At 35.8% G+C, this 230,686-nt stretch carries 201 protein-coding genes, 2 tRNA genes, 1 pseudogene and 1 riboswitch; of the genes and pseudogenes, 80 read left to right on the forward strand and 124 right to left on the reverse strand.

Annotated elements, in window-relative coordinates:
- Positions 1 to 1,045: pseudogene (locus tag JML65_RS00005) on the reverse strand (T9SS C-terminal target domain-containing protein); the annotation flags it as partial.
- A gap of 702 nt (positions 1,046 to 1,747) precedes the next feature.
- Between JML65_RS00005 and JML65_RS00010 the strand changes: the two are divergent.
- Complete coding sequence (locus JML65_RS00010) at positions 1,748 to 2,599, forward strand: hypothetical protein (RefSeq protein ID WP_202269524.1); 852 nt, start codon at positions 1,748 to 1,750, stop codon at positions 2,597 to 2,599.
- 54 nt (positions 2,600 to 2,653) lie between these two features.
- On the opposite strand, the gene JML65_RS23780 is transcribed toward JML65_RS00010, so the two are convergent.
- From JML65_RS23780 to JML65_RS00040, 5 genes are all read right to left on the reverse strand, one after another.
- Positions 2,654 to 9,382 carry an RHS repeat-associated core domain-containing protein gene (locus JML65_RS23780; protein ID WP_237390749.1) on the reverse strand — a complete coding sequence of 2,243 codons (6,729 nt, stop codon included), beginning with the start codon at positions 9,380 to 9,382 and terminating at the stop codon, positions 2,654 to 2,656.
- Between the two features lie 98 nt (positions 9,383 to 9,480).
- Complete coding sequence (locus JML65_RS00025) at positions 9,481 to 9,693, reverse strand: hypothetical protein (protein WP_202269525.1); 213 nt, start codon at positions 9,691 to 9,693, stop codon at positions 9,481 to 9,483.
- Positions 9,694 to 9,703: 10 nt separating this feature from the next.
- Entirely contained in the window at positions 9,704 to 10,162 is a 459-nt protein-coding gene (locus JML65_RS00030) for a PEGA domain-containing protein (protein WP_202269526.1), read from the reverse strand.
- Positions 10,163 to 10,989: 827 nt separating this feature from the next.
- Complete coding sequence (locus JML65_RS00035; protein ID WP_202269527.1) at positions 10,990 to 11,157, reverse strand: hypothetical protein; 168 nt, start codon at positions 11,155 to 11,157, stop codon at positions 10,990 to 10,992.
- 316 nt (positions 11,158 to 11,473) lie between these two features.
- Complete coding sequence (locus tag JML65_RS00040) at positions 11,474 to 12,505, reverse strand: toprim domain-containing protein (RefSeq protein WP_202269528.1); 1,032 nt, start codon at positions 12,503 to 12,505, stop codon at positions 11,474 to 11,476.
- Between the two features lie 215 nt (positions 12,506 to 12,720).
- Between JML65_RS00040 and JML65_RS00045 the strand changes: the two genes are divergently transcribed.
- From JML65_RS00045 to JML65_RS00060, 4 genes are all read left to right on the forward strand, one after another.
- Positions 12,721 to 13,419 carry a hypothetical protein gene (locus JML65_RS00045; RefSeq protein WP_202269529.1) on the forward strand — a complete coding sequence of 233 codons (699 nt, stop codon included), beginning with the start codon at positions 12,721 to 12,723 and terminating at the stop codon, positions 13,417 to 13,419.
- 1,290 nt (positions 13,420 to 14,709) lie between these two features.
- The gene (locus JML65_RS00050; RefSeq protein WP_202269530.1) at positions 14,710 to 15,390 is read left to right on the forward strand and encodes a nucleotidyl transferase AbiEii/AbiGii toxin family protein; all 681 of its coding nucleotides are present in this window, start codon (positions 14,710 to 14,712) and stop codon (positions 15,388 to 15,390) included.
- 40 nt (positions 15,391 to 15,430) lie between these two features.
- Positions 15,431 to 15,745, forward strand: a complete 315-nt coding sequence (locus tag JML65_RS00055; RefSeq protein ID WP_202269531.1) for a DUF6922 domain-containing protein — start codon at positions 15,431 to 15,433, stop codon at positions 15,743 to 15,745.
- 184 nt (positions 15,746 to 15,929) lie between these two features.
- Positions 15,930 to 16,838 carry a hypothetical protein gene (locus JML65_RS00060; protein ID WP_237390750.1) on the forward strand — a complete coding sequence of 303 codons (909 nt, stop codon included), beginning with the start codon at positions 15,930 to 15,932 and terminating at the stop codon, positions 16,836 to 16,838.
- 79 nt (positions 16,839 to 16,917) lie between these two features.
- Here the strand turns inward: JML65_RS00060 and JML65_RS00065 are convergent, their stop codons facing one another.
- On the reverse strand, positions 16,918 to 17,403 hold the full coding sequence (locus tag JML65_RS00065; protein WP_202269533.1) for a hypothetical protein: 486 nt from the start codon (positions 17,401 to 17,403) through the stop codon (positions 16,918 to 16,920).
- A 5-nt stretch (positions 17,404 to 17,408) separates the two neighbouring features.
- Positions 17,409 to 19,403, reverse strand: a complete 1,995-nt coding sequence (locus tag JML65_RS00070) for an AAA family ATPase (RefSeq protein WP_202269534.1) — start codon at positions 19,401 to 19,403, stop codon at positions 17,409 to 17,411.
- 228 nt (positions 19,404 to 19,631) lie between these two features.
- On the opposite strand from JML65_RS00070, the gene JML65_RS00075 reads away from it, so the two are divergent.
- Both JML65_RS00075 and JML65_RS00080 read left to right on the forward strand, forming a co-directional pair.
- Complete coding sequence (locus tag JML65_RS00075; RefSeq protein ID WP_202269535.1) at positions 19,632 to 19,904, forward strand: helix-turn-helix domain-containing protein; 273 nt, start codon at positions 19,632 to 19,634, stop codon at positions 19,902 to 19,904.
- The gene (locus JML65_RS00080; protein WP_202269536.1) at positions 19,891 to 20,193 is read left to right on the forward strand and encodes a hypothetical protein; all 303 of its coding nucleotides are present in this window, start codon (positions 19,891 to 19,893) and stop codon (positions 20,191 to 20,193) included. The genes JML65_RS00075 and JML65_RS00080 overlap by 14 nt, the downstream gene beginning before the upstream one ends.
- Positions 20,194 to 20,246: 53 nt before the next feature.
- Here the strand turns inward: JML65_RS00080 and JML65_RS00085 are convergent, their stop codons facing one another.
- From JML65_RS00085 to JML65_RS00100, 4 genes are all read right to left on the reverse strand, one after another.
- Positions 20,247 to 21,614: a site-specific integrase gene (locus JML65_RS00085; protein WP_202269537.1), complete on the reverse strand. Its 1,368-nt coding sequence runs from the start codon at positions 21,612 to 21,614 to the stop codon at positions 20,247 to 20,249.
- Positions 21,615 to 21,908: 294 nt separating this feature from the next.
- A tRNA-Ser gene (locus JML65_RS00090) sits at positions 21,909 to 21,993 on the reverse strand.
- A 428-nt stretch (positions 21,994 to 22,421) separates the two neighbouring features.
- Positions 22,422 to 22,787: an antibiotic biosynthesis monooxygenase family protein gene (locus tag JML65_RS00095; protein WP_202269538.1), complete on the reverse strand. Its 366-nt coding sequence runs from the start codon at positions 22,785 to 22,787 to the stop codon at positions 22,422 to 22,424.
- Entirely contained in the window at positions 22,771 to 23,817 is a 1,047-nt protein-coding gene (locus JML65_RS00100) for an alpha/beta hydrolase (RefSeq protein ID WP_202269539.1), read from the reverse strand. Before JML65_RS00100 ends, JML65_RS00095 begins: the two co-directional genes overlap by 17 nt.
- 83 nt (positions 23,818 to 23,900) lie before the next feature.
- Here JML65_RS00100 and JML65_RS00105 point away from each other — a divergent pair, with 83 nt between their 5' ends.
- Positions 23,901 to 24,581 (forward strand): ArsR/SmtB family transcription factor, encoded by a 681-nt coding sequence (locus JML65_RS00105; protein ID WP_202269540.1) that lies wholly within the window; start codon positions 23,901 to 23,903, stop codon positions 24,579 to 24,581.
- A 73-nt stretch (positions 24,582 to 24,654) separates the two neighbouring features.
- On the opposite strand, the gene JML65_RS00110 is transcribed toward JML65_RS00105, so the two are convergent.
- Positions 24,655 to 25,116, reverse strand: a complete 462-nt coding sequence (locus tag JML65_RS00110) for a GNAT family N-acetyltransferase (RefSeq protein WP_202269541.1) — start codon at positions 25,114 to 25,116, stop codon at positions 24,655 to 24,657.
- A gap of 195 nt (positions 25,117 to 25,311) precedes the next feature.
- Here JML65_RS00110 and JML65_RS00115 point away from each other — a divergent pair, with 195 nt between their 5' ends.
- Complete coding sequence (locus tag JML65_RS00115; RefSeq protein ID WP_167449383.1) at positions 25,312 to 25,482, forward strand: hypothetical protein; 171 nt, start codon at positions 25,312 to 25,314, stop codon at positions 25,480 to 25,482.
- Positions 25,483 to 25,573: 91 nt separating this feature from the next.
- Positions 25,574 to 25,915 (forward strand): nuclear transport factor 2 family protein, encoded by a 342-nt coding sequence (locus JML65_RS00120; protein ID WP_202269542.1) that lies wholly within the window; start codon positions 25,574 to 25,576, stop codon positions 25,913 to 25,915.
- A 156-nt stretch (positions 25,916 to 26,071) separates the two neighbouring features.
- Here JML65_RS00120 and JML65_RS00125 read toward each other — a convergent pair whose 3' ends face one another.
- Complete coding sequence (locus JML65_RS00125) at positions 26,072 to 26,668, reverse strand: Crp/Fnr family transcriptional regulator (RefSeq protein ID WP_115919961.1); 597 nt, start codon at positions 26,666 to 26,668, stop codon at positions 26,072 to 26,074.
- Positions 26,669 to 26,954: 286 nt separating this feature from the next.
- Here JML65_RS00125 and JML65_RS00130 point away from each other — a divergent pair, with 286 nt between their 5' ends.
- The 3 genes from JML65_RS00130 to JML65_RS00140 all read left to right on the forward strand — a co-directional run bounded on the left by JML65_RS00130 (position 26,955) and on the right by JML65_RS00140 (position 28,473).
- Entirely contained in the window at positions 26,955 to 27,287 is a 333-nt protein-coding gene (locus tag JML65_RS00130; protein WP_084085913.1) for an ArsR/SmtB family transcription factor, read from the forward strand.
- Between the two features lie 64 nt (positions 27,288 to 27,351).
- Complete coding sequence (locus tag JML65_RS00135; RefSeq protein WP_047490811.1) at positions 27,352 to 27,825, forward strand: DUF6428 family protein; 474 nt, start codon at positions 27,352 to 27,354, stop codon at positions 27,823 to 27,825.
- 18 nt (positions 27,826 to 27,843) lie between these two features.
- Positions 27,844 to 28,473, forward strand: coding sequence for a low molecular weight phosphatase family protein (locus JML65_RS00140; RefSeq protein ID WP_202269543.1), 630 nt, complete (start codon positions 27,844 to 27,846; stop codon positions 28,471 to 28,473).
- Between the two features lie 131 nt (positions 28,474 to 28,604).
- Here the strand turns inward: JML65_RS00140 and JML65_RS00145 are convergent, their stop codons facing one another.
- The 5 genes from JML65_RS00145 to JML65_RS00165 form a co-directional block, all read right to left on the reverse strand.
- On the reverse strand, positions 28,605 to 30,071 hold the full coding sequence (locus JML65_RS00145; protein ID WP_202269544.1) for a serine hydrolase domain-containing protein: 1,467 nt from the start codon (positions 30,069 to 30,071) through the stop codon (positions 28,605 to 28,607).
- A gap of 152 nt (positions 30,072 to 30,223) precedes the next feature.
- Entirely contained in the window at positions 30,224 to 31,282 is a 1,059-nt protein-coding gene (locus tag JML65_RS00150; protein ID WP_202269545.1) for a serine hydrolase domain-containing protein, read from the reverse strand.
- A 139-nt stretch (positions 31,283 to 31,421) separates the two neighbouring features.
- On the reverse strand, positions 31,422 to 32,576 hold the full coding sequence (locus JML65_RS00155) for a helix-turn-helix domain-containing protein (RefSeq protein ID WP_202269546.1): 1,155 nt from the start codon (positions 32,574 to 32,576) through the stop codon (positions 31,422 to 31,424).
- A 763-nt stretch (positions 32,577 to 33,339) separates the two neighbouring features.
- A complete protein-coding gene (locus tag JML65_RS00160; protein ID WP_202269547.1) occupies positions 33,340 to 34,245 on the reverse strand; it encodes a hypothetical protein in 906 nt (301 codons plus the stop codon).
- A 159-nt stretch (positions 34,246 to 34,404) separates the two neighbouring features.
- Entirely contained in the window at positions 34,405 to 34,626 is a 222-nt protein-coding gene (locus tag JML65_RS00165) for a DUF2188 domain-containing protein (RefSeq protein WP_202269548.1), read from the reverse strand.
- Positions 34,627 to 34,894: 268 nt separating this feature from the next.
- Here JML65_RS00165 and JML65_RS00170 point away from each other — a divergent pair, with 268 nt between their 5' ends.
- Together JML65_RS00170 and JML65_RS00175 are read left to right on the forward strand one after the other, a co-directional pair.
- Positions 34,895 to 37,066: a hypothetical protein gene (locus JML65_RS00170; protein WP_202269549.1), complete on the forward strand. Its 2,172-nt coding sequence runs from the start codon at positions 34,895 to 34,897 to the stop codon at positions 37,064 to 37,066.
- Between the two features lie 536 nt (positions 37,067 to 37,602).
- On the forward strand, positions 37,603 to 38,817 hold the full coding sequence (locus JML65_RS00175) for a hypothetical protein (RefSeq protein ID WP_202269550.1): 1,215 nt from the start codon (positions 37,603 to 37,605) through the stop codon (positions 38,815 to 38,817).
- Between the two features lie 543 nt (positions 38,818 to 39,360).
- Here the strand turns inward: JML65_RS00175 and JML65_RS00180 are convergent.
- The 4 genes from JML65_RS00180 to JML65_RS00195 all read right to left on the reverse strand — a co-directional run bounded on the left by JML65_RS00180 (position 39,361) and on the right by JML65_RS00195 (position 40,568).
- Positions 39,361 to 39,588: a hypothetical protein gene (locus JML65_RS00180; protein WP_202269551.1), complete on the reverse strand. Its 228-nt coding sequence runs from the start codon at positions 39,586 to 39,588 to the stop codon at positions 39,361 to 39,363.
- 57 nt (positions 39,589 to 39,645) lie between these two features.
- A complete protein-coding gene (locus tag JML65_RS24080) occupies positions 39,646 to 39,801 on the reverse strand; it encodes an Arm DNA-binding domain-containing protein (protein WP_202269552.1) in 156 nt (51 codons plus the stop codon).
- A 239-nt stretch (positions 39,802 to 40,040) separates the two neighbouring features.
- Positions 40,041 to 40,128: transfer RNA gene (locus tag JML65_RS00190), tRNA-Ser, on the reverse strand.
- Between the two features lie 227 nt (positions 40,129 to 40,355).
- Complete coding sequence (locus tag JML65_RS00195) at positions 40,356 to 40,568, reverse strand: hypothetical protein (RefSeq protein WP_047485126.1); 213 nt, start codon at positions 40,566 to 40,568, stop codon at positions 40,356 to 40,358.
- 266 nt (positions 40,569 to 40,834) lie between these two features.
- Between JML65_RS00195 and JML65_RS00200 the strand changes: the two genes are divergently transcribed.
- Positions 40,835 to 41,689 carry a hypothetical protein gene (locus tag JML65_RS00200; protein WP_202269553.1) on the forward strand — a complete coding sequence of 285 codons (855 nt, stop codon included), beginning with the start codon at positions 40,835 to 40,837 and terminating at the stop codon, positions 41,687 to 41,689.
- A 77-nt stretch (positions 41,690 to 41,766) separates the two neighbouring features.
- Here JML65_RS00200 and JML65_RS00205 read toward each other — a convergent pair whose 3' ends face one another.
- From JML65_RS00205 to holA, 6 genes are all read right to left on the reverse strand, one after another.
- The gene (locus JML65_RS00205; RefSeq protein WP_202269554.1) at positions 41,767 to 43,443 is read right to left on the reverse strand and encodes an alpha/beta hydrolase-fold protein; all 1,677 of its coding nucleotides are present in this window, start codon (positions 43,441 to 43,443) and stop codon (positions 41,767 to 41,769) included.
- A gap of 69 nt (positions 43,444 to 43,512) precedes the next feature.
- Positions 43,513 to 44,325, reverse strand: a complete 813-nt coding sequence (locus tag JML65_RS00210) for an AraC family transcriptional regulator (protein ID WP_202269555.1) — start codon at positions 44,323 to 44,325, stop codon at positions 43,513 to 43,515.
- 275 nt (positions 44,326 to 44,600) lie between these two features.
- Positions 44,601 to 44,978 carry a VOC family protein gene (locus JML65_RS00215; protein WP_047485130.1) on the reverse strand — a complete coding sequence of 126 codons (378 nt, stop codon included), beginning with the start codon at positions 44,976 to 44,978 and terminating at the stop codon, positions 44,601 to 44,603.
- A gap of 766 nt (positions 44,979 to 45,744) precedes the next feature.
- The gene (trxB, locus tag JML65_RS00220) at positions 45,745 to 46,686 is read right to left on the reverse strand and encodes a thioredoxin-disulfide reductase (protein ID WP_047485132.1); all 942 of its coding nucleotides are present in this window, start codon (positions 46,684 to 46,686) and stop codon (positions 45,745 to 45,747) included.
- A gap of 213 nt (positions 46,687 to 46,899) precedes the next feature.
- Complete coding sequence (locus JML65_RS00225) at positions 46,900 to 47,790, reverse strand: hypothetical protein (RefSeq protein ID WP_202269556.1); 891 nt, start codon at positions 47,788 to 47,790, stop codon at positions 46,900 to 46,902.
- 64 nt (positions 47,791 to 47,854) lie between these two features.
- A complete protein-coding gene (gene holA, locus JML65_RS00230; protein ID WP_047485137.1) occupies positions 47,855 to 48,892 on the reverse strand; it encodes a DNA polymerase III subunit delta in 1,038 nt (345 codons plus the stop codon).
- A gap of 7 nt (positions 48,893 to 48,899) precedes the next feature.
- Between holA and JML65_RS00235 the strand changes: the two genes are divergently transcribed.
- Positions 48,900 to 49,331: a type I restriction enzyme HsdR N-terminal domain-containing protein gene (locus JML65_RS00235; protein WP_115919947.1), complete on the forward strand. Its 432-nt coding sequence runs from the start codon at positions 48,900 to 48,902 to the stop codon at positions 49,329 to 49,331.
- Between the two features lie 159 nt (positions 49,332 to 49,490).
- A complete protein-coding gene (locus JML65_RS00240; RefSeq protein ID WP_202269557.1) occupies positions 49,491 to 50,102 on the forward strand; it encodes an HAD family hydrolase in 612 nt (203 codons plus the stop codon).
- A gap of 183 nt (positions 50,103 to 50,285) precedes the next feature.
- Here JML65_RS00240 and JML65_RS00245 read toward each other — a convergent pair whose 3' ends face one another.
- Positions 50,286 to 50,474, reverse strand: a complete 189-nt coding sequence (locus JML65_RS00245; protein ID WP_123863345.1) for a hypothetical protein — start codon at positions 50,472 to 50,474, stop codon at positions 50,286 to 50,288.
- 17 nt (positions 50,475 to 50,491) lie between these two features.
- On the opposite strand from JML65_RS00245, the gene JML65_RS00250 reads away from it, so the two are divergent.
- A complete protein-coding gene (locus JML65_RS00250) occupies positions 50,492 to 51,235 on the forward strand; it encodes a dienelactone hydrolase family protein (RefSeq protein ID WP_202269558.1) in 744 nt (247 codons plus the stop codon).
- Between the two features lie 72 nt (positions 51,236 to 51,307).
- Here JML65_RS00250 and JML65_RS00255 read toward each other — a convergent pair whose 3' ends face one another.
- The 9 genes from JML65_RS00255 to JML65_RS00295 form a co-directional block, all read right to left on the reverse strand.
- A complete protein-coding gene (locus JML65_RS00255) occupies positions 51,308 to 51,700 on the reverse strand; it encodes a PEGA domain-containing protein (protein ID WP_084085924.1) in 393 nt (130 codons plus the stop codon).
- 161 nt (positions 51,701 to 51,861) lie between these two features.
- Positions 51,862 to 52,233, reverse strand: coding sequence for a cupin domain-containing protein (locus JML65_RS00260; protein ID WP_047485144.1), 372 nt, complete (start codon positions 52,231 to 52,233; stop codon positions 51,862 to 51,864).
- Positions 52,230 to 52,757: a GNAT family N-acetyltransferase gene (locus tag JML65_RS00265; RefSeq protein WP_047485146.1), complete on the reverse strand. Its 528-nt coding sequence runs from the start codon at positions 52,755 to 52,757 to the stop codon at positions 52,230 to 52,232. The genes JML65_RS00260 and JML65_RS00265 overlap by 4 nt, the downstream gene beginning before the upstream one ends.
- Before the next feature lie 3 nt (positions 52,758 to 52,760).
- Positions 52,761 to 53,363, reverse strand: coding sequence for a DUF2911 domain-containing protein (locus tag JML65_RS00270; protein WP_047485699.1), 603 nt, complete (start codon positions 53,361 to 53,363; stop codon positions 52,761 to 52,763).
- Between the two features lie 29 nt (positions 53,364 to 53,392).
- On the reverse strand, positions 53,393 to 54,436 hold the full coding sequence (locus tag JML65_RS24050; protein ID WP_115919941.1) for a bifunctional transcriptional activator/DNA repair enzyme AdaA: 1,044 nt from the start codon (positions 54,434 to 54,436) through the stop codon (positions 53,393 to 53,395).
- Positions 54,437 to 54,438: 2 nt separating this feature from the next.
- The gene (locus JML65_RS00280; protein ID WP_202269559.1) at positions 54,439 to 55,203 is read right to left on the reverse strand and encodes an isocitrate lyase/phosphoenolpyruvate mutase family protein; all 765 of its coding nucleotides are present in this window, start codon (positions 55,201 to 55,203) and stop codon (positions 54,439 to 54,441) included.
- A gap of 167 nt (positions 55,204 to 55,370) precedes the next feature.
- The gene (locus JML65_RS00285) at positions 55,371 to 55,883 is read right to left on the reverse strand and encodes a methylated-DNA--[protein]-cysteine S-methyltransferase (RefSeq protein WP_202269560.1); all 513 of its coding nucleotides are present in this window, start codon (positions 55,881 to 55,883) and stop codon (positions 55,371 to 55,373) included.
- Positions 55,884 to 55,926: 43 nt separating this feature from the next.
- On the reverse strand, positions 55,927 to 56,475 hold the full coding sequence (locus JML65_RS00290; RefSeq protein ID WP_202269561.1) for a DinB family protein: 549 nt from the start codon (positions 56,473 to 56,475) through the stop codon (positions 55,927 to 55,929).
- A gap of 55 nt (positions 56,476 to 56,530) precedes the next feature.
- The gene (locus JML65_RS00295; protein WP_202269562.1) at positions 56,531 to 57,049 is read right to left on the reverse strand and encodes a Crp/Fnr family transcriptional regulator; all 519 of its coding nucleotides are present in this window, start codon (positions 57,047 to 57,049) and stop codon (positions 56,531 to 56,533) included.
- A gap of 70 nt (positions 57,050 to 57,119) precedes the next feature.
- On the opposite strand from JML65_RS00295, the gene JML65_RS00300 reads away from it, so the two are divergent.
- Together JML65_RS00300 and JML65_RS00305 are read left to right on the forward strand one after the other, a co-directional pair.
- On the forward strand, positions 57,120 to 57,974 hold the full coding sequence (locus tag JML65_RS00300; protein ID WP_202269563.1) for a hypothetical protein: 855 nt from the start codon (positions 57,120 to 57,122) through the stop codon (positions 57,972 to 57,974).
- Between the two features lie 295 nt (positions 57,975 to 58,269).
- On the forward strand, positions 58,270 to 59,292 hold the full coding sequence (locus JML65_RS00305; protein WP_202269564.1) for a hypothetical protein: 1,023 nt from the start codon (positions 58,270 to 58,272) through the stop codon (positions 59,290 to 59,292).
- Positions 59,293 to 59,505: 213 nt separating this feature from the next.
- Here JML65_RS00305 and JML65_RS00310 read toward each other — a convergent pair whose 3' ends face one another.
- The 12 genes from JML65_RS00310 to JML65_RS00365 all read right to left on the reverse strand — a co-directional run bounded on the left by JML65_RS00310 (position 59,506) and on the right by JML65_RS00365 (position 74,001).
- Positions 59,506 to 60,564: an alpha/beta hydrolase gene (locus JML65_RS00310; protein WP_202269565.1), complete on the reverse strand. Its 1,059-nt coding sequence runs from the start codon at positions 60,562 to 60,564 to the stop codon at positions 59,506 to 59,508.
- Positions 60,548 to 61,822, reverse strand: a complete 1,275-nt coding sequence (locus tag JML65_RS00315; RefSeq protein ID WP_202269566.1) for a PepSY-associated TM helix domain-containing protein — start codon at positions 61,820 to 61,822, stop codon at positions 60,548 to 60,550. The genes JML65_RS00310 and JML65_RS00315 overlap by 17 nt, the downstream gene beginning before the upstream one ends.
- A 188-nt stretch (positions 61,823 to 62,010) precedes the next feature.
- Positions 62,011 to 64,179 (reverse strand): TonB-dependent siderophore receptor, encoded by a 2,169-nt coding sequence (locus tag JML65_RS00320; RefSeq protein ID WP_202269567.1) that lies wholly within the window; start codon positions 64,177 to 64,179, stop codon positions 62,011 to 62,013.
- 242 nt (positions 64,180 to 64,421) lie between these two features.
- Complete coding sequence (locus JML65_RS00325) at positions 64,422 to 64,919, reverse strand: hypothetical protein (RefSeq protein WP_202269568.1); 498 nt, start codon at positions 64,917 to 64,919, stop codon at positions 64,422 to 64,424.
- Between the two features lie 277 nt (positions 64,920 to 65,196).
- Positions 65,197 to 66,036 carry a phospholipase gene (locus tag JML65_RS00330; RefSeq protein WP_202269569.1) on the reverse strand — a complete coding sequence of 280 codons (840 nt, stop codon included), beginning with the start codon at positions 66,034 to 66,036 and terminating at the stop codon, positions 65,197 to 65,199.
- Positions 66,037 to 66,131: 95 nt separating this feature from the next.
- Positions 66,132 to 66,662: a hypothetical protein gene (locus JML65_RS00335; protein WP_202269570.1), complete on the reverse strand. Its 531-nt coding sequence runs from the start codon at positions 66,660 to 66,662 to the stop codon at positions 66,132 to 66,134.
- Positions 66,663 to 66,720: 58 nt separating this feature from the next.
- Positions 66,721 to 67,167 (reverse strand): hypothetical protein, encoded by a 447-nt coding sequence (locus tag JML65_RS00340; RefSeq protein WP_202269571.1) that lies wholly within the window; start codon positions 67,165 to 67,167, stop codon positions 66,721 to 66,723.
- 55 nt (positions 67,168 to 67,222) lie between these two features.
- Positions 67,223 to 68,023 carry an SMI1/KNR4 family protein gene (locus tag JML65_RS00345; RefSeq protein ID WP_202269572.1) on the reverse strand — a complete coding sequence of 267 codons (801 nt, stop codon included), beginning with the start codon at positions 68,021 to 68,023 and terminating at the stop codon, positions 67,223 to 67,225.
- Between the two features lie 226 nt (positions 68,024 to 68,249).
- Entirely contained in the window at positions 68,250 to 71,432 is a 3,183-nt protein-coding gene (gene carB / locus JML65_RS00350; protein WP_202269573.1) for a carbamoyl-phosphate synthase large subunit, read from the reverse strand.
- A gap of 59 nt (positions 71,433 to 71,491) precedes the next feature.
- Positions 71,492 to 71,845 carry a four helix bundle protein gene (locus JML65_RS00355; protein WP_202269574.1) on the reverse strand — a complete coding sequence of 118 codons (354 nt, stop codon included), beginning with the start codon at positions 71,843 to 71,845 and terminating at the stop codon, positions 71,492 to 71,494.
- Positions 71,846 to 71,885: 40 nt separating this feature from the next.
- Complete coding sequence (locus JML65_RS00360; RefSeq protein ID WP_047485174.1) at positions 71,886 to 72,959, reverse strand: carbamoyl phosphate synthase small subunit; 1,074 nt, start codon at positions 72,957 to 72,959, stop codon at positions 71,886 to 71,888.
- A gap of 151 nt (positions 72,960 to 73,110) precedes the next feature.
- On the reverse strand, positions 73,111 to 74,001 hold the full coding sequence (locus JML65_RS00365) for an aspartate carbamoyltransferase catalytic subunit (RefSeq protein WP_047485176.1): 891 nt from the start codon (positions 73,999 to 74,001) through the stop codon (positions 73,111 to 73,113).
- Positions 74,002 to 74,241: 240 nt separating this feature from the next.
- Between JML65_RS00365 and JML65_RS00370 the strand changes: the two genes are divergently transcribed.
- Positions 74,242 to 74,703, forward strand: a complete 462-nt coding sequence (locus JML65_RS00370; protein WP_047485178.1) for an Lrp/AsnC family transcriptional regulator — start codon at positions 74,242 to 74,244, stop codon at positions 74,701 to 74,703.
- A gap of 246 nt (positions 74,704 to 74,949) precedes the next feature.
- Here the strand turns inward: JML65_RS00370 and argH are convergent, their stop codons facing one another.
- The 8 genes from argH to JML65_RS00410 form a co-directional block, all read right to left on the reverse strand.
- The gene (argH, locus tag JML65_RS00375) at positions 74,950 to 76,254 is read right to left on the reverse strand and encodes an argininosuccinate lyase (RefSeq protein ID WP_047485181.1); all 1,305 of its coding nucleotides are present in this window, start codon (positions 76,252 to 76,254) and stop codon (positions 74,950 to 74,952) included.
- A gap of 246 nt (positions 76,255 to 76,500) precedes the next feature.
- On the reverse strand, positions 76,501 to 77,583 hold the full coding sequence (locus tag JML65_RS00380; RefSeq protein ID WP_202269575.1) for a M20 family metallo-hydrolase: 1,083 nt from the start codon (positions 77,581 to 77,583) through the stop codon (positions 76,501 to 76,503).
- Positions 77,558 to 78,352 carry an acetylglutamate kinase gene (argB, locus tag JML65_RS00385; RefSeq protein ID WP_047485186.1) on the reverse strand — a complete coding sequence of 265 codons (795 nt, stop codon included), beginning with the start codon at positions 78,350 to 78,352 and terminating at the stop codon, positions 77,558 to 77,560. Before argB ends, JML65_RS00380 begins: the two co-directional genes overlap by 26 nt.
- 65 nt (positions 78,353 to 78,417) lie before the next feature.
- Entirely contained in the window at positions 78,418 to 79,377 is a 960-nt protein-coding gene (locus JML65_RS00390) for an N-acetylornithine carbamoyltransferase (RefSeq protein ID WP_115919920.1), read from the reverse strand.
- Positions 79,378 to 79,583: 206 nt separating this feature from the next.
- Positions 79,584 to 80,723: an aspartate aminotransferase family protein gene (locus JML65_RS00395; protein ID WP_202269576.1), complete on the reverse strand. Its 1,140-nt coding sequence runs from the start codon at positions 80,721 to 80,723 to the stop codon at positions 79,584 to 79,586.
- Between the two features lie 95 nt (positions 80,724 to 80,818).
- Positions 80,819 to 81,784 (reverse strand): N-acetyl-gamma-glutamyl-phosphate reductase, encoded by a 966-nt coding sequence (gene argC, locus JML65_RS00400; RefSeq protein WP_202269577.1) that lies wholly within the window; start codon positions 81,782 to 81,784, stop codon positions 80,819 to 80,821.
- Positions 81,785 to 81,831: 47 nt separating this feature from the next.
- Positions 81,832 to 83,028, reverse strand: coding sequence for an argininosuccinate synthase (locus JML65_RS00405; protein ID WP_202269578.1), 1,197 nt, complete (start codon positions 83,026 to 83,028; stop codon positions 81,832 to 81,834).
- Positions 83,000 to 83,686, reverse strand: coding sequence for a GNAT family N-acetyltransferase (locus tag JML65_RS00410; RefSeq protein WP_047485196.1), 687 nt, complete (start codon positions 83,684 to 83,686; stop codon positions 83,000 to 83,002). Before JML65_RS00410 ends, JML65_RS00405 begins: the two co-directional genes overlap by 29 nt.
- A gap of 160 nt (positions 83,687 to 83,846) precedes the next feature.
- On the opposite strand from JML65_RS00410, the gene JML65_RS00415 reads away from it, so the two are divergent.
- From JML65_RS00415 to nhaA, 12 genes are all read left to right on the forward strand, one after another.
- The gene (locus JML65_RS00415; protein WP_047485199.1) at positions 83,847 to 84,263 is read left to right on the forward strand and encodes a helix-turn-helix domain-containing protein; all 417 of its coding nucleotides are present in this window, start codon (positions 83,847 to 83,849) and stop codon (positions 84,261 to 84,263) included.
- Between the two features lie 204 nt (positions 84,264 to 84,467).
- The gene (locus JML65_RS00420) at positions 84,468 to 85,847 is read left to right on the forward strand and encodes a porin (protein WP_202269579.1); all 1,380 of its coding nucleotides are present in this window, start codon (positions 84,468 to 84,470) and stop codon (positions 85,845 to 85,847) included.
- A 106-nt stretch (positions 85,848 to 85,953) separates the two neighbouring features.
- Positions 85,954 to 87,534 carry an MFS transporter gene (locus tag JML65_RS00425; protein WP_202269580.1) on the forward strand — a complete coding sequence of 527 codons (1,581 nt, stop codon included), beginning with the start codon at positions 85,954 to 85,956 and terminating at the stop codon, positions 87,532 to 87,534.
- A gap of 43 nt (positions 87,535 to 87,577) precedes the next feature.
- Positions 87,578 to 87,805, forward strand: a complete 228-nt coding sequence (locus JML65_RS00430; protein ID WP_202269581.1) for a DUF6814 family protein — start codon at positions 87,578 to 87,580, stop codon at positions 87,803 to 87,805.
- Positions 87,806 to 87,867: 62 nt separating this feature from the next.
- Complete coding sequence (locus JML65_RS00435) at positions 87,868 to 88,062, forward strand: hypothetical protein (RefSeq protein WP_047485206.1); 195 nt, start codon at positions 87,868 to 87,870, stop codon at positions 88,060 to 88,062.
- Entirely contained in the window at positions 88,055 to 90,757 is a 2,703-nt protein-coding gene (locus tag JML65_RS00440; protein WP_202269789.1) for an ATP-binding protein, read from the forward strand. The genes JML65_RS00435 and JML65_RS00440 overlap by 8 nt, the downstream gene beginning before the upstream one ends.
- A gap of 9 nt (positions 90,758 to 90,766) precedes the next feature.
- Positions 90,767 to 91,129 carry a response regulator transcription factor gene (locus JML65_RS00445; RefSeq protein WP_047485210.1) on the forward strand — a complete coding sequence of 121 codons (363 nt, stop codon included), beginning with the start codon at positions 90,767 to 90,769 and terminating at the stop codon, positions 91,127 to 91,129.
- Between the two features lie 166 nt (positions 91,130 to 91,295).
- Positions 91,296 to 93,179 (forward strand): AMP-binding protein, encoded by a 1,884-nt coding sequence (locus tag JML65_RS00450; protein ID WP_202269582.1) that lies wholly within the window; start codon positions 91,296 to 91,298, stop codon positions 93,177 to 93,179.
- Between the two features lie 57 nt (positions 93,180 to 93,236).
- Positions 93,237 to 95,144, forward strand: a complete 1,908-nt coding sequence (acs, locus tag JML65_RS00455; RefSeq protein WP_202269583.1) for an acetate--CoA ligase — start codon at positions 93,237 to 93,239, stop codon at positions 95,142 to 95,144.
- Between the two features lie 396 nt (positions 95,145 to 95,540).
- Positions 95,541 to 95,906, forward strand: coding sequence for a hypothetical protein (locus JML65_RS00460; RefSeq protein ID WP_115919907.1), 366 nt, complete (start codon positions 95,541 to 95,543; stop codon positions 95,904 to 95,906).
- Between the two features lie 111 nt (positions 95,907 to 96,017).
- Positions 96,018 to 98,228: a RelA/SpoT family protein gene (locus JML65_RS00465; RefSeq protein ID WP_047485221.1), complete on the forward strand. Its 2,211-nt coding sequence runs from the start codon at positions 96,018 to 96,020 to the stop codon at positions 98,226 to 98,228.
- A gap of 2 nt (positions 98,229 to 98,230) precedes the next feature.
- Positions 98,231 to 99,409, forward strand: a complete 1,179-nt coding sequence (nhaA, locus tag JML65_RS00470; protein ID WP_047485224.1) for a Na+/H+ antiporter NhaA — start codon at positions 98,231 to 98,233, stop codon at positions 99,407 to 99,409.
- Here the strand turns inward: nhaA and JML65_RS00475 are convergent.
- Positions 99,406 to 100,419 carry a YihY/virulence factor BrkB family protein gene (locus tag JML65_RS00475; RefSeq protein WP_047485226.1) on the reverse strand — a complete coding sequence of 338 codons (1,014 nt, stop codon included), beginning with the start codon at positions 100,417 to 100,419 and terminating at the stop codon, positions 99,406 to 99,408. The genes nhaA and JML65_RS00475 overlap by 4 nt on opposite strands.
- A gap of 254 nt (positions 100,420 to 100,673) precedes the next feature.
- Positions 100,674 to 101,018, reverse strand: coding sequence for a hypothetical protein (locus tag JML65_RS00480; protein WP_202269584.1), 345 nt, complete (start codon positions 101,016 to 101,018; stop codon positions 100,674 to 100,676).
- A gap of 224 nt (positions 101,019 to 101,242) precedes the next feature.
- On the opposite strand from JML65_RS00480, the gene JML65_RS00485 reads away from it, so the two are divergent.
- A complete protein-coding gene (locus tag JML65_RS00485; RefSeq protein ID WP_202269585.1) occupies positions 101,243 to 102,229 on the forward strand; it encodes a GlxA family transcriptional regulator in 987 nt (328 codons plus the stop codon).
- Positions 102,230 to 102,421: 192 nt separating this feature from the next.
- Positions 102,422 to 102,895 (forward strand): 23S rRNA (pseudouridine(1915)-N(3))-methyltransferase RlmH, encoded by a 474-nt coding sequence (locus JML65_RS00490; RefSeq protein ID WP_047485233.1) that lies wholly within the window; start codon positions 102,422 to 102,424, stop codon positions 102,893 to 102,895.
- 77 nt (positions 102,896 to 102,972) lie between these two features.
- On the opposite strand, the gene JML65_RS00495 is transcribed toward JML65_RS00490, so the two are convergent.
- The 4 genes from JML65_RS00495 to JML65_RS00510 form a co-directional block, all read right to left on the reverse strand.
- Entirely contained in the window at positions 102,973 to 103,428 is a 456-nt protein-coding gene (locus JML65_RS00495; RefSeq protein WP_047485234.1) for a tRNA (cytidine(34)-2'-O)-methyltransferase, read from the reverse strand.
- A gap of 116 nt (positions 103,429 to 103,544) precedes the next feature.
- Positions 103,545 to 104,360, reverse strand: a complete 816-nt coding sequence (locus JML65_RS00500; protein WP_202269586.1) for a tetratricopeptide repeat protein — start codon at positions 104,358 to 104,360, stop codon at positions 103,545 to 103,547.
- On the reverse strand, positions 104,357 to 104,923 hold the full coding sequence (locus tag JML65_RS00505; RefSeq protein WP_047485239.1) for a phosphatase PAP2 family protein: 567 nt from the start codon (positions 104,921 to 104,923) through the stop codon (positions 104,357 to 104,359). The genes JML65_RS00500 and JML65_RS00505 overlap by 4 nt, the downstream gene beginning before the upstream one ends.
- Before the next feature lie 3 nt (positions 104,924 to 104,926).
- A complete protein-coding gene (locus JML65_RS00510; RefSeq protein WP_047485241.1) occupies positions 104,927 to 105,262 on the reverse strand; it encodes a twin-arginine translocase TatA/TatE family subunit in 336 nt (111 codons plus the stop codon).
- Positions 105,263 to 105,593: 331 nt separating this feature from the next.
- Between JML65_RS00510 and JML65_RS00515 the strand changes: the two genes are divergently transcribed.
- Entirely contained in the window at positions 105,594 to 106,538 is a 945-nt protein-coding gene (locus JML65_RS00515) for a hypothetical protein (protein WP_202269587.1), read from the forward strand.
- Positions 106,539 to 106,636: 98 nt separating this feature from the next.
- Here the strand turns inward: JML65_RS00515 and JML65_RS00520 are convergent, their stop codons facing one another.
- The 8 genes from JML65_RS00520 to secD form a co-directional block, all read right to left on the reverse strand.
- Complete coding sequence (locus JML65_RS00520) at positions 106,637 to 107,440, reverse strand: arylamine N-acetyltransferase family protein (RefSeq protein WP_202269588.1); 804 nt, start codon at positions 107,438 to 107,440, stop codon at positions 106,637 to 106,639.
- Between the two features lie 15 nt (positions 107,441 to 107,455).
- Positions 107,456 to 107,914, reverse strand: a complete 459-nt coding sequence (locus JML65_RS00525) for a DoxX family protein (protein WP_202269589.1) — start codon at positions 107,912 to 107,914, stop codon at positions 107,456 to 107,458.
- A 43-nt stretch (positions 107,915 to 107,957) separates the two neighbouring features.
- On the reverse strand, positions 107,958 to 108,614 hold the full coding sequence (locus tag JML65_RS00530) for a hypothetical protein (protein ID WP_237390752.1): 657 nt from the start codon (positions 108,612 to 108,614) through the stop codon (positions 107,958 to 107,960).
- A gap of 72 nt (positions 108,615 to 108,686) precedes the next feature.
- Entirely contained in the window at positions 108,687 to 109,589 is a 903-nt protein-coding gene (locus tag JML65_RS00535; RefSeq protein WP_202269590.1) for a helix-turn-helix domain-containing protein, read from the reverse strand.
- A 53-nt stretch (positions 109,590 to 109,642) separates the two neighbouring features.
- Positions 109,643 to 110,863, reverse strand: coding sequence for a TCR/Tet family MFS transporter (locus tag JML65_RS00540; RefSeq protein WP_202269591.1), 1,221 nt, complete (start codon positions 110,861 to 110,863; stop codon positions 109,643 to 109,645).
- A gap of 224 nt (positions 110,864 to 111,087) precedes the next feature.
- The gene (locus JML65_RS00545; RefSeq protein ID WP_202269592.1) at positions 111,088 to 112,356 is read right to left on the reverse strand and encodes a hypothetical protein; all 1,269 of its coding nucleotides are present in this window, start codon (positions 112,354 to 112,356) and stop codon (positions 111,088 to 111,090) included.
- An 83-nt stretch (positions 112,357 to 112,439) separates the two neighbouring features.
- Positions 112,440 to 113,012, reverse strand: coding sequence for a hypothetical protein (locus JML65_RS00550; RefSeq protein ID WP_202269593.1), 573 nt, complete (start codon positions 113,010 to 113,012; stop codon positions 112,440 to 112,442).
- A 368-nt stretch (positions 113,013 to 113,380) separates the two neighbouring features.
- A complete protein-coding gene (secD, locus tag JML65_RS00555) occupies positions 113,381 to 116,275 on the reverse strand; it encodes a protein translocase subunit SecD (protein WP_202269594.1) in 2,895 nt (964 codons plus the stop codon).
- A gap of 216 nt (positions 116,276 to 116,491) precedes the next feature.
- On the opposite strand from secD, the gene JML65_RS00560 reads away from it, so the two are divergent.
- Positions 116,492 to 117,856, forward strand: a complete 1,365-nt coding sequence (locus JML65_RS00560; RefSeq protein WP_202269595.1) for a PQQ-dependent sugar dehydrogenase — start codon at positions 116,492 to 116,494, stop codon at positions 117,854 to 117,856.
- Between the two features lie 157 nt (positions 117,857 to 118,013).
- Here JML65_RS00560 and hemN read toward each other — a convergent pair whose 3' ends face one another.
- The 3 genes from hemN to JML65_RS00575 all read right to left on the reverse strand — a co-directional run bounded on the left by hemN (position 118,014) and on the right by JML65_RS00575 (position 122,208).
- Positions 118,014 to 119,372, reverse strand: a complete 1,359-nt coding sequence (gene hemN, locus JML65_RS00565; RefSeq protein WP_202269596.1) for an oxygen-independent coproporphyrinogen III oxidase — start codon at positions 119,370 to 119,372, stop codon at positions 118,014 to 118,016.
- A 265-nt stretch (positions 119,373 to 119,637) separates the two neighbouring features.
- Positions 119,638 to 120,651 (reverse strand): glycosyl hydrolase, encoded by a 1,014-nt coding sequence (locus tag JML65_RS00570; RefSeq protein WP_202269597.1) that lies wholly within the window; start codon positions 120,649 to 120,651, stop codon positions 119,638 to 119,640.
- Positions 120,652 to 120,690: 39 nt separating this feature from the next.
- Complete coding sequence (locus tag JML65_RS00575; protein WP_047485261.1) at positions 120,691 to 122,208, reverse strand: amino acid permease; 1,518 nt, start codon at positions 122,206 to 122,208, stop codon at positions 120,691 to 120,693.
- 167 nt (positions 122,209 to 122,375) lie between these two features.
- On the opposite strand from JML65_RS00575, the gene pnuC reads away from it, so the two are divergent.
- From pnuC to JML65_RS00600, 5 genes are all read left to right on the forward strand, one after another.
- On the forward strand, positions 122,376 to 123,035 hold the full coding sequence (pnuC, locus tag JML65_RS00580; protein ID WP_047485263.1) for a nicotinamide riboside transporter PnuC: 660 nt from the start codon (positions 122,376 to 122,378) through the stop codon (positions 123,033 to 123,035).
- Positions 123,036 to 123,039: 4 nt separating this feature from the next.
- Positions 123,040 to 123,726, forward strand: coding sequence for a hypothetical protein (locus tag JML65_RS00585; RefSeq protein ID WP_047485265.1), 687 nt, complete (start codon positions 123,040 to 123,042; stop codon positions 123,724 to 123,726).
- 105 nt (positions 123,727 to 123,831) lie between these two features.
- On the forward strand, positions 123,832 to 124,599 hold the full coding sequence (gene dapF / locus JML65_RS00590; RefSeq protein WP_084085965.1) for a diaminopimelate epimerase: 768 nt from the start codon (positions 123,832 to 123,834) through the stop codon (positions 124,597 to 124,599).
- A gap of 31 nt (positions 124,600 to 124,630) precedes the next feature.
- Positions 124,631 to 125,656 carry an endolytic transglycosylase MltG gene (mltG, locus tag JML65_RS00595; protein ID WP_202269598.1) on the forward strand — a complete coding sequence of 342 codons (1,026 nt, stop codon included), beginning with the start codon at positions 124,631 to 124,633 and terminating at the stop codon, positions 125,654 to 125,656.
- A 132-nt stretch (positions 125,657 to 125,788) separates the two neighbouring features.
- Positions 125,789 to 128,374, forward strand: coding sequence for a TonB-dependent receptor domain-containing protein (locus JML65_RS00600; RefSeq protein ID WP_202269599.1), 2,586 nt, complete (start codon positions 125,789 to 125,791; stop codon positions 128,372 to 128,374).
- 43 nt (positions 128,375 to 128,417) lie between these two features.
- Here the strand turns inward: JML65_RS00600 and JML65_RS00605 are convergent, their stop codons facing one another.
- Genes JML65_RS00605 through JML65_RS00625 form a run of 5 tightly spaced genes read right to left on the reverse strand, consistent with a single transcriptional unit; the run spans position 128,418 to position 132,233 of the window.
- Positions 128,418 to 128,870: an adenylyltransferase/cytidyltransferase family protein gene (locus tag JML65_RS00605; RefSeq protein WP_202269600.1), complete on the reverse strand. Its 453-nt coding sequence runs from the start codon at positions 128,868 to 128,870 to the stop codon at positions 128,418 to 128,420.
- Positions 128,871 to 128,883: 13 nt separating this feature from the next.
- Positions 128,884 to 129,648: a methyltransferase domain-containing protein gene (locus JML65_RS00610; RefSeq protein WP_202269601.1), complete on the reverse strand. Its 765-nt coding sequence runs from the start codon at positions 129,646 to 129,648 to the stop codon at positions 128,884 to 128,886.
- An 18-nt stretch (positions 129,649 to 129,666) separates the two neighbouring features.
- Entirely contained in the window at positions 129,667 to 130,686 is a 1,020-nt protein-coding gene (gene galE, locus JML65_RS00615) for a UDP-glucose 4-epimerase GalE (protein ID WP_202269602.1), read from the reverse strand.
- Between the two features lie 9 nt (positions 130,687 to 130,695).
- Positions 130,696 to 131,109 carry a hypothetical protein gene (locus JML65_RS00620; protein ID WP_047485279.1) on the reverse strand — a complete coding sequence of 138 codons (414 nt, stop codon included), beginning with the start codon at positions 131,107 to 131,109 and terminating at the stop codon, positions 130,696 to 130,698.
- Positions 131,109 to 132,233 (reverse strand): DegT/DnrJ/EryC1/StrS family aminotransferase, encoded by a 1,125-nt coding sequence (locus JML65_RS00625; protein WP_084085971.1) that lies wholly within the window; start codon positions 132,231 to 132,233, stop codon positions 131,109 to 131,111. Before JML65_RS00625 ends, JML65_RS00620 begins: the two co-directional genes overlap by 1 nt.
- Before the next feature lie 87 nt (positions 132,234 to 132,320).
- On the opposite strand from JML65_RS00625, the gene JML65_RS00630 reads away from it, so the two are divergent.
- Positions 132,321 to 133,925: a S8/S53 family peptidase gene (locus tag JML65_RS00630; RefSeq protein ID WP_202269603.1), complete on the forward strand. Its 1,605-nt coding sequence runs from the start codon at positions 132,321 to 132,323 to the stop codon at positions 133,923 to 133,925.
- Positions 133,926 to 134,229: 304 nt separating this feature from the next.
- Here the strand turns inward: JML65_RS00630 and JML65_RS00635 are convergent, their stop codons facing one another.
- On the reverse strand, positions 134,230 to 136,764 hold the full coding sequence (locus JML65_RS00635; protein ID WP_047485285.1) for a phosphoenolpyruvate carboxylase: 2,535 nt from the start codon (positions 136,762 to 136,764) through the stop codon (positions 134,230 to 134,232).
- Positions 136,765 to 136,945: 181 nt separating this feature from the next.
- On the opposite strand from JML65_RS00635, the gene JML65_RS00640 reads away from it, so the two are divergent.
- Genes JML65_RS00640 through JML65_RS00660 form a run of 5 tightly spaced genes read left to right on the forward strand, consistent with a single transcriptional unit; the run spans position 136,946 to position 139,962 of the window.
- Entirely contained in the window at positions 136,946 to 137,512 is a 567-nt protein-coding gene (locus JML65_RS00640; RefSeq protein ID WP_202269604.1) for a Crp/Fnr family transcriptional regulator, read from the forward strand.
- 56 nt (positions 137,513 to 137,568) lie between these two features.
- Positions 137,569 to 138,150, forward strand: coding sequence for a peptide deformylase (gene def / locus JML65_RS00645; RefSeq protein WP_202269605.1), 582 nt, complete (start codon positions 137,569 to 137,571; stop codon positions 138,148 to 138,150).
- A 35-nt stretch (positions 138,151 to 138,185) separates the two neighbouring features.
- Positions 138,186 to 138,866: a hypothetical protein gene (locus tag JML65_RS00650; RefSeq protein ID WP_202269606.1), complete on the forward strand. Its 681-nt coding sequence runs from the start codon at positions 138,186 to 138,188 to the stop codon at positions 138,864 to 138,866.
- Positions 138,867 to 138,914: 48 nt separating this feature from the next.
- A complete protein-coding gene (locus JML65_RS00655) occupies positions 138,915 to 139,319 on the forward strand; it encodes a hypothetical protein (RefSeq protein ID WP_047485296.1) in 405 nt (134 codons plus the stop codon).
- Between the two features lie 37 nt (positions 139,320 to 139,356).
- The gene (locus JML65_RS00660; protein WP_202269607.1) at positions 139,357 to 139,962 is read left to right on the forward strand and encodes a hypothetical protein; all 606 of its coding nucleotides are present in this window, start codon (positions 139,357 to 139,359) and stop codon (positions 139,960 to 139,962) included.
- 196 nt (positions 139,963 to 140,158) lie between these two features.
- Here the strand turns inward: JML65_RS00660 and lpdA are convergent, their stop codons facing one another.
- A complete protein-coding gene (gene lpdA / locus JML65_RS00665; RefSeq protein ID WP_202269608.1) occupies positions 140,159 to 141,559 on the reverse strand; it encodes a dihydrolipoyl dehydrogenase in 1,401 nt (466 codons plus the stop codon).
- Positions 141,560 to 141,657: 98 nt separating this feature from the next.
- Between lpdA and JML65_RS00670 the strand changes: the two genes are divergently transcribed.
- The 5 genes from JML65_RS00670 to JML65_RS00690 all read left to right on the forward strand — a co-directional run bounded on the left by JML65_RS00670 (position 141,658) and on the right by JML65_RS00690 (position 145,222).
- Positions 141,658 to 142,071: a winged helix-turn-helix transcriptional regulator gene (locus JML65_RS00670; protein WP_202269609.1), complete on the forward strand. Its 414-nt coding sequence runs from the start codon at positions 141,658 to 141,660 to the stop codon at positions 142,069 to 142,071.
- A 97-nt stretch (positions 142,072 to 142,168) separates the two neighbouring features.
- Entirely contained in the window at positions 142,169 to 142,417 is a 249-nt protein-coding gene (locus JML65_RS00675) for a hypothetical protein (protein WP_202269610.1), read from the forward strand.
- 96 nt (positions 142,418 to 142,513) lie between these two features.
- Entirely contained in the window at positions 142,514 to 143,677 is a 1,164-nt protein-coding gene (locus JML65_RS00680; RefSeq protein ID WP_047485303.1) for an iron-containing alcohol dehydrogenase, read from the forward strand.
- A gap of 360 nt (positions 143,678 to 144,037) precedes the next feature.
- Positions 144,038 to 144,502: a lipocalin family protein gene (locus JML65_RS00685; protein ID WP_202269611.1), complete on the forward strand. Its 465-nt coding sequence runs from the start codon at positions 144,038 to 144,040 to the stop codon at positions 144,500 to 144,502.
- Positions 144,503 to 144,565: 63 nt separating this feature from the next.
- Positions 144,566 to 145,222: a GDSL-type esterase/lipase family protein gene (locus JML65_RS00690; RefSeq protein WP_047485307.1), complete on the forward strand. Its 657-nt coding sequence runs from the start codon at positions 144,566 to 144,568 to the stop codon at positions 145,220 to 145,222.
- Positions 145,223 to 145,284: 62 nt separating this feature from the next.
- On the opposite strand, the gene JML65_RS00695 is transcribed toward JML65_RS00690, so the two are convergent.
- From JML65_RS00695 to JML65_RS00710, 4 genes are all read right to left on the reverse strand, one after another.
- Positions 145,285 to 146,637 carry a DEAD/DEAH box helicase gene (locus tag JML65_RS00695; RefSeq protein WP_047485309.1) on the reverse strand — a complete coding sequence of 451 codons (1,353 nt, stop codon included), beginning with the start codon at positions 146,635 to 146,637 and terminating at the stop codon, positions 145,285 to 145,287.
- 276 nt (positions 146,638 to 146,913) lie between these two features.
- A complete protein-coding gene (locus tag JML65_RS00700) occupies positions 146,914 to 147,423 on the reverse strand; it encodes a hypothetical protein (RefSeq protein WP_237390753.1) in 510 nt (169 codons plus the stop codon).
- A gap of 119 nt (positions 147,424 to 147,542) precedes the next feature.
- Positions 147,543 to 149,192, reverse strand: a complete 1,650-nt coding sequence (locus tag JML65_RS00705; RefSeq protein WP_202269612.1) for an ABC1 kinase family protein — start codon at positions 149,190 to 149,192, stop codon at positions 147,543 to 147,545.
- A gap of 131 nt (positions 149,193 to 149,323) precedes the next feature.
- On the reverse strand, positions 149,324 to 149,533 hold the full coding sequence (locus JML65_RS00710; protein WP_202269613.1) for a cold-shock protein: 210 nt from the start codon (positions 149,531 to 149,533) through the stop codon (positions 149,324 to 149,326).
- A gap of 196 nt (positions 149,534 to 149,729) precedes the next feature.
- Here JML65_RS00710 and JML65_RS00715 point away from each other — a divergent pair, with 196 nt between their 5' ends.
- Together JML65_RS00715 and JML65_RS00720 are read left to right on the forward strand one after the other, a co-directional pair.
- Positions 149,730 to 149,894: a hypothetical protein gene (locus JML65_RS00715; protein ID WP_167449345.1), complete on the forward strand. Its 165-nt coding sequence runs from the start codon at positions 149,730 to 149,732 to the stop codon at positions 149,892 to 149,894.
- Between the two features lie 202 nt (positions 149,895 to 150,096).
- Entirely contained in the window at positions 150,097 to 150,741 is a 645-nt protein-coding gene (locus tag JML65_RS00720; protein WP_202269614.1) for a hypothetical protein, read from the forward strand.
- A gap of 95 nt (positions 150,742 to 150,836) precedes the next feature.
- Here JML65_RS00720 and JML65_RS00725 read toward each other — a convergent pair whose 3' ends face one another.
- Positions 150,837 to 152,345: a carbon-nitrogen hydrolase family protein gene (locus JML65_RS00725; RefSeq protein ID WP_047485319.1), complete on the reverse strand. Its 1,509-nt coding sequence runs from the start codon at positions 152,343 to 152,345 to the stop codon at positions 150,837 to 150,839.
- Between the two features lie 39 nt (positions 152,346 to 152,384).
- Here JML65_RS00725 and JML65_RS00730 point away from each other — a divergent pair, with 39 nt between their 5' ends.
- Complete coding sequence (locus JML65_RS00730; protein ID WP_202269615.1) at positions 152,385 to 152,822, forward strand: hypothetical protein; 438 nt, start codon at positions 152,385 to 152,387, stop codon at positions 152,820 to 152,822.
- A 325-nt stretch (positions 152,823 to 153,147) separates the two neighbouring features.
- Here the strand turns inward: JML65_RS00730 and guaA are convergent, their stop codons facing one another.
- From guaA to JML65_RS00795, 13 genes are all read right to left on the reverse strand, one after another.
- Positions 153,148 to 154,707, reverse strand: a complete 1,560-nt coding sequence (guaA, locus tag JML65_RS00735) for a glutamine-hydrolyzing GMP synthase (RefSeq protein WP_373866352.1) — start codon at positions 154,705 to 154,707, stop codon at positions 153,148 to 153,150.
- Between the two features lie 114 nt (positions 154,708 to 154,821).
- Positions 154,822 to 156,060 (reverse strand): phosphoribosylamine--glycine ligase, encoded by a 1,239-nt coding sequence (gene purD, locus JML65_RS00740; protein WP_047485326.1) that lies wholly within the window; start codon positions 156,058 to 156,060, stop codon positions 154,822 to 154,824.
- An 88-nt stretch (positions 156,061 to 156,148) separates the two neighbouring features.
- On the reverse strand, positions 156,149 to 157,666 hold the full coding sequence (gene purH / locus JML65_RS00745; RefSeq protein ID WP_047485328.1) for a bifunctional phosphoribosylaminoimidazolecarboxamide formyltransferase/IMP cyclohydrolase: 1,518 nt from the start codon (positions 157,664 to 157,666) through the stop codon (positions 156,149 to 156,151).
- Positions 157,667 to 157,834: 168 nt separating this feature from the next.
- Positions 157,835 to 158,398 (reverse strand): phosphoribosylglycinamide formyltransferase, encoded by a 564-nt coding sequence (gene purN, locus JML65_RS00750; protein WP_202269616.1) that lies wholly within the window; start codon positions 158,396 to 158,398, stop codon positions 157,835 to 157,837.
- 142 nt (positions 158,399 to 158,540) lie between these two features.
- A complete protein-coding gene (gene purM / locus JML65_RS00755) occupies positions 158,541 to 159,533 on the reverse strand; it encodes a phosphoribosylformylglycinamidine cyclo-ligase (protein WP_047485331.1) in 993 nt (330 codons plus the stop codon).
- 308 nt (positions 159,534 to 159,841) lie between these two features.
- Complete coding sequence (locus JML65_RS00760) at positions 159,842 to 160,393, reverse strand: NADPH-dependent FMN reductase (RefSeq protein WP_202269617.1); 552 nt, start codon at positions 160,391 to 160,393, stop codon at positions 159,842 to 159,844.
- Positions 160,394 to 160,493: 100 nt separating this feature from the next.
- Positions 160,494 to 161,222 carry a pirin family protein gene (locus JML65_RS00765; RefSeq protein ID WP_047485334.1) on the reverse strand — a complete coding sequence of 243 codons (729 nt, stop codon included), beginning with the start codon at positions 161,220 to 161,222 and terminating at the stop codon, positions 160,494 to 160,496.
- A gap of 387 nt (positions 161,223 to 161,609) precedes the next feature.
- Positions 161,610 to 163,028: an MFS transporter gene (locus JML65_RS00770; RefSeq protein ID WP_202269618.1), complete on the reverse strand. Its 1,419-nt coding sequence runs from the start codon at positions 163,026 to 163,028 to the stop codon at positions 161,610 to 161,612.
- Positions 163,028 to 163,546: a nuclear transport factor 2 family protein gene (locus tag JML65_RS00775; RefSeq protein WP_202269619.1), complete on the reverse strand. Its 519-nt coding sequence runs from the start codon at positions 163,544 to 163,546 to the stop codon at positions 163,028 to 163,030. The genes JML65_RS00770 and JML65_RS00775 overlap by 1 nt, the downstream gene beginning before the upstream one ends.
- 7 nt (positions 163,547 to 163,553) lie before the next feature.
- Positions 163,554 to 165,413 (reverse strand): glycoside hydrolase family 13 protein, encoded by a 1,860-nt coding sequence (locus JML65_RS00780; RefSeq protein WP_202269620.1) that lies wholly within the window; start codon positions 165,411 to 165,413, stop codon positions 163,554 to 163,556.
- 203 nt (positions 165,414 to 165,616) lie between these two features.
- Positions 165,617 to 166,027 carry a hypothetical protein gene (locus JML65_RS00785; RefSeq protein WP_202269621.1) on the reverse strand — a complete coding sequence of 137 codons (411 nt, stop codon included), beginning with the start codon at positions 166,025 to 166,027 and terminating at the stop codon, positions 165,617 to 165,619.
- Positions 166,028 to 166,030: 3 nt separating this feature from the next.
- The gene (locus tag JML65_RS00790) at positions 166,031 to 176,362 is read right to left on the reverse strand and encodes an RHS repeat-associated core domain-containing protein (protein ID WP_202269622.1); all 10,332 of its coding nucleotides are present in this window, start codon (positions 176,360 to 176,362) and stop codon (positions 166,031 to 166,033) included.
- A 22-nt stretch (positions 176,363 to 176,384) separates the two neighbouring features.
- The gene (locus tag JML65_RS00795; RefSeq protein ID WP_202269623.1) at positions 176,385 to 177,761 is read right to left on the reverse strand and encodes a T9SS type A sorting domain-containing protein; all 1,377 of its coding nucleotides are present in this window, start codon (positions 177,759 to 177,761) and stop codon (positions 176,385 to 176,387) included.
- 656 nt (positions 177,762 to 178,417) lie between these two features.
- Here JML65_RS00795 and JML65_RS00800 point away from each other — a divergent pair.
- A complete protein-coding gene (locus JML65_RS00800) occupies positions 178,418 to 179,389 on the forward strand; it encodes a sterol desaturase family protein (RefSeq protein ID WP_047485354.1) in 972 nt (323 codons plus the stop codon).
- A gap of 89 nt (positions 179,390 to 179,478) precedes the next feature.
- Here the strand turns inward: JML65_RS00800 and JML65_RS00805 are convergent, their stop codons facing one another.
- The 4 genes from JML65_RS00805 to JML65_RS00820 form a co-directional block, all read right to left on the reverse strand.
- Positions 179,479 to 181,635 carry a glycoside hydrolase family 97 protein gene (locus JML65_RS00805; protein WP_202269624.1) on the reverse strand — a complete coding sequence of 719 codons (2,157 nt, stop codon included), beginning with the start codon at positions 181,633 to 181,635 and terminating at the stop codon, positions 179,479 to 179,481.
- A 77-nt stretch (positions 181,636 to 181,712) separates the two neighbouring features.
- The gene (locus JML65_RS00810; RefSeq protein ID WP_202269625.1) at positions 181,713 to 182,819 is read right to left on the reverse strand and encodes a SusE domain-containing protein; all 1,107 of its coding nucleotides are present in this window, start codon (positions 182,817 to 182,819) and stop codon (positions 181,713 to 181,715) included.
- A gap of 19 nt (positions 182,820 to 182,838) precedes the next feature.
- A complete protein-coding gene (locus tag JML65_RS00815) occupies positions 182,839 to 184,440 on the reverse strand; it encodes a RagB/SusD family nutrient uptake outer membrane protein (RefSeq protein WP_084085996.1) in 1,602 nt (533 codons plus the stop codon).
- Positions 184,441 to 184,452: 12 nt separating this feature from the next.
- Positions 184,453 to 187,212 (reverse strand): SusC/RagA family TonB-linked outer membrane protein, encoded by a 2,760-nt coding sequence (locus tag JML65_RS00820; protein WP_202269626.1) that lies wholly within the window; start codon positions 187,210 to 187,212, stop codon positions 184,453 to 184,455.
- 337 nt (positions 187,213 to 187,549) lie between these two features.
- On the opposite strand from JML65_RS00820, the gene metG reads away from it, so the two are divergent.
- Complete coding sequence (gene metG, locus JML65_RS00825; protein ID WP_202269627.1) at positions 187,550 to 189,586, forward strand: methionine--tRNA ligase; 2,037 nt, start codon at positions 187,550 to 187,552, stop codon at positions 189,584 to 189,586.
- A 137-nt stretch (positions 189,587 to 189,723) separates the two neighbouring features.
- Positions 189,724 to 190,386: a hypothetical protein gene (locus JML65_RS00830; RefSeq protein WP_202269628.1), complete on the forward strand. Its 663-nt coding sequence runs from the start codon at positions 189,724 to 189,726 to the stop codon at positions 190,384 to 190,386.
- Between the two features lie 199 nt (positions 190,387 to 190,585).
- Here the strand turns inward: JML65_RS00830 and JML65_RS00835 are convergent, their stop codons facing one another.
- From JML65_RS00835 to JML65_RS00865, 7 genes are all read right to left on the reverse strand, one after another.
- The gene (locus tag JML65_RS00835) at positions 190,586 to 191,290 is read right to left on the reverse strand and encodes a class I SAM-dependent methyltransferase (RefSeq protein WP_202269629.1); all 705 of its coding nucleotides are present in this window, start codon (positions 191,288 to 191,290) and stop codon (positions 190,586 to 190,588) included.
- Between the two features lie 297 nt (positions 191,291 to 191,587).
- Positions 191,588 to 192,400, reverse strand: coding sequence for a siderophore-interacting protein (locus JML65_RS00840; protein ID WP_202269630.1), 813 nt, complete (start codon positions 192,398 to 192,400; stop codon positions 191,588 to 191,590).
- A gap of 106 nt (positions 192,401 to 192,506) precedes the next feature.
- Positions 192,507 to 194,717, reverse strand: coding sequence for a TonB-dependent receptor (locus JML65_RS00845; protein ID WP_202269631.1), 2,211 nt, complete (start codon positions 194,715 to 194,717; stop codon positions 192,507 to 192,509).
- Positions 194,718 to 194,908: 191 nt separating this feature from the next.
- Positions 194,909 to 196,501 carry an MFS transporter gene (locus JML65_RS00850; protein ID WP_202269632.1) on the reverse strand — a complete coding sequence of 531 codons (1,593 nt, stop codon included), beginning with the start codon at positions 196,499 to 196,501 and terminating at the stop codon, positions 194,909 to 194,911.
- A gap of 109 nt (positions 196,502 to 196,610) precedes the next feature.
- The gene (locus JML65_RS00855; RefSeq protein ID WP_202269633.1) at positions 196,611 to 197,723 is read right to left on the reverse strand and encodes an HlyD family secretion protein; all 1,113 of its coding nucleotides are present in this window, start codon (positions 197,721 to 197,723) and stop codon (positions 196,611 to 196,613) included.
- Between the two features lie 22 nt (positions 197,724 to 197,745).
- Positions 197,746 to 199,056, reverse strand: coding sequence for a TolC family protein (locus JML65_RS00860; protein WP_202269634.1), 1,311 nt, complete (start codon positions 199,054 to 199,056; stop codon positions 197,746 to 197,748).
- Between the two features lie 89 nt (positions 199,057 to 199,145).
- Complete coding sequence (locus tag JML65_RS00865; protein WP_047485374.1) at positions 199,146 to 199,991, reverse strand: helix-turn-helix domain-containing protein; 846 nt, start codon at positions 199,989 to 199,991, stop codon at positions 199,146 to 199,148.
- A 74-nt stretch (positions 199,992 to 200,065) separates the two neighbouring features.
- Here JML65_RS00865 and JML65_RS00870 point away from each other — a divergent pair, with 74 nt between their 5' ends.
- Together JML65_RS00870 and JML65_RS00875 are read left to right on the forward strand one after the other, a co-directional pair.
- Complete coding sequence (locus JML65_RS00870) at positions 200,066 to 200,539, forward strand: DUF962 domain-containing protein (RefSeq protein WP_115917165.1); 474 nt, start codon at positions 200,066 to 200,068, stop codon at positions 200,537 to 200,539.
- 212 nt (positions 200,540 to 200,751) lie between these two features.
- Positions 200,752 to 201,618 carry a DUF4349 domain-containing protein gene (locus JML65_RS00875; protein ID WP_202269635.1) on the forward strand — a complete coding sequence of 289 codons (867 nt, stop codon included), beginning with the start codon at positions 200,752 to 200,754 and terminating at the stop codon, positions 201,616 to 201,618.
- Positions 201,619 to 202,068: 450 nt separating this feature from the next.
- Here JML65_RS00875 and JML65_RS00880 read toward each other — a convergent pair whose 3' ends face one another.
- The 4 genes from JML65_RS00880 to dnaA form a co-directional block, all read right to left on the reverse strand.
- A complete protein-coding gene (locus tag JML65_RS00880) occupies positions 202,069 to 202,767 on the reverse strand; it encodes an SAM-dependent methyltransferase (protein WP_202269636.1) in 699 nt (232 codons plus the stop codon).
- A 4-nt stretch (positions 202,768 to 202,771) separates the two neighbouring features.
- On the reverse strand, positions 202,772 to 203,272 hold the full coding sequence (locus JML65_RS00885) for a nuclear transport factor 2 family protein (protein ID WP_202269637.1): 501 nt from the start codon (positions 203,270 to 203,272) through the stop codon (positions 202,772 to 202,774).
- Positions 203,273 to 203,277: 5 nt separating this feature from the next.
- On the reverse strand, positions 203,278 to 203,727 hold the full coding sequence (locus JML65_RS00890; protein ID WP_047485390.1) for a low molecular weight protein-tyrosine-phosphatase: 450 nt from the start codon (positions 203,725 to 203,727) through the stop codon (positions 203,278 to 203,280).
- A 107-nt stretch (positions 203,728 to 203,834) separates the two neighbouring features.
- Positions 203,835 to 205,289 carry a chromosomal replication initiator protein DnaA gene (dnaA, locus tag JML65_RS00895; RefSeq protein ID WP_047485393.1) on the reverse strand — a complete coding sequence of 485 codons (1,455 nt, stop codon included), beginning with the start codon at positions 205,287 to 205,289 and terminating at the stop codon, positions 203,835 to 203,837.
- A gap of 136 nt (positions 205,290 to 205,425) precedes the next feature.
- Between dnaA and JML65_RS00900 the strand changes: the two genes are divergently transcribed.
- The 6 genes from JML65_RS00900 to JML65_RS00925 all read left to right on the forward strand — a co-directional run bounded on the left by JML65_RS00900 (position 205,426) and on the right by JML65_RS00925 (position 212,018).
- Positions 205,426 to 205,833 (forward strand): acyl-CoA thioesterase, encoded by a 408-nt coding sequence (locus JML65_RS00900; protein WP_202269638.1) that lies wholly within the window; start codon positions 205,426 to 205,428, stop codon positions 205,831 to 205,833.
- A gap of 418 nt (positions 205,834 to 206,251) precedes the next feature.
- The gene (locus tag JML65_RS00905; RefSeq protein ID WP_202269639.1) at positions 206,252 to 206,962 is read left to right on the forward strand and encodes a hypothetical protein; all 711 of its coding nucleotides are present in this window, start codon (positions 206,252 to 206,254) and stop codon (positions 206,960 to 206,962) included.
- A 253-nt stretch (positions 206,963 to 207,215) separates the two neighbouring features.
- On the forward strand, positions 207,216 to 208,064 hold the full coding sequence (gene pheA, locus JML65_RS00910; protein ID WP_202269640.1) for a prephenate dehydratase: 849 nt from the start codon (positions 207,216 to 207,218) through the stop codon (positions 208,062 to 208,064).
- A 362-nt stretch (positions 208,065 to 208,426) separates the two neighbouring features.
- Positions 208,427 to 209,134 (forward strand): hypothetical protein, encoded by a 708-nt coding sequence (locus JML65_RS00915; protein ID WP_202269641.1) that lies wholly within the window; start codon positions 208,427 to 208,429, stop codon positions 209,132 to 209,134.
- A gap of 110 nt (positions 209,135 to 209,244) precedes the next feature.
- A complete protein-coding gene (locus tag JML65_RS00920) occupies positions 209,245 to 211,482 on the forward strand; it encodes a DUF2339 domain-containing protein (protein ID WP_202269642.1) in 2,238 nt (745 codons plus the stop codon).
- A gap of 104 nt (positions 211,483 to 211,586) precedes the next feature.
- Positions 211,587 to 212,018, forward strand: coding sequence for a hypothetical protein (locus tag JML65_RS00925; RefSeq protein ID WP_115917177.1), 432 nt, complete (start codon positions 211,587 to 211,589; stop codon positions 212,016 to 212,018).
- A 46-nt stretch (positions 212,019 to 212,064) separates the two neighbouring features.
- On the opposite strand, the gene JML65_RS00930 is transcribed toward JML65_RS00925, so the two are convergent.
- Positions 212,065 to 213,342 carry a replication-associated recombination protein A gene (locus JML65_RS00930; RefSeq protein WP_202269643.1) on the reverse strand — a complete coding sequence of 426 codons (1,278 nt, stop codon included), beginning with the start codon at positions 213,340 to 213,342 and terminating at the stop codon, positions 212,065 to 212,067.
- Positions 213,343 to 213,444: 102 nt separating this feature from the next.
- Here JML65_RS00930 and yidD point away from each other — a divergent pair, with 102 nt between their 5' ends.
- Together yidD and lgt are read left to right on the forward strand one after the other, a co-directional pair.
- Positions 213,445 to 213,696, forward strand: a complete 252-nt coding sequence (yidD, locus tag JML65_RS00935) for a membrane protein insertion efficiency factor YidD (protein WP_047485723.1) — start codon at positions 213,445 to 213,447, stop codon at positions 213,694 to 213,696.
- Between the two features lie 439 nt (positions 213,697 to 214,135).
- Positions 214,136 to 214,984, forward strand: coding sequence for a prolipoprotein diacylglyceryl transferase (gene lgt, locus JML65_RS23965; protein WP_284460093.1), 849 nt, complete (start codon positions 214,136 to 214,138; stop codon positions 214,982 to 214,984).
- A gap of 136 nt (positions 214,985 to 215,120) precedes the next feature.
- On the opposite strand, the gene JML65_RS00945 is transcribed toward lgt, so the two are convergent.
- A complete protein-coding gene (locus JML65_RS00945) occupies positions 215,121 to 216,638 on the reverse strand; it encodes an NAD(P)H-hydrate dehydratase (RefSeq protein ID WP_202269645.1) in 1,518 nt (505 codons plus the stop codon).
- Between the two features lie 103 nt (positions 216,639 to 216,741).
- Positions 216,742 to 217,833: an aldo/keto reductase gene (locus JML65_RS00950; protein WP_202269646.1), complete on the reverse strand. Its 1,092-nt coding sequence runs from the start codon at positions 217,831 to 217,833 to the stop codon at positions 216,742 to 216,744.
- A gap of 129 nt (positions 217,834 to 217,962) precedes the next feature.
- On the opposite strand from JML65_RS00950, the gene JML65_RS00955 reads away from it, so the two are divergent.
- Both JML65_RS00955 and mscL read left to right on the forward strand, forming a co-directional pair.
- Positions 217,963 to 218,880 (forward strand): helix-turn-helix domain-containing protein, encoded by a 918-nt coding sequence (locus JML65_RS00955; RefSeq protein ID WP_202269647.1) that lies wholly within the window; start codon positions 217,963 to 217,965, stop codon positions 218,878 to 218,880.
- Positions 218,881 to 219,042: 162 nt separating this feature from the next.
- Positions 219,043 to 219,423: a large conductance mechanosensitive channel protein MscL gene (mscL, locus tag JML65_RS00960; RefSeq protein WP_084086017.1), complete on the forward strand. Its 381-nt coding sequence runs from the start codon at positions 219,043 to 219,045 to the stop codon at positions 219,421 to 219,423.
- A 399-nt stretch (positions 219,424 to 219,822) separates the two neighbouring features.
- On the opposite strand, the gene JML65_RS00965 is transcribed toward mscL, so the two are convergent.
- Both JML65_RS00965 and JML65_RS00970 read right to left on the reverse strand, forming a co-directional pair.
- A complete protein-coding gene (locus JML65_RS00965) occupies positions 219,823 to 220,782 on the reverse strand; it encodes a D-2-hydroxyacid dehydrogenase (protein ID WP_047485418.1) in 960 nt (319 codons plus the stop codon).
- Between the two features lie 85 nt (positions 220,783 to 220,867).
- Positions 220,868 to 221,278 carry a phosphoheptose isomerase gene (locus tag JML65_RS00970; RefSeq protein WP_047485420.1) on the reverse strand — a complete coding sequence of 137 codons (411 nt, stop codon included), beginning with the start codon at positions 221,276 to 221,278 and terminating at the stop codon, positions 220,868 to 220,870.
- A gap of 382 nt (positions 221,279 to 221,660) precedes the next feature.
- On the opposite strand from JML65_RS00970, the gene idi reads away from it, so the two are divergent.
- The 3 genes from idi to gcvT are packed head-to-tail and all read left to right on the forward strand — an operon-like array spanning position 221,661 to position 223,733.
- Positions 221,661 to 222,176, forward strand: coding sequence for an isopentenyl-diphosphate Delta-isomerase (gene idi / locus JML65_RS00975; RefSeq protein WP_115917183.1), 516 nt, complete (start codon positions 221,661 to 221,663; stop codon positions 222,174 to 222,176).
- Between the two features lie 2 nt (positions 222,177 to 222,178).
- Positions 222,179 to 222,649, forward strand: coding sequence for a hypothetical protein (locus JML65_RS00980; protein ID WP_047485424.1), 471 nt, complete (start codon positions 222,179 to 222,181; stop codon positions 222,647 to 222,649).
- A gap of 7 nt (positions 222,650 to 222,656) precedes the next feature.
- Positions 222,657 to 223,733 carry a glycine cleavage system aminomethyltransferase GcvT gene (gene gcvT / locus JML65_RS00985; protein ID WP_047485426.1) on the forward strand — a complete coding sequence of 359 codons (1,077 nt, stop codon included), beginning with the start codon at positions 222,657 to 222,659 and terminating at the stop codon, positions 223,731 to 223,733.
- A gap of 78 nt (positions 223,734 to 223,811) precedes the next feature.
- Here gcvT and JML65_RS00990 read toward each other — a convergent pair whose 3' ends face one another.
- The 3 genes from JML65_RS00990 to JML65_RS01000 form a co-directional block, all read right to left on the reverse strand.
- Positions 223,812 to 224,543 carry a hypothetical protein gene (locus JML65_RS00990; protein ID WP_202269648.1) on the reverse strand — a complete coding sequence of 244 codons (732 nt, stop codon included), beginning with the start codon at positions 224,541 to 224,543 and terminating at the stop codon, positions 223,812 to 223,814.
- A 312-nt stretch (positions 224,544 to 224,855) separates the two neighbouring features.
- Complete coding sequence (locus tag JML65_RS00995) at positions 224,856 to 225,044, reverse strand: hypothetical protein (protein WP_047485430.1); 189 nt, start codon at positions 225,042 to 225,044, stop codon at positions 224,856 to 224,858.
- A gap of 116 nt (positions 225,045 to 225,160) precedes the next feature.
- Positions 225,161 to 225,517, reverse strand: coding sequence for an arsenate reductase family protein (locus JML65_RS01000; RefSeq protein ID WP_047485432.1), 357 nt, complete (start codon positions 225,515 to 225,517; stop codon positions 225,161 to 225,163).
- A 120-nt stretch (positions 225,518 to 225,637) separates the two neighbouring features.
- Between JML65_RS01000 and JML65_RS01005 the strand changes: the two genes are divergently transcribed.
- From JML65_RS01005 to JML65_RS01025, 5 genes are all read left to right on the forward strand, one after another.
- Complete coding sequence (locus JML65_RS01005) at positions 225,638 to 226,105, forward strand: acyl-CoA thioesterase (RefSeq protein WP_047485434.1); 468 nt, start codon at positions 225,638 to 225,640, stop codon at positions 226,103 to 226,105.
- Positions 226,106 to 226,194: 89 nt separating this feature from the next.
- Complete coding sequence (locus JML65_RS01010) at positions 226,195 to 227,031, forward strand: GLPGLI family protein (RefSeq protein WP_202269649.1); 837 nt, start codon at positions 226,195 to 226,197, stop codon at positions 227,029 to 227,031.
- A 69-nt stretch (positions 227,032 to 227,100) separates the two neighbouring features.
- Positions 227,101 to 227,168, forward strand: a riboswitch (Fluoride riboswitch).
- 30 nt (positions 227,169 to 227,198) lie between these two features.
- Positions 227,199 to 228,506: a voltage-gated chloride channel family protein gene (locus JML65_RS01015; RefSeq protein WP_202269650.1), complete on the forward strand. Its 1,308-nt coding sequence runs from the start codon at positions 227,199 to 227,201 to the stop codon at positions 228,504 to 228,506.
- 130 nt (positions 228,507 to 228,636) lie between these two features.
- On the forward strand, positions 228,637 to 229,515 hold the full coding sequence (locus tag JML65_RS01020) for a LysR substrate-binding domain-containing protein (RefSeq protein WP_202269651.1): 879 nt from the start codon (positions 228,637 to 228,639) through the stop codon (positions 229,513 to 229,515).
- A 142-nt stretch (positions 229,516 to 229,657) separates the two neighbouring features.
- Positions 229,658 to 230,593, forward strand: coding sequence for a YeiH family protein (locus JML65_RS01025; protein ID WP_084086021.1), 936 nt, complete (start codon positions 229,658 to 229,660; stop codon positions 230,591 to 230,593).
- The last annotated feature ends 93 nt before the right edge of the window (positions 230,594 to 230,686 follow it).

Raw genomic sequence — 230,686 nt, forward strand, 5'->3', positions numbered from 1 at the left:
TGTTCTTGAAATTGTAGGATTTCTGCCATTGTTCATCTCCTCTTTCATTCAGTGAGATCAGCCAAAGGTCTGTTCCTTCTTCAATACCTACTGATTTATTTCCGGATCTCTCGGATCTGGATTCTCCACCGATGATAAAACCGTTTGAAGTTAAAGCCAGGGTTCTGATATGATCATCACCTTTCCCACCAAAGTTCTTTTCCCATTCTACTTTTCCAGTTTTATCCAGCTTTACGATCCAGTAGTCGCCTTCACCAAAATTGCTGATGGCTTTTGGCATTTGGCTAATGGCTATTGAGGAAGCAGGTCTTTCAGTCGAAGGTTTAGTCTCAGGATTCCCAACTTCGGAACCCAGAACCTCGGAGCTCCTTGAATAGATTCCTAACAATGCTCCGCCGTCTTTCGTGGGTATCATTTTTTCCACTTCGTCCAAGCCTCTTCCTCCCAGAATAAGCTGAGACAATTCTTTTCCGTCTTTATCGAGTCTGGTGATCCAGACATCTTTTGAACCATAACCTTTGGATGAATTCTGTATATTTCCGGCCACAAAAAATCCTAAGTCTGTGGTTTGAATCACTGCTTTAGCTTCTTCATCTGAGGAAGTTCCCAAAGTTTTTTGCCACAGTTCATCACCAAATTCATTCAGCCTGATCAACCAGATATCTGATCCCCCTTTGGAATCGTCTTTTTTATCCAATCCTTTTCCGGAATAGGAAGTACCGGAAACCAGAAATCCGCCATCCTGAGTGGTCACAGTTCCTGATAAATAGTCGTGGTTTTGTCCGGCAAAATATTTCTCCCAAACCTGTTCTCCCTGCTGGTTGAGTTTTACCAGATGAAAATCGTAACCGTTATTTGGCGCTGGTAACTGGCTTTTAACCTGAATGCTGCTTCCTGCAATAAGATACTGCTGGTCTATAGTTGTGATTACTTGATTGAGGAAATCTTGAGTAGAGGATTTGATGTCTTTCTGCCAGACAACTTCCTGAGCATACAGCCCCAGGGACGCACCGAGAAACTGCGCAATTATAAATTTTCTTTTCATAGGTTGATGTGTATTAATATTAAGTAGTTCTTAAATACTCAAGGGAATCATATTCAAGTCCTACAGCAAAAATATATGGTCATAACGACAAAGCATGTCGTATTAAATTTCCATTTTAAAGAGCAATAATATTAAAAATAGGGGGCTTAGTTATTAGGGAAATTCACAGGCATTTTTCCGTGATTATACGGATTCCCATATCAGATATGCTAATCTTCGCCTTTGATAAAACGCTTTACATTAAATACCATTGAAGATAATTCACTTTCTACAGAATGTCACTTGTTATAAAATTAACAAACGATGAAATAAAAAGATTAAGAAAATAGGAGCAAAGGCTCAAAAGAAAATACAGAGTATCTAGCGCTCTATTAGCAACACATTAGATTTTCTGAATCAAATAAGAAATTTATTAAGTAAACAGACAGATTATGGAAAATAATATAGTAAGAAGATATTATAATCCACAATTATATTAATGTGAAAACATGGAGTATATTCAATAATTCTGTAGTAAGATAATATTCGTTAATCAATATATAATTACACTTAACAAAAACAATACTACACAAAAATTAGTGTTATAAGACAAAGGAATTTTATTTATATAGGTTGAAACTGTAGATTTGCGTAAATGAGCAAATATCTCTTTAAAACATTGAGTAATCCATAGTTTTGGAGTTTATTATTAAATTAATATTTATGTACAAATTCATCATAATTGTGCTTTTATTTCTTTCCCAAATTGTAAAGGGACAGGATTCTCTATTATTAAAGTTTATTCCGCTTCCAAACAAAACATATGAATCAATTGTCAGTCAAAATATTCATACTACTATGGATTATAAAGGCTCGTCTTTTATTATAACTTTGTTAAAATCGCAAGGAATTACATTTCCCTATACAACAGAAAGTGTTAATAAATTACATTCCATGATAAAGACAAGTACTAAAAAAAATGGAAGAATGCCAATTGACCAAAAGTACCTAAGTTTTGAATCTGTCCAAAAACCTTTGAGATCGAATACTGAAATAAAAGTTCCTGTAGATGCAGCAGAAGTTTTCGGTTACTATGATAATCAGAATATTTATCACTTTGATTCAATTAGTGGACCAAAGTTCAATACTGTAGAATTAGAAAAAATAAGAACAAAATTGGAAGAGCCAGGAAAAGCCCAGAACGATATCTTAATCTCTACCGGTAAATCTTTTGAAAAAGAATCGGCTGTAAGCTTCTTTTTTATTGGAGCAGGAATGGTTGCGTTTGATGTCAAGACTGAATATAAACTTCAGAAAATTACAAATGGGATCGGTTATTTAGACACAACAATGCAATTTAAATTAAAGTCCAAAAATAATAAAGTAAAAGTATTACCATCTTCTACCGGATCTGGAAAGATTGAGTATGATATCGAAAATCAATGTATCAAGAATGAAAATTCCATTTATAAAATCTTTTCCGATGTGATTGTAGATAAATCTGTAATCTCCATTACTTTAATTGTGAATAATTCGGAAAACAAAACTTTAGTCGATAGTATTCAATCACCTTAAATTAGAAGAAAAAATTAAAAAGAGTGGCCAAAAAAGTTTTGGACACTCTCTAAATTATTTTCTACTATTCAAGATATTTCCAATCGTTTGATTAACAATATAGGTATCTATGTCTCTCATTTTTTGATCAAAGTATTTGATCCCTTTTACATACGTCTGGTCTATATAAAAACCAATGCCTACTCCAATCCACCCTGCTGCTGATGAGGCTGCTAATCCTCCTAATTCTGCACCAATGTAAGTAGCTAATAGATCACCGATATAAATTTCCGAAGCAGAGCTAAAGAAACCACTAATAAGTGTTTTTGAAGTTACCATGGTAAACCTAAAATGCATTTCATTTTTATTTATACCTTCATAGGAATACAATTTATGATCATAATAAATTTGGCCTCCCATTTCAATATAGTCAGTTATACTTACCTTAAAAACCTTTCCCAAAATAGTTTTTGCAATCCATTTATCCAATACTTTATCTAAACCTGTATCCTTCAACTGTTCGACAGTTAAAGCAGATCCTGATTTAATTTGGTCCAGTTCTTTTCTTTGCTCGGGTGTGAGTTTTTTTAATTCATCATCTACCGGCATTAATTGGTGTAAAACATGATTTAGACCAGCTACAATACCACCAATAATTGTTCCTTGCCAAAAATTACCGCCACTAAATTCCGACCCAATTCCACCTGAAATTGCACCGAAAGCAATAGTTCCATAAACATTTTGAGCTAATTGGTCGAGATGGATTTCTTTCATGAATTTTCCCCAAACAGTTGCCCCCAAACTACCCATAATAGCCGCAACAGCAGAACTTAAGAATTTCTGACCTTGGACGAGCCCCAGTACACCTTGTGAGACACCATGAGCAACTGCATGCAATAATGTTGTACCTAAAGTATTGGTCCCTGCTTGAAATAATGTTCCTATTTGAAAAGTTGCCGCACCCGATATCGCTCCAAACAATACTGCTTTAAAAGCTCCTCCGAAATTCCACAATCCGATATTACCTGTAACGGCAAGGCCGACAGTGTATGCAGCCAGACCAACGGCTGCTCCAATTAATATGGCTTTAAGGAATGCTGTCAAAGCTATTAACCCAAAGAAAAACTCTCCGCTTGGATCATTGAACATCAATGGATTGTTCAGTGCATATGCATACCTGTTATAGTTTTGTGAATTGAAGCTATCCTGTAGATTATCATCAGCATTTAGAAATCTCCGTAAAATAGAGTCATATAATCTTCCATTCATGTGAATTAATCCGACTGTTTCAAGATGTTCATGTGATGTATAGCCTCTTCCTAGAATAGTAAAGCTACCATGGGTCAAGTTACCCCATGCGTCAAAATGACACTCTTCGATCACTGCCCCACTTTCATCACTAATTGCTAGAATACTACCAATATAATCTTTATGTAAAAACAAATAAGAACCATTATTTTCCTCAAATTCTTTTAAGTATACGACTTGACTTTGATAGGGTGAGTCACCAATAAATAAAACATGCTTTTCTAAACCTGTAATATTATTGCGAATAATCTCACAACTTCCATCTTCACTATAATATTTGGTATACTCACCTTCCCAATCTACATCTTCGTTGGATTTTCCCCCATAGGTTGCCATTTGTCGCATCGATAAAAGACCATACTCAAATCGAATGTCTCCATTTTTTCCTTTGATAAGAAGAGGGGAATTGTTCTCATTATAATTAATCTCCTGTTGTGGATCATTAACATAATTCAGTTTACCTTTGTCCGTCAAACTAATTCCACTGGGCTGATAAATCTTAGTGCCATTGTCAAATTTTACAGTACCCACATTATCAATTCCAATAATTCTTCCTTGGATATCGTAGATATTAGAAGATCGACCATTAGCCTTCGGGTTACTCCATTCAATCAGTCTATTATTATCATCGTACAGAAAAGTCTCTTCTATATTTAAGTTTCCATACCTAGATCTTTGCTGCAACTCGTTTTTAATGGAATCAAAGGTATAACTCGATTCAAAAATAGTTTGGCCGAATGCACTTTGTTGCGTATTTCGTAATTTACCCAGATCATCAAATTCATTATTAATTTTACTCGAACCTAATGTAGCTCTTAATATATTGCCTTTTGCATCATTTTCCTGTAGTTTCCATAATATACGTCCTGTCTTTTGATCTTTGATCTGGTACAACATACCGCTCCATGGGTCATAAAAATTAACAATTTCTACTTTTGTTTCTGTACCATTTGAAATTAGCCCCTTTTCGTAACTGATAATGCGTGAATGATCATCATATTTAATGTTTTTTTTGAAATAATTTTTACCATAACTCTCTTCAACATTTTCCAGAAGTCTTCCATTTGCATCAAAAACACGAGTTATGGAAAAGGATTGCGTACCCGAATTACCGAAACGTTTAATTACAAGCCCCTGCTCATTATAAACAAAATTGATTTCTTTTTCTGTCAATCCAGTTTCATTAGATTTTTCAAATTGTTTAATTAACTGTCCTTTGTCATTAAACTGGGATTTCTTATACCCCTTTGGACTCGTTAACTTGAGAGGCTGACCAAAACCATTATATTCATACCTGTATTCTCCAATCGACGGATCTTTTAATAAAGACTTGCGCCCCCATTGGTCATATTCTATTGAAACTACAGTATTTCCATAAATGTTTTCGATTTCTTCACCCGCAGCATTGAATTTAAAATTGATAATTCCCCCCTTATCCTCGGACATAATTACATTACCCAAAGGGTCGTTAACCTTCTTAAATATCCTTTTATAACCGCTTAGCTCTTCAACAATAGTAGTATTGCCAAACACTTGGGTTTTAATCTGTATACCATTAAAGGAAGTAGCAGTGACGATTGGAGGAATCATACTATCATCATAAGTAATAAGATTCCATTGCTTTTCATTATTATCATAATAAGGTTCCGATTCTGCTATTTTTCTTCCTAATCCATCATATATAGTTTCAACTGAGACGTACGTATCAACAGCATCCGGTACCCAGTAATCAAAATCACCGGCAGATGTAATATATCCTTCATAATTGAAGGCTCTCGACCGAACCTTATATTTTTGTCCCCATTTGTCTGTAAAAATCTCCTTCGGTATTCCATCAGATGAATATTCTGTTACCTTCGAGTCTCCATTATTGAACTTTTCATATTTAAAAATGGTACTGCCTTGAAGGTTACTTAGAGAGGTTAAAAGTTTTCCCCATCCATCATAACTATTTTCAATACTATTTCCCAATGGATCAATCTGAATGAGAATTTGGCCTATATCATTATATTGGATATAGGTTTCTAAGCCAGAATTATCCACTTTTTTGATCGTGAAACGTCCTAAAGTATCGTACTGACTAAATTCCTTTCGAAGCTCTACATCATTACTATTGGATGTTTCTTTCTCAATAATATTCGCAAATAAATCATATTGATACTTCACTTGTATCCAACTTGTACTATCGCGAGCATAGGTCTTTTGCGCTACAAGAAGATTATCCGAATAGAAATACTCTTCTTTATTTTGAATTATATCATTATAAACCTCTTTAGTCTCTATTTTGCTGATTAAGCGTCCGACATGATAATTTCTCCCTATAGCTTCTATATTATTATCATATTGAAAACTACTGGTTGTCGTAGAAAAGCCATCATTTATAACAGTTGTTGTACGTGCTGGGAGATAATAGTCACCATAGATGATTGTATTCTCTTCAACGATATTTTTCAGGAAATCCTTAGAGATTATCTTAATTGGAACAATGGCTATTACACCTGATGATGCATTCGAACGATCATAGAAAATACTTTTTAATGATAGCATATTTGCATTGTTCCAGGAAAAATCTTCTGGAAAAATAAGGTCATCTTGATCTTGCGTACGTATGCTCCATTCTTTCACAGGCAATCCTTCATTTAAAGGATCAATTTCGTTTCCACTCCAAATCTTTGTATCTTGGAGCTGATCCGTATACCACGAAGAGCGGGCAGACTTTCTAAATCCTATCATTCCTTTTCCATGCACATTAGCAACAAAACCTCTATACCTAAAATCTTGCTTACGATTTTCCTGTATTAATTGCGAAACGACAAATGTTCCGGACAAACGTTCTAGTTCAATATATGGATACTGTTCTTTATTTACAGAAGCATAAAATCCAGGATTTTTGTCAGGATCAAGTTCTTCATACTTCACTTCCGTGATAATACCACCCTGATTTATTGAATTGATAAGTCCTTCCTCAGCCACACTGTAATGTGAGTATCTCAAAAGTGCTCCTTCTCGAAATACCAGAAAATTCTCATTGAAATTATTAATTCTAAAATCACCGATGAGCGGAGAGAAATGAGCTAAGACTGGAGTTTCATTTTTACCATATTTAACGTAATTTGTAGCCAGTGGCTGGGTTTTGATCCATTTTTCATTATATTCGATAGGATACCAGTCATTTTTATAACTACTCCTGGCCTCTAGTGTGCTTCCATCTATATTTTTTAGTTCAAAGATCACATTCCCATGAACATCCAAACCTTTATTTTCATGATATAGAATAGCAAATTTAGTTTGCACATCTCTATCAGAATAATCATAAAGAATATGGGAATAGAATGCTATAAAATCAGCTTTTCCGTCTTTATTGAGGTCCTGGGCAAAATATTTTCTATCAATGGAACGCAAGTGGGTTTTTCCCTTGAATTCAGGTGTTTCTTTAAGCCACTCAAAGTTTTCCAATACCTGTACGCGGAAACCTGAACCTGTATTGATATAAAGTTTCCATTGCCAGCTGTCCACTGCCTGAGGGATCATAATATCAGTTTTTCCGTCCCCTGTAAAGTCTGCTATAATAGCTTTGTTTAGAAGCCCTTCAAGTGGGTTATCATAATATAATGACCTATCTGCGGAGTAGCTTCCGGAAGAATTTTTTATAAATTTGGTAAGATATACTCTTCCGCCACTGTCAAAATTGATAAAATCCACACAGCCATCACCATCAAAATCACCCTGGAATATGGTTCCGGCAAAAAAATGATCCGGAAAGGAATATAGACCTATGATAGACGACAATTTAGCGGGATCAGACTCACTGGGATGTACTAGTAGATAACGATAGGTCGTCTGTTCTTTAATTTCTGTTGAATCTCTTTCTTGCCATTGAAAGAGATCTTTAAGTATAAAGATCAATTCTGATACACCATCACCATCAATGTCCAGCTCTTTAACTTCTATTATCGTTGTATCCATACTGTACCCATCAATGCCCGGCTGGTCATTATTCCATAATACCGTGCTGTCATAGTCATCTGCCGGAACGGTTCTTATAAACTCCTCTTTTAACCTCTTGGTATTTGCAGTATCTGATTCAAGCGAATATCCCTTGATAACAAGATCTCTCCGCCCTTCTCGCGGACTGCTGGTGGAAGGAACCGTATCATAGATGAAAAAACCTTGTCTGGTCAGAATTTCGCCCTGTTCATTTTTTAGGTTTAGCACCTTGGCACTTTCCAATTGGGTCTTCGTAATAAGCGAACCGACATAGACCTGTTTGGGCTTATTATCATCGAATACGCTACCAAAATGATAGATCCCGGCAGGATAATCTACCGGCTCTGTACAGTAGGATTCCCAGTAACCTGTTTGAGAATCATCCTCACTAGTGTGATTACCTTCGTGGTAGATTGATTCATAATGATTGCAATCCTGAAAAGCATCGGCATATTTGATGATATCTATCTTTCCATCGCCATCAAAATCTCCATAAAGAAGTTTGGCATTTTTATCATTGGTAATGGACGCTTTTTTCCACTCTCCCTGTTCAGACTTTCTGTAATCAAATGTAACAGGATTAGCAGCCTCACCCTCGGAATTAAACTCGGTGATGGATTTAAGGAACTGATAGTAGTTACCATGATCATCCATCTCATATTTCATTCCATAGGTTTTGAAAATATTTCCATTTGCACGAACCTCAATGCTTGAAAGAAGATTATTTTGCACAAAATGTACTCCTTTTAAATAACTTGTCTCTCTTAACTGACGCTGCTCATAATTAAATGTTATACTGTTAAAATGATTGGTCCCTGCATTCTGGTTACCTCCCCATTCAATCCTTTCTATAGTAGCCACATTATCCCCCTGAATATAGTTGTAATCAATATAATTTCCATGTGAATCGATCCATCTCATTATACTGTACTCTATGGCTGTTCGTGCATCGGCACTACTACCATATAATGCCTGTGAGCCATCTTCAAATGTCACTTCGAAGTATGCAGGTCCATTTTGCTGGGGATTCTCCCCAAGGGAACGAATCCTCAGATTAGAATATTTTTCGGTTTCATATTCGGCTCCATCTTTGCCATACTCACCGGACTTTAGAATTAGCCGTTGTCCCGTAAACATATAATAGTCAGAATAGTCTAACTGAATTGCTCTGTTTTCCCCATCTTTGTCGATGTTTCTTCCCATTCGGGAAATACTGGTTATACCATTTATACTCCATCCATTTCCTGCAATACCATTTCCTGAACCACCAACGTAGATCAAATTAATCTGTGGAGCAACGCTTTTAACACCCGGAGGCAATGCAATTGGTAATGTAAATTGGAGCTGTCCGTTTCCAGTGACTTCAATAGTTCCTTGTGTGTCATGGAACGAAAGGTTTTCCTGTGTTACAATTTCTTGTTCAAATTCTGAAAATTGCGCTATATTGTGTTGCTGCATGTACATACCACTAACTGGTACACCTGATGCAGACGTATTTAAATCTTTCATTTGAAATTTTTTTGTTTTTGTTAAAGAATGTTTATAGTCAGTATTATGACCGACAGTGATTTTTCAAAACCCTGCCGGCATAATACTATATGATTGGATCAATTGCTGTTAACCACTTTTCTATTCACCTGGTTACCAGCCATGTCATAACTGAATACCAGATCGTTATCCGAAGGATTTGGCCCCTCTCTCTCAAAGATGTATGCGTAATTGATCCGCGTCGCATTGATCCGCATTGCACCATCCTCAGCAGGTAGATCTGCGTTAATTACCGGTTGGATGTCATCCAGTCCTTTTTTCTTTGTATTCATACAGATTATTTTAAGGATTAGATGGTTCAGGATCAAGGGTAACATGAATTGTCATATTGTCAGTAACTTTTACACTGCCTTTTTTTTCAATATAACCCGGAGCATTCACACGATAATATAGCACTTCACCATCATAGGCGGTCATGGAAGGATTACCTAGACCACCATCAGAGCCATTGTCAATACTTACAGCGGCCCCTTCCGGGGATGTGGTTATTGTTAATTCATACCATTTTTTACCGTTAAGGATAAAATCCAATACCTCGGTTACGGGCATCTCTTTTAATCGGATTCCTACCGGAATACCTCCAACCTGATAAACTGTAGGATTTTCACTTGTATATAACATTGCACCGGGATCAAGCACTTCTTCTTTATGCCAATAACTATCCATCCATGCCCAAAATTGTTCCTGATTTGGAACTTTGCCATTCTCAAAAAAAGCTTTGAGTTCATTCTTTGTATTCATAATAATATAATATTTTTTGTTTGTTACTTCCTTAGGTACAGGAAGCTTTGTTTAACTTTTTGACCATCATTTTTATGATTTATCAGATGGTACTATTTCTTATTTACATAGTAGAGATACCTAGAGTGACGTTATATTTTCTTAAACGGCTCAGTTTCCCCATTATCTGGACAATTGATTGAAAACTGCCCAGCGTTCTTACTAACGTCATAATCAATTAGTGAGATGCTCTTTTTCCTGATCAGGTATAAGAGGATTGAATCCATTGGACAACCGGCCGGTTTGTCTTTTGAAATTTCTTAACTGACCCTAGCTATGATCAACTATCCTCTCTTTAAGCTGCTACGAAAGTACAGGGGTAATACGTCAAAACTCGTCGCATAAAATACACTATTTCAGTTAGTTATAATTTAAGCAACTTGTTGAATAATTTGATCAAGTGTAAAAAAGAATTCAGTATTAAATTTGATAGGTATAAAACTCAGAAGCTTCCACCATAATTTATTGTTAGTGTGTTTAAAGATTTGCTGGTAGCTCTCGAGTTTTATTATGGTAATTTGCTTGGTAAGGACAATATGTACAGTCGAATATAAGTATTCATTAGGTATGATTATGTCCAATCATTGAATAAGAATACCATGTAGACACGTTTAAATCAAGCTAAATTTTCATATTTTAATTCTCGTTAGTCTAACGGCTGCCATTATCTAATTTTTTTTCATAGCCATATATTTGGTAGCTGTTACGACTTTTTATTCTTATTCAGCTGATAACAATATGGATGGGTACTTACAAAAGCTCGATTTAATAAAATAATAGTAAGCCTTTTATATTTTAGTTTTTTTTAATCCCAAAAAGTCACTCTTTTTAACAATAAGGTCTTTAAATGAATTACCCTCTAGCTCAGTTTTTATATTGTTAATTTTCATTTCTAATGCCTTAAGTTCTTCCTCCTTTTTCTGGATTTTGAATTCAATGGCTTCCAGTCTTCCCAAAGAACCCGTAAAAGTCTTTTTTCCTGAAATTGTAGGACTCAGAATCAGATTTTACAGCTTTAAAATTGGTAGGGGGTTTCATGATATTACTTTTTTGATTAATGTGAATAAAATTTTATATTTAGCTCCGATAGAGCTCTGCTTTGAATCATCAGTGCATGAACTATAATGATTAAGAACCGCTAGGCAGCCCGTTTTAATGGGCTGCTTTTTTTAGCCCCTGCTGGCGAACTAGAAACTTTGTTGGGAGTAAAGCGGCCTTCAAAGTTGCCAATGAGCTCCTAACTCTTGCAGACAGTTTGTAAAAAGCACAGCCCTACATTCTCCTGCGCACCCCTTTTTTCATGCTGTTTGTTTCTTCCCTCCACGATTCCTGTTTTTCTGCTTTATCCTTTTCATTTCCTGTGGAGGGCTCTGTTTTTAGTGCAGAGAGAGATTGCCTTTGTCTCTTTTCCATGAGATACCCATTCAGATCTTTGTGAGCGTGATAGAGATGGGAAAAATCTTTAGCGTAGGGAAAAGCTTTTAGGATCTGCTGGGTACATTTTCTTCCTGCTGCATCATTGTCCAGCAACAGACTGATCTGGGTATATCTTTTCAGGTAATCGATGGCTTTTTTGAGTAGACTTACCGAGTTGAGCACAAGAAGGTCTCCCTGATAGCTGCCTTTCATCTCAATGAGAGAGAGGGCATCCACGAAGCCTTCAACAACAGCTATCCTACACGCTGGAATTCCATCATGGGATACTGGTAGATCATTGTCATGATGTACTTCTAGATGTTCAGCATTCTGGACTGCTGGATTAATATGAAGGATTGAGATGTCCTTATTCAATAATGCCCCTTTGTAGTAAGCATTACGCAGTTCCCAGCCCCCGGATCGGTTCTTAAACCCAAGAGCATAATAGGGTTTCTCTTTTATACTGAACCAGATTTCCTTTACATAAGGGTGTATTTTGGACGATAATCCTCTTGTCTGAAGATAGTCTATAAGATTGGGATGATGTAAGTCCATAGCCTTTTCTATCCTATATTCGGGTGATACTTTCCTAATTGAGCTGTTTATTTGCTGGTGAAAAGAAGAAAAAACCTGTTCCGAAGCCCAGTCAAGGACACCCTTCACTGTTGTATTTAGGTATTTCTGCATAAAATCGGTATTGGTTCCGCCTACACCTTCTGAGAAAAGGTACCATAGGTTAAGCCGCCTGTCAACCTTGAAAGAGGCATGGGATTCAGCGCCAAAAGGGCTGAGATACCATGCTTCTTTTTCATTTTGTCGGGTTGGAAGGTGTCCGAGAAAAGCGAGGACTTCTTCCATCCCTATGGAATTTAATTGCTTACAGTTCATTGTCGCAGTATTTAAATTTCCAAAATAACTTTAATAGGACAGCACTACTGAAATATGGCATTTCACTTCCTATTTTGGCCTTGAAATTCCTAATAAAATAATACAAATAAGTCATTAATTGTTGATTTACAATAAATTCATTAATTTTATGTTATGAATTTATCAATGTGGAAAGATATATGTGATTAAAGTTGTTTAATAAAAAACTCCATGATATGTTTCGTGTATTTACATTTCAGGATTGGCAAGGTCAATGGTTTTACGTATATGATGAAAATCTTGATCATTTGGCATTATTTGGGTTAAATCCCGAAGTTTTGCAAGGCCATAACTGTATCCATCTTCGCTCAAAGTCTGAACTTCCCATTCCTGGCGATTTGCCATTCGAAGTTTATCTCAGTAATCTGGAAGAGACAAGAAGACGCCAAGATAATGGATTTCTAGCCCAGCAGTATTTCAAACGCGACGCTACGGCACAAAAGTTTATTGTTGAGGAAATTCCGCAGGACATAGATAGTTTTAATAACTACAAAGTAATTGATTCACGGCCTATCAAAAGAGCAGATTTTAATATCAAGAACTGTAAAAATATTGAAGTCGAGGTTAAGTGTCTCACCTTCTATCTAATTCATGACTTCTTGTATTTCTATATTAATTCCTATGAAATAGAGAAGCTCGAAAACCTGAATGTATTAACAGGAAAAAAAACAATTCTAGCTATATATAATCAAGCATACATTGATCAAGAAAATTGTTCAGTAATAATGATTAAGCTTTCTACAATAAAAAAAAATAAAACATCTGTTATCTATGATAAAGATAAAGATTGCTATAAGGTGCCATTAAGCTTAGCTAAAGAAGGATTTGAACTACTGGAAAAATATAGAATAAAGCAGGATTTATATAGGAAATAATATATAGAATCTAATGTAAATAATCCTTGGGAAGTCATTTACAAGTTTATTTCACAATAGAATCGGTCGTAATATACCGACCCATTCTGAGAAGGAATACCACAGGTTAATTCTCAGATCAACTTTGAAAGAGGCTTCGACTCAACCCCAAAAGGGCTGGGATACAATCCCTTGGGTATTCTTACGCGTGGGAGGATGTCCGAGAGCACGCAGGACTTCTTCCAATTTTACTGAATTTAATTGCTTACAGTTCATTTTCTGACAATAAGGCTCAGAAAATACAGGATTCAATGTATGAATTAGCGTTACATTTCCTAATATGTAGTTTAATTTTGAATAAGGCAATAAGACAATAAGATCTGTGATCTGCCCCAGAAAAGAAAAAATCATAATCCAAAATAACGATACAGTAAACAATATGTTAATCTAGTAAAGCACTTTAACAAAAGTTAAACTGTAAAAGTATACAAGGTATTTTACCTTAAAAGTATTTTACAATTTTAGCGGCAGAAACTAGGGGTAACCTACACACTTTATCTAAAATATTACACCCTGAAAGTAAAGAAGAAGGTTATATACAGAATAAAAAGACTGAAAAGAAGGCAAATAATATTTACAACAAGTAGGAGCATTCCTAGTCCAGACGCTCTTGTCCTAGCAGCAAATATAATTGCAGCTACAATGGAGAGAAAAGCTAAGAAGACTATGAATTTCTCAAGATCAAGTGTATACAATGTTTCACTTGCTGTAAACAAAATTATAGTTAGGAAGACTTGGATAAGGGTAAAAACCAGACTTAATTTTAATGCTGACAACTCTTTATTTTTTTTATTAAATCTTTTGATTGATAGTATCTTGTATAAATACTCTTTCTACAATTCACAAATATAATCAATTCGCAATACAATATTTTGCAATTTCACTTTTGAAAGAGATATTTTAGATTGTTCACAACAGGAAAAAATATTTTAGACAATACATAGATAATTTTCATTATATGTGCAAAATATCCTTTCGTGGGAAAGGAGCAAGTTATCTTTTGAGCAGCTCGAAATAAATTCCGCAGCTCAAAACCACTTGCCCGGTGAGACTTTAAACCCGCTCCGAAGTCGCTATGTTTATCAAGAATGAAAGAAATAAAGGATAATCCATTATTTATATGGCTGCAGGCTACTGTCAAACTCATCTATAAGATACAATTAGGACAATAAAAGCCAAAAGAAGCCACTAAATACTACTTTAACATAACGGATCATTTTCAGGAATAATTTACTGAAAAAGTGATTCGTTATGTTATACAAAGAAACTGTCAGCAATGAAATGTGGGAGCTACTCCAAAAGCTGATGAAAGATGAAAAGCTTCGGGATTTTAACCTTGTAGGAGGAACAGCCTTAAGCCTCCAAATCGGCCATCGGTTAAGTATTGATATAGATCTTTTTACAATAAAAGATTTTGATGTCGATGCAATGTTAAACTATCTGAAAAATTTATATCCAGTGGGGGTTCGGGATATCAGCAAAAATACATTAATGATAAATATCGATAAAATAAAGGTAGATATTCTGTCCCATAAATATGATTGGCAAAGACCTATACAGACAATTGAAAATGTTCGTTTGTCTTCATTACAGGATATTGGAGCAATGAAACTTCATGCAATATTTCAGAGTGGCACAAGGCTTAAAGATTTTGTGGATATGTACTTTCTCTTAGAGTATCACCCATTAAAAGACTTCCTAGAAGTTTATGAGAAGAAATATAAAGGAAATGCGGCGCTAGCTACTTATTCACTAACTTTTTTTGATCATATCATTAAAGAATTTGGTGTTAAAATGCTTGAAGGAAAAGAATACAGATGGTCAAAAATATCAGACAGATTAAAAGAAGCATCACTAAACCCGGCAAAGGAATTTAGTCGCTCTAAAATCCAACCACCAAAAAGAGGGAAAGGAAGAGGATTTGGTCGTTAAAAAATTGGTTAATGAAAAATAAATCATTAAATTTATTATTATGAAACCCAAAGGCAATATAGAAAAACCAAAATTTGAGTCTCATTTTTTCTGGGATACAGATATTGAAGAGCTTGATTGGCAAAAAGCCTATCTAGCGGTTATTGCCCGTATCGTTGAAAGGGGTGGAGAAGAAGAAATTGATGAGATTATCCGTTTCTATGGGTATGAAAAAGTAATTAGGGCAATTCGGGACGAAATACATTTTCTCCCAAACTATGCAATTGATCGAGCCATAAAATTCTTTCCTGTGCTTAAAAAAGAAGAAATGAACTGCTACTTGAATCGTAAGGATAAACCTTATCACTGGATATAAACTATCTTTATTATAGTATATATAAAAACAGTAAATTATTAGGTCTATTCTTATGAAGCATACAAATCAAATGTACAATTGCTTTAACGAAAAAGGAGAAGTCAACTTACCCGATAAGCTATTTATTAACGACTGTTTCAAAAATGAAATTGAACCTGTTGTCTTTCTCGACAGTTGTGTCTGTTTGCATATTATTAAAGTCGTGGAGCATAAAAGAGATGCTAAGGGAGTGGATATTCAAAGAATACTAGCTTTAAAGGAATATATAGCAAAACATCCGGAGATAAAAATAGATCCTTTTTTTGCTTTTTTGGAATTATGTTCACAAAAGGAAATTTTTGATTCGGAAAAATTTTACGATTTTAAGCTTCGGATAGATTTTTTTACACAAATCCCCTTAAGGGTTTTTAGGAACTTTAAATATGATTTTTATCGCGATAATTTTATATTCCGAAGGCTCCCGGAATTGAAAGGTAATCCTATGAAACCGGTAAACCAAATTCTGAAAAACTCTTATTGTACCTTGCTTAAAATAAGGAGTCTCGCAACAAAAGGATTATCAAAAAACATGGCTGAACATAATTTAAATATTCTTGTAGATTGGATGACCACTGAACTGGATATTTTCAGAGGTGCTGAATATAAATTGGGAATGAATATTTTTGGAGGCAATACTGAATACAGAAAAATGATTGGTTTAGATAGCAAGCCTACTGATATCAAAAAAAAGCTTAAAGGAACTGCTTGGGACATGTTTCATTCTAAATTTACAGCAAATAGTTTTCGCTTATCCGAAATTTTACAGCGACCTCTCTATCCATTTTTCCTGACAAGTGATGCAAACCTGTTTAAAATATTCCAAAATTTTAGTTTAGAGATTGTTAAAGATGGCGGAGAAGATTTTGTAACGTCCTTTGTAATGACGTCGGATTTTTCGTTTCCCCATTTTGATAAATCTTTTATTGAAAAAAACAACAAAAAACTTTTTGATCTTTTTGTGGAACGACGGAGCCTACAACATGTATTTAATGAAGAAAAAGTAGATAGAATGATTTTGGAACTTGAAATCGAAAATAGTATCCCTGATTCATAAAAATTTAAGTAAAATACCTTTGAGAAATCAAAAAAGCAGACAACTATAGAAGTGTCTGCCTTTTTAAGTATATTAAATTCTATACATTATTGCCTCTTCTTTCTTTTTCTTCTCTGAACATAAATCCAACATCACGTCGTAACTGGCGTTTAAAGTCTTTTAGTGAAATTGTTATTTTATCTATTTGTTCAGGTGAATGTCCATCCCGAAACGCTGGATTTTTCATGAGAGAATCTCTAAGGATATAAAAACTTTTCCGTGCTTCATTTGATATAATTAAATTGATAATTCCTGTTTTCCATTTGATTAGATCTTCACAGATATTTCTTATTTTGCTCGGATCTATATTTCCTCCTTTCTCCTTATAAATCTGATCTAAAATTTCAAATGCCCTGGGATAGTGTTCAAGCCGCAAATCGTAGAGCTTTGATGTAAAAGCACGATTATTTGCTTTAATAAATTGATCTTCCTGAAACCTTTTATTTTTAAAAAATTGAAAAAGGGTCATTAAAGAAATCGACAAGGAGACAAGGGCTGCAATTAGCGCTGGTGTTAAAGCGTCCATGACTATTATTTCAATGCTTTATTAACACTCTGGAACAGTTTTTCCCACTGCTTTCTTTCTTCCTCAGTCAAAGAATCAACCTTGTTTGATCTAGTCCAATTGACAAATGCTTTCGCAAGTTTATATTTCGAAAATCCTTTGATTTCTTTACTGAATATATCAATGATTGGTCTTGAAGGATTTTTCTTTACAACAGCAGATACATCTACTCCAAATTCGGATTTTGCTATGTTCACAAGCGTATCTCTCAACAAGTCTTCTATTTCTGGTTTGACTACTCCACTACAGAAATCCTTTGTTCTTAGTATATTTTTATTTCCTAACGCATGAACAAGGTTATCTTGATTTGCAGCCTGATCCCCAGCATTATCAGAATCTAATAAAGCTGCAATTTTCAAGTTATGAGCATGCAAAATAGTCGCATAATAGACTACTTTTCCAGCAGAATTCGCAAAAACCAGAGCAATTTTATCATCTAACTTTTCCAATCCTCCTTCTCGAAATAAATTTGCAGTTGCATCAATATACCAATAATCGGTTAGTCCCTCTAAGACTAGATTTTTTTGTTGAGAAAATAAACTTTGCGCAAGATCATATCCTAAAGCTTCCTGTAAAGGTAATAATCCAGCCGGATCACTTGATGAAATTGTAGTATGAACTTTAGTTCCTTCTTCACGAGACTTGAGTTCAACAACTCTAACAAGATCCAGCTCATCCGGTCCGACTAAAAAAGGAGAATGCGTTGAATAAATCGTTTGATTTTTTTCTGCTAAGCGTGATAATGTTAATCTAAATTCACGTTGCTTTAAAGCATGTAAACTCATACCTGGTTCATCAAGTAATAGTATTGCATTTTTATGTTTGTCCATAGCTTCCGCAAAAAATACAACATAAAATGATACCAGCCACTGGAACCCTTCAGACCTCTGATCAAGTTCAATTTTAACACCCAATTCATCTTCAACCACTACTTTTAAGTATTGTCCGTCTGCTGTAATTTGTAATTTTTCTGCCTCAGGTCTTTTAGGGTTAGGATTCCAAATATTCCTAATTTCTGTTGTTAGGCGGATACTTGCTGCATCAAGCTGATATGATCTCTTATCAAGGGTATCACGGTAAGCTTTTAATCCTTCCAAATCATTACTGCTTGGACTAGCTGTTTTACCAATTGTAGATAATTCTCTTGGCGAAAAGCCCAACAATTTTAATAAACAGAGATTCCCATAATCGTAGAATTTATCGTCGTCCATCAGGTTTCCTTCAACTCGGTTAGCCAAATGTTCCAAATGTATCACTGGTTTAACTTTAAAATAGTTGTTAAATAACACGAATACCGGGACCCTGCTTTCTAAAATTTTCAATACTGTATTTCGAGTCTCATTATTTTCTATTAACTCTTCGATCTTTTTGTAACGAGCGATTTCTTTTTCATTGTCTTCATCAATTTCTACAAAAATCGATTCAAACCACTGAATAAATTCAGGAGTATCTCCCTTCGAAACCACTCTCCAAAAGAACTTAACAAATTCATTAATCTTCTCACTATTTACAGTAGTTCCGCTTTGGATATCAAGATGTTTACCCAAACGTAATAAATCATCTTTTAAATCTTTTAAATTCGTGGCCGCAGGAGCATTTTCTAAATAATGGTATGGTTTATTATTTAAATTCTTATGACGGACATACAGGCATTGATGAAAAGAGGCTGGAACTAATTTTTTATCCTCATCATCTAAGGAAAACCATCCCCTTACGACCTCAATTTCAGAAGCTTTTACTTTGCCAGTGGTAATATCATTATATAGTGATCTGGGATAATCCCTAATTTCATCAAAGCCATCAACACCCTTAGGCAGGTTTAGCTGTTGTAAAGCTTTTAATACAACTGTTTTTCCAGCTTCATTTGGGCCAACTAAAATAGTTTTAAGTTCTTCTAATGTAAATTCACCAGTATCTTTTATAGACCGATAATTTTGTATTCTCGCCTTTGTTAATCTCATTGGTTAATAGTTATTTAATTAATATTATGACTTTTTCTATGTCTAAAGACATGCCAATACCACGTCTTCGGTAATATTGACAGAAATTTATAAAAAAAAATTATATCATATTAGTTTTATGATGATTTATCACATTAGGCAACTAAAGGAAAAACAATACCTCTGACTTCGAATTTAATGAACATGTCTCATAAAATAGAAATTTTGTAGAAATCAAAATTTATAGATATGGAAACAATAACAAGAAATGATCTGGAAATATTGAGAAGCCAGATTATCACTGACATTGGAAGTCTCATTGAATCCAAATTAACAGATAGCAGAGATTCAGAACAGTTTGGCTGGATGCGCAGTAAGGAGATACGGAAGAAACTAAATATTTCGGCCTCTACTCTACAAAATCTAAGGATTACAGGCAAAATCCGCTTTAAGAAAGTATTGGGTTCTTATTATTACAATAAAGAAGACCTTCAACACTTATTTGACGATGCAGCTGAATAACGCACAACGATGGTTTGATTTTATGGACTATTTGGATAATGACCTTGAGCTGAATGTCTGGCATATTTCGCTACTTGTTGCCATAGCGAGACTGGGCTATAAACAAAATGAAAACGGGACAATAAGGGTAAGCAGAAGCAAGCTTATGGCACTTGCCCATATTAAGACAATCACCAGCTTTCATAAATATTTTAAGCAGCTACAGGAGCTCGGTTATATCAAATATGTGCCATCCTACCACCCGGATTATCGAAGTACAGTAGAAATCCTTAAAAGACAGAAAGAATGATCTGCAAAAATAAGCCTCAATATAATCTAATATAATGAGGCTTATTATTTCTATTAAACAATCGTCTTTGCCCTTCCAAGCATATTTTCAAAATCATTACAGCGCTTTGAAAAAGAGATTTCCGTAGAACTATTCTGAGCACTTTTTAAGGATAGAAACTCTTTTTCGAGCTGTTCAAGGAATTTTCCTAGATCCTTGTTGAAACTTGTACTATTCAGTTTAGATTCAAGTTCTTTCATTTCACGGGCAATGGATGCCTGCTCTGTGATCGCATAATCTTCTGTCTGTTTTACAGAATGATGTCCTAACATTTCTTTGACAACATTAATGGATACCCCATTGTTTAAGGTGATCGTACTGGCAAAGGTACGTCTCGCTTTATGAGTATTGAGGGTTGCATGAATTTCACATAATACGGCAATTTCTTTCAGATACTCATTCATTTTTTGATTTGAACGACCTGGAAGTACAGTTCCTCTTTTCAAACAAACAGGATCATACTTATATTTAGCCATAATCTCCAATGCTTTAGGAAGAAGAGGAATATCGGTATCTGATTTCGATTTTTGTCTGCTTGACATAATCCACATACTTCCATCGTCTGCCTCTTTGATATCTTCCCATTTCAGCTGGAAAGCGTCAATGTAAGACAGTCCTGTATAGCACTGAAAAACGAAAACATCCCGGACTATTGACAATCGATCCGAACTAAATACTTTTGCCTCGATTCGTGTGAGTTCTGCCTTTGTTAGAGGTTTCTTCTTAATTTTGATTTTCTTGCTGACAAAAAGTTTAAAGGGATCTTTTTGAATGATCTCTTTGGCAACCGCCCTCAGTACAATTTTCTTAAAATTACTGATATACTTTAACGAAGTGTTATTGGAACATTTTCTAACGGTTTTTAGATAGAGGTCATAATCCTTGACAAATTCATAATTCAGTTCACTGAATTCAAGGTCATTCTTTTTATATTTATAATTGATAAACTCCTCTACATGAGAGCGTGCAGTCACATAACGATCATGGGTACCTTTGGCATATTCTTTTGTAATGACCAGTTTAGCCATTTCGTCGTTATGTTCCTGAAACTCTTCAAGAACTTTATTGCGTGACCTATACTTTCCGTTTACATAATTAATAAGGTCAATGGAACTAATGGGAATATCATTATTCATTAATTCCGTTCTGTGACGATTGATCTTGGTCGTTAAAGATTCAAGGAAAGTATTGAGCGTTTTGGCATCTTCTTTCGTCCCAATAGCCTTGCCTTCCTTCTGATCCCATCGGTCGGGATACCATTTTCTCTTTGTGCTGGTTTCTTTTGGGATACCATCTACGGTTATCCGCAGATAAATGTGGCGAATCTTTTCGTTTTTTGAGCTCTTCAAAAAGAACGTGAGCCCGTAGCTTTGCTCTAACATAATTCAACATTTTAAGGTTATAAATGTCAAACTAAAACCTCTATAAATCAAGTCGTTTAGAATTGCAACACGCTCATTATTAATTAATTACATGCGTTTTTGTAACATTTTGCACTCTGTTTTTGTGGCAATTTTCATCAGAAATAAAAATTGCCACAATGTTGCCACAAACTTTTGGATTATTTTTGGAAATTACAGCAATTGCCATAAACAAAAAAAATCCTGCAAATCATTGATTTTGCAGGATTAATCTATTTTTTAATGCTTTTTGAAAACTTCCGTTTTCGCATCTTGCGGAGAGTGAGGGATTCGAACCCCCGGACCTGTTACAGTCAACAGTTTTCAAGACTGCCGCAATCGACCACTCTGCCAACTCTCCTTAAACTCCGGCTATGCCGTTGTTTTCAGTGGTGCAAATATAGAAAAATTTATATTAATTCACCAAATAAAAAATAGCCCATTGCCTATATAAAGGGCTATCAGTAGTTTTTTCCATCTTTAATGAATTGAATTTCAGTTTTCAGAGAATCTAACAAAATCTGCTTCCACAAACAATTTTAGCTTTATTAAAGTCATAGCAGGAAAAATTACCGGAATTCTCATTTAGTTTCTTAGTATGGGAATTTTCACAAAGCTGTCATTATACCATTTCACTTTTAAGGGTTCCTTTGCATCTTGTATAGTTTCTTCAGATACTGTTTTTCCTGTTCCATAATTTAATTCGGAAAATGGATTTTTATTAAATAGTGGATTGAAGTATGACCGGCTTAGGGGTTTCATCAAATGTCATTGGCTTCAGTTATTCCTTTACTTATGATGTAACTTGCTATCTATAGGTGCTTCCTCTCTATCAATCATTCCATAATCTCTGACAACTTGCGCTATTCGTAAATGATAATCTTTAAAAATATATGCTCTTCCCTTTGATTGGGCGACCCGATGAATTTCTAAAGCCCGCCACTCCAGTATCGCTTCTTCATTTTCCCAAAAAGATAATGATAATATTTTCTCCGGATCATAAATACTCTGAAACCGCTCTATCGAGATAAACCCCTTAATTTTATCCAGTTCTGATCTCAAACTTGAAGCAATGCTCAAATATTCATCTTTAAATCCTTTAGTGGGAATTACCTCAAATAGTACCGCAATAGCATGTTTATTTATTTCTTTCATATTTTATCTCAGATTTTAAAAAATGTAGTGTTTCTTCATATAATTGGTAGCGACTTTTTTCAAGGTGCATGACATGTGTAGCCTTTTCAATAACAACATATTTTTTGTATGGTGTGTTTTCCAATGATCTAAAGAGTTTTTCACTGTCAGTGTTATTTGGATAACCATCCCACTCACCTCTTATTACTAAAACAGGTACTTTTATAGCAGCAGGATTATAATATGACTTATTATGCAGCAGGTCTTCCATGTCTGCGGCATAACCTTTGGGAAAGCGCACACTTGCTACTTTAAATTTTTCAGCCAGGGGATCCGATTGCAACCAAACACGCCCCCACGTTTTAAAGATCTCAGGGGCTAACTGGCAATCTTTACCTTCTGGAGTTAAATTTTTCATTGAGATGATTCTCTGCTCTGGTGTCATCTCTTCATATGAGCCTTCAATTTTTTCAATATCCGATGGATCTTGCCTCTGGGTAATTGTAGAAAATAAAATTAGTTTTTCAACCCTATCGGAAAACTCAGATGCATACAGAGCTGCAACTGTACCACCCCAGGAGTGCCCAACTAAATAAACCTTTGCTTTTCCCGTGGTTCGCATAATGAACTCAACAGCTTTATCCACATCTTTATAAACATCCAAAGCCCTCCCAATAGGCAGCCCTCCTTTTATACCTGTTTCCATCTCAGGATAGCGGTCTGCATTTCCATAACCTAAAAAATCAAGTGCATATACATCATATCCGTTTTCGGCAAGGTTATCCATCCACGAATAATTATTCATCTTGAAACCAAAAGCTAATACAGACGGAAATGAAGAACCATGCAGAAATAATATAGCATAATCTTCTGTGGTAATGATCGGCTTTTTATGTGTCAGTGCGATGCGTAGGCCAGAAATATGGCTCTCGGTTTTTATTATTTCGTAGTTATCCATCATAGTAAATTTTAAAGTATTATTAGCTGTTTGGCCATAGGCTGCTGTCACAAACAACAGGAAGAAAAAGAAATTTGGTACATGGTATTTCATTTGTAATGATTTTTTAGAAATACAAAGTTGGGGAATGATTATCTTTAACACTTCATTTTATACTTAACTATAAATGTTATCAAATGGAAAAAGAAATTGGATATATAACCTCACTCATTGGCGATCCTATCCGGACAACTATTTTGTGGTCGCTTCTTGACAACAAAGCCTATACCGCTACCGAATTGGCAATACACGCAGATACATCGCCTCAGAACATAAGTATGCATCTTAATAAATTGGTACAAGCAGATTTGTTGACCGTTGAACGGCAGGGAAGGCATAAATATTATAGATTTTCAAAGCCCGAAGTTGCTTACGCTATAGAAGCCATAGGTAATCTTATTCCTAACGACAGACATAAAAAAATTGTCAGCAATACTGGCAATTCTTCAATTAAATATTGCAGAACTTGCTACGACCATCTAGCCGGCAAGGTGGGTGTACTACTTACAGAGGCATTATTAACACACAAGATCATTGACTTCGATGTAAATACTTATATCGTGACCAAATCAGGAACAAGATTTTTTGCAGAACTTGAAGTCAATATTGAGGATCTTAAAAAGCAGCGCAGAGCCTTTGCCAGACCTTGCCTGGACTGGAGCGAAAGAAAGCATCACCTTGCAGGTTCCCTTGGCGCCGCCTTGCTTGACAAAATGTTATCCCTTGACTATGTCAGGAGGACAAAAAATTCAAGAGCAATACTCCTTACATCAAAAGGAAAACAGTATCTGTATGAAAGGTTTAAAATTTCTGTTTGAGTGTCGTATACTTTAAAATGAAGTACCCTATTTTATCTTTTATCATGCATGAAAATGAAAAACACCTTCTCTATCAATTGCTGAGTTCGCTTTTGAACTCTATTTTCATAGTATATTTATCGATTCCTTCAGCAAAGCCATCCGGTACAATATCCACTATGGTAAAACCATTCTTTTTATAAAATTCTGCCGTATGCTGTGAGGTTTCAATTTTTAAATTTTTATCAGGATATTTTTTTTTCAATAGATCTAACCTAAACTGAGTTAATAACTTACCCATCCCCTGCCCATGGTATCCGGCATGTATCATACCCCAGGATAGCCCTGCCTCATTCTTTTTTTCATCTAAAAAAATCCCTCCACAGCCTACTACCAGACCCTTAGTCTTAATTATATAGTAATTTTCTTCAGTTTCATGATCCAAAAAATGTTCAAAGAGCTGCAGTTCCTCAGCAGCAAAAAACTTAGGGAGATTACTTTTAAAGATTTCGATACAATTCTCTCTGAAAGAGGCTGTGTATTTGGTGATTTGCATAGCTGTTTCGTAATTGTCCCTAAGTTACAACAAAAATAACCTCCATAAAAAAATACAAACCAGTTAAATATCGAATCTATTCCGATGGTTATTCAATAAGGGTTATCAGCCATACACCAGCATTCATAATCCTAGAAGAATATCTATTATTTACAACTTGGCACAATATTCTAATCAATTAAGAAAAAAAACATTATGAAAGCAATTAAAAAAATAGGACTTGCAATTCTTCTCGGATCGTTTGTTTTTTCATGTGCACCCAGACTGAAGCCCAATGGAAATCATGGACTTCCTCCTGGACAGGTAAAAAAGGTGACTGGTGCTAAATCAGCAAAACAATACGCTCCCGGACAATATAAAAAGTAATTTGATACATTTCAGCTTGCCCTAAAGTTTAATATATGGACAGCTAAAAATTCAATCGGAGTTGATACGGAAAGTAAACAACATGATTACCATGACCAACAAAGAAATTTTAGAAAAAGCAAATTCTGCTATTGCTAAAGGAGATTATGAAGGTTTTTTGACTTTTTGTGCTGATGACGTGATATGGATTTTTGTCGGAGATCAGACTTTACATGGAAAAGAAGAAGTCCGGCAGTATATGGTAAAAACCTATCTTGAACCCCCTAATTTCAGAGTGGAAACGATAGTGGCTGAAGGAGAATTTGTAACAGCAATTGGGAAAATACAGATAAAAGATGAAGACGGTCAATCTTCAGATAGCTCTTATTGTGATGTCTGGAGATTTCAAAATCAAAAAATGGTGGAGCTCAAGGCCTTTGTCATCCCTGACTAATTGAATAGTTTAGCTTTCTTGAACGTGCTTTGACTCTTACTTCGGAAAAACAGTACACATTAGCAAAAGTTAATGCCGAATGGTGTAATACAATCCAGAATAAAGAAAGTTGGAGCTCATCCAAAGCGGTTTAAAATAGGGTACATGACCGTTGTTTTAATAATAGATCTGCCGGTCTTTAATATCAACCAACTTATCTTTCTCCATTTTTTTCACCGCACGGATTACTGTTTCCACCCGCAATCCTGTCAGGTTTGCAATCTGCTGTCTGGTTAATGGGATTCTGTACCGGTCTTTATCTTTTCTGCAATGATATTCTTTATAATAATCCATCAAAGCTTTGATCTTGGCTTGTGGATCTATGGCTGAATTATTAAACAGCATGATATATTTATAGAAAAGCCTATCCGAAAGATGCTCAAATAGTTTAAACATCACTTCCTGGTTTTTAGACAGCAGCTGAAGGAAGCTGGATTTTTCCAACTTAAGCACCCTGGTATCAGTCTTTGCCACCGCATTCATCGGATACTTCTTATTACCAAAAAGTAAGGACTCCCCTATACTCTGCCCTTCGGAAAGAATGTTTAAGGTAAACTCTTTACCATCTTCGTGATAGTTATTCAATTCTACTGTCCCGTTTATGATCTGGAAATAATAATGCGGTGTACCTCCATTTTCGTAAATAGTTTCCCTTGCGGAATACTCCTCATATACTGCTCCATTGTCGAGCAAAAGATTTTCATCGATTATCATATCTTCAATTATATTTTGTTATGGTTACAATGTAGATCTTAGTAAAAATTGGAATGAAACCGAATGCAAAATTCAGACCACAGCTACTTAGCCGCTTGCTCTATAAAAAGAATAAGAACCAATATCTTTCAATGATTTATCCTAATCTTATAAGGAAATGCTTTTTTAAACATCCATAAAATAAAAGGTCTTACCTCTAAAATAAGGGACCTCAACAAAATTTTTGCATTGATATTTGGATATATAAAACATACATCGTAATATTGCAATATTAAAATATAACAGTATGGGACTTACCAAGACAGAAATTTTTGCAGATAAGCACAATAAGCTTGCTACGGCATTTAAAGTGTTGGGACATCCTGCACGCGTCGCTATACTTCAATATATCATTGACAAAAAAGCCTGTATCTGTAATGATCTGGTTGATGAATTAGGCCTGGCACAGGCTACCATTTCACAACATCTTAAGGAGCTGAAAAATACCGGCATTATCCAGGGAACTATCGAAGGCAAATCAGTTTGCTACTGTATTAATGAGGAAATCTGGAAACAGTTTCAAAGTGAATTCAATAGCTTTTTCAACCAGGATGTTAAAGTATCAAGTTGCTGTTCGTAATTTTTTTCGTCTTTTATAATCGTCATATTGCAATATATAATTATAACATTTAAAATTAAAAAATATGAAACTATCAGAAATCAAGGAAATTTTATCCACATTAGAAAATGTTGAATTTCAATTGGAAAACGGGACATTTGTTCCGGAACACTTCCATGTAACGGAAGTAGGACAGATCACGAAAAGCTTTATTGATTGTGGTGGTGTCATCCGTCATGAGAAAACAGTCAACTTTCAGCTGTGGAATGCAGATGATTATGAGCACCGCCTAAAACCCGGAAAACTGTTACATATTATCAGACTTTCCGAAGAAAAACTGGCAATTGAAGATGCTGAGATCGAAGTGGAGTATCAGAGCGATACAATCGGCAAATATGATCTGGCGTTCAATGGAAAGAATTTTATACTAAAAAACAAAACAACAGCTTGCCTTGCTCAGGACGCTTGTGGTATTCCATCTGAAAAACAAAAGAAAAATCTGTCCGAATTGGCAGCTAGCCAGACTTCTTGCTGTGCTCCAGATTCCGGATGCTGTTAACTATTTATCAGCTCAGTTATGTATAAGAAAATCAAAGAAACGGCCAGCACTCTCATTGATGTACAGAATCTCACGGAGGAACGTAGAGCGGCATTAATTCCATTGATCCAATTTATTCAGGATAAAGTAAATAAGGGGCTGGATATTAATTTAAACTTCATCTGTACACACAATTCACGGAGAAGCCATCTTTCGCAGATTTGGGCACAGACAGCTGCATCCTACTACAATATCACTCGTGTATACTGTTATTCCGGGGGTACAGAAGAAACAGCATTATTCCCCAAAGTGGCTGAAACGCTGATTCATCAGGGATTTGAAGTTTTTAAGATTGCTGACACTGACAATCCGGTCTATGTGATAAAATATGACGACAACGCCTTACCTGTTATAGGCTTTTCAAAGAAATATGACAGTGCGTTCAACCCTGTTTCGGAATTTGCAGCGATCATGACCTGTTCGCAAGCAGATGAGGGATGCCCTTTTATTCCCGGTGCTGAAAAAAGGATACCGATCACATTTGAAGACCCTAAGGTTTCAGATGGCACACCGGAGCAGACCTCTGTATACGCCGCAAGGAGTTTAGAGATAGCGGCTGCCCTATTTTATGTGTTCTCAACTATTAGGCATGAGCCTCTAAAAAGCTAAACATAGAATTTCTTATTTTCTTCTAAAATAAAACACCCGCTAGGAATTGTCCAGTGAATTTTCAATCTTCAAATTAATATATCCGGCAATAGGAAACTTTTTTATTAAACTTCCTATTGCCGGACTATAGACTATTTATTTTTAATAAGTTGAATTTTGGTTTTCAGACTATCTCTTGTTAAGGTAACCGAACTTACCTCTCCATTACTGAACTCGAATTGTAATAAATTTGGATAATCTACAATTTTAAAATATCCATTTTTCAGATACAGCAGCTCATTCTCATTTTTTCCTTTAAAATATTCCAAAAATGGAGATTCAACGTAGAGACGGTTATTCTTTTCTACAATTTTTGTTTCCATTCCCTGCCCATAAAGAATATCATTATAGGTTCCAATGAGTTGTTTTTTTAGATGTAATGGGATTTCCTGAATCTCCTCGTCAGGTATATTTTTGTTCCAGCCCATCAATTTCAGAATCTTTATCCGAGTTTCATTTAGCACAGGAATACGGTTTTGTTTTTCGCCATTCGCAAGAAACACGAAGCCATTCCCATCTGTCATAGTAGCAAAAATACTACCTCCCACTCCAGTATTGGAACCACTGCACATAAACCAATCATAGTTGTTATAAGCAACAGACTTTTGCCATCCGTAGCCCCAGCCGCCAACCGCATTTTTCAAAGCCGTCACCTTTGTTACTTTTTCTGCGACCTGATAAGAAATCAATTTATTATTTTTATTACGCAAAGCATTTTGTATCTCAATAGAAAGTTTAGCCAGATCTGCAGGTGTAGACCATACTCCGGATGCTCCAATTTGTGGAGTGATGGGAAGCCCTGTTTTAATAACTTTTCCATCCTTATCATGAACACGGGCAGCATTCATCAGAAATCCTTTTTCGTTAGGCTGTGTCATTGTTGTATTTTTCAAGCCAAGAGGTGAAAAAATATATTCTTTTGCAAGGTCTCCAATAGGTCTGTTGAACGTATCTTCCAATGCCATTTGGATAATGACATAGCCCCCTCCACTATATTCAAAATCAGTTCCCGGCGTGAACAAAAATTCAATTTCCTTATTATATCTTGGTATCTGTCCTAAAAGACTTTGTTGTATGGTTGGAATTACATCTCCTTCATAATAGTCTGCAAAACCACCTTGATTTGTACCAGAGGTATGATTAAAAAACTGTTTCCAGGTTGGGCTATTATTTTCAGTAAACTTACTTTTTGGCAAATGCCATCGTTTTAAGTACTTATCTATGGGGTCATTTAGATTGATTAAGCCTTTTTCTTCAAGTATATGGCAAAGAAGCGCTGTAATTGGTTTTGTAATTGATGCTGTGGAAAAAGCAGTATTTTCATCCAGCTTTTCTTTAGAACCCATTGATTTCACTCCCACCTGATCTGAGTATACAATTTGATAATTTTCAAAAACGACAAGACTAAATCCCGGAAGCTTGTATTTTTCTAATTGCTGATCAATATGCAAACTGTCTGTAAGAAAGCTATAATTTTTTTTTGAGGTTAATACGTGATTGCTTGTCTGGCAACTCAACATTATAAGTGTAACAATCAGTAAATAAAGGATATTTTTCATGGTATTATTTTTTTAAGTTAAAAGAGTTATTACAATCCCTGTTCTGTATAATATTTGACGATTGTTTAAGATTTATGGTCAGAAAAATGATCTCTAAAAGATACTTTTCTTCCACCTATCATTTGGCTAAACTCCTGCTATCAGTACTGTATTTATTTCAGGACAGTATCATAAATTTTATTCAACAGGTCTTGTCTCATTTTTGAATTTCTCTGATCAAGCAGTATGATAATACCCCATTTTTTATTCCTGTTATAGCATATGATGGAAGCCTGTCCCATAGAATCTCCCGATTTCATATAAATTGTATTTTTATCATCGGTCACAATATTGAGACCCAATCCCATTTCCCTTTTTTCATCCTTATACACTATTTTCTCCATAATAATGGCAGCCTTCCCTACTGTTGTTTCTTTATTTAAAACAGCTTTTAAAAAGGTAACCATATCAGCAGCATTAGATTTTACCAATCCGGCAGGTGCTGTAATATTCCATTTGAAGAATTCCTGAATACCCCCATCAGGATTGTGAGCCGTTGTTCTGTTTTTTACATTAAAATCCTTAGTTAACGTATTCCTCATATGCAAAGGCTTTATCATTCCGGCTCTTATAATGTCATCATAACTCTTACCATAGACCTTCTCCAATATTTGCCCTAATAAAGTATATCCAATCGTAGAATAACGATATTTACCATAATCTTTTAGTTCACTACAATTATTAATTATAGCAGTTAATGTTTGTGCAGTCACGCTATTTACAGGCTGCTGCGGATCCTGTTCAATTAATTTTGCAAAATCTATATCAGGTAAACCTGATTGATGTGATGCCAGATCAGAAATTCTAATTTTATTTTTAAGATTTTCCTGAAGGATATATTCTTTGGGAAGAAAACCATCTATATAATCATCTAATTTTATTTTATGATCCATAACTGCCTGAGCAATTAAATTTGACGTTAAAATTTTAGTGATAGATGCAATTTCAAATATGGAATTCTCATTAATTTTCATCGGGCTTTCTGCATTCAAATTACCGTATGATGTATAAGATTCTTTATTATTATTGATAAAACCAACACTGATCCCTACCTCAGGATTTTTTTTATAATTATCATGTATGATGGAATCAATTTTTTGGGAAATGTCCTGTCCAAAAGAAAAGCTACTGATGAATAATAGGGCCGCTAAAAGTTTTGATGAAGTTTTCATTGTATCGTTATTTTATATTAAAAAATTATTTCGATACAAAGATGTGGGAGAAATCAAAATTAGGCGACCGAGTAAAAGTATTCGATCACATTTGTGTAGAAAAATAAGTACGAATCTTTACAAAAAAGAGTACGAATAATTACAAAATACTGACTTGCAGATTTTTACGATAATAAGTTGGAGTAGTACCCGTATGTTTTTTAAAGGCAGTATTAAAAGAAGATTTTGAATTAAAACCCACTTCATACAGGATTTCAAGAATAGTTACCTTCGTTTTTGTAGTATCTTTTAAAATATCCATAGCATTCTCTATACGATACGTATTTACAAAATCATAAAAATGTTGCCCTAATTGATGGTTAATTAATACGGATAATTCCCGAGTAGGAATTTCAATATCTTTAGAAATATCCTGAATCGTCAGCGAAGGATTAAGAAAGGGTTTTTCCTCGATCATATATTTCTTTAATTTTATAATCTCTGAGCTTAACGTCTCTTCGTTTTCAGTTGGTGACTCATTCTTTTTTTCTTCTGAAATAATATCAGAAACAAGTTTTAATTTCGAATCAACATTTCTAAATAAACCGGGATTGTTCAATGCTTTAAATAAATACCAGCAAACGATAAACAACACCAGTACCATAATACCAATTTTTATCCATTCAGAAATATAGGGATAGTCGGAAAATTTAAAGATATTTTTTAAAAAGACAATCAAATATAGAAAAGTCAGTACGCTTGTAAACTGAAACAACCAATTATACGAATTGACGCTGGCACCTGCATAATTTTCAAGATATAGTTTTTTTGTTTTTCTTAATATCCTAAAAGCAGCAATAAGATAGACAACAATCTGAAGATGAAAAAGAATATGGGTAAACTGCAGCTCTATCATATGCTGACGATTCACAAGAAAATCAATTTTAGAAGCACTATCAACCGCATAAAACCGAGGCAGTAAAACTAAATTGACAATTAAATAGGGAAGCACGTGTAGTATATACTTGAATGTAAGCTTAAAATCGGAATAACAGACAGATAATACATACAGATAAAAAACAGGAATTTGTAAGAAAGCAAATGTATTTCTTAGCATTCCCAGGTTGGAAGGACCATCAACGGTTAGATTAAACAAAGGTTCACAACTATCTATTGCAGTGATGAGAAGAAAAGCAGCAAACAGAACATTGCTTATTTTATATTTTGTTTTAACGGTGAGCAAAAAGAATACAAGAAATAATGAAATAAACAAAGAGATTACAGTCACAACAATTAACAAGTCAATCTTACCCATTCTTTATTCTTTTGGTTTTCAGTTTTTTTAGTTTTTAGCGATTGAAACAGTGTTTTGAGATTCAAACTGTCCCCTGCAAATATAAAAATTAGATTGGATTTGCCTCTGTTTTTCTTATGGAAAAGCTAAAACCTTATATTATTGTCTTAAAAATGGGCTCCAGGGTCTATGATGTTGATATTTTCAAGAAGCCTATCCATTTCCGTTCTCTACAATAAACAGAATATATGTGATCGCTGCATCGAAAACAGGTCTCCATACAATACGGATGAAGCTACCGGATTAATTTCTTTGGTAATGACTTTAGCATAAAGCAATTCCATTTTATTCAAAATGTATTGCCGAAGAAGATTTACCTTTAAGAAATTCAAAACTTATTATGATTATTGAAAGTATATTCCTTAAAGAAGATGGAAATTTCAAGATGGAGATAAAAAGCAAGAGACGTCTATTAGATTTCAGATTCGGCTCAAATCACAAACTTAAAAATAAGTTTAGATTATTGTTAGATAATATGTATGAGATTAGACATAAAATGACACACAAATCAATTAGATTATATATTGATAATAGTGAGCTTCGGGAATTTCAACAAGAAATAGTTTATATATTATTTATGATTTGCAAAATATCATCACCAAATTTTCACAAAGAAGATTTCTTAAATTGGTTGGATAAAAAAGCTAATGTATAATATAAAAAAAAAGCACTCTATAAAAATAACAATTGCGGTTTTTTTAACCGCAATTATTTAATCAATATTCTATCTTAAATCATCTAAATTAAGCTCAGGATAATTTTCTTTTGCATACCAAACGAATTCATCCAATGAACCTCTAAATTTTTTAACAAAATCTATAAGTTCATCTTTAGGTTTTCTGTACGCTTTGTAAATCTTCTTAATAATAGCTTTCTGTGTGCCATTTTTCAATTTGAATATAAATTGACCATCTGTGGGCAATGCTTTTTTTCTATTGAGAATTTCCAAAGAAATATAATTTCTTGCAATAAACCAATTGTAGAGATTTGCATATGCTCTTCCTCCACTAATTATAAACTTAGGTAAGAGTATAATTGGTTTACCAGCATAATCCGGTAATTCTACCTTTGTAACTTCCCAAAAACCTCTAATAGGATTGTAGAATTCTATACTTTTAACAATTGTATAAATATTGTGTATTCTACATATCTGCAATGTAAAATCAGCAAAAATATCTCTACAAACATTTGCTATTATATCAGACATAATATCTTGTCCAATACCTTTAACGAGAAGAAGTACAAAATGAGCTTCATTGGTAATTGCGGCATTTTGTTTTGCTAAAGTATTATTTCTTAGTGCATCATAAATTACTTCCGCTCTTACATCAGAAACGGCTTTACCTTTATTTCTATGCGAATAACCTAAATGAAATTCATTAGGCTCATGTAAATGAGAAAGAAACTCAATCCCCTCATTTCTTTTATCCGGTTCAATAAAATCCCTGTTAAGTTTTATTAAAAATTGATGTACCCTTTCATAAACTTTAAGTGCTATTGGTGTACCTAATTTTTTATTTTCGATTAAAAATGGGCAAATAAATGCCTCTAAATCTTCCCCTAAAGGGATGTCTACAAAGTCTATATCTTTATTTCTTAACTTTGTAAAATAAGTATTAAATGTTTCCATTTTGTTATTTTATTAAATTATTATTTCCTATGAATTTTTGTTCATCATCTACTTTTTTAATATATATATCTAATCCATATCTAATTAATTTTTAAATCTTGCTTTTCACCAACAATGGAAAAACGTCACTGATAATTTGATTTCATTAATTTTTGATAATTAGCCTTTTACATCACTTGGATCATTACCATAACTATTTTTAGCTCTGATCTGGCCACCTTTTCCATGAATAAAAAGCTCAGATTCTTGATTAATAGCAATATTCCTTGCTTTATCAATAGCTTCTTTCTGTGTATTTGTAATTACGGTATTCTTTTGATTACCTGCTCCTTTTACTGCCCACTTTCCTTGATGCGGCACGACGTGTTGATTTTTTTTCATAATAGAAAATTTTAATTTGTTATAATTTTACTTTCAATAATTAAACAAGTGTACATTATCGGATAATTCGAATATTAAAAAAAAATGAGTTATCTCTTACACTGTCTAATTATCACAATACGAAATTAGAACAATACTGCGCAATGATTTTGCGTACATAAAAATTTTACGGATTTTTTTGAAAAAATTCCATATTATGGTTTCACACATATTTGTTATCGAAATAAATCTTATTATTGGAACTCATATTTTTTAAAATAAAAAAACCATGAAAATTTTAAAATTAGATTTTGAAAATTGCTTCGGCATAGGAAAATTAAAACATGAATTTGATTTTAGTAAGGTTAATTCATACCTTATTTATGCACCGAACGGAACAATGAAAACCTCATTCGCTAAAACATTTGATTTGATTTCTAAGAATGATAAAAAAAATCTTCCAAAAGATGTTGTATATAATAAAAAGTCAAAATTTGAAATATTATCAGATGACTTAGAAATAAATCCAGAGTCAATTTTGGTTATCAACGCAGAAGACAACTCTTATGATGCGACAAATAAAATAACATCATTTATAGCTCGTAAGGAACTTAAAGAAAAATATGATCAAATTTATTCTGAACTGAATAATGCTAAAGCTGAACTTTTAAAAAAACTTAAAGCAATATCAAAGAGTACCGACTGTGAAGTTGAATATATGGGAACTTTTAGCAACGATTCTGAGAAAAATTTCTTTGACGTATTATCCTCAAACGTGGATCAGCTTACTGAGGACTCAGATAAGATTACATTTAAGTACAATACAGTATTTGACACTAAAGGAATTGTAAAAAAATTCTTAGATAAAAATGAGAACTTGTTAGATGACTATGTAGAAAACTACAATCAAATCCTTTCAAATTCTAAATTATTTAAATTATCTGGTGATAATACTTTCGGAACCTATCAGGTAAATGAAATTATGAAATCCATAGAGGACAACTCTTACTTTGATGCCGGTCATAAATTTGTTTTGGAAGATGGAACAGAAATTACAGAATCATCACAACTAAAAGAAATATATAATGCTGAGCTTGAAAGAATTTTAGCTGATGAGAAGTTAAAAGAATCTTTTAACAAAGTCGACAAGGCTATTGGAGCAAACATAGATCTGAGGGCATTCAAACAGGTTATTGAGCAGGATAATTCCTTATTGGTAAATTTAAAAGATTATGAAGGGTTCAAAAAGAAGGTTTGGACTAGCTTCGTGTCTGAGGTTAAGAATGATGCTGAAGCATTATCTGAAATGTACGAAGAGAAAAAGAAAGAATTAGATATTATTATCTCAGAATCTAAAAAAGAGGTAGAAATATGGAAAGATATTATTAAAAAATTTAATGATAGATTTTATGTTCCATTTGAAGTAAAAATGGGAAACCTACATGACGTAATTTTAAAACGGGAAACGGCTAATTTGGAATTTATTTTTACAAATAAAAATGAAGAATCTAAACCCCAAACAAAAGAAAATTTATTAAAAATACTCAGTAAAGGTGAACAACGGGCATATTTTATTTTGCAGTTTTTATTTGAGATAGAATCAAGAAAAAATAATTCTCAGGGAACTTTGCTAATCTTCGATGACATAGCAGACTCTTTTGATTATAAAAATAAATATGCTATAATAGAATATATTAGTGAACTTCATCAATCAGAAAAATTTAAATCACTCATTCTTACACATAATTTCGATTTTTATAGGACAATTGCATCACGATTAAACATGGATAAGCAAACGTATATGACATCAAAAGATGAAAATCGAATGATAAATATTGTTGAAGGTTTGTATAAAAAAGATCTTTTTAAAGAATTTTTGAAAAATTCACACAATCCAAAAATTTTCATAAGTCTTATCTCTTTTATTCGTAATATAATTGATTATTCAGATTCGTCGGATGCAGATGACTGCATAAAACTTACAAGCTGTCTTCATGAAAAAACAAATTCAAAAGATATTACCATTGATGATGTTTTTACTATTTATAAGAATAGAATCAACAAGCTGAAGGACAAGGAATTTGATTTTGATAAAACTATTAAAATTCAGAATTTTATTTTCGCTACTGCGGATTTAATCATTGAAGAAAAAGACATCAATGAAATTTTATTAGAAAATAAAATTACTTTGGCGATTGCTAGTAGATTAAAAGCTGAACAATATATGATATCTAAGTTGCCAGAAGCAGATCTTACTAAAATAAAACATGTTCAAACAAGAGTACTGTCCAATATGTATAAAAAAAAACATCCTACAAGTACTAACTTAGGAATTATAGACAAGGTTAACCTGATGACGCCTGAAAATATACATGTAAATTCATTTATGTATGAGCCATTAATAGATATGTCCGTTTATCATTTACTTAATTTATATCAGGAAACCAAAAATTTGAAATAGAAATATCTTCTAATCTATTTGGTAAGTGGTAAAATAAAAATATATTTGTAAATGTAGACAAGTCATAAGGGTTCGATGTTATAATTATTAACTTAAAACCCTTTTATTATGACACCATGTGTACAATGTGCTGGTGGAAAACCAGTGTTCGTGAGAGCTTATACTAGAATGCGCTTAGGCCGTTTAGAAAATGTAATCCAACATTGCAGATCTTTACCTGGTCAACACAGAAATTAGAAGCAGAGTTTAATTACTTTGCTTCTTTTTTTAATTCAACTTTAAACTACTATTCCTATTTTTCCAATCTGTCTTCAGGATTAAGTAAATCCTTTTTCTCTCAACCTAATTTCAATTTTCTTTATTATTTAACAGTCTGAATTAAATTCAGTAAAAATACTGATAGTGAATTTTAAAATGGTCTTTATTTTTGCTATTTACGGAAAACCGTAATAAAAAGACAACTTTGTTATATACATTTGATTATTAAAATTTTGCACTATACCGCTCATTAATAAATAATAAAAAAAGTCCTATCAATGGAAACAAAAAAACGCTCTATTTTAAAACTAGATATTCCAAAATCAGATACTGGAATTTTGATTTCAGATCTTTTCAAATTATTAATTTCAACAGATCAAACTGCAAATCAAATCAAAGAAACCTTAAACAAACAATTTGAACAAGATGAGTTTATTCCAATAACAGGAGCTCAAACACTTGTAAATTCTCAAATTGCTCAAAACAAAAATTATATCAAAAAAGATTTAATTTCAACTCTTAACAACATCACTTTCTATTCGGATAATACTTTCACTATCAATTTTAATAATATTACTGACAGAGAGAACTTCGGAGGTAAGACCACTCTGAAAACATATCCAAAATATTCTGCTCAACGTGATTTCTTTGGCAACTTGTTCAGCATGGATAAATATGCAAAAAAGCTTATCGATAATGGATTTAAGAAAATTGTAGAAACAAATCTTGAATTACTAAAAGAGGAGAAGATAAAAGACAAAAAATATAGATTAATACATTATAAACCTAATAATAATTATTATTTGCGTGCGATAGTCTCAACTGACAATTATTTTGATTACAACAATTCCATTGCGGTCGTTATAGCACTATTAACACTTTACAAAGAAATTAAATCTTCCGGCGTTGCTTATTCTCTTAAATTGTGTGAATACAATGAATCAAATATCAGAATGTTTTTTGATACAACAGGTGAAAAAGAACTTGAAGGAATTGGGTTTGTGAAAAATATCGTTGAAATTTCAAATGATGAAATTAAAAGAGAAGCCTTACGTTTTTCAGGAGTCTGTACAATTAGTTACGATGCCCAAAAGAAAAAAAATGAAATTTATATTAAACCAAAAGACATAAAGTCTAAAATTTTAGCTATCAAACACAATCAAAAACCAACAAATGGACTAAAGAGCTTAACTGACTTTGAAAATGTAGATAAGGTCCATAACGAACTTTACGAAGATATAAAAGCGATAAAAAATATTAAGAATACAGAGCAAATAAAATTTCTTGTGCGCCGAAAGATTGATAATGCTAAGAATGAGGATATCAGAAAATTTAAAGCATCTATTATGAATGAATTAACAGCGACTACAACTAAAAATATTATTGATCTTTTAAATCTTTTTAATAATATTCAAATATTAGCGAATGAAGATATAGAAGCTTCAGAATATTTGAGGTATGTAATTTATGAAGCTTTGATAAATAGAAAATAAAAATTCTAAAATATGATTAGTGTACTTAATGTAAAGAATTGAATAATTTAAATCCTGGTGAAAGGTTAGACCTTTTTCTAAAAGCCATCATGCTTAAATATGACTTTACTTGGAAATAAAGAAAAAATGTTGAGTAATTTATTATACCAACAAAACATTAAGATCTACAATAAGTCAAATAATAAAACACGTCGGAAATCAAGATGAGACTACTTTGAAAAAAATATTCTTGTTTCATGCCTTTTCTGATAAAGAAAAAAGAATAATTATCTATCACCGTATTAACTTCGCTAATATTTTCAAAAAACCTATAATTGCTTGTATTAAACAAAAGACTTTTAATCAATTTAATAGCTAGAAATATTTTAAGCATTCGGATTCATTATTTTAAATGACACAATTTAGCAACGCAGATAAAATTGAGATAAATATAGTTGAAGCAATTCTTCTAAGAAGAATTTAAATAGATTTTATAAAAAACTTCAATCAGATTTGGACAGAGGATTATGGTTTTGAGTGAGATAAAAAAAGAAGCAACAGCTTCTAATTCAAATTAAATCCTCTGTAGATATTTACCGTTAACTCCAATGTACCGGTAGCAAAATCCTGACCTATTAATGCTTCTACTTTATCATTGTGATCCTGAAAAATAGGGATGAGCATTCTTGTGGAAATGTCAGTCCCAAGCAGTTTAGATTTTAAACTTTCTGCGGTTACTAAGTCTTCTTCTTTGAGTATCAGGTAATGAAAATCGTAAACTTGTTGTTCCAAAGTTTTAAGGTAAGAGTTCAGTATTTTGGCTTCTTGACTATTACCTACAGCTTTCTGTCATCTATTATCCCATTTCTTTGGGGCTATATACCTTTTAGCCGCAATCTCTGCAGCCTTGCCGTTTATCGGTATTCGTAAGTAGATAGGAGCAGTTCCGTTTGTTCTGATTTTATTCTTTTTTATAAAGAATAACAGGTTGAATGTTTTGTTCATTGTGTGATAACTTTAATTGTTTAATAATTTACTTTTTGTTACCACTTTTTGCAAGATGTTCAATCGTTACACTGCCTATGGGTCGGGTTTTCCTGAATTTTTAGTGACCTATTTCAAATTTTCATGATAGGTCACTTTAAATATGACCTTTTTTTGATTTTTTTGATACTAGCGCTAAAACAAAAAAACGCTGTAAACATCAATGTTTACAGCGTTTTAGCTTATTTTGGTTTCCCAACTGGCGGAGAGAGAGGGATTCGAACCCCCGGACCTGTTACAGTCAATAGTTTTCAAGACTATCGCAATCGACCACTCTGCCATCTCTCCTTAAACCCCGGCTATACCGTTGTTTTCAGTGGTGCAAATATAGAACGATTTTTAATTTCTGCAAAACTTTTACTGTACAAATTATAGCAAAAATGAATAAGAAGCTTAAAATCAGGTGAATTATTTTCACTCCCTGTATCTATAAATTCCCATTCCTTACATTCTACCACTAAAAACATAGTCCCTAAAACGATTTTCGGACCTTATTTTGTATAGAGTGCCCCACCCTATTCACGGTCTACGATGGCGATGAAACTATTCTTGATAAAATCCGACGGATATACAAACTGATCTCCATCTTCCCCCTTCACGACAATCGCTGCCTGTTCATCATTTAGGCATTTATCCAGCTGGGCTTTCATTTCATTAAGTCTTCCTTCGGCAATCTTAATAATATACGTCCCTGTGACGTGGGTAATTTTTATAATCTTTTTGTCCATAGTTATATTTTAAAATTTGAAATCCAAATCTAAGTATTTTACTTTAGGTAGGAAGTATTTTTACTCTTTATCATCATTATTTTGGCAGGTGAATAAAAACAGGAAGTCAGCAGTCTGATTACCGATCCGGATCCCTTGAAAAGTCAGTACACAGAACTGAAAATGTACTTATGGGTTTATTATAGCTTTGCTGGAAGAATATATTATATTTGCAGAATTCATATATTTATGAAAGCAGAACTTAAAAACAATAACCCTATTTTCAGATGTTTAATCAATCATTTATTAAAAAATCGGTTCTTACCGCATCCGTATTTCTATACTCGGCTGTTGTCTTAGCACAAAAAACGCCTCTCAACATATTACCTTCCGGACATCTTCTTGTACAGGCTGAAGTGGAAGGTAAGAAAGGAAATTTCATTTTTGATACCGGAGGAGGAATTAATCTGTTTTTGGGAAACTTTTCCAAAAACTTAGCCCCAAAAGAGTCTTATAATTTCTTAACTGCTTTTCGCGCTACGGGTGAAAAAATGACAGTCCCACTATTCAAATCAAAAGAGGTTATTGTTAACGGTAAAAAATTTAAAGATACCTGGTATGCCACTCATGACATGGAAATAAAGGGAATTGACGGTTTACTTTCTCTGCCCATGTTTTATGATACGGAATTCATTATAGATTATACAAACAAAGAGCTTATATTCCCGAAGGAAAAATTAAGCGGTAATAAAGTATTGGATATCCAGCTTTCTACCAATGCTGATCAGTCACTGGACATTAGCACCTATGTACTTTTGAACAATACATATCGGATCAATGTTCTTTTAGACTCCGGAGCCGGTAATGATTCATTTTGGCTGAGCGATCGTTTGATGGGGACTTTAGGCATAAAAAAAGAAAGCCTGCAGCTAATTGAAAAGAAGAGCGAATTTGATCCTGCAATCATCAATAAGTTTTACAAAGGAAGTGTAGATGCTGTTTCCAATTCATTTGTAAAGGTGGATAAACCTAATGTGCTTTTTGTGGAAGGATTGATTTACGAAGGTAAAACAAGTATCAACTGGCTGGGCAAAAAGCTGGGTTTTAATCTTAAAGAAAAGAAGATCTATATTTTAGACTAATCACTTTTCGCATATAAATAAGCGGAAACGGCTTCTTTGAGAAGCCGTTTTTTATGTTGCAGAAGATCAATCAGACTTTATACTTTCACATCAATATCATTGATCCAAACCTGTTCCCGGTCTTTATTATCTTCAAAATTCTTCAACATAAACTCCCGGTTATATTTTATTATCCCGGTAAAATACAGCTTCCCATTGATGTAAATTTTTATTTTATCTTTGAGATTGACAGCTTCAGGAGAAATATTAATCGAAAAGGATTTTACATTCGATGTTTCAATCCTGAAAACATTATTGTGATACTCCGCTTTTATTCTACCTGATTTCCTGGGAAAGTCAAATGCATTTTTATCAACCTTTTTCACAATCAAACTATCATGATCATCATAAGCCAGCCATGTATTGATTTTAAAGTTCAACTCTTTCCTTTCATGATCTTTTATGCTTAAAGTATCTAATTTTATATTGGAAATCCAATCAATACTTCCATATTTTTCGTCATCAAACTCCCATGAAATTTCTTTGGGAAAAGGATTCCTTTTCCGGGTAGTCAGGTCTTTAAAGAGAATCTGATATGCAGGTTCCGATTCATCAAATTGAGGAAACCAATGGGGAAATCCATTGTAGCGGTATTCCTTATAATCAGCATGTATTCCGTTCATCATTTTTGTAAAGTCATCATTTGCATTGGGTGGATAGTAATAATCTTTATCTGTTGAAAAATTGATAAACGACCGGTTCTTAATATTCTCTACAAAAGTTCCTCCCGTGAACACTTTAGGGTAGGTATTAAATCCGTAAAATCCGGCAAACTGCGTGGGCTGTTTCATCAGATAAGAAAAAGAGCCTGTTGCCCCATTCGAATGTCCTGAAATAAAAACTTTGTTATCATCAATATTAAGGGTCTTTTTAATATGTTTAAGCATTTCAGGAATCATAAAAAAACCATTATCAGACAACATCCAGTTGTACTGTTTACTCCCTCTTGGAAAAGCCAGAATCACATCGTTTTGATCCGCATATTTTCTATAAAACCTATTCCAGCCCCCTAAATTCCATTCTGCCATCTGATAGTCTGCCAACTCATTATTTCTTACGGCTCCATGAAGAAAAAAGACCAAGGTATATTTCTTTTGAGGATTATAATTTTGCGGTAAATGAATAAAAAATGAAGTTTTGGCAGAGTCGTTTATTTTGAATCCAATAGAATAATCACGGTCCTTTTTCGGTTGGTAAGGATTGATCTTTTTGATTTCCCGGTACAACAGCTCAGGGTTTTCAATTTCCTTCAGTGTATTTTTATTAACGCTATAAAACTCATTCTCCTTTTCCTGCAACTCATTATAAAACTGAGCCTTGTATTTGACGGCCTGTTGCTTCAACGTATGCCATCTTGGATCTGACAGCAAATTTTCGTACTCATGTTCAGCATTATCTTCCAGGATGTAATTCCAACCGGGAAAACTATATCCACTGCTTTTTATCGACGAAAGCGGTGTAAGATATTGGAATGCTTTATCATTACTTTTTAATTTTGAAGCCAGAAGAGAAGCGTTATACAGTCCTTCGCTGTCAATTTTTTCAGGATATTTTCTGAATGCCTCTTCATACAGATCAAGAGATTTCCTGTAGCCAATTTCACCTTTAGCTTCCTCCAGTAGCTCTGAAGCCTTTCGCGTTAATGTAGAGTAATTTTCCTGTGCTTGTACAAAAGACCCCAGGAAGATCAAAAGCAGCATTATACAATATTTCATCGATACAATTTATGAAGCAAAGCTAAAAATTATGCATCAGAAAAACTTGTAAAAATGGAACATGACCAATTAAGGCATCAAATGCCAAAAAGTATCTTCATGTCCTAATACAGTTCCTTTTGAAAAAAAATATTTTGGAGAATTTTCAGTGAGATTTTTGTACGTCTTATTGAAATGAGACTGATCATTAAAATTAAATTCGTGAGCAAGCTCTGTAAAATTAGTATCAGGGTTCTCAAAAAGTTTCTTATTTATCGTTTGCCTGAATAGAACAATTTCGTGGAATTTTTTAACGGAAACCCCTAAATGAGCCTGAAAAACCCGGTTTATATGTTGTCGGCTTGTCCCTATTATTCTGGAAACTTCCGTGACTGAGAAGTCTTCGTAATTATTGAAAATGTAATGAATGGATTTTTCAAGAATGGTATTCTCAAATTCTTTGAATCTTTTCTCAAGAAAGCTATCCAACAGATTTTCAGACAGATCAGTTTCTATTGTTGAGAAAATGTCGCTTAATTCATTCTGAGTAAAAAATTCATAATCTGTAATATAATCCGAAAAATCTAAATTTTTATAAAATTGCTGAATACCCAAAGGCTGAAATACAATTACAACTCTATATACTTTCCCGGATTGTTTTACATGAAGAACTTTGTCCCGGATGGGCGTAAAAATCTGAAATGGTTTTGCCGTTTCATCATAAACCATCTCTCCGCTTTCTAATCGGATATGGGATTGGTAAAGAGAGATTACATTATTGAAGTGCGGAAAACATTTAAACTCATTACTGATATTGTCCGTTTTAATATCCAGATAATAATAATCAACATATTTTCTGACAATAGAACTTGTTGGTCTGAATGTTTTAAAGATTTCCTGCATTATCTTTCTACAACGATTTTTTCGTGAAATTTCACCTAACAACCCAATATACGTAATGGCTTTCTATTCAACAAACCTATTTAGAATATAAAAAATAAAAGAAGCCATATAAGATCAGGAAAACCACCCCGTCAAAAATTCCTTGAATTTTCGCCACCCCTCCAGAGGAGGGGAATCATCACCCTTTTAATATGTAATTTGCCAATAAAACAGCATCAATCTCAAAATCCTAATCAATCAAACGGGATTCCTACGGAATGATAAATCAGAAAAGGCTACTCCCCTGCCGGTTCGAACAATTCAATTTTATTTCCTTCAGGATCCAGGATGTGTACAAATTTTCCATATTCATAGGTGGCCACCTCATCCAGAACAGTTACCCCTTCTTTTTTCAGCTCTTCTACCAATGCTTCAATATTTTCTACATGGTAATTGATCATAAATTCTTTTGTTGAGGGCTCAAAATATTGGGTAGACTCTTTAAAAGGGCTCCATAGCGTATACCCTTTCTTATCCGAATCCACTTCTTTCCAGTCGAATTTGGTTCCGTAAGGGCTCGTTTCCAATCCCAGATGGGTCTTATACCATTCGTTTACTTGTTCCGGTTCTTTACATTTAAAGAAGATTCCTCCGATGGCTGTTACTCTTTTCATTTTTATTCGTTTTGTTAAGTGCTATTCAATAGAATGCAAACTCAGGTCGTTTTGCAATTTCACAAATATATCAATGTTTTTATTACCTATTTCATTATTCAATTGATTTTTTGATATTAATTACAAAGTGATTATTAGGATGCACAAAGGCGCAAAGATTATATCTCAGCTACAATTGGTAATGCTATATCCTTCCTGTAACTTGTGCCTTAAATCGTACATAAAAATTAAAAACTTTGCGCCTTTGCGATATTCCAACAAACAATATAAACACTGTATTATTTTACACTTTCTACATTGAAAAATCCATATATAAACAAAAAAAAGCTCACCATCAGGCACACTTTGTATTTTATAAGCTAAATAATATAAACAATCACTTGCTGAAAATCTCTGATTTTCTTGCGCCTTAAATCGTACATAAAAATTAAAAACTTTGCGCCTTTGCGATATTCCAACAAACAATATAAACACTGTATTATTTTACACTTTCTATATTGAAAAATCCATATATAAATAAAAAAAGCGCACCATCAGGCACACGTTGTATTTTATAAGCTAAATAATATAAACAATCACTTGCTGAAAATCTCTGATTTTCTTGCGCCTTAAATCGTACATAAAAATTAAAAACTTTGCGCCTTTGCGATATTCCAACAAGCAATATAAACACTGTATTATTTTACACTTTCTATATTGAAAAATCCATATATAAATAAAAAAGCGCACCTGATGGTACGCTTTGTATTTTATAAACTGAATACTATTAATGTAACTCAGCTAGATATTTCTCTGCATCCATTGCAGACATACATCCACTTCCTGCAGCGGTAATAGCCTGTCTGTAGATATGGTCCTGAACATCTCCTGCAGCAAATACTCCTGGAAGATTCGTTCTTGAAGAACCTTTTTCAGTAACAATATACCCGTTTTCATCAAGATCTATCTGGCCTACAAAGATATCTGTATTCGGTTTGTGACCAATCGCGATGAAGATTCCTTCAACCTCAACTTTAGAAGTTTCCTGAGTCTGGTTATTAATGATTACAGCTCTTTCTACCAAACTGTTTTCTCCTTCAATCCCGATTAACTCATGGTGGAACTTCACTTCGATATTCGGAGTGTTCTCTACTCTGTGAACCATTGCTTTTGAAGCTCTGAAAACATCTTTTCTCACCAATAAAGTTACCTTTTTACATAATTTGGCAAGGTAAGTCGCTTCTTCAGCTGCTGTATCTCCTGCTCCTACTACTACTACGTCTTTTCCTCTGTAGAAGAATCCGTCACATGTAGCACAAGCGGAAACTCCACCTCCTGCATATTTTTTCTCGTCATCAAGACCTAAATATTTTGCGGTAGCTCCTGTAGAGATGATTACTGTTTTGGCAAGAATTTCTTTGTTTCCTGCATATAATTTGTGAACACCGCCTACTTCCTTAGAAAACTCAGCCTTAGTGATCATTTCATAATGAACTTTGGTATCAAATCTTTCTGCCTGTTTTTGCAGATCCATCATCATTTCAGGACCTGTAATCCCGGCTGGATACCCTGGAAAGTTATCAACTTCTGTAGTGGTTGTTAATTGTCCGCCCGGCTCCAAACCTGTATACAATTCAGGTTTCAAGTCTGCTCTTGCTGCATATATAGCAGCGGTGAAGCCAGAAGGCCCAGATCCAACGATCACACAATCTAAAATGTTTTGCTCCATAATTTACTTGTTCGAAAAGATTTAATTAAATTAAGACTGCTAATTTCGGAATTTTTATGGTCTTTTTAAAGTTATTTTAATGATACTTGTCAATAACAGATATATCGGCTGTCAATTGATAGTTGATAGTTGATAGTTGATAGTTGATAGTTGATAGTGCAAAATTAAAATACAGAATGTCTGGTACCTATTTTTCAACTTTCTATTTCCAACTCATGGCAGCATCCATCTCACCAGTTCTCCACGTTCCACAAGATTCCAGGAATGAGGATGTTTTTTTCCGTTAGCTCTTATTCCACGGTTTTTGGTTTCTATATATTCTGACTTTTCACTTCCGAGATTGAGTAAGGACTCATTAGCTTTTTTCAGGGCAAAAGCATTAAGGTTTTCCCATTTTCTGCCTTTGTTTTGCTGTTGCCATTCCAGGTCCGGTTCACAGTAGAACCTTGTTTTAATCCCTTTTACATATTGAATATTTTCAATTGAAGGAGAGGACATCAAATAAGGTGAAGCTATTTTATATTTTTCCTGATTTTCAGATGGTTTACCCAGTTCTTTTTCAAAAAGTGCCATCAGAAATTTCCCTTCTTCTACTGCATCAGCATCTATATTAGCTAAAACATCCTTTTGGGCATTATCATACAGCTTTTCCAAATCAATAGGAGAATCTATTACGAACATACCTTTGGGCTGAATAGAATTATTACTTTTTATTAAATAACTGGAGAGTAAAAATGCGACATTCCCTCCACTGGAAAAGCCCCCGATAAAAACATTATTCTTATCAACGTCATGTTGATCCAATATAGAAAGTAAAGTTTTTGAGTATTCTTCCTTTTCGGCGTCCGTTAAAAAGAGTCTTTGATTATAGTCTAAAAGTAATGTTGTAATTCCTTCTTGTTCTATATTTTTCAGGAAGCCTGCTTCAGTCTTTGTATGCTCAATATCACAGGGAAAACAAGGAAATAAAACCAGAACAGCTTTTTGATTGTCTGATTTTTTTAATTCATAGTGGTCTCCCTTTACGACTTGGCTTTCAGCCTTCTTTGCTGTACAGCTCAGGAAAAATACAGGTAATAGAGCAAGAAAAATAAATTTCCTCATCGATTCATACATTTTAAAATCAAAAAATACCCTGTAACATCCCAATATCCCTACTTCTTAAAACTTAGACTTTCATCTTAATTTTATCTACATTAATGATCTTATACACCAGTTCCTTAATGAGTTCTGCTTCTCCCATATTCACAGCACCAAGACCTTTTCCTTTCATATCAAACTCTCGTAAAATAGAGATTACTCTTGTGGCATGTTTTAAAGGATATAACCTGGCACTCTCCGCATAATCTTTAACAAAATACGGGTTTACCCCCATTTGTGAAGCAATAGTTTGCGGAGGCTGTCCAGCCATGGTCTGATAGATAATAACGTTAGAAAAATAATTATAAAGGCTTGCAAGCAGCATTACGAAAGGGTTATTCTTGGGATTCTTCCCCATAAAATGGGCAATTTTAAAGGCTGCATTGGCATTTTTTGTTCCTAACGCCTTCTGAAGTTCAAAAACATTGTATTCTTTACTTATTCCAATATGGTTTTCAACAATTGTCCCGTCCAGTACTTCCCCTTCTTTAAGGATGATCTTTAATTTATTCAGCTCGTTGGCAATTCTGGAAAGATCATTTCCCAGATATTCAGCCAGAAGATGCGAAATATTGGGAGCTGTTTTTATTTTAAGTTTTGTACACTCATCTGCAATCCATTTCGGAAGATTATTTTCCTTTACCGATTCACTGAGGAAAAGAGCATTGGCTTTATCTAAAGCTTTAGCCGCTTTTTTCCGGCTGTCCAGTTTCTTATGTTTATGAGCGAAAACCAATACGGTAGAAGGTATCGGATTCTCAACATATGATTCCAGAATTCTGTTTTCATCTTCATTTAATTTCAGATCCTGAGCTTCTTTAACGATGATCACCTGTTTATCTCCCATCATCGGAAACTGCCTAGCCAAGGAAAGAACCTCCTGGTAAGAAGTATCTTTTCCATAAGTAACCGTTTGGTTGAAAGCTTTTTCATCTTCCTCCAAAAAGTTGTGCTCAAGGGCTTTTACAGCAACATCAATAAAGTAGGCTTCTTCTCCGTGGAAAAAATAAATAGGTAAAACTTCTTTATTTTTAATATTTTTGAGGATTAAATCTAATTCTTTCATCTTATTAATGGAACTTCCAAAACTGAATTTTCAGGAAACTTTTGATTTTAAATTCAAGAAAGACAAAGATAAGTTTTTTATTTATGATTTGATTCGTAAAACTTATCTTCTCCTTACTCCTGAAGAATGGGTAAGACAGCACTGGGTACATTATTACCTCACCGTAAAAGCCTATTCTGCATCGGCCCTTATTACAGAAAAAAAGATCGTTTTAAATGGCCTGACGAAGAGAATTGACCTTCTTATTACAGAAAAAACGGAACCTGTTATCTTAATAGAATGTAAGGCTCCTCATATCAAACTGACGGAAAAAACATTTGAGCAAACTGCCCGGTACAATTCCGTTATTGGAGCCAAAGAAATTATCCTGACCAATGGACTTCAGCATATCAATGCCTATTATGAAGACGGGCAGTATAGGTTTTATAAACCGGAATAGACAAAAGCTAAGATTGATACCAATAATGAATAAAAAACAATAATACCACTCCCATCTCACGAATATTACAGCTGCAGTCATGAGAGTCTCCTCTTTCTGGAGGGATGCCGAAAATTCAAAGAATTTTGGACGGGGTGGTTCACAACACTATTAATTCATATGAAAATAAAAAACATCATATTCGATTTCGGAGGCGTACTGATGGATTGGAATCCCAGGTATTTCTTCAAAGACTATTTCAAAGACGATGAAAAAATGGAATATTTCCTTGAAAACATCGCTCAGGACGAGTGGAATATCGAACAGGACCGCGGAAGAAGTCTTTCTGAAGGAACAGAAATCCAGGTAAAGAAATTTCCGGAATGGGAAAAAGAAATCAGAGCATTTTATGATAACTGGACAGTCATGCTGAAGAGTGATATCCCTCAGAACGTAGAAATACTGAGAAAGCTCAAGAATACGGACTATCAACTTTTCGGACTGACCAACTGGTCTGAAGAAACTTTTCCTTACGCATTGGAAAACTATGATTTCTTTCAAATTTTTGAGGGAAAAATTGTGGTTTCCGGAACGGAAAAACTGATTAAACCGGATCCTAAAATATGGCATGTTTTATTGGAAAGGTATAACATTCATGCAGAAGAATCAGTTTTCATTGATGATAATTCTAAGAACATCGAAATGGCAAAAACCTTAGGTTTTATGACCATTCATGTAAGTCCGGAAACCAATCTGGAACTGGAACTTGCAGGTTTAGGGGTTAAAATATAAGGTATTTCAGCATAAAATATAAATCTCCTCAATTAAGTTATTTTAAGTAATTTAGTTGAGGATTTTTTATTGATATGAAAATATTTTATCTTTTACTGATCTTCACAGGCTCATTTTTCCAGGCTCAGAACATTGAGGATAAAAAAGATACCTCTGAGACGAAGATAAAGACAGCATTTTATTTTATCTCGATAAATGCCCGAATGAAGAAGGTACTGTAGAAAATAATGGATGCATATGGCTGGATACAGACCAGAATGGAATCCCTGATAAAGATGACGCATGTCCTAATGCTCCCGGAATTCCCAATTGGAATGGCTGCCCAACATGGAAATAAACATAAAGAAATAAAATCCAGAATATATTGGTCAATAACAAAATAAAAAAATATGATACGTTCAATCTTATTAACCACATTGGTTATGGCTTCAGGAACACTTTTCAGTCAAAAACTTAAAACCGTTTCCTATCAGGACGGTTCCCAAAAACTGAATGGTTTAATCACTTCCAATGCAGGAAAAAGACTTCCCGGAGTTTTAATTCTTCCGGCCTGGAAAGGTATTGATGAAGAAGCTAAAACAGCAGCTTTAGAACTTGAGAAACAGGGATACATTGCTTTCATCGCTGATATTTATGGTGAAGGAAAGATTCCTGCTGACAACGACGCTGCTGCTAAAAGCTCAGGATATTACAAACAGAACTATAAGGAATATCAAAAACGAATTGAATTGGCGCTGGATCAGTTGAAGAAAAACGGAGCTATTTCCGACAAGACAGCGGTGATTGGCTATTGTTTTGGAGGAACAGGAGCTTTAGAAGCAGCCAGAGGTAATTTACCTGTTGCAGGAGCTGTTTCTATTCATGGAAGTTTGGGAAGAGATCAGACCAGAAAAAATGAAAAGCTAACGGCTAAAATTCTGGTAGAAAATCCGGCAGATGATAGAAGTGTAACACCCGATGATTATAATAACCTGATCAAAGAAATGAACGAAGGAAATGCCGATTGGCAGATCATCACTTATGCCCATTCAAAACATACTTTTACAGATCCTAAATCCCCGGATTACAATGAAATAATGGCCAAAAGAGCCTGGAATCACACACTGATGTTTCTGAAAGAGATTCTGAAATAAACCCTAAGCTGGAGATTCTATAAGATCAATATAAAAGGCAAATTCGCAAGCGAATTTGCCTTTTTGGTATTTTTATTTTAACTCAGTGGATTGAGCTTCCAGCTCAACGTCATATTTTTTAGGAGAATATTTGGTCAAAGAACCTGTTGCCGCATCGATTCCAACCCCTATAGCCCCTCCAAAAAGGATATTCAGCAAAGTGACCGGGTTAAAAGTTTTCGTTAGTTTTACCTCCTTAGTATTAAAACCTTCTTTTTCAAATGTTACGGTCTGCTTACTCAATGCTCTTGAGATTTCAGCAGTACACGGAGTAATACATTTTTCTACACCTTTATGGAATACTTTAGCTCCTTCAGGACTGGAATTGAAAGTAATTTTATCTTTAGTACCGGTAAACATACTTGCACATGAAGTGGTAGAAAGGGCAATACCCATTAATAATACAATTGATAAATTGTTTTTCATATATTTTAAATAGTTATTATTTTTTTAAGTCCGCGAACTTACAAAATAATTGGAAATAACAAGCATGAATATTGTGAAAAATCCAGTATTAATAGGCATTTAAATAAACAAAGCAATCTCAAAATTGAGATTGCTTTGTTGGATTTTAAGTATATACTATTCTAATCTACTCCTTCCACTTCCCTATTGACCAGTTCCATAGAAAATGCAGGAAGGCAAATAGCCAGATATTCACAAGGTTCTGAAAAGGGATTGCTGTAGCGTATTCTTGCTCCTTTTTCGATAAGAATGCTTTGCCCTTTTTCCAGTTCTACAATTTCACCATCAATTTCAAATTGTTTCTTTCCTGAAATAATATAGGTAAATTCATCAAACTCCGGAGTCTGATGAGGCTCACTCCAATCCGGAGGTGCCACCATATGAGCAATGGAAACATTAGAATTTCCGGTTGAGTTTCCCCAGTGCTCTTCAATCAGCTTTCCATCCGTAGTAGGAACTATAAATGGCGATTGCTGGATTTTATATTTTTTCATGCCCAATCTTCTTTTTTGATTTCGTATACAAAGTTGGTTCTTGTAGGCTCAGCAAAGTAGGCAACTTCCTCTTCTGCTATTTTATTACCACCAAGTTTTTCTAATGCCTTTTGTGAACGGAAATTTTCTTTTCCAATATGGAAATGAACTTTATCTACATATTGGAAAATATAATCAAGCATCAGTTTTTTAACCTGCGGATTGATTCCTTTTCCCCAAGATTTTGTTCCATAGAAAGTATATCCTACAAAAATATGACTGTCATTTTCATCAAAGTTGTAGTAGCGGCTGCTTCCCAACACATCTCCGGTAGCTTTTTCAATGATTTTAAAAGCACCCTTACTTTCCATAGCCCCAAGAAAAAAGCTTTCAAAAACTTCTCTTCGGTACCGGTCTTTGTTGGGGTGCTGCTCCCAAACTTTAGGATCGGAAGCTACTTCATATAAAGATTCAAAATCCCCTTGCTGTAAGGGGATTAATTGAAGTTCTTCATTCTCTAAAACAGGCTGAACAGAAAAATTCATAGCTTAGCTTTTTTTAGTAGAGTCTGATTCTATTTTCTTGATTTCCTTCAGTTTATCAGAAATCTTAATCACGGTATCCAGCTTAGATGGCTTCAATGGAACTTCTGCCTGAGCCATATCCCATTTGATCACCAAATTTCCTGAGTTTTCATCTGTAGGATTCAGGGTAATTTCAAACCACTCCTGTTTATCTGCTAATTTATTCACAGGTACGGTAACATCTACTACATCCTGTTTAGGATCGTAAGTATAGGCGCCCCACTGTTGGAAATCCTTATTTAAGATTACTTTCCACTCTTTTTCTGTAGGAACGATGAACAATCCGTAAGTTCCTGCCGGAACTGTTTTTCCACCAAAATTAACGGCCTGTCCGAATGTAATTTTTGTAGACGAGTTAGCTCCTGCTCTCCAAACCTGACCGTAAGGAACCAATTCTCCGAAGATCTTACGTCCTTTCACTCCCGGTCTTCCGTAGTCGATAGAGATCTTAGACATTGAAAACTGCTGTTCTACCTTCTGACGCGGACTTGCTGCCGGTACGGAATAATCCTGTGCAAAACTGAATGCTGAAACAGAGATGCAAAGTGCAACTAATAACTTTTTCACGTGTAAATTTTTGCTTAAAATTACAAAAATCAAAACAAAATAGCTTTCTCTAATTCCAATAATTTTTGTTTTCTCCAGATTCCGCCACCATAGCCCGTTAATTGACCATTGCTTCCAATTACACGGTGACAGGGTATGATAATGGATATTTTATTAAAACCATTGGCATTGGCTACAGCCCTCACAGACTTAGGATTTCCCAAAATATCGGCCTGGTCCTGATAACTCCTTGTCGTTCCATAAGGAATGGCCTGAAGGATATCCCATACCTGCTTCTGAAAAGACGTCCCGACCGGAGAAAGAGGAACTGTAAATGTGGTTCTTCTTCCTTCAAAATATTCCGAAAGTTCTTTTTCCAGGGTGATAAAATGAGGATTTTCTCCCTGTACAATATTGGCATTAAGATCTTTGGAAATACTTTTCAGCTCTGTGGGAAGTGCTTTTCTATCAGAAAACTCCAGGAGGCAGATTCCATTCTCATCAGCACAGGCGATCATAGTTCCCAGCATTGTTTCAATTCTTTTAAGATCAATAATCTTTTCTATTCTGTTATTTTTAGGAGATACTCCGAAAATATTTTTAAAGCTTTCATTGAAACCGCTAAGACTCTCATACCCTGTTTCAAACGCCACTTCTGTAACTGATTCCCCCTGTTGAAGTTTTTTAAATGCGGTATTCAGCTTGGACATTCTTTGAAAGGTGTGAAAAGTAATTCCATGGTGTTTCAAAAACCACCGGCGAACTGTTGCAGGCTCCAGCCCTCTTTTTACCAGATCATAATCTTTAAGTTTCAACGAGGGATCTTCAGCAATTTCCTGTAATAGTTTTTTTATATGCTCAGGGGTTACATCAGGATTTTCCAGGGGTTTACATACTTTACAAGGACGGTATCCCTTTAATATAGGGTCTTTTGTATTGGAAAAAAACTCTACATTTTCAAATTTAGGTTTACGTGCCGTACAGGTTGGTCGACAGAAAATTCCAGTGGTCTTTACCGCCATCCAGAAGATTCCTTCAAATGAAGAGTCTTTATTAAAAGAAGCTTCATACATTATTTGGTCACTTATTTCCATGATTAAGCAAAAAGAGAGGTAAAACTTTTATTATTCGTAATATCTTCACTCATTACTTCCAGTTGTTTGTAAATGTATCTGTTTAAAAAAGCACCGGAAGTCATTCTTCTTACTCCCAACTTTTTAAGGACACTAAAATCCGGAAGTCCCGGTACTGCCATAACATTTAAAGGAAGCCGGGTAGCGCTTACCACTGTTTTTATATCATTTTCATCACTTATGCATGGTACAAAAACTCCGTCAGCCTTAAGCTCTTCGAAGAGCTTCACTCTCTTTAAAGTTTCTTCCAATGCATTTTCCATTCCCAATAAAAAGGGATCAGTTCTTATATTGATAAAAACATCATCTTTTCTTTCTTTCAGTGTTGAGAAAATATCTTTCAGTTTTTCAGCAAATGCCTCTCTATCCAAAAGCTGTCTTATACCATCCACAACATACGTATCTTCCAGGTTAATTCCTGCAATTCCTATATCCAAAAGCCTTAGTATGTTAGAGGTAACAATCCCGGCTGTATTTCCGTATCCGGATTCAAGATCCACAGATAGAGGAATAGAAACGGATTCTTTGATTCTTTTAATAATATAAAAATACTCTTCGAAGCTCATCTCCTCCCCATCCTCGTACCCTAAGCTAAGAGCCACAGCCGAGCTTGAGGTCGCCAGTGCTTTATAGCCCAATTTCTCGTATATCCTGGCACTTTGTACATTCCATACATTGCCTAATAATAAAGGTTCTTCACCCTGATGTAAATCTTTAAAACTGATCATTATTATTTTTCTTCAAATGTATCAACATTGACAGGCGGTATGCAACCGAAAAATGGACAGGTATTTTTGAAGTACGGAAAATATATGATTTTGAAAGTGTTAAGCAGAAAATACCAATATTAATATCCCCCTTTATTCTTTATTCTTTATTCTTTATTCTTTTATTCTTAAAACAAAATAGCTTTCTCCAGTTCCAATAATTTCTGTTTTCTCCAGATTCCACCCGCATAGCCTACCAGCTCCCCATTGGAGCCAATCACACGGTGACACGGAATTAAAATGGCAATTTTATTAATACCATTGGCTGTTCCTACTGCACGGATGGCCTTCGGATTTCCTAAAAATTCGGATTGCTGTTTATAGGTTCTTATTTCTCCCATTGGAATTTCACAGAGGAGCTGCCATACTTTTTCCTGAAATTCCGTTCCTGTGGTGAATAATGGAACATCAAAACGTTGCCTCTTTCCTTCAAAATATTCTTTAAGTTCTTTCTCCAGCCGTATGAAATGGGGATGTTCCTTTTCTACTATTTCAGCATTCAGCACTTTAGACAGAGATTTAAACTGCTTTTCAATATTCTTCCGGTCTGTGAATTCAAGTAAACAGATTCCCTGATCTGCTGCACAGGCGATCATTTCTCCAAGCGGAGTTTGTATGGTTTTTTGACAGATGATTTCCATTAGTTTAAAATTACTACTTTTTTAGAATTCATCAATCAATGTTTCAAATGTTCTTCAAAACTCCTCTTACCTGCATCATATGTCTTTCGTTGTGATAAATAACAAATCGCAAGGTATCTCCTAATTTCAGACTGATCCATTTTGAAATACTGATTCCTGTTTTTGTTTTCTCCAGATCAACATGTCCGGCTTTTTTCAAGAGCTCAAGCATCTCTTTTTGCTGCCTGATAAACTCATCAATAACGCTTTTATTCAGTTGACTATGAATAGGATTCATTGCCTTAAGTGTTCTCATCTTATTGAGTTTTTCTTTAGGAAGCATCGTCCTAGCAAAATAGTTTCCGAGAATACCCGGTTTAAAAGTAGAATTGGAAGAAGTGGCAGAGGAAGCAATTTTACGACTGATTTCAGGAATATAAAATTCTCCATAACGGTTGAGATGTTCCAGGCATTCCAGGACACTCCAGCTATCTGCTGACATTCTGAAATTTAAGTCCCCTTCAGGTTTCCCTAAGAGTGTTTCTGCGTACTGCAGATGTTGCTGGGTCTTATTTTTCAGTTCATCCAAGAGTTGTGAGGTCGAAATTTTCATAGTCCATTTTTTATGCAAATATCCAGATCGTTTACTTCTTAAATCTTGATTAAACTCAAGATTTTTTAAGCCTGGATAATGTTTCCGGCGACATCCTGAGATAGTTTGCAATATATTTATTGGGAATCTCCTGAAACAGTTTGGGGCTTCTTCTTAACACCCTTTCATAACGTTCCCGCGGAGAACTAATCAGCAGATCCTTTTCTCTTTCCAGCTGTTGCAAAACCAGCTCTTCCAGGACCTGTATCCACATCTTCATATGCTCTTCATCCGACTGAATAACTTCATAAAAATCTTGTTTTGAGGCTCGTTTCACCTTAGTCTTTTTAAGGGCCTGAATATAAAAGTCGGATGGTTTTCCGGAAAGAAAAGAATCCAGGGAAACAATAATATTACCGGTATATCCGAAACGGATGATCCTTTCTTCATTTTCATCTGTCATAAAGATCCGGACACTCCCATTTTCTATATAATAGATATGGGTATCTGTACTTCCTGCAATTTTCAGGAACTCATTCCTCCTGAATTCTTTCTTTTCCCAGTGAAGTCCGCTTTGAAGTAATTTTTCAACCATTTCACAATATTATTTGCCGATCCAAAGATAATGGGTAAATTTAAAGTTTTAACACCAATCACTACTAACAATGCTCAAAAAAACAAATCTCCTATTATTCCTTTTTGCCGGCTATCTTGGCATTCAGGCACAGCAGACCATCCCTTTCAGAATTACAAAATACAATAATATCATTGTAAAGTCCCAAGTCAACAAAAAAGACTCACTGGACCTGATGTTTCAGATTGCCATGAAAGATGGCTCTATTTCTCCGGAACGGCAGAGAAAAGCAGACCATATTATTTTCAATAAAGAAGAAATAAGTGATCATAATACGGTGGATATTGGCCCGGTAACCCTGAAAGATGTCCGATTTTTTGACAACCAGCTCTCAGGCTATGAATCGGACGGAAAAATAGGAACCAGTCTATTTGAAGGAAAGACTTTTAAAATTGATTATGACAACAGTCAATTTGTAATCTATGACAAAAACCCTGATCTTACAGGTTATCAACCTCTTAAAATTATGCTGGATCAGGGTGTATTCATCGTGGCTGCCGATAATGTGGTTGATGGTGAGAAACAACAGGAGTCTTATTTTGCTCTTCAATCCGGATACTCAGGTGGGGTATTATATAGTAATGAGTTTACTGAAGAGAAAGAACTGGAAAAAAAATTAAAAATAATAGGAGAAAAAACACTTAAAAATTCCAATGCACAAAATTTAGCTATCAAACAGGGAATTCTTCCTTTTTTAAAATTAGGAGACTTTGTTTTCAAAGATATTTCCGTGGCTTTTTTCTCGGGAAATCTTAAAACACAAAATGTCAGCTATTTTGGTGCTGATATGCTGCGCAGATTTATATGGATCTTTGACGCAGACAGAAACACAGCTTATATCAAGCCAAGTAAGTATTATTCAGAACCTTATTATAAAATAAATTAAAACATGTGTTTTTCTAACGCAAAGCTTTAGCTTCATTATCTATATTTTTAGGGAGCAAAGGATAGAATCAACTTCGTTGATTCGTCGAAGCGTATGGATAAGCATACATCTTCATCAGCGACGAAGCCGCATCACTTTGCCCACTTAAAATAAAGTGGAATTATTCATAAGCTTTACGTTCATCTTTTTAATCAAAAAATAATTTCAAACTGACCTATTGAGTCTTGTCAACAAAATATATAAGAATTCCTGAATAAAATGTAAACAGGATCTAAAACATTACAAATAAAAAATTATGAAGAAGATTAGGATTTTCGCAGCTCTTTTATTTTCCCAACTGGCGGTTATCAGCTGTAAGAAGGATGAAAAGAAGCCCTCCGAAACAGCAATTACTGCTACTAATGATTCTGTAAAAATTTCAAAAGCAACGGAAGAAAAAATAGATTATAAAAACTTTAATATTTACAGTGTCACTGTAATTTCCTCCGGACAGAAAGATGCGCTGTCAGATATTTTTATTTCTGTATCAGATATTTATACCGATCCCCAGCCTATACAGAAAGAGGCTTTAAGCAATCAGAAAAATGTTTCTCCTGAGCAGCTTCAGTATATTGAGCTTGATTCAAAGCACAGAAGTAAAATACTGAACGGACTTCATCTTACAGAGAATGATTCACTTTACCTTTACAATTATCAATTCAACAAACTGGAAAAACTTCCATTAAACAAGCTTAAAGCGGTTGCTTATTTAGATTTCTATTCTATGGAAGGTGAAGAAGTAGATGGTACTTCATACATGGTAGGATTTCAGATTGAAGCTCATAAAGAACCGGATATCAGAAATAAATATGAGAATGCTGTTGCCTATTTCGGGAATAAAAACCCTTTTATTGAAAATAAAATGAAGCCTGTTCAATGGAAGAAAGCGAGTGCGGACATTTCAAAGAAATACTTTACGTCTTCCAAGCTTACACCTGGAGATACCTATCAGGCAAAATATGAGGATCTCACCTATTATCTGCAGGACTATCTTCAGGATGAAATGGTTCAGGAGCGCAAATTGGTAATAATCAATGACCGTAATGAAAAAACATTTGAAAAAACGATTACCACAGCCGGTGGCGACGGGGCAGAATTTACTCCCCTTAATGGAATCAGTAATGATGAAGGCAATACTTCTCAATGGACCGGCTATCTGTTCAAAGGGAAACCTCCTGTAATTTTTGGATTTGTTGCACAGTCTTTTGGCTGCCCTTCCATTACATTTTTAGATAAAAATCAGAAAGACTTCACGATCAACTGTGATAACAGACATTAGTAATTTACTAAGCAGCATTTATGAGAAATTCTGTCATTACAGCATATTTATCAATTGGAACGGGCTTTAGCCCGTTTTATATTTTATTAATCATCCATCGGCTTTAGCCAAAACTTATTATAATTATCTAATAATAATGACAAAACCATAAACACGAGTGCTTATGGTTTTGTTTTTACAATTATTTAAACTCAATTGATGATCCGGTAAGCATTATTTTACTTTAGGATAAAGTCTGTTTTTCATATGTATAAAGTAAGTTTCAGATTCTTTGAACTCGTTACTTTTCATAAATTTAAGCAATACATTCAGATAGGATTCTGATGGTACGAAGTCTGCTCCTGTTTTCTCAGAAAGCTTTTTATATTCTCCCTCCAACAATTCCGGATTTTTGGCAAGTTGTTTAATATCTGTTCTGAAGCCTTTAAATATAAACTTCAGGGCTTCATAATTTGCAGGATAAGAAACAGTACCATGCACTTCTCCTTCAAAGAAACGGTGTTTATAGTTCAGTGAACCATTGCTTTCCACTATTCCTTTAAACTCTTCTATGGCCTGCGTCATATCAGAATTCCAGTTTTTCTGCTGTTCCTCATTATCTGCCTGGGAAACAAACAGAGACTTTTTCGCAGGAAACTTTTTATGCTTTTCAATATAATCTTTAGTTTTGGAAATCAACACCTTATTATCCCACCATAAGCTGGGGTCATTGGCAACATAGGCATTGAAATAATCAGGGTGGGTAAGAAAAGTATTAATGGCAAACAGCCCTCCAAAAGAATGCCCTACCAGCAAAGAATACTCCTGAGTTCTGTACTTTTTATTGATAAACGGTTTCAGTTCTTCCTGCATGAATTTTATGAAATTATCACTTCCTCCACTGTCGGCAAAAAGGGTAAGATTAGGGTTTACCGGACTTTTCTTTTGAGCCTTTGTGGGGGTAAGGTCTCTTGTCCGTTCCGTATTTTTAATTCCTACCACAATACATTCCGGAATATCAGCATAAGGTGTCCGGGCAAGAAAATCAGTCATCCCTACATAATACTCAAAATTGATTTCACCATCCAAAAGATAGATTACAGGATATTTTGCCGGATTAATCGTAGTGTCGTCATAGGTTTTAGGAAGATGAATCCAAACTTCTCTGTTTTCATTTAAAATTTTTGAAAATAAAACCTGCTTCTCTCCCACTATTACTTTTTCCTGAGCATTGGCTTTTGAAGTAAGCATTAAAAATAGGGAAAGGTATAAAAATTTAAACCAGTTGTTCATGATGTTCGTCTTTTCTGTGTTGATGAATAGTTTTGATTTCCTTTGTCTTTTTCGTTGATTTATTTTTCCTTCCCCACCAGATCAGGAATCCGGTTACCGGAAGGCTTGTACAGATGATCCCGATAACGAAAGTGAAGATTTTTCCAAACATTCCGCCCCAATAGCCGACATGCAGATCAAAATTCATATGTTCAATCACTTCATGCATCAGAACTTCTTTCGGATAGATGATTTCATTTCCTGTATATTTATTGATTTCCCTGCTTTTACCGTTTGTAATACTTTTTAAGCCGATAAATTGGGCTGCCACTACATTATAAACAGTCGCTGAGTCATTTCTTGGAACACTCATCCTGATCTGTTTTGCTTCAGGAATTTCTTTAAAAATTCTGTCTATAAAAGCCGTAAAAGGCAATGCTTTTTTCTCAGGATCAAACTTAGGATCAAATTTTTCGGCAATTTTATGGGCATCTGCTACGCCACCAAAAGCAGTTTGTGTAAGATCTGTAAGGACTTTATAAGCCATAATAAGCCCTGTGATTGTAATAAATACTGCCGGGAGCAATGAATAAAAACCGAATACATTGTGGAAGTCATAGTTTTTCCTGCGCCACTTCGTTCCCGATTTTATTTTGAATGCCGTTGTCCTGGTGGTTTTATTCCATTTTTTTGGCCACCAAAGGATAAGCCCGCCGATAAGCTGGATGAAAAATATAATGGAAGCAACTCCTACCACCGTTTTCCCAAACTTTCCTGCCAATAGCTGGGCATGAATATGGGCAACAACATAGAAAAACTCATAGCTCTTTGTAGAGCCCAGCACTTTTCCGGTATAAGGGTCAAGGTAATGATAGGCAAATACTCCCCGCGGACCACGACCCTTTCCTTTTGGTTTTTCTGCTTTTTCTGTATTCTTATCTTTAGGAGGTTTGGTAGCAGAAGCTACTCTAAAGCTTCGGTCTGCTTCTTTATAGGTGTCAAAATAAAATGCTTTACGATCCGGAACCTGCTGATGAAATTGAGCAAGGAGTTCTTCAGGAGATCTTTTCTTTGCATTGGCAGGAACCTGAACATATTTGGCACTTCCACCACACAAATCTATAATTTCGTCACAGAAGACGAATACTGTTCCTGAAAGTGTCACAGTCAGTACAATGATTCCGGAAACAAGTCCCAGCCAAAGATGCAGCCAACCTGTAATCCGTTTGGTCAGGGATTTTCCCTGTTTTTTCTTGGGGTTAGTTTTTTTATTATCCATATCTAATTATCCTGTTATCTATAATATAATTGTTGGAAAACGGAAAGACGCAGGGATTACCATGCATACAGCTTTTAAGGCGCTTGAAAATCAAGATTTCCAGAAAGAATAGATAATTCCACCTCCTATAGAAAACCGCCGTTGCGTTTTCCAACAAACTATATCTTTTAAATAATTTTTATTTTTAATTAAAATTTAAATGCGAAGTTGGCAAGAACTTCTCTTGGCTTCTGTGGCTGGCCATAAAAGTTCCAGTAGGTCTCATTCAGGGCATTATTCATTTTCAGACCAATTCTGTATTTCTTCTTATCATAGAAAATAGTAGCACCTACAGAAGTGTATGAAGGGGCAAGAAAGTGATTGGTAATATTGATATAAGTTTTATCTACAAAATTGAACCCGGCCCCAAAACCTAAGCCCTCATAAGCACCATCCATAATTTTATAACTGGTCCATAAATTAGCTACATGTTTAGGTGTCCATGCAATTCTTTTTCCGGCATCTTTACCTCTGTCATCATAACGGTTATCGTTATACCCATATCCTCCAACGATATTCCATCCTTTCACCGGATTTATGACCACGTCCATTTCAAACCCCTGATTTTTAATATTTCCGTCCTGTCTGCTTCCCAAACCACCCGGATCAGCAATTACTCTGTTTTTAACCTTCATATTGTAATAGGTAATGGTTGAAAGTAATTTCTTACCAAATAGATCCAGTTTAAAACCGGCCTCAAACTGATTCCCCTGCTCAGGATCCCATTTCGTAAGAATTCCATCCTGGTTAGCTGAAGGAGCTATGTTTTTAAATCCATTTACGTAGTTGGCAAAGAATGAAATTTCATCTTTTTTAATTTCATAGACTAATCCAAATTTTGGAGAAAACTGGGTCTGATTGTACCCATCATTTCCGGGAACCCCGTTTCTTTTGATATCATCATTCTTATAATGATCCATTCTTAAACTTGCCATTACAAGGAAATTATCCGTAATATTTAAAACATCAGAAACATATGCACTGTACGTACTGTATTGTGATATTTCGTATTTGGTCCCATTTCTTGGAAGTGCCTTCACGACATCCCGGGAAATTGAAGTCCAGTCAGAAGTTTCATTCAGTAAAACGACGTCTGTAGGCTGAGGCTGATCTTTGTCTACAATGACTCCGTTTAAAGGATATGGAACGAATACGGAAGAATCATTCTTACCCACTTTATAAACAGGATATTGATTTTTACTGTTCTGGTGGAAATAATCAAATCCTACCACCAGACGGTTTCTCAGTTTTCCTATTTTAAAGTCTCCGATAAAGTTCTGCTGGATGTTATCTGTGGTTATTTTATAATTATCAAAAGGGCGGATACTTCGGCTTACAGAATTATCATTTAAATAGTTCAACACCAAAAATATAGATTCATTTTCGTTAGCTTCTCCTCTCTGGTAAGACGTTCTGGAAGTCCATTGATCATTAAATTTATGGGTGACTTCAGCCATGGTAACGAAATTGGTTCTTTTTGATCCTATGTCATTGCTTGTAAATGATCTGCCATGAATGGCTGCAAGGTCTTTCATAGAGTGAAGGGTCAGCTTTTCAGACTGTCTCACATAGGCATTCAGTGTTTTTTCCGGCGAATGGAATTCAGTATCCAATGTTACGGTAGTTTTATCACTGACTTTGTATAGAATGCTTCCAGAGAAAAACAAGCCTTTATTGTAGCCTGCATCCTGGAAAGAATCCTGAGAATAGGCAGCCACATTAAATCTTGCCAAAGCTGTTTTTTCTTTATTCAACGGAGTATTGATATCTGCCGTGATTCTGTTCATCCCCCAGCTTCCGGTGGTATAGTTGATGATTCCTCCAAAATTTTCCTGTGGTTTTTTAGTCACTACATTGACTACCCCTCCATAATTGGCTAATGTTCCTCCAAACAAAGTTCCTGAAGGCCCTTTGATTACTTCTATTCTTTCTACGTTAGCAATTTCAGACTGTACTCTCGGGTTTTGGATTAAACCGTTTCTAAAATTTGCAGAAGAACTGAAACCTCTCAGGAAAATATCATTTCCACTGTCGTTTACACTGTTATTCACGACCACTCCCGGAGCTGAAGCCATTGCCGTATTGAAGTCCACAGCACTCATTTCACTGATGATTTCCTTGGGAACAAGGTTATAAACAGTGGGATTTTCAAGGTTTTCCAATGGAAGTCTTGCTACTGATTCTGATTTCTTGGTTCTGTAATTGTGAGTCCCTTGTAGGGATACTGCCTGAATTTCAGCTATTTTAACCGTATCTTTTTCCTGAGCACTCAGTATAGATACGGCTAATAAAGCCGCAGAAATAATTGTCCTTTTCATTGTATAATTAAGTTTAGTTTTGCAAAACTATTCTATTTTTATTAATTCTAAATAAAAATATGATACAAATCATAAAATTAACTTATTAAAAAAGGCCATAAATAAAGGGTTTCTGAAATTTCAGAAACCCTTTATATCATCTGTTGATGATATTTTAGTTCTATATTTTCTTTGTTTGTTCCATAATGAATGGACTAATCTCGGTATACTATCTTCAGCAGGTATTTATTGTAGCTATATCGCTATATGATGGCAGACATCATCATCGACATATAATAATTGGCACAGTGTAAGGTATTGATCAGCACAATTTCTTTATCAGGAAATGTTTCAAAGGCATCAGAGGTTGTGATATCATATTCATAATTCAAGGTACTCCACTTGAGGTTGGGTTTCATTACTAAAAGCTCAATTCCCTCCTGATCAGTCAATACAAATGACTCTTTAAAAATACCTCTGTGTTTAAAAAGAAATCCATTTTTTATCCCATTAAAATAAGTTTGGACTACAATTTCTCCATTCCAGTTCATTCTGAACTTTAAGAGTACTTTTTCATGATCTTTCAGCTCAATAGTGGTCCCCCAAAAACCCTTAGGCTCAATCTGATAGGTTACGTTTGCAATTTCTGCTATCGCATTAAAATTAAACCAGCTTCCGTACGTAAGCTTTCCTATCAACTGGTCACCCTGTGTCACCTCAAAGGATAAAGAATTATTTGATTTTGCAAGATATTCTGCCATGGTTATTTCTGATTTGGTGGAGTTTTTATTAATTTCTAAAATATATTTAAAAACAAACGATTTATGACCCCCTAATTTACAACCTCTTACATAAATCAGCAAAAAAAATATAAGATGTTTTATATACCTGAAGACATATTTTTATATAAACACAAAAAAATGGAGATCCAGACCTGATTTCAACAAGCCAACGACCTTACAGTCGAAAAACCCTGCAAGAAAACTTACAGGATTTATCTGAATTGAATTAACTGTATTGTACATCCGGTACAGTCTTTTATTTATGTTTTTTAAACAACCATTTTGGAATTTCTTCTGTCAGCAAAAATGGGATAACAATATTATTGTGATTGAGATGTGTGAAAGTGGTGAAAACTAAGTTAGGGTCTGAAGACAATTTATTAAATAATTCTACACTTCCGATATATGGATTATCAGTATCCTTTTCTCCGTGAATCAACCAGATATTTTTCTTATTTATCTTTCTAAGATTGGAAAAATCAGGAACAGCAGCTACAGATACCAGAGCTGCAAATTGGCCAGGCTGAATATTCATCAGGTTTTGTGCTGTTGATGCCCCCATAGAGTACCCTATCAAATAAATCCTGTCTTTATCAATATCCGGATATTCTTTTTCTACATTTTTAATCAATTCCAACAAAGCAAAAACGTCATGGGAAGGTTTTGAAATTTGGATATTCTCACTGTTATTTTCATAATTTGAAGAACGCTTACTGAACTGTGGCGCTATCACATAACATTGATATTTACTGTAAATCTCATTCCTTAGCCACATTTTGGCAAACGGTTCAAGCTGGTTTTCATTATCACTGCCAATTCTGGTTGAATTATGAAAAGTGATGACTAACGGGTATTTCTTTCCCTTAACAGTATTTTGGGGAGTTAAAAGCCTGTAAGGAATCTGAATACTATCTTTTGAGAATATTTTTTTCTTGAAAACCTCAGTATTTAAACTGTTTACAACTTTCCGGTTATTTAAAAAAGTCAGGCTATCCACCTGAGTATCCCGGAATTCTTTCTTCTGTCCAGCAATAGAATTTGTGGTTAAAATCAGGGAAAGAATGATTAAAATAGGTTGTAAAATTTGTCTTTGCATGGTGTTTTTAAAAATTATTATCCATTTTATTCGATTTTGTAAATACTGTCGATTTTAATTCTAGTAGACTTTTTCCAATTCATGAATACCAAATTTTAATCATAATGGCCAACCGTTTTTTGGACAGATTTAATATGACTGTTTTCGAATATTATTAAATAATGCTCTCCTGTAGTCATTGAGTATTTAGCAAAAGGATTTCCCATAATTTCGGCTCTAAGCGAATCATTTCTGATTTCAGAAAAATAAATATATTGTAGCAGTCCATGAAATTTATTCAGTTCGTTAATTTCTAATACCTTATACTTTCTATCTCTTCTCCAGTTCTTTACAGTATATTTTTTAGAAAATTTCTTTATCATAGAGTTTGAAAATGAGTTCTCATTTTTGAAATACTCACTTCCATAAATTGAATACTTGTTGATTCTATAAATTTTAGGAATTATTTTCACTCCTGAAGCATCAGAATTATATTCTTTGAGAAATGGCTTTTCCTGATTAATTTTGTGAGTAATAGAATGATATGCAATTTCATATTTTCTAAACTCAGTGTTATTTTCAAAATCATTTTTTGCTGCACAAGAATAAATAAAAATCGGCGTCAAAAATAGAGCATTAAATTTCATAAAAATATGGTGTGTTATTTACAACTAAATAAAAATTTTAATCATTACACTTTAAAAATCATTTTATTTTATAAATATAATCGTGTTTAACTTCCTCAGAATTTTTCCTTAGTTCTTGAATGTCATAAGGTTGACCGTCTATTTCAATATAACCAATCATATGGGTCCACCAATAATTATGAGTTTTTTCAATTCTTACAGTTGAATGTGGCTCAATTTCTAACGAAATGCTACAGCTATCAATACTTATTTTTTCAAGATGCTTTAGGTTCTTATTGACATGAAAAAATCTCGGCTGCACAATATTATTCTCATAATTGAAACTAAAACTGTCATACAAACTGTCTTTTAATAATTTTGAAATTTTCCTGTTGTAATTGATTTTTACAGTCTTTTTTGTCTGACTTAAATTTTGGATGTAAAAATCTGTTGGGATTGAACAACCCAATAGAAAAAAGAGAAAAATAATTCCAAACAAAATCTTAGATCTTTCCATTATATTCATATCATTTTAATTTACATGGTTTTTATCATATCAGAGATGCCTTAATTTCAACAAATTAAGAAAACAATCTTTTTAATGCAGTCCAAAACCCTGGTTTAACTGATGTTTTTTTATTTTCAGGTTCAGCCGTCACCTTATCAGAGTCATTCTTAGCCGTTTTATTTTTGTATTTTCCCAATTCTTCAAGGGCAGTTCTTTCGTTTGCAGGACTGAAGTAAGCGTTAAATGTTTTGTATAATTCAAGAACAAAAGGATTGTCCGTATGGGTTTCCCTGGTCCGATTTTTTAATTTTAAATTGGCTCCAAACCACTTCAGGTATCTATCTCTCACAATATTTTCATTTTTCTTAGTCTCTTCCGCTGTGACCCAGTGGAATCCGGCAGTTTGATTACTCAAAGCCTGGCTGAAAAAATCTAATATCATCTGAACAAATGTCTGTCGTGAGTTTTGGGTATGTCTACCGTCTTCTGGATATTCATCGAAAAACCATATTTCAGGATTATCCGACTCATTTAAATAGAAAAACCTAAAAAAATCATATCTTCTGTGAGATATGGGAAAAACTTCTCTTTCAAATGTAAAACCTGTTTCCGTTAAAGTATTTGTGACATATTCATTGATATCATCATAATCTTCAAATGACATTTGTTCCGCATCAAAAAATTCAAAAAGAAATTTCTTTCCTACGCTTTTAAGGTATTCCTTATAAGCTTCCGGTAATGCCGTTCCTATTCTACTTTCTATCGATGCTATCTCATGATCAGAACATCCAACAATTTTTCCATCGTCTATTCCCAATTCAATGATGAAATATTTTAATTCTGAAAAAAAATCATGATACCTATTCTCAGCCATGGTTAGTTTAATTATGCTTGTTTAGAGGGGTTGTATATGGTTCTCAAATTTACGTATTTCAACAATCAAATTTTAATAGTTTACAGGAGATTATTTTAATTAAAAGTAAAAATTAGGTAAGGTAGAACCCTGGCGAGCCCAACATTGCTATAGAATTGATTGAGATAAAAAAACCTCATAGACTTTTGAAATCTATGAGGTTTATAGGGTTATATTTTTTCGAAAATTACATGGTTTCCATTTTGAAACTCATGCTTTCAATTACTTTCAGAATAGCTTCTACCGTATCCATTGACGTTAAACAAGGAACACCGTTCTCCACACTCATTCTTCTGATCTGGAATCCGTCTCTTTCAGCCTGCTTACCTTTTGTAGTGGTATTCACAACATACTGAACTTTTCCTTTCTGGATCAGGTCGATAAGGTTGACACTTTCTTCTCCGATCTTGTATCCTATTTTGCAAGGAATACCTTTTTCTCCGAAGAACTTTGCGGTACCTTCTGTAGCCCAGATTCTGAATCCTACCTCATGGAATCTTGCTGCCAGAGCTGCAGCTTCTTCTTTATGTTTATCTGCTACTGTAAATAGGATAGAACCATGCATAGGAACTTTTCTTCCTGCTGCAACAAGACCTTTGTAAAGTGCTTTTTCAAGCGTTGTATCTTTCCCCATAACCTCTCCTGTAGACTTCATTTCAGGTCCTAAAGAGATATCAACTTTCGTTAGCTTAGAGAAAGAGAAAACAGGAACTTTTACAAAAACACCTTCTTTGTTAGGAACCAGCCCGTCTTTGTAACCTAGGTCTTTCAGTTTTTGTCCTAAAATTGCTTTTGTAGCAAGGTTAGCCATAGGCACCTCTGTAATTTTAGATAAGAAAGGAACTGTTCTTGAAGAACGTGGGTTCACTTCAATTACATATACATTTCCTTCGAAAAGTACGTACTGGATATTCATTAATCCGATAACTTTCAGTCCTTTTGCCAGTCTTTTTGTATAGTCTACCAAAGTATCAATCTCGCTTTGTGAAATATTTTGTGGTGGATACACTGCAATAGAGTCTCCGGAGTGAACTCCTGCTCTTTCGATGTGTTCCATAATTCCAGGAATGATTACTGTTTCACCGTCACAGATTGCATCTACTTCAATCTCTTTTCCTACCATATACTTGTCAACCAAAATTGGATGCTCAGGGCTTGCCTCAACCGCAAATTCCATATAGTGCGCCAATTCTGCTTCTGTGTATACAATCTCCATTGCTCTACCTCCTAAAACATAACTTGGACGTACCAATACCGGATAACCGATTTCGTTAGCAATTTCTATCGCTTCTTCTTTTGAGGTTGAAGTTCTTCCTTTTGGCTGAGGAATTCCAAGCTCTTGTAATGCTTTTTCGAATTTATCTCTGTTTTCAGCTCTGTCAAGATCTTCCAGTGAAGTTCCTAAGATCTGTACTCCGTGAGCTGCTAATTTATCTGCAAGGTTGATCGCGGTCTGTCCTCCGAACTGAACCACTACCCCTTTAGGTTTTTCAAGGTCGATGATGTTCATTACATCTTCTTCCGTAAGGGGTTCGAAGTATAATTTATCCGAAATCGAGAAGTCTGTAGAAACCGTTTCAGGGTTATTATTGATAATGATCGCTTCGTAACCCATTTCTTTGATTGCCCAAACCGAGTGAACAGTAGCATAATCAAATTCTACCCCCTGTCCGATTCTGATAGGTCCTGAACCCAGAACAATGATCTTCTCTTTATTGGAAACAACACTTTCATTTTCTTCTTCATAGGTTCCGTAGAAATAGGGAGTTTCACTTTCAAATTCTGCTGCACAGGTATCTACCATTTTGTATACCGGCATCACTCCGTTTTCTTTTCTGAAATTGAAAATTTCACGTTCCGTTACATCCCAAAGAACAGCAATATTGATATCTGCAAAACCTAGTTTCTTAGCCTGAATTAAAGTTTCTTTATCAAATTTATGATCAGCGATCACTTTTTCAAAATCAACTAATTTTTTCAGTTTCCAGATGAAGAACTTATCTATTTTGCTCCATTCTACAATCTGCTCCCAGTCATACCCTCTTCTTAAAGCATCTCCGATGATGAACAATCTTTCGTCATCACAAACTCTGATTCTTCTTTCAATTTCTTCCGCTGTAAGAGCCTCTGCCTGTTTTGTTTTTAATCCAAGGTGTTTGATTCCTGTTTCCAGTGAACGGATCGCTTTCTGTAAAGACTCCTCAAAATTTCTTCCGATAGCCATTACTTCACCCGTTGCTTTCATCTGAGTAGAAAGTCTTCTGTCAGCAGTTTCGAACTTATCAAATGGGAATCTTGGGAATTTCGTTACTACATAATCCAACGCCGGCTCGAAACATGCATATGTTTTTCCGGTCACTGGGTTCATAATTTCATCAAGTGTCAATCCTACTGCAATTTTTGCAGCAATCTTTGCAATAGGATATCCTGTTGCTTTACTTGCAAGTGCTGAGGAACGGGAAACCCTTGGGTTTACCTCAATGATATAGTACTCGAAAGAATGTGGATCCAACGCTAATTGTACGTTACATCCTCCTTCAATTCCTAATGCTCTGATGATTTTTAAAGAAGCATTTCTCAATAACTGATACTCTCTGTCTGAAAGTGTCTGAGAAGGTGCTACTACGATTGAATCTCCGGTATGAACTCCCACCGGATCTATATTTTCCATGTTACAAACCACAATCGCATTGTCGTTTGCATCACGCATTACTTCATATTCAATTTCTTTGAAACCAGCAATTGATTTCTCAATAAGACACTGTGTCACAGGGCTATATTTCAATCCCAGTTCAGCAATCTCCTTCAATTCAGCTTCTGTGGAAGCAATACCACCTCCTGTTCCTCCCATGGTAAAGGCAGGACGAACAATTACAGGATATCCGATTTGATCAGCAAAAGCAATTGCTCCTTCTACTGTATTAACGATATCAGATTCTGGAACCGGTTCGTTCAGCTCTCTCATCAACTCACGGAAAAGGTCTCTGTCTTCCGCTCTGTTAATTGCAGAAAGTGTAGTTCCCAATACTTCCACCTTACATTCTTCAAGAATTCCTGATTTCTCCAGTTCTACCGCCATATTCAGTCCTGTCTGACCTCCCAATGTTGGTAACAATGCATCCGGACGTTCTTTTCTGATGATGTGGCTTACAAACTGTAATGAAATCGGCTCGATATATACTTTATCTGCGATCTCCACATCCGTCATAATCGTTGCAGGGTTTGAGTTGATCAAAATTACCTTGTAGCCTTCTTCTCTCAAAGACAGACAAGCCTGCGTTCCTGCGTAATCAAATTCAGCTGCCTGACCAATGATAATAGGTCCTGATCCGATTACTAAAATTGTTTTTATATCTGTACGTTTTGCCATTTTTCTTTTTTTTAGATACAAGATGTTAGATTTCAGATGTCAGATTTCTAACATTATGTTTACTTTTTTAAGTTAGATTTGAATGAATAAATCATTCTTTGAATTTCATTCAGATTTGATATTAAACTGTTGACCGTTTCTAAATTTACCAGCTCTAATTCTTTTATTAAAATCAATTGGGTTTGTAATTCAAATGAAGAAGCATTTGCTACTCCAAGAAAATGATAAAATTCACTATCATTGTTCCTCCCTGCTCCTTCAGCAATATTTGAGGGGATTGAGATTACAGACCTTTTTATTTGAGAAATTAAACCAAACTTTTCATCTTTTGGTAGCTCAGCACAAATTATATAAACTTGTTTTGCAAGTTCTATAGATTTCTGCCAAAAAACTAATTTCTCAAAGTTGTGCATGATAAAGTCTGTTATCTGATGTCTAATATCTGAAATCTTATTACTTTTTAAAGTTCTCCATCATTTCGATAAACTCATCAAACAGGTAGTTTGCATCTTCCGGGCCTGGGCTCGCTTCAGGGTGGTACTGAACGGAGAAACAAGGATGGATTTTGTGTTTTAATCCTTCATTTGTTCTGTCGTTCAACGCGATGTGGGTTTCAATCAGATCTGTTCCTTTTAAGCTTTCCTGATCTACCGCATACCCATGGTTTTGAGAAGTAATAGCCACTTTGTTTTTCTCCAGATCCAATACCGGGTGGTTTCCTCCTCTGTGTCCGAATTTTAGTTTGAAGGTTTTTGCTCCGCAAGCTAATCCGATCAGCTGGTGTCCTAAACAGATTCCAAAGATCGGAACTTTTCCTAGTAATCCGCGGATCATATCCAATGCGTGAGGTACATCTTCCGGGTCTCCAGGACCGTTTGACAGCATAATTCCATCAGGGTTCATCAATAAGATCTCTTCTGCTGTCGTATCCTGAGAAACAACGATAATATCGCAATTTCTTTGAGACAGTTCTCTGATGATCCCCAGTTTAGCTCCAAAATCTACTAAGACTACCTTGAACCCACGGTTAGGGTTAGCATAAGGCGTTTTTGTAGAAACTGTTTCCACCTGGTTGATAGGGAAACTTGTAGTTTTTAGTTCTGCAGCAACTGCACTTTCATCAGCATCAGCATTCACAATTTTACCTTTCACTACTCCATAGTTACGAAGAATTCTTGTCAGTCTTCTGGTGTCAATTCCAGAGATTCCTGAAAGGTTTTTCTTTTTAAATAATTCATCTAAAGTAATCTGAGTACGGAAATTAGAAGGAAGATCGCAAAGTTCTTTTACGATAAGTCCTTTAATTGCAGGCTCGATACTTTCATAATCATCACGGTTAATACCATAATTTCCGATAAGCGGATAGGTCATACAAACTATCTGACCGCAATACGATGGGTCAGAAATCAATTCCTGATACCCTGTCATTCCGGTATTGAAAACTACCTCTCCTGCAGTTTCCAACTCTGCTCCGAAACCTTCTCCATGAAACACTTCACCGGACTCCAGTATTAATTTTTTCTTCATTTTTAAAAATTAGATATTAGATTTTAGAAGTTGGAAGTTAGACTTCCTTATTCTATATTATTTTTTCTTTATTCTTTAATATAATGTCGGGTGTACAATGTATAATGTACTTCACCCCGACTTATATTTTGTACATTATACTTTTTACCATTTACTTAAACGTAAATCCCTTTTCTTCCAGTGCTTCCTTCAGGATCGCCATTCTTGCGAAAACTCCGTTCTGCATTTGTTTAAAAACTCTTGAACGTTCGCATTCTACAAGATCTGAATCTATTTCTACCCCTCTGTTGATAGGTGCAGGATGCATAATAATTGCTTCTTTTTTCATCGCCTGCTCTCTTTCTTTGGTAAGCCCATATCTTTTATGATAATCCGAAGCTGTAAAACTCATCGCATCATCATGCCTTTCGTGTTGTATTCTTAACAGCATCAGAACATCTACATCAGCAATCAGTTCGTCTACGGAAAGGTAGGTTCCGTTGATTAAAGCTCCCTCATCAAACCATTGTTCCGGTCCTGAGAAATACACTTTAGCTCCTAATCTTCTTAAAGCTTCAGCATTGGAATTGGCCACCCGGCTGTGTTTTACATCTCCTACAATCCCTACTTTTAACCCTTCGAACTTTCCAAATTCCTGATAGATCGTCATCAGATCCAGCATACACTGTGAAGGGTGATTTCCTGTTCCGTCTCCTCCATTGATCACAGGAATTTTAATATTTTGTAATTCCTCAAAGTACCTGTCCTTTTTATCGCGGATCACTACTAAGTTTACCCCTATACTTTCAATGGTTTTCACCGTATCATAAAGACTCTCGCCTTTGTTTACCGAACTGTGTGAAGCATCAAAAGGAACAACCTGAAGTCCCAGTTTTCTTTCTGCAATATCAAAGCTCGTCTTTGTTCTTGTACTGTCTTCAAAAAAAAGGTTTGAGCAAAAAACTTCTCCTTCAATTTTAGCAGTTTTTCCATTCGCAAAAGCCATTGCTTCTGTCAGTATACTGTTGATTCTCTCGGTGCTTAGTTCTGTAATCGTAAACATAATTCTTAATTTTTGAGCATAAAAAAAGCGAAGACAAGATCTTCGCTTAATAACAATAAATATCGTAAAGGGCGCTTTCGCCCGGTAAATCTAATGATATAAATGCTTTTTTATTCATTAGGTGCAAAGATACAGTATTTTTACGAATCTACAAAAACAAAGTTTTAAAAAAATTTAAAACCTCAGTATTTTCCTATTCTCATTTAAAATTAATATTTTTGTTACAACTCAAATTAGTTTATGGATTTAAAAGACAAAATGATTCTCAGCATTATTCAGGAAGACTCTACTCTATCTGTTAAGGAAATTTCAGAAAAGATAGGCCTTACCTTTACTCCAACCTATGAGCGGATCAAACAGCTGGAGAAGCACGGAATTATTGAAAAATATGTAGGTCTTTTAAACCGTGAAAAACTGGGTTTGAATATCATAGTTTATTGTAATGTCCGTCTTAAAGAGCAATCCAAGAAAGTATTGGAAACCTTTGAGAAAAACATCGGAAAATATGATGAAGTACAGGAAATCACCAGCCTTTCCGGAGAATATGACTATATGCTAAAAATTATTGCAAAAGACATTAACTCTTATAATGAATTTGCAGTCAATGTCATCTCAAACCTTCCTAATATCGGACAATACCATAGTTCCATCGTTCTTCATGAGGTAAAAAAATCCACCAAATTCAAGATTGACCTGGAATAGTTCTTTATTGTAAATCACTAAGAAATTGTAAGTGATTTACAAACATCTAAGAATTCACTACATCTTTGTTCTTACCACTACCTTTTCGGAATACAATAAAACCATTAAGATACCCTAAGCAGCTAAGATTTATTAAGATTAAAGATTCACAAACGAGTGTAAGGCAGTATGCTAAAAAAATAATTTTTAGAAATTATACTGGTTCTGCTTAAGTGTTTCTATGACCTTAATGGTTTATATTATATTCTAACCCAATAATTTATTTTTCAGCTTATTAAACTGGTATTCTATTTTATCCAGACAGAGGTTTCCTATGCTCCCCTGATGGGTATGATCCAGATTTCCCGGTTCAAAATCGAATGCATTATTTTCAATCTCCTGTCCTACTTTCACATAGGCGTCACGGAAAGAACTTCCGTTTTTCACTTCTTCATTGATCTTTTCTACGCTGAAAAGATATTTATATTTTTCATCTTCCAGAATCCCGTCTTTTACCTGGATATTGGGTAAGGTATAGCTTAAAATCTCCAGACATTCTTTCAGAGAGTCAATCGCCGGGAAAAGAATTTCCTTAGTCAGCTGTACATCTCTGTGATATCCTGACGGAAGATTATTCGTTAGCAGGATAAGCTCATTCGGAAGAGACTGGATTCTGTTGCATCTTGCACGAACCAATTCAAAGATATCCGGATTCTTTTTATGGGGCATAATACTGCTTCCTGTCGTAAATTCTTTCGGAAAACTTATAAAATCAAAATTCTGATTTAAATACAGACAGACATCATAAGCAAACTTCCCCAGTGTTCCTGCCAATGTTGCCATTGACATTGCCAGTAATTTCTCTGATTTCCCGCGGGTCATCTGTGCATACACGGAGTTATAGTTCATCGACTGAAAACCTAAATTATACGTCGTACTCTCACGGTTAATCGGGAAAGACGAACCATAGCCTGCAGCAGATCCCAATGGATTTTTATTGATGATATTTTTCACTGAAAACAGCATTTCAACATCATCTAAAAGTGCTTCTGCATAAGCTCCAAACCAAAGTCCGAAAGACGAAGGCATAGCAATCTGAAGATGGGTATATCCGGGTAACAAAACATTCTTATGCTGATCAGCCAGTTTGATTAAAATCTGGAAAAATTCATCTGTAAGAGCCGTTATTTCACGGATCTCATCCAACAAATACAGCTTGATATCCAGCAACACCTGATCATTTCTTGATCTTGCGGTATGGATTTTCTTTCCTGTATCCCCTAATTCTTCAATGAGAATAGCCTCTACCTGAGAATGGATATCCTCAGCCTCTTTATCAATTTCAAAACTACCTTCTTCAATTTTTTCTAAAATTTCATTCAAAACAAATAACATCTGCTCTGATTCTTCATGGGAAATGATCCCTGTTTCAGCAAGCATTTTACAATGGGCCATAGAGCCTTTTACATCGTATTTTGCTAAACGTTCATCAAAGTCAAGATCTTTTCCTACGGTGAACTGATTGACTAATATATTGGTGGCAAGGTTATCCTTCTGCCATATCTTTTTCATATGTAACTATTTAAAATATTAATTGGTTTTGACATGCCCAGCAGGCATTCCTTAAAATTACTATTAACTATAAAAAAACATTTCCTCAATAAAAGTTTCCATTTTTAATTTTCTTTTTTGCATAAATCCTTATTAAAAACTTAAACTTTCTACCTGCTGAGCGTTGTCAAAACATATATTTTTAGATATTCAGATGTCAGACTCTTTGATTTGTATCTGAGATCTGAGATTTAGTATCTGATATCTTTATAACACTTTTTCCAGAATTTGGATGTAGATCGCAATCCCTTCTTCTATTTCATGAACATAGATGAATTCATCCGCAGTGTGAGAGCGCCTACTGTCTCCAGGGCCTATTTTCACTGATGTACATGGAATAATGGCCTGATCCGAAGAGGTGGGAGAACCATATGTTGTCCTGCCAATTTCAAGACCTGCCTGTACAAACGGGTGATCCATTTCGATTTTCGAAGAATTGAGTCTGAAAGATCTCGCTGTAAGTGTTGATTTCATTTGAGACTGAATCATTTCAAAAGCTTCTTTATTGGAGTATTCATCTGTCACCCTTACATCCAATGTAAAATGACAGGATTCAGGGACTACATTATGCTGTACTCCGGCATTAATGCCTGATAAAGTCACTTTCACCTCTCCCAGATATTCTGAAACTTTTGGGAATTTAAATTCTAAAATATGCTGCAGATCCTGCATACATTTTATAATCGAGTTATCATTATTAGGATGAGCAGCATGGGAAGGGGTTCCTTTCATTTCTCCATCAATCACAAGCAGTCCTTTTTCAGCAATCGCCAGGTTCATCTGTGTGGGTTCTCCTACAATGGCAAATTCTATGTTGGGTAACTGTGGAAACAAAGCTTCTATTCCATCGAATCCTGAAATCTCCTCCTCTGCAGTTAAAGCAATTACCAGATTATATTTTAAATCTTCTTTATCATAAAAATGCAGGAAAACCTGTGCCATAGAAACCAGAGAAGCTCCGGCATCATTGCTTCCCAAACCATAAAGTTTCCCGTCTTTTTCGATCGGCACAAACGGATCCAAAGTATAGGCCTTATTAGGTTTTACCGTATCGTGATGGGTATTCAGTAAAACAGAAGGTTTAAATACATCAAAATTTTTATTGACTGCCCAGATATTATTTTTAAAACGCTTGGTCGGAATCTGATGCTTTTTGAAGAAATTTTCAATCTCCACCGATGTATTGAATTCATCTTTACTGAATGAAGGAATTTCAATCAGATTTTTCAGCAATTCAACTGCATTTTTCAGCAATTCTTCTTTATTATAAACAGATTTCAGTTCCTGCATGATGATTCTCTATATGATTTTTCAATTGGGTTTCTTTAATCAGAAACACCTTATTTACGTTATTTTTTATCGCTCCAAGAGCATTTTCAAGTTTGGGTAAAATCCCTTTATGCAGCTTTCCTTCTTTTTTCAATACATCAAAGTCTTCACCGTTCATACTTTTGATCAATGATTCCGGATCATTTACATTTTCCAGGACACCTTCTTTATCAAAACAATACAAGAGCTCAACCTCAAATTTCGATGATAAAGCCTGTGCCATCACTGATGCAATGGTGTCTGCATTCGTGTTGAAAAGATTTCCTTTTTTGTCATGAGTAATCGCTGAAAATACAGGAATAAGATCGAGCTTCATGAATTTTGAAACCAATTTCTTATTCACACTTTTTTTATTAATATCCCCTACAAAACCAAAATCAATATCCGGATGTTCTCTTTTTTTAGCTTTAATCAAATTGCCATCCGCACCGGAAAAGCCTATTGCATTACAGTTTTTTTGTTGCAGTTTTTCAACAATATTCTTATTGATCCCTCCCGCATATACCATCGTTACAATATCCAATGTATCTTTATCCGTTATCCGCCTTCCATTAATCATCTTCTGCTCAATTCCCAGTTTATCAGCCAAAGTTGTTGCCAATTTGCCACCGCCATGAACAAGGATTTTCTTTTCCTGGATTTCAGAAAATTGTTCTAAGAATTGAGTTAATAACTCCTCATCATCAATTAAAGCTCCTCCAATTTTTATGATGTATAACTTTTCCTTCATTTTGTAAACGTTTTGAGATACTGGCTCTTTTTGATCCTTGTCAAGGTTTAAAACCTTGACAAGGATCATTTGGCTTTTAATTCATCTAAAATTTCGCTGAATACTGCCTGCGCCGAAAAAATACGGTTCTTTGCCTGTTGGTAGATAATAGAATGCTCTCCGTCCATCACTTCATCACTCAGCTCTACATTACGACGAACAGGGAGACAGTGCATTACTTTTGCCTGATTGGTATTCGCCAGTTTTTCATTCGTCAGCATCCAATCTTCCTGTACTTCCGGCATGGCTGCATAATCATCGAAAGAAGACCAGTTTTTCACATAGATAAAATCAGCATCCTTTAATGCTTCATTCTGATCATGGATTACTTTTACATCTTTTGTGAAATTTTTATCCAGATCATAGCCCTCAGGATTTGCAATCACCAATTCAACATCCATTTCCTGCATCCATTCTGCAAAAGAGTTTCCTACAGCCTGAGCAATTGGCTTGATATGCGGAGCCCACGTAAGCACTACTTTTGGTTTATGATCTTTTTTCCAGTTTTCAGTGATGGTAATACAATCTGCCAAACTTTGTAACGGATGACGGGTTGCTGATTCCAAAGAGATAACGGGAACTTTAGCATGCTGCTGAAACTGGCTTAAAATACTTTCATTGACGTCATCTTCTTTGTTTTTCATTCCTGCAAAACAACGCACAGCAATAATATCGCAATATTGATTTAATACCTCAATAGCATCTTTGATATGCTCTACTGTATCTCCGTTCATCACCGCTCCATCAGCAAATTCAAGATTCCATGCTTCCTGTGCTGCATTCAGTGTCAAAACATTTAACCCTAAATTTTGCGCTGCAATCTGGCTGCTCAAACGGGTTCTTAAACTTGAATTTAAAAATACAAGTCCTATAGTTTTCCCCTTTCCTTTTTCTGTTTCTGAAAGCGGGTTTGCTTTTATCTCTAAAGCTTTTTTTATGATTTCCTGTAAGTTTTCAACATCACTTACAGAGGTAAAATTCTTCATTGAATGAATGTTTTTAAAAATTGACTGACATATTAATTCTTTAATAAACCACAAAAGGCATAAAAGTTTAACACCCTGAAAACATTAAAGTTCATATAAGATAAGATGAAAATCAAAGATTTTCAAGAACTTAAGTACACTCCTTAAGTGTTTAATATTTTTCTTACAACCACTTAAGCGTTTATCTCTTTTGTAACTTTTGTAGTTTAAATTTTTTCCAATACTATTTTCAAAGCATTGATGAAAAGGTCGGTTTCCTCTTTCCTGATAGTAAGTGCCGGAAGAATCCTTAAAACACTTTTATCATTTGAGTTTCCTGTAAAAATGTGATGATCATACAGCAGGCTTTTCCTTACTTCCGAACAGTCTCTGTCGAGTTCTATTCCGATCATCAGTCCCTTCCTTCGGATTGATTTAATATGTGGTAAATCCTTAATTTCATTTTCAATATACTCACCCATTTGCTGGGCATTATCAATAAGATTCTCTTCTTTCATGACATCCAGAACCGCAATAGACGCTGCACAAGCCAGGTGATTCCCTCCAAATGTCGTTCCCAGCAAACCATTACTTGCCTGGAATTTAGGATGAATTAAAACACCTCCCACAGGAAAACCATTCCCCATTCCTTTTGCCGTGGTGATGATATCCGGCTCTATTCCGAATTCCTGATGCGCAAAGAAATATCCGCTTCTTCCATATCCGGACTGCACTTCATCTAAAATCAGTACAGTGTTGTACTGATCGCACAATTCCTTAATTTTAGACAGGAATTCTACTGTTGGAATCATGATTCCTCCTACACCCTGAATTCCCTCGATGATCACAGAAGAAATTTCGTTTCCCAATACTTCAAAAGTCTTTTCAAGCTGTTCGATATCATTCCAGTCCGACTTGATAAATCGTTCTGAAAAGTTCACCGGTGCCACAATTTTGGGATTATCTGTCACAGAAACCGCTGCAGAAGTTCTTCCATGAAATGAACCTGAAAAATACAGCACTTTGCTTTTCCCATTATGGAAAGAAGCCAGTTTTAAGGCATTCTCATTAGCCTCAGCTCCGGAATTACATAAAAAAAGGTTGTAATCTTCATAGCCCGAAAGCTCCCCAAGTTTCTCAGCCAGCTCAGTTTGCAATTCATTCTGAACAGAATTAGAATAAAAAGAAATTTTCTCTAACTGCTCTTTTAGTTTTGCCTGATAATGAGGATGATTATGTCCAATGGAAATTACCGCATGACCTCCGTAAAAATCAAGATACTGTTCTCCCTTATCATCCCACAGGAAAGATCCCTGAGCTTTAACCGGGTTTATATTAAATAATGGATATACGTTGAATAAATTCATGTCTTGTTATAAATGATAATTGATAAATAATGAATGATACAGAGTCCGAGTTTCTGGCTACGAACCGACATACATTTTACTTTTTACTTTATACCTTAAAATGCGATTGGTTTCAGATTCAGCCCTTCATTTTCTTCCCAGCCCATGGCAATATTCATATTCTGTACTGCCTGTCCTGAAGCACCTTTCAACAAATTGTCAATCGCTGAATGGATCACTACTACATTTCCACATTTTTCGATCTGAATCACACAGCGATTGGTATTGACAACTTGTTTTAAATCAATTGCTTTTTCACTTACCTTTACAAAAGGCGCTCCTGCATAAAAATCCTGATACAACTGATATAGGTCAGAAAGTTCCAAATCTGTTTTTACCGTAGAACTTGTAAAAATTCCTCTTGCAAAATCCCCTCTCCATGGTACAAAATTCAGGCTGACCTCTTTATGGTTAAACAAAACTATTTGTTGTAAAATTTCGTCCACATGCTGATGAGATAACGTTTTATACGCCGAGACATTATCGTTTCTCCAGGTAAAATGCGTAGTCACCTGCAAAGACTGTCCTGCTCCTGTAGATCCTGTAATTCCTGTTGTAAAAACCTCATCCAGTACCCCTTTTTCAGCTAATGGTAAAAGAGCTAACTGAATCGCCGTTGCAAAACAACCAGGGTTCGCAATACTCTTTGACCCTGACAGTTGTTTTTTATTGATTTCAGGCAATCCGTAGATAAAATTTCTGTTTCCGAAATCTCCTTGCAAACGGAAGTCATTTCCCAGATCAATCACCAAAGCCTCATCTTTCACAGGATTCTGGGTTAACCAATTCTGGCTTTCCTTATGTGGAAGACACAGAAAAAGAACATCCACCTCTTCAGGCTGATCCGTTAAAACCTGTTCGCAAACCGTCGTCAAATCCGGGTACAAATCCGATATTCTTGTTCCCGAATTCGAACGACTATATAAAAAACTCAATGTCACATGGGGATGAAAAGCCAGTAAGCGTATCAACTCACTTCCTGTATAGCCGTTGGCTCCTACAATTCCTACTGTTTTCTTCATATTGATCGGATAGGATAACCTATCTTATATTAAATGTCCTTTCGGAACTAGTTGATATTTTGGTTAATTTGGTGGTATATATTTAAAGAGTTGCTTACAATTTTTGTATACCCTTTTACATCTTCCCCTGTCCATGCTCTGTTCGCTTCTCCATAGCTTCCAAATTGATCAGACATTAAATCATGAACAGATTCAATCCCATTTAAAACAAATCTGTAAGGATGAAGGGTAATAAATACTTTTCCACTTACTGTTTTTTGAGAATCCACTAAGAAAGATTCAATATTTCTCATCACAGGATCTAAAAACAATGCTTCATGAAGCCAGTTTCCATACCAATCGGATAACTGAGATTTCATCATCTGCTGGTATTTTGAAAGAGTATGCTTTTCCAATAAATGGTGTGCTTTAATAATTACTGAAGCTGCTGCTGCTTCAAAACCTACTCTTCCTTTTATCCCTACAATGGTATCTCCAACATGGATATCCCGACCAATACCATAAACAGAAGCTAATTTTTCTATTTTCTGAATAGCATATACGGAATGTTCAAAACTTTCCCCATTCACAGCAACCACTTCTCCGTTTTTAAATTCGATCTCCAGTTCTGAAGCCTGAGTTTCCTGAATTTGAGAAGGAAATGCTTCTTCCGGCAGGTAATTTCTTGATGTCAAAGTCTCCTTTCCTCCTACAGAAGTTCCCCAAAGCCCTTTATTCACTGAATATTGCGCTTTATGAAATTCCATTTTATAGCCATGGCTTTTCAAAAACTCAATCTCCTCTTCACGGGATAAAGCCATATCCCGGATCGGGGTAATGATCTCCACATCGGGACACATTACCTGAAATATCAAATCAAAACGAACCTGATCATTTCCGGCACCTGTACTTCCATGAGCAATAGCATCTGCCTCAACTTCAATTGCATATTTTGCAATCTCCTGCGCCTGAATAGTACGCTCAGCACTTACAGAAAGAGGATAGGTATTATTTTTCAATACATTCCCAAAAATCAAATACTTCACACAAGAATTATAATAATCTTCCTGAGCATCTACGCACCTGTATGCTTTCACCCCTAGATTAAGAGCTTTTTTCTCCAGTTCCTTTTCTTCTTCTTTAGAAAAACCTCCGGTGTTTACAGTTACTGCATATACATCATACCCCAGTGTTTCACTAAGATATTTCGCACAGTAGGAAGTATCTAAACCTCCGCTAAACGCTAAGATGACCTTCTTTTTCATCTGAATTCTTTTTATTTTTGTTAATGGCCAGATGAAATTCACCAGGAGAATTTTGAGCAGAATATCCCAATCCCGTTTGGTTTATTTCATCATATTTATCTTTAGGCTGATCATTCACAGCCTCATTTTTTGTTATATTTTCCGGAACAAACAACATTGCCGTACACAGGCAGTTTTTACGTTCCTTCTTCATTAAAATTTCGTAATTGACACAGTTTTTACAACCGCTCCAAAATTCCTCATCCTGAGTAAGCTCAGAATAAATGACCGGCTTGTATCCTAAATCACTATTGATTTTCATCACTGCCAGACCTGTAGTCAACCCAAATACTTTAGCCTCCGGGTACTTTTCTCTAGATAATTGGAACACTCTATGCTTGATCTGAGTCGCCACTCCTCCATTCCTGAATTTCGGAGATACAATTAATCCCGAATTGGCAACAAACTTCCCATGTGACCAGGTCTCTATATAGCAGAAACCCACCCACTCACCGTTTTCAGTAGCTACCACAGCATTGCCTTCTGAAATCTTTTTACTTAAATATTCGATGGAACGTTTTGCGATACCCGTTCCTCTGCGCTGTGCAGAATCATACATTTCCTGCTGTATTTCACTCACATACATTAGATGTTCGCATGAGGAAATTTCTATTTCCATTTATTTATCTAATTTTTTTGGCAAATTTAAAATATAATTTCTATAAAAACCAAATAAAAAAGATATTTTTTTTGTTTTAAAAAATTACACAGGTAAAATTATCTTTACAGGAAATTATATATTTGCTAATTTATTATATATTTGCTAAAAAAGTATAGCTATGGAAAATACATGTCCTAAATGCGGTAGTAATAAAGTAGTTAAAAGCGGGATCATCAATGAAAAACAACGGTTCCACTGCAAGAACTGCAAGTATTATTTCACGGTCAAAAAACTGGGAAAGCAGATTGACGACTACTATGTAACCAAAGCTTTACAGCTCTACCTGGAAGGTTTAAGCTACCGTGAAATCGAAAGAATTATTGGGGTTTCCCATGTTACGATCAGCTCATGGATCAAAAAATACAATATTACCAGACCTCCCCATTCTGAATTCCATCCCGTTTATAAAATATTAAAACAGAATGAATTAATTGAATACATCGCCCAGGAAGAAAACATTAAAAACTCGGGAATTATCATTACCCAGTTTGCCGATAAGTATATGCTGATTAAATGGGAGAGATTTAAGAAGTAGAGAGAAGATGTTAGATATTAGATATCTAGATATCAGATTTTAGACAAAGTCACTTAACTGTATTTCTCGATCTCGCAACACGCATCTCGCACCTCTTATCAAAAAAAACTATACCATTACCACTAATATATATTAAATTTTTATAAATAAATTATTAATTCCAATTTGGTATTCACAAAAAACAACGCCAAAAATTGATAATTTATGAAGAAATTACTTACATTCATTGGAGTAGCCTTAATCAGCAGTTCTTTATACTCGCAAGGTTCTCCTGATTACGGCAGCGGATTAAAAGTCAACCTCAACCCGGACGGAGATAAGTTCATCAGATTTATTTTATGGGACCAGCTCTGGTTAAGAAACACTTCTATGAACCCCGGAAGTATGGTGGGAAGTGAACCCACAGACAATTCCTGGAGTATAGGAAACAGAAGATTACGGGCTTTAACGTATGCTCAGATCTCCAAAAGATATATGATCCTCCTTCATTTCGGAATTAACAATCAGACCTTCATCAACGGAGGTGCAACAGGAACTTCAGGAACAGGAGGTTACGGAAACGGAAAGAAAACCCAGCTGTTTTTCCATGATGCCTGGAATGAATATGCAGTTATTTTACCTGGAGAAGCGGGAAAATTCAGTTTATCTTTAGGGGCGGGGCTCCATTACTATATGGGACTTTCCCGAATGACGATGGCTTCTACACTGAATTTCCTGACTGTAGACTCCCCTGTTTTTTCATGGCCTCTTATTGACAATTCAGACCAGTTTGCCAGACAGCTCGGAATGTTTGCCAAAGGAAAATATGGAAAACTGGAATATCGCCTCAGCTTAAACAAACCTTTTGCAACAGACCTGACACCAGTGAATGTCACTGATCCTTCGAGAGCGGTAGCGGTAGATAATAATGGAAACCCAAGTTTTTCAAAGGCAGGGTATCTTGAATACCAATTCCTTGATGAAGAGTCCAATACATTACCTTTCAAAGTAGGTTCTTATTTGGGAACAAAGAAAGTTTTCAATGTGGGGGCTGGGTTTTATCATCAGGCAGACGGGACAAGAACTTCCGTTAATTCCAATATTGAGAAGCACGATATCACTCTTTTTGCAGTTGACGCTTTTGCAGATATTCCACTGGGAGAAGCCAAAAATAAAATGGCCGTTTCGGCTTATGCCGGATATTACAACTACAATTTCGGACCCAATTATGTAAGAAATCTGGGAACAATGAACATTGCCGCCACAGACCCCAATTTCATAGGTAATAAAGCCATTGCAGGGCCGGGAAACTTACAGCCTACTATTGGAACAGGTAATATTATCTACGCTCAGGCAGGCTTACTTTTACCCAGCCAGGCTGAAAAACCAAAGATCAGAATACAGCCTTTCGCAGCCTACACACATAAGAGTTTTGAGGCATTCGACAAGCCTTCCTCTCAGTTTGACGTTGGAGCCAACTGGTTTATCGATGGCCATCATGCAAAAATCACCACACAGTATTCAACACGACCGGTTTATACCAGCCCCACTGAAAGTCCTTCTTCAAAAGGCGAATTCATTGTACAGTTTCAGATTTACCTATAATCCACCGTCAACAATACACAGCATTAAGGCAATGAAAACAATATAACCTGATAAAAAATTCAGAGGAATTATTATCATTTTCTACTAATATCAAAAACTAATCAATATGAGCGAAAAGCACTACGAAAGCTACGAAAATATGACCGACAGGCAGAAAAACCGCACCATATGGAGCGTTATTACAGCCTCATCTCTCGGAACCCTGATTGAATGGTATGACTTTTACATTTTCGGAAGTTTAGCCATCGTTTTAGCAACAAAATTTTTCCCTGCAGATAATCCCACCGCTGCCTTTTTATCTACATTGGCAACATTTGCTGCCGGATTTGTAGTAAGGCCTTTCGGTGCTTTATTCTTTGGAAGACTGGGAGACCTTATCGGAAGAAAATACACCTTCCTGGTAACTTTACTGATTATGGGGTTTTCCACTTTCCTTATCGGATGTATCCCAAGTTATGAAACCATTGGATTTATGGCTCCGGTTTTAGTTTTAATCTTAAGATTACTACAGGGTTTAGCGCTTGGAGGTGAATATGGAGGTGCGGCAACGTATGTCGCAGAATATGCACAGCCTCATCGAAGAGGTTACTGGACTTCATGGATACAAACTACAGCTACTGCCGGACTTTTCATTTCTTTAATTGTTATTTTGATCACAAGAAAAACTCTTTCTCCTGAAGATTTCGACACCTGGGGATGGAGGGTTCCTTTCTGGATTTCTATTCTCATGGTAGGTGTTTCTTATATCATCAGAAAAAATATGAAAGAATCTCCGCTTTTCGCCAAGGCTAAGAGCGAGGGGAAAACGTCTAAAAACCCTTTAAAAGAAAGTTTTGGTAATAAATTTAACTTCAAATTTGTCCTGCTTGCTTTATTTGGAGCAGCGATGGGACAAGGGGTCATCTGGTACACCGGGCAGTTCTATGCTATGAGCTTTTTACAAAAGGTAATGAATGTGGAATCTTCCCAGGTAGATTTACTAATGGCAACAGCCTTGCTTTTAGGAACTCCTTTCTTTGTATTTTTCGGTTGGCTCTCTGATAAAATAGGCAGAAAAGCAGTCATGATGACCGGGATGCTGGTCGCTATTTTAGCCTACAGACCAATATACGACAGCATGTTTAAAAGCGTTAATCTTGAAAATAAAACCGTAGCAGCCAATGGAATTACAGAAAAAAGAACAGCCAAAATCCATAATGACATTGCTACAGACAGCTTGGTTACCATTCATAAAGAGACCCTTTTTACAGATGGAACTTTAGTTAAAAAAGACAGTATTGTCCACTGGTCACCGACCGGTCCGGTTATGAAAGACGGAAAAGCTGAGGAAGCAAAAGTATCCCAAACCGTAAAATTAAGTGATGACACGAAATGGTATCTGGTCTTCCTGGTATTTATCCAGGTGATATTTGTAACCATGGTTTACGGCCCTATTGCCGCATTCCTTGTGGAAATGTTCCCTGTAAGAATCCGTTACACATCTATGTCTCTGCCGTATCACATTGGAAATGGGGTATTTGGAGGTCTTCTTCCGGCAGTTGCCACGTATCTTGTGACTACAGGAAAAGAGGCAGGACATGCAACATGGTACCTTGAAGGTCTTTGGTATCCTATCGGAGTGGCAGCTGTCTGTCTTCTCATTGGATTAATTTATCTTAAAAATAAGAACAATAATCTTCACGATTAGGCATTGAATCACTCAAATTTTTATTAATTTTAAAACTATTAAAATGAACGGACTAAAAAAAATATTAGGCATTCTATGGATCGCAATTGCTGTGATCGTAGGATATTTCGGAACCACGGTAATGGGAATTCCCAAGATCACTTCCGGAAAACAGGAAGATCTGGTTTTTGGCATCATCATTTTGTTTGTACTGATGCCCATTGTCTCGGGTGGAATGGCCGTTTTCGGTTATTATGCGTTAACGGGAGAATATTCGAACGACAAAATTTAAAAAATAATATGGATAATTGATGGATGCTGCATTCATCAATTATCTTTTATCAATCATCATTTATGAAAAAAAGACACGAACAGAAACTCATTATCTTAAGCATCGGGCTGATGATTGCTTTCAGCATTCCCATTTCATTGATTTTCAACAGTGAGAAAAGTGTTTTGGGCTACCCTATGATTCTGGTATACCTGTTTGCAGTCTGGATGATTTCCATCGTGATATCTTTTGTAATCGTAAAAAAATATGATGAGTAGTTTCGCTTTATTTTCTGTAGTCTTGTTTTATCTGGCTCTTTTGTTCTTAGTTGCCTATCTGGCAGAGAAGAAGAAAAGCAAGATCTGGATCAACAATCCTTACATTTATGCTTTGTCTCTTGCCGTATACTGTACGGCATGGACTTACTATGGAAGTATTGGTGTAGCAGCTACAAGCGGATTAAACTATTTACCGATCTATATCGGTCCCATCATGATTATTCCTGCATGGATTTATATCAATACACGGATTGTAAGGATTTCAAGAGTCAATAAAATCAGCAGTCTTGCAGATTTCATTTCATTGCGATACGGAAACAGCAGAAGCTTCAGTGCTATTATTACCATAGTATGTCTTTTTGCCATTGTCCCTTATATTGGATTGCAGATTAAAGCGATTTCCGAGACCTTCCATCTGGTTACCGAAACACCGATGTCAAAAGATATCCTTACTGACAATGCTACTTTTGTGGTCGTTTTAATTGCTTTATTTTCCTCTTATTATGGAACGCGATATGTAGACGCTTCGGAAAAACGACTGGGAATTATTTCAGCCATTGCCCTGGAAAGTTTTTTAAAATTATTCTTCATTATCATTCTTGGCTTTTTTGTCATTTATTATGTATTTGATGGTTTTTCAGATATTTATCAGAAGGCAAGTCAGTTTAAAGATTTTAAAGAAAAAAATACATTCAACGGAACTGAGGGCGCTATGAACTGGATGATCCTGTGTATGATTTCCGCTACAGCCATCTGTATTTTGCCCAGACAATTCCATACCGCTATTGTGGAGAACAGACAGGAGAAACATATTAAAACAGCTATTTGGTTCTTCCCTCTTTACCTGTTGATTTTCACTGTATTCATCTTTCCTATCGCCTGGGGCGGAAGGTTGATTTTCGATGGACAGAAAGTAAATCCGGAGTTCTACTCTATTTTAATTCCACAACATTTTGACAACACGCTGATTACAGTCTTGGTTTTCCTTGGCGGGTTAAGCTCGTGCATTTCAATGATCATTATCTCAGCCATTACTTTATCCATCATGTTATCCAATAACCTGATCATTCCTTATGGTTTGCTTGGAAAGTTCAAATCCGAAAGTGAAGAACAGAACACAAGAAATATTACCAACATCAGAAAATTCAGCATTTTCGCACTGATTATCATGGCTTTTGCCTTCTATAAATATTTTATACTGAAGACCTCTCTTGATTCTGTAGGTTTGATTTCATTTGTTGTCATCGGACAATTAGCTCCTTCATTTTTTGGTGCTCTATTCTGGAGGAGAGGAAGTTATAAAGGGGCTGTCATCGGGCTTATCGCCGGATTGGCAATCTGTTATTTCGGATTGATTATTCCTCAATATTATTTTTCTTACAACCAGGAGTTCAAAGGAGTGTTGAGAGAAATGTATGATGCTTTCGGCTTTTTCACCATCCCTTATTTAGGGAGAATTCCACAGATATTTTTCTGGTCAATTTTGGTGAATACCGGTTTATTCACCATCATTTCCGTGAGTACCAAAGGAAATTACAGAGAAAGAAACTTTGCGGAACTGTATGTAGATATCGACAAATATATTCAAAATCACGAAAACGCTTTTATATGGCGAGGTACAGCTTATATTTCCGATATCCAGAACATCCTCGAAAGGTTTTTAGGTAAAAGTAAAACGGAGCAGGCTCTAAGAATTTTCAACTTAAAATATAATATCGATTCTAATACAGAAACGGCAGATTCAAGGTTTATTAAATTCTCGGAAAACCTTTTAGCAGGAAGAATAGGCACTGCGTCAGCAAAAATTTTGATTGAAGGCGTAACCAAAGAAGATAAAATATCTCTAAAAGAGGTATTGAATATTCTGGAGGAATCCCAGGAAAACATCAGCTTAAATAAAAAATTGACAGAGCAGTCTGAAGAACTCCAAAAACTTTCTGATGATCTGCGTACCGCCAACGAAAACCTGATTGTCAAAGACCGTCAGAAAGATGATTTTCTGGATTCTGTTGCCCACGAACTGAGAACCCCGATTACAGCTATCCGTTCCGCCGGAGAAATTTTAGCGGATGACGACGATATCCCTTTTGATATCAAGCAGGAGTTTTTAAATAATATCATCACAGAATCTGACAGGTTAAGTGAAATCATCAACGATATTCTTTACCTTGACAAGCTTCAACATGGAGAAATCCTGCTAAGCATTCAGAAAAACAACATCATTGAAACTTATAAAAAAGCATTGAACCCACTCCTCCACCTGATCCAGCAGAAAAACATCCATTTAAGTGAAGTGAATCTTCTGAATCAGTTTATATTTGAATATGATGAAGCAAGGATGATCCAGCTTTTTCAGAATATTTGGGGAAATGCATTGAAATTCACTGATGAACAAGGTACTATACAAACCAAACTTTTTGAAAAGGAAAGCCAGCTAATCATTTCTATTTTCAACACGGGAAAACATATTCCTGAGGAAGACCTGGAAATGATCTTTGACAAGTTCTACCAATCCAAAAACCAGAATATTTTAAAACCTACAGGAAGCGGACTCGGGCTCGCGATTTCTAAAAAAATCGTACAGGCTCACGGCGGAAGTATCAAAGCTGAAAACAGCGGACTTGGCGTTACTTTCACCATCAGTATTCCTGAGAAAATAATAAAAGAGATTAAAAATGAAGTTGAACATTCTTAAAAAGCACCTATGAGAAAGATAATCATTGCAGACGATGAACACAAAATATTAATGTCGCTGGAATACAGCTTTAAGAAAAACGGATATGACGTCTATATTGCACGCGATGGAACAGAAGTTCTGGAGTTCTTAAAAACAATGGTTCCCGATGTAATCCTCCTCGATATCATGATGCCTAATCTTGATGGATACAGCACGCTAGATCTCATCAAACAGGATGACAAAATGAAAGACACAAAAGTTATCTTTCTCAGTGCCAAAAATAACCCGAGAGACATTGAAAAAGGTCTTGAAATGGGAGCTGACGCCTATGTAACGAAACCTTATTCGATTAAGAAACTGATGCAGCAGATTGAGGAAATGTTTGGATAGAGGTGAGATGCCGGATTTCAGATAAGAGACACGAGATATGAGATATGAGATATGAGATGAAAAGAAGGGACTGTTTCACCTTTAGATCACACTAAAAATGACTACTTACGCTTGTCAAGGTTTAAAACCTTGACAAGCGTATTAAACCAAACACACGACTATTCTTATGAAGACAGATACGTTATTTAAACAAAGTATAGAAGATAAGGAAGGCTTCTGGAAAGACCAGGCCGCAGAAATACAATGGTTTGAGTTCCCACAAAAGATCCTTTCCAAAGATGGTAATGGTTACCCTCAATGGTTTTCTGACGGAAAACTTAATATGTGTCATTTATGTATTGACAGGCATATTGAAGATGGTTTTGGGGATCAGAATGCCCTTGTTTATGATTCACCCGTAACCGGTGTGAAGAAAACCTATACTTTCAATCAGGCCAAGGAAGAAATTTCAAAATTTGCGGGAGGATTATCTTCTTTAGGATTAAAAAAAGGAGACACCGCAGTCATCTATATGCCCATGATACCGCAAACCCTTTTTGCCATGCTGGCATGCGCAAGAATTGGAGTTATTCACAATGTGGTTTTTGGTGGTTTTGCCCCTCATGAATTGGTGGTGAGAATTGACGACTGCAAACCGAAAGTATTAATCACCGCTACAGCAGGTATAGAAATCGCTAAAAGAATCCCCTATCTTCCTTTGGTAGAAAAAGCAATTGAACTGGCCCAGGATAAAGTGGACCATATTGTCGTTTACAACAGAAAATTGGTAGATAACCAGCATGAAATGTTTGACGGACTCATTGATTATGAAGAGCTGGTACAGAAGTCAGCACCGGCTGATTGTATTTCAGTGGAATCTACCCACCCTCTTTACCTTCTTTATACATCCGGAACTACGGGAAAACCTAAAGGGATCGTCCGTGATACCGGGGGCTATGCTACAGCCCTACAATTCTCTATGAAATATGTGTATGGAGTTGAACCGGGAGAAACCTACTGGGCAGCCTCCGATTTCGGATGGGCCGTTGGGCATAGTTTTTCTGTGTATGGGCCACTGATCAATAGAAATACGACCATTATTTTTGAAGGAAAGCCTATCATGACGCCTGATGCGGGAACTTTCTGGAGAATTATTTCAGAATATAAGGTTTCCGTTATGTTTACGGCTCCTACCGCTATCAGAGCCATCAAGAAAGAAGACCCCAATGGGGAATTAGTCAAAAAATATGATCTTTCCCATTTTAAAAAACAGTTTTTAGCAGGTGAGCGCTGTGATGTAGCAACACTGGACTGGTTTGCAAAGCATATCGGAGTTCCGGCTATTGATCATTGGTGGCAAACAGAATCAGGATGGCCCATGCTGGGATTACTGACCTCAGATCAATATACCATTAAAAGAGCTTCTGCAGGAAAACCTATTCCGGGATATGATATTAAAATTTTTGATGAAAACGGATTAGAACTCGACCCTCATCACGAAGGTTACCTTGTGATCAAACTCCCCCTTCCTCCGGGTGCATTACTCGGAATATGGAAAGACCATGAACGCTTTGAAGACAGCTATCTATCCCAATACAACGGTTATTACTTTTCGGGAGACGGCGCTATCCAGGATGAAGACGGTTACATTTTTATTACCGGAAGAGTGGATGACGTAATCAATGTTGCCGGACACAGGCTTTCCACCTCGGAAATGGAAGAAATTGTCTCATCCCATCCTGATGTCGCAGAATGTGCTGTTGTGGGTATTGATGATGACTTAAAGGGTCAGATTCCTTTTGCAGCAGTGGTTTTAAAAAACGGAACACGAGTCTCAGAAGAGGAAATAGAAAAAGAGATCATCAAAATGGTTCGTGAAAAGATTGGTGCGGTAGCCTTTTTAAAAAACGCTATGGTTGTCAAGCGCTTACCCAAAACACGATCCGGAAAGATTTTAAGAAAGCTGATCAGAACATTGCTTGATGGGAAAGATTTTCAGATTCCATCGACCATTGATGATGAGAAAATCATTGAAGAAATCCAGGAAAAAATCGAGGTTTATAAGGCTTAAAAGAGAATTTAAACATAAATTTAAAGTATAATAAAATTTCAAAAAAACGAAAGGGATATGAGAAATTACTTAATAGAAGATTTACCACAATATTTTGAAGATTATAAAAAGTCTATCAAAAATCCTAAGAAATTCTGGGATAAAGTAGCGGATCAAAACTTCGTGTGGTATCAGCGATGGAGCAAGGTGGTTAAGTATGATATGAATGAAGCAAAAATCACATGGTTCAAAAATGCCAAACTCAATATTACGAAAAACTGTATCGACAGGCACCTTGCCATAAGAGGAGACAAAACAGCTATTATCTGGGAACCCAATGACCCTAAAGAAGAAGCTCAGCATATATCTTATAACGAACTCTACACCCGCGTCAACAAAACAGCCAATGTTTTACGGGATATGGGCATTGAAAAAGGAGACAGAGTCTGTATTTATCTCCCGATGATTCCTGAATTAGCAGTTACGATGCTGGCTTGTGCTAAATTAGGAGCTGTTCACTCTGTTATTTTTGCAGGGTTCTCCGCTGCTGCAGTAGCCTCAAGGGTGAATGACTGTGAAGCTAAAATGGTTATTACTTCAGATGGAAGTTATAGAGGGAATAAAGTTTTGGATTTAAAAAGCATTGTAGATGAGGCCCTGGAAAAAACCCCGACTATAGAAAATGTACTGGTGGTAAAAAGAACTCATAATGAGATTAAAATGAAGGACGGCAGAGACCATTGGCTGGCTGATCTGTATGAAAAAGCATCTCCTGATTTCGTTACGGTCATTATGGATTCCGAAGATCCTCTTTTCATCCTTTATACTTCCGGATCTACCGGAAAACCGAAAGGAATGCTTCATACCTGCGCCGGTTATATGGTGTATACCGCTTATACTTTCAAAAATGTATTCAACTATAAAGAAAATGATATTTACTGGTGTACAGCAGACATCGGATGGATCACGGGGCATTCTTACATTCTTTACGGACCGTTATTAAACGGTGCTACTACCGTTATCTTTGAAGGAGTTCCTACCTACCCTGAACCGGACCGTTTCTGGGAAGTGATTGAAAAACATAAGATCACGCAGTTCTATACCGCCCCTACCGCGATCCGTTCTTTAGCTAAAGAAAGCGCAGAGTGGGTAGACAAGCATGATTTAAGCTCTTTAAAAGTAATAGGCTCTGTAGGTGAACCTATTAATGATGAAGCATGGCACTGGTTCAATGATCATGTTGGAAAGAAAAAATGTCCGATTGTGGATACGTGGTGGCAAACCGAAACGGGAGGGATTATGATTTCACCTCTTCCATTTGTAACTCCTACAAAACCAACCTATGCTACACTTCCTTTACCTGGAATACAGCCGGTTTTAATGGATGACAAGCGCAACGAAATTACAGGAAACCAGGTGACAGGAAATCTCTGCATCCGCTTCCCATGGCCAGGAATTGCAAGAACAATCTGGGGAGATCACCAAAGGTATAAAGAAACATATTTTACAGCTTTCCCTGGAAAATATTTTACAGGAGACGGAGCTTTAAGAGACGAGGTGGGTTATTACAGAATTACAGGCCGTGTGGATGATGTGATCATTGTTTCGGGACATAACCTAGGAACAGCCCCTATTGAAGACAGTATCAACCAACATCCAGCTGTTGCAGAATCAGCAATCGTAGGGTATCCGCATGATATTAAAGGAAACGCTCTATATGGATATGTTATGCTTAAGGAGTCCGGAGAGGGACGTGATAAGGAAAATCTTAAGAAAGAAATTAACCAATTGATTTCTGATCAGATCGGACCTATTGCCAAGCTTGATAAGATCCAATTCGTTTCAGGACTTCCTAAAACCCGTTCCGGAAAAATCATGCGTAGAATATTAAGAAAAATTGCGGAAGGCGACTTTAGCAACTTCGGAGACATCAGTACTTTGCTGAACCCGGAGATTGTAGAGGAAATTAAGAATGAAAGAATTTAATTACTTCCAGCATATAAATACAGAGGCCGTTTCAACCGTTGAAGCGGTCTCTTTTTATATTACCTGTCATCAAGCAGCATTGATTTTCAGTTTTTCTGAAAGTTAAACACAGTATACAAATACATGGAAAACCTCATAAATCATCGAGAGATAAATTAGACTTACATCACGGCAATGATTTTCAATCCCTTGGTATCAGGGGAACCCACAGATGTTGTATGAGAAATATTATGATTTACTTTAATCACAATATTAAACATGCGTTCAATAGACATTCTTAAAAATTTTAACATTGTATTATAGATAGAACATTAATAGATAAATTTTATTGTTTTTTATTTAAATAAATCGGAAAATTATTACTAACTTTAATAACAACTTTAAAACCCATTAATTATGTCAAATATATTAGCTGGGCTATTTGAGCACAACAGCGATTACAAAAAGCTTGAAAATGATCTGGAAAACTCAGGATTCGGAAATTCAGATTACATCATATACCTTAATAGCGAAGATAATCACACACAATATCTGGCGAGTGTGGCGGTGAAGGACAGCAGCCAGGCAGAGAGTGCCCGGAACATTTTCAACCAGCATATTGTCTTAAAGACGTATTTGTTTGAAAATATGAGCATCGATCAGGCCAATTACGACACTATTAAAAAATATATCGATGCAAGAAACAGGGCTGAAATCCATAACAGTCCTGACATTAAGATCAAAACGTCAAGTGACGGTATGAATTCTGAAGTAAAGTTCTAATCAATATAAAAACCTAGTAACCGGGAATCCGTAGAAATATTCTACGGATTTTTTATGTTTGAAAAACGTAAAATTTTTCGTATTTTCGTCTAAATATAGGTATTTACACAAATGAGTTACGACTTAGAACAAGAGAATAAAGAAATCCTTGCGAGATATAAAGATCTGATTTCTAACACCTACAGGACTTTGGATGAGGAAAACAACAAACTCATCCGAAAAGCCTTCGATATTGCTTTGGACGCCCATAAGGATCAAAGGAGAAAATCCGGAGAGCCCTATATCTACCATCCTATTGCTGTTGCTAAAATTGTAGCGACTGAAATTGGGCTGGGAGCAACTTCCATTGCCTGTGCTCTTCTTCACGACGTTATTGAAGATTCCGACTATACCTATGAAGATCTGAAGAAAATCTTTGGAGAGAAAATCGCAAGCATCGTGAATGGATTGACCAAAATATCCATCATGAACCACCAGAATATCTCCGTACAGTCTGAAAATTACAGAAAACTTTTACTGACACTGTCTGAAGATTTCAGGGTAATTCTTATCAAAATTGCGGACCGTCTTCACAATATGCGGACTTTGGAGAGTATGGCTCCGGATAAGCAAAAAAAGATCGCTTCAGAAACAGTTTATATTTATGCACCCATGGCTCACCGTTTAGGTTTGTATAATATTAAATCTGAGCTGGAAGATCTTTCATTAAAGTACAACAATCCGGAGGTATATAATGAAATCACGGAAAAGTTGGAATTGGCTAAAGAAAACCGTGAAAGATATATTGAGGAATTCAAAACCGAGGTTTCAGAGAGACTGAAAGAAGAAGGACTGAACTTCACCATCAAAGGCCGAGCAAAAGCTATTTCCTCTATTTACAGGAAAATGCTGAAACAGGGTGTTTCTTTTGAAGAGGTTTTTGATAACTATGCGATCAGAATTATTTATAAATCTGATGCTAAAAACGAAAAATTCCTGGCCTGGAAGATTTATTCTATCGTTACCGACGTATACCACAGTAATCCTTCCAGAATGCGGGACTGGATCACACAACCGCGTTCAACAGGCTACGAAAGTTTACATTTGACTGTTCTGGGGCCTGATAAAAAATGGATCGAAGTACAGATCCGTTCCGAAAGAATGGATGAAATTGCTGAAAAAGGAGTTGCTGCCCACTACAAATACAAAGAGGGCTATAAACAAAGCTCCGATGACAGGAATTTTGAAAAATGGGTAACGGAGATCCGTGATGTGCTTGAACAGCAACAGAACCTTTCTACCTCCGAGCTTTTGGATAATATTAAACTTAATTTATATTCTAAAGAGGTATTCGTATTTACACCTAAAGGAGAAATCAAGATTCTGCCAACCAATGCCACTGCTCTGGATTTTGCTTTTTCCGTTCACTCGGATTTGGGAATGAAGTGCTTAGGAGCGAAGATCAATGGGAAACTGGTTCCTATTTCCTATACGCTTCAAAACGGTGATCAGGTCGACATTCTATCTTCTCAAAATCAGAAACCAAAATCTGACTGGCTGGAATTTGTAGTGACTTCCAAGGCCAAATCCAAGATCAAAAGTTATCTGAATTCGCAAAAAAATCAGCTGGTAGAAGATGGAAAAGAAATTTTACAAAGAAAACTGCGTCATGCAAAGATCAACTTTAATGACGAGGAGATTAATAAACTTCAAAAATTCTTTAATTTAAAATCATCACAAGAGCTCTTCCTTAAATTCCAAAGTAACGAACTGGATGTAAGCAGCTTAAGAAAATATATTGAAAGTAAAAACGTATTCAACAACCTGCTTTCAAGATTCAGAAAATCTCCTACAAAAAATCAACATTTCGAAGAGCCGAAAGAGGAAAACCTGGACATGATTGTTTTTGGTAAGGATGAAGAAAAACTAAACTACAGCTATGCAAAATGCTGTACGGTAATTCCCGGTGACAAAATTTTCGGATTCATTACCATTTCTGATGGGATCAAAGTACACAGTGACAACTGTCCGAATGCCATCAACCTTAGAGCGCAATATGACTATCGCGTCATCCCTGCCAAATGGGTAAATGCAGAAAGCTTCAAAGACAGAGTGAAAATCGAAATTGAAGGACTGGACAGAATGGGAATGATTAATGACATCACGGCCGTCATCAGTGGAAGTATGGGAATGGATATGAAAAGTATGTCTATTGAATCGAACAATGGAGTTTTCACAGGAAACATCAACCTTGAAGTAAAAAATAAGGGTCAACTGGAGGAAACTTTCAAAAAACTTAAAAGTATTAACGGCGTTTCCATTGTAAGACGTCTACAATCATAAATATGAATTTATCTCTTTATTTTAAAAAATTTTTCAACAACAGTCAGGCTTCAGGAATCATTCTTATCTTCTGTGTGCTTATTTCATTGCTGATTGCCAATTCATCAGCTGCTGAAGCATTTCAGCACTTTTTAGACAAGGAAGTAGGGACTCACCTATTTGGACTGGAATACCCTGTCAGCATCTGGATCAATGACGGTCTGATGGCTGTATTTTTTCTTTTGGTAGGTCTTGAAATAAAAAGAGAGCTTGTAGAAGGTGAGCTATCTTCTTTTAAGAATGCTTCGCTCCCTATTTTTGCTGCAGTAGGCGGAATGCTGGTTCCTGCAGTTATCTACAGTATATTCAATTCCGGAACGGAATATGGCAGTGGCTGGGGGATCCCTATGGCTACAGATATTGCTTTCTCACTGGCTATTATTTCAATGCTGGGAAAGAGAATTCCCAATTCAATCAAGATATTTCTTGCTGCCTTAGCAATTGTAGATGATCTGGGAGCGATCTTGGTTATTGCTATCTTCTATACGGAGCAGATCCATTGGAGCTATCTCCTGCTATCACTGGGAGTGGCTGCTCTTCTTTTCTTATTAAACTTTTTAAAGGTTACCCGTATTATATTTTATATTATTCCGGGGCTATTTTTGTGGTATTTCCTTCATCATTCAGGTATCCATGCAACGATCGCCGGGGTTTTACTTGCATTTTCAATTCCAACGAATGCTTCTCATGTAGATATTTCGCCTTTGGAAAAGCTTGAACATAAGCTTCACATTCCTGTAAGTTTTCTGATCATGCCTATTTTTGCATTAACCAACACCAATATTACTTTCTCCAGCGAAATGGTTGCAGGCATTACAAGTACGTTGGGACTGGGAATTATATGTGGGCTTATATTAGGAAAGCTGATTGGAATTAATTTATTTTCCTTTATTGCAATCAAAATGAAATTGAGTTCCTTACCCCAAAACAGTAACTGGGTTCAAATGATCGGTGTAGGTTTACTGGCCGGAATCGGATTTACTATGTCTATTTTTATAGCATTACTGTCCTTTAAAAACGAAATTCCGATCCAGGATGAAGCTAAATTTGCTATTCTGATTGCCTCATTCTTGGCTGCTGTGCTAGGATATACCATATTAAGTATGAGTTCTAAAGAACGTCCGGAGCTGGAAGAAAATTAATCTTTCTTCCGGTTTTCCAGCTTCCATTGGTGTTCCTTATTATTCTCAAAATCCGGTTCTGTGATCTGAGTATGATAATGTGCGGCCTCTTTTTGAATTTCATCAGACAATAATTTCTCTATTCTAAGCTTTCTGATAGCCATATTCAGTTCGTTTCCAAAGAGAAGAAGATAGACATTCACATTCACCCAAACCATCAGCAGGATCATACTCCCTATGGAACCGTAAAGTACATTATAACGGGCTATATCTTTAACATAAATGGCGAAAATATACGTCGTAAGAACAAATAATATGGTCGTAAGGACTGCTCCCGGCACCGCTTGTCTGAAACGGGTAATTTTCACGGTTCCCAGCCAGTAAAATAAAGTCAGAAGAATAAAGTAAAACAGCGGAAAAGACACAAATCCAATAATACGGGAAAGGTTATCTACCAGCCATGTAACATCATAGGCCGGTGTAAAAAGTTTCATGACAACCTCTACATAGTAAACCCCGAACAGGGCTAAAAATACAATGGTAATAAAGCCAATGGTGATAAAAAATGAAAGAATAAATTCTTTGACATCACTGAGCTTTTCATCTGCATTTTCATTAAATCCATTGATAAGGGAAAATGTACCGTTAGTAGCAAAAACCAATGCCAGTACAATGGTCAGATTACTGATCCCTTTCATATTGGGAATAATATTGGTTTCTATATATCCTCTGACATCTCCCTCCATATTGGAAGGGAAAACATTATGCATCAATACTTCGAAAATATAAAACTGAAGCTTATCATAATGCGGCATATAAGGCAGAACCGAAAGTAAAAATAAAAGAAACGGAAATAAACTGATGGTAAAGCTCCAGGAAATAGCAGCTGCTTTTCTTCCTATTTTTCCTTTAAAAATCCCTGAGATATAAATTTGAAACATCTGCCATAGCGATATTCCCAAAACAGGAATATGAATGTCATCAAAAAACTCTTGAACTTTCAGGATAAATCTGGGAACCTTTATACTCATCTATGTTATAATTTGGCAATTAGGAGAGCAATAAAAATCTGAAAACACTCATTTTAATAAGCATTTCCGTAAATTTCATTCATCTCTCATTACAAATATAAACATTTTCTGCCTCCTCCTTCCAAAGCTGAATTGTATAGAACTGAGGTTGATAGACAAGAATTATAAAAATCCTGAAATATTCGTCGTTATTGATGCAATACTTTTTAAAGCAAACAAAAAGGTTTTAAAATAATTCAAATAACGTTTTAGCCTCAGGCATTAAACTGTCTTAAATGATGATCCATATGTTTGTACACAAAAATACCGATATCCTCTGTTTTCATTTTGCCAAAAAAATCATGGATAAATTCCGGATTTGAAAAGTTTTCATAAGCAGTCATCTGTGCAAGCCATATCTTTTTCTCATCCTGTATATCTCCATTTTGTTCTTTGATCGTAAAGATACCGGCAGGAGCATTCTTTTTCATCGGCTTATCATCTTTTACCATACCTTTTAAAACCATTTTTCCAAACAGCTTCCCCAGAAACTCCTGCCTGTAAGAATGCGCTCCGTTTCCCAATACCCAATCATTCCATCGGGTACAGTGTTTCATCATCTAATACAGGTTCATTTTACCCCATTGGGCCGTATTATGGGAATTCAGTGTATTGATCCTTCCAATCAGCTCTTCCCTTTCTGCTTTGTTAAATATAGTTTTCATAACCAATCTTTTTGTAAAATTACGCCAGCTGTTACAGACTGTCCCTACGTTAAAATGACATTCTGTAGTGGATTTTGTGCCAAAATTTGCTTATTTTTAAGATCCCTAGCCTCCATATCATGAAACATATTTCAATTATAGTGTATGATCATATCATGTCTACTGCTGTATCCACCACTGCAGCATTATTGTCCAGTGCGAATGAAGCTGCGGTAAAAAGAGGTATGCCTGCTCCTTTTTGTATAGAGCTAATTGGAGTTCATCAGAAAACAGTACAATCTAATCTTCCCATACAATTTCAGTGTACAAAAACAATATCGGATAAATTTGATACTGATGTTATCATTATTCCTCCAACAAGTATGGACCTTCGGCTAATAGATGTATTGCTTAAAGAAAACCAGGCATTGATTGACTGGATAAAGGAAAAATATCAGGAAAAAGCCGAAATTATCAGCTTATGTACCGGTGCTTATTTTTTGGCAGAGTGCGGTTTGCTCGACGGGATGCCGGCTACTTCACATTGGGGAGCTATGGAAGATTTACAAAAGAGGTATCCACAGATAGATTTTAAACCCGATCATGTAGTTACTCACTCCAAAGCAATCATTACCGGTGGCGGAGGCTTCTCTTCATTAAATGCCCTGTTATATTTCATCGAAAAAAACTGCAGCAAAGAAATTTCCATAGAACTCAGTAAGTATTATGCTTTGGACTACGGACGGACATCTCAAAGCATTTTTACCGTTTTTTCAGGGCAACGTCTTCATAATGACCATGAAATCCACCAGGCGCAAACCTATATCGAAAAAAAATTCAAAACAGACATTTCTGTTGAGCACATTGCCCGCCAGGTGAATATGAGCAAACGGAACTTTATCCGACGGTTTAAGACCGCTACTACATTGAACCCCATAGAATACATTCAACGGATAAAAGTAGAAGCAGCAAAAAAAGCATTGGAATCCGGTGAAGGCAATATTGCTGATGTCACCTACAGTATCGGATATAATGATTTGAAAACATTCAGGACCTTGTTTAAAAAAGTTACAGGATTAACCCCTGCAGATTACAGGAGCAGATATAAAAGCCGTGTTATGGATTAATGCAGAATAAGATTGGAGACAGAGAGCTATGAGAATAGAGACATGAGACGTTGAGATCGGAGACTGGAGACGTTGAGATGTGAGAAAGGAAATATGAGATTGGTTGGATGGCTCATATAGGCTTACAGTCTAAATATGGGTCGGTCCTGATAAATTAAAAAGGCTTATCTTTGCGGCCTCAAACTTCTTATAATGCGAATCAGTTTACTTTGTATCGGCAAGACGGACGATAAAGAAATAACTTCCCTGATCAATTACTATCTCAATCGCCTGCCCAAGCACTGGAATTTTGAAATTACAGAAATCCCGGATGTCAAAAATGCAAAAAACTTATCTGCAGATCTTCTAAAAAAAGAAGAGGCTAAGCTATTCTTCAATCATATTGACAAAAACGATCTTGTTGTCATCCTGGATGAAAAAGGAAAACAGTTTACCAGCCGTGAATTTTCTCAGAAAATTGATAACTGGATGAACTCTTCTGTAAAAAAAGTACATATCCTGATTGGTGGTGCATATGGTTTTTCAGAAGAAATGTACAGCAGGGCCAATGAAAAAATGTCATTATCTAAAATGACATTTACCCATCAGATGATCCGGTTATTTATTGTTGAACAGCTTTACAGAGCTGATCAAATTCTGCAGGGAAAGCCCTATCATAATGATTAAAAGGTCTATTATAGGAAGCTGTTTTAGTTTCCCCACAACCATCAGTCTTATTTGACTTCCCTTATCAGGTATATATATTATGCTTTTGAGTTAATCTGTCTTTTAGCCTCCCCTACTACAAATGCCACAGAATTGGCAATATTAAAACTCCTGATTAATTTTGACATGGGAATCGTTAAATGATTTTCAAAACGGTCCAGTACTTCTTTACTTAGGCCTTTACTTTCCTTTCCGAAAACCAGCCAGTCCCCATCCTGGAAATCAGTTTCCAAATATGATTTTTCAGCATGCGAACTCATCAGGAAAACCCGTGAAAGATCCGGAATATTTTTCACCCATTCATCTACATCTGCATATTCTGAAACATCAAGATGCACCCAATAATCCAATCCTGAACGTTTCAGGTTTTTATCATTAATTACAAATCCAAAAGGATGAACCAAATGTAATTTACTTTCTGTTCCTACACATAATCTTCCTATATTCCCTGTATTATTAGGTATTTCCGGCTCTACTAAAACAATATTTAACATTTATTTTTCTTTATCTACTTCATTCACTTTTCAGAAGTACATTTTATTATTGATGAATTATTAATCAAACCCGATCATAGTGCATGATAGGGAAACGAAAATTTATATTGAAATGATTATGATTTCCTGATACATTTAGCGTAATAATCTGCCAATACAGCTTTTTCATATCCAAAGGTTACTGCTTTATCAAGATTTTCACAAGCTTCTTTAGGTTTGGCAGTATCAAATAAAACCAATGCCTTGGTGACATAAGATTGGGCAAATTTGGGATCAATAGAAATTGCTTTATTGGCATCTGTAAGGGATTCTTTGTACTTTTTCATTTTAAGATAAACATCTGCGCGTCCATTGTACAAAAGTGATTCCGGCTTTTCAGCAATAAGCTGGTTATAATCTTTTAAAGCCCCATCAAGGTCACCGCTGTTTTTTTTCAGATTTGCCAATCCCGTTTTGGCAAAAATATTATCCGGTGCAAAAGTCAGAATTTGATTAAGATCTTTAATAGCCAGATCTTTTTTCCCCTGGCTGTCATAGATTTTGGAACGGGTCAGATACAGTTCCGTATTTTCAGGATCTACCTGAAGCCCTTTTTCCACATACTCCAGTGCTTTTGCTTTATTTCCTTTCTGACTGTGTAGTGACGCCAGGTTGGCATATACAGGAGCAGACATAGGGTTTGCAATCAGTGCAGATTCATAGGATTTAAAAGCCATTGTAGCCTTCCCCAGCCTTCTTTGTGCTGTTCCCAGATTATTGTAATATTCGGATTGAAATTTTTGGATCTGTTCCTTTTCAGCTAGTTTTGAATATTGCTCCTCAGCACATTTATAATCTGCTTTTTTAAAGCATTCCTCAGCTATTTTTTTATCCTGAGCATAGAAATTGAGAGAGAAACAAATAGAAGCTAAAAGTAATAAAGGTTTTTTCATGGTGTTATATTTTGTTTGTTGATCACTTTTTTGGCGAGTGCACCAAATATCACTCCCAATAAAGAACCAGCAAACGCCCCCACCAAAATATCTATCGGAAAATGCACTCCTAAATAAATTCGGCTGTAGGAAACCACTATAGCCCATACAAATATAGCATATGGGAACCATTTAATTTTCTTTTTTAATAAAATTCCCAGATAAGACGCTAAAAAGAAGGTATTGGAAGCATGTGCAGAATAAAATCCATACTGCCCTCCACATTTCACAATCCTCATAGAATGTTCCAGCGTAGGATCGTGACAAGGCCTCAACCTGGCAACCCCAAATTTGAAAACATTAGCCAGCTGGTCAGAAACCGTTGCTCCCAATGCTAAAAAAATCAGGATAAAAACTAAAGATCTCAGTTTATAGTTTTTGTACAAAAAATAAAGGAATATAATATAAAGAGGCACCCAGATCCAGGTACTGGAAATCAGCATCCAGAGTTGATCGAAAGAAGGGTCTCCCAAATTATTAAGGTATAGAAATACCGTTTTATCTTCCTGAATAATCTCCTCCATACCTTATCTGCTTACAGGCCCTTCATAAGTTTCATCTTCAGAAGGTTTTAGTTTTGGAGGTTCATTAGATGCAAGAGGTTCTGTTAAAATATCTTTCTTGATATCATTAACCGGGTTGAAATCTTTGGCAGCATCTTTTACCTTTTCGATTTCACGTTTGATCTCAGAAACAGGATTATCCGTTTCTTTCATAATCTCAGTTTTGATATCTTCCACTGCTCCACGCATTTTTCTTACACCTGATCCTAAATCACGTGCAATCTGAGGAAGTTTATCCGGTCCGAATAATACAACGATTGCAATGGCAATGAGTGCCATTTCTCCAATGCTTAATTCCATGCTGTAAAATTACGAAAGATTATAACATCTCTTTAATGTAATTTAAAATTTTAAACAAATTTTAAGATTTCATACTCTCAGTTTACCGTTTAAAGTTTGAAATTAGTATGCATCCAGCATTTCCCCCACTCCTTTATCTCCTATCTCCTATCTCTTGTCTCTAATCTCAACCTCTCCTGTCTCTACTCTCCTATCTCCTCGCAACACCCCATTTCCGACTCCCAAATCATTTGATCATAAAACAACCTATTAACAAATAATTAATTCAAAAAATTGAGAATTATATTTTATTTAAGTACATTTACTGTACACAATCTAAATACCTATTTATATGAAAAAATTACTAACTCCCTTTAAATTTCTTGCTGTTCTGTCAGTACTGGCTCTGGGCAGTTGCCAGAATGAAAGCAATGAAATCACACAACAGGAAACAGCTCAGGCTAAAGTCTCTGTATCGGATCTTAAGAAGGAAATCACTCCCGGTGTACAAGCAATTCCCCAAGCGGTACAGGTTCAGCTTGATGAATCCAAAAAAAATCTTGAAAAACATCTGAACAATGACCTGCAGATCACAGGAATTAATGTTCTGGGAAAAATTTCGACACAAAAAGGTCTTGAAATTTCTCAAAACCTGATCTCTGATAAGGATCAGTTTATTGGGTTGGGAAATATAGCCGATCCTTCTTCTGTAAAAATTGGTAAAATCGGAGACCTATATTCAGGAGACCACCTGATCACTGCTCAGAAAGGATTAAAAGAAATGGCTACCGATGAGATAAAAGCAGGTATTAATGTCCTGGAAGTATCATGGGATGGTAAACATGGAAAGTTTACGACGCTATGTTTTTATAATGACTCTGGTATTGTCTGGGATAATGTCTTTGGTGGATTGGTACTGATGGATACAAGAGGAAATTCTGAGGTATCCAACAGCTCAACGGCAAAAGTTGTCTCTAAATGGTATAAACAATGGTGGACTGCCAATTGGCTTTGGGGCTCCAAGAGAGGAGAAGTAGGATATCAGATTACCATCTATTATACCGGTTCTACTGTTTCAAACGTTGATGTAAGTGACTGGGGGAACATCAGCTTAGGAAAAGCAAAAAGCGAAAGTAAAGTTATTAAAAGAACAGGGGCATATGGACAGTGTCAATATGCTTTAGGCCTTTGTACACCTACCGGATCTTTAAGTTTTAACGCAAGCAATTTCTCTGTATCCTTTTCAGGATTGGGAAGTAATATTGTAAGCAATGGTACAAAATCACTTTATCCCTAATTTTCATAAGAATTCAAATTTTTAAAAAAGTAAAAGGAAGTCTATAGGCTTCCTTTTATTCTTATACTCTAAAGAATCATTTTTCTTTCCCCGTAAAATTACTCCTTTGTTATTTTTTCCTTTAAAAGCTTCACTGCATTTTCTTTTAACCCGAAAATATCTTTCAGTATCTGAAATAGCTGTTCATCATGCTCTATGGCTACTGATTCTTTTTCGTTTGTTTCCTTTCGGATATTCAATGTGTGATCGCTAAAAGTATATCTTGCCTCTTCATCCACTTTTGAGAGTACCAGGTTTTTCTTAAACATAGATTCGGGATAGGTAGAGAGGTACCAGTTGGCAATGTCTAAATCTAAAGGTTCTACATGTTCCAGTGCAAAACGATAGACCGGCAGCCATTTTTCTTTCCAAAACCAAAGAATATATAGCTCTTCTTTTTTTGAGATTTTAAACTCTCCATTCGGGGTTTGCTGGGGTTCTTCATCATGTAAAAGTAAAGGAGCTGTAACAGTTACTATCCCGAAACCACAATCTACAAGATATTCCTGCCCATGCATATTCACAATCAATAATAAATGTGTTTTGGCGGCAATGGCATCTTCCTCTCTCTTCCATACGACCCTGGCCTGCTGCAACCTGGTATCAAATCCTATATATTTCAGCACTTCACGTAAAAGCAGATTCTGCTCAAAGCAATAACCTCCTCTTGATTCCGTCACCAGTTTATTAAAAACATCATCCAGATTCAGAGACGGAACATTTCCGGTATAAGGATCAATATTTTCAAAAGGAATGTACTGAGGATGTAGCTGATGAATTCTTTTCAGTGTTTCCATATTCATTTCCGGGGCTCCGGAAAAATGGATTCTTTCCAGGTATTTTTCTAATTTCAATTGATCCATGACACTCATTTATAATTATTTTTTCAGGGTATTTTTAGTAGAAATCCAACGGTCTACTGATAATTTCCCTCCTCCTTCAATAAGCAAAGTTACAACTATTCCAATCGCAAGAATATCAAACTGACATCCTTCTCCTTTTTGGGTACCAAACCAGTTCATAAAAAATCCGTTATCCAAATGAGAAGTAAACATAATTCCGGTCAGCAAGCCTATAAATGATAGAGCCCAGAATCTGGTTCCCCAACCCAATAGCAATGATATTGAGCCCAAAAATTCCACCAAGATTACGGTACATGCAACACCATATGGAAGATGTAAATTTTCTGTAAAAAGCTCCATTGTTTTGCTCCATCCCATTCCTCCAAATAAACCCAATGTTTTTTGAAGCCCATGAGGAATAAATACAATACCTATTGTCCATCTTAGTAAAGTCCCGGTCCAGGTATTATTCGTTTGAAAAATTAAATGTTTCATGTTAATAAAGAATAAAAATAGTTATAGTAAAAAATGTATACTGTTAATGAAATAGCCTGATCGCAGCAAATACGCCAAAATTCTGTTTACTTTCCTTCAATGGTCCATAGCGATCCCAATTGGCACCCAATCCAAAAGTGAGTGGTTTATAACTGACCCCAAGCCGAAGCATCAGATAACTTCGGGCGTGCCCTCCATCTTTTATAGTTTCCGAATAAAGAGCCTGGACGCGCGAATACCCTTTCCAGTTTTCGTTGATTGCAGGTTTGTATTCCAATAACATCATCCCTTCTGCTATACTTTTTTCAGAAAATCCAATAAATCTGGGATTGACAATAAGTAAAAATTCGGGAGTACTTAATGAATATAATATTCCTGCAGTGGGTCTAAGCCCGGTAGTAGGAGTATAATGCATTCCACCCAGCACCCGAAAATTTTTAATCACCTCAAAGGTTATATTCGCCTGGATCATGGCATCATTGGAACGGTCTTCATTCCATTTTGAAGAAATATTGGCAGCACTAAAAAACCCCAATCCTCTGACCTCCTGAAAACCTTTATTGATTGTCATCTGGCTAGCAATTCCCTTATTGCCGGCTAAAGCTTCAAAGACAACAGGAGGATTGGGAGCTTGTTTATTATTTTGAGAAAAAAATAATAAGGGTACTATTCCAACACTGAAAAGTAATATTTGTTTCATTTTCTAAACCATCATAATTGTACTTACAAAATTCTTAAATACAACAAGATAAGGTTAGAACATATGCATCCATTAGTAGGATAAATCAATCCCTTTTCTATATTCTGACGGACTGATACCGGTATGTTTTTTAAAAAGACGGGAAAAATAGGAAACATCTTCTATTCCCAAGACCAGAGCAACCTCAGAAACGGTATATTGAGGTAGAGAAAGTAAAGCCTTTGCCTCCATCAGAAGAGCTTCGGTGATAATCTCAGAAGCCGTTTTTCCGGTTGCTTTTTTTATTGTTTTATTCAAATGATTAGGAGAAACATTAAGCAGATCGGCATATTCTTTTACAGCATGTAAATTCTGAATCTGACTGGTTATCAATCTCCTAAATTTTAGCGCAATGGTTTCATTAACCGAGAGATTCTGCTTCGGAAGCTTTTCTATAAAATGCCGGATCTCTCCCAATAGGGTAAAAAGATACAGTCTCAGCAGTTCCATATTATCAGTGGCTGCATAAAGGCTTTCCATCTGTTGCAGGATCAGGTAAATTCTTTCCTCATGCTGCCCGTCCAGATAAAGGGTAGGATTGTTTTTAATCTCTGTATAACTCAGAATATCCTGCAGATATTTCAAGCCGGGGCCTTCTGCAATAAAATCATCGGAAAAATGGCAGTAGAAACCTTCAACATCCGGAGTGTTTTTAAGAAAGGTACGGATCTTATACGGGGGAAGAAGGATGATCATATTTTCCTGTACGGCAAACGTATCTGAACAAACCATTTTTTCAAGAAATCCTTTTTTAATAAACACAAAATCGTTTACTGTTTTACGATGGGGCTGGGAAGGAGTCTTTGCTTCACTAAGAACCTCAAGGGGCTCTATAAAAAATTCATTCAGCCCTTTTTTCAGCATAGTCTTCCCTGCCCAATCCAGATTAAGGATCGGTTTAAATTCATCCGGCTTGTATTGGGGAATACGCTTCATATCTTAAAAGTAATGATTTATTCCTTCCGGCCTTCTCTTAAAAATACAAAATTTTAGATTTTCTTTTTTTTCTTAAAAACAGAATAAGTAACGATTACACTGATGGCCATTAAAATAAATGCTAAGAAAAATGGCGCTCCGGAAAATTTAAACGGAGCTTCATCGTGAGTAAAAAAGTAGAACAGATTGGTCATCATCGGAGGTCCTATAATTGAAGTGGCACTCATCAGACTCGTCAAGGCCCCCTGAAGCTCTCCCTGTTCGTTAGCCGGAACACTCTTTGTAATAACTGATTGCAGAGCGGGACCGCAGATCCCTCCCAGACAATATGGAATCAGAAATACAAACATCATCCAACCCTCGGATGCGAAAGCAAATAAAAACATTCCCACAGCATAAAAAGCTAATCCATAGTAAATACTTTTCTCTTCTCCCAGCCTTGGAGTTGTCCACCTGATTAAACCTCCCTGTACCAATCCTACTAACAATCCTACTACCCCAAGGGAAATCCCTACCATTCTTTCTGTCCAGTCAAACTTATACATGGTGAAAAAGCTCCAGTTACTCTGTACAGCATGACCTGCTATATAAATTAAAATCAGTGCAAATACCAATCCTGAAATTTCAGCATGCTTTCCCAAGAATTTAAATGAACCCACAGGATTTGCACGCTTCCAGTCAAATTCTCTTCTTTTATCTTTACTTAAACTTTCGGGAAGAATAAAATAGCCGTAGAGGAAATTAAGCAGACATAAACCTGCTGCCGCATAAAAAGGAACCCTGGCTCCGTAATGCCCTAATACACCTCCCAGAACCGGACCAATAATAAATCCGAGACCGAATGCAGCTCCTATCATCCCAAAGTTTTTGGCTCTGTTTTCATCTGTTGAAATATCTGCAATATAGGCACTGGCAGTGGTGATACTAGCTCCTGTAACCCCTGCAATAATCCTCCCTAAGAACAGCCACCAGATACTTGGGGCTAATGCCAGAAAGATATAATCTACTGCAAACCCAAAAAGGGAAATCAAAATAATGGGTCTACGTCCATATTTATCACTCAGATTTCCTACAATCGGAGAAAATATAAACTGTGTAAACGCATAGGCAAATCCCAGCCATCCTCCATATTTTGCAGCTTCACTGATATCGGCATGAATAAGCTCCTCTATTAACTTTGGAACTACGGGAATAATGATTCCCCAGCCGGTAATATCAATAAGTAGTGTAATAAATATAAAGCTTATCGCTGTATTTTTTTTTGATTTTTCCATGATGCTGCAAAATTAATCAAATCTTAAAAATAATGATTCTAAATTTCATTATATTAAAGAATATCCTCCTGAATAATAGATCAGTACCCAAAAAAGCTTTTATTTTTAATATAAATCTTAATAATCAGCAGAAAAAAAAATAAAGATTTTTTAGAAAATAGGGAATAAAAAACCTATTTCAATATCAGCATGAAATAGGTTTTTCTAAAGTTGTGAATATTGTATTAATTGCTGTTAAGCTTTGTATAAGTCATTCTGTTGGTTATAATGCATTTAATCAGGCAGCTCTGTTTCACTGTAATCTTAACTGCATTAGTGTACTGATAAGCAGTAACATTTCCATTAAGAACAGATCTTACGCCCCGACGGTAATAAGTAGTCTGTGTAACCGGTGGCGCATCATAAGTTGCAGAAGTTGCATTGGTAATATTTACAAATGTTATATTATCTGTAGAGCTCTGCCACTGATATTCGGCAGTTCCTGTTACCTGAGCAGCTGTAACCTGTGTAAATGCCGCAGGATCATTGTTGATATCCATACATAATGTCTGATCTGCAGCAATCGTTCCCGGATTATTTACGGAATTAACAAAAAGCCTTCCTATAGTAGAAATAGCCTGGAATGAGCAGGTATAAAAACTTGATTTTGCAACCACCCTATACTGATTATTGTTAAAACCTACCGGAACATTATTGATAGCAAGCGTTGACGAAGTCACATTACTGTAATTGGTACCATTCGCCAGATCTGTCCATGTACTTCCGTTAAGAACCTGCCATTGGTAGGTAATATTTTCAGGTGTTTCATCTGTAGGGGTGTTGTTGATAACCGCAGTCATAGTGGTAGATCCACCCACTGCTACAGTTTTATCAGAAGGCTGAGATAAATAGGTCATAGGGTCTATATAATACTCAGACAGTATATTATAAACTCTCATCTGACTAAATGAAAACCCGACACCGATAACCTCTGCAAATGTTAACCGTACTTCATCCCACGCTGCCGTAGGAATCACTTTAATAATCCGACGTTCCTGATTATCTCCAAAATCAAAGAAAATATGTCCGTTAACTCCTGTACGATAAATTTCCTGTCCATTATTATAAAAGACAAAATTTCCCCCATTAAAACTGGGATTAAAGTTGAAGCCATCAGAGGCAAAGTCTATATAAACAGGTTTATTAGCAGGAAAATCAGCTCCTGTTGTTCCTACGCCTACATGCATACTACAAAAAAGACCTGCACCTGTACCCGGCTTTAAAGAAGCAAAAGAGTTCACATCAATATCTGTCATATTAGCAGGATTAGCTGCTTCTTTCCCCAGCCTGAAACATAGAAGTCCACCATTATTTGCACTGGAGGTATTAGTATCCAGTAGCCTACCACAACCACCATTCGGAAGGGAAACCATCTCCTGGGATGCCATTTTGCCAGACACAAAAAAGCATATTGCTATAAAAATATAGCCTAATATCGAATTTGTTTTCATCATTAATAATTTTAAGCAATTAATTATACGCGGAAGAATACTCATCCTTGGGTAAGGATGCTCATATGACGTTATGTCACTTAAAATTATTTGATTACAAATACAATATTAACAAAAGAACATGCGGTAGCAGTTCCAATTACATCATAGCGCAATATTCCATTAGCATCAATACTTACATTCCGTAAAACATTGCCATCAAAATCTGTTACATAATAATACAGATCCGAAGCATTCAAGAAAAAAGGAATAGCAGTGGGGGCTCCCACGCTTACAACTTTTGGAGTGGAAAACTGTGTTTTATATAATTGGTACAAATCCAGTGTTCTTCCTGTCCCTATAGTAGAGGTATCAATACTGATGGATGGCATATAGAAGAACTTCACTATATTTCCACTGATCGGCACCCAGTTTGGGCTGGCTGGTGTTCCAATATTCTGAGCTAATGCCTGTCTTTTAAGATCATAGACCAATAAACCATTCGCGGGAGTGGGTATTGTGGTAAGATCAGAAATTCGGGGGATTAATACTCCTTTATTAGAACCGGTCACATCTAACATTGCGCTTTTATCAGGACTAGCATTCCCAATACCTACCTGCGCAAAGGCAGTCCTGCTGGCAATTAATGCCGCAGCAACGAATAATTCTTTGAATTTCATATTTGCTCTGTTTTTTGCAAATATATAATAAATTAACACACATTAATCCATTACTTTGATTTATTTTCATCAAAATACAATAATTCATGAAAAACTTATAATTCACACATGTATTCATCAATAATAAAGTAATATTTTTAACAGATTAACTATTATTCATTTAAAAAATTAACTCAAACCTTCAATCAACTCCTACAAAAAATTTTAATAATGGCAAAAAACACATTTCTATCTTCCCAAAAAAGTGATGCGCATCTTACCAAAAGACATTTTGAGTTATGCAGTCTTAAGTACAGCCATCAGGTAATGACAGAAAACAAAAAAAGCCTTTCTTCCGAAAGGCTTTTACTTATTTATTGTAGTTTATATTACTTTGAAGCAAGCACTTCTTTTTCAGAAGTACTTTTTCCATGTACATCTTCTTCTTTTCCTTTTTTCAGGAAGTCATAAGCAATTGCAGATGCAATAAAGATGGATGAATACGTACCGAATCCAATACCGATTAACATCGCAAACATAAACCCTCTCAAGTTATCACCACCGAAAATGAAAATCGCCAAGATTACCAAAATCGTAGTAAATGAAGTGTTGAATGTTCTACCTAAAGTACTTGAAATAGAGTCATCAAATAATCCAGCTAATGTTAAGGCTTTCTTCTCTCTCAGATATTCTCTAATTCTGTCGAAGATAATTACCGTGTCATTAATAGAGTATCCTAGTACCGTAAGGATTGCAGCAATGAAATCCTGGTTAATCTCCATATTGAACGGCATGTATTTGTGAAGTAATGAATACGTTCCTAAAATAATAACCGCATCGTGGAATAGAGCTGCTACAGCACCTAAAGAGAACTGCCATTTTCTAAATCTAAATAAGATATAGATAAAGATACCTGCAAGAGCAGCAACAACGGCAAGAATACCATGTGTCTGAATATCGTCAGCAACTGTAGGACCTACTTTTTCAGATGAAATAATCCCTGCATGGTCTTTATCCGCGGATTTAAAATCCTGCAGAGTAAGGGTAGCAGGAAGATCTCCTTTTAATCCTTCAAATAATTTCTGCTCAATAGTCTGGTCAGCTTTTAAAGACTCATCTTCGATAAGGTAATCTGTAGAAATTTTCAACTGGTTTCCATTTCCGAAAGTTTTAGCTTCTACAGAAGAGTTTTTACCATCTTCAGTTTTGAAAATCTTTACCAATTTTTCTTCAACATCATTAGCATTAACCTCTTTATCGAATCTTACGATATAGTTTCTACCTCCTGTAAAGTCGATACCATATTTGAATCCGTGGGTAACCATAGAACCAATACAGATCACTGTTAAAACAGCAGAGATAATGTATGCGTATTTTCTTTTTCCGATGAAATCAATCCACGTATTTCTGAATAAGTTTTTCGTTGGAGGAGTCCATACAGAAAGGTGTTTTCCTTTATTTAGTCTACTGAAGATCATTACTCTTGAAAGTAATACCGAAGTAAACAATGTCATAATAATACCGATCATCAAGGTCAAAGCAAATCCTTTGATAGGCCCTGTACCGAAGAAGAATAACACAACAGCGGTCAGTAACGTAGTTGAGTGACCATCAATAATCGCACTTAATGCGTGTTTGAAACCGTCTTTATAAGCTTCTAAGATATTCTTACCGGCAAATAATTCTTCTTTCGTTCTTTCGTAAATAATTACGTTCGTATCCACTGCCATGGCCATCGTCAATACGATACCTGCGATACCAGGAAGGGTAAGCGTAAAGTCTCCGGAATCCATAATTCCGAAAATATAGAAAAGGTTAATAACCATTGCAATTACAGCATATACTCCCGCACCACCGTAATAGAAAATGATATAAACAATGATAATTAAAAATGCAATAGCAAATGAAATCATACCGGCGTTGATAGATTCCTGTCCAAGAGATGGACCTACCTGAGTAGCCTGAACTACTTTAGCACCAGCTGGCAATTTACCTGCTCCTAAAACGTCAACTAATTCTTTAGCTTCTTCCTGAGAGAAGTTACCGGAGATTTGAGTTCTACCGTTAGGAATAGCATTTACCACATTAGGGGCAGTATATACTCTACCGTCAAGAGTTACCGCAACCGGCTTCCCTACGTTTTTCTCTGTTAAAGTTTTCCATTCTTTAGCTCCTTTAGAATCCATCTGCATATCTACCACTACTCTTCCAAGTTCGTCATAGCTAATGCTTGCAGTTTCTACAGCACCGTCTACCGGAGCTTTTTGATTGATGTTACTTCTGATTGCATACAATACCAAATCGTCCGGACTTGTAGCTTCAGGTTTGTAACCCCACATGAACTGTGTATATTTAATGTTTGCAGGGCGTAAAGCCTGTCCTACTTTGCTGTTTAAAATTTTATTAACAACTGCAGTATCAGATAACTTCACATTAGCAACACCATTACTTCTTAATTTGTCAAGCTGTATAAGTTTCATGAAGTTTACATTCTTTGCAACTCCCATAGAATCTCCTTTTGCAGCAATCATAGTTGTCAAAGTCTGGAAATAAGGCGCAATTTCAGGAACCTGCTGTACTTCCCAGAACTGAAGTTTTGCAGAAGTCTGAAGCATTTTCTTCACCTTGTCAATATCCTTCATACCAGGCATTTCTACAGAAATTCTAGCAGTACCAGGTACTCTCTGAACATTTGGCTGGATAGCTCCAAGCTTATCTATTCTCGTTCTGATTACTTCGAAAGCTGTACCTACAGAAAGATCAACTCTTCTCTTTACAATACTTCTTACCTGCTCATCAGTAGTGTTATACTTGATTTCAGATAAGTTTGTATTTCCGAAAAGATCCGGATCTGCAAGCTTCAGGCTTGACCCCTTCGCTTTGTTGATTGCATCGAACTGCTCAAAAAAGTTGTCGATGTAAGATTTTGTAGAGCTTTTCTGAACTTCATCAGTCTTGTTTAAAGCCTCAATAAGAATAGGATTGGTAGAATAATTAGTTAAATCATTTACCAGATCTCTTTGGTTAATTTCCAAAAGAACGTTGATCCCTCCTTTTAAGTCAAGACCAAGCTTCATCTCCTTGTCTTTAGCTTTTGAATAATAAAGCTTTGTATACCCAAGATTAAGAGTATCTTCCTTGATTCGTTTGATCTCTTTCTCGTTTCCTTTCGCAGCTTCGATCTGCGATTCAATTTTGCTGGCGTACCAGGTTGGTAATAGCTCGTTTAAGCAAATCAACCCCAGGACAATAGCAACAATTGTAATAAGTCCTTTTCCTTGCATTTTGTTATAACTACGTTAAATTAAGTCGGCAAATATAATGATTTTCTTGTATTTTATGAATTTTTAACAACAGAAATGGTTTATTTTCAGATATATTGGTATTTCGACTTCTATTTAAGATTTAACAATTTTTTCATGGTATCTTAATGAAGTTTTCAAATTTTGAATGGTATAAAATTTTCATTCATTTATCAACACACTAACTATCAAAATATTATGAAAAAGTTACTATTTATGATCAGTATGCTTTCTTCCTTATTCGTTAATTCTCAAAGTATTAATTTGGAAGAATTTGCTACCGGACTTACCAGCCCGGTAGAGATTACAAACGCTAATGACAGCCGTCTTTTCGTGGTACAGCAGAATGGTATTATTAAAATTATCCAGCCTACGGGAGTTATTAATGCTACCCCTTTTCTTAATATCGCTTCAAAGATTGTTTTCGGCGGAGAAAGAGGTCTTTTAGGACTTGCATTCCATCCCCAATATTCCAGCAATGGCTATTTTTTTGTTTATTATAATAATCCTGCCGGAAATATTATTGTAGCAAGGTACAAGGTAAGTTCAACAGATCCCAACATTGCCGATCCCAACTCTGAAAAAATCTTACTGAATATTCCCAAACCTTTCGAAAACCATAACGGAGGAAGCATACATTTTGCTCCGGACGGAAAACTCTGGATCATCACCGGAGATGGAGGAAGTGGTGGAGATCCGCAGAATAATGCCCAAAATAAAAATTCACTGTTGGGAAAAATGCTGAGAATTGATGTAGACGCTACAGGGCCTTATAATATTCCTTCTGACAATCCGTTTGTGGGTAGCGACGGAGCCGATGAGATATGGGCGTATGGGCTCCGAAATGCCTGGAAATTTTCTTTTGACCTAACCAGTGGAAATGTACTCATTGCTGATGTGGGCCAGGGAGCTTTTGAGGAAATCAACAGAACTTCCATCACTCAGGCCGGACTTAATTACGGATGGCGTTGCTACGAAGGAAATACAGCTTATAATACTGCAGGATGTCCAGGTATTGGCACCATGACATTCCCTGTTGCCGTGTATGATCATTCCGGTGGGAAATGCTCTATTACCGGAGGGTATATTTACAGGGGATCCCAATACCCCTCTCTTCAGGGCAAATATTTCTTCGCTGATTACTGCTCTACACAAATCGGTATGCTGGATACCAATAATGCTATCACATGGTCTTCTGCTTACAGTGGGAATAATTTTTCCACTTTCGGGCAGGATTCTCAAAAAGAGCTCTATGTGGCAGCTGTCACCAGTGGCAAAATTTTTAAAATTTCAACGGGAACTTTAGGTGTACAGGAAGGCACTGCTTTAGGCAAAATAAGTATCTATCCTAATCCTGCATCCAAAGAAATCTTCATCAATGGCATTGGAGGCAAAAAAGTAAGCGCAGAAATCATGAGTACAGAAGGCCGGAAAATTTGGGAAACTGATGAAGTTGTCAATGGCAAAAGTATGGATATTTCCGCCCTACCTGCCGGAGTTTATTTCATCAATCTAAAATCAGGAAACCTGAATTCCTATAGTCAGAAATTAATTATTAAATAATGGAATAGTATTTTAACACACGCTACCAGCTATTACTTTTTAACGCAATATTCCGCAAAATATTCATACCAACTGAATAAAAACTTCATGAAAAAGTATGTCAACTAAAATTTTAAATACATAAAAAAAGCGGTTCAAAACTGAACCGCTTTTTATTTTATATCGTCATCGAGAAAATTCTCGTTTCAGGTTTATTTCTCAACATCCTAAGGTCAAAAACCATTGCAACATTTCTTGTGAATGCTCTTCCAGCCTCCGTAATTTTAACTTCATGACCATTGATTTCAACCAATCCGTCTTTTTCCATTTCCTTCAGCATTTCCAATGCATTTTCAAGTTCCGGGAAAGAGTTATGAGTATGGAAAGTAGTTTCAAGCTGGCACATCAGGTTGAGGATATGTCTTCTTACCTTTAGATCTTCCTCATCCAGAACATGGCCTTTCACCACAGGAATCTCTCCTTCTTCTACAGATTTCTGATAATCTTCCACCGTTTTCACATTCTGCCCGAAAGCATACCATGAATCTGAAATTGCAGACATTCCAAGTCCTACCATCAGCTGTGTATTGCTTGAGGTATAACCCATGAAATTTCTGTGGAGTTTTTTATGAATTAAAGACTGGTAGAGATCATCATGTTCAAGAGAAAAATGATCCATTCCCACTTCAATATAGCCTAAGTCCTCAAGCAGCTTTTTACCGTCTTCATATAATCTTCGCTTTTCTTCTCCACTAGGCAAGTCATTTTCATCGAACCCTCTCTGACCCACTCCTTTTACCCATGGAACGTGTGCATATGAGTAAAATGCAAGTCTGTCCGGTTTCAACTCCATCGTTTTTCTGATGGTATGCTCCATCGCTTCCCAATTTTGATGCGGAAGCCCAAAAACCAAATCATGGCTGATTCCTCTGTAACCAATTTCTTTAGCCCATTCTGTAACATTTTTTACATTTTCAAAAGGCTGAATTCTATTGATCGCTTTCTGCACTTTAGGATCGTAATCCTGAACTCCGAAACTTACTCTTCTAAAGCCTAGATTATACAACGTCTGAAGGTGTTCCTTCGTGGTATTATTCGGGTGTCCTTCAAAAGAAAATTCAGGATGTTCAGCAATATCTACTGTTTCAAAAATCCCTTCCAGAAGGGTTTTCAAATTTTCAGGCGAGAAAAACGTAGGCGTACCTCCTCCCAGGTGTAATTCTTTCAGCTTGGGTCTTTCATTGAAAAGAGCAAGGTAAAGATTCCATTCTTTTAATACACTTTCCAGGTAAGGAATTTCAACACTATGTTGTTTTGTAATCCGTTTATGGCATGCACAAAAGGTACACAATGCCTCGCAGAAAGGCAAATGGATATAAATAGAAATCCCCTCCTCTGCATTACTTTCATGAAAGGACCTGATTACGCTTTCTTTCCACTTTTCCGGTGAGAATGTAGTTTCATCCCAATATGGAACTGTAGGATAAGAGGTGTAACGTGGTCCGGGAATATTATACTTATCTATTAAAGAGTTCATTTCGAAAATTAAAATTTTATAAGGTCATGAAATTTAATGGTCTTAAAACTTCATTCTACAAAATTAACCATTAGTTATGAATTTTGGCCTATGAAATATATTAGGTTCTATTTTATAATGAGTCTAAATACTGTCTGTAAGGCCTTTCCTTAATAATGATAAATTCTATATATACTATTTGTTTTTTAGATATATCCATTTCCCAACAGGATATCTCTTTTGTTTTTATACCGTCAATATTTTGTTATCGTTGATCTTACATCTTTTATCCCTTCAATCTCATCACTGCAATTCTGTTTTTACCAGCAAAAACAATATGATTTTTATCGATCCATTGACAGACAAAAAAACCTTTTTCATCAGAAATCTTTTTCCATGTTTTTCCAAAATCTGAGGAATAACTGATATGCTGATCTCCTACTGCGATGATTTCTTTTCCTTTTGAACCCGGCTTAATTTTCACGCAGGTAGTATATCCTGCATTCTGCCCGGATGCCTGAATCTGCCAGGTTTTACCGCCATTATTCGTGGTAGCAATATTATTGATATTAGCCTCCTGCTTTGTATAGTCCCCTCCTACTGCAATTCCGAAATGATCATCACTGAAATCTATGGAGTACATTCCATTCGAAGATTCTCCCTGGATAAATGGAGTATTGAAGACTTCAAACTTTTCAGTTTTCAGGTTCAGTCTTAAAATTCTTGAGGTCTTACCTCCTGTTGCGATCCATACAAAGTTTTTAGTAGAAGAGATATTGGTATTACTGGCCGCAAAAGCTGCTTCCCCTTCATGCAGTGTGACTGCAGTTTTAAGCATATCCCACTTTCCATCCCTGTATATTGCCAATTTTAATCCATGATCTTTATCGGCATCACTAAATGTGTATGCCAGTTTTTCATTTACAAAGTGCAGTGCATCATAGAATGCCGTTTTTGTAGTATCAGTAAAAACAACCTGTGATTTTAAATCTTTTTTATCAATGGCAAAGAAATGAGCAGGACTTCCAATATTAATGGCATAAAAAGCGGCTTTATCCTGTGCCAGGGTTCTGAACTCAAGTTTATCTTCTGATAATATAATCTGTTTTTGGTTCTTTGGATCTTGTATGTCTACAAACCCAAACTTAGAATCTGTACCACTGTACCAAATCTTATGATCATACAGCTCAAGAGCTCTGATGCTTATTTTGTCATTAAAAATAGTTTCCATGCTTTCCACCTGCTGAGAAAATGCACAGATTCCTACGGAAAGAAATAGAATAGAGAAGATCTTTTTCATATGCTATAAAAAAAACCGCCGAAGCGGTTCTATATTAAATTAATCTACGTTTTTATATTTTTCAGGATTGTTCAGTTTACTGTTTGATTTTCCATAACTGAAATATACCACACCTCCTAAGAAAAGCCATACAGCAGAAAGTTCCAATGCATGAGCACTTAAGTTGAATATTAAATATATATTGATAAATACTCCTAATGCTACAACGATTTTATAAGCCGGAACTTTGAAAGGTCTGATCAAATCCGGTTCTTTTTTTCTCATCACCCAAACCGCAATACATACCAATGTAAATGCAAACAGAGTTCCGAAACTGGTCATATCTGCCAACGTTGAAATTGGGGTAAATGCTGCGATAAGCGCTACTATGATTCCTAACAGGATAATTCCTTTATAAGGAGTTTTTGTTTTTGGGTGAAGCTCTCCGAAAAATCTAGGAATCAAACCGTCTTTTGCCATTCCGATAAAGATTCTGGACTGTCCCATCATCATTACCATTACTACAGAAATCAAACCTACTGTAGCGGCAATCGTTACCACATTACTAGCCCAGTGTTTTCCGGCAATTTCAAAAGCATATGCCACCGGTGCTTTGATTGCATCAGGATATTTTCCTTCAGGGTTAAAATCTGTATAATGCATCATCCCTGTCAATACCAGAGATACACAAATATATAATGCAGTACACACCAATAATGAAGCAATAATAGCGAAAGGCACATCTTTTTTAGGATTAATAGCCTCCCCTGCCTGTGTAGAAACAGCATCGAAACCAATATAAGCAAAGAAGATAGCTGCTGCTCCGGAAATAATTCCTTTAATACCATAGGCAGAGACCAGATCGCCTTCAGAATTTTTAATTTTTATCTGATCAGGGATAAAAGGATTCCAGTTTTTCACTCCATCTACAGCATTGTAAAGATCTGTATTAGAGAAGATAATATAAACCCCTGCAATGATTACGAAAATAACCGCAGAAGTCTTCATAAGTACAATAAGGTTATTCGCTCCGGCAGCTTCCTTGGTTCCTTTTACCAGCAAGGCTGTAATCAGTAAAACAAGAATGAATGCAGGCAGGTTCATTGAAAAACCATCTCCTGTATAACTCGCGGGATCTGAAGTAAGATATCCCGGCAGGTGAACTCCAAAAATTTTCAAAAATTTGGTAAAGTATCCGGACCAACTCACGGAAACGGCCATACTTGCCATGGCATACTCCAGGATAAGACACCAGCCCATTGCCCAGGCAAAAATTTCTCCTACCGTTCCGTAGGCATAGGCGTAGGCAGAACCTTCAACAGGAATAATGGATGCAAATTCCGCATAGCATAATGCTGCAAAAACACAGGCAATACCTGCTATAATGAAAGAGATTGCCAGTGCCGGCCCTGCGTGATAATAAGCTCCGGTTCCGGTAAGAACAAAGATTCCACCACCGATGATAGCACCTACTCCAATTGCTGTTAAACTCCATTTTCCAAGGACTTTTTTCAGCTCACTTTTCTTCATATCTGCCTCATAGGCACTTAGCGGCTTCTTAACCCAAATTTTAGACATGTTTTTTTTTATTTATTAAGGATTTACGAAAATATAAAAATTTTACGGACTCTCATGTTTATTGACAAACTTTCGTCATTTATTTTAAATAAAAAAATCTAAAAACCTGACCGACACATTATTCAAAGTATTTTATCAAGTGTTAAATTTTGTTTATTTTTGATCGCATGAATATCTATGACCTTTTCGTCAAACCCTATGAAAATTATACAGCAGCACAGATTTTACTGGAGTCTTCAGGAGCTATTTTCGGTACTTTAAGCGTTTATTTTTCTATCAAAAAAAATATCTGGGTATACCCTACCGGCATTATTTCCACGTTGATCTATGTATATATTCTTTTTAATTTCGGATTATTGGGAGACTGCCTGATTAACGTGTATTATACCGTAATGAGTGTGTACGGATGGATCTTATGGTCTAAAAATTCCAAAGACCATGTTCATGTGGATGTTACCTGGGCAACAAAAAAGGAATGGATTTATGCAGGGATTCTTTTCATCCTGAGTTTTGCATTGGTCATTCTTATTTATTATTACAAACCCTATATTGACAATTTGGAGGGTGGTCTTGGATTATATCATTTAGATTGGGCAAATTGGCTGGATATTTTTACCACTTCTATATTTTTAGTAGGAATGTGGTTTATGGCCAAACAGCGCATTGAGAACTGGATTTTCTGGATTATCGGAGATTTTATTTGCATGCCTATGATGATTTTTAAGGGACTTGGCATCACTTCGGTTCAATATTTGGTATTTACTATAATGGCTATCTTAGGATACCTTAGTTGGAAAAAAAGTTTTAAAGAGAAAAAAGTACAATAAAGTCATGAAAAATTTATTAAAAATAGCAGCCAGTATTGTTGCATTTGCCAGTTTAACATCTTGTTTAGCATACTCAGACGGATATGCCAATAATGGCGGTTATGGTGATCCATATTATAACAATGGATATTATTATGCACCATCCGGATATTATGGAAATGGTGGATATTATGGTAATGATGGATATTATTACAGAGACAATGTTAATTATTACTACGACAATGGTGTTCCTTACTATTACTATAACGCTAACAACTCAAGAAGAAAAGTATATGTAGAAAGGAGATCAGATAATAACTCTACAAGACCGAATACCGGATTCAGAGGAGAGCCTTATTACGATCGTAATAATAACAATAACAGCGGTTTCAGAAACAATGGTTCTCAAAATAACCAGGGAAACAGAAACCAAAGCAGTGGAGGCTTTAGAAATAACAGCAACCAGAATAATCAGGGAAATCAAAACACCAACAATAGCGGCGGATTCAGAAACCAGAACAGCACTTATCAGGCTCCTCAAAGAAGCTCAAACAGTGGTGGATTCAGAAGTTCAGGAAACAATACTGCACCTCAACCCTCTTCAAACAGCGGAGGTTTCAGAGGAAGTTCCAGTAACAGCAGTAGCAGTAGCTCTGGCAGTTCAAATAACTCAGGAAGCACAAACAGACAGAACACCGGAGGGTTTAGATAAAAACGGTTAGATAAAACGATTATAAATAAGGAAACGAACAGTTAACACTGTTCGTTTTTCATTTTAAATATATTAATTTTGCTTCTTTAATTTAGATAAAAAGTTATGGAATTTTATAAATATCAGGGAACTGGAAATGATTTTGTGATGGTAGATAACCGTGACCTTCAGTTTCCTAAAAATAAAAAAAACATTGAAAAGCTATGTGACAGACGTTTCGGAATTGGCGCAGACGGCCTCATCTTATTGGAAAACGATGATCATTATGATTTCAAAATGGTATACTATAATTCTGATGGTGGAGAAAGCACGATGTGTGGAAACGGAGGAAGATGTTTGGTAGCATTTGCTTTTTTCTTGGATATTTTTGAAGATAAATGTAGGTTTATTGCTATAGATGGTGAGCATGAAGCGGAAATCCACAACGGGATTGTTAAGCTAAAAATGATTGATGTAAATACCATTTCTCATGACGGTAATGATTCCGTTCTTAATACCGGTTCTCCTCATTATGTAAAATATGTAGAAGATTTAGCAAATTATAAGGTGTATGCAGAAGGAAATGGGATCAGAAATTCCGAAAATTATAAAGAAAATGGGATTAATGTCAACTTTGTAGAAAAAATTTCTGATAATGAAATTTTTGTAAGAACCTATGAACGAGGCGTTGAGGATGAAACTTACAGCTGCGGAACAGGAGTTACAGCTTCCGCTTTAACTTTTTTACAAAAAGACAATCTAACTTCTGTAAAAGTTAAAACTTTAGGAGGAAATCTGAAGGTATATGCTGAAAAAAATGGAGATTCTTTTCAAAGCATTTGGCTGGAGGGTCCTGCAAAGCAAGTTTTTAAAGGCAAAATAGACATACTTTAGAAACCATAAACTTTTAATCAATAGTATAAGAATGAAAAAAGCTATTCTCATTGTCATTCTGCTGGTTTTTGTAATCGCAGGATTTTTTGGATTGAGATTTTATAATAAGTACTTCGGAAATAACGTAGAAAAAGACGGGTATGTATTGATTCCTCATAAAGCGGATTTCAAACAGATCATGGACTCTATAGCTCCCTATATAAAAGATAAGGAATCTTTTGAAGCCGTGGCTAAAGATAAAGGTCTTACTTCAGCCTTTAAAGCCGGGCGTTATCATATCGAGGAGGGCAAAGGAAACTCTGATCTTGTGAATATGATTAAAGCGGGTAATCAAACAGCCAATTCTTTCAGAATCGGAGATTTTGGAGATATGTACCAGATGATCGGCAAAGTGACTAAAAAAACAGAATTGGATTCTTTACATTTTGTAAAAGATCTTGACGGGATTTCACAGGAAAAAGGCTACAAAAATGTTGAAGACTTAAAAAAATATTTTTTCATAGATACTTATAACTTCTTCTGGACAGTAAGCCCGAGAGAATTTTTTGCAAAATTTGAAGATCAGTATAATGAATTCTGGACCAGTGAAAGAAAAAACAAGGAACAGCAGTCCGGTTTAACAAGGGATCAGATCTATGCACTGGCGTCTATTGTGTATAAAGAATCCGGAGGGAAAAAGGATGAAATGAAAACGATAGCGGGATTGTATCTGAACCGTTACCGAAAAGGAATGAAACTTCAGTCTGATCCTACGGTAATCTATGCCATCAACAAACAAACTAATTTTAAGGAATCTATTAAAAGGGTTTTATATAAGCATTTATCAACTCCTTCTCCGTACAATACCTATGCGAATGCGGGTATTCCTCCAGGGCCGATCTGTGTGGTGGATAAGAATTCTGTAGATGCTGTTTTAAATGCAGAAAACAATAATTATATATTTATGTGTGCTGATCCTGCAAGATTTGGATATCACAAGTTTACGGCAAGTGCAGAAGAGCATGCTGTAAATGCAAAAGCCTATCAGGATTGGCTTAATTCAAAAAATATAAAATAGGCTTAGCAAGCACTTAAAAAACTTTATACAGTAAAAATTAATAAACGAATCATAACGGTATGATAATCAGAGCAATCTGAAAACCTATACTGTTAAGGGTATCCCCTCATGATTTTATACAAAAAATAACCTATGAATAAGACGGAAATTGTCAATATTTTCACAAAAAAAACGCTAGGGCTTACCTTGGTTCTTTCAGCAGCCGCTATGGCTTTTGCTCAAGAGAAATCAGGTATTTCAGGAATTATTGTCAATAAGAAAAACCAGCCTGTACCTTATGCTTCTGTAACGTTTAGCAACAAAGCTAACAAAACATTAAGCGATGCTGTACTCACTGATGAAAAAGGGCAATATAAGCTACAACTTGTTCCCGGAGATTATGACATTACAGTAGAAGCGATAGACTATAAGAAAAGCATAGTCAGTAAAAATATAACCGCAAACGGAAATATTGGTGCGCTCTCTATAGAGCCCGAAGCTTCCACTACTCTGGATGGAAAAACCCAGGAGTTACAAGGTGTTGTAATTACGGCAGCAGCCACTAAAGCTTATAAAGTGGAACTGGATAAAAAGACTTATGACCCATCACAGGATATTGTAAGTAAAGGTGGAAGTCTTCAGGATGTTTTAAGTAATGTGCCTTCTGTTACCGTAGATACGGATGGAACGGTTTCTATGCGAGGAAGTACTAATGTAAAATTCCTGATTAACGGAAAACCTTCTTCTCTTCTGGGAATTGATGACGGAGCTAACGCATTACAGAGTATTCCTGCTGATCAGATCGAAAGAATTGAAGTCATTACCAACCCTTCATCAAAATTTGAAGCAAGCGGAACTTCGGGGATTTTAAATATTATTCTTAAAAAGAGTAAAAAAGTAGGATTTAACGGAAGTGTAGTGGGTGCTTTAGGATATTTTCCGAGGACATCTCTGAATGCCAACCTAAGCTGGAGAAAAAATAACTGGACCTGGTTTGTGAATGGCGGCGGAGGCTATACAGAAAATAAAACCAAAAACAATTCTGAAACAACCTATCATAATATTGTATTCCCTGATATAACTCCAGGTATACAGCCTAAGGATGTACCTGTACATCAACAGCAGAACTCTGTCAATAAGACCTACAACAAGAACTATAATGTAAGTGCAGGTTTTGTATATGATATTTCTGACAAAACATCGCTAAATCTAACTGGATTAGTGAGAACTTTTGACGGGGACGGAAATGAACTTGTAAACACTTATGATACTTTTTACAGATATACAGGAAATGCCTCTAATCTTTGGAGTCTCAAGAATCCTTATACCCTGAGAGATTCCAAGACCACCTTTAACAATCTTGCCTTCCAGGGAGATGTAGGTTTAGACCATAAGTTTGACGATAATGGGCAGAATCTATCACTATCCGTAAGTTTACAGAGAAACAGAAGCAATAATAATGCTGACATTCTGGAAAGTGTTGATTATGTACCCTCTGTACAGGATATTACCAGAAGACATTCTGTAACCAAAACAGTAATAGGTAAAGCAGATTATGAATTACCATTAGGAGAAAACTCCAAACTTGAAGCCGGCTACAGATTGGATGTCAATGATAACACTTATGATAATTTTGTAAGCAGTACTTCTAATAATCCTCTTATTCCGAATTATAACAACAATACGGATTACAGGGAAATGTTCAATGCTTTCTATTTGCAGTTTAAAAGTAAGCTCGGAAATCTTAGCTATCAGGTAGGATTAAGAGATGAGCTTTCAAATGTTAAAATCAATTATATCAGTCAGAACCCTGATAAAGCTCCATTAAATAAAAACAAGAATTACAACAATTTATTTCCAAGTGTATTCTTAAGCTATGATATATCCAAGAATAATCAGATCTTAGTAAACTATTCCCGCAGAATAGACAGACCGAGATCATTCTTTATGGTTCCTTTCCCCAATTATACCAATAACCAAAATATTTTTGAAGGAAATATCGACCTTAACCCATCGTATGTAGATTCTTATGAGGTAGGTTATAATATTACCAGAAAGAAATTCACCATCAACCCTACTCTATATTACAGGCATTCAACAGACGATACAAAGATGCTGGTTTACAGACCGGATGAAAGACAAAGAGTTTTCTATACAAAACCGGAAAACCTGGGTAATGATGATCGTTATGGTTTGGACCTGAACTTTACCTATGACCCTTTTGCCTGGTTCAAAATTATGGGTAGTGTAGATCTTTTCGGGTACAAAACGACCGGAATTGCATCTTATGAAACAAAAGATATCAACGGACTTACTAAGGTACGTTCATTAGATTTTACCGGAAGTGGTTTCTCTACAAGATTACGTCTTAATACAACATTTAAACTTGATAAGACATTAAGTGTACAGCTGCAAGGCTTCTACAGAGGGGGACAAAAAACCGCCAGCCAGGACAGACAGGATATGTATGCATTAAACCTGGGAGCCTCCAAAACGATCTGGAAAGGAGACGGAACTATTTCCTTCAACATTCAGGATATTTTTAATACAAGAGGTATGGAGACAATTAACTACAGCAATGACTATACGCGTAGCAGCTATATGCAATGGCAGCCTAGACAGTTTTCTATCTCTTTAACCTATAGATTCAAACAAGGTGAAAAAATAGAACAGGCCAAGAAGAAAAAAGACATCAATGCCAATGAAACCGGCGATGACCAGCAAGGTGGCCCAATGTAATAAAAACAAAATCCCGAAATTATTTTCGGGATTTTTTATTGTCTTATTTTACAGATTCTTTCTTTGTATCTTTTTCTTTTTCTGCTTCATAAATTCTTCGTCTCAGATCACTTGTAGAAAATCGGTGATCTCTTTTGTTATAAAAGATCTCTATCCCTTTATCTTCACAATATGTTTTTCCGGTAAAATCTCTATCCATATAATCGTCTCCTATGATCCTTATATCGATAACAAAAGATTTCAAAATATCCAATAGATCCTCTTCTGTATAATAAGGGATAATCTCATCTACAGCATTCACAGCCTTCAACTGAATATATCGTTCAACGATAGTCTGGCTTGGCTTATTTTTGTTCGGACGGTCGTGGGACGGATCAATCTGAAGTCCAACGATCAAATAATCGCATACTGTTTTAGCTTCTTCAAGCATTTTAATATGCCCTGCGTGTAATAAATCAAATGAGGAAAATGTAATACCTATTCTTTGTGTCTTCATATTAATTTTAAAATTAAAACTTCGCTGAAATAAATGTTCTTTTAAATGGATAAAAGACCGGTGATTCAGGGAAGATGTTTTGTAATTCGGTTTTATAATCGTTTTTAAATTGTTCTTTCATATCATCGGGAAGCCTCTCAACATAAGGAAGCATAGCTGTTCCTGAAGCCCATGTAAATACCGCATCGGCATTGTTCAGAACATGAGGGAATACTTTTTCATAAACAGTGATTTCTCTACCTTTATTATCGAATAATATTCTCGCATAGTCTTCAATATGCAAAACAGTATACGCTCTCTCCCAAGAATGGTACGCTGTTTTATAAGGTTCCTTCGCTGCTATTTTTCTAAGCAACTGATGCACTACATATTCATGATTGGATGGAATCTGTACCGCTAATTGGCCGCCTTCTTTAATTTTACTTATAATCCTTGGAAAAAGTTCTTTATGGTTATCACACCATTGAATCGCTGCATTGGAAATAATCAGATCATACATCTCGGAAAGATGAAGCTGATCCTCAATACTCCTTTTCTCAAAGGTCAGTCTGCTTGTTTCAAAATGAGCAGCTTTCTCCAGCATCTCTTCAGAAGAATCTATTCCCAACACCTTAGAGTCTTCAAGATAATCTAAAAGTTTAGAAGTAAGTTCTCCGGTACCACAACCTAAATCAATAACAGATAAACCAGATCTTGATTCAACGAGCTTCAGTAAATCAAAAAAGGGAGCTGAACGCTCATCTTTAAACTGGTCATATACTTCAGGATTCCAAGCCATATTATGTGATTTTAAGAATTAATTTCTAGTATTCAGATATTTCTGCCATTCCCAGGTTGTACGCAGAGATTCTTCCAGTGAAGTTTCAGACTTCCATCCAAGCTCTTTCTCTGCTTTACCAGGGTTGGCATAGGCAATCGTAATATCACCTTCCCTTCTGGCGCATATCTGATAAGGGACTTCTACATTATTTGCTGTTTCAAAAGCTTTTACAACTTCCAAAACAGATGATCCTTTTCCTGTTCCCAGGTTATAAATATCTATTACCGCTTCTTCAGATTGATTTTCAATGAGTTTTCTTAAGGCTGCCACATGAGCTTTGGCCAGATCAACTACATAAATATAATCACGAACTGCGGTTCCATCTTCTGTTGCATAATCATTCCCCCACACATTTAGTTTCTCTCGGATTCCTGAAACAGTCTGCATAACATAAGGAACCAGATTATTGGGAATTCCAATGGGTAGTTCTCCAATTTTTGCAGACGGATGTGCTCCAATAGGATTAAAATATCTTAACAACGTTATTTTTCTGTGATACGCTTTTGCAAAATCAATCAGGATCTCCTCTCCCATTTGTTTGGTTTTGCCATACACACTTTCAGGCAGTTTCAGAGGAGTGTTTTCATCAATAGGCATTACATCAGCTTGTCCATATACTGTACAGGATGAACTGAAAATAAAATTAGAGATTTCTCTTTCTTTAAATTCCTGAAGAATATTAATAAGAGTAAACAGATTATTCTCATAATAGTCTACAGGTTTTACCTGACTCTCTCCTACCGCTTTATACGCAGCAAAATTAATACAGCCCTCAATCTTATGGGCTTCAAAAACCTGATGAAGCAGTTCTTTTCTTTTTAAATCAAAAGGATAGAAAACCGGCTTTTTACCTGTAATTTCCTCAATATTATTTAAAATAAATTTCTCTGAATGGGACAAATCATCTATAATAACAACCTCAAAGCCATTATTAAGAAGCTCTACCACGGTGTGGGAACCAATATATCCAAGTCCTCCTGTTACAAGTATTGCCATTTTATTTTTTTAATCTTCGTGTTTTCCTATATTTTCTATTTCGTTAATTCCTCTGTTTAGTCTTACTTTAAATATATTTACAATGATTAAAGTAAGTATCAATAAAATCCAAAAATTAAATCTGAGATTCCATACATCATAATATTTTTCACTTAAAACCTTCAATAATATAGGGTATCCCAGCGCAATTATGAATAAAGATAAGCTAAGGTTTAGAAATAAAACTGCTCTATCGTATTTTTCAATCAAATTAATAAATGCAAATAAATTAATAACAATTGAAGTACAAATAAATATCGTTTTAAATATACTGAAATCATCAAATAAATTCAGAATTGAAAATGCTGATATTATGAAAAATAATAGGCTGGCTGCTACCGCTAAGTAATATACCAGCCTATATTTAAATATCTTTCTTTTCATTACTTCATAAACTCAAGAACAGCATCTGTAATATACTTCAGTTGCTCCTCGTCTAATTCTGTATGCATTGGCAGAGAAACTACCTGATCCAACAGCTTGTCGGTATTCACAAAATCAGCATCATTACTTTCCTGGAAATAGGCTTTCTGCTTTCTCAATGCCACGGGATAGTAGATCATAGCCGGAATTTCTTTTTCTGTTAAGAATTTCTGAAGTTCATTACGTTTTCCATTCAGAATTCTTAAAGTATACTGGTGGAAAACATGGGTAGAGTCTTCGGATCTTTTTGGAGTCAGAATATTGGCATTACCTGCAAATGCTTCATCATAATAATCTGCCGCTTTTCTTCTTGCTTCATTGTAAGAATCCAGGTGAGGAAGTTTTTTTCTTAAAACGGCCGCCTGAATACTATCTAAACGGGAATTTACGCCTACTTCATCATGATAGTATCTTTCATACATTCCATGGTTTACAATACCTCTTAGACGGTGTGCCAGCTCATCATTATTGGTAAAAATAGCACCACCATCACCATAGCATCCCAGGTTTTTTGAAGGAAAGAAAGACGTTGTTCCCACAGTAGCCATTGTTCCGGCATACTTTACCGTTCCGTCAGAGAACGTATATTCTGCACCAATTGCCTGTGCATTGTCTTCAATAACATATAAATTATGCTCTTCTGCAATTTTTAAAATCTCCTCCATATTGGCACACTGTCCAAATAGATGTACCGGAATAATTGCCTTTGTTTTTGGCGTAATTGCTTTTTTTAATTCTTCTGTTGAAATCGTGAAGGTATCGTAATCAACATCTACCAAAACAGATTTTAATTTAAGCAGGTGTATCACTTCCACCGTTGCAGCAAAGGTAAAATCAGCAGTAATAACCTCATCCCCTTCTTTCAGGTCCAGCGCCATCAGGGCAATCTGTAAAGCATCCGTTCCATTAGCACATGGAATCACATGTTTTACGTCTAAATAAGACTCCAATTCATTCTGGAAAGACTTTACTTCAGGACCGTTGATAAAAGCCGCAGAATCCATTACATTTAAAACTGCATTATCTACATCATTCTTTATTTTGTAATACTGACTTTGCAAGTCAACCATCTGAATTTTTTTCATAAATAAATATTTGTGTAAAAATAAGGAATTTAAAATCCTATCAAAAATTTTATTGATTTTGTTTTTATCTTTATACAAAATAATACTATGAATAAAATTTTACTCTTTTGTTTATTAGCTGGTTATTCTATTTTTCAGGCTCAAACGCAGCTTGTTTTTGTTTATTTTACGGATAAACCCAATAAAGCCGCTTTTTTCGCCAATCCACTTTCAGAACTTTCCCAAAAATCACTTAACAGGCGTACTGCACTCGGAATTTCCCTAAATGATCAGGACGCTCCTATTGAGCCTTCTTATTTACAGAATCTGCAAAATATGGGATTCACTGTTACCGATTATTCCAAATGGCTGAATGGAGCTGCTGTGAATGCCACTCCAGCCCAAATACTCAGTTTACAGGCCCAGCCTTTTGTGCTATCTGTTCAAAGTTTTGCAAGAAATGGTTCGGGAGTTCCTAAAATAAAACCCATTGACAAATGGAAAAATAATTCAGACACCGGTAAAACGCTTACGACCTTTGATTATGGAGCAGGTACCGCACAGATAGATCAGCTCAATATAAAACCCCTTCATCTGGCAGGATATACGGGAACAGGAATTTCTATTGCTGTTATTGATGCCGGATTTCCTTTTGTAAATACCGGTTCTGCATTCTCAAGATTACGAACGAATAATCACATAAAAGGCGGTTACGATTTTGTAACTAAAACCGATGATATTTATAATATTTCCTTAAGCGAGCATGGCTCAATGATTTTAGGGGCTATGGGAGGCTATTTGGAAAATACATTTGTAGGATCTGCTCCGGATGCTGATTTTTATCTTTACCGAAGTGAAAAGGCTGGAGTAGAAATCCCGGAGGAGGAAGTATATTGGATTGAAGCCGCTGAGGAAGCAGACAGAAAGGGAGTGGAAATGATCACCTCCTCCCTGGGATATAGTGTTTTTGATGACTCCCAATATAATTACACATACGCAGATATGAATGGAACAACTTCTTTTATTGCAAGAGCGGCACAAATAGCCGCCGAAAAAGGAATATTTGTTCTTGTTGCTGCAGGAAATTCCGGTCAGGAACCCTGGCATTATCTGCTAACACCTGCGGACAACGCAAAAGTTTTCACGATTGGAGCAGTAGACAGTTCAGGGAATTCTTCAGGATTTTCTTCCTACGGACCTAATTCTTCGGGAACTATAAAACCTGACGGAAGTGCCCAGGGTACAGCCACTACCACAGTCTACAATAATGCTACCATTATTCTCAATGGAACATCTATTGCCACTCCTATCGCAGCAGGCGGTGTCGCCTGTTTCATTCAGGCATTCCCCACCATGGACAGAGAACAGATAAGAATAAAACTAAGACAAACAGCTTCTCTTTATCCCAACCATACCGATCAGATGGGATATGGCATCTTGAATTTCGGAAGTTTATATAATTCAGTATTAAACACTTCGGAAATTCTGAAAAAAGAGACTTCCATCATCTATCCGAATCCTGCTAAAAACATGCTGAATGTAAGAACTGAAAATGAAATAACATCACTGGAGGTTTATGATCATTTGGGAAGACTGATCAGAAAAAACAACAACCAGAAATCTATAAAGGTAGAAGATGTTACAAAAGGGGTTTATTATCTTAAGATTCAGATGAAAGACAAGTTTTATTTTGAAAAATTCATAAAAGAATAAGAAATTTTCTATCTGCTTTTTTAAACACTAATACCACAAATATCTTTCACGAATGACACTATTTTCATTTCCGTTAATTAAGCTGACTGAGGAAATAATAAGGCAGAAAGACCTTCGTAATTTGTAGAAGATTTCAATGGTATCTTACCATACAAAGAACCCTATTGTTTTCATGAATATGATCTGCTTTTGTCATAGAAATTAAATGGCAGGAAATCATTAGACCTGGATTAAAAATCAAAAAAACGGACTGAAGCCCGTTTTTTTTGATATCTCTTATTATTGTACTTGTACGAAAATTATATTAAGCGGAATTTCTGCTTGCATTAATATTTCCGAATAAGGAACGGGTTACCAGCTTCTCATAGGCTTCTTTATTGCCCTCTCCTTTCTGAATCTTCATCAATGCATACTGCTGAATACTCAGTAAAGGAAGTACAATTTTTTCACGGATTTTCACAGATTTTCTGGATAAAGGATCTTCTTCCTGAAGCATTTTAAAACCGGTAAGCTCCAGCATGATCTCTCTTGAAAGTTCATATTCATCAAACAGAACGTTCCAGAATGCCCCGAACTTCGGATTATTTTTGATATAATATGTCAAAGGGAAATAAGACTTGTTCATACTCATCATAGAGTTTAAAACTAAAGTTTTAAAGAAATCCGAACCTTTGTACAGTTCTCTTACTTCTTCAAACCTTCCCTCCTCTTTCATCTGCTTCATAGCATATCCGAAACCAAAGAATCCAGGGACATTTTGTTTTAGCTGAGACCATGAACCTACAAACGGAATAGCTCTTAAATCTTCAAATTTCAATTCATTTCCGTTTCCTCTTTTGGAAGGACGACTTCCGATATTGGTTTTCCCATAATATTCCAAAGTACTCATTTCCTGCAGATAGGGAACAAACATTGGGTGTGCCTTAAGATCTGAATATTTTTGATAGCTGATATTAGCCAGTTCAATAATTAATGCTCTTTCTTTTTCAGTAAGGTCTTTTTTAGCATTTTTAAATACATCATTTTCAACTCCGGCTGTCAGAAGCTGTTCGAAGTTGTATTTTGCCTGTTCTTTATTTCCAAAAATGCTGGTAATGGTTTGCCCCTGAATAGTGAGTTCAATTTTATTATTGGCAATTGTTTTTCCCTGTGAAGCATAGAAGTCATGAGTTTTACCTCCTCCTCTTGCCGGCGGGCCACCTCTTCCGTCAAAAAATACGACTTTAATGTTATTCTCTTCAGAAAGTTTAGTAAGAAGTTCTTTTGCCTGATAGATTTCCCAGTTTGCCTTCAGATAACCACCATCTTTCGTTCCATCAGAAAAGCCAAGCATAATGGTCTGCTGATAGCCTCTTTTTTCAAGGTGCTTTTTATATACCGGATTCTGATAGAGTTCATTCATTACATTTTCCGCATTGGCAAGTCCTTCCATTGTTTCAAAAAGCGGAACAATGTCCATATTGATCTCTTCATCTTTGTATCCACATATTTTGAAGAAAGCATATACGTTCATGACATCTTTCACGGCATCAGAATTGGAAATAATATAACGGTTCATTCCTCTTAATCCATTCAGACGCTGAATTTCCGATACCTGTGATACTGTTAACAGAGTATCCTTTACAATATCTTCAAAATCATCCGCATTTACTTTATCCGAAATCTGAATCAGTGTATTGAATTTCTGTTCTGCATCAGCGTCTTCATTTCCATATATTTTTGCAAAAACATCATCTATTACCTTCTGATGGATCCTGCTGTCCTGTCTGATATCTAAAGTCGCAAAGTGAGTTCCAAAAATTTTCACACGGTCCCTAAAGTTGACCAAAAGATCTAAGAACAAAGAATTATGTTCATTGATTAATATTTTCTCTGCTTCATCAGTTCTCTTTAAAATTTCTTCTGCCGTAATACTTTTACCATCAAAAATAGCAGCATACAATTCTTCACTTACCTGAGTTAAAACCTCCGAAACTCCTCTAAAGCTTAATCTTCTTCTGATAAATTTCAAATGGCTGTAATACGATTTCAAAATTGCAGAGCGAAGTTCTTCCGATACTCTTTTAGTAACATCTGCAGTAACAAAAGGATTCCCGTCTCTATCGCCTCCAGGCCAGAAACCAAGCTGAATAATATCTTCATGCAGGTGGAAATGTCCGTTTCCAAAAGTTTTCTTAATCTTCGTAAACAGCTCACCAATAGTATCGTAATAGACATACCTCAAATAGGAGATAATACTCAGCGCCTCATCTATTGGTGTCGGTTTTTCCTTATTGACAAAGGGTGTTTTCCCTAACTGCTGCAAAAGGGTATCAATCTGTGTGACAGAATCACTGGTAATGGCTCCTCTTAAATCCTGTATAATTCTCTGTACTGAGCTTGGATAAAACTGGGTAGGGTGAGCCGTAAATACAACCTTAACTGTAAAGTCCTTCAACTTTTCGCGTACTTTTTCAATTTTATGATCCTGAAAAGAACGTTCAAAAAGATTGGTCACAGTTCCGCTGTCACTTTCAGAATGAAGATTAGGAAAGGCAGCATCCTCAATACTGTCAAACAAAACAACCTGTCTCTCTATATATTGAATGATTTTAAAAAGGAGCTCCAGCTTTTGTTCCTCCGTCTGAAGATCTGTATGATTTTTAAAAAATTCTTCTACAATTTCCTCAGGGGTCTTCCCTGCTTCATAGCCGGTTCTGCTTTCTTCATAAAGAAACGGAAGAAGCATCCCGATATTAGTCATTTTATCATAAGGCAGGCTCATAAATAATGAATTGTAAATCTGGAATTTATTCTCCACAATCTGCCTGAATTTTTCTGCGCGTTGGTCGTGTATCATATAACAAATGTAAGTGATTTTGAAATTAAATTAATTGACAAATGACAAAAAAGAGGGATAGAAAATGTAAATATCAATGTTCCCTATTCTCCATAAATATTCTGTAACTTTGACTTCTAATTTTTTCTTAAATATAATCAGTAATACACTGAAATTATAACAATTTACTCAAAAAATTCCTATGGGTTACATCAGAGCATATTACGAACAGATTGTCAAATTGCAGGAGTCGGAATGGGCATTTATTGCAGGGCATTTCCACAGAAAAGTATATGCCAAAAATGAAATTATTACCCAGCACGGAGATACCGAAGAATTTTTATCCTTTATAGAATCGGGATTGGTAAGATTTTATATTCCTGATGATGAATATGGGTATACCTTCAGTTTCGGTTTTGAAAAAGAATTTACCTGTGCCTATGATTCCTTTCTTACCCAAACCCCTTCTGAATATGAAATGCAGGCTTTAACAGAAACTGTGGTATGGCAGATTTCTTATGATGATTTACAGAAAATTTACAGCCACACCAACGTTGGAAATCACCTGGGCCGTTTTGCTTCTGAGAAATTATTTTTAGCTAAGAGTAAAAGAGAACTTTCTTTACTAAAACTTACCGCCAAAGAGCGTTACTTAAAATTATTCACCGAGCAGCCTGAAATGCTGAAGCGTGTTCCTTTAAAATATATTGCTTCTTATATTGGAATCACTCCACAGGCCTTAAGCCGAATTCGCAGACAGATTAATTAACATAGGTTCATTGTATACCTGCAAGCTTCTGCAGAACTTTGCAGAAAAATACGACAATGAAGTTATCTATTTGGGCATATGGAAACGCTATTTTAAAACAAAAATGTTCGAAAACAGAAAGGGATACCCCGGAAATTCAGAAGCTCATAACCGACATGTGGGAAACCATGGAAAATGCCAATGGCTGTGGTTTGTCATCTTCACAAATAGGAAAAGCCTTACAGCTTTTCATCGTTGACAGTAAAATTGTTTTTGAAAACCTGGGGAGTGAAGAGCAGATACTCTACTTTGGTAAAAATGATAAGGGAATAAAAGAAACTTTTATCAATGCTAAAATAATCAATAGCTCAGCAGAAACATGGGAAGACTATGAAGGATGCTTAAGTATTCCCGGTCTTTCGCAAAAAGTAAATAGACCCTGGGAAATCACCATCGAATATCTGGATGAACATTTTCTGCTACAAACCAAAACCTATATAGGGCTTACTGCCAGAATTATTCAGCATGAATATGACCATACGCAGGGAATCTTATATACTGACCACCTGAAACCTCTGACCAAAAAAATGATGGAATCTAAGCTTAAAAAAATCACCACCGGAAATGTTGCAGTAGGATACCCGCTTAAGTTTTTGTAGATTTGACATCAATCAGACATGTCAAATTCTATGAAATGATAAAGTTTAATTTCGGTATTATTTTTTACACGATTTTTGGGATTTTAGCCTTATTGATAGGTATTTATCTACTACAATATTTTATTCCTCTTTCTATTATTTTTTTCATTGCTACATTCATCAATGGAGTTTTCATTCATAAAGAATATTCTCTTCATAAAAGTGATAAAATTGAATATACTGAGAATTCAGTTCCTGATGAAATTATAGTCAAATACTCGCGTTCAGGTAGAATTATTGCTATTGCTACTTACAGTATGTTTGCAATTCTAGGGCTATTTTTTCTTTCAGGTTTTAAGTTCAAATTTAATGGAACAGCAATATTTGTATTATTTATACTTCTTGGATTTACTGGTTATTTTATTTTTAAAATAATTTCCGAAATCAAAAAAACATCACAGATTATCATCTCCATCAATGGAAAAGGAATTCAGATAAAAAATAATGCAAGGTATTTGTGGAATGAAATTCAACTTGAAAAGATTATTGTAAAACGTTTAGTAAGCCGTGATTCTAGACATGATTATAAACCTGAAGTAAATTATTTATACTTTTTTCACAACAACGAAAAAATAGAAATCAATATCGATGATTTTGATATCACAGATGATCAGCTTGCACAGCTTTTGAAAATATTTAGAGCACGTTTTAATAATTCAGGGGTAGTATCGTTTTGATTACAAAATATTAATAATTAATTTTACTCTTCATACCATCCATAATCCATGAAAAAAATATTCTTATTCTTATTAATAACTTTTATATTCACAGCCTGTGAAAAAGATTGTTACAATGCACCTCTTCCGATACTTTTTAAGTTTGTAGATTCTAATGATGAAAATCTTATTACAAACGGAAAGCTTACTTCTTATTCAGTGGTTGAAGAAAATCAAACTGGAGTAAGTCTGACAAAAACATCTGATGATATGGTTATTTTGGAAAACGTAGGTGCATATAATGGTATAAAAAAATATACTTTCTCTTCTAATCTTAAATCTTTTGATTTTTCAATACAGTCATCGGAATTTAAAGGAGGTTGTGATGGTTATCAAATTAATAAATTAACATTTACAGGCATAGGTATTGATGTAACTGATGAAAAAGGCTATTATAAAATTATATTGAAATAATTCTCTTTCTTAAATTTGCACTGGAAACACACTCTCTATGAAAGTAATCATCGCATTTTCCCTTATTCTTTCCAATCTGCTTTACAGCCAGATCAAGGTTCCTGATGATTATAAAAAAATCCCTGATATCCTCGATACCGTAGATTATCTCTATCCTTTCATTGTACCTAATAAAGATTATGCTTACTGGCGTGTTCTCAGTAATGATTCAGATTATGAAAAAGCAGTGATCTACGAAAGCCAGGCTCCTGAATTTATGACGATCAATGAACCCGTTCCTGAAAAAGGGTTTTTCCAGAAATGTATAGGTAACAACTGCTTTTCATACATTCTGGCTTGTAAAAACGAAAGATCTGTTTATTTTTCCAATGAGCAGCAATTGAGAGATTTTATCGGAACCGTTGATAATCTTCCAGAGGCTATTCTGCTGGCAAAAACTTATGGATATTCTGTTGACACGAGTAACCGCTTTACGGGAGCCTATAAAATTGAAGACCTTCATATCTCCATGTTTCTTATGCAGTCTAAGGGCTGTCCGGCCGTGAAAGAGTCTTTTTCCGTTAAAATCAACAGAAAAACCGGAAAACTGGAAGCGAAAACTAATGGTATTTATGCGAAAGATGAGAACTGTTCTTATTTATAACTGAAGCTAAGACGCAAGGATTTTATCTGTTATAAAATCGATAATCTAAAATTTTAAACCATTAAGATTTTTGAAGAAAGTAAGAATAATTAAGATTCATCTTAGATGAAAAAATAGAGCACATTGCTAAAAAAAGGGCTTTAGCTATTTCCTTAACTATTTTTATCAGCTTCAAAAGTCTTAATGGTTTATTTTTTTATATATTAATTGCACCCTGGCCTGATGCAATCAAATACGCCTCTTTCAAAGCTTCAGAATAAGTGGGATGGGCATAAGAAATACGGAACATATCCTCTGCCGTCACCTCATATTCCTGAGCAATAACACCTTGTGCTATCAAATCTGCGGCTCTTGCTCCTATGATATGAATCCCTAAGATTTCTCCATATTTAGGGTCTACCAAGACTTTTGAAAATCCATCTGTATCCATAGAAGCTCTTGCTCTTGCACTGGCAGAGAATGGAAATTTTCCAACGGTATAAGCTATATTATTTTTCTTTAAATATTCTTCTGTATATCCTACAGAAGCTACTTCAGGCCAGGTATACACCACAGAAGGAATACGATCGTAATGAATATGATGTTGCTGCCCGTTGATTATTTCTGCTACAAAAACACCCTCTTCCTCGGCTTTATGTGCCAGCATCGCTCCCCCAATCACATCACCGATAGCATACATATTGGGAACAGCTGTCTGGTTACTTTCATTTACTCTAATAAATCCCCGGTTATCAAGCTGTATATCTGTATTTTCCAATCCCAACCCTTTAACATATGGGCTTCTTCCCACGGCTACCAAAATATATTCTGCCTCCAGTTCGTTCTCTGCTCCGTTTTTATCTTTAAAAAGAACTTTAGCTGAGGAACCTAAGTTTTCAGCTTTATAAACGCTCTGATTTAAACGGATGTCAATACCTTCTTTTTTCAAAATCTTCTGAAGGTTTTTTCCTAATTCATGATCCATTGTGGCAATCAGGTGGTCGGCGTATTCCAGAATGGTTACCTGTGTTCCGATACGGTTAAAAATAGATGCCATTTCAACCCCAATCACTCCTCCACCGATGATCACCATAGATTTTGGCTGTTCTTTTAAAGCGAGGGCTTCTGTAGAAGTAATGATTCTTTTTTTATCTATTTCTACCCCCGGAATACCTGAAGGTTTTGAGCCTGTAGCAATGATATAATGTTTAGCGGTAATATTTACGACGCCCTCTTCATTAACCACTTTTAGCGTAGTATTATTTACAAAACCTGCCGTCCCTTTCAACCGGGTAATTTTATTTTTATTCATCAGAAAATGAAGACCTTCCGTATTTTTTGAAACGACTTCAGATTTTCTTTTGTACATCTGGGAAAAATCCAGAGCTATCTGATCTACTTTAATTCCATGTTCGTTAAACTTATGCTGAACCTCCGCATAATGGTGGCTACTGTCCAGTAAAGCTTTTGTCGGAATACAGCCTACGTTGGTACACGTTCCTCCCAGTGTATCATATTTTTCAATGATGACCGTTTTATATCCAAGCTGTGCACTTCTTATCGCAGCTACATATCCACCCGGTCCGGAGCCGATCACGGCAATATCATAATCTTCCATTGTATGTATTCATTTTTATGTTTAAATTTACTTGCAAAATAAAAGCAAAATTAGAATAAAGACTTTCATTTTGCAAGTATTATTTTAAAATTAACATTATGGGTAAGAAAAGATCAGACTGTCCTATCAGTTGCTCCCTGGAAATCTGGGGAGATAAATGGTCATTATTAATTATACGGGATCTCATGCTTAAAAAAGAAAGCACCTATGGCGAATTTCTAAAAGCAGATGAAAAGATTGCCACCAATATTCTGGCATCAAAACTTCAGCATTTGCTGGAAAATGGTATCATCGATAAGAAAGACCATCCTGAGAACAAGCTGAAAATCCTCTATTTCCTTACAGAAAAAGGTATTGATCTCGTTCCGGTAATCGTTGAAATTAACCTTTGGGGAGATAAGTATCTCAGTATCCCGGAAGACAGAAAAAAACTCCTGGAAGATATCAAAAAAGATAAGGAGAGCTTTATAAAAAAGGCTAAAGCCTATCTTTACAATACTAGTTTCTCTTAAAAAACATTCTCATTTAACTTCAACTTTTAAAGATATTTTTAATTAATAATAAGTTTACATCATATTTTTCTGTAATTTCGTCACAAAACTTAAAAACATGAAAAACAACAAATTAAGTCATCTATCTTTGGAAGAATTACAGACAAAGAGAAAAAATTTACAGAATATTACGGTTGGATTTGGCATTGTAATCCTGATAGCCTTTGCTATTCTTGTCTTTTTATCTATAAAAAGTAAAAATCCGGTACTTATAGCTGCAGGCGTTGGATCTTTAATTACACTTCTACCAAGCTTTATCAATCTTGGGCAGATCAACGCCGAGATAAAATCCCGGTCTTCACAATAATATTCTGACAGTTTAATAGTCATAATTTTACCACTTTCTTAACTTTAATTTCTTTTTTCATTTTGTAAATTTGACTTATAAAAAAATTTACAAACAATGCTTAATTTCGAGTTTAAAAACCCTACTAAGATACTTTTCGGAAAAGGCGAAATCGCTAAAATTTCCAATGAAATTCCCAAAGACGCCAAAATATTAATGATTTATGGCGGAGGAAGTATCAAACACAATGGCGTTTATGATCAGGTAAAAGATGCTTTGAAAGATCACGACTTATATGAATTTGGCGGTGTTCCTGCCAATCCGGAATATGAAGTGCTGATTAAGGCAATCAGCTTCATCAAAGAAAATAACATCACTTATCTTCTTGCTGTAGGAGGTGGTTCTGTAATTGACGGTACCAAATTCATTTCTGCAGCCGCTAACTATAACGGAGAACCATGGGAAATTCTGAGAAAACAGGTAAGAACATTTGAAGGGGAAGGAATGCCTTTCGGAAGTATTCTAACCCTTCCTGCTACAGGTTCCGAGATGAATTCCGGGTATGTGATTTCCAGAAGGGAGACTAATGAGAAATTATCTTCCGGGGGTCCGGGATTATTCCCACAGTTTTCTGTTTTAGATCCTGAAGTAATCAGGTCAATTCCTAAAAACCAGATCATTAACGGAATTACTGATGCTTACACCCATGTTTTGGAACAATACATGACTGCACCGTCTTCTGCTGACCTTCAGGAGAGAATTGCTGAAAGTATTTTAATCAGTCTTCAAGAAACAGCTCCAAAAGTATTGGCTGATGATTTTAATTATGATGCTGCCGGAAACTTTATGTGGTGCTGTACAATGGCCTTAAACGGGCTGATCCAGAAAGGAGTAATCACCGACTGGGCTGTACACGCAATGGGCCATGAACTGACAGCTTATTTCGGTATTGATCATGCAAGAACTTTAGCGATTATTGCACCGTCTCATTACCGTTATAATTTTGACGATAAAAAAGGAAAACTGGCACAATATGCTGAAAGAGTTTGGGGTATTAAAGACGGAACTGTAGAGGAAAAAGCTGAAGCAGGAATCAAAAAATTGGAAGACTTCTTCCATAGCCTACAGATTAAAACAAAACTTTCTGAATATACAGAAGACTACAAAGGAACTGCTGAAAGAGTAGAAAAAGCTTTTACAGACAGAAAATGGCTGGGACTTGGAGAATATAAAAAACTGACTCCTCAGGATGCTTCTAAGATTGTAGAAATGAGCTATTAATACAGACTGGAAAACAGTAATTGATATCAAAAAAGCGGGCTATGGTCCGCTTTTTTAGGTTCCTTACTAAAGCTTCACGCATATTATGATGATGGTGTTCATTGAAAATGGTATGTTTGGGTCAAATCCCGGGGATTTTTGAGGGAGATTATAGAGAAATTAAAATTCACTTCTATTGAATTTTAATAATAAAGCCCCGAATCTTTAAATGAATTGTTTTCTGCGTACCAGCCTGGTAGCTTACAAGCTGTACAATAATTCCAAATTATCTTATTTATAAACATTTGTTTAAAAAATAGTGATTTCATTATAGATATTTCAAATTTATTTATATTTTAGCATATTCTTAAATTTGTGAAAATGAAAAAACAGCTACTTTTATTTGCCTTTTCTGCTTTGGCGCTTACTTCTTGTAAAGATGATGATATGCAAGCTTATGAAATGGATATTATTAAAGGAGATTGGAAAGAAGCCAAAAGAGAAGTTATTTCCGGAAAAGATAATAAAACGGTGCTTTCTTCTTCTACTCCAGAAGGGTGCGATCAAAAAAATATTCTTTTCTTCAGAACAGACTTTTATGTCAGTTATACAGCTTATTCCGGAACAGGAGGTGCAGACTGCCAGGTGAATGGAAAAAGTGAAGGAAGATACACCTACGATGCTGATGCTAAAATTTTAGGGATTAAGTTTGATCAGGATGAGAACAATAACTATAAAGTTGATATCCTATCCAATACAGAACTTAGATTAGCTCAACAGTTTGGTAACTATGACCAGGATGGAGATAAGATCCCGGATGTAACGTATGTAACCTACAAAAGATAAATGATAAACTCCCGTTAATCGGGAGTTTTTTATTACTTTTATCTGAAATTAAAAATTGAAACAATGAAGAAGATTCTCTCAGCATTTCTCTTGCTGTTTTTTGTCATTTCCTTTTCTCAGGAAAAAAAGCCAATGTTTTGGCAGGATATCCAAAATTTCAAAAAAGAAGATCAACAGAACCCACCAGCTAAGGATGCTATTTTGTTTTTAGGAAGTTCATCTTTTACCAAATGGACTGATGTAGCGTCTTATTTTCCTGACAAAACCATTATCAACAGAGGATTCGGTGGCTCAAGGCTTACAGACCTCAATGATTTTGCGGATGATCTCTTAGCGCCCTATCAGCCTAAACAGATCATTATTTATTGTGGTGAAAATGACTTCGCAGACAACCACCAGCTGAAAGCTCAAAAACTAGTTAACCGTTACAAGGCTTTCTATAAAAAGATCCGTGAAAGATTTCCGAATATTGAAGTGGATTATATTTCAATAAAGTACTCGCCTAGTAGAGAGAAGCTGTGGCCCCAGATGAAAGAAGCCAATAAAAAAATTGCTGCTTTTATGAAAAAACAGCCTAACGCTGAATTTATTGATGTTACCAAAGCCATGGAAGATGCCAACGGAAATGTAAGAAAAGATATTTTTGTGGAAGATATGCTTCATTTTAAACCTGAAGGATACCAAATCTGGAAAAAGGTTTTGGATCCTTATATGAAATAAACTATTTTCAAGAATAGCATAAAAAAAAATAGGCTGTCTCAAAAGCGAGGCAGCCTATTTTTTTATTTCTTTCTCTTAGATTTTGATATTGCCTTTTGCTGAGCTCTGTTGGCTCCAAATTTTTTCGGCTCTTTTCTTTTTGAAGGCCCACCCCAGTTTTCCTTTTTATTCTTATCCTTTTTCTCATGAAATGCTCCTCCTCCTTCATTCAGTTTTACCTGTACAGGGTTCTTCATGATCACTTCATCTTTCTCAGAAGCAATCTTGGCAGGATTAATTTTCACCCCTTCAGGGAAATCATTAAAGATTAATTCTTTATCCATCAATAGCTCGATATCAAGGATCAAAGGCTCTTCTTTCTTCGTTACGAAAGTGATTGCTTTACCGTCTTTATCTGCTCTACCGGTTCTACCGATTCTGTGGATATACTGTTCCGGAATATCAGGTGTTTCAAAATTGATAACATGAGTAATATTGGAAATATCAAGACCTCTGGCCATAACATCCGTGGTAATCAATCCTCTGATCTCTTCATTTTCAAAACTTTTCATTGCCTTAAGCCTGTAGTTTTGAGATTTATTTGAGTGAATTACATCAAACTGACCAGGAAATAACTCATCAATTTTCGTAAAAAGAAGGTCAGCATGTCTTTTATTGTTATTAAAAATAAGCACCTTAGACATATCCGTCTTAGTCTTCAATAAGTGTTCAAGTAAATTGATTTTGGTATTGAAGTTTTCAACTTTATATGCTGTCTGTTCTATTTTTTCAAGTGGAGTACCCGATTTTGCCAATGAAATTTCTATCGGACTGGCAAAATACTCATCCAGCATCACATCTACAGCTTCAGTCATGGTTGCAGAGAAAAGAATATTCTGTCTCTTCTCTCTCATCATTTCAAAAATATGGGTAAGCTGTGGTCTGAAACCTAAATTAAGCATCTCATCAAACTCATCGATAATCAGTCTCTGAACTTCTTTCAGGGAAATGGCATTATCTATGGAAAGGTCCATTACCCTTCCCGGAGTACCTACCAAAATATCGCAACCGTCATTGAATAACAGTTTTTGAGTATTGATATTTTTCCCTCCATATATTCCAATTACTCTTGCAGTAGTATTTACAGTCAGTTTTTCAAGAATTTCAGCTACCTGAACTACTAATTCTCTGGTAGGAACAAGTACCAAAACAGTCGGATTCCCTGCTTTATTATATTTCCATGTTTTAAGAACTGGCAGAAGATAGGCTAATGTTTTTCCGGTTCCGGTCTGTGCAATTCCCATTACATCTCTTCCGGAAAGAATAGGCTTTATACTCTTCTCCTGAATTGGAGTAGGTTCAAATAATTCCATATCCGCTAAAACATCAAGAATTTTAACCGGCAGGTCAAAATCTGCAAAAGTGAGTTTTTCCATTTTGCAAAGATAGGTATTAAAATGTATAATGTAAAATTTAGGTTGTAAGAGGTAGACAGAAGGCGCAGTGACAGTATTGGAGAAGAGCGGGATGTGTAGAGACAGCAGACGGAGAGACTTGGAGATTTGAGACTTGAGACTGTATAACCAATAATCAGCAGCTTTTGATGTCAAAGATCATGTTTTTCAGAGAATGAAGTCCGGATATAAGATGTGAGATTTCAGACCTGAGTAAAAACCGGATAATCATCAGTTTTAACCTCCGATTCTTGATTTTTAATTTATTTTAAGGCTTTTACTGCTCACTTTAATGTCATCATTCTCCCATTTGCTTGAGGTAATGATGACATATCCTTTCTTTTTAGGATCTTTTTTAATAGGAAATTTTTCGTCTTCCCACTGATTACAGTGTGTAGAGATAGGAGGAACTAAAGGTTTCCAGCCGGTTTCACTTAATGTATATGCATAAAATGGGTGCCAGCAGCTTGTGCACCATCCGGGATAAAAGCCCATCTCATCTTTTCCGTCATCATTAAGATCTCCCAGGTTATATAAAGCACCGTCATAGGCTGGAGAAATTATGAATGGTTTTATCTTTTTATCACTGAAATAAATAGTTGTTTCACATTGTCCGTCACAATCATCATTACAGTCACTGACTTTAGTATAGGCATATTCTTTTGTTCCATTGCCATCAAAATCTCCCAATACTCCTTTTTCAGAAGTGATCTGAGCCATAAACAGTGAACTACAGAAGATAAAAGCAAGTATACTAAGTGTTCTCATTGTTATTTTTGTTTTTTATGGGATAGGCGATTTTGAAGTTCGGGTTGTACATGTATTCACTTATAGTGCAAAGTCCTGTTCAAAAACTCTCAACTCTTAACTCTCACCCCCTACCTCTCCTACTTCCTTGTTATTCTGAGTAAAATGACTAGAACTAAAATGACTGAAAAAACAAACCCTAACACCGCGACCAGAGAAAGCTCTCCTATCCTCGGTCCTGATTCGGAGGCAAAAACAATGGCCGTAGCAATAATATTGGCTCCCAGCACCATGGTAAGAATCAGATTGGTCACACTGGATTTTATCAGCTGATTTGTCTTTTCTATATTTTTGATTTCACTGGAAACTGTAAATTTATTTTCATCCAGTTTTTGAAGTACAGAACGGAGCTCTCTGGGAATTTCATCTACATTATCAGTAAAATTCATCATTTTATCCAATCCTGTTTTTAAAATATTCTTGGGATTGATCTTTTTTGCGAATATTTTTTTAGTGTAAGGATGAAGACTTTTTACAATATCCAATTCAGGGTTGATATTCCTGCCCACTCCTTCTATCAGGCTGATTCCTTTAAACAAAAGATAAAAATAATCGGGCATATAAAGCCTGTTATCTTTCAGGATATCCTTCATTTTATTGATGATAACCTGAATATTAATTTCCTGCAAGGATGAGCTGTGTACAAAATTCAGAATATCTTCTACATCATTTTCAAACCTTCTTTCGTCAGGAATCTCATAGCTTATTGCCATCTTTTTGAGATAGCGAACTATTTTATGTGGATTTTTGGCCACAAAGCTTACGATCAGGTTTTCAAGAATCTCTTTATCGTTAGGCTGAATTTTACCTACTGCACCAAAATCAATGAAGACAATCTTTCCATCCTTTTTTACTAAAATATTTCCGGCATGTGGGTCTGCATGAAAAAATCCATAATCTAAAATCTGAGAAACAAAAAGCCTCAATCCTGCTTCTGAAACTTTTACAGGATCAATATGATTGGCTAAAAGGGCTGATTTATCGGTAACCTTTATTCCATCAATAAACTCCATACAAAGAATATTGTTATTGGAAAATTCTTCGTATATCTTGGGAACGTAGGTTTCTTTATTGTTTTTAAAATTAAGACGAAACTGCTGGATATTATTTTTTTCGTTGATCAGGGAAACCTCTTCCAGTAATGATTTTTCGAAAGTAGAAATGGCCTGTTTCAGGTTGAGCTTCTCTCCTATTTCGGAATAAGCAGACAAAAGCTTTTCTAAATCTTTGATGAGCAGCAAATCATCTTCAATCACAGATTGTACATCAGGTTTTCTGAGTTTTAAGATCACCGGACTTCCATCCTGTAAGACGGCTTTATAAACCTGGGCGATAGAAGCTGTAGCCAGGGGTTCTTTCTGAATCTCCAGAAAATGGTCTTTTACAGAAATATTAAATTCATTTTCGAGAACATCTTCTACGTCCATCTCTACAGTTTCTACTTTGTCCTGTAGTTTCTGTAGTTCCTGAATCAGCTCCGGTGGCAAAAGATCTTCCCGGCTGCTAAATGTCTGTCCCAGCTTTACAAAAGTAGGTCCCAGCTCTTCCAGCACCAATCTGATCCTTTCATAAACGGTCCCTTTTGAGATAATTTCATCTGAATTGGCTGAAACTTCTTCCTGCTTATTTCCCCCGTTCATTCTTGCCAGCATATCTTTAAAACCGTATTTACTCAGTACGGAGATGAGCCTGGCAGATCTTTTCAGTTTTCGTTGCTGCTTGTCGAACATAATATATCTATAATAGGTGCAATTTACTCCAAAAACCGTTCCCAAGTATGTTTTTATAAAAGTGTTTAATAAAAAAACTGCCAGAACACTGACAGTTTTTTTGCACTCATCTTTTAGATTTATTTATCATTCTAGTCATTATCTATTACCCTGACATTTTCTGCCTGAGACCCTTTTGGACCCTGTACGATATTGAATTCTACAGTCTGCCCTTCCGACAAAGATTTCGAAGAGCCGACAATCGCTGAATGATGACAAAAAATGGTATTTTCACTTCCTTCCAGGGTAATAAAGCCATATCCTTTCTCTGTGTTATACCATTTTACAGTTCCTTTTTGCATAATTTTTTAGTTTTTATTAAAAAATAAATATAATCATTCTAAAGCAGATATTAAAAATTTCAAATACATAATCAACATTTTACAGCATTAAAATCAATCATAATAATAAAATTCTAACATTAGTGATAAAGTGTAATATATTTTTTTATATTTACAGCGTACAAAAAATAAAACAAACCAATAAAAGTATTACAAAATGAAAAATTTACGTAACAACAAACTTTCAAGAGAACAATTAAAAGGTATTGCAGGGAGTGGTATCATCATCGGTAACTGCTCACATCAGTGTTGTCCTACTGATGGAAGACCTCAGTGCCCGGGATTGATTTGCCCCGCTGTAGTATGTCCGCAGTATAAATAATAATAAATTTTAGGTCCTGACAATGGATAATAGTTAAATCCGGAGAGTTATCTCCGGATTTTTTGTTTCTATTCATCACAATAAAAAAATATATCTACAAATGGAGAATTTCGAACAATAAAAAAAGGATTTGGGATAATAAGAAAGATTCTTCTGCAACATACATTTGTAAGAGAACAAATAAATAGTAAAAAAACAAATTATGTTTCAAAAAATTATTTCAACAGGCCTGCTTACCCTCTTACTTGTAATGGTCACTCCCCAGGTAAAAGCACAAATGGGTTCAGTCAACTCAATTGCCACAGCAATGACTTCTAAAATGGATTATCTAAATCTTACTGAAAGCCAAACGAATAAAGCCTTATATTTTAATAAAGTGGCAGCCGAATCCCTGGATGCCCTTGATGAAAAAGTGGGAGACAATTCCAATATTCTGAATAACAAAGCCATTTCCAGTGAGTTACTAGGAATTATGGTACAGCGCGACAAGTCATTAAGAACAATCCTGACTCCTGAGCAAATAAATAAGTTTGAGACCAACAGAATTAAAGAGCTGGCCGGTTATAGAACTTTAGTGATGATTTCTTTACTCGATCTTACTGATGAGCAGATTCCACAGGCTTATACCATCAATCTTAAGGCCGCAGAAGGGATGCAGAATGTGCTGGATAAAAGGAACAAAAGCAAGAAAAAAACAAATGATCAGGAAGCACGCCGCATCGTTACTGATGGGTTTAAAAGCGTCGATAAAGATTTTGAAGCTATACTGAGCCCGTCACAGGTAAAAATATACAAAGAGAATGAGCAACTACTCATAGATGCTGTAAAGAACAACAAAAAGGTATAAGTACGCTATATTTATACGGCTCCAATTTATTAATAGATTCGTTTTAAACCACCTCAGTACAGAGGTGGTTTTTAAGTATGGTAATTCTTATATTATTATTTCAGGTAAGTATCATAAAGGTCTTTTCTCCTGTCATTCATGACCTGTACTGAGCCATTATGATGAAGATCTTTGAGTAAGTTTAAATCTACATCCACAATTAAGGTCATTTCCGTATTTGGGGTAGCTTCCCCTTTCACGGCATTAGACGGAAAAGCAAAGTCTGAAGGAGTAAATACAGCAGCCTGTCCAAACTGGATGTCCATATTATTAACCCCCGGAAGATTTCCTACACATCCTGCAATGGCTACATAACATTCATTTTCAATAGCTCTTGCAGCAGCACAATGGCGCACTCTGATATAGGCATTCTGGGTATCTGTAAGATAAGGGACAAATAATATCTTCATACCCTGATCTGCTAAAATTCTCGGTAATTCCGGAAATTCTACATCATAGCAAATCACGAGGCCTATTTTGCCACAGTCGGTATCAAAAACCTTAATTTCATTCCCTCCTTTCATTCCGTAATATTTCCTTTCATTCGGGGTAATATGGATTTTTCTGTATTCATCTATGCGACCGTCTCTGTGCAGCAGATAACTTACATTATACAAATCATTATTATCATGATCAAAAACGGGCATACTTCCGGAGATAATATTTACATTGTAGCTAATCGCCAGTTCGGAAATTTTGTTTTTAATATCCTCACTTAATTTGGCAAGTTCTATCATACTGTCTCTTTCTGATAGTTTATTGAAGGGTGCCAGCAAAGGGGTATTGAAAAGTTCAGGGAATAATACAAAGTCTGATTTGTAGTCTCCCATTACATTGACAAAAAACTCTACCTGTTCATAAAAGGCATCAATATTCTTAAAATGCCTCATCTGCCATTGTACCAGTCCTAAACGGATAATGCTGTCCTGCATGGTATTCGGTTTTTTACTGTAATAGATATTATTCCATTGCAGCAAAACGGCATTTTCCAGTGACGATTCGTCTTCAGGAAGGTATTTTTTCAGAATTTTTATAGGCAGAAAGTTATTGGAAAGCTGGAAGGACAACACAGGATCATAAATTTCCTTGTCTCTCACCCTGCGTATATATTCTCTGGGAGAAAGCTCATGACTGTATTTATGGTAGTTTGGAATCCTTCCACCCAGAATAATTGATTTCAGATTAAGAAGCTCACATAATTCTTTCCTAGCGTCGTAAAGCCTTCTTCCCAGGCGCAGCTCACGAAACTCAGGATCCACAAAAACCTCGATTCCATATAATACATTTCCTGTTGACAAATGGGTATTAAATGTATAATTCCCTGTAATATCCACATAGGTGTGGTCATCCCCGAACTCATCATAGTTCACAATAATGGAAAGCGCTACGGCAGCCAGTTTTCCATCTACTGTAATACAGATTTGACCTTTGGGAAATATCCTTGTAAGTTTTTCAATGCTTTTTTTAGACCAGATTGATTCCGACATCTGGGGATAGGCACGCTTCATTGTTACAACCAGTTCATCATAATCCTGAACACTCAGGGGTCTTGTTTCTATTTGCATTTGATGTAATTTTACCTAAATTTAGGAAAAAAAATTCACTTGAGCTCTTATAGACAAAGTGCTTTCACAACCATTTATATAAATTTAACAGTGGATATAACGGCAATTTTACAAAAAGCTATTTATGCAAATATGAACTGGAAACATTCTATTTTCTTCTCCGTGATAGAAACTCTATCACATCATTATATAACTGATATAGAAATTGATAGCGAAAAAATTTCTGTCCTATCCACAGAAAATAAAATCATAGGATATATTTGTCTAAATTATCCGTTAATTTTTATTGAAAACAATTATGCGTCACAAGTAGATAATATTCTTAGTGCATTTGATAGTATACAATATATCAGGGTTAAAACGCTGCATGATCAATACTTATCCATAGATCCTGATATCTATAATACTTGTTTTGATTATATGGAGAATCTAACTTCTTTTTCTGCTGAAGATTTTTATTTCTGTAATGTAACCTAAGAAATTTCACTCTAATGTTGAAAAGAACGAAGCATGAAAAGAATCTCAATAATCAACTTAGTTACATCACTGATTTACATAATGTTATCAGTGTATTTTCAGTCAGACTTTTTTCTTGAGTTTACTCCGGTTATTCTGCTTGTTTTAATTATTAATTTTTATATAATTCATCAGCACAACAAAAAGGTAATTTTACATATCATTAATGGTGGTCTCCTCTTAATATTAATTTATTTTTTAAGTATTGGAGTTGCTTTAAGCCAAGATTGGTAACAAAAAATCCTGCCCAAAAGGGCAGGATTTATATTGTCAATTCAATTCAAGCTTATTCCCACTCAATAGTTGCAGGTGGTTTGCTTGAAATATCATAAGCTACTCTGTTGATTCCTCTTACTTCGTTGATAATTCTGCTTGAAACAGTATCTAAGAATTCATAAGGAAGTCTGCTCCATGTTGCGGTCATGAAGTCGATGGTATTAGCAGAACGAACTACTGCTGTATATTCGTAAGTTCTTTCGTCTCCCATTACTCCTACAGATTTTACAGGAAGAAGAACTACAAATGCCTGAGATACTTTTTCGTAAAGGTCATTTTTATATAATTCTTCAATGAAAATATCGTCAGCTTCCTGAAGTATTCTTACTTTCTCAGCATCTACAGCTCCTAATACTCTGATTCCTAATCCTGGTCCAGGGAAAGGGTGTCTGTATACCATGTGATGAGGAATACCCAATTCTTCTCCTACCCTTCTTACTTCGTCCTTGAAAAGCTCTCTTAATGGCTCTAATAATTCGAATTCCATATCTTCAGGAAGACCTCCCACATTGTGGTGAGATTTAATAACTGCCGATGGCCCGTTTACAGACTGGCTTTCGATAACATCAGGATAAATGGTCCCCTGAGCAAGGAATTTTGCACCTTCAATTTTGTGAGATTCTTCATCAAAAACGTGAATAAACTCGTTTCCGATAATCTTTCTCTTCGCTTCCGGATCATCTACTCCCGCTAATTTTGAAAGGAATCTTTCCTGAGCATCTACCATTTTAATGTTCATATGGAAATGTTCTCCATATTGATCCATTACTTTTCTCCCCTCATCTTTTCTCAATAATCCTGTATCTACAAAGATACAAGTCAACTGGTCACCAATTGCTTTATGAATCAACACTGCTGCTACCGAAGAGTCTACACCTCCTGAAAGACCAAGGATTACTTTGTGGTCTCCTACTTTCTCACGGATTTCTTCAACTGTTTTTTCGATATAGTTAGTCAGCTTCCAGTTTTTCTCTGCATTACAAATTGCAAAAACAAAGTTTTCCAGCATTTTCCCTCCTTCTTCGGTATGCGAAACTTCCGGGTGGAACTGAACACAGTAGATTTTGCTTTGTTCATTGGAAATAGAAGCAATTACTCCTGATTTTGCATTTAATTCAAAACCTGCAGGAAGCTCCCCCACTTCATCAAAGTGGCTCATCCAAACCACAGAGTTTTGAGTAACCCCTTTTAATAAAGAGCTCTCTTTAACGATTTCCAGGTTTGCTTTACCATATTCTCCTTTTTCTCCTTTATTTACTTTACCTCCTAAAAGGTGAGCTGTCATCTGCATTCCGTAGCAAATTCCCAATACAGGAACTCCCTGCTCATATAATGCTTTCTCAACCAGGTGAGCATTTTCTGCATTTACAGAGCTTGGTCCCCCGGAAAGAATGATTCCTTTGGGTTGTTTTGCTAAAATATCTTGTAAAGGTGTATTGTAAGGTAAGATTTCAGAGTATACCCCCATCTCACGGATTCTTCTTCCGATAAGCTGGTTGTACTGGGATCCGAAATCTAAAATAATAATACCGTTGTTCATTTTTGATGATTGATTTTTTAAAGATATCAGATGTAAGACATCAGATTTTTAGGTCTGAAGTCTGAGATCTAGCATCTTATTTAATATTAACTGTTTTACAAAAAAAGACTTGGAATGTCTCCAAATCTTTTTCCGTGATTTTTATTAGAACTTTCCGATGTCTTCTCTGTAGAAGCCGTAATCGAAATGTACATGGCTTGCATCTTCGTAAACTTTCTTGCGGGCATCTTCGAAAGTAGCTCCTGTTGCTACAATATTCAGAACTCTACCACCATTGGAAACCACTTTGTCTCCTTTTCTCATAGCCCCTGCGTATAATAATTTACTGTGGGTTACTTTATCTTCTCCTGTAATCTCGAAACCTGTTTCGATATTTCTTGGATACCCTCCCGAACACATAACAAGACATATTGCTTTTTCGTCTTTAAACTTAAGCTCAATATCTTTTCCATCCATACAATCCTGAATTACATCCAGAAGATTGTTTTCCATAAGAGCCATCAATACCTGAGTTTCAGGATCTCCGAATCTCATGTTGTATTCAAGAAGATAAGTTCCTTTTTTAGTGATCATTAATCCGAAGAAAATGATTCCTTTAAAGCTGAAACCTTCTGCTTTAAGACCTTTAACGGTAGGCTCTAAAATATTCTGTTCGAAGTCTGCATAATGCTCCTGAGTAAATTCAGGGCTTGGTGCTACTGAACCCATACCTCCTGTATTAGGTCCTGTATCTCCTTTTCCAGCCTTCTTATAGTCTTTTGCTGCGATACAAGGGAATAATTTTTCTCCGTTAGAGAATGCAATAATTGAAGCCTCAAAACCTTGTAAATATTCTTCAATAACTAAACGGATACCGGCATCACCATAGATTCTTCTGATCATGAAATCATGGATGGTAGCTTCTGCCTCTTCAAGTGTATCACAGATTACCACTCCTTTTCCGCCTGCTAAACCGCTTGCTTTGATTACTAAAGGATATTCCTGTGTCTGTACATATTCTTTAGCTTCGTTATATGAATCAAATACTACAGCTTTTGCTGTTTTGATATCATAGGTCTGCATAAACTTCTTAGAGAAAGCTTTACTTCCTTCCAAGCTTGCCACTTTTTGAGTAGGACCAAAAACTTTAAGATCGTGCTGCTTAAATTCATCCTTTAAACCGGCTACCAATGGAGCCTCAGGACCTACAATCGTTAAGTCAACTTTTTCTTTAATAGCGAAATCTCTAAGTTCTTTGATTTCTGATAAATGAACATTTTTTCCTATTACATCGGTAGTAGCATTCCCGTTGGCAAAAAACATTTTAGAAATTCTAGGGTCATTCTGAAGTTTTGCCGCTAGAGCAGATTCTCTACCGCCTTCACCTATGATTAATATTCTCATACTTTATTTATTATCTAGTCTAATTTACAAATATATAATTTTGAATGCTATAAATACAATCCCTAATTATTTTTTAATTCTATTTTAATTAGTGGAAAAAGTGTCTCACACCTGTAAACATCATTGGGATGCCGTGTTCATTGGCAGCTTCTACACTGTCCTGATCTTTTACACTTCCTCCTGGCTGAATGATAGCTTTGATACCTTCCTGAGCGCAGAAATCCACTACGTCACGGAAAGGGAAAAATGCATCAGAAGCTAATACAAGATCTCCTGAGAATTTTTCTTTTGCTCTTTCAATAGCCTGTTGTGTTGCCCAGATTCTGTTGACCTGTCCTCCACCGATTCCGAAAGCCTGAACTCCGTTGGAAACAACAATAGCATTTGACTTCACGTATTTTACCACTCTCTGTGAGAAAAGTAAAGCTTTTTTCTGTTCTTCAGTAGGCTGTACCTCAGTAACTACCTTGATATCATCAGAGAAGTAAGTATCGTTATCCTGAACCAAGATACCACCGTCTACTTTTACCCAAGTCTGCTTATCAGAAACAGGGTTTACAATTTTGATGATTCTTAAGTTTTTCTTTTTTCTTAAAACTTCCAGCGCTTCTTCGTCAAAATCCGGAGCCATCACAATCTCAAGGAACGTTTTGTTCAGCTCTTCAGCTGTTGCAGCATTTATTGTGTAGTTCATTGCAACAATTCCGCCAAAGATAGAGACAGGATCACATTCGAAAGTTTTTTGGTAAGTTTCCAAAGCTGAAGTTCCGATAGCCACACCACAAGGTGTAGAATGTTTCACGGCACAACAAGCCATTTCTTCTTTGAATTCAGTAACTACTTTCCAGCAAAGGTCCATATCACGTAGGTTATTGAAAGAAAGCTCTTTACCTCCAAGCTGTTCGAAGTCTTTCATTGCCCCGTTTTCAAAAGTAGAAACATAGTAAGCTGCTGTCTGATGAGGATTTTCACCGTATCTTAAGTCAGAAACCTTTTTATAAGATGCATTTAAGTAGGTAGGATATTCCTCATCTAAAAGCATTCTTGAAATAGCAGCATCATAAGCGGAAGTAAGGTTGAATACTTTTCCTGCCAGCTTTTTACGGGTTTCGATGTAAGTATCTCCGTTTTGTTCCATTTCTAGTTTTACTGCTGTATAGTCTTCCACATCAGTAATTACAGTAACGGAGTCAAAGTTTTTTGCTGCAGAACGAAGCATTGAAGGGCCTCCGATATCGATGAATTCTACCTTTTCATGTAAAGAAATGTCTTTATTTACATTTTCAAAGAAAGGGTAAAGGTTTACGATAACCATGTCTATCAGACCAATTCCGTGTTCCTGAACGGTTTTCATGTGCTCCTCGTTGGTACGAACAGCCAGTAATCCTCCGTGAACTTTAGGGTGTAACGTCTTCACCCTACCGTCCAACATTTCTGGGAAATTGGTAACCTCATCAATCTGAATGGGATTTAAACCAGCGTCTTTCAAATGTTTGAACGTTCCTCCTGTAGAGATCAACTCATAATTCTGAGCTTCCAAAAACTGCGCGAATTCAATTAATCCACTTTTGTCAGAAACACTGATTAAAACTCTCTTTTTACTCATTTTACTTTCAATTTTTTACTTTTTACAGCTATTTCAAACTGTGTCCGGGTCTTTCACCTCCGAACTTACTTTTATTTTACTTAGATTTTCTTATCAATGTATCAATCTAGTAATGTAACAATACCTTTATTATTGGTAAACTGCTACACTAGTACATTGGTATATTTATTAATTTCCCAGGACCTTATTGATCGCTATAGGAAATATTTCATATTCAATCTGGTGAACTTTTCCTGCCAATGTTTCAGGAGTATCTTCCGGTGTTACTTCAAAAGACTTCTGAAGAATAGCTTCTCCTTCATCAATTCCGGGAGTCACAAAATGTACCGTAGCACCACTTTCTTTTTCTCCGGCTTCTATCACGGCATGATGCACGTTCATCCCCCACATTCCTTTTCCTCCGAATTTGGGAAGTAATGCAGGATGAATATTGATTATTTTACCTGTCCAATTCTCACAGAATTCAGATTTTAAAATGGATAAGAATCCTGCCAATACGATTAAATCTGTATTTTCAGGGATTATCTTAGCCAGCTCACTGCTGAAATTTTTTCCTCTTGGAATGAGTACAGTATCTATATGATGTTTTTTTGCTCTTTCCAGTCCGTAGCATTCTCTGTCAGCTACTACCAAAGCTACTTTTGCATTTTGGATTTCTCCAGCTTCAATAGTATCTATGATTCTCTGCAGATTGGTTCCTGAACCGGATACAAGTACAACGATGTTCTTCATATTTTTTTTGCAGCCTTGTCAAGGTTTAGAACCTTGACAAGGCTTTCTTTAATTAGCCCCGATTGCAGCGGCATCCTTTTTTGAAATGGCTTTGTAAAAAAGCATTGGCGAAAAAGATATAGCGAAAAGCGGGATTAAGCTTCTAAAATTTTAAATCGATTTTTTCTGCTCCTTCAGTGATTTCTCCGATTTCGTAAGCATCATCCAAAAGGTGCAATACTTTTTCAGCATGCTCAGTATCAACTACGATGATCATCCCTACTCCCATATTGAAAGTTCCGTACATTTCTTCACGTGCAATTCCACCTCTTTTCTCCAATTCAAGCATAACACTTGGAATTTTAACTTTGGAAGCGTCAATAGAAGCACATAATCCTTCCGGAATAATTCTAGGAACGTTTTCGTAAAGTCCTCCACCTGTGATGTGAGCAATTCCTCCTACTTTCACTTCTTCCAATACTTTATGAATATCTTTGAAGTATAATCTTGTTGGAACTAAAAGTGTTTCATATAAAGGTTTTCCTTCAAACTCTTCTTCAAAGTTCGGGAATACTTTTCTTACTAAAGAGAATCCGTTTGAGTGGAATCCTGAGCTTGGTAATGCAATGATTTTGTTACCTGCTTTAATTTTAGAACCGTCAATAATCTGGTCTTTTTCTACAATTCCTACACAGAATCCAGCAACATCATAATCTCCCGGCTGGTACATTCCCGGCATTTCAGCAGTTTCTCCACCAATCAATGCACAGTTGTTGTCCTTACAAGCTTCTACCATTCCCAGCACGATTTCTGCTGCGATTTCTGAATCCAGCTTTCCACAAGCTAAATAATCCAGGAAGAATAGTGGTTTTGCACCATGACAAAGGATATCATTAGCACACATTGCAAAACAGTCGATACCAATGGAACCATATTTTTTGGTATCCAAAGCTACTTTCAGTTTTGTTCCTACTCCATCTGTTCCTGAAACAAGGACTGGGTTTTTATATCCTCCGATTTCATAGAAAGCACCAAAGCTTCCCAACTGATTCAGTACATTAGAATTATGGGTTTCACCGACCGCTTTTTTGATCTTGTCAACCGTTTTGTACCCTTCTTCTTTGTCTACTCCTGCTGATTTGTAAGTGTTGCTCATGTTTAATAATTTAATAATGTAACAATATATCAGTTTAGCAATATAACAATAGCTTCACTTTGGAAACCGGAGAATTGGTAAATTGGTACATGAGTATATTGGTACATTTTATTTTAATAATTACTTTTTATATTCAATTTAGAAAACAAAAAAGCCGACAATCTTTTCAGATTATCGGCCGTTATTTTATCTCAGAATTTCAGAGCCCACAGTTTTCCCTTTCTCAGAAAAACATTGTTTATAGGAGGTCTGAATTTTCATCTCTTTTCTTTTTGCAAAAATAGTAATTTTAAATGAATATTCAAATTCTATTTTTCAAGGATCGATTCAATGGCTGCAATCTTCTTAATTTTTTCTTTTAATTCGCTGTCTTTCTCTTCGTTAGAAATCTTCTGACCTGCTTTATCAAAATTATCATTAAAGAAAGGAAGTGAGAATGTTTCTACTACATTTCCACCGTGGAAAGGGAAACGCTTTGATGCTGCTTCCAAAACTCCGGCTCCTCCTCTACCTCCAGGGGATGTAGACATCAATAACATTGGTACTTCATTCCATACGGTTCTGTCCTTGATTCTCGATACCCAATCGAATACATTTTTAAATGCTGTAGAATAGGTTCCGTTATGTTCTCCTAAAGAAACCAGTAATAAGTTTGCTCCATCAATTTTGGCTGCAAAATCATGGGCTTCCTGAGGAACACCACCTGCTAATTCTCTCTCATGCTTATAGATGGGCATTTCGAAAGGATTCAAATCCACTACCTCTACTTCTGCATTTTCAAATAATGTTGATGCATAAGCCACCAACTGCTTGTTCATTGAAGCCTCAGAATTACTTCCTGCTATTGCTAAAATTTTCATATGTAGTATTTATTTTTTTGTATACAATCACCATCTGCAAGAATTTCGTTGATGATCATTCTATATTGTTTTTAATTTTTAAGGATACAAATTTAGTTTTTTATTTAAGATAAGCGGGCAATTCCATGGGCACTTCCATTAATAGTACTTCTGTGTCTTCCTCTGCTTCAATATTAAAGCTTTGGGTATCCCAGATTCCCAACCCGTCTCTTTCATTGAGGATACGGTCGCCCACTTTAGCACTTCCTTTTAAAACAAAAGCATAGACTCCGTTTCCTTTTTTGTTGAGCATATAGTTTTTACCGTTTCCTTTTTTAAAATTAGCCAGATTAAACCATGCATCCTGATGGATCCAAACTCCGTCATCATTTTTATTTGGTGACAAAATCTGTTGAAAACCATTGATCTTTTCTCCTTCTTTTATGCTTTTCTGATCATATCTCGGTTCAACATCCAATTCTTTAGGAAAAACCCAGATCTGTAGAAATTTTACCGCTTCATCTTTATTTTTATTGTATTCGCTGTGCATTACACCGGTTCCGGCACTCATCACCTGGATTTCTCCTTTTTTGATCACTGCTGTAGTTCCCATTGAATCTTTATGTTCCAGATCTCCTTCTAAAGGAATGGATATAATTTCCATATCTCTGTGAGGGTGTGTTCCGAATCCCATTCCCTGAGAAACGGTATCATCATTCAATACTCTCAAAACACCGAAGTTTGTTCTTTCTCTGTTTTGATAGTTTGCAAAACTGAATGTATGGTATGAATTTAACCAACCATGATCGGCATGGCCTCTTGAATCTGCTTTATGATATACTGTTTTCATTTCTGTGATTATTTATGGTACAAATGTACGGGATGTACAATAGGAAATTGTTGATGTAGGTTAAGAAAGGAAATTGTTGAGAGAAAAGGTAGGAAGCTAAGATTTCCTATAGGCTTATGAAGTTCCTGTATGATATATTGTTTACACGCAAGGACGCTAGTTTTTTTTCCTGCCTAATGCTTTAGGACGCAAGGATTTTATCTGTGATAAAATTTCATGCCGCGAATATCCTTTTTTTCCGAAGATTGAGCAGATTATATGAATAAGCGCAAATATCTGTGTTATCCGTGAAATCTGTGGGAGACTAATAGATTCTGAATAGTATAGATTTAAGTTTTGGCTAAAGCCCGCTCCTATTGATATTTCAAATTTTAACTTATTCAATGTTTAAAAATGCACCTGTTTGATCTCCTCTTCAATTTCCTTAGGAGTTTCATCTTCTGATTTAATAAAAATCATGGTCACTACAGCTCCTATCAGCATGCAAACACCTCCTACCACAACATAATCCATGGCCTGTTTTCCGAAAACACCGCTTACAACAGGACCTCCGAATAAACCATTGATGATCTGCGGAATGACAATAAAGAAATTGAATATTCCCATGTAGACTCCCATTTTTCTTTGTGGAATCACTTCAATAAGCATAGCATAAGGCATTGCCAGAATACTTGCCCAGGCAAAACCTAATCCAATCATTGATATCCATAAATTGCTGACATCTTTAATGAAATACATGGAAACTAGTCCCAAACCTCCACACAATAAAGCCAAAGCATGAGTTTGTTTCTTACCGATCAGTTTTGCTATAGGTGTCAATAAAAAAGCGAATGGAATTGCCCATAGATTATACATTCCGAAAAGCTTTCCGGTTAAATCTCCGGCATCATTAAATGCTTTGGAATGGGTATCTTCGGGAGAAAGTCCAAAATGATGGGTTGCCAGAGCACTTGTGGTAAATACCCACATCGTAAATAAAGCAAACCATGAAAAGAACTGGACGATTCCCAGCTTTTTCATCTGTACAGGAATTGCTGCAAAGTCTTTGAAAATATCCGAAAACTTAGATTCCTGTTTTTCTACTTCTTTCCCGTCTTCAAAATCAGCAAACTCCTGCGGTGAATATTCTCTGGTTGTCATGATGGTGTACAGAATTGATATAATAAGCAATCCTGCTCCTATATAAAAGGAATAGATCACATTATCTGCTACAAATCCTGCTGGGGCTTCGTTGGAAATTCCCATTTTTGTTAACCAATCCGGCAAATAAGAGCCCAATACAGCCCCGATTCCAATCAGAATTGTCTGTACTGAAAATCCTATTGTTCCCTGATGTTTCGGGAGCATATCTCCTACCAAAGCTCTGAAAGGCTCCATCGCAATGTTTACGGAAGCATCCATCATAGCAAGGAATATTACGGCTAATAAAAGAGCATTGGCTGCGAACATCTGAGTCACAGAAGCAGCATTGGGAAGAAGCACAAGCCCTATAGCACATAAAACAGCTCCAATTAAAAAGTAAGGTTTTCTTCTTCCCAACGGGCTCCATGTATTGTCTCCCATATGTCCAATGATAGGCTGAACAATTAGTCCTGTAACAGGAGCAACCAGCCAGAACCATGATAATTCGTGAACATCCGCACCTAAATTACCCAAAATACGGCTTGCATTTCCATTTTGTAATCCGAAGGCCATTTGAATTCCAAGGAATCCCATACTCATGTTAATAATCTGAAGCATGGATAAGTTTGGCTTTTTTCTTCTTCCCAATGCCCCCGAATTATATCTCCCCATCATTTCTGCCATTATGACTTCAGTTTTTGAATTAATGCATCTTCGATAGGTGTTTTTTCTATCACCACTTTATCCACTACCTCATTAGGAACCGTTACAGAAAGGACGTATTGCTTTACCTTCCAATTTCCATTGATTTTTTCTACCACTCCTGAACCCCTGCATATTTTCATTTGGGTATCCAATAACTCATCAAACCAGGCCAGCTTTCCATCTTTACTGAAATAAATATTTCTTTTAAGAGAGGTAAAGTTCCAGGTTCTCTTTTTGTCAAAGTGAGGTTTTGCCCAAACCATGAATTCTTTTTTATTCCAAACTTCGGTAGCATCTGTTCCAATAAAGGTAGATTCATCCGCAAAGAAATTAAAATAGACGTTGTAATCTGCTTTTGCGGCTGCTACATTAAAGGCATCAAGCATGGTACTGATTTCCGACTTTTCTTTTTCAAATCCATTTTTTGATTGTGCGGAAAGTACAGAGAATCCCAATAAGAACAGGATCAGTGTATGTACTGTTATTAATTTTTTCATAAAGTAATTATTTTTCAAGTTCGATGATCAATGGGGTTTTTGCAGAAATATTGATCGTATTTTGCAACATAAATTCTTTTCCTGAAATAACATCTTTTCCTTTTGAAAATCCTTTGAGTGATTCTGCAAAACGTTTTAAGTCTAACGTCTGATCTTTTTCATTATTATTCACAATCACCATTACGCTTTCTTTTTCGTTATATCTGAAATAAGTAAAAATACCATCCTGAGGAACGTAATTTTTAGTTTTACCGTTATGGATCACCTCTTTACCTTTTCTCCAGTTCAGTAATTTGCTGGTGAACTGAAAGAATTCTTTTTGTTCAGTGGTTTGTTCAGACGGATTAAATGCATTCTGTTTATCTGATTTCCATCCGCCGGGAAAATCTCTGCGGATATCTGCATCTCCTCCTTTGTTTTTATCTCCACGCATTCCTATTTCAGATCCGTAATAAATCTGGGGAATTCCGCGGACTGTGGAAATCATGGCAAGGCCCATTTTATAAGCTTTGGGATCTGCATTGAAGATTTCGTTCCACCTTTCGGTATCATGATTTTCAAAAAAAACCAGCACATTATTAATATCCGGATATAGGAAATCGCTGGTAAAGGAATCATAAATTTTTATCATTCCTGTATTCCAGCTTTCTTTTTCTTTAAAAGCTTTAGGCATATCTGCAAACAGCATAAAATCCATTACTGACGGTAAATTGGAATTATAGCCTGCTGCTTCTCCTGTTTTGGAGTTTTTCTGCCAGGCTGAAATTTGCCCTGCTGTATATAGCCAGGTTTCGCCTACGATATTAAATTTGGGGTATTCGTCGGTAATCGCTTTGGCCCAATTTGCCATCGCTTCTTTATCATTATAAGGATAGGTATCTACACGGAAACCTCCTAATCCTGCATATTCTATCCACCAGATCGCATTTTGTGTCAGGTATTTTAAAACTAAAGGATTGTTTTGATTGATATCAGGCATTGTTTTATCAAACCAGCCATCCAGCGCATATTTTTTATCAATATCTGAAGCATTGGTATCAAACTGTGTGGTGGTTTTATAATTGGAACGTTTGAAGCCTTCATCTCCGTCCTTAAACCAATGGATCCAATCTTTTGTTGGAAGATCTTTGATCATCCAGTGTGAAGTTCCCCAGTGGTTGGTCACATAATCCATCACCAGCTTCATATTCCTTTTATTCAGTTCGTGGGATAAACTTTTGTATTCTTCGTTGGTTCCGTATCGGGAGTCTATTGTATAGAGATCCGTTTGGGCGTATCCGTGATAGGAATAGACTTTTTCATTGTCTTCATTCACCGGAGTTAACCAGATTGCTGTGGCACCAAGGTTCTGAATATAGTCCAGGTTATTAATGATTCCCCGAAGATCTCCGCCATGTCTGCCATTGGGTAAACGGCGGTCTACTTTCTCTGTCAGTTCCGGTTTGGAATCATTCTTTTCGTCACCGTTGGCAAAACGATCCGGCATAATCAGGTACATGACATCTTTTGAGGTAAAAGATTCCCGGTTTGCAGAATTAGGTTCTCTCTGTTTCAGTTCGTATATATAAGAGGCTAGATTCTTCTTCCCTTTTTTGATATTGATGGAAAACTTAGGAACATTTATTTCACCTGTATTGACAGTAATAAAAACATAGTTTGGATTTTCAACTTTCTGAACACCCTTAATCTGTATACCATCTGAAAGAGTGATTTCATGATTCGCGATATCTTTCCCGTACACTAAAAGCTGTAGTTCGGGGGTTTTCATTCCCTTCCACCAAAATGCCGGCTCTACTTTTTCCAATGTTTTTTGAGAAAAAGCGGCAGAAGCTACGGAAAGGGCTAATGCTGCATAAATTGTCTTCATAGTAATGGACAATTTAGCATTAAAAATTTAAATACAGACATTATTTATAATTCAATCATTTTTAGAAGACTATTTTACTTCTTCATTTTCTCCTTTGAGAATATCAATAATAATCGGTTTATCCAAAAGTATCATCATTATCATGCCATTATCTGATTTTTTATTATAATAATAAAGCCAACTCTTCGAGTTGGCTTTATTAATTAATTTAAAGAATTTTTCATTTTAACATAACCTTCTTTATAATTCACTTTTAAAAGTCTTTCATTATAGTTTTTACTTTTTAAAAATAATATACTATCGTTAATAATGTTCAATTTGAATTTACTGTTTCCAATTTTTATACTATCGTCAAATATTTCCCATTTATTATCCGGATAAACTATATCCCCACTACTATATGGATGTATTTGCTTTTTATTTCGTCTAATAACAAACATTTCGTACTTACTATTTTCATTGAATTTGTACGCATATGAACGATATGTATTTTTATTATACTCATCATCTATTACCCAATATTCAGAAGGCTCTGTCATTATAAGATTATCTAGTTTATTCTTACAAGAATTAAGTGAAAATGCACAAAATAGGATAACCATTATATTTTTCATATATTATTCTTTTATGTCTTTTTTATCTCTTTTAAGTTGAAAGGTTCCTCCATTAGGACTTATACCTTCCATTGATGGTATTCCGTTAGAATTAAATTGAGTCACTCTAATTTTATATCCTCCAGAATTTGTTTGATTAAAACGCTCTATATAACTATTTAATTTACCAGAATTTGTTTCGTCTTCATTCATTTGTAAAAGGTAGTTACCAAAAGAACCTATTGATGCTCTTTGAAAAGGAGCGGTCCCTTTCTTAAATGTAGGATCTGCCATTTGGTTCAAATATACATCTAGATGATTATAAAGCTTGCCTTCTGTTTTATTTCCATCAAGAAAATCAATTTTATGAAAATTTTCATGTTTAAGTACATTTGTAAAATTGAAATAATCATTCATTTTATCACTTAGTCCTCCTTTTGTATTAATCCTAGAAGCATATGGGCTAGCTCCTATGGTATAACCAGGATTGTCTGCTGCTAAATTTCCTACAGGGGATGGCCCTGCCCCAAAAACTCCTGGCATTCCATTTTTAGAAGCATAATGAACAGCTATTCTCATTAGTGCAAGTGTGCTACCTTTAGACTGATCGAGCTGACTTGGCATAACTCTCTGTGAACCAATATGAATAATAATATTATGAGATCCATTGTGATCATCATATAAAAACCTTCCTCTTGCATCAAAATGATGATCCCAAGGACTACGTCCATCCGGATCTGTATACTTAATAGGATTTTGTAATGTGTAGTTATACGGATTCCACGCCGGAAACTTCTCCATCATCGGATCAACACCATACCAAATACTCAATCTAGGGTTATAGTATCTTGCGCCATAATAATACAATCCTGTTTCTTCATCCAACTCTTTAGCATTGAATTTATATGGGTTATTATAAACTCCCGTCATTTGTTCTGCCATTGTCTCCCCAAACGGTAAATTTAAGAAAAACTGAGTCGGTTTCATATTCTGATTCGTCACAAAAGTGGCAGTTCCCAAGTGATCTCCGTGTAGATAATATACACCTGCTTGTAATTGTGGCCCTTTAGCCAGCTCAACCTTCACCTGATTAAAATCTATTCCTGCCTTTTTTAGGTATAACTTCAAGTCAGTACCATTATCCTGATCTTTAGATTTATTTCCAAGATCAGAAGCATTTGCTTGTCTCATCGTTGGGAAATCAAAATCCATAATTCTGCTCGCTACTCTTTCGGAACCTGCATAATAATGTTTTGTCAACATTTTCTCTGAATTTTCAACATGATAAGCATTAGGATATATCTTGAAACTATTAACCTGAATTGTCCCCGGATCTATAATCTGTCCATTTTGATACAATTGAGCTCCTTGTTCAAGGTTGCATTTGATCACCCGTTCTCCTTTATCATCATAAACATAATACTGGAAAACACCCTGATTATCTTTATTAACAGCCTTCAGACGATCCTGCTCATCCCAAAGTAACTGCTCATCATCTCCTGATTTAGAATACCTTACTACATTTCCATTATAATCATATTCAAATTTCTCATAATTCCCATTATTGAGATTCTCAATAACCTCTACTTTATGTGTACCTGTAATATAATGATAAACATTGTCATAGGTATTAAGATCATTTACTCCTCCATCCTGATTATGCTTTTGATTTTTTTCTTTAATTCCCCCTGCTTTATTATACCCCATCGTCATTTCAAAATCTGAAGCGGTTGTTCCAAACTGAGTCTGCGGATCTCCGGTAAAGCTTCCGTCAGAGGAAGCAAGCCTATTCAGGTGATCATATTTATAATTAAAAGCATAGCTTCCACCCAATTCATTATATATTCCTGCACTATTTTTCAGTTGAGTAATATTACCTAGATAATCATATTTATAACTATTTCTGAGAAGCTCTGTTCCAAAATCATCTTTAAGGCGATGTACATTCAGTTTTCTATCTGCTAAAGTATATTCGAACTCTGATTTTGTCCCATTTCCTAATTCAATAGAGGTTCTTTGTTCATAATGATCATAAACAATTTTTTTAACATATTCATGCCCATCTTTGCTATATATTCTTTTAAGATTTCCACCCAAATCATATTCATATCGTACCATCTCTCCATCTGCATAGGTGAGATTTTGGATTCTGTTCCAGCTGTCATATTCGAATAAAGTTCTGAACTCCATATTGGGAATTCCATATCCTGAAATCGTTTTATGCTCCATTACCACTTCCCCCATATTTCCATATTCAAACTTGGTTGTTCCGGAATTATCTGACTGGAAGATAAGTTTCCCTGAATTATTTCCGGAGCCCGGAGCACCATATTGATAATGAACATTCGATGGATTACTTCCTGGTAAGTCTGGAAATTGTATATCGGAGAGCCTGTTAAAATCAAATTTATAATGAATATATTTTTGAGCAGGGCTTGTATTTTCCATATTGGATGTATACATTTTTATCGTATTCCCGGCAGGATCGTATTCATATTTATTTATACCACGATCAGCATGTTCCACCTGAATTCTACGGCCACCTTTGTCATATAAATATAATGTTTTTATACCCATTGGATCTTCCGTTGACTTAAGTTCTCCAATTGTATTATAAACAAATTTTGTAGTTAATGCTTGTCCATTCAGATAATCATTGACCTGGGCCGTCTTTCCTTCTGAATTTGTAAATGTTTCCGATTTAAGCTGGGTGTTGCTATTTTGGAAAAGTACTAATGTGCTCTTTACCATATTATTTTCAATAGAGTACATTGTATTTGCAGTATGGAATAGTTCATCCACAGTCACGGCAACCCTATCTTTAGTATCACGCTGTACGGACGAATAATAAGGAGAAGGTGCACTCATATTCAGCAACACATTTGTATGATTCGGATCATTAGGGGGATACTTATTTTCAAAGATAGGATGATGCTGTGAAATAGCTCTTCCCACCACGTCATAAATAGTTCTTCCTGAAACTGACATTTTCTCCTCCCCATTCAGTAGTATATCTTTCTTAGTTTGCACTACTTTCCCCCAACCATCTGAAAAAGTCATGGTTTCTACCGGGTTAGACGGATCCTGTGGATTATAGTTTTCTGTTAAGCACCAATAATAATTACTGATATATCCCAGATTTGGATTGGGTGTTGCAAATGTATTATAAGAATATTTAACGGTATATGGTGCTCCTGCCTCTTTTTCTTTAGGGGCCAGTATTTGGGCAATTCGACCTTTAGCATCATATTTATATTCTGTTATACTACCTGAAACATCTGTAATTTGTGTTACAACATCAAATTTCGGGTCATAATCAGCTGATGAGATATATCCAAAAACATCCTTTGTATTGACTACATATTTATAGGTGTTAGAGTCATATTCATAGCTTAAGTTATATCGGTCACCATTTTCATTTTCCGGATATAATACTGTACTTACATTTCCAAAGGAATCATAGGTAAACTCAGTCTTTGCCGTTTCGGAAGCATTAAGTTTCACCGAGACTTTGAGTAGCAAACCAGTGTTAGGATCTACTTCTGTAAATCTTTCGCGAATTGGATTTGAAGTGGATAATGCTTCATAAACCTTTATAGATTTAGGTACATTTAAAATATTATTAGGCAATGCATTATTATGATAATCAATAACGGCATTATAAGTAGCAGCATTACTAAAATGCATTAGTTGAGTAACCAATCCTTTATCATTATACGAGAGTCCTTCTGAAACTGTTATATTACCACCACTTTCTATATTTTTCTTTCTTGTAATGCCCAACAATGCTATAGCCATTTTTCGTCCTTCTTTTCCACCAGTATCGTAGGTTTCTGAAACAGAAGCACTCAAATCAATCTTTGTATTGTTGTTCTTAAATTTATATACATTGTATTCGTATTCTGTTGTAGAATTAAGATCACTTGTTCCAGTATAAGTTTCAACTTTCCTTAATCTACCATTCAAAAAATAATTCTTGTTGTGATAAAAATCTATTTGTGATCTGTATACACTATTACTGTACCACATATCGTAAGAAGTCACTTTTCCGAACCCGAAAAATTCCCTTTCACGTCTGTCATATCGTCCATCTTCATATTTAAAGGTTTTTACAATATCTTTGTTGTTTGTTGGAGATAAATAGGTTGGAGAGAAGATGTCAGGATTTACAATTCGAACTTCTTTCATTACCAGTCTTCCATGAGGGTCATTATAAGTAGGTTTTGTAAATTCATAATCCAGACTAAACACACTGAATGGTGCTTTATCTTTGAAGTTGATAACGTTTTTAAGCTTATTGGTTCTTCCAATTGTTGAATAATTTACTACAAATCCATCATCTTTAGAAACAACCAGATCCGGAAAGCCATCACCATTCATATCTTTAAAGGATTTATCTACTTCAGCAATGGAAAGTCCCATATTCCCGGTTACCTGACCTCCTATTTTCAGATAGATCAGTGGGATTGGAGGGAATGGCCACCATACAATTGGGAATGTATAGTAATAGCCTGCTCCTACAGAAACTCCCCCTCTATAGGTTTTAGCTTCATTATTATAATCTATTCCACCACCATTTCTAAACAATTCAACAGGATCGGAAAATCTGTTTCCCAGATTGTATTTCACATATGTATTAGAACTTCCAACAATTAAAATATCTGCCAATCCGTCAGCGTTAATATCTTCAAAAGTGGTTTTAGATGAACCCAATGCTGCTGATGCAGCCGCACTCACACTTACTGCCAAACCACTCATACCCCCGAAATCAAAACCCAGATTAAATCCAAGTGATCCCACAGGACCCGATGCAAAGGTTTCTGCGTTTTTATAGCTGTAACCATTATCCAGTCCATATCCTAAATTAAGGTAGTATTTCATATTGCCAGAACCACCACCAGTTACTCTATCCGCTAATCCATCTCCATTCACATCCATCCAATAAGATTCTCCCGAATCTTTAGAATCGTAATTTACAGAAGCCTGTGCAGACCATGATGCGGAAGTCTCGATTCCGCTATTCATTGCTACATTAGGGCTATAAGAATACTGATTGGTATTACTTCTTACTTCTCCATTTCTGGATGAAGCCCCTGTCTGTATAAATTTAGCCGCTGAATATTGTGGAGACAATGATTTGGAATAACTGTCTGTGTTCGATATATAAGCATTTACGAAAGGATTACGCAATCCTCCATGTCCTCCGGTAGAATTAGTGATCTGCATAGCATCTTTGTACACCACATCCGGATAACCATCACCATTCATATCCATAAAGTCCTGTAGTGCTATATTCCCATCTCCTACTAAAACAGAGCTTGCATTTTGAATTCCAAAATTAAATAAGCTTCCGCTTAATGTATTCGTTCTCGATTTACTGTAATATTTTTTATTAATAGAGAACATTTTGGTATCTACATTACCCTGAAGAAGCAAATTATCCGGTAAGTCAGGATTTGCAGTCTGTGGATTAAAGAAACCACTGGCTGTTTCATTATCCTTAAATGAATCTGCCATTGCATATTGTTCTGGACCTACCCCGATCCATTTTTCAGTATAGGTTATTACCTGATCCTCTCTTGGACCTGTTACCTGCTTATATACAGTTGGATTTAATACCGTTACCGGTTTAGGCCCAAAATTAGCGGGGTTTTGATAGAATCCTGTATTACTGATCTGCTGGGCAATACACTGTGCTGTTTCATCCTGTGTAGCAAGGTTATTACACATCGGGAAGTTAAGGTTTACCGGTATATTCACTTCCTGCATGGATGCAAGATTGATCAAACGTCCATAATTATCTGAAGGAGTTGCAGGATTCAGCATAAAACCATCAGTATTCCCAGTAGGAACTACATCAGCATATTCATTATAAAGGAACTGGCTCCAGTTATGATAAAACTGACCTATATTTTCTAATGCTGAGGAATTTATTGAGGTATGGTTAACAGCAGCTATGAATGTATTAGTTCCATAATAAATATTAAATGGATTATTTTGAAATAAAGCACTGTAAGCTTTATAAAAATCATAATCTGCCTTAGTTTTACAGTATACCTGAATATTTAAAGTAACTCCACCTATTGGTGCACTAAAAATATCACCTGTATAAAATTCAGCAGGAGAGTTACCAGAAATTATCTGATTATTATTGACCATATCTAGTTCAACAATACTTCCAGAGCTATTCATAGGAGACATTATTCTTCTTTTAGTGGCAATAGCTCCATTGCTTTTAACAATATAGTAAAAGCTACCAGTAGGAAGACCTGGATTAGAAGGAATATTTTTATTAATCCCAATTTTATAGGTATTCACACCACTTGGGAGATTAAGATACTGCATGTCTATCACAGGATTAAATTCTGTAATAACATCAGAAGGATACCCTGCTACAGCAGTATAATTTTGTGGGTTTCCTGATGTAGGAGAGTAATCCACATTGATTCTATTCCAGTTAACATCTCTAAAAGTAGTGTGAGAATCCGATTCCACAACAAAATTGATCGTAGCCGGAACATCATTTGTACTAAAGGACAAACTTGTTACATTTGCTACCCCCGGGTATAATGGAACGGTATCAAATGGAATATTACTTTTAGCATAGGTCTTAGAGTATATTACCTCTCCTGTAGTGGAGCTTGCCGTAGTTTTAATAATTTTAAAGGTAATATCATCCTGAGAATTTGGAAACGTAATTTTTGGAACTGTAATGCTAATGTTTCCCGGCGTATCTATAGAAATAGGTTTGGTATGATTATTTAAAAGGAAATTATAACTGTATGCACCATTATTAGCCCTGAACCCGTCCTGAGAAAGTCCTATAGAAATAGGTTTAGGAATTCCCACATAGCTTATCGTAGGATTAGACATCACTTTAAAGCTGTAATTGTCATTTTTATGCAGCCTTATAAATACTTTATCTCCCGATTTCACATATAATTTTGAAGCATCATTAATTCCTAAATGATCAATATTTGCAGGTGGCAGAGCCTGTATTTGAGAATAATACGCATTATAGCCGGTAATTGATATATATTCTGACGGCATTCCTGCTGTAAATTCTTTTAAATAAATTCTCCCATTTTTATCAGGAATAGCAGGATTTTTAATTTCCACCGAATACTGTGCCTTAGCATTAGGTACATTCTCAACCTGCACATTATCTTCAAACCTAATGTATCCGTCTCTTGAAGCTACCCAGACTTTAACAACATCATTTTTAGAGATATCCTGCCAGGTTCCTTCCAGTGGAGAATTATGCTGCATCATCGTATCTGCAACAATCACCATATTTTCTGTATTATCGCTATATTGCGTCATTTCGACCTTTCCGTCTATTGGATTGATTCTTCCGAACAATACCTGCCCATCCTGGGCTACATCCATCACTCCGTCAGAGTTAGCATCCAGGATAAAAGATGAGGTTTCACTTTTACTGGTGGCCCACATCTGTGAGAAGTTGAACCCAATTCCAAATACATTGATACCGGCATCATAGCCTATATTCTGGGTTTTAGTTTTGGTAAGGGAGAAGTTACTGTTTAGATAGTTGATCTGTCTTTCTTGCCCAAAACTAATGTTTCCACTGGCAAGATTTCCAGATCGAAGAAATAATCCGGTACTTGGTTTTCTATAGATCAAATCCGGAATCCCGTCGCCATCAAAATCCATAAGTTCCTGGGCTTTTTTAGCTTCTGCTTCTGAATGGCCCAAATTAAAAGATGCCATTACATGGCCATACGCTCTGGTAGGGCCAGGCAGAAGAAAGTCTAAACCAACCCCTGGTACTCTTCCGTTCACCCCCCATTCAAATGTATTGTTAGCTGAGATTTTAGAAGGTTTCAAAAAATTAGGTAAAATAGGAAATGCATCTCCCCCACCTCCGGCATTAATATCCACAGAACCTCCAAAATTGACAGGACTGCTATTGGGTGTACTTTTGATATCATCAAAATATTCAAAGTCAAATTGTTCAGTTAGCAAGCTATTATATGCAACATCGTTAGATGTATCCTTGTGTACTACACTTCTCAATAATGTTTTAAAAAACTGTCCTTCTTTGTATGAAAAGGTATAGGTTCTTATCAATTCATCATCATACTTTACATATATTTTAGAAAGTTTATATGGCTCTACCTCTTTCACACCTCTTTTAGCTGTGACACTAATATCCTGTCTGGTAATCCTGCTTTCTTTTTCAAATTCAACGGTATAATACTTGAGATTTTGACCATCCATCTTCGTATAAGTGATTTTACTGATATGGAAATATTGTCCTCCGTTTAAGTTTTCATTTTCAGCGGTAAGCCCCTGTAATTTTATATTTTCATATTCATATTCAACATAATTTTTGAGAACGTCTTGCTCTCTCCAAACTCCCCAATGAACAATATTTCCATTGCTATCTTTAATGACCGTATTTTCAATAACACCAGACTCATTCCCTCCATAATAGATTTTACCTCCACCTGCATTAGTTACTACCCATCTGTAATCTTTAGGAGTCGTTCCATATCTCTCAATTTTTGAAAAATCGTGATTTCTTCTAAGGAAAAATGTTTTTTTATTATCTACTAAAAGTGTATCTCTTTTTTGTTTTCTCGTAGTAAAAATAGTACTTGTTTCACTAATATCATTATGCCTATGAGGCAGATAATTCCCGTCATATACTAACGTCTCACCGTTTAATGAATACAATTCGGTTTCTGTGGCACTATCAAAACTCGGAGCTCCCCAACGGGTATCAATGCTAATTGCTGAAAGACCGCTAATATCCCATCCTTCACCCATCCAGCCATTAGATTTATTACTATCATAGGAAACATTGATATTAGGCTGCATCCCTCTTCTTCCTGATGGGATAACAATAGGATAAGCCACATTTGCTGCTCCTTTTTGATTGGCACCTGGAGGAGAAATAAAATTTCTTGCTGCTGCTGCATCACCCGCTTTCAGCCCGCTTATTCCTGTAGGATTAGAAGCTCCTAACTGCGGAGATTCCGGTACAGAAATAATTCCATTGATATAATCACCATCTCCTTTAGTTTCTACAGTTACCATTTTGGTTTCCGCATTCACTACAGAGGTGGGATCTGCAATCCATTTTCTTGAATTATAATCAAAATAAAATACTTTAATTTCTTTAGCTGATCTTACGCCAAGCTTTTTCTCATCATAAGGAAATGATAATTTCACTTTTTTAGTAAAATTCCCTGATCTGGTATTTACACGATATGCAGCAGCATTTACAGAAAGATTTTTAATCTCTCCATACACAGAAGGGTAATCCTTTTTTCTTAATTTCAGTATTTCAACCTGCCCGGATTCTGCTACTGAATTCTTTTCAATGCTTACCGTAGCATTCTCATACTTTTCATTGTATTCCGAATCTTTTGATACATTGACAATGAAAGGTACAAACCTGGCTTCATTTACAATTTTAAATGAAGGCACACTTTGAGAAAGCGGATATTGTGTTGTTCCAACAGAAGATGTAACAGATACAAATCCTCTTTTCTTATCTTCATCTGAAAGTTTAACTAGTGTTTCAAATTCTCCTCTGGAAGATTCCACTATCTGGCCATTGATGTTTACAGCCTGGGATCCCCAATGGCTATCCGAACCTTTTACATATAAATGGTCTTCGGAAAGAAGTGTAGAAATCCCGTTTTGTGGGTTCAGATTTTTTTCAAGTACTATTTTTACATTCTTTACCCGATATTTTATTCCGTTCAATGAAGAAGTAAAGAGAATCGTATTTTTTCCCTGATGTAATGAATTCAAACTAATCTCTTCTTTTTGTGCACTCCATTTATTCCCCGGAACAATAATATCCCCACCGAACGCAACATTTTTGTTGATGGATCTGGAGACTGATTGGTAAGAATCAAGCCCAAACAGGTCATACTCCAGATATGCTGCAACATTTTGGTTTTTAACTTCCGGAAGGTTTATGGTGAAGAAATTATCTGTTGCATCATCTGATTCATCATCAGAGAATTCACCGATAATACCTTGTTTTTCGATCGATTCAAATACATTCGCCGGTTTTTCAATACGTGCGGATACTATTTCATGGAATCCTTTATTCTGAACACTCAAGCCTTCTGCAGGAGAAGGAGCTGCTGATATTTTATTCAGCAGAGGAGTGGAATGATTAATATGATCAGATAAGGAGGATGCTGTAGTGCTATCATTTTGATGATAGACATATTTCTTCATAAGTTGAAGTTTGAAAGCCCTCACTTTCTGTCTGTCCTCTTTCGTAAAACTTGCAAAAGTAAATACTGAAGCAAAGAATACTAAGATGAGAAGATGCTTTCTTCTCAACCTAATGGGTAATTTAGTTTTCATATATTAAGGGAAATAGTATTAATTAATCAACGACCACTTTAAAAGCCTTAATCAGTTTTTTGTTTTGAGTAAGTACAACCAGGTAGGCCCCTTGTATCTTGAGGCTGTTTTGATATATCGTAATTTTCGAATCTATTTTTTCGGTAGAAAGAATTCTTCCTCCTCCGTCATAAATGGCAATCTCCAATCCTTCTGTCGGTGGGAATTTCACTGTAAAATTATTGTTCATTTTCACAGGGTTCGGATACAGCATATATTGGAAATCTGAAGTAGCATCACCCGGTCCTTTTGTATAGGCTGGATCATGAATATTATTTTTATCCGGTTGCTTTTCTCCGGTACTATTGGTAGCAAAAGTAAAAACAGCAGAATTTTTATCTTCAGGAAATTCTACTCCCGAATATTCTACCATTTCATCGTTAGCCTTTCCTTCTATTTTTTTTAAACTGCCATCCTCATTTTTAATAAGCATCCAGTAGTTTAAACGTGAATTTTCAGGATTCATCAGCTTTTTAGCGATCTGCAGCACATATCCTTTTTTAGGAATAGTATTGCCGATAAAATTGATTTCCCAATTTCTCTTCAGTACCCTTAAGTTTTCTTTCTCTTCAAAACTGAGATCTTTGTTATCATCAGACCATATCGCAAATGTATAGTTGTCTAACGGAGCATTATTTTCAAAATTAGTCCTTGAAATCTTTTCTCTTCCAATACTGATTGTCTTATCCTCCTGGTTGCTGGATTGCTTCTGATTAAGTTCGTTAGCATCATCCCTACCAATACCGGTAGGTCTGTTTTTAAAGTCTTTATGTTTTTCAGGGTCCCAGATGACATCCCCTTTACTGTTGACATATTTTACACCCACCAGTGAGATCCCATATTTAATAGACAAATAGGTATGAACCTTTTCCAGGTCTTTTTTTGAAAGCTTCCTGGGAACAAAAATAGCCTCATAAAGATTTTTATCTTCAAGGCCTATATTCAGACGGTCTTTAGGGTTGCTGGAAATTTGTTTAGATCCCAGATAAGAAAAAATACTGGGTTTCTTTTTCAGTTCAATAAGCTTATCGCTTCCACTGCTTTTGAAAGAAGTATTGCTAAGCTCTGCAATAATATCTTTATTATACCAGATGTTTTCGTCTTCACCTGAATGATGTACAACGATTAGAGATTGGGCATCATTTTTACTGTAGGTAATAGGCTTTGGAAAGTGTTGCCTTATATTACAGTTGAAGTTGAGCAATGAACCATAATCGCATTTTGAGGTTTCTCGCGACGATTCGGGTTTTGCTTTTTCCCAGATCTTATTTTTCTGATCAATAAGTTGTGCATTACCATAGAAGATACCTAAGCACAATGCAAGGCAGCTGCACACATTTAAACGGTACTGAGTTTTCATTCTCTATGAGGGTTATTAGTACAGCCAAATTAGCAAAAATTATGAAACGAGCATTAAAAATTTAAAAAAATTCAATATTTTAATAAAAAATAACCTTTACAAACCAATAAAACAAGTAAATAAATCTTATTTCACTATTGTAATAAAAAACTGAAAACAGCTTCAAACAGGACATTTTGTTAGAAAAAATAATAAGTATTGAGAGCTTAAAAATCAGTTAGGTTAGAAAGTGAAAAAAATATTTTTTTTCCCCTAAGAGAGAATTTTGACTTAACATAATAACAAATTATTTTGAATAAAAACACCTTAAAAAGTCAATTTACACATTGAAAATAAGTTAATTATGTTCAAAATTTATTATTTCGCATGATATAGTCCTCTATTTTTGAAAACCGTAACCATTATCCCCAAATAATGATCATCCTAAACCTTATTATTCTTTTTTTATAAATTTTTAAAAATATCATAGGAGGTAAACTGGAAACATATTTTAATTTATCTTTTCTTAAAACAACATCCTTTTATTCATAAAACATCATCGTTTTCCCATTTTAATTCATTTATTATGGATTTATATAAAAAATATTGTGTGGGGAAGAATATTTTTGCTAAAAAACTGGCTTACAATCTCTTTTATTTTTAGTTTTACAGAAAAAATGTTTGATTTTAGTACTATGTTCCATACTGAGGGCCCAGACGTTGTTTACACATGGACCATTCCTGTATTTGCTGCTATTATTTTTATAGAAATGGCCTACAGCCATTTTAATAAAGAGAAAATTTATGAAACCAAAGATGTAGCAACCAATGTTCTTTTTGCCCTGTTAAACTATGGACTGGACATTATCATGAAGGGCTTTTCTCTTTTTGTTATGATGTTTTTTTATCATCACCGCATTTTTGATTGGGAAGTTGGGATATGGTATTGGATTGCTGTATTTCTTGCCCAGGATTTCGCTTATTATGTCCACCATTATGTAGACCATCATTCACGGGTGTTCTGGGCTGTACACATTACCCATCACAATTCTGATTATTTCAATATCAGTACAGGCTTCAGAAGCCCTGTATTCCAGCCTTTGTACAGGTATTTATTTTTCTCCCCGCTAGCATTCATGGGATTCCATCCATGGCATATTTTGGTAGCGTATTCGGCCATACAAATCTATGGTACCTTTGTGCACACCCAGTCTATTAAAAGCATGGGATTTTTAGAGTACATTTTGGTAACTCCTTCGCATCACCGTGTACATCATGCCTGTAATATCAAATATTTAGACCGCAATATGGGAATGGGACTGATTATCTGGGACAAAATCTTTGGAACATTTGAAAAAGAAGATCCTGAAGTTCCTGTAAAATATGGAGTATACCCAAAAATAAAGTCTAAAGACCCTGCTACCATGCTCTTTTACGAATGGAGAAGAATAGGAAAAGACATTCGCCAGCCCGGGCTTTCCTTTAAAGACAGGATAAAATATCTTTTTTACTCTCCGGGCTGGAAGCACGATGGCACCGGAAAGACGGTAAAACAATACCAAAAGGAATATAACGAAAAGATAAAAAATAAGCCGTTACCTGAAAAAATAGAAGTTCCAGAACCAGAATATCAATATTCAGATCAATAAAATATTCAATGAAAAATCAATACTTTATTTAAAAAAATAACTGCCCCGGCTCAGAGAGCCGGGGCAGTTTTATAATTGTTTATAAAATTTTATTTTACAGGTTTGATAGAAACCGCGAAGCCACCGCTTCTTACCATTTTAAAATTAATTTTAGACTTGCTGGTAATCTCTTTCTTATAGATATTATAGCTTTGAGGATTGTCGATATAATCAGCATCTTTTCCATCTTCATAGATTGTTGCTTCATATTTCTTTCCTTTATCCAGGAATGAGAAATCTACGGTATACTCACGCTTATTTTCGTCTGTAATACCACCTACAAACCAATTTTCAGTACCTTTTGCTTTTCTGGCAGTGATCACGTAATCTCCTGGCTCTGCAGATAAGATTTTAGTATCATCCCAGTCTGCAGCTACATCCTTGATAAACTGGAATGCATCCATATGCTTCTTATAGTTTTCAGGAAGGTCAGCTGCCATCTGAAGAGGCATATACATCGTTACATATAATGCTAACTGCTTAGCCAATGTAGTTTTTACAAAACGTTTATCTCCAGGGAAATAATAGTCTAATTTAGTTTGGAAAATTCCCGGAGTATAATCCATTGAACCACCCATCCATCTTGTAAAAGGAAGGACAGTCTGGTGATCAGGCTTATTTCCTCCGAAAGCCTCATATTCCGTACCACGTGCTGCTTCTGCAGAAATATAGTTTGGATAGGTACGGCTTTCACCGGTAGGACGTACAGATTCGTGAGAGTTGACCATAATCTTATACTCATTGGCTTTTTCAGCAATTCTGTAGTAATGGTTGATCGTCCATTGAGAGTAATGATGTTCTCCTCTCGGGATAATATCTCCTACATATCCTGTTTTTACTGCATCATACCCATATTTATTCATCAGCTGGAATGCTTTATCAGACCATCTTTCATAGTTGGCTGCCGAACCGGATGTTTCGTGGTGCATGATCAGCTTTATTCCCTTAGCATGAGCATAATCATTCAGCATTTTGATATCAAAATCCGGGTAAGGAGTAATGAAATCAAAAACAAAATCTTTAGAGTGTCCGAACCAGTCTTCCCAACCAATATTCCATCCTTCGATCAACAGTCCCTGGAATCCATTCTCTGCGGCAAAGTCGATGTATTCTTTAACTTTTGTATTGTTGGCAGCATGTTTTCCGTTTGGAGCCAGTTTCGAGAAATCCGTTTTATCAATATGAACATTCTCCGCTGTAGAATACGCCCACTGTGATTTTCCGATGATCATTTCCCACCAAACACCCATGTATTTTGTAGGGTGAATGTAAGAAGTATCCGTATACTTTGTAGGCTCATTAAGGTTAAAAATCATCTTAGAATCCATCACCTGTTCCGCTTTTGGAGCGACAATAATTGTTCTCCACGGTGTTGTTGACGGAGTCTGAATATACCCCTTCGCTCCCTGTCTGTCTGCTGTCAGGTGCGTTTTGAATCTGAAGTTCTTTGCGTCAACTTCCAGATGGGATGCAGGGTAATCCAATACTGCAGCTTCAGCAACATTGATATACAAAGGTTCTTTTCCTTCTCTTTTAAGCATTAAGGGTGACTGAACTGCATTTTTCACTAATGACTGTGATGCATTGGCATCGAATGCCTGATCCCATTTAGCAGGAATTTCAGAAACTTTAGTTTCCTGATATTGATATTCCTGAGAGTCATAGTCTGCAACCAACCACCAGGCTTTCATATCTGTTGGGAAATCAATTTCAGAATCCTCTTCTCTGATAACGAAATAATTAAGATTTTTCTGTTGTGGAAATTCATATCTGAATCCCAGACCATCATTAAACAATCTGAATTTTACCACAATACTTCTATCTGTAGAAGCCTGATTCAAAGTAACTGCCAACTCATTGTAATTGTTGATGTAGTTTTTCTTTTCACCAAGAACCGGCTGCCACGTCTCATTTTTAGAATCTCTCTTTTCATCTACCTTTGCAAAACCGTTGTTTAAGTCGAATTTTGCATCTTCCGGTTTAGCAATTTCGGAAGCGAATTTTATGGCTGTGTCTTTAAATAATCTTAATCCTAATTTAGAATCTTCAACCACTACTCCTCCATTATAGGTAAGGTTATAGTAAGGTACTCCATTTTTCAGCTGAAAATTCATTTCAAATTTTCCATCCGGAGATTTTAAAGATTGTGCTTTCACACCTACAAACATCATGGAGAGCAACATTGCTCCAACTGTAATTTTCTTCATATTGACTATTTATAATCTTAAAAATAGATAAAGTGCTACGGTAAAGCAACACTTTACTATATAATTCATTTAACTTATTATAATGGCTCGATTTTGTAGATTCCCAGTTTCAGGTCTACAGAAATTTTATAGTTTCCTCCGTTTCCGTTAAACATAATATTTCCATTATTTCCTTTTGGAGCCAGATATCCTGTATTGCCATCTCCTAAAAGATTTCCCCAATCCAGCTCTCCAAAGCTTTGCTGGCCCAGAAATTTAAACTGAGAGCCTGCCGGAAGGGCAAGGGTATGCTCAAACTTACCATCCCCCATGTTGGTCATAGCAATTGCTGTTGCAGCATTCCATGAATTAATCGTACCTACGATGTACAGGTTTGCAGGATTCCAGACTGTGATTGGAGATGCAGATACTGTGATTGTTTTTTTTGTAGCTTCTGCATCAATAACAATTTTATACATTCCAGTGGCTCCGTTAAACTTAATATTTTCCGCCGGTGCAGCAGATAAATTGGAAGACCAGGTTTTAAAATATTTGTTTTCCTGTTTCATTCCTGCGAAATCTAAGCTGTAATTTAATGGGTTCCAGTCCTTCTGTCCCAGGAATCTGAATGTTTTACTGCTTTCCAAATAAGTATATATTGTAGAGATATTCTCATTTTTATATAACAATTGGGCCTTACTTGCATCCCAGCCTATAGCAGACGCTTCACCTACTAAATAAAAAGAAGGGTATGTAGTCAAATAAGGAGTTACCTTCATTGAAATCACATTAGAATAAAATACCGCATTCCCTACGGAGGCCTTCATTCTTATTTCAATATTTTCTGCAATTTCAGGAAGAAATCCCGCATCGATAATAATTTTATTAAAATCTTTTACGGTATAAGTAGCGGTCAAATCACTGGCTATAAGATCTGTACTTTTAGCATCTTTAAACCCAGTTCCGGCTTTGGCAATCTCCAGCGCATTATTGTTTACGACAGCAAGATTAAATGTCGGATTAGTCCAGGTAAATTTTACAGCTTTATCATTTTCGTTAGCCTTCAGCATAACCAATGTAGTAGCATCCGCTGATAAAGTCGGAGTTTTTGTCATCTCCAGTACAGCTTTGTCTTCATCCTTCTCACAAGAAATCATGAATATCCCAATGAAAACCGCAGCTAATATCTTGAATAAATTTTTCATTTTAAACGGTATTTAAAGGTTAGTAACCAGGATTCTGGATAAGATTAGGATTCGCAACAATATCCCTGTTCGGAATAGGGAAAAGGTTTCTGTAGCTTTCCACCGCTTTTCCTTCTTTTACATTTCCCTTCCAAGGCCAAAGGTAATCCCCTGTGGTATACTTGTTGAAACGAATAAGATCTGTTCTTCTGGTAGTTTCCCAGGAAAGTTCTCTTGCTCTTTCATCTAAAATGAAATTCAGATTGATAGAAGTTACATTTCCATTGGTATTACCGTACGCACGTTCTCTCAATTGGTTAACGTAAGTAACTGCAGTTGCTACACTTCCACCAGAACCACCTCTGAGAACGGCTTCCGCATACATAAGGTAGATATCGCCCAAACGGTATAAAGGAATATCCGCCTCTACCCAGTTATCGTGGGCGCCGGGAGTTCCGTTACTTTTAATGTTTTTATACTTGATAAATGCATATCCATCCGTAAAAACACCTAAATTATTAATTTCCAGATTCTGCCCTGAGGTAAAGAACCTTCCTCTTTTATCAGCTCCATCGGCAGGAAATAAACCTACAAATGCCTTTGTGGTTCTCAAACCACCCCATCCGCCACTGACTCCAAAATCAGAAGCCTTCATATCTCCGCCTATTGCCGCATGCACCAAATAAGTAGTTCCACCGTTGGTCTGAGTATTGATTCCGTCAAAATTTACACTTAGAATTTGCTCAGGGTTATTGATGTTGTTATCTGCAAGGAATAGCTCGTCATATTTTGGTTTTAAAGAATATCCTGCTGCAATTACCTTATTGCAATAAGTGATACAATCTGTATTTCTCGGTGTTCCCGTATATACTTCTGCATTCAAATATAGTTTGGCAAGCAGTGACCATGCCGCCGCTTTGTCTGCTCTTCCATACTCATTTGTTTTAGGGTCTTTAAGTTCACCAGCTACAGCCAAGAGTTCAGACTCAATAAAAGTAAACAAAGCCTTTCTCTCTATTCTCTGTGGAGGAGTTAAGGATCCCGGTACGTAGGTTTCATCTACAAAAGGAACATTCCCAAACATATCAATTGCATGATAGTAAGACTGTGCTCTCAGGAAACGTGCTTCAGTTCTCATCAGCTTAGCTTGTACAAGATTGTCACCGGTAATATTATTTTCCGCTAATTTTTCATCCGTCACATTTCGCAGAAATTCATTACAGAAAGCAATTTCCGTGTACACTCTGTAATACATGGCTGTGATAAATTCGTTGGAAGAATCCCAGGTCATTTTATGCAGTGTGTGAAGATTTCCGTCATTCCAGCCGATTACAGCTTCGTCCGTCGTTAAAACATTCAGGTTGTACATCAGCCTCGTGTATTGGGAAAAACCTCCGTTGATTCCGTTGATATCACTGTCTGGCTGGTCACCGTCACCGCTTATCTGCCCTCCCATAGCAAGACCTCCATATAGTTTTGCCAGAATATTTTTATAATTGGAAAAATCTTTATAGATCACCTTAGCTGTAACATCCGTAATTGGTTCTCTTTCCAAATCATTAACGCATGACGCTGTGGTCAGTAGAAAAGCCGCAGAAAGAGGCAGTACTATATTTTTAAGTTTGATTGTATTTAGTTTCATCGTAATTATTATTTAAAATTGAAAGTTAAAGCCTAAAGAATATATTCTAGGCATCTGATAGTATCCGTTATCGATTCCGCCAAAAACTTCAGGATCTACTCCTGTGTATTTTGTGATCACAAAAACGTTTTGCGCCATACCGTATACTTTCAGATTACTTCCTTTAGAAAAAATTTCTCCGAAATTATAACCTACGTTGATATTGTCAAGTCTTAGAAAGGATGCATTCTCTACATAAATATCTGATTTGTATTGAGGTACTGAAAACTTATATTCCGGTGCTGTAGAAAATACATTCTGAAGATATTCGTTGGTAGATGCAGACTGTAAAGAACTGTTGGATGCCATATTGTTATACACATAGTTTCCTAACACGGCTCTTGCACTAAGGGCAAAGTCCCAGTTTTTATGAGAAACCTTTGTAGAAAAGCCCAAAATAGCATCCGGAGTAGTCGATTTATAATAATACATATCTTTCGTATTAATTACCCCATCTGCATTTCTATCTACATAAGCTCCGTCTACAGGTTTTCCGTTCGTATCATATACCTGCTGATATACCCAGAATGCGTTGGGAGCATACCCTACCGCATGAGCCTGAATTCTATTTCCAGAACCACCCTCAATACCTCCAACTTCCATATTGAAAGATTCATCAGCTCTGTCTTTCAACTTCGTTATTATCGGCTTGTAATGGGTAGCATTGAAACTTACTTCCCAGGTTGTTTTTTCATTTTTAACAGGAACAATAGTAATACTTCCTTCGATCCCTTCATTTTTCATGTCCCCTACATTTTGCCAGCTGGCGTTGCTCAAACCTCCTGCAGGCTCATCAGCATACACTAATAAGTCTTTAGTATCTTTTCTGAAAAGATCGATGGATCCCGTAATTCTATTGCCCGCAAAGCCATAATCTATACCTATATTCTTTGTAATAGTAGTTTCCCAGGTAAGATTTGGGTTATAGTTGGTCGGTCTGAACATAAAATAATACTCATTCCCAAATTGATAGCCCGCTCCGGGATAACTTGGATTATAGGAAGCAAAAGCAGGGTAATTATTGGGTTTATTCCCATTAACTCCCAGTGCCGGAAGTTCTTGCTGTCCTGTTTTCCCCCATCCTGCTCTCAGTTTCAATGTGCTGATTGCAGAAATATTTTTGATGAAACTCTCTTCGTTAAGCTTCCACGCTAAGGAAACCCCCGGAAAGACACCCCATACATTATCTTTCGTTCCGTTAAAGAATCGCGAAGAACCATCTCTACGTACAGATCCTGAAATAATGTATTTATTAGCTACCGTAAAAATTGCTCTTCCATAAAAAGAGATCAGTGTATTTTGCGTTTCAAAATTCAGGTCCTGTGCATTGATTCCGGTTCCTCTATAGGTAACGGCTCCTGGAATACTCAAACGGAAATCCTGATAAGCATATCCTGCTGTAATGTCTACACCAGTATTGATTGCACTTATATTCTTTACATAATTAAAGTAGGTTTCCAAGAGCTTATTATTCTTTTCCATAGAATAAAAATTCGAGCTCCCTTTATCGGTATACCCTTGTCTTAAATTACCATCCTTAAATTTATGTCCTTTACTTTTTGTATAATCATATCCGGCATTTACGTTGAAATGCAGGTCAGGAAGAAAATGAAATTTATAATCTAACTGGATATTCCCCAGTCCTCTTGTTACTGATGATACATCTCTTACCCCATTAATCATTCCCAGCGGGTTTGAATTCGCATTGGCATTAAATCCGGTGGCAGCTCCTGGATCCAGCCACTCATAGTAACCTCCATACTTAGTATTTCCTGAATACACCGGCTGTGTAGGATCAAAATAAGTAGCCGCTTTGATCACTCCACCGTCTACAAATTGGTTATCCGTAAAAGTTCCTTTCGCATTTACATTCACTGATAAATGATTGTCAAAGAATTTTGGATTTAAGTTCAAACCTACTGAAGTTCTTCGGAATGAATTTGATTTTACAATTCCATTCTGCTCGTTATAGCCTAATGATAAGCGGTAAGGCAGTCCCTTAATACCTCCTGAAAGGGCCACATTATTATCTGTACCCCATGCTGCCTGATAAATCTTGTCTTGCCAGTTGGTATCTGCATTTCCCAATTTTGTTTTGTAGCTGTCCGGAGCATAAGTATTGACAAAGTCTCTAAATTCCTGCGCGGTCAGTACATCTACATTTCCCATTTTGGTAGACACTGAGGTAACAGTGGAAAAATTCAATTTGAACTTTCCGGAACTTCCTTTTTTGGTTGTAATTAAGATCACACCATTGGAAGCTCTGTTACCATAAATAGCAGTAGCTGAAGCATCTTTCAGGATATCAAATGTTTCAATATCATTAGGGTTGATGAGAGATAACGGGTCAGAAACCCCATTCATTCCTACAAAATCCTGAGGAACTCCATCAATAACAATCAATGGAGAGTTTTCCCCACTTAAAGAAGAAGTACCCCTGATTCTGATTTTTGTTCCGGAACCCGGAGCACCACTGTTATTGGTAATCTGTACCCCGGGTGTTTTCCCTTGGATCAGCTGTCCGGCAGAAGTTGCCCCTCCGTTGAAGTCTTTTGCAGTGACAGAAGTAATAGAACCGGTAAGATCAGATTTTTTCTGCTTTCCATACCCAATCAAAACCACTTCTTCAATCTTTTTTTCTTGAGGAATAGAATCCTTGTTCTGCGCATGCATTACTGTACTGGCCAGTAAAAAAGCAGGCGCAATTTTTAATACTGTTGTAAAGTTATTCACAATCATATTTTTTTATAGTTTCGTTTTTTCAGTCATATTTTGGCCTGAAGCCAGACTCGCAATTTATAAAAAAAATAGAATTATTATAAATTTAATATAATTTTAGTTAAAATTATGTATATTACGAAACCTATTTTAGTTAAAATTTTAAATTCCAATATTTTACAACGACTTATGCATAGCATAGTATTTATACTAAATTAACAAATTGTTAAACATATGTTTAACTTTATTTCATATCCACATGGAAAAAAATAAAGGTGTCAGGCATAATAACTCCACAAAGAGCGGTATTCAAGAGATAATCCTTATCTTTGCAGTCAAAACTTTACTATAAATGTCAAACAGAAAGATGATTACGGCAGCTTTGCCTTATGCAAACGGACCGGTTCATATAGGGCATTTGGCAGGTGTCTATATTCCTGCGGATGTTTACGCAAGATTTCAGAGAAGATCAGGAAAGGATGTAGCGTTTATCTGTGGATCAGATGAGCACGGAATTCCTATTACCATAAGAGCTAAAAAGGAAGGGGTTACCCCACAGGATATCGTGGATAAATATCACGAGATCATCAAAAAATCCTTTTCAGATTTAGGAATCTCTTTTGATGAATATTCAAGAACAACTTCCAAGAAACATTATGAGACCAGCCAGGATTTCTTTAAGGTTCTCTATGAAAAAGGAAAATTTACTGAAGAAATTTCTGAGCAGTATTTTGACGAGCAGGCAGGAGAATTCCTTGCTGACCGTTATATTGTGGGAACCTGTCCCAACTGTGGCAATGAGAATGCTTATGGTGACCAGTGTGAGAAGTGTGGGTCTACCCTTTCTCCTTCAGAACTGATCAATCCGAAATCCATGCTCAGTGGAAATGTTCCTATTCTTAAAGAAACGAAGAACTGGTATCTTCCTTTAAATGAATATGAAGACTTCTTAAATGAATGGATTATTGAAGGGCACAAAGATGACTGGAAACCGAATGTATACGGACAGGTTAAGTCATGGTTAAATGACGGACTGAAACCACGTGCGATGACCAGAGATCTGAACTGGGGAGTTCCTGTTCCTCTTCCGAATGCGGAAGGAAAAGTACTTTACGTTTGGTTTGATGCTCCTATCGGGTATATTTCATTCACTAAAGAATGGGCTGAGAAAAACGGAAAAGACTGGAAGGATTACTGGCAAAGTGAAAACAGTGACTTAGTACATTTTATCGGAAAGGATAATATTGTATTCCACTGTATTATTTTCCCTTCGATGATGAAAGCTCACGGAGATTACATCATGCCAGCTAATGTTCCTGCTTTTGAATTCCTGAACCTTGAAAACGATAAGATCTCAACATCAAGAAACTGGGCGGTATGGGCACATGAATATGTGGAAGATTTCCCTGGCCAACAGGACGTATTAAGATATGCTCTTCTTTCATCAGCTCCTGAAACAAAAGATAATAACTTTACATGGAAGGATTTCCAGGCTAAAAATAACTTTGAATTGGTTAATAAATTTGGAAACTTTATTAATAGAGTTATTTCTTTTACAAATAAGAATTTTGAAGGTAAAGTTCCGAATGGTATTTTAGATGAAGAAAGCAGAATTGCTATCAAAACCGGAATAGAAGAAGTAAGTAATCACTTAGAAAAATATGAATTCAGAAATGCTTTAAGTGCTTTCATGAGACTTGTAGATTATGGTAATCTATATCTTCAAAATGCTGAACCTTGGAAAACAATAAAGAACGATCCAAATGAAGCAGGACAAGCTATGTTTGTTGGAGCTCAGATTGCAGCAGTTGTTGCTCAATTGTGTGAACCATTTATGCCATTCTCTGCTGAAAAATTATTTGGTTACTTCAATATTGAAAAAAAGGATTGGAATGATTTACTAAATACTAAAATCCATATTGAAGCAGGACACAGAATTGAAGAAGCTCCCCTATTATTTAATAAGATTGAAGACAGTGTAATCGAAGCTCAGATCCAAAAGCTGGAAGACACTAAACAAAACAATAAAAAAACAAACCCTAACGCAAACCCTATGAAAGAAGAGATCACATTTGATGACTTTACTAAAATAGACCTTAGAACAGCAACCATTTTAGAAGCTGAAAAGGTAGAAAAAGCAGATAAACTATTGAAACTTACTGTAGATACGGGAGTAGATGTAAGAACTGTTGTTTCAGGAATTGCCGAAAGCTTCACTCCGGAAGAATTGATTGGAAAGCAGGTAATGATCTTACTGAACCTTGCTCCAAGAAAAATCAGAGGAATTGAATCTCAGGGAATGTTACTATTAACGACTAAACCTGATGGAAAATTATCTTTCGTAACACCGGATGACAGCAATGTCGAAAACGGTATTGAGATCGGATAATTACCCATTCACTCATATACAAAGAGGCTTTCTTCCAAGATAGCCTCTTTTTTGATGTTATAATATGATCCGCAGTATCATTTATAAACACAGGATAAGGTAAATATTTCAATATAAAAACGTTTTTACAAATATATATGGTAAATAAAAGCGTACTGAGGAAACTCTCAGATTCCGAATTAGAAAAATATATAAAAGAAGGCAATCGTTTTGTGCCAGAAGCCGTCTCGATGGCTTTTGAGCTATTAAAAGAAAGAGGACGGGTTTTTACAGAAGAGGAAAAAACCGCCGTTCAGGAGTTGATTCAAAGTAAAAAAAATGCAGAAGAAGCAAAGCTTACGGAAGAAAAAGAGCTTTGGAAGGATCATATTACAGAAGATCCTACTGCTATCAAACTGTATTCTAGAATGACCGTTTTTATAAGCAGTGTTCTTCTGGGTACCATTCCCGGAGCTATTTTATTGTGCCTGAATTTAATAAAATTAAAAAAATATTTCCCGGCTCTCCTTACATTGATATTCGGCTTTCTTTTTTTCTTTTTGCAGGAATATGTATTTCAATCTCATTTTGACTTCACCACCACCTCACGATCCAGTCCTGAAATGGGAATTATAGTAATCGGAACATTAAGCCTGGTCGGTATCTGGGTAGCTACTATTCCCAAAAAGCTTCCTTATCAGGCAGAGTCCTATATTTTCCCTGTTATTTTATGCATTGGAACGGCTGTTCTGATGTCCTATTATTACCGGGATTGGTTTTCCATATATCCATTGCTTAAGATTCTCCGTTTATTCAGATAAAATATTGGTTTTACCATACGTTTTTAGAAGCTGATTCCCGCTATCCACTTTTACTCCTCGCGCCCAAGCTAAACAGTCCAAATCTGGCTGCGGGGTAACCGTTTCTATCGGGGCTAAAAAAATCATTCCGTAAGATCCAGTCTTACGGAATGACAATATATATGAACATCGGCAAAATTGTTTCGTATGCCAATGCTTGCTATTTCTTGGTCAGTTTTGCCAAATAAGAGTCCTCATCCTTCAGAATCCGTTCTACTCTAAATCCATTATGCTCCGCTGCATTTTTAAGGGTATTGAAATCGAGATACAGCCATGTGATTGGCTCCTCAGATTCCCCTTTATAATGAACCACATAGTCTAGCTCCCCATAATATCCACCGGCAGGAATATACACACCACCATCTTCATCCCGGTCAAACATATAGAGAATATCAGTACTGTCGATCAGAATTTGCCCGTTATCATTTAATAAAGCATGTAATTTTTGAAGATAGGGGTCTATTTTAGGTAGACTTTCAAAAATTCCGGTACCATTCATCAGTAATAAAACAGTATCGAAAGTTTCTCCCGAAAAATCAAGAATATTTTCACAGACAGCATTTTTGATCCCTCTCAGTTTACAAACTTCAACAGATTTTGGTGAAATATCCAGCGCCACTACCTCAAGGCCTTTTTCATTCTGAAGATACAAAGCATGAGAACCGGCCCCTGCCCCTATATCCAAAACTTTTCCTCCGGATAACTGCAGTGCCTTCTGCTCAATACCATTCATTTCTTCAAAATCTCTGAATAAGTAATCTACAGGAAGTTCATCCAGTTCAGAAATTGATGTTTCAGTCTGCAGATCTTCCGGATTGTCATTGTGATAATAATCCCAGATTGCTCTGCCCATTAAATCTTTCATGCTGCAAAGATACAAGTTAAAAATGGAGAATTAAAAGTTGAAAATTGAAAATTTGTCGTCCCAATCTCAGTAATACAACATCCGCAACACTGTCAACCGAAGGCTTTTCTTCGGTCTTTAAATGATAAAGATGAGTGGAGTAATTACTATTTTGGGGGTTGGCTAAAGCCAGATGATATTTGAGGGATATGGTAAGCGGACTAAAGTCCACTCCTATTGAATTTTAACAGTACATCCTTATTCTTTACTTTTCTTCTCTTCACCACAACCTATCACCTATTACCTATTACCTATTACCTACTCCATCGAATCCTTCTCCCTATGTCTGTCCGCCTGGGACTCATTTTCAGCAACTCCCGCTTTCCAGTAAGAATACGCATACAGTTCCTGGGAAGTCCAGTTTTTATCTTTTCTCAGATAAGTACGGATTTCTTTAACACTTGAAAACTCGCAGGCCACATAACCAAACTTCCGGGTTTCAGGAATTTCGATATTTTTTACCGCTTCCGGCATCTTACTGCCGGTCTGAGGTTGCGCATTATGAAGCCACTTAAAATCAATATCTGCTTGAGTTGCTAAGAGCTGCTCATCTTCTTTTCCATGAACTTCAATGATACAGACCCCTTTTGCAGTTGCCGGCAGGGTTTCTAAAATAGCACTTAAAACAGGAATTGCGGTAGCATCTCCTGCTAATAAATACCAATCGGCTTCAGGATACAGCTCTTTTCCATCCAGCCGCATCATCACTCCCAGTTTGGAACCAGCTTCCGCATCTCTCACCCACTTTGAGGCCGGACCACCGTCTCCATGATCTACAAAATCAATGATCAGCTCATTTTTCTCCAGATCAATTCCTCTATGTGTATAAGTCCTGATAGCCGGAGCAATTTCCTTAGCAGGATATACCCATTGATGATTTTCATCCAGGGTTGGAAAATGAATTTCGCTTAACCCAGCCGGAGGAACTGCAATTTTATTATTATCTCCTACCACTGTGTTTTTAAACAAATGGACTTCAGGTGAATATAAATAAACCCTGATAAAATGGTCAGTGATGTATTCTTTTCTGGTCACTTCGGCAACAATCTGCCCTGTTGAAATTTTCGCCATAACTGAAATTTTTTTTTAAAATTAATATCCGGTTTCCAGCTAGCGTCAGAAACCGGATGTCTAAGAAAATATCATTCAGATTAAGGCTGTATACCCTAATCTATTTTTAAAAATCAAATGTATAAGACAGGTTGAATGTTCTTCCTCTTCCTTTGTAATTAAACAGTTCAGGAAGTCCGTAAGAAGAATATAAAACCTGAGAGCGCTTGCTCCATATCGTCTGATAATCCGTATTAAACAGGTTCTGGATTCCTACATTGAATTTACCCCAGTTGAATCGGTAGCCAACCATTAAATCAGAGGTATTATACCCTTCCACTACATTATTAAGCTCGTCTTTCTGTTTGAAATTCTGTAGCGACTGAAATCTGAACGACCAGTCCTTAATAGTATATCCGATATAAGTCACTAATTTTGATGGAGAAGCGTTATAGATCTCCTGCTTTTGCCATTCTCCTTTATTATCTACCTCAGATTTAATCAAAAGTCCGCTGGCTCCGAAGTAAAACCCATTGCTTAAAGCATAGGAAACCTCAGCTTCAATTCCCATATTCCTTAATTTCAAATCATTCACCAGGATCTGAAACGTCTTTTTATCTACTGCAACACTCTTGTCAGAATTACTTAAAAACCCTGCAACCTGTGCTCTCAATCCACCTTTATTGACACGGTACCCCACTTCAAACTGATTGGTTTTGATCGCCTGTAGTGGCTGATCTTTTACATTGATACTTGATACCACATCCCAGTTCGTTCCATTCAATTTATAGGTCCCGATTCCATAAAACTTTGCAGGATCTGCCAAACTTGCCCCCTGAGAAAATGTTCCCCAAACCTGGTGCTGTTCATTGAATTTATACAGTAATCCGGCATTCGCAAGGGTTACATTGTAAGAACTCTCCCCGCCGGGAATGGCAGATGCTGATGTTCCGTATCCCATTGCTACCTGAGTCTGCTGCTCAGAGCCCACAAAATCATCCATTTTTACAGTGATATTCTGATAACGGACTCCTGCATTAACCTGTAACTTGGGAAGGATATTGTACTTTGCCTGAACATATCCTGCATAACTCTGAGAATGGTTGGTAGGATATCTTCCTAATCTGTATTTTGTTTCATTGATCAATCCACCGCTTGACATTGTTTTAGCAATATCATAAACCGACTGATTTCCTTCAAATTTTTCAAAATCAATATCCGCTCCATAAGTAACATTCAGTCCTCTCCATGATTTTGATAATAAAGCTTTGATCCCTGAGTAGTCGGTATCCTGCTGTGAAGATGACATATAGGCTATTTTTCCGCTCTGCAATGTCACATTTCCGGGGAAAGGATAAAATCCTAATTTCTCACCACGGGTAGCCAGCTGTACATATAGGTCCTGTCCGCCAAGAATTCCGGTTCCGGTATAGGCTACGGTTCCCATATAACGTTCTGTTCCTACATTTTTATCGGAAGAAAAACCGTCTCTCATTTCCAGCAAAGAAGCATTTTTCTTTGTAAAAGCACTTAAATTTTCTCCTAAAAACAGGCTTCGGTCTCCATTAAACTTAGAGTTATAATACTGAAGGGAAGCTGTTATTTTATGTTTATTATTAAACTGGTATCCTCCTGTAGCCATGATGTCAACAGACTGGTTGTACTGAAGGTCGGTTTGTGTAATATCGGTAAAAAGCTGATGCTGGTCTGCACCATAGACTCCCCCATTTTGCTGGTAAGCAATTCCCAATCTTCCGAAGAATTTCTCTCCTTTTCCTGCAATAGACTGTGCAGTACGGAAGTCATGGTCATCTTTACCCATAAATCCTGAACGTGCTCCCAATTCAGTTTCTCCACTGATTCCTTTTTTGGAAGGGGTTTTTGTAATAATATTGATGATACCCCCCGTTGCATTTCCTCCATAAATGGAACTTGCTCCGGAAAGCACTTCAATTCTTTCAATATTAAACGGGTCAATAGCGTCCAGCTGACGACTGATGGCACGAATACTGTTCAATGAAACTCCGTCAATCATTACCAGCGCAGAACGTCCTCTCATATTCTGTCCATAGTTAGTTCTTCCCTGTGGACCAATATCCATACTTGGAATTAGGATGGAAAGCATTTCTTTAATAGGAACCCCGCTTTTGGCCTGTTCCTGAATTTTTTCTTTCTGAACCACCCAGACTGTTCCTGGAATTTCAGAGATTTTTGTAGGTTTTCTGGAGGCTACGATCACCACATCATCAATACCTTTAGAGGCTATAGAATCCTTAGCGGTCTGGGAAAATAATAATCCTGAAGCTAACAGACCTATGAATGCATACTGCTTTTTCATTCTTTCTACTCGAAGTTTTATAATCCAACAAAGATAATTTTTATTACTTCTAAATAAAAATAACTAAAGCTGAAATTATTCATAATTTAAAAGGCTATGCAGTCCGGATTTCATGTATAAATTCATAAAAAACGTAAAATCCCAGCCTATACAGGATCCGGGATTTTACTAGTGAAAAACAAGGTTATTTTTTATACCGCAGGTCCGGCTGCGTCTTTTATTTCTTCTAATAATTTTTTTCGTTCATGAAGTCTTCTTCTTGCAATAACAGATTTTCCGCCAATTACTCTTACAAATCTCAGGTATTGGAAACGCTTGGCTCCAAAATGATGGGTAATTACATAAAACAATACTCCAAAACCAACCATAATGATATATCCGAATATCTTTTTGGTAGCAATAATAATAGCATTCAGCTGGATAGCCTTCATATTGGCAGCTACATTCTGAGGAGTAACCGTCATTCCATCCATATAGACAGCAAGGTCTCCTACTGCTGTAATCTGAAACCGGTATTGAAACCACGAATACAGAGTTGAAAAAATACCTACAGCCAAAAAGGTTCTCCAAACCAATACCAACCCTATTGCGGCAAGCATTTCATCCATTTCAAGCTTATCTAAAGTATAGAACCATACTGAAATAAACAGTGAACACATTCCATAGCCTTTTAAGAACATGGGCAGATACCAATGATCATAACTAAATTCCAATACCATCGAGAAATACATAATGATAGCATATCCTATCATCCCGGCAAAACCTGAAAATATATACATCTTCAGCGGTTTTTCCTTTTTAAACCAGAAAACGGCAATAGCTCCGGCTAAGACAATTCCGGGAATCATCAGTAGACTAAGACCGGCATTCGTCACTTGGTCATATCCCAAAACTCCCACTGCAAAAGTATTCTGAAGAGAGGCTGTTCCTAAAAACATTCCCAACCAAAACAACATAAACAAACCATGCTGAACATTATTTTTGGTAAATATTTTAAATGAAAGGTAAGGCCGTTTTAAAGTTAACTGACGTATACTAAGCAGTGCAAAGCTTATAAAGGCCGCAATACTTGCATTAATGATATGTTTTGAATTCAGCCAATCCTGTTGTCTTCCAAAAGCATACACATATGCCGAAAACATAAAAGTGGATATAAACAGCAGTATACTTAGCCAGTCGATGTAGTGCAGAGGGACTTTCAGTGCAAAATACTTATTGTGCATGAAGATCCAGTGGATAAGCGCCAATGCAAAACATAAAACTGCTGTAAAGATGTAAAACTGTTGCCAGTTGTACAGAAGGGCAAACTTAGCAGCGTAATAAGCTGCTACCTGGTTCATTACCAGAACAAATGTATAAAACAATCCGTAAAACATTCCCCGGTTACCGATCATCATCATTAATGGCAGAAACAGCTCTATAGTCACCATCATTTTCATAAATCCAATCAGAAGAGAGGTAGAAACAAAAATCATGGGTTCTAAAGTAGTGGCATTCACATAGCTCAAAAGCCCCAAAAGCACAAGCAGCAATACCATTTTATCTCTTACTTTGAATCTCATTTTCATTCTGAGAACAACCGGCATACATGCTCCCATCCCAATGGTAGTGGCATAATTTGCCCACATGAAATATTCTGTTAACGCTCCGGTACCGCTCACCAAATGGCTGATATTCCCGGTATACACCCCACCAAGCGGCATTACCACTGCAAGCAGTAATACAATCAGTAGCAGCTGTACGGGTTTAGGTACCCAGTCGTTATATAATCCTTTATTGTACATGTTTTTTTTAGATAATAGATTTCAGATATCAGATAACAGACTTTTAATTCATCTTCAGTTTTCATTCAAAGCATTTGGTCTGAAATCTGACATCTTCCACCTTTTAGTCTTAATTAATATTCACATTCATGTTCATTCCTGCGCTTAGTTTATCCATATCTTCTTTTTTATTGGAAGCTGTAAATTCAATTCTTACAGGGATTCTTTGCTGCACTTTGATGAAGTTTCCGGTAGAGTTATCGGTAGGTACGCTTGAATATCTTGATCCGGTGGCCGCAGACACTGCTGTCACCACTCCTTCAAACTTTTTACCCCCCAAAGCATCTGCCGACATTGTTATTTTTTCACCGATTTTAATATTAGGCATCTGACTTTCAAGGAAGTTAGCGGTAACCCACTTCTGACCGTTCAGTACAATGGTAGCTACCTGTTGTCCCGGCTGAATCAGCTGTCCTTCAGAAATCGTTCTTCTTCCCATTACCCCATCATAAGGTGCTGTGATGACCGTATAAGAAAGGTTGATTCTTGCCATGTCCAAAGCAGACTTCGTTCTTTTAATTTCTGCATCATTGATTCCTAATCTGCTCTTCACTTCCGTTGTAGAAAGATTCGCCGACTGCTTTTGATTGACCAATGTTTCATAAGCTGCTTTCTGGGCATCATATTCAGTTTTTATCTGGTCATATTGCTGTCTTGTCACTGCTTCAGCGGACAGAAGATTTTTATATCGGTTTAAGTTTTGTTCGGCATTCCAAAGTCTGGCTTTGGCACCGGCAATATTGGACTCCATTACATTAATGTTGTTGGAAACTGTGTTTACAGAAGAACCTGTAGCTGTTTTCTGAGCTATTGCATTCTGATAAGCAGCTTCAGCTTGTCCCAATTGTGTCAGGATTTCACGATTGTCAAGAACCACCAGGGTATCTCCTTTCTTTACCTTTTGGTGTTCTATAAACTTAATGTCTTTGATATAGGCAGAAACCCTTGTATTGATTGGATTAATAAATTCTTCAACCTGAGCCGCTTCCGTATAGGTTTTATTCCCGATATGAAAATATTCACGGATTAACCAAAACAATCCGAAACCAATCAACATAAAAACGATGATGTTGGAAATGATTGCTCTGATCTTATTTTTTTTATTTTGCTTTTTTTTACCTTCTCCACTTGGTTTTGCAGGAGTTTGAGGTGTATTTTGAGTCGTTTGTTCCTTGTTTTCCATTGTGCTGATTTTCAGTTTAAAATTAAAGTGTTCCTGTAGATTTCAAAAGGTTATAGTACTGGTACAAAACATTGATCTCCGCATTGGCATAATCAAGTTCTGACTGCAGTTTCTGGTTCTGGGCATCAATCATTTCTGCCTGCACGGCCAATTGGTTCAGATACTTAGCTTCCGTGATTTTATAGTTCTCTTCCGCCAACCTTTTTGAATCATTCAGGATATCCGCCTGCTGAATTGCTTCCTGGTATTTTGTATAGGCTGCATTCACTCCCATGTCTATATTCTGCTCTGTCAACGTTATGACATCATCAGCCTGGTTCTTTTGCAGTTCACCTAATTTTACCTTTTCTTTTGTTTTATACAGTGTATCTATATTATAGCTAAGGGAAACACCGGTCTGCCATCCTCCGGAATACATATCCAACACAGGGTTTCTTGTGGTAATCGGCCTTTGCAGGGTATACCCCCCAAATCCAGCTATGGTAGGCATGTTATCAGTCTTTATAATTTCGATATTCTTGTCAGCTATAGCTCTGTTTTTCTGTGCTGATTTCAGCAGTGGATTACTGTCGTGAGCAAGGCTCATATAATAATCCATCCCGATTCCTGATTCTTTATTTTCAATACTTTCGGTAGGAACAATCTCAGTATCAGATGGTAGGCCTAACGCAATATTTAAATTATAGTTAAGGATCTTTTTATTGTTGGAAAGGGTTAGAATTCCCTGGTCCAGGTTTTTAATAGCCAACTCACCACGGATCACTTCATTTCGGGTTACCATACCCTGCTGGTAGAATTTCTGGATATTTTTAAGACGTTCCTGAGCCAGCTTTTTGTTGTTTTGAAATACTTCTTGCTGATTTAGGGTTTTGTATACATCCAGATAATTTGAAATCACTAATAATTTCACATCCTGCTTGTTCTTCTCCAGATCCAATTCTGAAAGCTGCTCCCGAAGACTGGCCATTTCAATAGACTTATTCACCAATCCTCCTTTGAAAATCAGCTGTGTCGCCTGTACCGCATACGAACTTCCGTAATGAGGCATGGGAATAGTGGTGGAATTTGAAAAATCTTTGTCAATAGCTACTGCATCTCCCAAATAGAACTGGCTTGTAGAAGCCGTAATGGTGGGCAATTTTTGAAGTTTTACAACATTGGTGTTCTGTTTGGCGATGTCAATATTCTGTGCAGAAACTTTTAACTGCTGGTGATTTCGGACTGCCAGTTCGGCAACCTCCCCGGCGGTCATCTGTTTAATCTGTTGTGAAAAAAACAGCGCAGGAAAAGCTGCTATCAAAAGAGATAGTGCTGTTTTTATTTTCTTTGTCATTTTACCTTGTTTTACGGATACAAAGTTAAAGCAATACCAAAATCAATCAAATGTTTGATTTTTGGAAAAAGATGTTCAAATGTAGGATTTTAGTTTTCAAACTGATGCCTGTATTGTTTAGGGCTTACCTCAAGATGTTTCTTAAAAAAGTGTGAAAATGAGTATTGATCACTAAATCCGAGAATAGAAGAAACCTCTGAAACCGGTTTATTAGAGGAGTTTAAAAGCACTTTTGCTTCATTAATGACAATAACTGCAATAATCTGGCTGGCGGATTTTCCTGTAATAGACTTCACGACTGACGAAAGATGTCTGGTTGTAATGGATTGCCGTTCTGCATAGAATTCTACGGTCCTTTCTGTAAGATGATACTCTGCAAGATCGGTAAGAAATACAAAAACAATCTCTTCCTGTCTGGACATCTGGTTCATAGAGTTGTTATCCTCTTTGGAGATAATTCCTGCCATCTGGTAACAGAAAACAGAAAAAAGATGTTCCACCATTTCTTTTTTGTACAGCATTTCCGTTTCAGAATCCAGGATATACTTCAGGAAATTGACGCTTTTCCAAACCACCTCCATTTCACTTTCCAGAAAAGGGACTCCTTTGTTCATCTGCTGTCTGAAATAACGATAGGTGATCAAGCGATTGAATTTCAATGATAAAGTAGAAATAAATTCTCTTTTATAGGAAACCATTCGGGATTGGAAATCATCGCTTACCGCTACAACTTCATAAATCGTTTGTGGATCGGTTACCATAAACATATTGGATGAAAGCTCCAGGTCATTGAAATGCTGCCTAAGCTTTAGAGTTCCAGATTTAATAAAAATAAACGCCGGATTATCGGGACGGAACGGCTTGTCAACAGCAATTCTCTCAAAGATATTGCGTTGGGTAAAAATTTCAACTCCGAATTTTTCTAGGGCAGACATATCACAAATTTAAGCAAACTTATTCCCGATTACAAAATTTTATTATTTTAGCATTTACCAAATTCACTATAACTATGAGAAAGGTTGATTTATTATTTGCAGAATATAGCAAGAGCCATAGAAACGCAACCAACAAATTGATCCACTGGATCTGCGTACCTTTGATTTTCTGGGCTCTCCTGGGCTTCGTTTCTCTCATCCCATCACCACATTTCTGCTTTTATTACTTTGGATGCATCAGTATTGTAAGTATGATTACCGTTTTATTGGTTACTTTTTTCTATCTACGGCTTTCCTTCCTGATCAGTGTCATCATGATTTTCATGATGCTGGCAACGGAACACTTTATCTATCTTACTAATGTCCAATTTGGAAAACAATCATGGATCATCTATCTTACCATATTTATTATTACATGGATCTTCCAGTTTATCGGTCATCAAATTGAAGGTAAAAAGCCTTCCTTTCTAAAGGATCTTCAGTTTTTATTGATCGGGCCAATCTGGCTGCTGGGTTTCATCCTTAAAAAAACAGGAATCAGATACTAACCTTCTTCAACATTTACACTTATCACCGAACAATCTCTTATCTGCCATTCAGAGTTCCCTTAAAATATTATTTTTATTTGTTTGCCAAAAATAATTCGGGTTCCTTACAACCTTTACAATAATAAAAGCATCCTTTATAGTATATTAGGTAGTATTGCCTTGGAAATAAATTTTTCAAGCATACTTTTTGATAACATTATAATAAACTATCTATGAGAACTCTATTGTTACCCTTATTTTTTATTATCCTTATAAATTGCAGTAAATCAAATGCTGACAAACAGGCCGTGAGTGTAGATTTAATGGAGGTAATTCCTGAAGATAAGGTTTCTTCTGCTCCTCCACCACCTCCACCACCCGCTGAAATTTCAAAAGCATCTGCATTAACCTCTACCGGTATTCCCAAGAAAATAGATACGATTTCAAGAAAAGTGATTAAAAATGGAGACATGAGAATCCAGGTAGGAGATATTAAAAAAGCACAATCTCAGATCAATGATATCTTAAATAAGAATAAAGCTTATATTCAAAAAGAACAGTTTCAAAATACCGATACCGATGATCATCTGGACCTGACCATTCGTGTTCCCCATAAAAATTTTGATGAACTTGTTAATTCTTTTTCAAATGGGGTGGGCTCTGTTCTTTCCAAAAACATTTCATCCAACGACGTTACTGAAGAATACACTGATATCTCCATAAAACTTGCCAACAAGAAAATATATCTTGAAAAGTACCGTGATATGCTCAAAAGTGCTGCCACCACAAAAGATATGCTGGAAATCCAGGAGAATATCCGGGAACTGGAAGATGAAATTGATGTAGCAGAAGGAAGGCTTCGTTTTATTGACGACCGGGTCAATTACAGTACCTTGGAGGTAAGTTTATATAAAGAAAAAGTAAGAAGTTCAGCGACTTCCAAAATAGGATTTGGAAGCCGGTTCATAGACTCCCTTACAGAAGGCTGGAATGGTTTTGTAAGCTTTTTCCTTGGGATTATTTCATTGTGGCCCTATTTCCTGCTTCTTCCATTCATTGTTTTTCTTTGGAGAAAATGGAAATCACGTAGAAATAAATAATGGAGTTTTCACTTTATAACACCTATAAATACAGAAAAAATCCGGGCATCGCAGATGCCCGGATTCTTATTGCACTATCACAATGTAATCATTAAAATAACTTAACTTATCTCTACATTTTTGTCATCCGCATATTCTTTAAGTTATATGATAATAGACAAGAATGATGCAAAGGATGCGTTAAGGGCTGTTAAATATTATGAGATAAAAAGATAAAAAAAACTTAATAAATTCATCCTATGAATTATTGAGTAAAACAAGCCAATCCTAATTTTTTACCGCTCTCAGATTAAATACTTAGATTTTATTAAACTCTGTTTTCATTTCAACAAACCTGCAAACTAAAATACTGATTTAAAAACACATACAGAACTCAACACTCACAGATTGAGCAGATCCCGTATTTTTTATTGCTGAAATCAACTTTATTTACTCAATCTCAGAGAGAACTTATTTTCCAAGAACAAATACTGCCGGGATCTTATGAAGTTCCGGCTTTTGTTTTTGCCAGTCTTTTATTGTTTTTGTTTTTATAAATTCATGTTCAGGATCGTTGATATTGGCAGCGATACACAGCTTCGTGTTGGAGGGTAAGAATTTCGTTAAATCTTCAAAAAGCTGATTATTCCGGTAAGGTGTTTCCATAAAGATCTGTGAATACCCTGTTTTTTGAGCCAAACTTTCCAGGTGCATAATCTGTTTCTTCTTCTCTCCTTTATCAATAGGGAGATAGCCGTGGAACGTGAATTCCTGTCCATTGAATCCGCTTGAAATCAAGGCAAGAATAATGGATGATGGCCCGGAAATAGGAATAACTCTGATATTCTTCTCGTGACACCATTTTACAATCAGGTTCCCCGGATCAGCAATACAAGGTAGCCCGGCCTCTGAAAGCAACCCAAAATCCTGTCCTTTTAACATAAGATCCTGTGCTTCTTTAATATCAGCTCCTTCCGTGTATTTATCCAGTAAGAACAGCTTCAGATCAGCCTGTTTCTTTTCCGGAGCAAAGAATTTAATCACCTTTCTCGCCGTCTTTTCATTTTCGACGAAGAAATAGTCCGTCTGCATAATATAATCCTTCAAAACGGGCGAAAAATGGTTAATAGAGGTGTTTTCTGATAAATAAGCTGGGAGTAAAAAAAGCATTGTATTATTTTTTTGTTCTTTCGTTGAGTGAAGGTTGTGGGAAATATTTGGTAAGATCCATGGAGAAGGTAACGGAAGTGATTTTCCAGACGCCATTGATTTTCATTAATGTCCAGATCTCTTTTCCCCAGTTTTCCATTTTACCGTCATACCAAAAGCTGTAATCAAAATTGGCCGACGCTATGGCTCCGTCTTCAATAATCTTTATATTGTCAAATTTTTCTTCAGATTTGTCATCTGAAAAACTCTTGATAAAGTCCTTATAATCATCTGCAAAGTATGCACTGGCTGTAGGACTTTTTTCCAGACGTTTTGCCTGGCTTCTTTCTTTATAAATCCCTGTCCAAAGTACGGGTTCCTGGAATAAAGATAAGTATTTAGCTTCATCCCTTGTTTTGATGCAGGTCATAAAGTCATCCATCAGTTTACGGATTTCGGTTTCATCTTTGGTTTTGGCAAAAGAGAAACTGAAACTCAATAGAAATAACAACACTAGTTTTTTCATGATTATTATTTTGGTATTTGTTCTTTGATGGCATTACAGCCTTTTTCCAATAATTGAAAAACGTTTTCAAAGTCTTTCATATCGCCCCAATAAGGATCCGGAACTTCTGCATTTTTATGATCTCCTGCGGCTTCTAAAAATAAGGATATTTTCTGGCGCTCGTCTTCATTTTTAGCTTTTGAGACCACATCAGCATAAACATCGATATCCATACAGTAAATCTTATCAAAAGTCTCAAAATCAGTTCTGGTGATTGGTCTTGATCTTTGTTTAGAAATATCAACCCCATGGTTGGCAGCTGTTTTTATCGCTCTTTTATCGGGATGCTCCCCTTCATGCATAGAAATTGTTCCTGCAGAATCTACAATAAAGCTTTCCGGAACTTTTGTTTTCATAATTCCTTCTGCCAAAGGACTTCTGCATATATTTCCCAAACAGACCATTAGTATTTTCATTCTGAAAAAAAATTAATTATAAGACCCTTTTACTTCAGCAAAACTAAATAAAAAATGAAGAATAAACCTATTCTTCATTTCTATTATTTTATTTCAGTGATTATTTTCTACTGTTTGATTCTTTCTGTAAGGTCTTTGACGTACTTCTTTACTTCTTTGTCTATTTTTGATACATCTTTAATGGTATCACAAGCATACATTACAGTTGAATGGTCTTTTCCGCCCATTTCTTCACCAATTTTACTAAATGTAGAGTTCGTGAATTCTTTTGAGAAATACATAGCCAATTGTCTTGGAAGAGCAATTTCTCTTTTTCTTGTTTTGGATAAAAGCTGTTCTTTTTTGATTCCAAAATAGTCACATACCACTTCCTGGATGTAAGGAATATTGATGATCTTCTTCTGGTTGGCAGCAATCCTGTTGATGGTTTCTTTTAACAGCTCTAAACTTAAATCTGTTTTATAGATCGTAGAATAAGCAATTACAGAGTTGATAATACCAATAAGCTCTCTTACGTTTGTTTTTGCTTCAGAGGCAAGGAACTCAAGCATATCGTCAGGAAGAACAATTCCGTCTCTGCTCAGTTTATTCTCAATAATTCTCTTACGTGTTGTTAAATCCGGAGATTTTATTTCTGCAGAAAGTCCCCACTTGAAACGGGAAACAATCCTGTCCTGAATATCCATAATATCTGCAGGAGCTTTATCAGAAGTAAGGATAATCTGCTTTCCATTCTGATGTAAGTGATCAAAAATGTGGAAGAAGCTGTCCTGCGTGGCTGATTTTCCTGATAAGAACTGAATATCATCGATGATCAATACATCCACCATTTGGTAGAAGTTTGCAAATTCTGTTTGTTTATGTGCTTTAGCAGCAGAAATAAACTGCTGAATAAATTTTTCTGAAGATAAGTAAAGAACCACTTTATCCGGAAACTGGCTTTTTACTTCAAGACCTACAGCCTGCCCTAAGTGGGTTTTCCCAACACCATAACCTCCGTATAAGAATAATGGGTTGAAAGCGGTTGCTCCCGGTCTCTTTGCAATTGATCGGGCTACTGTAGCCGCAAATTTATTACTTTCTCCTTCTACATAATTATCGAAAGAAAAATCTGCCTTCAGATTAGAATCAATATTAACTTTCTTAATTCCTGGAACTACAAAAGGATTTACAATATTGGAAGAAAATCCCTGAGGCATTGTTTCCTGTACTTTTGGGGTAGGAACGCTTTTTCCTTTCATATTCATGGTAACAGGTTTTTCCAGTCCGCTTGGTCTGTTTTCCATTACCGAATACCATAATTTCACTCCTTTTCCAATATTTTTTTTCAGGGCTGCAGAAAGAAGGGATAGGTAGTTGTCTTCTATATATTCTTTGTAAAAATCACTGGGAACAATTAATGTAAGGTTGTTGTCAGCAAGGGAAAGTGGCTGTACTTTATCAAATAACAGGTCGAAAGATTTCTCAAGCTTTTTCAAATCAGAATCATCCTCAGCTGCGTTTAAATTATCACGCATAAACTGAAGACACCTCTGCCATATCATCATTAAATTTTCGTCCATATTTGGGCCCCGATTAATTGTTTGTTAGTATTGTTTTTAGAAGGATGACAAAGGTCCAATATTTTCTTTTTAAAAAAAAATATTGCAGGTATTGATTATTTAAAAATATATTTGTATGTATAATTTAACGCTAAAAATGATACACACAACACACTCAATACGAGTACGTTACGCAGAAACCGACCCTATGAAATATGTCTACTATGGCAACTATGCCGAGTATTTCGAAGTAGGGAGAGTTGAACTCTTCCGAAGCATAGGAATTTCATACGATGAAATTGAAAACCAAGGAATTTGGCTGCCCGTTTCAGATTACAAAATTAAATATATTCGTCCAGCTTTGTATGATCAAAAATTAGAAATCCATACCTATATCAAAAAAATTCCGGGAGTAAGAATTGAATTTGAGTATGAAATATACAATGAAGACCGTGTTAAGATTACTGAAGCTTCCACCACGCTCTTCTTTTTAGATGCAAAAACCAACAAGATTATAAAATGTCCTGATTTTTTGATGGAATTCATTGAAGCCAACTGGAAATAGATGACAGATGTGTCTTCTATTTTATCATATAAACTCAGCATGAGAACGTACCTAAAGAGCCTGAATCTATTACTATAATACAGAAGTAATTTTCCAGGGAACTACAAAGAATGCCTTTTTAGAGAATTAAAATATTACTAAAAATATAATAAAACAGAAACAAAAAAATAAGCATTACTCATCTTTCCGATAATAGACAGTTAAAACTTTTATTATATTGAATCGTAATATTTTACTCTTACTACTTTCTTTTAAACTCCTAAAGAATACATAAGCCCTATTTTATAGAAAAAAAATAAATATATTATTTAAAAATCATATAAAACTCCTTGCAAACAGGCAAGTTAAAATGAAATAATAATTCAAAATTTTGTGAATAATTATCGTATTTTTGTTATGAACTTTAAAAATACATGTAATGAAAACAAAAACTTTACAATTAATCTGCATTTTTATTGCCACCTTTTACGATGCACAGATTGGAATTCTTACAAAGGATCCAAAAGCAACACTGGACGTTAATGGGAATACCATTATAAGGCAAGTTCCCCAAACCAATACCCTGCCTGGATATCAATTTTTGCTCATGAATCAAAACAATTCAGAAGTATCTCAAATAAATCCAAGCGAAATAAATTTTTCAGACACATTAAATCCATCAGTTTATGCAGCCCAAAAAAAGGAGGGCATCAATCTGCTGAGTTTGGGGATTTTTCCTTCAGGATTCAGGTCCGTCAATTTTACAACTGCCGAAAAAACGACAGGAAATTCAACGCTTTTCTCTGATACAGAAAGTGCTTATATTGTGCCCTCCACCGGAGTATATCTTATAGGCTATACTTTTCGTTATGGCACTGGTCTGCAAGCATCATTATTAGCCAATACTCCGGGGATAGGGATAGTCATAACAAGAGCTAATACAGCCACTATATTGGACAGCCGTGTTTTCAGTGGCATCAATTTGTCCATAATACTTAGCTTAACCATTTCAGAATCTACCATAAATTCACTGTATACATTACAGGCAGGTGATAAAATCTCTTTCGGGCTTACCGGTTCCGGTTTATTAGATATAGGATTATTAGAATCCAGTACCTCATCTTTTTATATTTACAAAGTATCCAACTAATGCAATAGAGAGATTTTCAGAGATTCCCCCTCCCCTTTTTAAATGGAATTTATTGAGGTAAACCAGAAATAGCTGGCAGATGACAGATTGCAGATAGCAGGGACTAGAATTAGAGATCAGGAAAAAGGCTTCTATTCAATGATTCTTACGTTTAGTATTCCACTTTAGGCTTTAAACCTTGAATTTTTACCCTTATATATCTGAATTAATTTGCACCTTTGCATTTCAGTTTAAACAAAACCTTATATAATTTATGAAGATTGCATTTTTGGGGCCTCATGCCAGTTTTACACAGCTTGCGGCAGCCCAGCTCTTTCCGGAAGATGAAATTTTACCTCAGGCGAGTATTTTAGATTGTTTTAATGCAGTGGAAACCGGTGAAGCTGTAAAAGCGGTAGTTCCTTTGGAAAACTCTATAGAGGGAACCGTTTCAATGACCCTGGACTATTTATATAAGACTCCGTCCATCAAAATAGAAGCAGAAGCGGTAATGCCTATTGCTCATCATCTGATGATTCATCCTGAGAACACCATAGAAGAGGTAGAAAGAATATATTCTCATCCGCAAGCTTTAGCGCAGAGTTTCCATTTTCTGGATACTCATTATAAAGGAATCACTAAACAGGATTTTTCCTCCACTGCGGCGGCAGCAAAATATGTTTCAGAAAATAAAGATCTTAAGATTGCCGCTGTTGCCAATCAGTTTGCAGCCAATTTATATGGTCTGAAAATAATCAACCGTAATATCCAGGATTTTGAACAAAATCATACACGGTTTATTATTATTTCCAAACAACAGAGCCCATATCATAGTGATCATCTTGAAATTTTAGGCGAAAAATCAGGGATGCTTATCACTCTTCCTGAAGATCACGCAGGGGGCTTACATCAGGTTTTATCAGTTTTTGCCTGGAGGAAGATGAACCTTAGTAAAATTGAATCCAGAACTTTGAAAACAGGATTGGGTAATTATTTCTTCTTCATTAATGTTGTAGGTCAATGGGAAGAAATCCTGCATGGGAATGCACTTAAAGAGCTTGAATCCATCAATGCAGAAGTAGATTTTCTGGGAAATTACAAAGAATTTCTTTTAGAAAGCTAGACTATACATTTTATTACAAAAAACATAAAAAACACTGTCATTATGGCAGTGTTTTTTGTTGTTAAATACACAATAACTATTTAAATATCAACGACATACAAATAAAACCCATGAGTTTAAATCACCCCAATGAAAAAAATACAATTCAAAACTGTAAGATATATTATATTTTTTATTAAATTTGATACAGTAAAATTTAAAGAATTCAAAACCGTAACCAAATTATGAAATACACTAAAAAATGATATAAACATATGTTTAATATATTATCAAATAATTAATATTAAACTTACGTAATCAGCAACCGAAAGCAAATCACTGCTTTTACCCAAAAAATAGAAACTAATTAAAAAAATTCGATCATGAAAACTAAAATTTACAGCTTACTACTAGCTTGTTCCACCCTATCCCTATTTTCCCAGGTTGGTATTAACACAGCAACTCCCTCAGCAACATTAGACGTCAATGGAAATGCTAAACTACGTACCACCCCGGCAGCACCCTCATTAACAGGATATCAAGTGTTAGGTCTTAACACTGCAACCTCAGAACTAACCAGCATAGATCCTCAACTTCTCTATGCCGGCGCCAACACCAATTCTTCTCTTTATGCCGCAAAGAAAACTGCAGGAATCAGCCTTTTGAGTCTTGGATTATTCCCTTCAGGATTCAGAGCTGTTAACTTCGTAGCAGCAGAAAGAACTATTGGATCTGCAGCTTTATTCAATGATACAGACAACACGTTTACAATCCCATCAACGGGTGTATATGCTATAGGATTCGCTTTCCGTTATGGAACAGGATTACAGGCTTCCATATTAGCAAACTCTCCGGGAATCGGTATTGTAAGAACAAGAGCCGGAGTAGCCACTACTATTGACAGCCGTGCATTTAGTGGTGCCAATCTTATCTTGTTAAGTTTGACAATTTCTGAAAGTTCTCTTAGCTCAGTATATTCATTCCAGGCAGGAGATAAAGTTTCATTCGGTCTTGTAGGATCCACAGCTTTGGACGTAGGTTTATTAGGATCCAGTATTGCTTCCTTCTATATCTACAAGGTATCCAACTAGTAAAAACATATTGTTAGTTATTTATATAGTTAATCCATCACATGAATTGTGGTGGATTAATTTTTGCAAGTCATTTCAAACATTTAGCTATATTTGATAAAAACTAAGAAATGAATGAATATCTCTTTGCTATATTAATTATTATCATTGCAATTATTTTCAATAATCTGAATACTAAAATCAGAAAACTTGAAAAAGAGGTATCGGATCTTAACTCCAAAATCAACCCGTTATCGAGTCATTCTCAGCCTGTTCAGGAAGAAGCTCCTGCTGAAAAAAGCAGTTCTCCGCAACAGATTCAGCCCCATGAAATTTATAACAGAGAAAGCCCGGCGCATGTCATCCATGAGGATCCACCGGCTCCTCAAAAAGACTGGCTTAGTCCGGTTTTTGAATTCTTAAAACAAAATGCACTCACCATTGTAGGTATTTTCACCCTTGTATTAGGGATTGGCTATTTTGTAAAGTATGCTATTGATAAAAACTGGATCGGAGAAACAGCACGGGCCGGAATAGGACTTTGTACAGGTATTGTCATTATCCTTACCGGACATTTCTTACGAAAAAACTACGCAACATTCGCCTCAATTATCACAGGAGGAGGGATTGCCGTTTTATACTTTACCGACACCATCGCTTTTCGGGAATATCATCTTTTCACCCAGAATACTGCATTTATTATCACTACTTTGATCACAGCAGGTTCTATCGCACTATCCTATTATTATAAAAGCGAGGTACTGATTATCTTTTCTCTGTTAGGTGGATTTTCAGCTCCTTTAATGATCAGCAGCGGACAAAGTAATTATACTTTCCTTTTTATTTATATCAGTCTTTTAAATATAGGAATGCTTGCTACCGCTTTTCTTCAGCATTGGAAAAGTGTTGGCTGGACAGCCTTTATTTTCACCAGCCTCTATTTATTTTCCTGGACTACAGAAAAACCGCAACTTTTAAGTATTGTATTTTATAGTATCAGCTATATTATTTTCTATATTTTCGCCCTTCAAGACTATATCAAGAAGAACAGCCTTTCGACTTCAGGGATTTTAATGCTTGCCTTAACTAATTTCTTTAGTGTGATAGGCCTTGTTTATATTTTCAATGAATTACAATATGAGCCCGTCATTATATTTCCTGCAGCGTTTGCCATTATCAATGCACTGCTTTTATTCAGAGAATATGGAAGAAAAAATTCAGGGATTTCTTATTCTGTATTTGCGGGAATAACAGTGAGTCTTATGACTATAGCCACCGCACTTCAGTTTGAAGCCCACCTCATCACCAGTGTATGGGCTATAGAAGCGAGCCTTCTGCTTTTTATCTGGAAAAAAACCGGACACAAAATTTTCAAAAACTGTTTTTATGTTTTATTTCCCCTTGTTATTATTGCACAGATAATCACATGGACAGAATATTTCAATGCAAAAAATCTGAACATCATATTCAATCCCGTATTTTTAACCAGTCTGGTAACGATTGCTTCAACTATTATTAATTTATTCCTATTAAAACAAACACAGGAAAGACAAACCCCAAAGAGCAATATACTTGAAGAACTCATTACAATGATTAGCTATGGAACCATCTATATGGCTTTATTGTCTGAAATGATTTACCATATTTCCGGAATGCCCTGGGAAGCCATCATCAATGCGGCACTGTTATTTAGTATATATTACGTTTTCATCTTATTACTTTTCAGAAAAAAACTGAATATCAACCAAAGTCTTCAGACTGCATTTATTTATCTTTTCCTTTTTTTACTGATCACCATCTCATCTGTTTCCACCCTATCAGTGGTTACAGCAATACTGTCAAAAAAACTTCAGACCGGATTTTATTTCATCCATCTGCTGCAATGGATTCCTTTTATTTATATATATGTCAGCGTAATTCCTTCATCAGATTTCAACAAAACAAAAATCTCTTACTGGATCTTTGCACTGGCACTTACTATTGCCGTTAGCTGTGGGCTTCACCATACCTATCTGTTGGTTAACGCCAACGATGTTCTTCACTCCTATAAGATCACAGAACACTTCAATATTTTATATTTACCTATAATATGGACTATCTTAGCCAGCGTTTTTATCTATGCAGGGTTAAAAAAGAATATTCAGGAATACAGCAAAATAGGTTTTGCCCTTATTGGTATCATGGTCCTCAAGCTCTACAGCTATGATGTATGGCAGATGGATAATATATCAAGAGTGATTGCATTTATTATCCTTGGACTGATCTTGCTATTAAGCTCATTTACCTTCCAGCGCCTTAAAAACATGATCACAAAGATGGTGGATAAAAAAGATAAAAACACAGAAGAAATACAGCCCCCATCTGAATAATCTCTATTATCAGTAAACAAAATTTAAAACATCCTGAAATTACATTCACATTTCACAAAAAAGAACTATATTTATCACGTTTTTAACAGTTACATATTCTGATTATGAAAAAAATACTCTACTCTTTTTTACTTCTTTCATCTGCAATGTTATTTGCACAGAAAAATACATCTGCAAAGTTTGCAATCGCGCATGATATCGTCGGGACAGTAGATATGTTTAATGCAAACAAAAGCATTATCCAAAGTTCAAAAGTTTATAACACGCCAGCCAGCCTACCCCAAAATCTGAAAAAATACAGTTTCATTTCAGAAAACGGGATTACTGAATACAAAATCAAAAGTAACTATGGACTGGACAGAATTTCATTAGCCTCTCTGAATAACCAACATAACCTTCCGGAAACCAATCCGGTATTTATTGAAGGGTATGAATTCACGGATACCAGTACTTTAATATATGGAGATATCCTGGCAAGATCGGAAGTCAAAGACTATAACGGGCAAAAAACACTGTATATTTATACTACCCGTTAATTTAATAATATAAAAAAGGATACTGCACTACAGTATCCTTTTTATTTTAATATTTATTATTCCATTTTTTCTTGAGCTCTTCATAGATTTTCTTTTCCGTTGCATTATTTCCGGGCTCATAAAGCTTTATATCTTTTATTTCTTCCGGAAGAAAAGTTTGATCTACAAAATTTCCTTCATACGAATGGGCATATTTATATTCTTTGCCATAATCCATATCTTTCATCAGCTTTGTCGGGGCATTTCTCAAGTGGAGAGGTACAGGCAGATTTCCGGTTCGTTTTACCAATGCCAAAGCTTCATTAATAGCCATGTATGCAGAGTTACTCTTGGGAGAGACAGCCAGATAAACAGCCGCTTCACTTAATATAATCCTTGCTTCAGGGTTTCCGATTACATTGACCGCCTGAAAACAGTTATTGGCAATAACCAGAGCATTAGGATTGGCTAACCCAATATCTTCTGCTGCCAGGATAAGCATTCGTCTGGCAATAAATTTAATATCTTCACCTCCAGCAATCATTCTGGCCAGCCAATACACGGCCCCATTAGGATCACTCCCGCGCATAGATTTGATAAAGGCCGAAATAATATCATAATGCTGCTCTCCATTTTTATCATACAAAGCCATTGTCTCCTGAAGGATCTCAAGCACATTAGCATTATTGATTTCTTTAATTGCTGAATTTTTATACTGATTCAAAACCAACTCTACAGAATTGATCAGCTTTCTGGCATCACCACCGGAATATTGTAATAAAGCTTCTTTCTCAATAAATTTAAAATCCGTTTTCTCATCTTTATTATACCGTTCAGAGGCGGTATCGATAAGCTCTTCCAGTTTTTCATAGCTTAAAGCTTTCAAAACATACACCTGGCTTCTCGAAAGCAAGGCCGAAACCACTTCAAAACTTGGGTTTTCTGTGGTAGCCCCTATTAAAACAATCCAGCCTTTTTCTACCGCATGCAGTAATGAATCCTGCTGGGATTTATTGAAACGGTGAATTTCATCAATAAATAAAATGGGTGATTTTCCCGAAAACAAATTCTGCTTTTTAGCATCATCAATCACATCACGTACATCTTTCACCCCTGAAGAAACCGCTGATAACTTATAAAACTTCCTCCCGGACTTCTCAGAAATAATTTCCGCCAGTGTGGTTTTCCCCGTCCCGGGAGGCCCCCAAAAGATCAGAGAATTCAGGGTATTATTTTCAATCATCTTCCTGATGGTCCCTTTTTCTCCGGTAAGGTGCTCCTGCCCCAGAACTTCATCCAGGTTTTTGGGTCTTAATTTTTCAGCTAATGGAATATTTTGATTCAAGGTAATTTTATTTTTTATGATCAATACTTCAGATTTCAGATCCCTGAAACTTCTAACAAAATTAAACTAATTTTAAATTTTTTACCCTATTTTTGCATTGTTTTGAAACTTACATTCAATAAAATCATTACATTTCCGTTGGTAATTTTGATAAAATTTTACCAGTGGTTCATCTCGCCATTACTTCCCAAAAACTGCCGTTATGAACCTACATGCTCTCATTATATGTTGGAAGCTCTTCGGGTTCACGGTATCTTTAAAGGATTCTGGCTGGGGTTCAAAAGAATTTTAAGGTGTCATCCCTGGGGAGGAAGCGGATATGATCCTGTTCCCCACAAACATAAAAATCAGTAAACAAACTATTAAATCAATAGAAATGAATAATATTTTTTTCAGACTCTACCTCGTAATGCTTGCATTCGTCACACAATTCCTTTTTGCACAGCAATATCCGGGAGGTTTATCTGACGGAACTTTAGAAATAAACGGAAACAATGTTCCTGTAAAAATCTATTCTACGACGGAAGTTGGCGACCTTAATGCTTTTCCGGAAAGAGGAATCAATAATGTTCTGGTCATTCTTAATGAGTCTAATTTTGAACCTGCCTATTTTAATTACAGTGCAGAAACCCTAACAAGATTCAAGGATTCAAAATATCAGTTTTTTGATAAAAATTTTAAACTACTAAATTCTCCGGTTACCCAGGATAATATTACAGATTATAAATATGCAGTAAAGTCTGATAAAGTTATTACTCCATCTGATACAGTAGCGCTTGAAACTCCTTTTAAAATCTGGGACCCTTCAAAAGGGATTAAGATCTTTTCATTCACCCTGCATTTCTATAGTCTGATGTTTGTGTTTGCATTTGGTTTCGGATATATTGTCATGACAAGAATATTCAAAATCGACAATATCAACCAAAAATACCTGGAACCTCTTTTTACATGGACATTGATAGGAACCATTCTTGGAGCAAGATTAGGACATGTTATTTTCTATCAGCCTGAACTATTTAAAGAAGATTTCTGGAGTGTATTTTTACCAATCAGCACGAAAAACGGTTTAAAATTCACAGGTTTCTCAGGACTGGCAAGTCATGGTGCTGCTATTGCTTTAATCATGACTACTTTATACTACTCGTTTAAAATCATCAAGAAAAATCCTTTTTGGGTATATGACAGATTGGGTATTGTAGTGGCTTTAGGGGGAACATTTGTAAGAATGGGAAATTTTTTCAATTCGGAAATCTTAGGAAAACAGGCAGATCCAAACTCTCCGTTTGCTTTACTTTTCCCTCAGCAAAGCAGTGAATATGGTATTACAGTACCACGCTACCCAAGCCAGTTATTTGAAGCTGTGGGATACCTTGCTCTTTTCATTTTACTATGGGTGTTATATAGAAAAACAGACAAAAAATACCAACAGGGCTGGTTATTTGGTTTATTCTTTATCATCCTTTGGGCCATCAGATTCTTTGTAGAATTCTTAAAAGAGCCACAAGGTGATGAGTTCATCCAGATTGGAGGTTTGAATACCGGACAAGTTCTTTCTATTCCATTTATGATCGCCGGAGTTATTATCATGATTGTTTCCAAAAAATTCAAAATCACTCCTCAAGAAAACGGAAAACCGGAATAATTTTAAAGACAAAAACAGATTCGTTCAGCAGGATGACAACATCCGATACTGGCAGATCTCAGATACTATATAAAAAAGGCAAATTTGTAATTACAAATTTGCCTTTTTATTTTTCTATCATTGAATTCAGTAGTTCTTAAAAATTCTTAGCCCTCCTTTTGTTCAGTTCCTTAAAAACACTTCCTAATTCATCAATAACATCGGTAGGAAGCATGGCTTCTTTTGAATATTTCACAGACGCCCAATCAGCCGCTTTTCCATGAAGCCAGATCCCCAGTATACATGCCTGTTCTTCTGAATACCCTTGTGCTAATAGGGATGTGAGAACTCCTGTAAGGATATCTCCGCTTCCTCCTTTTGCAAGACCGGCATTTCCTGTTATATTATAAAAAACGTTTCCTTCCGGAGTAACAACCTGCGTATGATGGTCTTTTAAAACAATATAGATATTCAGTAATCTTGCTTTTTCCCGGGCCAAATCCAATCTTTCAAAAGAGTTTTTGGTAGTCCCGAATAATCGTTCAAATTCTTTTGGGTGTGGGGTAATAATTGATTTCTCAGGAATTAAACCATTTTTCTTCTCTTCTTTTGAAATGATATTTAAAGCATCAGCATCCAGGATCAGAGGCTTAGCATAATGTTTCAGAAATTTCAAAAAACTTCTTTCCGTCTCCGGATCAGTTCCTAAACCAGGGCCAATTCCACAAACCGCATCTGAATCTGTATCAAAATTCTTTATAAAATCTGCTCCTCCTTTTATAAACATAGCCTCAGGACACACGGTTTGTAGTACTTCATAACCACATGTAGGAGCCAAAGTAAATGTTAATCCCGCTCCCGCTCTTAAGGCAGCTTTTGTAGCTAATACTACAGCACCTATTTTCCCATAACTCCCTCCTACAATATTCACTTTGCCATAGTTTCCTTTATGAGAAAATTCTTCTCTGGGAATAAAGACGGAATCCACGATTGGATCATCAATAACAAAATACCCGGTATCGGTTTCTTCAGAATATTCTTTATTCAGTCCAATATCGAGAATAATCACTTTTCCTGTATATTTTCCAGCTTCAGGATGCAGAAAACTTCTTTTCCAGCATTGAAAGCTCAGGGTGTAATCAGCTTTCAGAATCACCGCATCTCTCTCCAACATTCTATCAGCAAACATTCCGGACGGAATATCTATTGAAATTTTAGTATTTCCTTTTGCATTTAGCTGATCCACCAGTATTTTATATTCTCCTTCTAAAGGTCTTGACAAGCCAGTTCCCAAAAGAGCATCAATAATAAGTGTTTTATCATCCAGATAATGGCTATCAATATCCCGGAATTTTCTGACGGAAATCCCGGAAAAATCCCGGAGTCTTTTCAAATTCACTGATGCATCTCCTGAAAATTTTCCTTTCGGATCATATACAAATACATCTACATCAAAACCTTTTATATAAAGCATCCTTGCAACAGCCAAACCATCACCTCCATTATTCCCATTCCCACAAAAAACAGCCAGCTTTTTGTGATTCTTACAGTTTTCAGAAATCCACCCGGCAACAGCCATAGAAGCTCTTTCCATCAGCTGAACCGAAGAAATTGACTCATGGGAAACAGTAGCCAGATCCCAGTTTCGTATTTGTTCTGTAGTAAATATTTTCATAGGCTCCCTCAAAATTGTAAGCAAATTACAAAAGATTTTCCATTGTTAACTGCCTATTCAAAGAAATGAGGTATCAAAAGACGGCTCAGTTTACGATCCATTATTACCCATATCTTTCTTTATCATTCTGGGGTAAAATTTCGGCCACTTTAGACCTGACCCCATTTATTGAGGTACCAGCCTGCAGTATATCTACTGCCCCACTTAAAAGATTATAAGGAAAAGGCAATTGAGGCATTGATAATACGTTCAATAATTCCAAGTCTTCTTCAGACAGTTTCAGTTCTGAAGCTTTTATATTCTCTTTCAGCTGATCCAGGGTTCTTGCTCCAAGCAAAGTTGAGCTAACACCCCGTTGCTGCATTACCCAGCTAATAGCTATGGCAGAAACCGGCATATTTCTTTCCTTTGCTATCATGTGAAGCTTATCAATTATTTCATACGCTCCTTCAGAAAGCTCGGGGCTTAGTCTATTATTATTTCTTTGACTCATCTTTTGCCCCTTATTTTCTCTGGTATACTTGCCACTCAAAAGACCTTCCTTTAATGGAGACCAGGGCATTACCCCTAACCCCATTTCCAGAGCCATTGGAATCAGTTCATTTTCTACTGAACGTTCCAATAGAGAATATTCCAATTGCAGACCAATAAAAGGTGCCCATCCACGGAATTTGGAAATCATTTGAGCTTCTGTTATTTTCCATGCAGGGGTGTCTGAAATAGCAATATAACGTATTTTACCATCCCTTACCAAGTCATTAAGTGTTGAAATCGTTTCATCAATGGGGGTATGCGGATCAAAGGCATGCATCCAGTACAAGTCAATATAATCCGTTTTCAAACGCGTTAAGGAACTCTCTAATGCCTGTATAATACCCTTTCTTCCTGCACCTCCGCCATTGGCATCGTAGGGGAACATATTTCCCCAGAATTTGGTAGATAAAACCAATGAATCCCGACGAACATTCTGTTTAGTTAAAAAGTTACCTATGATCTCTTCTGAATGTCCCTTAGTGTAAATATTAGCTGTATCAATTATATTTCCACCCTGATCAATATAGTGTTCTAAAATTTGATGGGCATCTGCCGGACTCGTTCCCCAGCCCCAATCTTCACCAAAAGTCATTGTTCCTAAAGTAAGAGGACTGATTTTCAATCCCGATTTTCCTAACGTTCTGTAATCTGCCAAGCTCATATTATATTTTTTAAATTTTAACCAAAATTATAGCAAGCCCCAGAATAAGAATAGCTGTAATCAAGCCAAGGCTATCGAAAATCAATCCGCATTTAATATACCAACGCTCTATTTTAATACATTTGTAGAATGAACAATTCTGACGCAATAGCTGATTTCTACAAAAAGAAAAATATCAACATCCCCACTCATTATCAATGGGGTACAGGATATTTTGACATTATAAGAATTGATAATCTGCAAAGACGGGAAGAGCTTATTTCACTGATATCCTTTACGAGAAAAAACTTATATAAAATCAAATTGGTAAAAGGAAAATGTAAGTGTCATTACGCTGATAAAACTATTGAAATAAACCAATATGCGCTCATGTTTATCAATCCCACTATTCCTTTTTTACTGGAAGAAAGTGATGGGTCCATAGAGGAATATTTCTGTTTATTTAATGAAGAATTTTTCAGTAATTATGGGAATATAAAAGAATATCCTGTATTTCAAAATACACAGGAAAATATTTTTGATCTGTCAGAAGTACAATATCTGGAATTTGAAAACATGCTGAACAAAATCCAGGCAGAACTTTCATCAAATTACGATTTCAAATTTGATGTAGTCCGGAATCTAACTTATGACCTTATTCATACTACTGTAAAAATGCATAACTGCCTTAGTACATCCTCTATAAGAAAAAATGCCTACAACCGGATCACTTTACTTTTCGAAGAACTGCTTGCCTTACAATTTCCATTGCATACAGCAACAGATTATATCAGGTTCAAAAAGCCCAAGGATTTTGCAGCCCAGCTTTCCATTTCTATTAATCATTTAAATAAAGCGGTAAAGCACACACGGAATAAAACCAGTTCTGAAATCATCACAGAAAGAATCTTGCAGGAAGCCAAAATCTTGCTAAAACTAACGGATTGGTCAGTTTCTGAAATAGCATATCTCCTGGGCTATGAAACACCTTCCCGTTTTACCTTTACATTCCGAAAGAAAACCGGTATTCCTCCACTGCTGTATAGGAAGGATCAGGCAAATAAATAAGACGCTCACCATATGAATGTTATTCATATTTTAAGAACCTTATCAATGAGATTACTTTTACTTCAGATTCTTATTTTTCATGAATAAAAAACATGAGTTTTTAATGTTTTTACATTTATAAATTATATTTTTGTGTGTATACTAATTAAAAAAATATAAATTATGGGATTTATTAAGGAATTTAAAGCTTTTGCTTTTAAAGGAAATGTTCTCGATCTGGCTGTCGGTGTTATCATTGGAGCAGCATTTGGTAAAATTGTTACTTCTTTAGTAGAGGATGTTGTAACTCCTTTATTACTAAACCCGGCCCTGAAAGCTGCGGGCGCTGAGAACATCTCTAAGCTTACCTGGAATGGTGTTGCTTATGGTAATTTTCTTTCTGCCGTTATCAGCTTCCTGTGTATTGCAATGGTTCTTTTCTGGATCATTAAAGGAGCCAACAAAATCAGCAAGAAGGAAGAAGCTGCCCCTGCAGGACCTACAGATGATCAAAAATTATTAGCAGAAATCAGAGACTTGTTGAAAAGCAAGAACAATCTATAATAAAAGATATCGATGCTGTCACACAGCAATCATTTGAAAAACCGGAGAAGCTTTGCTTCTCCGGTTTTTTTGTCCTATCCGAAATTTCAAATTGTTCAGTTGATTTTACTTTCTGCCCACAGTATTAGTCCGTTCAGCAGAGAATGTCAGCTTTGCTAAGTGAATCGCTATTGCAATCCTAGTTGTTAAAACACTTTGTACTCTATACCACTTAAAGAAACTGTTTGTTAATATCTTATACTGAAACCTGATAATATGAATAAAAAAGCGGATTCAAAAAATGAACCCGCTTCTATTCTATTGGCTTTAGCCTAAACTTAATATAAAAAAGTTAAGAGTTAGGAGTTGACAGCGCTATTGCCTACCATCTATCATCTATTACCTATTTCAAATTCTTGATTATTGAATCTGCAAAATACTTGAAATCTGTTCTGCTAAGGAAAGTCCTATTCTATCCTGAGCTTCAAGTGTAGAAGCTCCTGTGTGAGGAGTCAGAGAGATTTTAGAATGATTCAGTATCTCTTTGGAAGGTGTCGGCTCATTAATGAAAACATCTAATCCTGCAAATTTCACTTTCCCGGAATCCAATGCTTCAATTAATGCTGCTTCATCAATCACTCCACCTCTGGAACAGTTAACAACAGCAACCCCGTTTTTCATGATTTCAAACTCATTCTTACCTATCATATATCCGTCTTTCTGAGCAGGCACATGCAAAGTAATAAAATCTGAATGTTTCAGGACATCCTGTAGAGGTTCTGTTTCTATATCTACATTGATAAACTGGTTATTGTAAAACTTCACCTTAATACTGGCTTTTCCTACATTATTATCAGCAGCAACGACTCTCATACCAAGACCTAAAGCAATTCTGGCAACTTCCTGTCCTATTCTTCCCATTCCCACAATTCCAATTGTTTTTCCTCTCAGTTCAATACCGGCAGCATATGCTTTTTTAAGTCCAGCAAATTCTGTATCTCCTACTAAAGGCATTTTTCTGTTGGAATCCTGAAGGAATCTTGCTCCTGAGAACAAATGTGCAAAAACAAGCTCAGCCACTGATTCTGAGGACGCAGATGGAGTATTGATCACATGGATTCCTTTTTCTCTAGCATATGCTACATCAATATTATCCATACCAACTCCTCCTCTTCCTATAATTTCAATGGAAGGACAACCGTCAATAATATCTTTCCTTACCTGAGTTGCGCTTCGTACCAATAAAGTACGGATCTTATGCTCATTAATGTAATCCACCAAAAACTCCTGTGGAACTTTTGCTGTAATAACTTCAAAGCCTTTTTCTGCTAATGCATCAATTCCTGATTGATCCAGGCCGTCGTTTGCTAAAACTTTCATAAATACAACTATATTTAAAATTAAAAAGATTTAAAAATTAAAGAGATAGGCTCTCATTTAATCTTTAAATCTTTGAATTATTTTTTTATTCTCCGTCTTCTTTGAATACTTCGATCGTCACTTGCTTCTCTACCAAATCCGTAAATCTGCCTTTGTATCTTGTTGCTCTTACCAGGTGATTATCTATCCAGTGATAATTTCCGCCTCTTGGTTTTCCGCAGAGTACACTGTGGTACTTGAAGCCGTGTTTATCCAGCCAATCAATGGTAATTTGTTTAAGATTTTCTGTTCTTGAAGTAAAAAAACAAATCTGGTGTCCTTCGTCATACCATTTGTTTACTGTTGCCAATGCATCCGGGTAAGGTTCACAGGTAACCATTCTTTCCGGTTCTTCATTAGGAACATCATCTGTAATGGTTCCGTCAATATCAATTAAGTAATTTTTTACTCCATCCTTAAGAATAGGACTTATGTGCTCTATGTATTCTAATTCCATCGGTTAACATTAAGTAACAAAGTTAGGGTTTTTACAACTATCAAGCACATGAATCTTAGTTTATGTTAAAAATTTACTACAAAAAACGTTATTTAATGAATAATATAAACATTTTATTCGTTATTTTACCATTTATGATTAAAAATTTTCGTTTCAGAAATTCATTTTACACAGGAAATATAGTATTTAGATAAGAAATAAGGTTAAAGTTCATTTTAAAACACCAGAGTCCGAATTATACTTTTTATATAAAAGCTTGAAACCGCTGTTTTATTCTTTTTTCAAGCCTGATCCTGTCCCTTTACTTCTCAATTTCATTACAAACGCATGATGTTTATCTAAAAATTTCCAAAATACATTTATTACGCTTACATTTGTAGAAATGGAAGAATTAGTAGTTTTAGTAAATTCTAAAGATGAAGTTTTGGGTCTGATGGAAAAACAACAGGCTCATATCAATGGCTTATTACACCGTGCTTTTTCTGTTTTTCTATTTAACAGTAAAGGAGAAATGCTTCTTCAAAAAAGAGCTTCGGGAAAATACCACTCCCCCAATCAATGGACCAATGCAGTGTGTTCACATCCCAGAAAGGAAGAAACCTATCTGGAGGCAGCAAAACGCAGGCTGAATGAAGAATTGGGCATTGAAACAGAACTTTCAGAAAAATTCAATTTTATCTATAAAGCTGATGTAGGCGGAGGTCTTTGGGAGCATGAACTTGATCATGTGTTCGTAGGAAACCATGAGTCTGAATCTGATTTTAATTTGAATAAAGATGAAGTGGAAGAAATAAGATTTATATCCGCGGAAGATCTGGATAAAGAAATTGCTGAAACTCCTGAAAATTTTACAGAATGGTTTAAGATCATTCTTGAAGAATACAAACACCATTTTTAAAGATGAAAAGAATATTGCTTGTATCTGCTTTATTTTTTGGAAGTCTACTTTTTGCACAAAAAGCAAATGTTTACGACAGTCCCAATTATTCTATTAATGTTCCTGAAGGCTGGAAATCTACCAATGACAGTGATATTGTCAACATTTTTCCTACCAGCGAAATCGGAGCTATTACCATTTCTGAATATCACGATCTGGGTCTTCCAAAAGAAGAAATGAAAAAATTTATCCTGGCATTGTATAAATCAGAAGATTCTGAGAATAAAATAAAGCAAAATAAGAGTAAAAAAGGATACACAGAATATTTCTACGAATATTTTGATGAAAAAGAGAAGCTTTTCTGGACTACCAGAGCTTTTCAAAAAGACAAAGATCTATATCTGGTAACAATCAACTGTGGTCAGAAATTCTGGAACGGAAATTATATGACCCTTTTTAATGAAACTTTCAACAGTTTTAAAATAAAGAAATAAATTAAATATGAAGAAAACAGCCTTGTACGACACTCATGTTTCTTTAGGAGCTAAAATCGTACCTTTTGCAGGTTTTGAAATGCCTGTTCAATATTCAGGAGTAACGGAAGAGCATTTTGCAGTAAGAGAAAAAGCAGGATTATTTGATGTTTCCCACATGGGACAATTTTTCATCGAAGGTCCCGGTTCAAAAGACCTTTTACAGTGGGTAACAACCAATAATGTAGATGCTTTGGAAAACGGAAAAGCTCAATATTCATGTCTTCCTAACGAAGATGGGGGTGTTGTGGATGATCTTATCGTTTACAAAATGGAAGATGATAAATATTTCGTGGTTGTCAATGCTTCAAATATAGATAAAGACTGGAATCATATTTCAAAATATAATACTTTCGGAGCTACAATGACCAATGCATCTGATGAGATGTCATTATTGGCAATTCAGGGACCTAAAGCTACGGAAATCCTTCAGAAGCTTACAGAAGTTAATCTTTCTGAAATCCCTTACTACCATTTTACAGTAGGAAGTGTGGCTGGCGTAAACGATATCATTATTTCAAACACAGGATATACCGGAAGTGGAGGTTTTGAGATTTATTTTAAGAATGAAAGCGCAAAACAGCTTTGGGATGAAATTATAAAAGCAGGTGAAGCTGAAGGAATTATCCCATGTGGATTAGCTTCCAGAGACACTTTACGATTAGAGAAAGGATTCTGTCTGTACGGAAACGATATTGATGATACCACTTCTCCTATTGAAGCAGGCTTAGGATGGATCACAAAGTTTGACAAAGATTTTGTTTCCAAAGATATTTTTGCAAAACAAAAAGAAGAGGGGGTTACAAGAAAGTTAGTTGGATTCGAATTACAGGATAAAGGGGTTCCAAGACATGATTACCCTGTAGTAGATGCAGAAGGCAATGTAATTGGAAAAGTAACTTCAGGAACACAGTCTCCAATGAAAAAGATCGGTTTAGGTCTTGCTTATGTAGACAAGCCTCATTTCAAATTAGGTTCTGAGATCTTTATTCAGGTAAGAAATAAAAATATTCCTGCAAAAGTAGTGAAAGCTCCTTTTGTATAATATCAATACACAAAAAACCGCAGTTTAATAAAGCTGCGGTTTTTTTATCAATTATTTTTCAGACAGGTGGATACCGGATTATACATTATCTCCTTCACCATCCATCCATCTTCTCATCTGCACTCTATGAGCCGGGGTCTCCTCTATTCCTCCAGCTAAAACATGTAAGATTTTATCCCATAGATTTTTCTTCTTAGACTGTAATTCTTTTATTTCGCCATAGGCAACCAGATATTCTTGTTCATACTGATAGGCATCTTCGTCAGAGTAATTCCACGGGATATGATTAAGAATGTCCTCTGTTAAGGTATCAATCTCATCAGGTTCCAGTGTTTCCATCATTTTTAGCTTGAGATGATAGGTTTCAGATATTGACAATATTTTGTTTAAAGAGGTCTTTATATCTTTCCAGATACCTCCCCATTTTTCAAGATTGGCATCCATAAAAATGGTATTCCCCATTCTTTCCAGTGTCACAAAATTGTCCAACACCAAATTTTTATATTCTTCGTGGGTTTCCCAGATTCCGACCAAACTTGAAGCATCTTTTTCTTTAAATTTTTCTTCAATTTTTTCCAAAACCTTAAGCAAAGCATTAGAATTCTCTACCAGTTTGGCTTTTTCTCTAATCCATAAGTTAATAACCATACTATCATTTGTAGTGGTAATTAGCTTTCCGCAGTCTTCAATTTTCCGTCTTATTTCATCATCACTTGTTTGAATTTCTTTATTTGTGGTCTTAATATCCAACGAAAGTTTCCTTAAGCTTTGTACCGCTTTAATTACGGGATTGAATTGTTTTTCCATCATAATCTGTTTTAATTATTTTATTGTAAAAGAATGAATGTGTTTTTTAAGGGAGCCAAGAAATTCAATGTCTTGCGGTCACTAATTTACGAACTTCCTAATAAAATAGCCAATTAACAGCCGAAAACAAATCAATTATGAATCAAATTCAAATTATCAATATAAAAAATCACAATAAAATAATAAAACACAAATAAAAAATAATATAAAAAATCATAATGGATAATTTTTTTAATCACCCTACTGATAGAAACTTCTATTTACTTTCAAATTCATTAAAAAAAAGAGGTTGTATTTTCTACAACCTCTTTTTTTTTAATAGCAAATACAGCAAATCTTTCTGTCCGGGCTACAGGCGTCACCTACTCCCGGTGTATTGGAAATGACACCCCCTGCTGGTCCACATAAGGTATAGCAGTTAACAATAAGAGGTCTTGCTCCTCCATCAATCTTCTTTAATGCTGACCTGTTAAGACTTTTCATTTTTAAAAAACTTGTTTTCATGATTTTATTTTTTAGTCATCATAAAGATAAGTATTTAATAATTAAGTATTTAAAAATAAATCACAAAATATGGATAAGAAAATTACTTCTTCAGCAAAGGAAAACAGACAGTATTTTTATGCATGGGTTCCAAAGAACTCATGCAAAGCTTCCACATTTTTCTTATCATTCCCTACAAAAATTTCTTTATCAGTAAGGAAAACCGGTCTTTTTAAGAATGTATAATGATCCAGCAACAGTTCCTTATAATCTTTTTCAGTTAAAGACTTCACATCCAGCCCTCTCAATTTGATCTGAGTAGACTTTTTGCTGAACAATGCTTCATAAGACTTTGTTTTCTTATGCATCTCTGCAAGCTCTTCTTCTGTAATCGGTTCTTTTTTGATCTCTCGAAGCTCCCAGCCTGTAAGGTCAAACTGTGCTAATATTTTTCTGCAGGTATCGCAGGTATTGAGATGAAATACTTTTTTCATTGTTGTTTATGAATCTTAAATTAATAAAAATTCTCGTCTGTAAGAATTTAGTCTTTCAAAAGTAGGATTTAATCTAAAAATTTGAAAATTATTAAATAACTTTATTCAAATTTTATAAAGATGCAGAACAAACCTATTACATTTCAGTTTATTTCAGAGCCTTCGGATGTTAATTACGGAGGAAACGTACATGGCGGAAGCGTTATGAAATGGATTGATCAGGCTGGTTATGCATGTGCTACTACCTGGAGCGGAAATTACTCCGTAACAGTGTATGTGGGTGGCATTCGTTTTTATGACCCTATTAAAATAGGTGAGGTAGTAAAAGTAGATGCACAGGTCATCTTTACCGGAACTTCCAGCATGCATATCTCGATCAATGTTTTTTCACGAAATCTGAAACAGCCAACATTTGAAAAAAAGACCCATTGTATCATTGTCTTTGTTGCGGTGGATGAAAACGGAAAAAAACTCCCTGTTCCCAAATGGATTCCTGAAACCGAAGAGGAGAAACAACAGGAGAAGTATGCCAAGCGCCTGATGGAACTGAGAACACAGATTGAGGATGAGATGAAACCTTTTCTGTGAATACGGGATAAAAAGCTAGATAATGAGCAAGTATAAAAAATTTGCTATTTAGATTAATATCATACAACATCATTTTTAATATACATAGTATGAGAAATATTTTCACATTATCTGCTTTACTGCTTATCATTTTATGCCCGTCCCAGATACATCGATTTATCTATGAAATGCAATACAAGATGGATTCTACAGAAAATGGGCTTGAAAAACTGAATATGATCCTGGATATTGGCTCCAAAGAAGTGAAGTTTTATGGGCAAAATCTGGCCATTACGGATTCTTTGAATAAAAAATTCGGAATGAATTCTGACTATACAGACATGTCCGGCCAAGTGATAAAAAGGAGAATCAACTCTTTTGATAATGAAAATTACATCAATATCAAACAAGGGTATTATTCTTTTAAAACAATGGATAAAATCAATTGGACTATTTCTGATGAAATTAAAAAATCTGAAAATTATATTTTGCAAAAAGCAAGTACAAGATTCGGGGGAAGAAGCTGGACGGCATGGTTTTGTAAGGATATTCCTTTTAATGAAGGCCCATTTAAGTTTCGCGGACTTCCAGGCTTAATTTTTGAGCTCTCCGATGCAGGGAAAAATTTCATCTATACTCTTGTCAGAAGCCAGGTACTTCCAGATTCCTATTCCACTGAAAACTTTGTAGAATCTAACTTTGGAAATAAAGCAGTCCCTATCAACGAAAAACAAAAGCATAAGCTAATGATAGAGTTTTACAATGATCCTTTTGCTTTTGAAAGAAATACTTTCAGCAAAACAAATAGTGATTTAAAGATTAATATTAATGGAAAAGAGATCCATAGTGTTGATGAACTCAATACTCAGACCAAAAGTATGCAGGAAGTGATTAGAAGGTACAACAATCCTCTTGAAATTGATAAAGCTGTTCATTATAAAGAATAATAAAATTTAAAACTTCTTTAATTCTTTTCAGTTTTTTTGAAAAACAGATTCTTCTTTTTATATTTGTATCATCAAAAAGGAAATGGTGTTCTTCCTTCCCCAACCGCTCCACAAAAGCTGATGACGCCTGATTGAAAGATTATTAACAATAACTGATCAGGATTATTATGTCAAAAAATCAAAGAACACTTGCTAAAAAAGCAGTTTTTCACACCCATCTTTTCTTCAGAAAATTTCCGGCACTGCCCTATATTTTAAAATGGCTGTTGATCAGTATTATTATCGGTATTTTGGCAGGAACCGCTTCAGCAGGATTTTTACAGTCATTGGAATGGGTCACCCGTTTTAGGGAAAACCATCTTTGGATGATCGCTCTACTCCCTGTTGCCGGTTTTCTGATTGGGCTTTTATATTATTATTGGGGGAAAGATGTTGAAGCAGGAAATAATATTCTGATCGATAATATTCTGGATCCGAAAGAAATTATCCCTTTTAAAATGGCTCCCTTTGTTTATCTTGGAACAATGGTCACTCATTTATTCGGAGGTTCTGCCGGCCGTGAAGGGACCGCTCTTCAGATGGCTGCGGCTCTTGCGGATCAACTTAGCAAGCCTTTTAAACTTGATCGAAATGAAAGAAGAGTATTACTGATTGCTGCCATTGCCGCAGGTTTTGGGTCTGTTTTCGGAACCCCGCTGGCTGGTGCCGTCTTTGGACTTGAAGTATTTCTTATCGGAAAAATACGTTACAATGCTATTTTTCCAGCTTTTGCTTCGGCTATACTGGCAGACTGGACAACCAATTTATGGAACGTTAAGCATACTCATTATCATATTGATTTTATTCCTAAATTAGAATTTTTGCCCATTTTATACAGTATTCTGGCTGGAATAGCTTTCGGAATCTGTGCTGCAGGCTTTAGCAGAATAATCCATTGGGCAGGAGCTTTTTTCAAATCAAGAATTCAGTATCCGCCATTTCGCCCGGTAGCCGGAGGTATCATAATAGCTTTGGCTGTTTTTGCGCTGGGTAGCACAAGATATATCGGACTCGGTGTTCCTGTCATTGTAGAGTCTTTTCAACAACAACTTCCCTTATATGATTTTGCCTTGAAAATGATCTTTACGATCGTTACCCTCTCCGCAGGATTCAAAGGAGGTGAGGTCACTCCACTGTTCTTCATAGGAGCCACACTGGGAAGCGCTTTATCTCTATTTATTCCGCTTCCATTTGGATTATTGGCAGGAATGGGCTTCGTAGCTGTATTTGCCGGAGCCACCAATACCCCTCTTGCCTGTATGCTAATGGGAATTGAATTGTTCGGAGCTGAATCTGGTGTGTATGTAGCGATTGCCTGTATTGTTTCTTATCTTCTTTCGGGGCATAACAGTATTTACAGTAAACAAAAAATAGGAGCTGCTAAAAACAGAAGATATGAAAGCCAACAGGATAAATCTATTTCGGACTTTTTATAGGAGACTGTTTGTGTAATGTATAGTGTAATAAAATAATACTGTTATACTACCCCGCTAAAATTCCAGACTCTAAAACTCAAATAACAGCTGCTATTTCTTAACTTATAAGTATAATTCTTACCTTTGCAGCATGTTCGATTACAGGTTAAAAGTTTTTCATACTGTGGCTTCAAGACTAAGCTTTACCAAAGCTTCGGAGGAGCTTCATATTTCTCAACCGGCTGTCACAAAACACATCAAAGAAATTGAAAATCAACTGTCTGCAAAATTATTTGACCGTAAAGGAACTTCTATACAACTGACACAAAGCGGAAATATCCTGTATGAATATGCTGAAAAGATCAGAGGACTTTATCGGGATCTTGAATTTGAAATCAGCCAGGTCAATCAGCAGCACAAAGGAAAACTGATCATTGGAGCAAGTACAACCGTTGCCCAGTATATCCTTCCGGAAATTTTAGCAAAATTCAATGCTTATTATAAAGATATTAAGATTGAACTTCTTACGGGGAATACTGAAGCTATCTCTGCTCTTTTAAAAGATGAAAAAATAGATCTTGGCATTATTGAAGGAGAATCCCAATCTTCTTACTTTGATTATAAATCTTTTAAAGCTGATGAAATTGTGCTGGCTGCAAAAACCAATCATTCATTAGCCCACAAAACACTGAATATAAAAGACCTGTACTCTATCAATCTGATTTTTAGAGAACAAGGTTCAGGAACACTTGAATTCATTCAAAACAGACTTCGAGATAACGGAGTCAATATCAATGAATTAAACACTGTTATTCAGCTGGGAAGCAGCGAAAGTATCAAAAACTACCTCCTCCATTCAGACTGTATGGCTTTTCTCTCCATCAGCACGATCCTTACCGAACTGAAAAACAATATTTTAACTGTCGTAGACATTAAAAATTTCAGTATTGAAAGGGATTTTCACTTCATTCTTCCAAAAGGGGAACAATCTGAGCTGATAGAGCTTTTTTTAAGGTTTACGGAATTATAATGTACAATGTATAAAGTACAATGTAGAATGTCCTTTGGGGTATTATTTAAGTTATAACCTGTAGTTATTCAAGATAACAAAATACGATTTACTTTGTAATACTATATTGCCGAATTTTGAAACATAATTTAAAGTTCGCAATATGAAAGATTTCATTCAACATGAAACAATACGCAAAATCGTTTTTATCATACTGGCTGTATTATGCCTTACTCCACTGATCTCCTCTCCTATAGCTCTGGCGTTAGGATTTTTACTGGCTGTTTTTATCGGAAACCCTTTTGAAAAACATCTTCATCAATATATTCATCTACTATTGCAAATTTCCATTGTAGGCCTGGGATTTGGATTAAAATTGGATGAAGCTTTACATGCAGGAAAAACAGGGTTAGTGTTAACAGTAGTGAGCATTCTAACCGTGATGATTCTAGGATATTTTTTAGGGAGATTATTCAAACTTGAAAGACCGCTATCCTATCTTATTTCTGCAGGAACCGCCATTTGTGGAGGGAGTGCTATTGCAGCTGTTTCTCCTATTATTAAACCCAGCACAAAACAGATTTCCCTGGCTTTAGCTATTGTTTTCACGTTGAATTCTATTGCTTTATTCGTATACCCGGCTATTGGACATCTGCTTCATCTCTCTCAGGAACAGTTTGGTCTGTGGTGTGCCGTGGGAATCCATGATACCAGTTCTGTAGTAGGTGCCGCCAGTAAATATGGCGATGAAGCTTTAAAAATTGCAACCACTGTAAAGCTGGCAAGAGCATTGTGGATCATTCCCGTTTCCCTGATCACGATGTTTATCTTTAAAAATAAAGAATCAAAAATAAAAATCCCTTGGTTTATCGGGTATTTCATCCTTGCTATTCTGTTGAATACTTATTTTCCTTTTATGGACCGTTTCAGCAGTGAGATCACCACCTTTGCAAAATCAGGATTGAATCTGACATTATTTTTTATAGGCTCCAGCCTTTCTATTCAAACATTGAAAACAATAGGGATTAAACCTTTAGTGACGGCGGTACTTCTTTGGATCACCATCAGTATAGGCAGCCTTCTTTATATTATTCAGTAAAAGCAGCGGGACCCTTTTGAAATCAAAAGGGTCCCGCCTGTTAAATGTGGAAATGTTTATTTCAGTTGAATAGTATCTTAAATAACCAATCGG

The sequence above is a fragment of the Chryseobacterium sp. KMC2 genome, from assembly GCF_016756935.1.
GTDB classification, from domain to species: Bacteria; Bacteroidota; Bacteroidia; order Flavobacteriales; family Weeksellaceae; genus Chryseobacterium; species Chryseobacterium rhizosphaerae.

Excerpts from the sequence above, each read along its gene's own strand:
- JML65_RS00890 (WP_047485390.1), bottom strand. The coding sequence starts at position 203,727 with ATGAAAATACTAATGGTCTGTTTGGGAAATATATGCAGAAGTCCTTTG.
- JML65_RS00095 (WP_202269538.1), bottom strand. The coding sequence starts at position 22,787 with ATGAAAGAAATAAATAAACATGCTATTGCGGTACTATTTGAGGTAATT.
- JML65_RS00345 (WP_202269572.1), bottom strand. The coding sequence starts at position 68,023 with ATGGCTGAGAATAGGTATCATGATTTTTTTTCAGAATTAAAATATTTC.
- JML65_RS00685 (WP_202269611.1), top strand. The coding sequence starts at position 144,038 with ATGAAAAAACAGCTACTTTTATTTGCCTTTTCTGCTTTGGCGCTTACT.
- JML65_RS00105 (WP_202269540.1), top strand. The coding sequence starts at position 23,901 with ATGGAAAAAGAAATTGGATATATAACCTCACTCATTGGCGATCCTATC.
- JML65_RS00195 (WP_047485126.1), bottom strand. The coding sequence starts at position 40,568 with ATGGACAAAAAGATTATAAAAATTACCCACGTCACAGGGACGTATATT.
- JML65_RS00025 (WP_202269525.1), bottom strand. The coding sequence starts at position 9,693 with ATGAATACAAAGAAAAAAGGACTGGATGACATCCAACCGGTAATTAAC.
- JML65_RS00780 (WP_202269620.1), bottom strand. The coding sequence starts at position 165,413 with ATGAAGACAATTTATGCAGCATTAGCCCTTTCCGTAGCTTCTGCCGCT.
- JML65_RS00425 (WP_202269580.1), top strand. The coding sequence starts at position 85,954 with ATGAGCGAAAAGCACTACGAAAGCTACGAAAATATGACCGACAGGCAG.
- JML65_RS00210 (WP_202269555.1), bottom strand. The coding sequence starts at position 44,325 with ATGCAGGAAATCTTTAAAACATTCAGACCAACAAGTTCTATTGTCAGA.
- JML65_RS00155 (WP_202269546.1), bottom strand. The coding sequence starts at position 32,576 with ATGGGTAAGATTGACTTGTTAATTGTTGTGACTGTAATCTCTTTGTTT.
- JML65_RS00140 (WP_202269543.1), top strand. The coding sequence starts at position 27,844 with ATGTATAAGAAAATCAAAGAAACGGCCAGCACTCTCATTGATGTACAG.
- JML65_RS00640 (WP_202269604.1), top strand. The coding sequence starts at position 136,946 with ATGGGTTACATCAGAGCATATTACGAACAGATTGTCAAATTGCAGGAG.
- JML65_RS00390 (WP_115919920.1), bottom strand. The coding sequence starts at position 79,377 with ATGAAGAATTTTACCTCTGTAAGTGATGTTGAAAACTTACAGGAAATC.
- JML65_RS00795 (WP_202269623.1), bottom strand. The coding sequence starts at position 177,761 with ATGAAAACTCAGTACCGTTTAAATGTGTGCAGCTGCCTTGCATTGTGC.
- JML65_RS00585 (WP_047485265.1), top strand. The coding sequence starts at position 123,040 with ATGAAAAATTTATTAAAAATAGCAGCCAGTATTGTTGCATTTGCCAGT.
- JML65_RS00705 (WP_202269612.1), bottom strand. The coding sequence starts at position 149,192 with ATGTTCGACAAGCAGCAACGAAAACTGAAAAGATCTGCCAGGCTCATC.
- def (WP_202269605.1), top strand. The coding sequence starts at position 137,569 with ATGAAGTTATCTATTTGGGCATATGGAAACGCTATTTTAAAACAAAAA.
- JML65_RS00420 (WP_202269579.1), top strand. The coding sequence starts at position 84,468 with ATGAAGAAATTACTTACATTCATTGGAGTAGCCTTAATCAGCAGTTCT.
- JML65_RS00335 (WP_202269570.1), bottom strand. The coding sequence starts at position 66,662 with ATGAAATTTAATGCTCTATTTTTGACGCCGATTTTTATTTATTCTTGT.
- JML65_RS00170 (WP_202269549.1), top strand. The coding sequence starts at position 34,895 with ATGAAAATTTTAAAATTAGATTTTGAAAATTGCTTCGGCATAGGAAAA.
- JML65_RS00045 (WP_202269529.1), top strand. The coding sequence starts at position 12,721 with ATGTTTCGTGTATTTACATTTCAGGATTGGCAAGGTCAATGGTTTTAC.
- JML65_RS00415 (WP_047485199.1), top strand. The coding sequence starts at position 83,847 with ATGGAAAATACATGTCCTAAATGCGGTAGTAATAAAGTAGTTAAAAGC.
- JML65_RS00630 (WP_202269603.1), top strand. The coding sequence starts at position 132,321 with ATGAATAAAATTTTACTCTTTTGTTTATTAGCTGGTTATTCTATTTTT.
- JML65_RS00990 (WP_202269648.1), bottom strand. The coding sequence starts at position 224,543 with ATGATGGAAAAACAATTCAATCCCGTAATTAAAGCGGTACAAAGCTTA.
- JML65_RS01000 (WP_047485432.1), bottom strand. The coding sequence starts at position 225,517 with ATGAAAAAAGTATTTCATCTCAATACCTGCGATACCTGCAGAAAAATA.
- JML65_RS00145 (WP_202269544.1), bottom strand. The coding sequence starts at position 30,071 with ATGAAAAATATCCTTTATTTACTGATTGTTACACTTATAATGTTGAGT.
- JML65_RS00670 (WP_202269609.1), top strand. The coding sequence starts at position 141,658 with ATGGGTAAGAAAAGATCAGACTGTCCTATCAGTTGCTCCCTGGAAATC.
- purN (WP_202269616.1), bottom strand. The coding sequence starts at position 158,398 with ATGAAGAACATCGTTGTACTTGTATCCGGTTCAGGAACCAATCTGCAG.
- JML65_RS00885 (WP_202269637.1), bottom strand. The coding sequence starts at position 203,272 with ATGAAAAAACTAGTGTTGTTATTTCTATTGAGTTTCAGTTTCTCTTTT.
- JML65_RS00360 (WP_047485174.1), bottom strand. The coding sequence starts at position 72,959 with ATGAAGAAAAAATTAATACTGGAGTCCGGTGAAGTGTTTCATGGAGAA.
- argC (WP_202269577.1), bottom strand. The coding sequence starts at position 81,784 with ATGAAGAAAACAGTAGGAATTGTAGGAGCCAACGGCTATACAGGAAGT.
- JML65_RS00010 (WP_202269524.1), top strand. The coding sequence starts at position 1,748 with ATGTACAAATTCATCATAATTGTGCTTTTATTTCTTTCCCAAATTGTA.
- JML65_RS00320 (WP_202269567.1), bottom strand. The coding sequence starts at position 64,179 with ATGAAAAGGACAATTATTTCTGCGGCTTTATTAGCCGTATCTATACTG.
- JML65_RS00965 (WP_047485418.1), bottom strand. The coding sequence starts at position 220,782 with ATGAAAGTTTTAGCAAACGACGGCCTGGATCAATCAGGAATTGATGCA.
- JML65_RS00255 (WP_084085924.1), bottom strand. The coding sequence starts at position 51,700 with ATGAAAAACAATTTATCAATTGTATTATTAATGGGTATTGCCCTTTCT.
- JML65_RS00260 (WP_047485144.1), bottom strand. The coding sequence starts at position 52,233 with ATGAAAAAATATAAAATCCAGCAATCGCCATTTATAGTTCCTACTACG.
- JML65_RS00850 (WP_202269632.1), bottom strand. The coding sequence starts at position 196,501 with ATGTACAATAAAGGATTATATAACGACTGGGTACCTAAACCCGTACAG.
- JML65_RS00315 (WP_202269566.1), bottom strand. The coding sequence starts at position 61,822 with ATGGATAATAAAAAAACTAACCCCAAGAAAAAACAGGGAAAATCCCTG.
- JML65_RS00050 (WP_202269530.1), top strand. The coding sequence starts at position 14,710 with ATGTTATACAAAGAAACTGTCAGCAATGAAATGTGGGAGCTACTCCAA.
- JML65_RS00950 (WP_202269646.1), bottom strand. The coding sequence starts at position 217,833 with ATGAGCTTGGCAGATTACAGAACGTTAGGAAAATCGGGATTGAAAATC.
- argB (WP_047485186.1), bottom strand. The coding sequence starts at position 78,352 with ATGAAGGAAAAGTTATACATCATAAAAATTGGAGGAGCTTTAATTGAT.
- JML65_RS00465 (WP_047485221.1), top strand. The coding sequence starts at position 96,018 with ATGAGTTACGACTTAGAACAAGAGAATAAAGAAATCCTTGCGAGATAT.
- JML65_RS00525 (WP_202269589.1), bottom strand. The coding sequence starts at position 107,914 with ATGAAACATTTAATTTTTCAAACGAATAATACCTGGACCGGGACTTTA.
- JML65_RS00200 (WP_202269553.1), top strand. The coding sequence starts at position 40,835 with ATGTTTAATCAATCATTTATTAAAAAATCGGTTCTTACCGCATCCGTA.
- JML65_RS00285 (WP_202269560.1), bottom strand. The coding sequence starts at position 55,883 with ATGGAAATCATCTGTCAAAAAACCATACAAACTCCGCTTGGAGAAATG.
- lpdA (WP_202269608.1), bottom strand. The coding sequence starts at position 141,559 with ATGGAAGATTATGATATTGCCGTGATCGGCTCCGGACCGGGTGGATAT.
- nhaA (WP_047485224.1), top strand. The coding sequence starts at position 98,231 with ATGAATTTATCTCTTTATTTTAAAAAATTTTTCAACAACAGTCAGGCT.
- JML65_RS00205 (WP_202269554.1), bottom strand. The coding sequence starts at position 43,443 with ATGAAATATTGTATAATGCTGCTTTTGATCTTCCTGGGGTCTTTTGTA.
- JML65_RS00160 (WP_202269547.1), bottom strand. The coding sequence starts at position 34,245 with ATGGAAACATTTAATACTTATTTTACAAAGTTAAGAAATAAAGATATA.
- JML65_RS00265 (WP_047485146.1), bottom strand. The coding sequence starts at position 52,757 with ATGAATTTTTCTGTTCAGCCTGTTTTAGAGAATGAAGAACTTCAATTA.
- JML65_RS00710 (WP_202269613.1), bottom strand. The coding sequence starts at position 149,533 with ATGCAAAAAGGAACTGTAAAATGGTATAACACAGAGAAAGGATATGGC.
- gcvT (WP_047485426.1), top strand. The coding sequence starts at position 222,657 with ATGAAGAAAACAGCCTTGTACGACACTCATGTTTCTTTAGGAGCTAAA.
- JML65_RS00175 (WP_202269550.1), top strand. The coding sequence starts at position 37,603 with ATGGAAACAAAAAAACGCTCTATTTTAAAACTAGATATTCCAAAATCA.
- JML65_RS00865 (WP_047485374.1), bottom strand. The coding sequence starts at position 199,991 with ATGTCTGCCCTAGAAAAATTCGGAGTTGAAATTTTTACCCAACGCAAT.
- JML65_RS00330 (WP_202269569.1), bottom strand. The coding sequence starts at position 66,036 with ATGCAAAGACAAATTTTACAACCTATTTTAATCATTCTTTCCCTGATT.
- JML65_RS00610 (WP_202269601.1), bottom strand. The coding sequence starts at position 129,648 with ATGGCTTGGAATCCTGAAGTATATGACCAGTTTAAAGATGAGCGTTCA.
- JML65_RS00430 (WP_202269581.1), top strand. The coding sequence starts at position 87,578 with ATGAACGGACTAAAAAAAATATTAGGCATTCTATGGATCGCAATTGCT.
- JML65_RS00945 (WP_202269645.1), bottom strand. The coding sequence starts at position 216,638 with ATGAAAATATTTACTACAGAACAAATACGAAACTGGGATCTGGCTACT.
- JML65_RS00520 (WP_202269588.1), bottom strand. The coding sequence starts at position 107,440 with ATGGATCAATTGAAATTAGAAAAATACCTGGAAAGAATCCATTTTTCC.
- JML65_RS00815 (WP_084085996.1), bottom strand. The coding sequence starts at position 184,440 with ATGAAACTAAATACAATCAAACTTAAAAATATAGTACTGCCTCTTTCT.
- JML65_RS00225 (WP_202269556.1), bottom strand. The coding sequence starts at position 47,790 with ATGAGGAAATTTATTTTTCTTGCTCTATTACCTGTATTTTTCCTGAGC.
- JML65_RS00475 (WP_047485226.1), bottom strand. The coding sequence starts at position 100,419 with ATGAGTATAAAGGTTCCCAGATTTATCCTGAAAGTTCAAGAGTTTTTT.
- JML65_RS00340 (WP_202269571.1), bottom strand. The coding sequence starts at position 67,167 with ATGAATATAATGGAAAGATCTAAGATTTTGTTTGGAATTATTTTTCTC.
- JML65_RS00370 (WP_047485178.1), top strand. The coding sequence starts at position 74,242 with ATGGATTTAAAAGACAAAATGATTCTCAGCATTATTCAGGAAGACTCT.
- hemN (WP_202269596.1), bottom strand. The coding sequence starts at position 119,372 with ATGAACTCTTTAATAGATAAGTATAATATTCCCGGACCACGTTACACC.
- JML65_RS00165 (WP_202269548.1), bottom strand. The coding sequence starts at position 34,626 with ATGAAAAAAAATCAACACGTCGTGCCGCATCAAGGAAAGTGGGCAGTA.
- JML65_RS00300 (WP_202269563.1), top strand. The coding sequence starts at position 57,120 with ATGCTCAAAAAAACAAATCTCCTATTATTCCTTTTTGCCGGCTATCTT.
- JML65_RS00660 (WP_202269607.1), top strand. The coding sequence starts at position 139,357 with ATGAAAGTAATCATCGCATTTTCCCTTATTCTTTCCAATCTGCTTTAC.
- JML65_RS00920 (WP_202269642.1), top strand. The coding sequence starts at position 209,245 with ATGAATGAATATCTCTTTGCTATATTAATTATTATCATTGCAATTATT.
- JML65_RS00955 (WP_202269647.1), top strand. The coding sequence starts at position 217,963 with ATGAACAATTCTGACGCAATAGCTGATTTCTACAAAAAGAAAAATATC.
- JML65_RS00310 (WP_202269565.1), bottom strand. The coding sequence starts at position 60,564 with ATGAACAACTGGTTTAAATTTTTATACCTTTCCCTATTTTTAATGCTT.
- JML65_RS00480 (WP_202269584.1), bottom strand. The coding sequence starts at position 101,018 with ATGATGAAACACTGTACCCGATGGAATGATTGGGTATTGGGAAACGGA.
- JML65_RS00860 (WP_202269634.1), bottom strand. The coding sequence starts at position 199,056 with ATGACAAAGAAAATAAAAACAGCACTATCTCTTTTGATAGCAGCTTTT.
- JML65_RS00655 (WP_047485296.1), top strand. The coding sequence starts at position 138,915 with ATGAAAAAAATATTCTTATTCTTATTAATAACTTTTATATTCACAGCC.
- acs (WP_202269583.1), top strand. The coding sequence starts at position 93,237 with ATGAGAAATTACTTAATAGAAGATTTACCACAATATTTTGAAGATTAT.
- JML65_RS00995 (WP_047485430.1), bottom strand. The coding sequence starts at position 225,044 with ATGAAAACAAGTTTTTTAAAAATGAAAAGTCTTAACAGGTCAGCATTA.
- JML65_RS00605 (WP_202269600.1), bottom strand. The coding sequence starts at position 128,870 with ATGAAGACACAAAGAATAGGTATTACATTTTCCTCATTTGATTTATTA.
- JML65_RS24080 (WP_202269552.1), bottom strand. The coding sequence starts at position 39,801 with ATGAACAAAACATTCAACCTGTTATTCTTTATAAAAAAGAATAAAATC.
- JML65_RS00695 (WP_047485309.1), bottom strand. The coding sequence starts at position 146,637 with ATGGAAAAACTCACTTTTGCAGATTTTGACCTGCCGGTTAAAATTCTT.
- JML65_RS23780 (WP_237390749.1), bottom strand. The coding sequence starts at position 9,382 with ATGAAAGATTTAAATACGTCTGCATCAGGTGTACCAGTTAGTGGTATG.
- JML65_RS00055 (WP_202269531.1), top strand. The coding sequence starts at position 15,431 with ATGAAACCCAAAGGCAATATAGAAAAACCAAAATTTGAGTCTCATTTT.
- JML65_RS00560 (WP_202269595.1), top strand. The coding sequence starts at position 116,492 with ATGAAAAAGTTACTATTTATGATCAGTATGCTTTCTTCCTTATTCGTT.
- JML65_RS00785 (WP_202269621.1), bottom strand. The coding sequence starts at position 166,027 with ATGAAAAATATAATGGTTATCCTATTTTGTGCATTTTCACTTAATTCT.
- mscL (WP_084086017.1), top strand. The coding sequence starts at position 219,043 with ATGGGATTTATTAAGGAATTTAAAGCTTTTGCTTTTAAAGGAAATGTT.
- JML65_RS00290 (WP_202269561.1), bottom strand. The coding sequence starts at position 56,475 with ATGAAAATTTCGACCTCACAACTCTTGGATGAACTGAAAAATAAGACC.
- JML65_RS00085 (WP_202269537.1), bottom strand. The coding sequence starts at position 21,614 with ATGTTAGAGCAAAGCTACGGGCTCACGTTCTTTTTGAAGAGCTCAAAA.
- purD (WP_047485326.1), bottom strand. The coding sequence starts at position 156,060 with ATGAGAATATTAATCATAGGTGAAGGCGGTAGAGAATCTGCTCTAGCG.
- JML65_RS00845 (WP_202269631.1), bottom strand. The coding sequence starts at position 194,717 with ATGAAAAAGCAGTATGCATTCATAGGTCTGTTAGCTTCAGGATTATTA.
- JML65_RS00675 (WP_202269610.1), top strand. The coding sequence starts at position 142,169 with ATGAAAAACAACAAATTAAGTCATCTATCTTTGGAAGAATTACAGACA.
- JML65_RS01020 (WP_202269651.1), top strand. The coding sequence starts at position 228,637 with ATGTTCGATTACAGGTTAAAAGTTTTTCATACTGTGGCTTCAAGACTA.
- JML65_RS00870 (WP_115917165.1), top strand. The coding sequence starts at position 200,066 with ATGAGAAAGGTTGATTTATTATTTGCAGAATATAGCAAGAGCCATAGA.
- JML65_RS00325 (WP_202269568.1), bottom strand. The coding sequence starts at position 64,919 with ATGGCAGAATATCTTGCAAAATCAAATAATTCTTTATCCTTTGAGGTG.
- dnaA (WP_047485393.1), bottom strand. The coding sequence starts at position 205,289 with ATGGACGAAAATTTAATGATGATATGGCAGAGGTGTCTTCAGTTTATG.
- JML65_RS00485 (WP_202269585.1), top strand. The coding sequence starts at position 101,243 with ATGAAACATATTTCAATTATAGTGTATGATCATATCATGTCTACTGCT.
- JML65_RS00250 (WP_202269558.1), top strand. The coding sequence starts at position 50,492 with ATGATACGTTCAATCTTATTAACCACATTGGTTATGGCTTCAGGAACA.
- JML65_RS00875 (WP_202269635.1), top strand. The coding sequence starts at position 200,752 with ATGAGAACTCTATTGTTACCCTTATTTTTTATTATCCTTATAAATTGC.
- JML65_RS00070 (WP_202269534.1), bottom strand. The coding sequence starts at position 19,403 with ATGAGATTAACAAAGGCGAGAATACAAAATTATCGGTCTATAAAAGAT.
- JML65_RS00100 (WP_202269539.1), bottom strand. The coding sequence starts at position 23,817 with ATGAAATACCATGTACCAAATTTCTTTTTCTTCCTGTTGTTTGTGACA.
- JML65_RS00970 (WP_047485420.1), bottom strand. The coding sequence starts at position 221,278 with ATGGAATTAGAATACATAGAGCACATAAGTCCTATTCTTAAGGATGGA.
- JML65_RS00040 (WP_202269528.1), bottom strand. The coding sequence starts at position 12,505 with ATGAACTGTAAGCAATTAAATTCCATAGGGATGGAAGAAGTCCTCGCT.
- metG (WP_202269627.1), top strand. The coding sequence starts at position 187,550 with ATGTCAAACAGAAAGATGATTACGGCAGCTTTGCCTTATGCAAACGGA.
- JML65_RS00075 (WP_202269535.1), top strand. The coding sequence starts at position 19,632 with ATGGAAACAATAACAAGAAATGATCTGGAAATATTGAGAAGCCAGATT.
- JML65_RS00540 (WP_202269591.1), bottom strand. The coding sequence starts at position 110,863 with ATGGAAAAATCAAAAAAAAATACAGCGATAAGCTTTATATTTATTACA.
- JML65_RS00120 (WP_202269542.1), top strand. The coding sequence starts at position 25,574 with ATGACCAACAAAGAAATTTTAGAAAAAGCAAATTCTGCTATTGCTAAA.
- JML65_RS00235 (WP_115919947.1), top strand. The coding sequence starts at position 48,900 with ATGGAACTTCCAAAACTGAATTTTCAGGAAACTTTTGATTTTAAATTC.
- JML65_RS00130 (WP_084085913.1), top strand. The coding sequence starts at position 26,955 with ATGGGACTTACCAAGACAGAAATTTTTGCAGATAAGCACAATAAGCTT.
- JML65_RS00530 (WP_237390752.1), bottom strand. The coding sequence starts at position 108,614 with ATGAAACAAATATTACTTTTCAGTGTTGGAATAGTACCCTTATTATTT.
- JML65_RS00495 (WP_047485234.1), bottom strand. The coding sequence starts at position 103,428 with ATGTTAAATATTGTTTTAGTAGAGCCGGAAATACCTAATAATACAGGG.
- JML65_RS00915 (WP_202269641.1), top strand. The coding sequence starts at position 208,427 with ATGAAAACTAAAATTTACAGCTTACTACTAGCTTGTTCCACCCTATCC.
- JML65_RS00510 (WP_047485241.1), bottom strand. The coding sequence starts at position 105,262 with ATGGAATTAAGCATTGGAGAAATGGCACTCATTGCCATTGCAATCGTT.
- JML65_RS00545 (WP_202269592.1), bottom strand. The coding sequence starts at position 112,356 with ATGATGAAAACAAATTCGATATTAGGCTATATTTTTATAGCAATATGC.
- JML65_RS00600 (WP_202269599.1), top strand. The coding sequence starts at position 125,789 with ATGAATAAGACGGAAATTGTCAATATTTTCACAAAAAAAACGCTAGGG.
- JML65_RS00690 (WP_047485307.1), top strand. The coding sequence starts at position 144,566 with ATGAAGAAGATTCTCTCAGCATTTCTCTTGCTGTTTTTTGTCATTTCC.
- JML65_RS00115 (WP_167449383.1), top strand. The coding sequence starts at position 25,312 with ATGAAAGCAATTAAAAAAATAGGACTTGCAATTCTTCTCGGATCGTTT.
- JML65_RS00900 (WP_202269638.1), top strand. The coding sequence starts at position 205,426 with ATGATACACACAACACACTCAATACGAGTACGTTACGCAGAAACCGAC.
- JML65_RS00125 (WP_115919961.1), bottom strand. The coding sequence starts at position 26,668 with ATGATAATCGATGAAAATCTTTTGCTCGACAATGGAGCAGTATATGAG.
- JML65_RS00650 (WP_202269606.1), top strand. The coding sequence starts at position 138,186 with ATGATAAAGTTTAATTTCGGTATTATTTTTTACACGATTTTTGGGATT.
- dapF (WP_084085965.1), top strand. The coding sequence starts at position 123,832 with ATGGAATTTTATAAATATCAGGGAACTGGAAATGATTTTGTGATGGTA.
- JML65_RS00620 (WP_047485279.1), bottom strand. The coding sequence starts at position 131,109 with ATGAAAAGAAAGATATTTAAATATAGGCTGGTATATTACTTAGCGGTA.
- purH (WP_047485328.1), bottom strand. The coding sequence starts at position 157,666 with ATGAGTAAAAAGAGAGTTTTAATCAGTGTTTCTGACAAAAGTGGATTA.
- JML65_RS00215 (WP_047485130.1), bottom strand. The coding sequence starts at position 44,978 with ATGAAAAGAGTAACAGCCATCGGAGGAATCTTCTTTAAATGTAAAGAA.
- JML65_RS00700 (WP_237390753.1), bottom strand. The coding sequence starts at position 147,423 with ATGAGAACACTTAGTATACTTGCTTTTATCTTCTGTAGTTCACTGTTT.
- JML65_RS00570 (WP_202269597.1), bottom strand. The coding sequence starts at position 120,651 with ATGAAAAAGATCTTCTCTATTCTATTTCTTTCCGTAGGAATCTGTGCA.
- JML65_RS00765 (WP_047485334.1), bottom strand. The coding sequence starts at position 161,222 with ATGAAAACAGTATATCATAAAGCAGATTCAAGAGGCCATGCCGATCAT.
- JML65_RS00635 (WP_047485285.1), bottom strand. The coding sequence starts at position 136,764 with ATGATACACGACCAACGCGCAGAAAAATTCAGGCAGATTGTGGAGAAT.
- JML65_RS00305 (WP_202269564.1), top strand. The coding sequence starts at position 58,270 with ATGAAGAAGATTAGGATTTTCGCAGCTCTTTTATTTTCCCAACTGGCG.
- JML65_RS00830 (WP_202269628.1), top strand. The coding sequence starts at position 189,724 with ATGGTAAATAAAAGCGTACTGAGGAAACTCTCAGATTCCGAATTAGAA.
- JML65_RS00435 (WP_047485206.1), top strand. The coding sequence starts at position 87,868 with ATGAAAAAAAGACACGAACAGAAACTCATTATCTTAAGCATCGGGCTG.
- JML65_RS00880 (WP_202269636.1), bottom strand. The coding sequence starts at position 202,767 with ATGCTTTTTTTACTCCCAGCTTATTTATCAGAAAACACCTCTATTAAC.
- JML65_RS00365 (WP_047485176.1), bottom strand. The coding sequence starts at position 74,001 with ATGTTTACGATTACAGAACTAAGCACCGAGAGAATCAACAGTATACTG.
- JML65_RS00855 (WP_202269633.1), bottom strand. The coding sequence starts at position 197,723 with ATGGAAAACAAGGAACAAACGACTCAAAATACACCTCAAACTCCTGCA.
- JML65_RS00080 (WP_202269536.1), top strand. The coding sequence starts at position 19,891 with ATGCAGCTGAATAACGCACAACGATGGTTTGATTTTATGGACTATTTG.
- JML65_RS00760 (WP_202269617.1), bottom strand. The coding sequence starts at position 160,393 with ATGAAAATTTTAGCAATAGCAGGAAGTAATTCTGAGGCTTCAATGAAC.
- JML65_RS24050 (WP_115919941.1), bottom strand. The coding sequence starts at position 54,436 with ATGGAAATAAGTGACCAAATAATGTATGAAGCTTCTTTTAATAAAGAC.
- JML65_RS00725 (WP_047485319.1), bottom strand. The coding sequence starts at position 152,345 with ATGCAAATAGAAACAAGACCCCTGAGTGTTCAGGATTATGATGAACTG.
- JML65_RS00030 (WP_202269526.1), bottom strand. The coding sequence starts at position 10,162 with ATGAATACAAAGAATGAACTCAAAGCTTTTTTTGAGAATGGCAAAGTT.
- JML65_RS00280 (WP_202269559.1), bottom strand. The coding sequence starts at position 55,203 with ATGATCAGTTTTAAAGATTTACATCAGGGTGAAGAACCTTTATTATTA.
- JML65_RS00810 (WP_202269625.1), bottom strand. The coding sequence starts at position 182,819 with ATGAAAAATTTATTCAAGATATTAGCTGCGGTTTTCATTGGGATATTC.
- JML65_RS00805 (WP_202269624.1), bottom strand. The coding sequence starts at position 181,635 with ATGAAGAAAATTACAGTTGGAGCAATGTTGCTCTCCATGATGTTTGTA.
- JML65_RS00505 (WP_047485239.1), bottom strand. The coding sequence starts at position 104,923 with ATGGAGGAGATTATTCAGGAAGATAAAACGGTATTTCTATACCTTAAT.
- JML65_RS01015 (WP_202269650.1), top strand. The coding sequence starts at position 227,199 with ATGTCAAAAAATCAAAGAACACTTGCTAAAAAAGCAGTTTTTCACACC.
- JML65_RS00065 (WP_202269533.1), bottom strand. The coding sequence starts at position 17,403 with ATGGACGCTTTAACACCAGCGCTAATTGCAGCCCTTGTCTCCTTGTCG.
- JML65_RS00925 (WP_115917177.1), top strand. The coding sequence starts at position 211,587 with ATGAAAAAAATACTCTACTCTTTTTTACTTCTTTCATCTGCAATGTTA.
- carB (WP_202269573.1), bottom strand. The coding sequence starts at position 71,432 with ATGGCAAAACGTACAGATATAAAAACAATTTTAGTAATCGGATCAGGA.
- JML65_RS00775 (WP_202269619.1), bottom strand. The coding sequence starts at position 163,546 with ATGAAAAAATTAATAACAGTACATACACTGATCCTGTTCTTATTGGGA.
- JML65_RS00240 (WP_202269557.1), top strand. The coding sequence starts at position 49,491 with ATGAAAATAAAAAACATCATATTCGATTTCGGAGGCGTACTGATGGAT.
- holA (WP_047485137.1), bottom strand. The coding sequence starts at position 48,892 with ATGAAAGAATTAGATTTAATCCTCAAAAATATTAAAAATAAAGAAGTT.
- secD (WP_202269594.1), bottom strand. The coding sequence starts at position 116,275 with ATGCAAGGAAAAGGACTTATTACAATTGTTGCTATTGTCCTGGGGTTG.
- JML65_RS00535 (WP_202269590.1), bottom strand. The coding sequence starts at position 109,589 with ATGAAGCGTATTCCCCAATACAAGCCGGATGAATTTAAACCGATCCTT.
- JML65_RS00905 (WP_202269639.1), top strand. The coding sequence starts at position 206,252 with ATGAAAACAAAAACTTTACAATTAATCTGCATTTTTATTGCCACCTTT.
- JML65_RS00395 (WP_202269576.1), bottom strand. The coding sequence starts at position 80,723 with ATGAATTTATTCAACGTATATCCATTATTTAATATAAACCCGGTTAAA.
- JML65_RS00790 (WP_202269622.1), bottom strand. The coding sequence starts at position 176,362 with ATGAAAACTAAATTACCCATTAGGTTGAGAAGAAAGCATCTTCTCATC.
- JML65_RS01005 (WP_047485434.1), top strand. The coding sequence starts at position 225,638 with ATGCAGAACAAACCTATTACATTTCAGTTTATTTCAGAGCCTTCGGAT.
- JML65_RS00550 (WP_202269593.1), bottom strand. The coding sequence starts at position 113,012 with ATGAAATTCAAAGAATTATTCGTTGCTGCGGCATTAATTGCCAGCAGG.
- JML65_RS00295 (WP_202269562.1), bottom strand. The coding sequence starts at position 57,049 with ATGGTTGAAAAATTACTTCAAAGCGGACTTCACTGGGAAAAGAAAGAA.
- galE (WP_202269602.1), bottom strand. The coding sequence starts at position 130,686 with ATGGCAATACTTGTAACAGGAGGACTTGGATATATTGGTTCCCACACC.
- JML65_RS00715 (WP_167449345.1), top strand. The coding sequence starts at position 149,730 with ATGAAAAATTTACGTAACAACAAACTTTCAAGAGAACAATTAAAAGGT.
- JML65_RS00135 (WP_047490811.1), top strand. The coding sequence starts at position 27,352 with ATGAAACTATCAGAAATCAAGGAAATTTTATCCACATTAGAAAATGTT.
- JML65_RS00445 (WP_047485210.1), top strand. The coding sequence starts at position 90,767 with ATGAGAAAGATAATCATTGCAGACGATGAACACAAAATATTAATGTCG.
- JML65_RS00355 (WP_202269574.1), bottom strand. The coding sequence starts at position 71,845 with ATGCACAACTTTGAGAAATTAGTTTTTTGGCAGAAATCTATAGAACTT.
- JML65_RS01010 (WP_202269649.1), top strand. The coding sequence starts at position 226,195 with ATGAGAAATATTTTCACATTATCTGCTTTACTGCTTATCATTTTATGC.
- JML65_RS00575 (WP_047485261.1), bottom strand. The coding sequence starts at position 122,208 with ATGTCTAAAATTTGGGTTAAGAAGCCGCTAAGTGCCTATGAGGCAGAT.
- pnuC (WP_047485263.1), top strand. The coding sequence starts at position 122,376 with ATGAATATCTATGACCTTTTCGTCAAACCCTATGAAAATTATACAGCA.
- JML65_RS00980 (WP_047485424.1), top strand. The coding sequence starts at position 222,179 with ATGAAAAGAATATTGCTTGTATCTGCTTTATTTTTTGGAAGTCTACTT.
- JML65_RS00500 (WP_202269586.1), bottom strand. The coding sequence starts at position 104,360 with ATGAAAAAACCTTTATTACTTTTAGCTTCTATTTGTTTCTCTCTCAAT.
- JML65_RS00440 (WP_202269789.1), top strand. The coding sequence starts at position 88,055 with ATGAGTAGTTTCGCTTTATTTTCTGTAGTCTTGTTTTATCTGGCTCTT.
- idi (WP_115917183.1), top strand. The coding sequence starts at position 221,661 with ATGGAAGAATTAGTAGTTTTAGTAAATTCTAAAGATGAAGTTTTGGGT.
- JML65_RS00450 (WP_202269582.1), top strand. The coding sequence starts at position 91,296 with ATGAAGACAGATACGTTATTTAAACAAAGTATAGAAGATAAGGAAGGC.
- JML65_RS00840 (WP_202269630.1), bottom strand. The coding sequence starts at position 192,400 with ATGGCGAAAATTTCAACAGGGCAGATTGTTGCCGAAGTGACCAGAAAA.
- JML65_RS00490 (WP_047485233.1), top strand. The coding sequence starts at position 102,422 with ATGCGAATCAGTTTACTTTGTATCGGCAAGACGGACGATAAAGAAATA.
- JML65_RS00680 (WP_047485303.1), top strand. The coding sequence starts at position 142,514 with ATGCTTAATTTCGAGTTTAAAAACCCTACTAAGATACTTTTCGGAAAA.
- JML65_RS00625 (WP_084085971.1), bottom strand. The coding sequence starts at position 132,233 with ATGAAAAAAATTCAGATGGTTGACTTGCAAAGTCAGTATTACAAAATA.
- JML65_RS00835 (WP_202269629.1), bottom strand. The coding sequence starts at position 191,290 with ATGAAAGATTTAATGGGCAGAGCAATCTGGGATTATTATCACAATGAC.
- JML65_RS00800 (WP_047485354.1), top strand. The coding sequence starts at position 178,418 with ATGTTTGATTTTAGTACTATGTTCCATACTGAGGGCCCAGACGTTGTT.
- JML65_RS00150 (WP_202269545.1), bottom strand. The coding sequence starts at position 31,282 with ATGAAAACTTCATCAAAACTTTTAGCGGCCCTATTATTCATCAGTAGC.
- trxB (WP_047485132.1), bottom strand. The coding sequence starts at position 46,686 with ATGGAGCAAAACATTTTAGATTGTGTGATCGTTGGATCTGGGCCTTCT.
- argH (WP_047485181.1), bottom strand. The coding sequence starts at position 76,254 with ATGAAAAAGATATGGCAGAAGGATAACCTTGCCACCAATATATTAGTC.
- JML65_RS00460 (WP_115919907.1), top strand. The coding sequence starts at position 95,541 with ATGTCAAATATATTAGCTGGGCTATTTGAGCACAACAGCGATTACAAA.
- JML65_RS00515 (WP_202269587.1), top strand. The coding sequence starts at position 105,594 with ATGAAAAAATTACTAACTCCCTTTAAATTTCTTGCTGTTCTGTCAGTA.
- JML65_RS00405 (WP_202269578.1), bottom strand. The coding sequence starts at position 83,028 with ATGAAAAAGAAGGTCATCTTAGCGTTTAGCGGAGGTTTAGATACTTCC.
- JML65_RS00410 (WP_047485196.1), bottom strand. The coding sequence starts at position 83,686 with ATGGAAATAGAAATTTCCTCATGCGAACATCTAATGTATGTGAGTGAA.
- JML65_RS00110 (WP_202269541.1), bottom strand. The coding sequence starts at position 25,116 with ATGCAAATCACCAAATACACAGCCTCTTTCAGAGAGAATTGTATCGAA.
- JML65_RS01025 (WP_084086021.1), top strand. The coding sequence starts at position 229,658 with ATGAAAGATTTCATTCAACATGAAACAATACGCAAAATCGTTTTTATC.
- purM (WP_047485331.1), bottom strand. The coding sequence starts at position 159,533 with ATGAGCAACACTTACAAATCAGCAGGAGTAGACAAAGAAGAAGGGTAC.
- JML65_RS00720 (WP_202269614.1), top strand. The coding sequence starts at position 150,097 with ATGTTTCAAAAAATTATTTCAACAGGCCTGCTTACCCTCTTACTTGTA.
- pheA (WP_202269640.1), top strand. The coding sequence starts at position 207,216 with ATGAAGATTGCATTTTTGGGGCCTCATGCCAGTTTTACACAGCTTGCG.
- JML65_RS00380 (WP_202269575.1), bottom strand. The coding sequence starts at position 77,583 with ATGCAGGAACTGAAATCTGTTTATAATAAAGAAGAATTGCTGAAAAAT.
- JML65_RS00770 (WP_202269618.1), bottom strand. The coding sequence starts at position 163,028 with ATGGCAGAAATGATGGGGAGATATAATTCGGGGGCATTGGGAAGAAGA.
- mltG (WP_202269598.1), top strand. The coding sequence starts at position 124,631 with ATGAAAAAAGCTATTCTCATTGTCATTCTGCTGGTTTTTGTAATCGCA.